We start from the raw sequence: 197,518 nt of genomic DNA, 5'->3' as shown, positions 1-197,518 counted from the left end.
GCGAGTTCGCAAATGCAACTTGACACCTCAGATAGTCGCTCATTGCCCTGCCGGGCATTTCTCCCCGTATAGTGACGGGGAGAAAGATGCTGTCATCGCCGCTTTCGCCAATTTTCAACGTTGCAGAAAACGTTGCAGAATAGGTGCCGGCGTCGCGGCCAGCCCCGTTCTCCCCGTTCACGGGAGAAGATAGCGCCAGATGAGGGGCGGCGCCGTGCTTGCGCGATCTGGGACTTCAAAGCGGTAGCGCAGCTTCATTCTTGTCGCCTCACCCCGCCCTCCTCCCCATCATTCCGTAGTGCACCGCCAGCAGATCCAGCCCGACCTTCAGCAGCTTCACCACCACATCGCGCCCGTCGCCGCTGCGCTCGGCGATCGCCTTCACGGACTGGCCTTCGAGGCAGATCTTGCGCACCACTTCCGCCACCTCCCAGTGCGCAAGCGCTGCGGCGGCGTGGGCATGCGCGCGGCCGGCTGACAGCACGCGATCGGGGACACCGCCGCCCACGCGGCCGCCGTCGACGCGCTCGCTCCAGGATTGCGGCTGCAGGCCCTGACGCTCCGCGCGCTCGAAATCGTCGCGAAAGCGCTGACCGGCCTCGCGCTGCTGGCGGCTGAGCGAGGTGATGCCAGTGAGCGGATCGACATTGCGCAGGCGCACGATGCCGCCGGTGGAGGTGTAGCCGCCGTTCGAGACCTCGTAGACGCGGCGCGCTTCCGCCGTGCCAGGGGTGAGGCGCTGGCGGCCGAAGCGGTCTTCCTTCAGCGCGAAATCATGGCCGATCTCGCGGCGGATGCGCACCTGCTCGGCCTCGCCTTTGGGGAGTTTCGGCGGTTGGGGTTTTTTGGCGGATTTGCGGGGCATGGGTGGGTCCTTGTGTGGGTGGCAATTGGAAAGGCTGGCGGGACAGCGCCCCCCTCTGCCCTGCCGGGCATCTCCCCCTCAAGGGGGGAGATTGGCAGCTTCTCGGCTGCGCTTCTCCTCCAGCGTTGGAGATTGGCGAAGCCGGTGAAGAGATTGATCTCCCCCTCGAGAGGGAGATTAGCGGCGCTCCCTTCACATCCCCCTCCCGCGATGGCCATGGAACCGCGCGTGGTGATGCGCGCAGTAGGAGCGCGTGCCTGTGGTGCGCAGGCCGCAGCAGAGCATGTCCGCGCCGGGCCTCGCGCCGAGCGGGTCATCATCCGCATTCTCGCGCAGCGTGAGGTCGATCGGGGCGCGGCAGCGGCCGAACAGACAGTCGAGGAAACGCATCGCCGCGACATGCGGTTGGCGGCCGGGGGCCACTGGCGGCGGCGGCGCGGGGAGCTTGTAGAGCTGGGCTTCGGATTTTTCGCGCCCGCCGGCGAGCCAGGCGGGGGGAAGCGTGCGCGCGGGTTTTCGCGGCCTGGGTTTTTTGGGCTTGGGCGCAGCGTGAGCGGTGATGCCGTTTGCCTGCGCAGGGATCCCATAGGGGGAGACGGCGGCGGGACAGCACCCTCCTCTGCCCTCCCGGGCATCTCCCCCGTAAGGGGGAAGATCAGCAGCTCCGGCGCTGGCGACCTCGACCAACTCGACGTGCCTGGGAAGCGCCGCCGGCTCGGAGAGCGTGATACCTCCAGCCGGCCTGCCCCGCCGACCGGCCCTGCCCTGCGCCTGTAGCCGCACATTCTTCCTTGGACGGCCGCCGGCGCGGCCGCCCTTGGGGTTGGCGAAGCCGATGGCTCGCAGGCCTGCGTTGCGGTGGACGATGCCGATGATGGCGTTGCGCGAGACCGGGCTGCCGCGCAGCGCGCTGAAGCGTCCGGCGATGCGCGAGGCCGAGAGCCCCTCCTTCAGCCAGGCGGCGATCTCGTCGATTTCCTTCTCGGTGTAGGCGGCAGCCATGTTTCATCCATTTGCTTGCGAAGGGCTTGGGCTTGCGAAGAGTTGGGCTCGGGCCAAGCGCCGGGGTTCGGCCGCGAGGCCGCATGCCAGGTTCAGGCGGAAGGGTTGGGGTCAGGCGGCGCCGGGCGCCGCGCCAAGCAGTCGAAGAAGCGCCGCCTCGGCGGCGTCCCGCGTCAGCCCCGACACCGCCCGGCCCGACGCGCGGTCGAACAGGATGACTGTGCCATCCTCGGTGCGGATGCAGGAGGCGCCCGAATTGGGGGCCGGAGCCGAGGGAGGAGCGGCTCCGGCCGTTCCGGTGAACCGGGGTGCGGGCGGTTCAGCCGGATCCGGGGCGAGCGCCCCGGAATGCGTCCGGACCGGGGAGGAGGACGGCCCGGACGATTGGAATTCGAAAGGCGATCTGAATTCGAAAGATGGGGGAAGCGCGTTCATGCCGCCTCCCCCAGCGAGGCGCTGTGGCCGGCCAGCCATTCGTAGCTGACGCCGGCAATGCCGCGCCTGCGGCTTGCAGCCACCACATGCGGCCAGTGATGCGGCGCGATGCGGCCGCGACGGCGCATCTGGCGGGCCGCTTCATAGCCGCAGCCGACATCGGCGGCGAAGGCGCCGATGCTCTGCCAGCGGTCGATAAGCTGCGAAATATTCGTGGGCGGCCCCGAGATGCTCGTGGGTTGCGCCGGAATCACGTACAATGCGGAAATGCTTGCGGGATGCTCAATCATGCGCTAAGCGTACGTTATGTACGAAAGGCGCGCAAGCGAAATCGTACACTTTGGACGATAATTTTCAGGCATTTTGTACGATGATGGATTCTCGGCACAGATTGCAGCAGGCGCGCGCCCAGGCGGGCTATGCCTCGCCCAGCGATGCGGCGCGGGCCCTGCGCGACATCAACAAGAACACGCTGATCAGCCATGAGAACGGCAACCGGCCGCTGTCGCGCAAGGCGGCGGAGAAATACGGCCGGCTGTTTGGCGTCGACCCGGGCTGGCTCTTGTTCAATGGTGGTTTGGGGGCCGATGGCGCCGAGGCCGCGCCGGTCCACCTTGCCCCCTCGCCCGTCACCGTCGACGTGCCGATCGTGTCGTGGATCAGCGCCGGCGAGCTCGGCAGCCAGGAGGGCGTGGTCAACCTTTCGGACTACCCGACCATCCCCACCGCCGACCTCGAGGAGGGCGAGTGGATTGCGCTGCGCGTCGACGGGCCGTCGATGAACAAGATCTCGCCGCCGGATTCGATCATCTTCGTCAATCTGCGCGACAAGCGGCTGGTGACCAATGGCTGCTATGTGATCGCCGACGAGACCGGACGGGCCACCTACAAGCGCTGGCGTCCCAACGACACCCCACCCTTCCAGCCGGCGTCCTATCTCGACATCCCGCCGCCGGAGCTCGAGGGGGCGATCACCATCATCGGGCGGGTGAAGCGCTCGATGATCGATATGTGAGGGGTGGCGAGAAGCCATTTGCAAAGGGCTGGCGTTCCGTCGCGCCCCTCTGTCATGCCGGACATCTCCCCCACTTGGGACCCACTTGGGGGAGATCAGATGTCGCGCCGCTTTCGCCAATCACCAGCGTTGCAGGAGGAACGAGGCGCCGAAGCTGCCAATCTCCTCCTTGTGGGGGGAGATGTCCGCAGGACAGAGGCTGTCCCGCTGACGTTACCCTTAGAAGCGCAAAAATGCAGTTCCCGCAATTTCTGCTTGCATTCCGGAACAAAAACAGAACTATATAGGCAACTGCAGCCGCCGTGGCGGCAACTCCGGGGGGAGGATCAAAAACCATGTTACGCCGCACCAGCGTGTTCGCGCGCGCATTTGCTGCATGGCTTTCGAGCGGGGCGCTTTTGGCGCTGGCGGGGATAGTGGTGATGCTCGGCGGACCGGGCAGTGCGGCGCTGGCGGAGAGCAAGGATTACACCACCTGCTTCAGCGACGGCAAGGTATCTGCTGACCAGCAGATTGCCGCCTGCACCCCCATCGCGGAAGACAGCGCGGAGATTCCCGATCTTCGCGTGAATGCCTATTTTCGCGCGTGGCCTAGCCTATGCGCAGAAGGACGATATTGACCATGTCGTCGCCGACATGACCGAGGTGCTCGCGCTCGATCCGACATACATGCCCGCCTTTACCAATCGCGCCATTGCCCGGGAGAGCAAGGGGGATTTCGAGCGAGCCGTCACAGACTACACTCGCGCGATCGCACTCACGCCAGGCGACGCCAGCCTCTATGCCAATCGCGCGCGAGCGCTCAACAAGAAAGGCGAGCACGACCGCGCCATCGTCGACTGCGACACGGCGATCGGCATCGATCCCGCCAACGAGATGGCCTATGGCTTGCGCGGCGTTGTGTGGGAAGACAAGGGCGACGCGGCGCGAGCCCAGGCCGACTACGACAAAGCGGAGAGCGTCCGTACCGACCCTGTTACCCCTTACCTAAACCGCGTCCGCTCATGGATTGCCAAGGGTGATCACAAGCGCGCGGAAGCCGATTGCAAGCACATCGCCGGCGTCGATGCGGACAAAGGGCGCGATTGCGCACGCCTAATCGTCGAGGCTTTTGGCGAGCCGCGCGACGGCGGCGGCGAGAAAACCGCCTCCGCCCAAAATGCGATCGGATTGGAATGGCACGAAAAGGGCGACCATACCCGCGCCATTGCCGCGTTCGACGAGGCGATCCGGCTCGACCCGGCAAACTCCACTTTCTACTTCAATCGCGCAAAGAGCTGGGGCTTAAAGAAGAACTATGCCCGCGCTCTTGCCGATCTGGATGAAGTCGTTCGCCGCAATCCAGCCGACACCCAAGCCTACCGCGTGCGCGGCATGACCATGGCCCGGGTCGGCAATTCAAAGGAGGCGCTGGCCGACCTCGACAAGGCGATCGCGCTCAGTCCCGACGATCCAAAATCGTACTTCATCCGGGCACTTGTCTGGGAGGCGAGCGATCCCGACAAAGCAATTGCCGACCTGGACAAGGCGATCGCGCTCGATCCGGCCAACGCCGACTACCGGAAGGAAAGGCTGGGCGTCCAGATTGGCAAGCGCGGGGTAAAACTGCAGCCGGCGCCCGGGGCTGCGCCCAGTCCGGCTGATGTCCCAGTCCCGGCTGAGCCGCAGGCGGCCAAGCCTGCCCCGCCCCCCAGGTATGAGCCACCACAACTATACGCCAAACAGGATAATTCCGCCGCCATCGCCTGGAACCTCAAATCCGGGTTGCAGGAGATGCAGGTTAACCCCAAGGGCGCGATAGACACATTCAGCTTTGTCATCGGCCTCGATCCCTACAATGCCGATGCCTATTACAACCGATCGATCGCGGAGGCACTGCTTGGCAATTTCGACCTCGCCGTCGGCGACTGCCGGCGAGCCGTCGAGTTGGATCCAAAGCGGGCCGGCACGTGCTGGGAACACCTGCCTGGCGAACAAGGCAAGCCGACCGCCGCGCAGCCAAGCAGGGATCCGGCGACCGCCAGGACCCTGCTCGAGCGCGCCCAGATGCGGCTGTCGAAATACGGCGTGGACGGCGCGCTTCTCGATTTCGACAAGGCCATCAGCCTCGATCCCGATAATGCCGACGCCTATTTCGGCCGCAGCCGCGCCTGGATGCTCAAGGGTGATCAGGCCGGCGCGGCAGCCGATTGCCGGCGCGCCATCGAACTCGATCCGAAGCGGGCGGGCAGTTGCGGCGAGCAGGTCGCCAGCGACGAAAGCAGCCCAGCCTCGCCGCCGGGCATGCAACAGTCGCATCCTTCCGTTGCGGGCGCCGTTGAAACCCTGGCCAAGCAAATCGGCCAAGGCAAAGCAGAGCCAATCGGCAAGCTGTCCGCCTCAAAGATGCTGGAGGCGGCCCAGGCGACCGACCCACGTGTCCTGACCGCGGTGCAGAGCGGCGACACCTTCTCGGACGCGGGCAAATATGACCAGGCTATCGGGGAATATGAGAAGGCGATCGCGCTCGACCCCGATAGCCCATTCGCCTATTTCGGCCGTGGCAATGCCTGGGCCGCCAAGCGTGCCTACGACCGGGCGATCACCGACTATGATCGGGTGATCCGGCTCGTTCCGGATCTGGTCTCGGCCCATATTCGTCGGGGGATGGCCAAGGCTATGTTGGCCGACGCTGAGGGCGCGCTTGCCGATTGCGGCCGAGCCGCCACGCTTGACCCAAAGGCGCGCGACGCATTCTTCTGCAAGGGCATGGCCTGGCACGCCAAGGGCGATGCCGGGCGCGCCATCGCGGCCTATTCGTTAGCGATCGCGATCGATCCGAAAGACGCCGCCACCTACTATGGGCGCGGAATGGCGCGAGCTGACGGGAAGGACTATGACGGCGCCATCGCCGACTTCGACCAAGCGATCAACCTCGACCCGCACAATCCGGATTATCTGGTCAGCCGCAAGGCGGCTGTCGCGGCAAGAGGAAAAGGCGATGTGGCGGCCGAAGCCGTCGGGTCTGATCCGAAGAAGCTCAAGGCTTTCATCAATCTCGGCGATGCCCTCTACAAGAAGCACAAATATGATCGCGCCATTGCCGAATACAGCAAGGCCATCACGCTCGATCCGAGAATGGCGTCCGCATATGTGGGGCGCGGCATGTCGCTGGTAGCGAAGGGCAACTATGACGCGGCCATCGATGATTACGGCAAGGTGATCGAGCTCTATCCCGCCTACTTCGACGCCTATCTCGGCCGCGCCGTCGTCTGGAGCAAGAAAAACGAACTGGATCGCGCCATCGCCGACTACAATCGTGCAGCCGAGATTGATCCCAGCTTTGCACATGTCTATTTCGGGCGCGGCAGCGCCTGGTTCGCAAAGGGCAACTATGATCAAGCGATTGCCGACTATGACCAGGCACTCAAGCTCGATCCAAAGCTGATCATCGCCGACAAAGGCCGTAAACTCGCTGTGTCGGCGAAACGCAAGTCAGCTGGTAGCGATCCTGTCGGCTCTGACAAGAGCAAGTTGAAGACCATCGTCGACCGCGGCTACGCCTGGTACAAAAAAGGCAAATATGCCCGTGCCGCTTCCGCGTTCGAACAAGCCATCGCGCTCGATCCGAACAATTCCGCCAGCTACGCAGGGCGGGCGATGGTGCGCACCGACACCCATGACTACGATGGCGCCATCGCCGACTTCAGCAAGGTCATCGAGCTCGCGCCGGAAAGCAGCGATGCCTATTTCGGGCGTGCTGCTGTGTGGGGAAAGAAAAACGAGCTTGACCGGGCGCTAGCCGACTATGACCGAGGCCTCGAGATCGATCAGAGTTGGAGCATGGCGTATTACGGACGAGCGACCAAAAGAATGGAAAAGGCCGACTACGAGGGCGCGATGGCCGACTTCGACAAGGCGATCCAACTCGATCCCAAGGTCGCACGCTTCTACATCGATCGAGGTTTTGCCTACGTGGCCAAAAAGGACATCGACAGCGCAACGCGAGACTTCAACAAGGCGATCGGCCTGGACCGAAAGAAGAGCGCCGGCGCCTATTTCGGTCTCGGCGCGATCAAGGAAAGCCAAGGCGACCACGACGGCGCCATCGCCGAGTACAGCCGCTCCATCGAGATCGAGCCGACATATGCCGACGCATATGATCTGAGGGCACATTCCTGGCGAGCAAAGGGCGATGTGAAGCGCGCCGAAGCCGACCGCAAGAAGGCACTGAGCCTCGGGGCGAACTGAACAAGGTATCGGGAGGGCGGTGGATGCCGCGTTGGAAAGCTTCGAATTTAGCGGTGATCGCCGCGTCTTCTTTCGGCACCCTTATAGGATTTCACGATTTTCTTATAACGCGGTTGAAATCAAACTCGATAGGTAATTCCTCTCGATGCGAAAATCGTCGTTCAAATTGTACGAACCTCGCTTGACCAAGTTTCGTACATAAAGTACGATAGTTCCCTTCCGTCGAGGGGACTTGCGTGCACCGCGAACCATGCCGCTTTCGCCGACCTGTCCCGCCCGCTGTTGTCGCCATTGCCGTTCGCCGAGCGCGAGCGCCTCGCCGGCGCCTGGCGCATGGCCAGCCAGGACATCGCCGACGACATCCGCTTCATCCGGCAATATCTCAAGGTGATCGCCGAGAAGGACGAGCGGCTTTCAACCGGCACGCTGGTGCACGGCCGCGCCTATGTCGAGGCCTGCGCCGCCTGGCTGCCGGAGACGGTGGCGCGCTATCTGAGAAACCTCAGGCTGATCAGCGAATGCGAGTGCGCGATGCTTGCGGCCGGCGTGCGGTTTGCAACGTCGAGCGATGCGTGGTGAGGCGCCTTCTGCCTTTGCGGAAGAAGGCCGAGCGCCCGCAGGACAGAGGGGGCGCGAAGGAACGCTGCGAAGACAGCCTCCGCGCCGGTCCGCCCCACGTAGAGCGAGAAAAAAGCAGCCGCTGCAACCTTCGGCTCTCCGCCTCAAAAAATGCATCGTTTCACACAATTGCCGATTGGTGGACGCCAGTGAGTAGCCGGTAGTTAATTCCTCTTAAGCGCAGGAGGGAAATAGTCGCATACCAGGGAGGAACTCGTTTTGATGGATTACCAAATCGACATCGGCATACAGCCTGACGATCAGCCCTACGAAGTCACCTCATTTGCCCGGAAGCATGGCCTGACGATCCCGGTCGCGGACGCAGTGCTTTTCGCCAAGGGCCCGTCGCCGTCGCGGGCTGCCTGCGATACAGCCGCGCTGGCCTTCCTCTGCGCGGTCGCCCAATACGCCAGGAAGCAAACGCGCTAAGGCAATTCCAGGAGCAACATGGATCCGGCGGCCCTCGCCTAACCTTCTTCCCTACGCGTAAGACAAAGCGTTGGCGGGACAGAGGGGGCGCGAAGGATCGCGGCGATGATGGTTGCACTCTGTGAGAGTGCTACCAGCTGAACCGCAGCTCGCCACAGCCGAAGGGTCAATCTATTCAGTCTAGCCGGCAAACTTCCGAGCGCGCCCGTGTATATTAATAGGCTCTAATTAAAGTTTTGGACGCGCTCGGCAGGCACGGCGCCGCAAACATATGGCGTGCGTTCGCGCGCGCTAAGGGCCTCTCGTCACGGATGAGAGCGGACCAGCGGCGCCCGGCCGCTTGAAATCAGGCCTTGGCTTTCGGTTTGGCTGCCTTGGCGGGCTTGTCTACCTTGGCGGGCTTTTCAGCCTTCGCCGCCTTTGGCTTGGCGGCCTTGGCGGCGGCGGCCTTCTTCGGCGCCGCCTTGTCCTTCGGCTTCTTCTCGGCGTCGATCTCGGCGGCCGCCCGGTCCCAGTGCTCCATATGCGCACCTTCCGGCCGGCCGGCCTGCTCCCAGATCTCATGCGCCCGCCGGCGAATGCGTTCCTGCCTGTCGTCCGTCACTGTCGCCTCCTTTAGCTGGGGCCGTTCCCCGACGGAAACATTAGCCGAATTTTCCGGTGGCGTCTTGCACTCGACGCATGGGTGGCTGAACTTCGGCAGCGATTTCCTTCAGTGCGCGTCGGAGATGACGGCGACGCCCAGATAGGCTGCCTTTTTTGTGATCAATCCGGCCAGATCGGCATCAGAACGCTCGGTCCCGGTACGCTCGCGCAGAATGGCGATCGCATCCTTCATCGACAGCAGGCCGGTGCAATGTTCAGCGAGAAGCTTGTCAACATTCCTGGCAATATCAGGGGATTCGACATGGGGATGATGCATGGCTGCGACTCCTTTCTAGGAGCCGGCATCCCCCCGCCGGAATGGCGGGAGGATCGGGGCTCGTAAGCACGTAAGGTTACTCGATGACCTGCACTACTCTACGCGTGCCCGGGTCGACCAGAACCGTATGGTCGTTGACGATCGTGTATCTGTACTGAACGTCCGGCACCGTCTGTAATTCGACCGTATCAGGCACCGTCGAGCCGACGCCGAGCTCCAGCCCCAGAACGTTGACTGAGGCGATCGGGTGCTTGTGGACATATTCCTTGACGACGGTCTGCTGCTCAGGGGTGACGATCACCTCGTCCGCAGCCGCAAAGCCGATGCCGGCCATCAGAGCCAGGCCGGCGACAGCAGGAATGAGGGTGGTTTTCATCGTAATTCTCCTGTTGCGTTGGCGAGCTCCGCGATGGCTCCGCCAGAGCGGAAACATCGGCAGATCGAACATAGGAGCTCGCGGAGCAAACGCCTGCCGAAGGCTCTTGTTCCGTCAGCGGCGGCTAATTGGTTTCTCCCGCGGCGGCCGATTGGAACCGTCGCGGCGGCTTTCGCATTGTTCGCGTTGAGCAATTTGACAAGCCGAAGGCCCCCGTCATGAAGGAAGCCCTCGTCATAAGTGACATGCCGCTTCGTCGCCCAGTGGCGATCGCTGTCGGCGCCGGTTTCAAGCGCGAGATCGCTTCGCTAGCGGCGATGCAGAATTTCCTCAAGGAATGGCCGGAGACGATGCGCGGCGACTGCTATTGCGCGGCGGTGCAGGCTTGCGAGGCAGCACGGACCGGAGAGATGAAACTCGAGCAGGCACGGCGGGCCTTCCTCTCATTTGCGGAGAAGGCCGGCATCAAGTGGACCGGCGTCGATCCGGTGACGGCGCTGCGCGAAGCCAAGATCAGGCGCGTCAGGGCAAGGCGCGAGAGCGAGGCGCGCCACTAGTTTCCCGCGGGCGCCCAACGACGTTGCGCTGCCGCCCATGGCGGACGGCAGCCGATCGACGTCGGATGACGGGGAAAACGCTGTCAGTTCGGCGAAGCTTCGCTGAACGACTCGGTGAGGAAAGATGCGGCGATCAGGTCGTCCGCATCGATGCGTAGGGAGCCCTCGCCGCCCCCCATGATGGCCGCGACCTTCTGGAAGGTTTTTATCTCATGTTCGGTGATCCGGGCGTCCTGCATCCGGGCTTTCAGATCGGCGACGCGCATCCCGAGCGAGCGGGATGTTCCGATTTCTCGTTTCGACATGTTGACTAGTCCTCCTCGCCCCCAGCCCGTGCCTGTTTTCGCCGCCGCCCGAATCTGCACCCTGCCAGTGGTTTATGTTGTCTATGAGACAGAGCGGACCCAGAGCGCGAAACTCCAACGTGGGCGGAAGGTTCCGTTAGCGTATGGTAACAAAATAATACTAGGTAAATGGCCCACCGCCCGCGGAGGGCGAAGGGCCATTCCGGCTCATTGGCCGGTTACCGGCTCACTTACTGCAGCACCTTCACGATCTTGCGGGTGCCGGGGTCGACGATCACAGTCTGGTTATCGATGACCACATAGCGGTATTTGACGTTCGGCACTTCGTGCAGCTCGACCGTGTCGGGAAGAGCGCTGCCGATACTGAGCTCGACGCCGGGGACCTTCACTGAGGCCAGCGGCTGCTTGTGCACATATTCCTTGATGACGGTTTCCTGCTCGGGCTCGATGACAACATCCTGAGCGGCTACGGCGCCGGCGCCGGCCAGAAGCAGAAGTGCCGCGGCGGCTGTCGTGAGATGCATTTTCATGGTCGTCTCCTTTGTGGATAAAATCGCCTCTTCCGCTGCGCCTGCGATTTTCCACAGCCGGTCGGCATTGGTCCAACGCCAGCGGCCGAGCCTTGTTCCTGCAGAGCTGCCTTGTTCCTGCAAAATTGCCGCTGGCGTTTCACAAAACGTCACCCGGGGTTTGCGAGGCAATTCGGAACAATGCCTTTCACCTCGGGTTTACCCAAATGAAGGGACCGACTTTCCGAGGAGAAATCCGATGAAATATCTGCTTATCACGAGCATGATCGCGCTCGGCGTCGGTTGCGGCGCCGCGATGGCGCAGACCGAATCCGTGCAGCCGAGCGGCAACTGTGCCGCCGGCCAGGCCGACTGTCAGAAGGGTGGCAAGGCGGGCGAGCAGGCCCAGGGCAAGATGAAGCCGCAGACCGAGCAGAAGGCCCAGGGCAAGGCCGGCGCCAACACCGAAGAGCAGGCTCAGGGCAAGGCCAAGATGAAGACCGATGAGCAGGCCCAGGGTCAGGCCGGCACCAGCACCGAGCAGCAGGCTCAAGGCAAGACCAAGATGAAGACCGATGAGCAAGCCCAGGGTCAGACCGGCACGAAGACCGAGGAACAGGCTCAGGGTACGACCAAGTGTAAGACCGGCATGGCCAATTGCCCGAAGACGGGCGAACAGGCTCAGGGCAAGACCAAGATGAAGGCCACTGAGCAGAACGCCCAGGGCACTACCAAGACGCAGACCGAACAGAACGCTCAGGGCAAGACCGGTACCACTACAGAGCAGAACGCCCAGGGCACCACCAAGATGAAGACCGAGCAGAACGCTCAGGGCAAGACTGGTACAACCACTGAACAGAACGCCCAGGGCACCAACGTCCAGACCGACCAGAACAAGACGGCCTCGATCACCAATGTGACCGTCGAGCAGAAGACGCAGATCACGCAGATCATCCACGAGACCAATGTCCAGCCGGTTCGCGACGTCAGCTTCGACATCTCGGTCGGCGTCGAGATCCCGCGGCACAAGATACGCCTGCACCGCGTGCCGGCCCGCATCGTCAAGATCGTCCCGGCTTACGAGGACTTCGAGTACTTCGTGCTGGCCGACGGGCGCATCATCATCGTCGATCCGAACACTTACACGATCGTCGCGATCCTCGAGGCTTGATCCGGACAGCATCGCGACAGGAGGAGGCCCGCCGCGCCGCAAGGCATGGCGGGTTCTTTTTTGTTCCTGCGCCGGCACGCTGTCGAAGCTGCGTTGTCTCCCGAACGAGGCGGCACGCCGTCGATCCCGCGAGAGATCGGACAAGGTTGTTTAGGGAAGCGGGAACCCGGACAGCCCGACCTGCTTATCGTGATGACACAGGATTTCGCAGGCCGGGCCGTGTCCAGCAGTTGAATGCCAGGCATGAAGAATGTGCATCTGTTAAGGCCGACACGCAACTCACGGTATGCGAGAGGCTGAAACCTGTGGCCTTACGATCGCCGCATCGGCCCGGCCTCCAAGAACGGATAAACCGGCCCCGCCGCCTTCGCAGGAAAGCGGCGGGGTCGGCCTCCCGCCGATGAAGGGACGTTCTCGGCGGTCGTACGGAGGTTGCGGAATGCGAGGCAGGTTCCAAAGCGCGTCTCGCGGAAGCGGATTCAGGCGACGCGCTTTAGGTCTTTGATTTCCGCATGTCGTTTTCTCAAAACCGCTGCACACTTTTGAGCGACCTGCGTTAGCTGAGCAGGATTCCGGCGGTCGCGAAGACGATGCACAAGCCGAACAGCGGTGCGAGAAGCCACCGCGCCTCATAGACGCTGCGGTCCATCAGTTCCTCCTCATTAATGCAATGAGAGGGAACGGATCGGCCTTGGCTTGGTTCCTGAAGCAGAGGTCCCCGGACCGCAGGTCCTGACGGCATCAGCCCTAAGACCTATGGCACGAAGGCTCCCTGAAGTCTTGCGATCCTGCCGGAAAAGGTGCAAGGGTCGGGACGGGTAGAAAATGGGCGAGATCGCCGGAACCGGAAGCGGTCACGGCGCTCGGTTGGGCAAATGTATTTTCCGCAGTTTCTTGTGGGAATGACGGCAACGCTCCTGGTGGTTCTGGGTTGGACCTACGTGTCCACGGGATCGGTCTGGGCATCGCTGGGGTGGACGTTCCTGGCGGGCGTTGTGCTGCAGGCAGGCTACTTCGTGGCCGTGCTGTGGCTCGTGCATGCCGAAAGCCGGGTGACGGATGAGACGAAGGCGACCGACACCGGCGCCGCCAAGCTGCCCGGCCCGTTCGAGCGCGACGGCATCATCCACGCGCTGATTTCGCTGCTGTTCCCAAGGCTGTTGCCATAACTTAGCGGTTCGGCGCCTGCGAAAAGGCGTGGAACTCCCCGACACTCGTCTTGGACCTCCGGGAGCGGCCCGGCACTCTTAGTCTCACGGAGCAAGAGCACCGGGCCTGACCGGCGGGACCGCTTACGGGACTTCTCTAGTTGGGCGCACCGGCTGGTAACGAAATATACGCCATCGCTAATATAATCGGAATGCATCCATAAGGAGAAAAGCGGGAGTAGCTCGCCGTGTGGGTGCGCAACAACTCGGCGAGAGCGCCGCGGCGCAGAATTCTGCGCCGTGGCAATGCTTTGATGGAAGGGTGCTGCGTCAGCGCGCGGTGGCGGCCGTGGCCGAGCGCACTGTTTCGGCAGCCGAGAAGACCACGAAGGCAAAGACCAGCACGGCGGCGGCGACGATCAGCGAGCCGATCGCCACGACCGGCTCGACCTCCGGATGGCCTCCAGCCAGCATCCAGTAGAGCGCCGGCAGCATGATGACGAGGCCGACCGTATAGAGGCCGTAGTGGATCATGGCGACGCGGCGCTCGGCCTTGGCGGGATTGAGCGCGTAATAGCCGCCGAAGATCGCGCTGGTGACCCAGCCGAGAAGGTTGATGTGGGCATGCGCCGGGAAGGCGCCGTGATCGCCCGAAATCGCCATCTGCAGCCCTGCGCCTATGCCCAAGATGAGAAAGACGGCGGCAGTTTTAAAGAAAAGCTCCGAAACCCGCGGCATTTTGTTGTCCTCCCAATGCCCTGTGGAAATCCCTCACCCGCCAAGTCTACACGCTGCAAGGCATATTAGCCACGACGCACTGAGCGCGGCGGCGCGTTTTGGTGTGGATTGCGGGCGGCTGCATGGGCTTCAAACGTTGGCGGACAGAGGGGGGCGCGAAGGAACGCGGCCGTTGCCTTCGGCACTGGCATCACCGGCGCTCAGCATTCGCGGCGGTGACGGCGATCGTCGACGATGCGCGCAAGCGCCTCGGTGAGGTCGCGCTCGACAGGCAGCGCTAGCGCGTTTTCGATGTCGAAGGCCGTGAGGCCGATGTCGCGGCGCTCGCATTCGCTCATGGCGGCAAGGGCTGCAAGCTCGCTGCGCGCCCTCCAGAAGCGCGGCAGCCACAGCAGCGCCGACGTCGCAGCGGCCAGCAGCCGGAAAAGCCGTGAGGGGGAAGCATGCGACGGGCGACCGGCTGCTATGCCGATGAAAGGAACCATCGTGGTCATGGTGTCTGTCTCCATCCTCGAAACTGTCCTTGAGCGACAGCAAGGATGAGGGTAGCCGGCCCCCGGCCGGAGATCGTGAGACCGCGGCGAAACTTCGGGGAAATTGCGGCGAAATCGAGAGGCAGAGCACCGGCGCCGGGCCGGCCGGTTCAAGGTCGCTTCGGCAGGGGCAGTCGGCACGGATCACTCCGGCAGACCGGCCTCGCGCAGGCCGGAGGCGATGCGCTCCCGCGTGCCCGCCTCGAAAGGCAGCGCGTCACAGATCCTGGCGATCGTCAGCCCCGGATAGCTTTCCAGCAGCCTGCCGCAAACGCGCCGCGCTTCCTCCTTGCGGCCGGCATGGACCAGCGTCGCCGCCAGCTGGCGCAGCCCCCAGGTGGCGGCGGGCTGCCGGCTGAGCCCGCGCTGCGTCATGACCAACGCTTCTTCGTAGCGCGAGGCGACGAAATGGGCGGCGCCGACGCCGACCTCGGCAATGTAGCCCATCGGGTCTACCGGGCTCAGCCGTTCGAAATGCTCGAACTTCTCGATCGCTGCCTCGGGCCGCTCGCGATAGACATCCAGCCAGGCGCTGCGCAGCCAGGCCCAGGCGGAATTCGGATCGAGCGCGCGCGCCCGCGCCAAATGCATGTCGGCGACATCGTAGTCGCGGGCAAACGAATGCGCGGCGCCCAGCACGGCAAGCACCATCGGATCGTCGCCGGAGAGCGCCGCCCCCTTCTGCGCCAGGCGCAAGCCCTCCGCCCGGGACGCGGCCGGCGTTTCGGTCCAGTGGTAGGCGACGCGCTGCAGATGGCACCAGGCGAGCAGCGAAAGCGCCAGCGGATAATCCGGCTCGATCGCGATCGCACGGTCAAGCAACGTCCCGGCTTCCTCGTTCTGCGCCCGCTCGAGCGACCAGGCGAGCGGAAAGGCGCGCAGCACGTAGTCGTAGGCGGCTAGGCTTTCCGGCCGCTTGCGCCGCGAACGCTCGATCTCGGCCGACAGGATGGAGGGCTGGATAGCGCCAACGACACTCTCCGCAAGCCGGTCCTGCAGATCGAACACGTCGGCCATGGTTCCGTCGTAACGGTTGGCCCAGATCGTCTTGCCGGAGGCCTGGTCGATGAGCTGGCCGGTGAGGCGGATATGATCGCCGGCCTTGCGAACGCTGCCGGTCAGCACGTAGCGGACGCCAAGCTCGGCTCCGGCCCGTTTCAAACCGTCGGCCTGCCCCTTGTAGGCGAAACTCGAATTGCGCGCGATGACGAACAGCCAGCGCATACGCGACAGCGCCGTGATGATCTCGTCCACCATGCCGTCGGCGAAATAGTCCTGCGCGGGGTCGCCGCTGAGATTCTCGAAGGGCAGCACGGCGATCGACGGTGCGTCGCCGGCGCCCTGCCCTGCCCCTGTGGCCGACACGTCGCGATCCCCGGTGCGATGGACACGATCCTCGTCGATCACATAGCCCCGCCGCAGCACGGTGCGGATCAGGCCGTCCGCGTCCGGGCCGAGCGCCTTGCGGATATCCTTCATGCATTGGGTCAGGGAATCGTCGGAGACGGCGATGTTGGGCCAGACGGCATTGACCAGCTCGTCCTTGCCGATAACGCGGCCGGCGTTCTCCAAGAGATAGGTAAGCAGCGACAGCGATTTGGCGCGCAAGTCGACGTCGTGCCCGCCCCTCTGCAATCTGCCCTTGCGCAGATCGAGCCTGTGGCCTGAGAATTCGAACGTCGTCATGTCGCCCCCTTGGAGACGTCAAGCCCTTTGGCCCGCCCGACGGCTAGCTCTCGATCAACACCGCTCGCTTCAAGACATCACGACTGTCCTTCGACATCAAGGCTTCAGCCCGCTGAAGATGGCGTGGCCGGCGAACAGCCAGGCGCAATCGACCCCGGTGAAACCGGCTTCGGACAACCACCCAAGCTGATCGGCCAGCGGGGACGGCTTGTCGATCGGCTCGCCGTCGGGATTGCGGAAATAGTTCCAGCCCAGCCGGTTGAACTCGGCGAAGGCCGCCAGGTCACCATCGATGGCCAGCGCCCGCGAACGCACCGCCTCGTCCCATTGCCGCGCGGCGATGGCCAGGCCGGCCGCTCTCGGCGGATGCACGATGTCGGCCACCACGAAGACGCCGCCGGGGCGGAGCGCTTCCTCGACGTCCGCAAACAGTGTCTGCTTCTGCCGGCCGTCGAGATGGTGGATGGCGAGCGAGGAGACGATCGCGTGCGGCGGCTCGGAAAAGCTTCGCCAGTCGCGATCCGCCAGTTCGAAGATGCCGGTGGTCAGCCGACCGGCGTGATCGCGGCACGTCCTTTGCGTCTGCATGAGCATCGGCTCCGAACCGTCGAGCGCTAGCACCCGGCAATCGCCAAACCGCTCCAGCAAGGCGCGGCTGAGCAAGCCCTCGCCGGGGCAGAGTTCGACCAGCAGGGCGCCCGGCGCGGCAGGGATCAGGTCGGCGATGATGTCGATCTGGCGTTCGCGCTCGGGAACGAAGTAGCGCCCGTAGTCGAGAAAGCTGCGGGAGTTGTTCTCATCCCAGTGCTTTGTGCCGTGCATGTCCGTCATGACGTGATCCTTCCGTTTCGCCTGACCATGCCCGCGGCTCCGCCGGCCGTCGTGATGGCCGGCTGAAATTCGGCTGAAATCGGCGGGAGGTGACGTCATTGGTCCGTGCATGCGGCCAAGCCCGGACGACGGCACGACAACAAATATTGCTCGACTCCCCTTTCCAAATGACGATTATATCGTAATACGACATTTATATAAAAATCTCAGGTGGCAACCAGGAACGGGGGCCGACATCCAACGCTGCGGCTCCCGCTTTGGCTCGCCTTGAAAGAGGCGAGCTTTTTTTCATCATGAGCAGTTCAGCCCGCCATCTCGTCGCTGCCCGGTCCCCGCCGTTCGAAGGGGTTGCTATCGGGCCAAACAAAATGCCGCCGGGCGAGGCCGGCGGCATTCTAGTTCACCCTCTGGCAGGCTCGCGCCTTACGGCGTCGTCGTCGATGCGGCTGCCTGGTCGATCTTGTCGGCCAGCACGCCCTTGGCCCAGTCGGTCACCTCCTGATCGACCGGCTTGTTGGCCATGTCCTGGAGCGCCGCGTCGAGCGAGGCGTCGTCGGGAGCGGGCGTATTGGTCGCCTCGGTCTGGGCATCCGCGACCGCTTGGGTGTCATCGGCGATTGCCGTGTTCTGCGCGTCGATCTGCGCCTGCACGTCGGCGATCTGAGCGTCGAGAGCCGTCTGCTGTTCGGGCGTGAAGCCGGTAGTGTCAGTCGCATTGAGGTCGGCGAGCTGCGTGGTGAGGTCGGCGAGCGTGGCCTGGTCGGCGGCCAGCTTGGCGTTTGCCGCGTCGAGCTTGGCCTGCGCGTTCTGAGCTGCGGCCGTCTGCGTCACATAGGCCTGGATGCCGGCGAACTTCTTGCTCTTGGAATTCATGTAGGCGTTGATGTTGCGCTGAAGCGAGTTCAGCCGGCCGAGCTTGGCATGGATGTTCTTTTCCTTCGGCGTCGCAGCCGTGGCCGTGTCATCCGTGGTGTCGTCGGTCGTGTCGTCCGCCTTGGCCAACTGACCCTTAGCCGACGCCGACTTGCCGTGCGAGGCGCTGCTGTTGCCCTTGCCGCCGCCATTGCCGTTACCGCCGCCGCCGCCGTTGCCGTTGCCGCCGCCATGGCTGCCGCCATTGCCGTGGCCGCCGCCGTTGCCGCCGGCCCCGGCAAGCGCCGGAGCAGCCGCGAGCGCCAGGAGGGCAAGTGATGCTAAAAGAGTTTTTCGGATCGTCATCGTGTTTCTCCGCAGGTGAATCGCCACCACTGCCCAACCGCTAGGCCGCGTCATATGAGAATTCCCTAACGGCTTGGAGTAACTTTTAGACAAATACCGTCGCGGCAAGAGAGCAAACCTGGGAAGCGCCCCTGGAACCGGCCACGCTCCAATATTAACTTATTGGAATCATTTCATAAATAAATGGCCCATGCTCGTATCCGCCCTCTGGAACAATGAAGGCCCATGCCGCATCGGACTATGGACCCAAGGTCATGCGGCCGGGGTCGGCGCAAGGGTTCCAAATCCTTGTTTATGTAGAGGTTTTCGCAAAAAACGCCGCGCCAGTCGTGGGCGCCGCGCATGGGAGCCGTCAGCCTTTGGCCGCTCAAGCGCGTCGGCGGTTTGTCTTACGCATCCCGGATGAATATCGACATATACTTTTATATAGTTTTCCTGGAAATGCGATCTTGCTTGGCGCATTCCGGACGGAAAACCGCTGCGCACTTTCCTGGAAGTGCCGATCAGCTCGACAGGCGGCGGATTCAGTTCCGGCTATGACGGGCAAGCACCTTTCACGCTGTCGAGCAGCGGCACGTTCACCGTGGTCGATTGGCTGATCGGGAAGTCGCTGAAAAACGGGAAATCGATGACGAAGGCATAGCTGGCGTTCACATGCGCTATGCAGAAGCCGCCGCTAGGCTTGTCGGTGGCAATCGTGACGCTCACATTCTGCAGGCCAAGCGCCTGCAGCTTCTGCGTGGCGATCGTCTGGATCTGCGATTGGGTCAGCGTGTTGTTGAGCTGCAGCGAGCGCGCGGAGGCCTCCAGCGCATAGCGCACGCTGGACATGTTGTTCATCGACCAGCCGAAGGCAAAGATGCCGAACAAAAGCATGATCAGGAAGGGCACGATCAGCGCGAATTCAATCGCGGCCCCGCCCGAGGCATTGCCGGCGAACGCCTTTGCTCTTTTGTTAACGAACACGGACGACCTGCTCATGGGCGAGCGCGCTGTTGTGTGGGAAGACGCCGAAGGTGAAAGGCGGCACCCAGGTGCCCGACGCCTGGATCTGGACATAAATCGAGGGAAGCTTGGATCCCGCGCAGACGGTCGATGACGTGACCACGGTCGTTCCGCATTTGTAGGCGCGGGTAATCACGACCGCCGCATCGTCCGGTTTCTTTTCCCAACTGGTAAGCGCGGCGGCCTGGATGGCGTTATCGTCGGAGGCGCCGGCCAACAGCAGGTTCGCCGCCGTCTTCACGCCGGACCGCATCGCCAGCGAACTGGTGACGTAGGACCAGCCGTCGGCGATGCCGAAGAGCGCGGTGCACAACACCGGCAGCACGAGAGCGAATTCCACCGCGGCAGCGCCGGAGCGGTTCTTGCGGAAGCGGATCGCTGCCGGCCCCATGCCGCTACTCGACGACCGCGACCGACGCCGCCGCCGGGATATCCCTCATCCCGAGGCTCGTGCAGTCCTGCTTGATGGTGGTGCTCCCCGACCATTGGATGGTGTCGGCAACCACCTGCGTGCAGCCGCCCGTCCCGGAGAAGTTGCCTAGATAGTTGACCTGCTGCCTGGGGAAATAGATGGCGCCAGTCAGCAACGAGTCCGCGGTGCCGTTGAAGGTGCTCTGCGCCGCGTTCCCGGTCCTGTCGCCATAGAACAGCACGCCGGAATAGGTGCCCGAGGTCGGCGCGCTGAGCGTGACCGTGGCGTTGCCGTTCATGCTGACGGTGTTGCTGCCGGACATGAAGATGGTTACGCCGGTGCAGGGTGCAGCGCAGGTCACCACCGCGCCGGCGTTGATCTTGAAACTGCCTTGCACGACATAAGTGCCCGAAGAAAGGGCGACATTGCCCTTGAGGTCCATCCCGCTGCAATAGGTCCCAGCCTGGAGTGTTTGCGACGTCTTGCTGCCGTTGACATTCTTGCACGGGTTGGTGGCCGCCGGCGTCGCCAGATCGGAGAACGGGTCAGAAGCGGGCAATGCCTGGGTGATAGGGGTCTTGCAGACCGTGGTCACGGGATTGTTCAGCACAATGCCGCCGACCGAGATCAGGCAGTCGACCGAGAGCCCGGCCGACCCTTGCGTCTTGATGGCATCGCTGGCAGTCGAATTCGCCATGATCGAGCAGCCGACCAGGTTGACGTTGGTGTTGCCGGAAAACAGCACCGACTGCGGGGCCGCCGGATCGAGCGCCCGCATGCAGGCCTTGGAGGCATCGGTGATCAGCGCCACCGCCCTCGCCTTTTCCGATACTTTGCTCTGGGTAAAGATGGCGGTGAACATCCGGTCGAGATTCTGGTTGAGGATAACCTCGACCGCCTTCTTGGCCGTGTTCGGCCCCGAGGTGGGCGGCGTGTGGACGACAATGGTGCCGTTGCCGAGCCCGTTGTCGGTCGCCGACTGTGTGGCGGCCGCCGTGATCGCCGCCGTATCGGATCCCGCGACCTTTTCCAGCGCGCCCGCGTAGGCGGCGGCGTCCGCCGTCGCCTGCAGCTTCAGGCTCGAATAGTACCAATAGGACGTCTCGACCCCGAGCCCCGCCCCGCCGACCACGACCGGCAAAGCAAGCGCGAAGATGGTTGCAACATTGCCGCCCTCGCCCCTTCGCAGGCGAGAGGAGACGAAATATTTGAAGATCAGACCGAGTGAGGTCATGGCCAAGCGCGCCCAAGCTATCCCAGCCATCACGTCAGCACTCGCCGATAAACGAATGCCTAATTTTTTTCCTCGACTTGCGGCTTTTGGACCCCTGAGGGCGTATTTTCCCCCTTACGTCGTAGGACATCGGACTTAGGTCCCAGCTGACATCAGACTAAGGTGTAACTATTAGAAAAAGCTGCTATTTTAGCATTTTCTGCATTTTATCTTTTTCGGAAATCCCTCGTAGAGACAGGATGGCGTATCGCTCTTCCATATCCGGCGAGGGCGGCTCCGATGATTGGACGGTTCTGGGCTTCGAAACGCGGCAATTTTGCGCTGGCGACTGCGATCGCCATGGTGCCGCTGATGCTCGTTGTGGCCGGCGCCGTCGACCTAGTGGGCACCAGCAACGACGCCGCGCAATTGCAGAACTCGCTGGACGCGGCCGGGCTTGCGGTGGGCACGAAGTACCAGCCGGAGATGTCGGCCGGCGACGTGCGGCAGATCGGCAAGACTTTCTTCGCGGCCAATATGAGCGCGGCCGACGCCGATGAATATTCGGGCAGCGTTGACGCCTTCCAGGCGACCGCCAGCGGCGATCCGAGCGCCTACTATATTTCTCTGTCGTCGAGCATCAGCCGACCGGCCTTCGTCAGCGGCGCGCCCGCTTGGGAAGCGATCCGCTCCGCCTCCATCGAGGTCAAGCCCGGGGCGCAGGCATGTGTGCTGGCGCTAGATCCGCATGTGAGTTCCGCTGTCAGTCTGCAAGGCTCGACCAATGTCGCGATGAACGGCTGCGTGATCGCCGCCAACTCGGACGCAGCCGACGCCGTCAGCCGGGGCGGCTCGGCGATCGTCAGCGCCGGATGCGTCTCGACGGTCGGTGCCACGTCGGGTATGACGCCGCCCAACGCCACCCTTTCCTGCGGCGCGCCGCTGGAAAACCAGTACGCGTCCTTCGATCCGCTGGCCAACGTCACGCCTCCTCCTTACGGGCTCTGCCAGCCGATGCCCAACGGCAAGACGATCACGCTCTCGCCGGGTACCTATTGCGACAAGACGTGGTCGGGAAAGATCACGCTCAATCCGGGCATCTATATCCTGCGCAACGTCACCATAAAGCCTGGCGGCAACGGCAGCCTGACCGGTCACGGTGTGACCATCTTCATGATGGAAGGCTCGCAGCTCATCATCAACGCCAACGAGACAGTGGACCTCTCGCCTATGACCAGCGGTCCTTATGCCGGCATCTCCATCTTTCAGGCCCACGGCAACACACAAGCGCTGACGCTGAACGGCGGATCCGGCTCGGTGGTGAGCGGCTTTATCTATGCCCCCGACGCGCCCATCACCTATGCCGGCAACTCGGACATGAATGCGCAGGGCAGTTGCCTGCGGCTGGTCGGCAAAACCGTCGCTATGACGGGAACCTCGTCCGTGAAGTCGGACTGCACGGCCGAGCTCGGCAACCGCGAGATGTATGCCGGCAGGATGATCACCCTGGTGAAGTAGCGCCAATCTCCCCCTCGATGGGGGAGATCACAACTCGCCCACGATATCAGCGCCCGCCTGCTCGTCGAACAACACCGCGCAGCCGCGCTCCAACGCCACTTGGCTCAAGGCATTCGCCGCCGCCTCGTCCGACGAGACGAAGTCGCCGGTCAGGACGCGCAGTTCCTCGACGGCTTTCGACATTGAGATGAAGCGCCCGGCCGCGCGATCACTCGCGCAGGCATCGACGACGCAAAGAAGATCGATGAGTTCGAAGCTATCCATGGCGGCCTCCGCCCACAGCATCCCTTCGCGGGAGTCAACGGCGCGGTGTGCGGACAGGTTCCGCTTACGAATTAGACGACGGCCTCGACAGCGGCCTCTGGGGTGCGAGCTTGAGATCGAAGCGCGGCGGCAGGCAAGGCTCGAAGCAGACCTTGCGCACGGATCCGGTCGCGGCCGGATCGACCGGAAGCAGAATGACCATCTGCGCCTGCCGTGCCGGCCAGAGCGGCCTGCCGAAGACGAGGAAGATGCCGGCGATCACGGCTGCCAGCAAAAGGGCGGCGAATAGGTTCGCGATAAACTCGCCGGGTTGCATGGGCGTCTCCATGGAGCAGTTCGCCGATTGCTCTCTTGCCGGTCGCAATTCCGAACGGAAAACCGCTGCGCACTTTTCCTGGAATTGCTCTCTTTGTTCATCGCAATTCCGGACGGAAAACCGCTGCGCACTTTTCCTGGAATTGCTGGAAGCTGCCCGCCACATCGCAGGAAATGGCGGGCACTCCAGTCTGAGCCGCCGATGAAGGGACTTTGTTCGACGACCTGTCAGGCAATGAATTGCCGGCGTACTTGTTTCCAAAAATCCGGCCACTCGGGCCTCTGCAGTGCAAGGTGAGACTTCAGTCGCACAGGCGCTACGGACCGTAGCCCGGCGCCCGGACATTCGCTTCCCGGCCCTGCCCGCTAGCGGCGGCCAACCGCTTCGGCCAGGCGCAACCAGTTGACGAGGAGCGCGTTGATCGAATGGCTACTCCAGCTCTGGCCCGCGCATTCCCCTCCGGTAGACGCGGGCCTTTTTTAGTCGTCCATTTCCATCGGCTCATGGCCGGGCCTTTGATGCCAGACGACCTGGCGGAAATCCGTCAGTTCGACAACCTGGTCGCAGACCGGACAGATGTAGCTGTCACAACACTGGCGGAGCGCCGGCGGGCCACGACGGGTGCCGAGGACCCGCGGATGGGTTTGCGTTTTCGGAGCCTGATGAAGCATCGGTTTCCTCCCTGTTTTCTTAGTTTGATTGCCTCCGTCCGATGGTCCTCCCCGCCCGGTCACGTCCCGGCCTGGCCAGCGTGCGGCGCACACTTGGCAAAGCTCGAGACCGATCTGGTTGGGAATTGCGACGGCGGCGACGGGATCGTCCAGACCGGTTGCCGAGGATTCATCGAATTCTCCCTTTTGGGGCGAGAACAGATGGCCCCCTCAACCATCGTCGTGCCGACGCTCCGAGCAGCAAATCACCGGCAGGACGTGCGTGCAATAGCCGCTGCGCGGCAAAATCGATTTCCCGCCGCGCCTTGCAATTACATTAGCAATCACTCATTGAAAGGCGTATGAATCCGGCAGCGGTCGCCGGCGATCGCGGCGTCAGGCTCCGCTTGGACTCATGGAATATGGGAGGATGCCATGGCCGAAGCTGCAATGAATGTCACCAAGCTCGAATCCAAGTCGCACAACAACCCCGATGAAGTCCGCTCGCCCGCCAAGACACGTGTCGAAATCGTGCGGCTGCCGGGCTACACGCTCGGGCGGCTCAACATGGAGCCGGGCTGGAAATGGTCCGAATGCGTGAAGCCGGTGGTCAAGACCGACAGCTGCCAGGTCTCGCATGTCGGCTATGTCGTGTCCGGGACGATCACTGTGCGCATGAACGACGGGACCGAGAAAACCTTCACCGAGGGCACGTCTTATACGATCCCGCCCGGCCATGACGCCTGGGTGGTAGGCAATCAGCCGTTCCAATGCATCGAGGTGCTCAGCGCAGAGCAATACGCCAAGCCGGCGTAGGGTTGCGGCTGGCGCCGAAGCGTTGCAACAGCCAAATCCCCAAAGGGGAGATCGGCAGCTTCCGTCGTCGCGCGCAACCTTTCCAATCGCCTCGGTTGCAACCGGCTGTAAACGTTCTCTTGTGCAGTGCGGCAGCTTGACAAGAAACTGCTTTTGTTCTCTTTATGTTCCGACGAACACCGCTTACAACAGCCGCTGCTAATGCTGCAATGCCAAAAAGCGGACGGGATGGAGACGGGAGCGCGCGATGCCCGCCACGAACGCCGCCACCATCCTTCATGCCGATCTCGACGCTTTCTATGCGTCCGTCGAGCAGTTGCTCGATCCTTCGCTGCGCGGCAAGCCGATCGCGGTCGGAGGCGGCGTCGTGCTTGCCGCCTCCTATGAGGCCAAGGTTTTCGGCGTGCGCGGCGGCATGCCCGGCCGCAAGGCGCGCGAACTCTGCCCGCAGCTGATCTTTGTCGGCGGACGTTTCAGCGAATACCAGCGCCTCGGCGACGCCGCGATCAAGGTGCTCGACGATTTCACGCCGCTGGTCGAGCGCATCTCGATCGACGAGGCCTTCGCCGACGTCGCCGGCTGCACGCATCTGTTCGGGCCGCCGGAGGAGATCGCCAAGACCATCCGCCGCCGCGTGAAGAGCGAGCTCGGGCTGCCGATCTCGATCGGCGTGGCGCGGACGAAGCATCTCGCCAAGATCGCCTCGCAGGTGGCCAAGCCCGACGGGCTGGTGGTGGTCGAACCCGGCACCGAGCTCGCCTTCCTGCACGATTTGCCGGTGTCGCTGATGTGGGGCGTCGGCCCGGCGACCAAGGCCAGGCTCGCCGAAATCGGCATCGAGACCATCGGGCAACTTGCGCGTACGCATAGCGGCGCGCTGGAACGGCTGATCGGCCACGCCGCCGGCCAGAAGCTCGCGGCGCTTGCCTGGAACCGCGACCCGCGAAAACTCCAGACGCATCGCCGCGCGATTTCCGCCGGCGCGCAATCGGCGCTCGGCCGCAAGCCCGCGCTGCCACGCGTCTTCGTGCCGACGCTCTTGCATCTGGCCGACCGTGTCGCCAGCCGCCTGCGCGCCAAGAACCGGCCCGGCCGCACGGTGACGGTGCGGGTGCGCTTTGCCGACATGCGCGCGGTCACCCGCTCGATGACGCTGGAGCAGCCGATTTCGGCCACCACGATGCTCGCCGAAATCGCCGAGGAGCTGGTGCGCGGCGTGCTCGCCGCCAACGCCCGAGAGAAGGAGATATCGCTGCTGGCGATCTCGGTCTCGCATCTGGAAGAGCATGCCGAACTGCAGCTCGAACTGCCGCTCGGCTTGGCGGATGAGAAGTTGAAGCCCGGCAGCCGCAAAGGTCTCGCCCGCTTCGGCGCCGACCGCGCCGTCGACAAGATCCGCCAACGCTTCGGCAAGGAGGCGGTGGGCTACGGCACGGTGGCGCTGGAAGCCGCGCGTTCGGTGCCCGATGAATTCAGGGAGCTCGCCGAGAAGGAGTTGTGAGGGGCAGCTTCACCGCTGGCGTCTGCTCTTGCGACGTTGGAGATTGGCGAAAGCCGACGCGACGTCCAATCTCCCCCCAAGTGGGGGAGATGTCCGGCAGGACAGAGGGGGGCGCTGTCCCGCCAGCGTCTCAGATCGGACCAGCCAATCCCGCCGTAATAACAATGTGCTGACAGACATTGTCGATGTCGCGGATGACCTCGTCGTTCCAGACGCGCAGGACGGTCCAGCCGTCCTGTTGCAGTCGATTGGTTCTGGTTTCGTCGGCATCTGCACGGCTCGCTTCGCCATGCTGTGACCCGTCTACCTCCACGATCAGCTTCTTCTCCGGGCAGGCGAAGTCGACAATGTAGCCTGCGATTGGATACTGTCTGCGAAACCCCAGGCCCATCAGCCGATGCGCACGGAGTTCGTTCCACAACTTCAACTCCGCATCAGTCATGACCTTGCGCATCGATTTCGCGTTGGCGCGGTGTCTCGGTGGTGGAGGCGTATGCGGCATGGTCGGAGTTAGGATGCTGAGGTTGGGTCGCCAACGCTTCTACTCTACGGCGCCCCCCTCTGTCCTGCCGGACATCTCCCCCACAAGGGGGGAGATTGGACGTCGCCTTCGGCTTTCGCCAATCGCCAGCGTTGCAGGATTCGCGTCTTCAATCTGTGTCCATCACCGCCCAATCCAGCCGCATCGTCGCGCTCATCGTTTCCCCATCTTCGAGCGGCGTCAGCCCTTCGCCGTGATGCGCATCGACCGGGTGCGATACCGGCTCGAAGCAGAAGAAGCCGGCATCGGGTGACGGCGAATAGAGGATGTAGACGCCAAGCTCCGGCGAGGCGCTCAGCGTGATCGCGATCCCGTCCTCGATCTGCGTGATTGAGGCGCGGCCGTTCCAGCCGTCGAAGGCGTTGTTCACCCACTCCAGCGGCAGCGGGATGGGGCGCTCGAAATCCCAACCCGGACGCTCGCTCACCGGTACGACGCCGACGGGCAAATGGCGCTCGTCTTCCAGCCAGACGCGCTTGGCCCCCGCCTTCAGCAGAGTGGTATCGCCGCGCGGGAACCACGGGTGGAAACCGAGGCCGTAAGGCAGCCGCATGCCGGCGCGGTTCTCGACCGTGAGGTGCGCCTCCAGCGCGCCGTCGCGCAGCGCATAGGTGACCGACGCAGCATAGCGGTAAGGGCCGATCGCGCCGTCTTCGAGCACCAGCTCCGCCTCGGTGTCGGTATGGCGGGCAAGCCGCCACGGCTTCTGGAAACCGTCGCCATGGATCGGAAAGGCCTCGCCCGGCACATTCGGCGCGACGGCATGGAACTGGCCATCAAAGGTGAAGCCGCCGCCGGAGATACGGTTCGACCACGGCACCAGGAGCTGGCAGCCGGACGCGCCGGTGCCGTCCCCCGGCTTCAGCAGCGCGACCGGAGCGCTGCCGATCACCAACGCGTCATAGCGGGCGATCGCCGCGCCTTGCTCCGGCGACAAAACCAGCTTCGATTGCCCATCGTTCAGCTCAACCACGCCAGCCATGCCCTCACCAGCCGCCGTCGATGGCGATGTTCTGGCCGCTGATCATGTCGGAGGCGGGCGAGACCAGGAACAGCACGAGATCGGCAACGTTTTCCGGCTCGATGCGCTTCTTCAGGCTTTGGTTCTCAATGATCCAGTCGTTGTACTCTCTCAACCGGTCGCCGAAGACGCGCTCCTCGGCCTCCGAGACCACCGCGCCGGGCGACACGGCGTTGACGCGGATGCCGTGCGGCCCGAGCTCGCGCGCCAGCGATTTGGTGAGGCCAAGCATGGCGCCCTTCGACGCGACATAGGGCACGTAGCCGTCCCAGCGGCCGTTGAGCGTGATCGAGCAGAAGTTGACGATCTTGCCGTAGCCCCTCGTCTTCATGCCTGGGGCGCAGGCCCGCGCCAACGCGAAGGCGGCCGAGGAGTTGACGCGGATCTGGTCCTCGTATTCAGCCAGCGAGAATTCCTCGAAAGGCCGGTTGATGATCAGCGCCGCGTTGTTGATCAATATGTCGATGCCGCCTTCCTTCGCCGCAAGCACCGCGACCGCCGCTTCCGCCTCGGCCAAAAGGTTGAGATCGCAGCCGACGAAGGCGATATCGCCCTTGGCCTGCCGGGCAAGTGCCGCCACCGCCTCCGCGGCGTCCCCGATGTCCGGGCGATCGAGCACCAGCACGCGCGCGCCAGCCCGCGCCAGCGTCACCGCCTGGGCCCGGCCGAGCGAGCCGAGGCCGCCCGTCAGCAGCACTTTACGACCAGCGAGCGCTTTCATTGCCGCCTACTCCTCACGGGCCCCCCCTCACAGGACGCCGTGGACTTCATCAATCGAGGTCTCCTCGATGCGCTTGTCCAGCACAATTTCGCCGCGCGCCATCGCAACGATACGGTCGCAGCAGTCGAAGACGTGGTGCATGTTGTGGCTGATGAAGACGGTGGTGATGCCCTGCTCCTTCAGGCCGCGCACGAAGCCGATCACCTTGTTGGTCTCCTTGACCGAGAGATGGTTGGTCGGCTCGTCGAGGATCATCACCTTCGACTTGAAATGCATGGCGCGCGCGATCGCGACACCCTGCCGCTGGCCGCCGGAGAGCTCGCCGACGAGCGCATCGGGGGAGCGCAGATGCAGGTCGACATTGGCGATCGCCCGGATGCTCTCCTCGGCCATCTTCTTCTGGTCGAGGATGCCGACGCCGAGGACCGAGAACCGGGTCGGCTCGCGGCCGATGAACAGGTTCCTGGCGATCGACATGGTGGGGACCATCGAGTTGTACTGGTAGATGGTCTCGATGCCGAGAGCCATCGCGTCGCGCGGCGTGGCGATGCTGACCGGCCTGCCCTCGACCTGGATTTCGCCCCGGTCGGCGCGGTGGACACCGGACAGGATGTTGATGAGGGTCGACTTGCCGGCGCCGTTGTCGCCCACCAGGCCGAGCGCCTCGCCACGCCGGAAGTCGAGCGTGATCCCTTTAAGCGCATGGACGCCCGAATACCATTTGTGGAGATTGCGCACCGAGATGATCGCGTCGCTCACCGCTTCAGCCCTCCATCTTGATCGCCTTGGCGCGCTTGCGCATCCAGGCATTGGCGACGACGGCGAAGATGGTCAGGAAGCCGATGGCGAACTTGAACCAGTTGGCGTCGACATGGCTGAGCACAAGGCCGTTGTCGATGACGCGGATGAGCGTGGTGCCGATGATACCGCCCATGACGGTGCCGATGCCGCCGGTGAGCGAGGCGCCGCCGATGACGGCGGAGGCAACCGCCTGCAGTTCCATCCCCTCGCCGATCGAGGGCAGCGGCGAGCCCAGCCGCAGCACCTGCAGCATGCCGGCGAAACCGGACAGCACCGAACAGAGCATGAAGCAGACGATCTTGACCCTGGCGGTCGGGATGCCCATCGAGGCGGCCGCCGGCAGGAAGCCGCCCGTGGCCTTGATCCAGTTGCCGAAATTGGTGCGCGACAGCATCAGCGAGGTCAGCACCGCGACCGCCGCGAACCACACGAATGACATGCGAAACATGTTGCCCGGCCCGACGAAGGAAGTGAACAGCCAAGTCGGCAGGTCGGCGGGCAGCAGCGGCGGGAAGCCGCCGGAGACGACCACGGTGAGCGAGCGCGCCATGAACAGCATGCCGAGCGTGGTGATGAAGCTAGGGATCGCGAAGCGAATGGTGACGTAGCCGTTGATGAAGCCGATGGCCGCCGAGACCAACAGCCCGGCGAGCAGCGCCAGCGGGAACGGCCAGCCATGCACCATCAGCACCGCCATGGTCATCGGCATCAGGGCGAACACCGAGCCGACCGAGAGGTCGAACTCGCCGCTGATCATCAGGATGGTGACGCCGATGGCGACGAGGCCGGCCTCCGGCAGGATGCCGAGGATGCCGCGCAGATTGTCCTGGTTCAGGAACACGCCGTGCGAGCGGACCTGGAACAGGACGACGAGCAGCACCAAAAGGATCAATCCGGCCAGTTCCGGCTTCTCGAGATAGGTCTTGAACAGGCGCTTCAACGAAAGGCTCCGGCGGTTCGAGATTCAGGCGCATCGGCGGCGCTGAACGCCGCCGATGCGAACTTCGAAGTTCTTGTTCTACGCAATTCCGGAGGGAAAACCGCTACGCACTTTTCCTGGAATTGCTCTGAACCTCACCGCATCCCTTGCGCGGACAGCGCCATGATCGCATCGGCGTCCTTCTGCCGCACGATGCCCTGCCCCGTGTCGATATCCGATGGAGCAAGACCGAGCTTCTTGTTGAGATAGACCTCCATCACCGGCATGAAGCCCTGCATGTAGGGCTGCTGGTCGACAAGCGCCTGGACATAGCCCTTCTGCATCTGCTGCAGCACCTCGGGCACGAGGTCGAAGCCGCCGAGTAGGACCTTGCCCGGCGCCACGCCACGATCGCCCAGCACGCGCGCCACGCCGGCGCACCAGAAGCCGGTGTCGAAATAGGCCGTGGTGTCGGGATGCGCGTTGAGATAGGCGCCGACGCGGTCGGAGGTGATGGCGAGGTCGGTGCCGCTGTCGATGCGCTCCCACGACACGTCGCGGTCCTTATGGGCGGCCTTGTATTCCTCGAGGAACTGCATCACGCCGGCGCCACGGGTTTCCGACCAGTTCTGGCCGGGAGCGGAGATGCCGACCAGCACCTTGATCGGACCGTCCTTCGGGAAGCTCTCGGAAATCGCCTTGGCGAGCGAATAGCCGGCGGGCTTGAAGCCCTGGCCGACGAAGGCCTGCCGCGCATTGCCCTTGGCGCCCTCGGTGTCGTCGACATTGACCGCGATCACCACCACGCCGGCGTCGCGCGCCTCCTTGATGACGTCGTCGAAGGCATGGTCGTCGACGATGGAGGTCAATAGCGCGTCGGGCTTGGCGGCAAGGGCCGCGCGCATTTTGGCGACCTGCTGCTCGATCGAGCCCTCGGTCTGGGTGAAGACCATATTGCAGGTTGCCTCGACCTTGGCGCAGCCGTCGTCAAAACCTTTCTTCACCGCCTGCCAGAAGGTATTGGAGGCCGAGGAATGGTGGGTGAAGACGATGTTGAGCCCGTCGGCGCGAGCGGCAGACTGCCCGCCGATGAGGGCGGCGCCGAGCAGCAGTATTGCAGTCAGTTTTCTCATGTCTGTTCCTCCCTTTGGACTTGTCAGATATCCGCCTTGTCGGAGACGCGGCGTTGGACGGTGTAGGCGCGGCCGAGCTCCGGACTGAGCGCCAGCCCCAGCCCCGGCCCTGGCGGCACGGTGATCATGCCGTCTTTCACCTCCGGCAGCGCCGTCACCAGGTCGCGGTACCAGGTGCGGTAGAAGGCACGCACGCTTTCCTGGACGAGCGCGTTGGGGGCGTTGAGCGACAGATGGGTCGAGGCGGCAAGCACTACGGGGCCGGTGCAGTCATGCGGGGCGACCGGCAGCCGCCAGGCCTCGGCCATGGAAGCGATCTTGCGCGCCTCCGACAGGCCGCCGCACCAAGAGATGTCGAGCATGACGATGCCGGCCGCTCCTGTTTCAAGCAGGTCGCGGAAAGCCCAGCGGCTGCCCAGCGTCTCCGAGGCCGAGATCGGCGCCGGGCTGGCGGCCGCGTAGCGCTTCAGGTCACCGAGGCTGTCCATGCGGATCGGGTCTTCATGCCAGTAGGTGGCGTAGGGTTTCAGCGCCTTAGCGATCTTGATCGCCGGCAAGAGCTGCCACATCGAGTGGAACTCGACCATGACGTCCATCTTGTCGCCGACGGCTTTGCGAATCTTCTCAAAGGGTTGCAGCGCCGCCTTCAGGTCGGCCGGCGAGATGTCGTTGCCTCGTGTCTTTTCGGCCGCGTGGTCGAACGGCCAGATCTTCATGGCGGTGATGCCGTCGTCCAACAATTCCTCGGCCAGTTCGCCGGCACGGGTGAGGAAGCCGTTCAGATCGTCATAGTCCCGCCCGGCGCCGATGCCGTAATTGGCTGTCGTCTGGCCCTTGGCGTCCTTGATGTATTCGGTGCCGGCGCAGGTATTGTAGGTGCGGATGGCGCGGCGGCTGAAGCCGCCGAGCAATTGCGCGACCGGCTGGCCGGTGGCCTTGCCGAAAATATCCCACAGCGCGATGTCGAAGGCCGAGTTGCCGCGCACCTCGGCGCCGCTGGAGCGAAAGCCGAGATAGCCGACGAGGTCGGCGGCCAAGAGGTCGATCTGCAGCGGATCGCGGCCGATCACCCGCGGCGCGACATATTCGTGCAGATATTCCTCGACGGTGCGCGACAGATAGAAGGTCTCGCCGAGTCCGGTGATGCCCTCGTCGGTATGGACCTCGACCCAGAGCAGGTTGGGCCGCTCCTCGATGCGGACGGTTTCGACGGCGCGGATCTTCATCTCAGGGGATTCCCATTCTCAGGCTATCCCGGCGTCGATGAGCGCCTTGACGCTCTTGTCGAAATGCTCGGCCATGTGCTCGGCCGCCAGCCGCGGATCGCCCTTGAGGATGGCGTCGGCGATGTCCTCATGGCCCTTGACCATCTTGAGCTGGTCCTCGTCCGACGAACGTGTGCGCCAGCCGATCACCCAGGTGCGTCGCGTCACACCGCTGAAGGCGGTGACGATCAGCGAAAAGACCGGGTTGTGCGAGGCCGCCGCGATCGCCTCGTGGAAGGCGATGTCGTGCTCCATGACGGTCTCGGGGTTCTTGAAATTCTCGCGCATCAGACGGGCGGACCGGGCAATCGCCGCGGCTTCCTGGTCGGTGCGGCGCAGAGCCGCGAGCGCAACGGTGCGCATCTCGATGGTGCGCCTGACGTCATAGACCTGATGAACGCTGATCTGCTGGGTGGTGATGCCGTGCTCGATCACCATCGACATCGCGCCGGTGTCGAGCTTGGCGACGGTGGCGCGGCGCCCGGCGCTCATGTCGATCAGGCGCATCGCCGAGAGCGAGCGGAAGGCCTCGCGCACGACGGTGCGGGAGACGTTGAGCTGGCGCGTCATGGCGGCCTCGCTGGGCAGCGGATCGCCCGGCGCCAGGCCTTCGGCGCGGATGTGCTGAGTGATCGCCTGGATCGCCGTGCTGACCAGGCCGGGACTCGGTTCACCCGCAGGGTCCGTCTGCTCTTGCATCCCGCTCCCTCAAAACCTGTATGACAGGTTGTTATTGAATTGCTCATAGTTCAAGCAAAAGATATATGTCAAGCGCATTTCCGGGGGAGGAACCTGATGAGCGAAACGGATGCCGCCCTGATCTTCGACGCGCGCGACGTGGTCGGCGAGAGCCTGGTGTGGGACGAGCGCCGCGGCAGGCTGGTCTGGGTCGACATCATCGGCCGCAGGATCCATCGGCTGGATCCGCTGACCGGAGCACATGAGAGCTGGCCGACGCCGGATCTCGTGACCTCGGTCGGCCTGCGCGCCGACCAAGGCGCCATCGTCGGCCTGCGCAAGGAGATCGCGCTCTGGGATTTCGGCGGGCCGTTCCGGACGCTCGCGACGATCGAGGCCGAGCGGCCGGACACGCGGCTAAACGAGGGCGTTGTCGCGCCGGACGGCTCGTTCTGGGTCGGCACGATGGCCAACAATATCGGGCCGGACGACGCGCCGGCGGCGATCACAAGCGATGAAGGCAAGCTCTACCGGGTCGGTCCGGACGGCGATGTGAGGAGCCTCAGCGAAGACCGGTTCGGCATCACCAACACGATGGTGTGGCTGCCGGACGGGCGCTTCATCACCGCCGACACGATGAAGAACGCGCTCCACAGCTATGGCTGGGACAAGAAGGCGGGACGGCTGGGCGACGCCATTCCCTTCTTCGCCGGTTTCGAGCGCGGCCTGCCGGACGGCTCCTGTATGGACGCCGAGGGCCATGTCTGGAACTGCCGGGTGGTTGGCGGAAGCTGCCTCGCCCGCATTTCGCCCGACGGCAGGCTGGATCGGATCGTCGAGCTGCCCTGCAGCTGGCCGACGAGCTGCGCCTTCGGCGGCGCCGACCTCGACACGCTGTTCGTCACCTCGGCGCGCTTCACGATGGGCGCCGGGCATCTCGATGCGAACCCGCACGAGGGCGGCCTGTTCGCGCTTCGGCCGGGCATGCGCGGCGTGCCAGCCAACCGGTTTGGATAGAGGGCCGACGGTGGAGCGCGTAATCTCCCCCGCGGGGAGATGGTCGGCAGACCAGAGGCGGGCGCTGTCCCGCCAGCCTATCAGTCGATCCCACTCACCCGCGCTGGGTTCCCTTAGCGCAATAAAGACCCAGTCGCTGGCGTTCCTTCGCGCCCCCCTCTGTCCTGCCGGACATCTCCCCCACAAGGGGGGAGATTGCGCGCCTCGGCGATGGCAGACACTCGCCAGCCGGCGTGGCTCGTAGCTTGAGAAAAATTTTGGATACCGCTGTCGGGCTGGCCAAACCCCGTTCGTCATAGGAGCATAGACCGGCAATCAAAGGAGAAAGATATGCCCAGCACTGTCCGCCTGCACCGCGTCCTGGCAACCAAGCCTGAAAAAGTCTACCGCGCCTTCATCGAGGCGGACGCGCTGGCGAAGTGGCTTCCGCCGAACGGTTTCACCTGTGCGGTCCATCACTTCGACGCAAAGGTCGGCGGCAACTTCAAAATGTCCTTCCGCAACTTCACCACGGGCGAGAGCCACGCCTTCGGCGGCGACTATGTCGAGCTCGTTCCGGGCGAGCTCGTGCGCTACACGGACAAGTTCGACGATCCCAACCTGCCCGGCGAGATGCAGGTGACCGTGAGCTTGAAGAAGGTCTCGGTCGGCACGGAGATGGAGATCACCCAGGCCGGCATTCCGGATGCCATTCCGGCCGAGGCCTGCTATCTCGGCTGGCAGGAGTCGCTGAAGAACCTGGCAAGGCTCGTCGAGCCCGAGATCAATCAGTAAGGCTTTCATCTCTCTGTCATAATGGTGGTGCAAATTGGTAGCCGCCGAACGAAAGATCCTCGCTCGGCGTCCCATCAGCTTCTCGCCCGGCTTGCGACCGGGCTTTCTTTTTCTGGAGCAATTCCAGGAAAGAGTGAAACGGTTTTCCGTCCGGAAGTGCCTCAACACAAAGAGATAGAGCGGTTTGCCGTTTCCGAGAAACGGTGAACCGTTCTAGGCCTCGGCGGCTTCCAGCTTGGACCGGATAGTGCCGATGGCGTTCACGATGGCCTCGGCGGCGGGTCGGTCCAGAGCAATATCCAATAGGCCTTCCGTTGTCCGGATCGAGAGGATGCCGATGGCGCCCTTTTCATCCGTGACCGTGGCGACGTGGATTTCGGTCGGCACAAAAGGCCGTGCCTTGTCCGTACGCTTCATCGTTCACCTATGTTGATGGGTGACAATCGCGCAATTCCGCAACGTGTTCAAGCGGGCTCAGGTTGTATCGGCCCGATCCCGTTCCACCGGATCCCACCAGACAGGCCGATCAAGGCATTACAGCGCTTGGATCTGGACAGGTGCCTGGTCGCTGACCTAGCTCTCCGTACGGCCACCAATCAGCAGCGGGAGCAAATACGTGAAGGGATATTGGCTAATCATCGGGACCGAGATTTCGGACCAGGAAGCGCAGGCCGAATATAGCCGGTTGTGGAAGCCGATCGGCGAAAAATATCAGGCGCGCATCAACCCATCGAAAGAACCGCCCTTGCTGATGGAAGCGCGCGATGCCCATCGGTTGATCATTGTCGAATTCCCTTCATTGGCGATCGCCAAAGCCTGCTACAGCGACCCGGCCTACGGCGAAGCGATGCGGTTTGCGCAGCAAGCGTCAAAACGCGTGCTCGTCATCTTCGAAGGGGACCTCGGGTAAGAGACGGAATAGTCGCCGGTGTGGAGCTCGGGGGCGCGCCGAGAGGGGCGCCATGGGCTTCCGCGTTTCCACCGCTTGCCAGAATAGCCGCGCTGGGCTGGATTGAGCGAAGCCGCGCTCGAATGCGCCGGGAGCTGAGGGGCCGTGATGGAGTTGCAGGCATCGTCGCTGGATGACGACAAGGTCGAGCGTTACGATCTCGGTCTTTGCCTATCGGGCGGCGGCTACCGCGCCATGCTGTTCCATGCCGGCGCGCTCTGCCGGCTGAACGAGGCCGGCCTGCTTTCGAAAATCGACATGGTAAGTTCGGTCTCGGGCGGCTCGATCGCCGCCGGGCTGCTTGCCGTGGTGTGGCCGCGCCTCAGCTTCGTCAACGGCGTCGCCGTCAGTTTCCGCGAGCTGTACCTGGAGCGGATCCTGGCTTTCTCGCAGGTCTTCCTCGACGTGCCCTCGATCCTCAAGGGCGTCTTCAACCCGTTTTCGAGCGCGGCGCGTGAAGTCGCGGCCTGCTACGAGCGGCATCTGTTCGACGGATCGAGGCCGATGCTGAGGGGCCTGACCAGGCGGCCCTGGTTCGTCTTCTGCTCCAGCAATCTCAGCACCGGCTCGCTGTTTCGCATGTCCAACCGCTACATTGCCGATTACCGGATCGGCGTCGCCTACCGTGCCGACCTGCCAGTTGCCGCGGCGATCGCTGCGTCCTCGGCCTTCCCGCCATTCCTCTCCCCGCTTAGGCTCGACCTTAGGTCCTTCGAATGGAAGAACGACAAGCTCGATGCGAGCGTCGGTCCACCGGTGCCGGCCGGCCGCGCCGTGCTCACCGATGGCGGCGTCTACGACAATCACGGCATCGAGCCGGCGCTGAAGCGCTGCCGCTGGCTCTTGGTCAGCGATGCCAGCGCGCCCTGGCGGGCGTCCAGCTCCGGCTACTGGAACTGGTTCTCGCAGTTGAGGCGGGTGCTCGACACCACCGACAACCAGGTGCGGTCGCTCAGGCGGCGCGATCTCGTCGCCCGCTTCCAGGCGGCCAAGGATGCCGAGCACCTGCCCAATGACGCGCCCCGCCCCGACTATGCCGCCACCCGTGGTGTCTACTGGTCGATCGCCACCAAGCCGGACGCCACCGAGCCGACCTTCGTGCAGAGCGCCGCCACCGCGCCCGCCGATATCGGCACCTCGCTGCATTTCCTGGGAGCCAAGGAAACGGTCGACCTCGTCAACTGGGGTTACTGCGCCAGCGACCAGGCTCTGCGCGCCTGGTACGAGCCGACAGTGCCGGCCGGCAGGGACGTGCCGCTGCAGGCGGGCGCGGTGAAGCCGGGGCGCTGCGCGGCGGTGTCGAAGACACTGATGGGTGCGTTCAAGGTTTGAGCCTTTCCTCGCCCCCACAAAGTGGGGGAGAGGTGGCTCGGCGAAGCCGAGACGGAGAGGGGGAGCGCCCTACGAAAGGCCCCCTCACCGTCCGCTTCCGGCCACCTCTCCCCGCCTTGCGGGGGCGAGGAACCTAAGTGCCGAGACGCCGGCGGGACAGCACCCCCCTCTAGTCTGCCGACCATCTCCCCCGCAAGGGGGGAGATCGGCAGTTCCGCCGCTTTCGCCAATCGCCATTGGCGTGGCACGATCCAAACGGGTTCGTGCTGGCATCCCCCTGTGTTAACAGAGACGCCTTCAACCCCAACAGCCAGGATGGACAGCGACATGACAGGCGAAAAAGTAGCTCTGGTGACGGCGGGCGGCAGCGGCATGGGCGCGGCGGCGGCGAAGCGGCTGGCGGCGGACGGTTTCAGGGTCGGCGTGCTCTCCTCCTCCGGCAAGGGCGAGGCGCTGGGCAACGAACTCGGCGGCTTCGGCGTCACCGGCTCCAACCAGTCGAACGATGACCTGAAGCGCTTGACCGACGGCGCGCTGGAACTCTGGGGTCGCATCGACGTGCTGGTCAACAGCGCCGGCCACGGCCCGCGGGCGCAGATCATCGAGATCAGCGACGAGGACTGGCACAAGGGCATCGACACCTATTTCCTGAACGTCGTGCGCCCAACCCGGCTGGTAACGCCGGTGATGCAAAAACAAAAGTCGGGCGCGATCATCAACATCTCGACCGCCTGGGCGTTCGAGCCGAGCGCGATGTTCCCGACTTCCGCCGTGGCGCGCGCCGGGCTTGCCGCCTACACCAAGATCTTTGCGGACACTTACGCGGCTGACAACATTCGCATGAACAATGTGTTGCCGGGCTGGATCGACAGCCTGCCCGCGATCGAAGAACGGCGTGGCAGCGTGCCCATGCAGCGCTATGGCACATCGGAAGAGATCGCCGCGACGATCGCCTTCCTCGCATCGGATGGCGGGGCCTATATCACCGGCCAGAACATCCGCGTCGACGGCGGCATCACGCGGGCTGTGTGAGTTAAAGCCGGCGTCGCCTCAAGTCATCCGGGTCTGCGGGAATTGAGCACCCATAGAAAGGCTATCGAAGCCACCAGGACAATCGAATTGCCGACCACGATGTTCCAAAATCGCGTCGGATCGTCTGCCAGGGCGACCCAATGCGAACTGCCCCGGACTTCGCCTGTCTTGATGCCGCAGGCAATGTTGTAGATCGCCATGGCGGCGAGGGCTGCCATCAGGACAAAGATGTCGTTGTTCTTGTTGCGATCCATGGGAGCGGCTTCTAACAGCGCTTGGTGAAATTTTGCTTACCTTGGGTAAGGCGTCGGTCGCGGCACGGGCCGCCGCGCGCTTTCGCTGTCAAATTGTTTGCCCGACGACTACCGTGCGTCCCTGCAACGGAGGCAAAAATGAACGCTTCATTCAGGCTCGGCATTGTCGGCGGCGCGGGCTGGCTGGGTGGCGCCATCGCGGGTGCCGCGCTCGCGGCCGGCGCGGTGCGGGCGCAAGACCTTGCGCTGTCCTACCGGAGCGCCAGGCCTGACCGTTTTCCGGCATCGTTCTGGACCGACGACAACCAGTTGCTCGCCGACCGCTCGGACATCATCATGCTTTCGGTGCGGCCGCAGGACTGGCCGTCGCTCGAGCTGGACGCCAAAGGCAAGCTGGTCATCTCGGTGATGGCCGGCATCCGTATCGCCGAGATCGGCGAGAAGCACTGCACGCGCCGCGTCGTGCGCACGCTGCCCAACGCGGCGGCCGAGGTCGGCAAATCCTACACGCCGTGGATCGCGAGCAGCGACGCCACCGAGTTGGACCGCATAGCGGTGCGCGCGATCTTCGACGCCTGTGGGGTGCAGGACGAAGTCGGCAGCGAGCGCGACATCGACTATCTCACCGGCCTGACGGGTTCGGGCCCCGCCTTCCCTGCCCTCTTGGCAGAGGCGATGATGCGCGACGCCGTTGCCTTCGGCCTCTCGCCGGAGGTCGCGCGGCGCGCCGTCAACACTGTGCTCACCGGTACCGGCCGGCTGCTGGAGCTCAACGACGCTTCACCTGCCGACACGGTGGCGGCCTTCCTCCGCTATCGCGGCACGACAGCGGCCGCGATCGAGACGATGCGCGAAGCAGGCTTCGACGAGGCGGTGGCGAAGGGACTGGCGGCGGCATTCCTGAAGTCGATCGCGATGGGCAAGGCGTGAGCGGACGACCGCCCATCACGCCATCCATCCATCCGCTGTTTCCGAACCGTCTCTCAGATCAGACGGCTGAGCCGCAATAAATGCATTCATCCGCGTCGATCTGCTCAATCTTTTGGCAGAAGTTCTTGCAATATTGAATAAAATTTACCGAGCCTCGCGTTTAAATTGTATTAGAAATCCCTTATTCTATCTGTCTTAAAGAATTGATCGCTGAAATATAATTTTTCTCTGTACTATAGGACAATTCCTTGGAACGATAACCTGAATTAGAAGTTGATCCGGCATCGACCGGTTGAACTCGCATCGATCGATTCTAGCACCGTGCATCGCAAGGAGGACTGTCCTATGGCCACCGTCATCAACGCCAAGGGTGTCCCTCTTCCCTATACCGGCACATCCACCCACTGGTTCTCCGCTAGCGGGGCCGGGCCGGAAATGCATGGCACCTCCGGCAACGATTCCTTCTGGGGCGACACCAGCGTCAACGTCACCATGTATGGCGGCGCGGGCGACGACTATTACCATCTCTATTCGGCGATCAACCGGGCGGTCGAGCTGCCCGGCGAGGGCATCGACACGATCGACACCTGGATGAGTTACAAGCTCCCCGCCAATTTCGAGAACCTCGTCGTCACCGGCGCCAATCACTACGCGTTCGGCAATTCGCTCGACAACATCATCAAGGGCGGCACCAGCAGCCAGACGTTTGACGGGGGCCTCGGCAACGACGTGCTGATCGGCGGCGGCGGCGCCGACACGTTCATCATCACCAAGGGCCATGGCAGCGACCTGATCACCGATTTCGGCGCGGACGACACGGTGCGCCTCAACGGCTACGACTTCATGTCCTTCGCGGACGTCAAGGCGCATATGGTGCAAGCCGGGTCGAACCTCTTGCTCAACCTCGGATCCGACGAGGTGCTGGTGTTCAACAACACCACCGCGGACAAGACGCAGGCCAGCCAGTTCGAGCTGCCGATCGACAAGTCGGGCATGACGCTGTCCTTCTCCGACGACTTCAACACGCTGAGCCTCCACAACGGGCAGAGCGGCACGTGGGACACCAATTTCTGGTGGGGCGCGCCGAACGGCAGCACGTTGACGCAGAACAACGAGCTGCAGTGGTATATCGACGCCAATTACGGCCCGACGAGCTCCGTCCACCCGTTCAGCGTCGACAGCAACGGCGTGCTGACCATCACCGCGGCACAGGCGCCGGCGGACATCAAGCCGCTGATCAACAACTATGAATACACGTCCGGCTTGCTCACAACGCATGACACCTTCTCGCAGACCTACGGCTATTTCGAAATGCGGGCCGACCTGCCTGAAAACGCCGGCGCCTGGCCGGCCTTCTGGCTGCTACCGGAAGACGGCTCATGGCCGCCGGAGTTGGACGTCGTGGAAATGTACGGACAGAACCCGAACCAGCTTCTGATGACCGCGCACACCAATGAGACGGGAACCCACACCAAGGTCGGGTCAACGGTGAATGTTTCGGACACAGACGGCTTCCATACCTATGGCCTGCTGTGGACGCCGGACAAGCTTATCTGGACCTATGACGGCGTGCAGGTCGCGGAAGCGGCGACGCCGTCGGACATGAACAAGCCCATGTACATGCTCGTCGATCTCGCGATCGGCGGTCAAGCCGGCGCGCCGCCGGACCATCTCGCGACGCCGGCTCAGATGAAGATCGACTACATCCACGCCTATACGCTGGACGATCTGCAGCAGAGCAATTTGAACATCACGGGCGAGCATACGACCTAGGCCGCCGGCGCGCCATGTTCCGGGAGAACGATCCGCCAGGGAAACGCACCGGGCAGTCGAGCCTGCGGCCAGTGTTCCTGCGCGCCATCGCCGATGTCGGCGTCTTCTCGCTGCTGATCAACATCCTGCTCCTGGTGATCCCGCTCTATCTGCTACAGGTCTATGACCGCGTCCTGCCCTCCTCCAGCGTCGAGACGCTGCTCTACCTCTCGGCCATCGCGGTGATGGCGCTCGCATTCCTCGGCTTCCTCGACGCGGTGCGGGCCGTCTACATGCAGCGCGTCGCGGCGACCGTCGACAGGAAGCTGGGAGGGACGACATTCGCTGCATCGCTTGGCGCCGCATCGCTTGGCGCCAAACGTGCCGGCGGCCTGTCGCCGTTGCGCGACCTCGCCTCGGTCTGTGCCTTCATCCGGTCGCGCGGCGTGGCGGTGCTGTTCGACCTGCCCTTCGCACCCGTCTTCCTCGCTCTGCTCTACCTCATCCATCCGGTGCTGTTCTGGGTGACGCTCGCCGGCACGGTACTCCTCGTTCTCCTGGTCGTGGCGAACCAGGTCGCCATCGGCAGGAACGATGCCTTGTCCGCGGAACGCTCGGCCCTTGCTGCCCAAGCCGAACAGGTCTTTGCCCGCAATGCCGAAACGCTGCGCGCCATGGGCATGGTCGAGAACGCCGCGCGGGTCTGGGGACGCCATGTCGCCGATGCGCTCGTCCAGCATGACCGCTCCGCAGGTGCCAACGCGATCTTCAGCGGCACCTCGCGGGCGCTGCGCATGGTGCTGCAGCTCGCGATCCTCGGCGCCGGTGCATGGCTGGTGCTGCAAGGCCAGATGACGGCAGGCATGATCTTCGCATCCTCGCTGGTGTCGTCGCGCGCGCTGCAGCCGCTCGATCAGCTGATCGGCTCCTGGCGGCAGATCGTCGACGCCCGGCGGGCCTGGAAGCGGCTGGAGACGGCGCTAGCGGCGCATCCGGCGCAAGCGCGGAAACTGACCTTGCCCGATCCGTCCGGCGCGATTTCCGTGCAGGACGTTTTCTTCATGGCGCCGAATGCCCAGCCCGGCACCGAACCCATCCTCAAGCGGCTGAATTTTCAGATCGGCGCCGGCGAGGCGGTGGCGATCGTCGGGCCGAGCGGCGCCGGCAAATCCACGCTGGCGCGGCTGCTTGTCGGTGCTGCCCGGCCGACCGGCGGCGCGGTCAGGATCGACGGCGCCGACCTCAGGACCTGGGACGAAAACCAGCTCGGAAGAAAGATCGGCTACCTGGCGCAGGAAGTGGAGCTCTTTCCCGGATCGATCGCGCAAAATGTTGCCCGCTTCGACGCGCACGCGGAGGATGCCGCGATCATCGAGGCCGCCGGGCGCGCCGAGGCGCATGAGCTGATCCTGGCGCTGAGCGACGGCTACCAGACCAGGGTCGGCCCTTCGGACAGGACGCTGTCGGGCGGCGAGCGCCAAAGGATCGGGCTGGCGCGCGCCTTCTACGGCAATCCGCGCATCCTGGTGCTCGACGAGCCCGGCACGCATCTCGACGGCAGCGGCGAAGCGGCGCTCGAGGTGGTGCTTGCCGCCGCGCGGGCGGCGGGCGTCACGACGATCGTCATCACGCATCGCCCTTCGATCGCCGCCGCCTGCGACCGCGTGATGCTCTTGCGCGGCGGCGTGATCGAGGCCTTCGGTCCGAGCGGCGAGGTGCTCAGGCAGCCAGTTGCCGGCAAGGGTGTCCCAGCACAGCAGGGCACGGTGGTGACCGGCTCGTTCGCGCCGACGATCCGCGCCCACGGCATCCGCTTCGGGTCGTAGACGATGACGGTGGAGAGCCTCGCCTGGGATGGACAGCCACGCACCAACTTCCGGCGCGTGGCATTGGCTGGATATGCGGCAATCGCAATCTTCGTGGGTTGCTTCGGCTATTGGGCGATGAGCGCGCCGCTATCCGGCGCAGTGATCACGCAAGGCACGATCTCCGCGACCGGCGGAAACATCCTCATCCAGCAGCCCGAGGGCGGCATCATCCAGCAACTGCTCGTCCACGAAGGCAACCGCGTGCGGCAGGGCCAGGATCTCATCCTCCTCGACCGGACGGCCGCGCAGGCCGACCTCAACCGGCTGACCCGGCAGTCGATCGCGCTCAAGGCAAGCGCCGCGCGGCTGGAGGCCGAACGCGACGGGCTGGGCAGGCTGGCGCCGATCACCGAGCCGGCACCCGCGCCGTTCCAGCAGGAATTCCAGAACCTACTTCGCGAACAGCAGAAGGAGTTCGACGCCAAGCTCGCCCGCTTCCGGTCGGAGCAATCGATCATGGCGCAGCGCGTCGCCATGCATCGCGAGTCGGTCGTGGGCTTGAACGCGCAGAAGCTCGCCATCGAACAGCAGTCCGAGGTGGTGAAGAAGGAGCTCGGCATCAAGACCGGCCTCTTGGACAAGGGCCTCACCAACCGCACCGAATATTCGCAGCTTCTGCGCTCAGAGGCCGATCTCGTCGGCCAGGCCGGCGCGCTGGAAGCAAACCTTGCCGCCGCCAACAGCCAGATCGTCGAAGCCCAGGTGCAGGTCGAGCGCCTGACCACGCAACGCGTCGAGGAAGCGCTGGCCAAACTCGACGAGGTCCGCACCAATCTCGCCGACATCGAGGAGCAGATCAGGGCGGCCGAGGCGGTGCTTCAGCGCACGACGATCAAGGCGCCGGCGGCAGGCATCGTGGTGTCCTCGACCTATAATTCGAAAGGCAGCGTGATCGCTCCCGGCGAAAAGATCATGGAGATCCTGCCCACCGCATCCGGTCTCAACGTCGATGCGAAACTGCGGCCGAAGGACGTCGACCAAGTGCGCGTCGGCCAGCCGGCGAAACTCAGGCTGTCCGCGCTCAACATGCGCCTGACGCCCGAGGTGTCGGCCACCGTGAGCGAGATTTCCGCCGATCGGCTGATCGACGCGACCTCCCACGAACCCTATTTCCGCGCCAAGCTGAAGATCGCCGACGCCCTGCCGCCCGGCGTGAAGGCCGAGCAGCTTTACCCCGGAACGCCGGTCGAGGCCTTCATCAGCACCGGCGACCGGACCTTCTTCGAATATCTCGCCCGACCGATGATGGATTCCTTCGCTCGGGCGTTCGCGGAAAGGTAGCTTGTGCGCCAATTCACATAAGTCCGTTTTATGGTCTACTTCCGATAAATCTACTTTATGCGCCAAATCCGATATCGCAGTTTTATCGGAGCTGCGGGCGGTCCGCAGCCTTCCTCTCCCCAGCAGCAACGTGACGCGCTCAGACGGCGATTTGAAGCGCTCCGTAACGTTTTACTTCGGCTTCGATTTCCCTGACCAAAGTCTCCAGCGCGGGATTTCGAGAGTTGCGCGTGCGCCTGACCACATAGGCCAGGTCCGGAGGCTTGGGGAAGTCCCTGTCGACGATCTCCATACCGGGCTGCAGGTGCCGCTGGCTCAAGAGCGCGACGCCGAGCCCAGAGGTCACGCCTGCGATGATTCCGGCAGCGCTCGAGCATTCGAACACGATCTCGAACACCGTCCCTTCGTCCTGCCCAAGATCGAGGCCCCAGCGCCGATAGAAACAGTCCTCATCAAAGGAAAGGAACGGGATTGGCTTTTCCTTCGACAGGACCAGGTCCGGAGACTTCACCCAGTGCAGCGTTTCGCGGTACAGCACGATGTCGGCGGGGCGGACCTCGTGCTGGAACACTTGCACGATTGCCGCATCGAGGGCTCCCTGGCTGAGCTGCTCCTGCAAGACGAGGCTCATGCGCACTTGCGTACGGACGCTCACCTCGGGATAGAGCCGACGAAACCGGCCAAGAATGCGTGAGAGGTCCGTGCAGGTCGTATCCTCGGTCATTCCCAGCGCGATCTTGCCTTGCAGCGTGCTTTTCGAGAGGCTCAGGATCGCTTCGTCATGGATTCCCAGGATGCGCCGCGCATAACCCAGGAGATCGTGCCCGGCCGTGGTGAACATCGGCGCATTTGCCTTCCGGCTGAGGATCTCGCAGTCGAGGCTCGCTTCCAGTCTCCTCATCTTGTGGCTGACAGCCGATTGCGACAGGCCGAGCACCTCGGCCGCGCGCGTGACACCGCCATGCTTCTCGATCGCGACCAGCGCCCGCAAGGCATCGACATCCAGGCGGCGGCTCATAACTCCAGCCATGACAATCCTCGTTCGAAACGAAAGCAACGCGCCAGCTTCTGACACAGAACCGACATTCAGGCAAAATGATATGCCATCTTTCGTGGCTATTTCATGGGTGCATCGAAATTTGTCATGTGCAACGGCGCCTGTGTGTCGACATAAGTCTGCGCCGAACATTGCCCGTGGTCCGCTTCCGGAACATGGACCCGCCTGAAAAAGACAGCCATGACGCTCCCGCAGAACCAGACCCATCCCCTCATATGGCCGATCGTTGCGGCAGCCCTGGTCGTAAGCTGGAGCTCCGGCTTCGTCGGCATCCGCTACGCCAGTGAGAACGCCGATGTCATGCTGGTCCTGTTCTGGCGAACCTTGTTGTCCGGATTGATCCTTCTGCCATTTGCTCTCCTGATCGGCCCGCGCATCGGCGCGCGCGCCTTGATTCAGCAGATGATGTTCGGCGTGGCGACGATGTTCCTCTATCTGGGCGGGTTCGCTTTAGCCATCGGCCAGCGCGTGCCGACCGGCCTCGTCGCACTCATTTCCGATCTCGTCCCTCTCGCCATCGCAGCCTTGTCGCAGCCGGTTCTGGGTCAGCGGTTGAGCGGGAGACAATGGATCGGAACGGCTCTCGGAGTGACCGGCGTGCTCATCGTCTCGCTGGACAGCCTGACGCTGGGGACGGCCCCGGTCTGGGCATATGTCCTGACGGTCGCTTCCATGATGGTTTTGGCGCTGGCAACAGTGGTGCAGAAGCGGCTGGGGACGATCAACATGCCGATCCATCAGAGTCTCTGCATTCAATGCCTGACCGCCTCTGTCCTTTTCGCCGCCTGTTCCGGATGGAATGGCGGGCTGATGCCGCCTCTCGACACCCGTTTCGAGTTCGGCATGGCGTGGCTGGTGCTGTTTTCGACCTTCTTCTGCTACGGCGTCTATTACATGAGCCTGCGCCGCTACAGCGCCGCGCAGGTCAGCAGCGCTGTCTATCTCAGTCCGCCAATGACGATGCTTTGGGCGTGGCTGATCTTCGGCGAGCCGCTGTCGACGGCGATGTTCCTCGGCCTGGCGATGACGCTGTTCGGTGTCTGGCTGACGTCATCGAGGGGCGCGCTGCATCGAAGGACGGCGCGTTTGGGCTCATGCGAGCAGCCTGTCGGATAATCGCTCACCATCAACAACAAGGAGGGTAATCCTATGAAGCTGACAGATTTCAAGGCCCTGACTTTCGACTGCTACGGCACGCTGATTGATTGGGAGTCCGGCATGATCGACGGCATGAAGCCACTGACCGAGCGGACCGGTCGTCATTTGAGCCGCAACGAGATACTGGAGGCGCACGCCCGGCACGAGTCCAGTCAGCAGAAATGGACACCGGAAAGGCGCTACCGCGACCTTCTGGCGATCGTCTACAAGCGGCTTGCCGAGGAATGGGGCGTCGTCGTCACTCGAGAGGAGTGCACCGCCTACGGCGAAAGCGTGAAGGACTGGCCGGCCTTTGCCGACTCCGCGAAGGCCTTGCAGTATCTCAAGCAGCACTACAAGCTGATCATCCTCTCCAACGTCGACAATAAGAGCGTTTCGTTCAGCAACAAGAAGCTCGGCGTCGATTTCGACGCGATATACACGGCGGAGGATATCGGCTCCTACAAGCCTTCCGAACGCAACTTCGACTATATGCTCGAAAAGCTCGGAACCATCGGCGTCGCGAAGGGACAGATCCTGCACACGGCCGAAAGCATGTTCCATGATCACGTTCCGGCCAGCCGCCTGGGTCTCAAATCGTGCTGGATCTATCGTCGGCACGCCGACCAGGGTTTTGGCGCCACGATGCACCCCGTTGACATGCCAAAGGTCGATTTCCGCTTCGACAGCATGGCCGACTTCGCGAAGGCGCATGCGCAAGAATTGCGTGGCTGACAGCCGAGCCGTTGAACCGGACTTTCTTCCAGTACGTCGCCCGGGCAATGTTGGATTCTTGGCGCGGGCGTTCACGGAGCGGTGGGCGCGGCGACAAGCTGCGGGCCACCGTTCTCAAAGCCAAGGACCACGTTCGCCATCGGCCTCGTTTCGTTGCGGTCTTCTCGCGGCCGGATTCAGTCCGCGAGCCTTGGAACTAAAGGCGTGCGAGACTGTTCAGCTATAGCTTTGATGCGACGCTGACCTGCCCGGCCGGTTGGGCAAGCGGCGATCTTTGAGGAGTTCTCCATCATGAAGATTTCGTCCAGGTTCCGTTCAGCCGCGGTTGCCGTCATCGCGGCCGCGGGCGTCAGCTTTGCCAGCGCAGCACACGCCGACAGCGGTTCGATCCGCTTTTCCGTCTACAAGGCGGCCTTCTTTATCGGTGGCTCCGGCGGCGAGGGCACGCTGACCTTCCATGGTCGCCGCTATCCGATCTCGATCGGCGGCATCTCGGGCGGCCTCGCCTTCGGGGCCTCCAAGACCTATTTCCAGGGTAAGGTGCGCAATATTCGCCGCGCCCGGGATGTGACGGGGGTGTACGGCGCGGCCGGCGGTGGTGGCGCGCTCGGCCGAGGGGCGCAGGTAATCGTCATGACCAACGACAAGGGCGCCCGGCTCGAACTCACCGGCAGGCAGGTCGGCCTGCAGGTCAACGCCGATCTCAGCGGCATGAGCATCGGCCTGAGGTAAGGGCCGCCGCTGCGTTCGTCATCGATGAACGCGATTTGCCAGGTGAGCCGCTGGCGGCATGGTCTGCCCGGCTCCCCTGCACTGCCTTTGGCGCAATCGCGAGCACCCGTCTGGCAGAATGGAATTTGGACCGCCGCCTGTGGACATCGCGGCGACAATGAAACAATCTTCACTGCGGGAACACCAAGCGCTTCGAAGAAAGCGCGGACCTTCGGGTGCGCATGAAAAATCGATGGACCTTGTATGATCCACGGCTGGCCTGGATGCTGATCGCGCCGGTGCTGTTGCTCTTGATCTTCTTCCTGGTGCTGCCGATCGCCGTGATGGCGGCCTATACCTTCTTCACCTTCGTCACCGCCGGCGTCGAGACGAGCGTGCTGACAAGCGCCAACTGGCACGAATTCCTCACCGACAGCTACTATCACGGCTTCCTGTTGAAGACGCTGAGGGTCGGCACCATCACCGCCCTGCTCTGCGGTGTGCTCGGCTATTTTCCGGCCTATTTCATCTGGGCCACCAGCTTCAAGCACAAATGGCTGCTGCTTCTCCTACTCATCGTGCCGTTCTGGATCAGCTTCACCATCCGCACCTTTTCCTGGATCAACATCCTGGGCGAACAGGGCGTCATCAACGTCGCGCTCATGAAAATGGGCATCATCAGCGAGCCGCTGCCGATGCTCTACACCGAGGGCGCGGTGATCATGGGGCTGCTGCACTTCCTTTTGCCCTACATGATCCTCAACGTCTATGTCAGCCTGGAGAGCATCGACCGCACGCTGATTGCGGCGGCCCGCTCGATGGGCTGCACGAGCGCGCAGGCGTTCCGCGAGGTGACGCTGCCGCTCTCGCTGCCGGGCCTCGCGGCTGGCCTGCTGCTCTGCTTCGTGCTGGCCGCCGGCAGCTATGTGACGCCGCAGCTGCTGGGCTCGGGCCGCGACGCGCTGTTCGGCAATCTGATCTACGACACCATCATGAGCGAGCTGAACTGGCCGATGGGCGCCACGCTCTCCATCGTGCTGTTCGTCGTGCTCGGTTTCTTCGCCGCCATCTACACCCGCTACATGGGCATGTCGCAGATCGTGAAAGGACTTGGTGGATAATGAAGGTGTTGGTTGGATGAAAGCGGGGCGGCCGAACAAGGAAGGCAGATGGGCCTGGCGGCTCACCGGCTTCGTCACGCTCTGCGTCTATATCTTCATGTTCGCGCCGATCGCGGCGACCGTCATTTTGTCGTTCAACGCCTCAATGTTCGGCGGCTTCCCGATGACCGGCTTTTCGCTCCAGTGGTACGGCAAGCTGATGGCCAACGAGGCGGTGCTGGCCGCCTTCCGCACGTCGCTGTGGATCGCCCTGGTCACCGCGGTCGCCACCACCGCCATCGGTGTCGTCACGTCGTTCGCTCTGGTCCGCTTCGAATTCCCTGGCAAGCAGACCCTGAGCACGCTGGTGATCCTGCCGGCGCTGGTGCCGGAAACCATTCTGGGCGTCGGCCTCCTGGTGCTGATCAAGGCGGTCGACCAGCCGAGGACCCTGCTTCTGCTGGTGCTCGGCCATATCCTGCTCGCGGTGCCCTATGTCGTGCTGATCACCCAGGCGCGCATGGTCGGCATCCGGCGCGTCTATGAAGAGGCCGCCCTTTCGCTCGGCGCCTCGCGGTTCTCGTCCTTCCGCGACATCACGCTGCCGCTGCTCATCCCGGCAGTCGTTGCGGGCGCGCTGCTTGCCTTCACCATCTCGTTCGACAACACCTCGGCCAGCCTGTTCTGGCGGCCGGCCGGAGTCGAGACCATGCCCACCCAGATCCTTTCCATGCTCAAGATTTCGATCAGCCCGGAGATCAACGCGCTCGGCACGGTCATGATCCTGGTGACCGTCGGCATCCCGCTGATCGGCGGCGTGCTCATGCAAAGCCTGACCAGATTGAAAAGACGAGGCGCACCAAAGGAGGAAGCACGATGAAACTGACCACCACCAAGCGGCTGGAACGGCTGCACGACCGCTACGTCAACGGCGATCTCAGCCGCCGCACTTTCCTTTCTCTCACTGCCGCTGCCGCGGCCTCTGCCGGCCTCTCCATGCCGTGGATGAGCCGTGCGCTCGCCGCGGTCGAACAGGTCCGCTTCGACGGCTGGGGCGGAACGGTGCAGGACGCGATCGACAAATACGCCTTCCAGCCCTACACGGCCAAGACCAAGATCAAGGTGGTTCAGGGCACGTTCGGCGACGAGAACGAGATCATCACCAAGATCAAGACGGCGAAGCCGGGCGACTTCCAGATCGTCCATTCGTCCGGCGTCAACTACTACATCAAATACATCAATGCCGGGATGAACTCGGAGATCAACGAAGCCAACATTCCCAACATGGCGAATGTGCTGCAGCCGATGATCGAGCCGTTCCGCAAGCTGACGCCAAAACTCTCGGCCGTGCCTTACGACTACGGCACCACCGGCATCGCCTACAACACCAAGGTGATCTCGCCGGAGGAGGCGAAGGAAAAAGGCGCTGCCCTGCTGCTCGACAAGAAATATGCCGGCAAGGTCGGCGGCTATGCCGACATGACCACGCGCGTCTGGTACGCGGCTCTGGCCACCGGGCAGGACCCCAACAACATCAAGGACATGGACACGATCTGGGCCAAGGTGCGCGAGACGCGCGACCTCGCCAAGAAGTTCTGGAGCTCCGGCGCGGAGCTGATGGACCTGCTCTCCAAGGGCGAGATCGTGGTGACCGATGCCTGGTCGGGCCGCGTCGCCGCCTTGCAGGACCAGGGCCATCCGATCGGCTATCTCGATCCGGCCGGCTCCTATGCCTGGATGGAAGACATGCTGATCCTGAAAGGCTCGCCGATGGCCGAGTGCGAGGAGTTGATCAACTTCATGCTCGATCCGGCGACCTCGATCGCGGTGGCCGAGGGCCAAAGCTATCCGCCGTCGCTCGACCCGACAAAGGTCAAGCTCACCGAAAAGATCGAGAAGCTGCCGGCCTTCGACAAGACCGGCTCGATGAAGGCGCTGACCTTCGCGGATCCGGTCTATTGGGCGACCAACGAGGACGCCTGGACCAAGCAGTGGGACAGGATTGCGAAAGGTGCCTGATAGCCGCGAAGCCACATCGAAGCCCCGGCCGGCCTCGGCCGGGGCACCCTCCGCTGCGACGAGCGGATCCGCGTCCGGCGTGGGCGCGGAGCAGCCGGCGGTGGAGTTCCGCGACATCGACATCGCCTATGGCAAGTTCGTCGCGGTGCGCGATTTCTCACTGTCGATCCGCAAGGGCAGCTTCGTCACGCTGCTCGGGCCATCGGGCTGCGGCAAGACGACGATCCTGCGCTCCATCGCCGGGCTGGTCGACATTTCGGGCGGCCAGATCATGATCGACGGACGGCGGGTCGATGACGTGCCGATCTACAAGCGCAACATCGGGCTGGTGTTCCAGAGCTACGCGCTGTTCCCGCACAAGAGCGTGTTCGACAATGTCGCCTTCGGCCTGAAATACCGCAACGTGCCGAAGCCGGAGATCGCGCGCAAGGTCGGCCAGGCGCTCGACATGGTGCGGCTGCCGGGCAGCGAGAAGAAGCTGCCCTCGCAATTGTCGGGCGGGCAGCAGCAACGCATCGCGCTGGCGCGAGCCATCGTCTTCGAGCCGCAGGTGCTTTTGCTTGACGAGCCGCTGTCGGCGCTCGATGCCAATATGCGCGAGGAAATGCGCGTCGAGATCAAGAAGATCCAGAAGGCGACCGGCATCACCGCCATCTTCGTCACGCACGATCAGGAAGAAGCGCTCTCCATGTCGGACCGCATCGTGGTGATGAATGCCGGCTCTGTGGAACAGATCGGCACGCCGGAGGAGGTCTACGAGCGGCCTGCCACCGCCTTCGTCGCCGATTTCCTCGGCAAGGCCAATATGCTTGCCGGGACCGTCAGCAAGTCCGATGGACCGACTGCGATCACGCTTGCCGCCGGCCAGACGGTCAATGTGCTGTCGCCTAAGCCGCTGCCCAAGGGCAACAAGGTCACCGTCGTGGTCCGGCCGCAAAAACTGTCGGTGGCGGCGGGCGCCAACCGGCTGTCCGGCCGCGTCGTCTCCACCTCCTATCTCGGTGGCAGCGCCATCTACGAGATCGACATCGGCGGCAAGACGAGCCTGCGGGCCAACGCCCCGATCAACGGCCGCGTCGTCCGAGAGGGCGAGACCATCGAAGTCGGGTTCGATCCAGGCGGATGTGTTTTGCTGGATGTGAGCGGGCGGCGGATTTCGTAGAACGCCTTGCGTCCGCGCGGCTCCTTCATCGCGGATCGGTTCGCCGCCGGACAAGCGCCCGGGGGCCCTCGGCAAGCTTGCCCAGTCTGAGGCAAGCGTCGCGGCCGCGACCGATCAATGCCTCGCTTTCAGAAATCGGGCTTCTCGCAGAAGCGAATGGCGGTCGTGCCCGACCTCCTTTATCAGCTTGCAGGCTTCAGCCTCCGAGATACCTACCTTTTCCTTCAACAGAGCGACCAACTGCTTGTCATCAGTTCGGACTTGGGAACCGTCTCCTACATGTTCTCTCATATGCCGAATCCTCCTGAACCAAAACCAAGAGGGCACGCTGAACGTTGCATCAAATGTCGGTGTCCGAATTGAAAATGCCCGCCGGTTGCTGCCACCAGGGCCAATGACAGGCGGAACGATTTCTACGTTTGAGCTTTCTGAGTGCATGGCTGCGATACCGCCGATCGAACCGCCCCTGCTTTCCGAAGGTAGCCCCGACCGCGCCCTCAACTGCGAGGTCGCCCTTGAACCCGCGTTTCAGACCTTGGTGAAGGCCTCCGTTGTTAAAGGCTGGTCGGCGCAGGAAGTCGCGGAAACGCTACTCAAAATTGCAACAGAACATGCAGAGACGACTATAGGGCGGCAAAGAGTGGCGGCGCGATTATACCGTTGGCGCGTCAGCAGCTTGGTAGATATGTACGTTAGCCAACTCCTTGGCAGATTTAGGTGAATGGCCCAGTGAGAACGCGGCCCCCATGCGCGTTGTAAAACGTGCTCCGCCGGCGCGCCTCAGACACAATTCAGAAACACACCAGAAAAACTCCAGAAATCCTTCAGGCGTAGAATTGGCTTGAGAGGGTCTTCATCGGCTGCAGTGCAGCAGCACTTGTTCGGATTGGCGACAAGCGATGCAAAGGTTCTCGATCAGCTTGATGGGTGCGTTGCTCGGAATTTCGCTGGTCACAGGCCCGGTTGAAGCTGGTGGGGCAAAGGTTGCGACCACCCGGACCGAGCGCTGCACCAATCTCAGCCGCCAAGTTGACGAAGCCCTCGAAACCCATGCCGCGTCAACGCAGGTCACCGCGGCGAAAGCACTGCAAAGAAAGGGAAACCGGTTCTGCGCCAACAAGAAGCAGGCACAGGGAATCCGCATGCTTGCGAACGCTCTGAAGCTGCTTGGCGTGACACCGATCGACCCGGATGCAGTGACACCCAAACCCGACCTGCATAGCAAGGAGAAAAAACCATGAAAAAGTCCCTCCTTTCCGCCCTCGGCCTCGCCGTTGCCCTCGCCTTCTCGATGCCGGTGCTCGGCAACGCGGCCGCTACCACGACTACTGCTCCGGCTGCCACCGCTCCGGCGAAGGCTGCTCCGAAGAAGGTCGCCGCCAAGAAGGTCTGCAAAGTGACCAAGACGCACAAGTGCCCGATGAAGCACAAGAAGCACGCTGCGAAGGCCGCGGCCAAGACAGCAGCTCCCGCAACGGCAGCGCCCAAAACAAGTTATTGAGACTCCGCTGTACCCTGAGAAGGCCGTCCCACCCGCCCGGGACGGCCTTTTTTTGTTGGGAGAAGCGATCAACTTCCTATTGGACACGGGACGGAAGCGGCGACTGCGCAGTACGGTTGACCACGACAATCGAAATATTCGTCCGTCCCGCACCAAAGCGCGTCGCGCAGACCCGGGTTCAGGCGACGCGCTTTAGTCTTTGTTTCGATGCATGTCGTTCTCCCAAACCGCTGCGCACTTTTGGGCGACATGCAATAGGACCATTGCTCAGAGACAACAGACCTCTGTTGCAATTGTCGAATCGCCGGCAAACGAACACTTTGCCCCGGCGCCGGCTACCCCCGCCCCCCAGCCCAACGCCGGCGCACAGCCCGGCTTGCTTCTATGTGCCGATTTTATCCGCCAAAGCAGGCCGGGCTATTTAGGGCGGTCGCGTCGAAACGGATTCAGGCGACGCGCTTCAAGTCTCTTGTTTTTGTGCGCGTCGTTCTCCAAAACCGTGCGCAGTTTTGGCGACATGCATCGGTCAAAACGGCGGAACATCGAGCGATGACGACCATCTATGAGTTCGCGGTCGTGGAGGGGCAGGAATGGGTGCTCCCGGTCGACGACAGCTCCTACGAGTTTTTCTTCAGCCTGGATGGAGCGCCTCTGGGCCGTCGGGAGCCGCCGGTCATGCAACGCGTGTCGGAGGGCGCCCCCGTCTATTCCGACTTCCCCTGGCTCGGCGAGCACGCGCCGCTCCTGCGCAAGCCGGCCGTCGATGCGCTGCAGGCGTCGCTGGGCCCCTATGGCGAGCTCGTCCCGCTGCGCGGCGAAAAAGTCTGGCTCTTCAACGTGACCAACATGATCGATGCGCTCGACCGGGAGCGGTCAGAGATCGTCTATTTCGACGACGGCGACATTCTCGCGATCGAGCGATACGCATTCCATGCGGACAAGATCGGAACCGCCGAGGTGTTCAAGCTGCCGATGCGGGCGTCGCCTGTGTTCGTCAATGACGTGTTCGTCGACCGGGTTCGAGACGCCGGGCTGCGGATGGTGTCGTTCAGACCGAGATGGACATCGGGCGGAAGCATGGGAGATTGACGCTATACCGCGCTCGCCCAGCAGAGGGTTTGGCGCCCATCCAGCTCGGGTTTCCGCGTAAAGCCAAGTAGTTTAGCAAACACTAATATGATATAAGCGAATGCGGGGGGTTCCCTATGAAGCGTTCGCAGGCGGGCATTGCTTCGTTGATATGGCTTATCCCGACCGTCGCGGCAGACGCCCACGATTGGTACACCGATAAGACTGACCCTGTTCTGCATTGGAAATGTTGCGGGGACCGAGATTGCCATCCACTCGACGCCGACGACGTGAGAAAGGCTGAGGGAGGTGGCTACTTCGTCAAGCAGCCTCAGCCTTACCATCGGAACGATCCCCCAACAGGGGAGTGGTTTATTCCGAGAGAGCGCGTCCAGGTTGCCCCGGATGAGCGATACCATATCTGCGAGACCTTGGTGCCAACCAATCGGGTTGGCAAACTCACGATGAGATGGGTGTGCTTCTTCGCGCCAATGAGCACGAGTTCAATCGGGCGAGGCCGTTAATGCATGTCGCGCAAAAGTGCGCAGCGGTTTTGCGAAAACGACATGCATAAAAACAAAGACTTAACCGCGTCGCCTGAATCCGTTTCAGCGCGACGCGCATTAGGTCCTCTTCACCGGCCCTGTCTGACGCGACCGGATGAATTGCGCATTGCTTTGGGCTTGGTTGCCGTGGCGAGCACGATGCCGGCGACGATGAAGGCAGCGCCGAGCAAGTCGTAGTCATGCAGGCTCTCGCCGAGCAGCAGGTAGGCGAGGATGGCGACGAACAGCGTCTGCAGATAGAGCAGCATGCTCGCCTTGCTTGCGCCAAGCGTCTCCACGCTTCGGTTGTAGAGATAGTACATCAAGGCGCCGCCCGGGCCCGCCAGATAGGCGAGCGCGAGCCAGCCGTGGACATTCAAGGCGGAGCGCTCGTCGTTGAACAATTCCCACAAATGGAAAGGCAGTGCGACGAGCGCGCCGGCGCCCAACAGCAGCACGACCAGCGGCAGGAGCTCGATGCCGAATTTGGAACGGCGCACGAGCACCGTGTAGAGCGCCCAGCAGAACGCGCTGCCGACGATCCACAATTCGCCGGGATTGAACTGGAGCTGAAGCAGCGCCGCAAGATCCCCATGCGCAACGATGACCAGCATTCCGGCGAGCGCCGCCAGCGCGCCGAGCGATTTCCAAAGCCCGAGCGGCTCGCCAAGCACGAAACGCGCGAGCACCATGGTCATGACCGGGGACAGCGCCATGATGATGCCGGCCGTGGTCGCGTCGGTGGCCGCGAGGCCATGGTAGATCAGGCCCTGGCAGAGCGTCAGGCCGATCGCTCCGACGGCGACGATCTCCAGGGGCCGGGATTTGAGAAGCGCGATCATCGCGCTGTGATGGCGGTGCACGATCGGCAGCAGGATCGCGCAGGCGAGCGTCAGCCGCCAGAAGCAGAGGCCCCAGGGCGGCATTTCCGGCGCCACCCATTTGGCCGCGATATAGACGCCGGCCGACAGAAGCCAGCACAGCACGGCGGCCGGATAGCCGCTCAGCGAAGGTATCGAGGCGAGAGCAGGTTGCTCTACGTGATGCGCTATCGGCACTGCCTGCATGTCATCCCCCGTTCGATGAACGTCAGACGCGAACGTGGGCCGCAATATATCTCAATCTGCGGGTGTCACATATATGGTTCTGGATGGAGGGGGCGCGACGCGCAATACTCCGACGTCGGGCAGTAACCCGCCGAGTTTCTTGGTCGGCGTTGCTGCTTACCCTACGATTTCTTGCCGCTGGCGCTTGGTGGCATTGTCCAGGCCTTGCGGTCTCCGGCGCGAAGCGGCCGCAGGCAAATTCTAGCTGCGATCATCTGAGAGCTGCTACTGCATCTTGCCGCCGCTGGAGCCATGCATGAACGACTGGATCTCGTCCATGTCGATGCTGCCATCGCCGTTCTCGTCGGCAGCGTTGACTATCCTTCCGACCGCATCCTGAACCTCGTTCTGCGACAGTGCGCCATCGCCGTCGGCATCCACTATCGCGAACAAGATTTGCATCCTGGCGCCATGCATCGTGCGAGGTCCCATCCAATTGGATCTTCCAGCCATCCTGTGGCTCATACGCGGGTCGCCTCCAGCATTTCGGCGCCAACGTTCGCCGTGCCGAGGTCCTCCTTCAGGCGCACGATCTTCCTGCAGCTTTTCCTGAAGTGCTTCGTCGATCATCTGGCGGATCATGTCGCGCGTAGGGCCTCCGGCTTGACCGCTGGCCTCCGGCAGCGGTGTGGGTCCAGGCTGCTGCGTCGTGGTGGGCTCTGGCGTCCCGGTCGTCTGGCCCAAGGCCGGGATGCTCGCGAATATCAAAGCAGCGGCAGCTGCTGTCGCTCCGTGTGGAAATTTCATCGGATTCTTCCTTGATCGGTGACTGTGCCTCAAGCTGAGGCTGCACAGCCAAACCCTGCTCTTGGTCCTATGGTTCCCATGGACTATTGCAATTTGCGGGCATGGCACGGCACGGGCAAAACCCTATTGTGTTTGTGTGAGCTGCAAGCACAGGCGGAGCCGAACACCATGACCCTGACCAATCGAGACCTCGTCGAACTGACGGCATGGCGGCGCAAGCTGCACCAGCAGCCGGAGATATCCAACGAGGAGGAGAAGACGGCACGAGAGGTCGTCGACTTCCTCGCCGATACAAGCCCGGACAAGGTGCTGACCGGATTGGGCGGCCACGGCGTGGCGGCGGTCTACGACAGCGGGCAGGCCGGGCCAACGGTGCTGTTCCGCTCGGAGCTCGACGCGTTGCCGATCCATGAGCTTTCGGGTGTCGAGCATGCCTCGCAGGTGCCCGGCAAGTCGCATATGTGCGGCCATGACGGGCACACCGCGATCCTGGCCGCGCTCGGCCGCCAGCTCGGGCGCCAGAGGCCCGCTCGCGGCCGTGTCGTTTTGATGTTCCAACCGGCGGAGGAGACCGGCAACGGCGCAGCCGGGGTCGTCGCCGATCCGCGCTTTTCCGAGATCGCGCCGGATTTCGCCTTCTCGCTGCACAATCTGCCCGGCGTGCCGTTCGGCCAGGTGCGGCTCAAGGCCGGCGTGGTCAACTGCGCGTCGCGCGGCATGCGGATCGTGCTCGAGGGCAAGACCGCGCATTCCTCCATGCCTGAAACCGGCGTGTCGCCAATGCTGGCGGTGAGCCAGCTGATGCCGCAGTTGCCAGCGCTCGGGCGCGGCACCTTCGCCGACGACGATTTCGGCATGGTGACCGTCACCTATTGCTCGATGGGTGAGGCGGTGTTCGGCATCGCGCCCGGTTATGCCGAGATCTGGGCGACGCTGCGCACCCGGCGCGACGAGCGCATGACCTATCTCTGCGCCGCCGCGGAGGCGCTTGCGGCAAAGATCGCCGCCGAGCATGGCCTTTCCGCCCGCCACGACTATCACGAGATTTTCGTGGCCAGCGTCAACGCGCCGGATGCGGTGGAGCATCTGAACCGCGCGCTGGACGAGGAAGACGTGCCGCGCGGCGAGGAAGCGCTGCCGATGCGCGCCTCGGAGGATTTCGGCATCTTCGGCCACAACGCCAAGTCGGCGATGTTCTTCCTGGGTGCGGGCGAGCGCTACCCGGCGCTCCACAATCCGGACTACGACTTCCCGGACGACCTGATCCCGATCGGCTCGAAGATATTCATGCGCACGGCGCGCAATCTTCTGGGATGAGGTTTGAAGGAAAGGCGCGGCCCTCACTCCTCTTTCGCTTCCTTGCCGCCGTTCGGAGCTCCCCTCCTGCGGGGCCTGCGGAGATTGTCGACGCCCATATAGTGGTCGGCATCCGACGTGTTCCATCTGCCGGCGAGAAAGATGATTGCGATGACCGCTACGAACAGCAGCAAGGCAAAGAGCATATCCATGCCTGCGCGAGGGTCGGGCGGACACCTCTTGCCGCCATCACCCGGCGCGCTCTACGCGTGCTCCATAGCGCGCCTGTGTATTGTTATGCCGGCTCACCGCTTGTATGAGCGGGGATGACCTCGATCTCCCGTCTTGCCGCGCTCGTCCTACTTGCGGCCATTGCATTCGCCACGCTCTCACCGATCCAAATGCGGCCGCATCTTGGTGACGCGAATCTGGAACGCGCCTTGGCCTATGCCCTGTTTGGCCTTGCCCTGGCCTTCGGATTCCGCGCCCGCCTGGTGCAGGCAATGCTGTTTGTCTGCACCGTGGCCGGCGGATTGGAACTGCTCCAGGCGATCGATCCCGGCCGACATGCCCGCCTCCAAGATGCCCTCGTCAAAGCTGCTGCCGGCTTGATGGGGATTGCCATAGGACGAATTGTCCTTGCCGTCGCGAGCAGGGCCGCGCGCCCGCAATCCAGGCAACCGCGATCGTCGTCCAAGCCCGAAGGTTTAGGGCTCGCCAGCGATTGACTTTCGGCGACGTAGGGCGGGCAGCGCCAGCGGTCTTGCCTGCCCTGGCAGCCACTCCTACTCTCACGCGGCAACGACAACATCACCTGCGACCGACCGAAACATCTCTTCGGAGGACGTTCAAATTTCAGCAATCGTGCGAGCAGCGAGCGAGGAGCATTCCAGGAAAAGCGTGTAGCGGTTTTCCGTCCGGAATTGCGGAGTAACAAGGAGCAGGCCATGGCACGCATCGTCGTCATTGGAGGCAGTGGTCACGTCGGGAGCTATTTGGTGCCTCGGCTCGTCGAAATCGGGCATGAGGTCGTGAATGTGAGCCGCGGCACGGCGGTGCCCTATCGCCCCCATTTTGCCTGGAGCGCAATCGAGAACATCGCCATCGATCGCGCCGCCGAAGAGAAGACGGGGCGGTTCGGCACCCAGATCGCGGAACTGCGTCCGGAGATCGTGATCGACATGATTTCGTTCGATCTACCCAGCGCCCGGCAATTGGTCGAGGCGCTGCGCGGCAAGGTCGAGCACTATCTGTTCTGCAGCTCGATCTGGGTGTACGGCCGTTTCTTCACGGTCCCGTCGACCGAGGCGGATCCTCCAAACCCCATCGACACCTACGGGACGAACAAGGCCGCGATCGAAGCCTGGCTGTTGCGGCAAGCACGCCTGACCGGCTTTCCGGCGACCTGCTTCCGGCCCGGCCACATCGTCGGAGAGGGATGGAACCCGATCAACCCGATCGGCAATGCGAATCCGGCTGTCTTTTCGTCGATCGCTCGCGGCAATGAGTTGGTCCTGCCCAATCTGGGGCTCGAGACGGTGCACCATGTTCACGCCGACGATGTCGCCCAGTGGATCATCCGCGCGATCGAGAACCGCGCGGCCTCGATCGGCGAGGCATTCAACACGGTTTCCGAGCAGGCGGTCACTCTGCGGGGTTATGCCGAAACCGTCTATCGCTGGTTCGGCAAGGAGCCGCGGATCGCGTTCAAGCCCTTCGACGAATGGATCCGCGATCTGGAGGGTGAGGATGCCGTCGGCTCCCGCGGGCACGTCATCCGCAGCTCATGCCACTCGATCGAGAAAAGCCGCCAGCGCCTTGGCTACAAGCCTCGCTATACGAGCTTCGAGGCAATCCAGGAGTCCGTCTGGGCGCTGATCGCCGCCGGGAAGGTTGCCGTCCCGGATGCCGGCTTTCCGGGGCAGGACAGCTGACTTTTCTGCCGCACGATTTCTTCGCCCGCGACGCCATCGCCGTGGCGCGCGAGCTGATCGGCGTTCGGCTTGGGCTCACCGGCGTCGGCGGCATCGTCGTCGAGACCGAGGCCTATCTGGCCAACGATCCGGCCTCGCACAGCTTTCGCGGCCGAACGCCGCGCAACGCAGCGATGTATAGCTTGCCCGGCACCGCCTATGTCTATCGGTCCTACGGCCTGCACTGGTGCCTGAATGCCGTGTGCCTGCCGGGCAGCGCGGTGCTGATCCGCGCGATCCAGCCGCAATCCGGCATCGCGGCGATGCGCGGCAGGCGGGGAACCGATGATGACCGGCTGCTCTGCTCCGGTCCCGGCAAGCTATGCCAGGCGCTCGGCATCGATGGCTCGCATAACGGGCTGTCGATGATCGCGCCGCCATTCGAGTTTGCCCGCTCCGAAACCAATCCAGCCGCGATCCTCAGCGGACGCAGGATCGGGATTTCCAGGGGCGTGGAAGCAGAGTGGAGGTTCGGCCTTGGCGGATCGCCCTATCTCAGCCGGAAGTTCTGAGCGGAGCGAGATGTCTGCCGGAGCCGGCAATGCCGGGATCGGCTGCTTGGCAGCGCTGATCATTGCAAGCTCGAATGTTGCCGTTCTTATTGACTGACCAGCGGCAAGAAATTCCGCAGGAGGCAAAAAATAAAACCGGCAGAAGCCTTGTTTAACTCGCGGTCCAGGTCTAGTTATAAGGTTCGTTGATTTGGCCGATTTGGCTTTAGCGGTGTCAGAGACCCGCCATTTTACTCCGAATTCTCGATTGGGATGCGTTGTGCCTGCCGGCGCAACCGCTCGCACGTCTCGACCTCGGAACAATCCCTGCTGACCACGGATGTACTGGCAGCAGGGTATGTCGTTCCGAGGTTCGGATCGGAAGGGGCGCCGCTACCTCGGCAAGAATGTCTCGTCGACCCTCAGGGTCGATCGATCCGGCTTCCTCGAAGCCGCAGTGGAAGAGGAGAGCAACAATCATGATCTCGACACGCTCCCAGAGGCTCAATAGCCGTCTTGCCCGCCGCGAGCCTGCAACCCACCGCTATGCCTTGGGGCAAAGCGTTCGGCTGAAGACCAGCTTCAACACGGTTCCGAAATCCAGCGAAATCTATCAGATCACCGGGAGGCTCCCGGCTCGGGGGGATTCGCTCCAGTATCGCATCCGGAGCGAGACCGAGCGCCACGAGCGTGTGGCGACAGAGGACAACCTCGAACCCGTGCGCGTATCGCGGAACGACGAAGACGCAACTCTTCTCGAAAGGACATTCGGCAATGGCCAAGGGGCAAAAGCGTAGCAGTCGCGAGATCCGAAAACCGAAACAGGCAAAGACATCCGCGAAGGCGAACAGCCCGTTTGGCAACGAGATCAAGCTTTCGGCAAACCCCAATGCACCGCGTGGCAAGAGCCAGAACTGACGAGCGTTAGCCGGTGAAGATCGTGATCGAGTTCTACCGCACCCGCACCCAGGAGCAGCGAGCGAACGCAGACTTCCGAGCTGTGGTCCGGCCGATCGCCGAAGCCGAGGGAGCGTGACCATGCCGCTCGAATTTCCCAACCCAAGTCGAAGTTTCGACGAGGTGCGCAAGGCGGTTCGTTTCGTCGGTCACGACGGCATGTTCGAGGTGCCGTTCTTCATCGAAGCGGATGCATTGGCCTCAATCGATCGCAGGCCGGAAACGGCGGAAGCGGCATGCCTGGCGGCATTCGACGCGGCGCGCCATTCGATCCACACCAGCGCGCGGAAACTCTACGCGGGTGGCAGGCGGACCATCTACACCATAACAGCCGCCGATATGCGGTGACAACGAACTCGCGGATATGTGCGGCACGGGCAGTGAACGGTTCGCCCGATCGCATTTGTTAAACAATGATGGGGCTCGGGTGGGCCAGTCCCGGACAACAGCCGTAGCCCTTGGGGCTAGCGGCAGCTCAGGAGATAAATTGCGAGTTGACGTGCGGAACAATGACGTCGATCAAGCGCTGCGGGCGCTGAAAAGGAAACTGCAGCGCGAGGGTCTTCTTCGCGAACTGAAGCGGCGACGGGCCTACGAGAAGCCCTCGGAACGACGCGTTCGCGAAAGGGGCGACGCTATCCGAAGGGCGCGCAAGCTCGCCCGCAAGCAGGCGCAGCGTGAAGGACTGCTTCCGGCTCCGAAGAAAAAGCCGTCGCCTGTCGCCCGTCGTGGAAGGAACGGTCCCGCCGGATCATCCGGCTGAATCGGCTATCCTGCCAAAGCATGTCTGCCGAAGTGGCGCGCATTAGTCTCCGGAATCGGAGGGCCGGCCTCTGCCGGTAGCGATCCTGCGGAAGTTTCTGCTTTCGAGATCGATGATGGCTCCGCAGCCCGGGCATTCCAGCTGCGTGTGGGCGCGCAGCCAGCCGACGGTCCTGCGCGTCTCATAGCCACAGTCCGGGCAAACGACCCCTATTTCGTCGTCTTGGAGCGATTTGTCGGTCTCCACGGATCTACCCGTTCAGATCAACTGGTGACGCGCAACCGTCTCGCGGTCGCGCCGGCGCATTCCGCTCGTGTCGTTGTCGATCCGGCGCCGCGCTTCGCTTCGCGGTGCTGTCCCGACGGCGCCGCCCTCACTTTTCCATTGAGCGAGGGCATCCTGGTGCGAGTCCAAGTTTTTTACATATGCGTCCACCACGGTGCTCAAATCCGTTTCCGATTCTCCATCCAGGCGGTCGACAAGGAATCGTGCGGCAGCCGTTCGACGGCGGCTGCCACGGACCAAAGGCGGGCGAATTTCGGCGAGAATTTTCTCGACCGCCTTCGTTTGCTCGGATGTCAGGTGGGTGGAAGACATGGCGTCCTCCTTCTTATTGGGGCTAGGGCACGCTGGCCGCCCTTGGTCGGCAGCGCCCGTTCCAGAAGCTGCCGATGAATGACCATACGCCGGTCACCAACGGATGGCGATGGCCAATCGGGAAATAGTGGCTGAACGGGACGGCTCGTAACCGCGTTCATGTGATCCGCCGGACGAGCTTTTCCGGGTAGCTATCACCTTGTAGGAGGAAGCGTTCCTGTGTACTTCCCGCCCTACTTTAGGAGAGGCTTAAAGAATGAGAGTTGCGGTAGTGGTCGCGTTGAGCGCGGCGGTGGCTGGATGCGTGAGTTCTCCGGTCGACTATGGAGCATCGCTTTCGCAGCGGGACCCGAAATGGGCGTCGACGGAATGCCAGCAGGCCCGCATGGCGGCTTCGAACTACGCCGCTCGCGAAAAGGAGCACCCCGGCTGGGGGTTTGGCGTCCTGCTCGGTCCCTACAGCATGGGGCTGGTAGCGTCGATCAAGGAGCACGAGCAGCAGCAACGCAGGCTGTTCGCCCGCGAGGTGCATTTGCGGTGCTCGAGCCTGCCGCTGCCGGAGGAGCTCGAGGGCGCTCCCGAAGCTGTCAAGCAGACGAAATATCCATAGACATAACCGCCCGTCGGGGGGCGGGCGGAAGCGATCCTTGCCGCTCAGTCTTCCCGCCAGGCCTCGAGCAGCGGGCCTTCGCTGCCATAGACCGGGTCCTTCTCCGGACGGCCGACCTTGGCAATCGTTCGCAGCGCCTCTTCGTGCTGCTCGGCGCGCGTGCACAGGTCATAGGTGCCGAAGGGCGGATAGGCGCCAACGACCAGCAGGTCGGATGACGAGGACAGGCGCTGGTGGCCGGTGCCGGCCGGCAGGATCGCCACGTCGCCGGCCTTGACGGTCAGCACCTTGCCCTTGTCGCCGCCGAAGCGCACCTCGGCCGTGCCGCGCGCGATGCCCAGCACCTCGTGAATGCGCGAATGGTAGTGGACGTAATCGTAGATGCCGTTGCGCCAGCCGTCGCCCCAGCCGTTCGTACTGAAGAGATCCTCGAAGACGCCCGCCGGATCGACATCGTCCGGCAGCGTCACGGCCCCGCGATAGACGATCATCGGCCAGCGCGGATGGTTGGGCACAAGACCGTCATCGTTGAAGCGGAAGGTGAGCGGTTCGCGCTTCTCGACAAGCTCAGCAAGTTTTGCCGCTCCTGGCATGCCGTGGCCTTTCCGCCTCTTTTCCCGCTCATGGCAACCGACGCCTGCGGATGGACCCGCCGCTCGATTGCCGACCGTTCTCAACCAGCGGCGGCGCGCTTTGTTCCCGGCGATCGCGCCTTGCGGCGGAACTGCGTAATCTCCCCCTTAAGCGGGAGATGGCCGCGAAGCGGCCAGAGGGGTCGTCTCGCATCAAGCGCCGACGTCTTGTGGATGCGAAGAAGAGGTTGGCGCTCGACGCGCGGCGACCCCCTCTGTCGCCTTCGGCGACATCTCCCCTGCAAGGGGGGAGATTGGTGCTCCAACGCCTACACCTCAAGCATGACCTTGATGGCACGGCGCTCGTCCATGGCGCGGTAGCCTTCCGCGACCTCGGCCAGCGGCAGCTTGAGGTCGAAGACCTTGCCGGGCTTGAGCCTGCCCTTGAGCACGCGGTCCATCAAGTCGGGCAGGAAGCGGCGCACCGGCGCGGGACCGCCCAGCATGCGCTTCTGGCCGAAGAACAGACGCTGGCCGTCGAAGCTCACGCCATGCGGCACGCCGACATAGCCGATCGTGCCGCCGGGACGGGAGCAAGCCAGCGCCTGGTCGAAGGATTCGGCCGCGCCGACGCATTCCAGCACCGAGTCGGCGCCGACGCCGCCAGTCAGCTCCTTGATGCGCGAGATACCTTCCTCGCCGCGTTCGGCGACGATGTCGGTCGCGCCGAATTCGCGGGCGAGTTTCTGGCGGCTCTCGTGGCGGCTCATTGCGATGATGCGCTCGGCTCCCATCTCCTTGGCCGCCAGCACGCCCATCAGGCCGACCGCGCCGTCCCCCACGACGACTACCGTCGATCCTGCACGCACCTCGGCCGCGTCGGCAGCGTACCAGCCGGTGCCGAGCACGTCTGAGACGGCCAACAGGTCCGGCACCAGTTCGGAGGGCGGAACCTCCGAGGTCGCCACCAGGGTGCCGTCGGCCAGCGGCACGCGGGCATAGGGTGCCTGCGCGCCCGACATGAACTCGCGCTGCTCGCAGGACGACTGGAAGCCGAAGCGGCAATGCGGACAGGTGTTGTCCGAGAGGCAGAACGAGCCGACGACGAACTGGCCGGGACGGACCGTGCGCACCTCTGCGCCGACCTCGACGACGATGCCGCAATATTCGTGGCCCATATGCATCGGCCCGTCGACCGGCTGCAGCCCGCGATAGGGCCACAGGTCCGAGCCGCAGATGCAACTGGCCGAGAGCTTGATGATGGCATCGGTCGGGCGCAGGATTTTCGGGTCCGGGACTTCCTCGCAGCGGATGTCGCCCGGCTTGTGAAGAACGGTTGCGAGCATTTTTTGCTTCCTTTCGCTCAAACGGGAAAATGGTCAGGCGGGAGAAAGGTCAGGCGCCGTAGTCGGCGTCGCTGACATGTTCCAGCCAGTCCACGGCCTTGCCGTCCTTGGGCTCCTGGATGGCGATGTGGACCATCGCGGTGCCCGGCGAAGCGCCGTGCCAATGCTTCTCGCCGGGCGCGAACCAGACGACGTCGCCCGGCCGGATCTCCTCGACCGGGCCGCCCTCGCGCTGGACGCGGCCAAGGCCGGAGACGACGATCAGCGTCTGCCCGAGCGGATGCGTGTGCCAAGCGGTGCGGGCGCCGGGCTCGAAGGTGACCTGCGCGCCCTGCGCGCGGCCGGCGTCGAAGGGGTTGAAGAGCGGATCGATCCGGACCGTGCCGGTGAACCAGTCCGCGGGTCCCCTGCCGGAAGGCCTCGTGCCTGCGCGAAGAATGTCCATGGTGATCTCCTTTGCGTCGTCAAATGCGTTCGATGTGAAGCGGGAAGTCGCTGCGCCGCCGTGGGCATATTTGACGCTGGTCGAAGCGGCCCAGCCTGATCGGGGCGCCGGAGAGTCTCCCGCACCAATTTGCCGGGAAGATACTGCAAGGAAACCCGTTCGATTAGGCGAGATAATCCGCATGAACTTATCGGTTTCTGATATGAATGCCGTTTTGGAGTTTCCCCGATGCAGCGCGAGGACATGAAGGATCTGCTGTGGTTCTTGGCGGTGGCTCGTGAGCGCAGCTTCACCAAGGCGGCGGCGGAGCTCGGCACCTCACAGTCGACGCTCAGCCACACCATCAAGCAGTTGGAAGCTCGCCTCGGCGTGCGGCTTCTGACCCGCACGACACGAAGCGTGGCGCCGACGGAAGCCGGCGAACGGCTCTACCAGTCGCTCGCGCCGCGCTTCGAGGAGATCGAGGCCGACCTCGCGGGCCTGGTCGCCTTCCGCGACAAGCCTTCCGGAACCGTTCGCATCACGCTGTCCGACCACGCGCTGCAGACGACGGTCTGGCCGAAGCTTGGGCCGGTGCTCTGCGACTATCCCGACCTCTGCGTCGAGCTCTACAGCGACAACGGCATGCGCAACATCGTGCAGGAGCGCTTCGACGCCGGCGTGCGGCTCGGCGAGAGCGTCGACCGGGACATGATCGCGGTGCGGATCGGCCCGGACTGGCGGCTCGTGGCCGTCGCCTCGCCGGAATACTTTTCTCGTCGCCCCGCCCCAAGGACGCCGCAGGATCTGGGTCAGGCACGATTGCATCAGCCTGCGGCAGGCCACGTTCGGCGGGCTCTATGCCTGGGAGTTCGAGAAAAAGGGTCGCGAGCTTCGGGTCCGGGTGGATGGCCAGCTGACCTTCAACTCGACCCTGCCGATGATCGACGCGGCGCTAAGCGGCTATGGTATCTGCTACGTCCCGGAAAACCTCGTCAGCCACCACATCGCAGAGGGGCGGCTGATGCTCGTGCTTGACGACTGGAGCCTGCCCTTCCCGGGTTATCACCTCTACTATCCAAGCCGGCGGCAGCTTTCGCCCGCGATGGCGGTGATCGTCGAGGCGCTTCGGCATCGGAGCTGAGGCTGGGAAACAGCGCAGCGCGGGCCCTTCGACGAGGCCCTTTAAATCGCGACGAAACGGATTCGGGCGACGCGCTTCAAGCCTCTGTTTTGATGCATGCCCTTCACCGAAAACCGCTGCGCATTTTGGGTGACATGCCTTAATCCGGCTTGCCGAGAGCTGTCAGGATAAAGCGAATCTGCTCGCGCAGGCTCGCCTCGGTGTCTTCGCCGTGTTGGACGCAGTGCTCGATCAGAAGCGGATGGAAGAACGGCATGAACGCGGTCTTGACGGCACGCGCCGCCTCGGCCGGGTCGCCGACCTTGAATTCGCCCGTCTCGACTCCCTCGCGAACGATCGCCTCGAAGATCGTCACCATCCACTCGATATGAGCTTTGACGATCGCCCAGTTCTCCTCCATGACGGCGACAATCATGTCGTGCATGTGCTTTTGCTCGATCAGTGTCGCCGTGCCATGGCGGTGAACTGCGATCAGAAGCCGACCGAGTTTCTCCGAGGCCGTGGCCTTCGTGCGTGCGATCACAGAGACGATGTCGGCAATCTCGTTCAGGATCCGCTTGCAGATGAACCCGTTGATCGCATCCCTGGAGGGAAAGAAACGGTAGACATTTGCCCGGCTCATGCCAAGGTCGAAGGCTATGTCGGCCATCGACGTCTTATGGTAGCCGATGCGGCGAAAATGCTCTTCCGCCACTTCCAGGATGCGCGCGCGCACCTCGTCGAGATCGGTTCGCATTCCGATCGGGTGATTCATCGATGTCTCCGGAACTGAACGATCGGGCATGCCGGGCTCGTGCGGACGATCCTCTGTAAACGGGTAAGATCGTCCCGCCCGCAAAGCAGATCCTTGCGGGCTGAGAACTTGACCCGTCTTCTACAACGACCGACCCCTATTCGGCGGCCATTGCCAGTCGCAGTTCCGGTTCCGGTTCATGCGTCAATTCCTCCGGGGTCTCGTCCGCCACCGGCTTGATCCGGAACCACGCGATATACAGCGCAGGTAGGAAGAGCAGGATCAGCACCGTGCCGACCGCCGTGCCGCCGATCAGCGTATAGGCCATCGATCCCCAGAAGACGGAGTGCGTGAGGGGTATGAAGGCCAGCACCGCGGCAAGCGCGGTCAGGATCACGGGCCGCGCGCGCTGCACCGTGGCCTCGATGACGGCGTGATAGTCATCCAGGCCGGCGGCTCGGTTCTCCTTGATCTGTTCGGTCAGGATCAGCGTGTTGCGCATCAGGATCCCGGCTAGTCCAATCAGGCCCAGAATGGCGTTGAAACCAAAGGGCTGGTTGAAGGCCAGCAGCATGGGCACGACGCCGACGAGGCCAAGCGGCGCCGTCAGCACGACCATGAACATCGTCGAGAAGGATCGCACCTGCAGCATGATGACGATCAGCATGGCGGCGATCATGGCCGGGAAGATTTTGCCCAACGCGGTGTTGGCCTTCTCAGCCTCCTCGATCGATCCGCCCATTTCGATGCGATAACCGGCCGGAAGCGATGCGATCAGCGGCTGAAGGGCTTTCATGATCTGCTTGGAGACCTCCGGAGGCTGGGTCGCTTCGTTGATGTCGGAGCGGATCGTAATGACCGGCGTGCGGTCGCGACGCTTCAGAATCGGCTCTTCCAGACGGATTTCGGAATGGCCGATCTGGTCGAGCGGAATCTGCCGGCCGTCCCGGCTCATCAACGAGAAATCCGCCAGACGCGATGGATCCAGCCGCTCGGCGCCGGCGCTGCGCGCCACGATGGGGACATTGCGGATATCCTCGCGGACCTGCGTGACCGGAATGCCGGTGAGCAGGAATTGCAGTTGCTGGGCCGCCTCGGCCGACGACAGGCCGATGAGGTTCAGCCGATCCTGGTCCGGGACGAAGCGAAGCACGGGCGTGCGATTGCCCCAGTCGCGGTTGGCCTGCCGCACGTCCGGGACGCCCCGCATGATGTCGAGGGCCTTCTCCGAGATGCTGTAGAGCTGCGCCGGTTCAGGCCCCATGATCCGGAACTCGACCGGGAACGGCGTGTAGGGGCCGAACACGAGCTGCGTGACGCGGACATTGGCTTGCGGTGCGAGCCCCTGTGCCACCGCCTCCCGGAGCCGGTGCTTCAGCGCCTCGCGCGCCTCGGCGTTCGGGGTCAGCACGACGATCTTGGCAAAGGCGGGATCGGGCAATTCAGGCGCCATCGCGAAGAAGAAGCGCGGAGCGCCCTGACCGACATAGCTCGTGACGATCTTGGCCTCGGGTTGGCCGTCCAGCCAGTGCTCGAGCTTCTCGACCGTGGCGGTCGTCGTCTCGATGCTGGTGCCTTCCGGCAGGCGAACCTCGACGAGCACTTCCGGGCGGTCGGATGTCGGGAAGAACTGCTGCTTGACGGCACCCATGCCGATAACAGAAGCCGCGAAGGCGATGGCGACGATACCGGAGGTTACGAACTTGTGGCGCACGGCAAAGGTGATGAGCCGCCGCAGGCGTCGATAGTTCGGTGTGTCGTAGATCGCATGGTGACCACCCTCGATCGGTTTGATCGCGGGCAGCATCTTGACGCCGAGATAGGGCGTGAAGACCACGGCGACGATCCAGGAGACGATAAGCGCGAACCCTACGACCCAGAAGATGTTGCCGGCGTATTCGCCGGCGGTCGAGCGCGCGAAGCCCACGGGCAAGAAGCCTGCGATCGTCACCAGCGTTCCCGACAGCATCGGCGCCGCGGTGTGGCTCCACGCATAGGCGGCCGCTCTGATGCGGTCCATGCCCTCTTCCATCTTCACCACCATCACCTCGATGGCGATGATGGCGTCGTCGACGAGAAGACCGAGCGCCAGGATGAGGGCGCCGAGCGTGATGCGGTCGAAGAACCGGCCGGTCTCCAGCATGATGAGGAACACGGCGGCGAGCGTCAGGGGGACGGCGGCCGCCACGACGATGCCGACGCGCCAGCCCATGCTGAGCAGGCTGATCAGCAGCACCACGCCGAGCGCCATCGCGAACTTCATCATGAACTCGTCAACCGCCGAGGTGATGTTGACGGCCTGGTCTGACACCTTGTCGAGCGTCATCCCGAGCGGCAATGTCCGTACGATGGCCGCCGTCCTGTCCTCCAGCGCCTTGCCGAGCGCGCGACCATCCCAGCCCTCCTGCATGACGGCCGCGAGCATGATGGTGGGCTCGCCCTGGCGGCGGATGAGATAGGTGGGAGGATCCTCGTAGCCGCGGCGGACCGCGGCTATGTCGGAGAGCTTCAGCGTCCGCCCCGCGGCGACGATCGGCGTGTCGGCGATCGCCTGGACACTGTCATAAGCGCCATTGACCCTGATGAAGACCTGCGGCCCCTCAGTGTCGATAGAGCCCGCCGGCGTGACGGTGTTCTGCCGCTGCAAGGCGCCAACGATATCCCGTGCCGACACGCCGAGCGTTGCCAGCTTGGCGTAGGAGAACTCGACGAAAATCTGTTCGGGACGTTCGCCGAGGATGTTGATCTTCTTGACGCCGGGCACATGCAGGAGGTCCTGTCGGATCGCCTCGGCCTGCCTGGCCAGCTCACGCATCGGCATGCCCTTGGCCTTGAGCGCGTATAGGGCGAAGCTCACGTCCGAATATTCGTCGTTGACGAAGGGGCCGTAGACGCCGGACGGCAGGTTGCGGGCTTCATCCCCGAGCTTCTTGCGGGCCTGGTAGAACTCTTCCTGCACGGCGGATGGCGGTGTGCTGTCCTTCAGCGTGACCGTCATATACGCATAGCCCGGCCGCGTGGTCGTCTCGACCCGGTCGTACCAGGTCAGCTCCTGAAGCCGCTTCTCCAAAGGTTCGGCGACCAGGTCCTGCATCTCACGCGCCGTCGCGCCCGGCCACGCCGTCGTGACCGTCAGGGTCTTGATGGTGAAGTTGGGATCCTCCGCCCGGCCGAGCATAAGGAAGGCGTAAGCGCCGGCGGCCACCAGCAGGAGGATGAAGAACAGGGTGACGGCGCGTTCATGAACGGCGATCGCTGAAAGATTGAGGTTCATTGTCAGTTGCTCCCGCTTTCGGACGCAGTCCTGACGCGAGCGCCCTCCTGCAGGAGATGAGCGCCGAGCGAGACAATCCGATCGCTGGAGCTCAATCCGGAGATCACGGCGGATTCGCCGGTCACACGAACAAGCTTGACGGGTTGAAAGTGCACTGTCGAGGTGGCGTTGTCCAAGACCCAAACGCCGGTCTTCTTGCCGTCGTCGAGCACTGCTCCCAGCGGCACCTGGACTTCCGGCTCGCTCGCCTGCGTTGCCAGCCGAATGGTTACCGTCGCGCCAAGCGGTGCTGCCGCGGCTTCACCGTCAAGCACATAGCGGGCCTCATAGGTGCGGGTCTGGGCATCGGCGGAGTTGGATAGTTGTCGCAGATGCGCCGTGTGGCGTTGCTCATCGCCCCCATACACGCTGGCGTCGGCCGCGGAGCCGATTGCCGGCCGGATCGTTTCGGGAAGCGCGACCACCGCTTCGCGGGGGCCGGCCTGAGCGACCCGAACCACCGTCTGGCCGGCGGAGACGACCTGACCCGGCTCGCCAAGCGTATCGACCACCGTTCCATCGGCGTCCGCCAGCAGGACCGCATAGGCCGCCTCATTGTCCGCGACCTTCGCATCCGCTTCGGCGACGGCGAGCTGGGCCGTGGCCGTATCCAGCGCGGCCTTTGCCTGCTCGTAGCGCTGCCGGGGAACCCATCCATCTTTCAGCAGATTGGCATATCGCCGTTCATCCGGTTCTGTCTGAGCGACGATCGCACGCGCGGCGACAACGGCATTGCGCTTTGCCGTGAGCGCAAGGCGAAGATCGGTGTCGTCGATCCGCATTAGCGGCTGACCGGCTTTTACCTGCTGACCGACATTGACAAGCCGTTCGACGATCTTGCCGGGGACGCGGAAGCCGAGATTGCTCTCCACCCTCGCCCCTACGATGCCCGTGAAGCTGCGTTTGGAACCGCTCACCCGCGCTGCCATCGCCAACCTGACGACGGGCGGCTCCTGCCGCGGGTCGCTTGCGGCGGAAGCCTCCTGCGCGGGATTGGCAAATGTGGCGAATGCCGTCGCCCCTGACACCGCGATCGCCCCTGACCCCGTGATCAGGATCGCGCCCAGCATAATAACCGATCTCTTTTTCATGCCCGTCGCCTCACGTCGAAATAGATTGCGTCCGTTCTCTATGCTGTGTCCCGCGTCGACCGGCAGCGGCAGGCTGCGATCCGCGCGGCGTATCAGTCCGGTAGCGCGTCGGCGCGCGGATGCTTGTCGGCCTCGGTCGAGACCGTCACCTTCTCGCCGGACCTCGAGAACGCGTAGAGCGAGCCCCGGTAGCCCGGCATGGAGAAGGCAACGGAGTCGCGGTCGGCGAGGCCCATGACGACGCGCTGCGGATCGCCGCCGCCCTTCGGCGCGAAGGTGGCGGTGACCTCCAGGAGACCGCCGTCGGCTGGGACGTAATAGACCACCATGTCGAGGCGTCCGTTGTGCAGGCTGCTGGCTTCGATGGGACGGCCGATGGTGGCTTCCTCAGCAAGGGCCGGCGTCGCCGTGAACAGCGCGGCCAGAAGCGATGCGCTCAGGGTTCTGCGGATCATCTCGGTATCTCCTCTTGTTAGATTGTGATCGAACTCTATCCTATATAGATTTCGAATGCAATCTAAAAAGAGCGGCATTCAGTCCGTGGCAAACCGCCACACCCACCACATGGCGCGCCGCCTATTTCGCACCTCCTCTTGATAGATTGCGTTCGGTCTCTAATTGAGATATAGATTTTGTACGCAATCTAAATTAGGAGATCGACGATGCGCGTGAGCCGCATTCAGGCTGAGCAGAACCGGCAAACCGTGATCGACGTGGCCAGCCGGCTTTTTCGGGAGCACGGTTTCGACGGCATCGGCCTCAAGGATCTGATGAAAGGCGCCGGGCTGACCCAAGGCGCCTTCTATAAGCAGTTCGCGTCGAAGGAGGACCTGGCTGCACAGGCGTCCAAGCGGGCGATGGAGAGCGCTGCCCACCGATGGGCGGCGGCGACCACAGCCAACCCTGGCGATCCCCTTGGGGCGGTGGCCGCATTCTACCTCAGTATGGACCATCGCGAGGAAAGGATGGATGGCTGCCCGGTCGCGGCGCTCGGCTCGGATGCCGCCAGGCAGGGGACAGACGTGAAAGCGTCGTTCGAGGCCGGCATCAGGGAGCATCTCGAAATCATCGGCCGCATGATTGCCGCGGCCGATGGCGAGCCCAACAAAAAGGCCATGGCCGTTCTCTCGACGATGGTCGGTGCGCTGATGATATCGCGCGTCGTCAACGACCCTCACCTCGCTCAGGCTTTTCTGGATTCGGCGACCGAACAGGTTCGCGACGCCGTCACCGCTTGAACGGCTCGGGGGCTGGCGACCGAGATTGATAGGAGAATAGATGCGACGGATAGTTGTTACAGGCATGGGCGCGGTCACGCCCCTTGCTGCGAATGTCGAAGCGTCGTGGTCGCGTCTTCTGGCCGGTCGCTCAGGCATCCGGCGGCTTCCGGACGACATGGTGGAAGGCCTGCCGGCGAAGATCGGTGGGACAGTTCCCTCCCTGGAAGAAGACCCCGAAGCCGGCTTCGATCCGAATGCTTTCCTGGCCCCCAAGGACCAGCGCAAAGTGGACCGCTTCATTCTGTTCGCGCTGGCCGCGGCGGAAGAGGCGATTGCTCAGGCGAAATGGAAGCCGGTCTCGGCAAACGATCGGATCCGCACCGCGACGATCATTGCTTCAGGCATCGGAGGGTTCCCCGCCATAACCGAGGCCGTGCGAACAGTTGACCAGCGCGGCGTGCGGCGCCTGTCACCGTTCACGGTGCCGTCCTTTCTGGTGAACCTCGCGGCGGGCCACATCTCGATTCGTTACGGATTCAAAGGTCCGCTCGGGGCACCGGTGACGGCATGCGCGGCTGGCATCCAGGCAATCGGCGATGCGGCTCGTCTTATCCGCGCCGATGAAGCCGACATCGCCATATGCGGCGGAGCGGAAGCATGCATGAATGTCGTCAGCCTGGGCGGTTTTTCAGCGGCACGCTCTCTTTCGACCTCCTTCAATCACCGTCCTGATCAGGCCTCTCGTCCGTTCGACATATCGCGGGACGGTTTCGTCATGGGCGAAGGAGCCGGCATCCTGGTCATCGAGGAATTGAGCCACGCGCTTGCGCGCGCTGCGAAACCGCTCGCCGAGATCGTCGGCTACGGCACGACAGCGGACGCTTATCACGTCACGTCCGGTCCCGAAGATGGTGATGGCGCGCGCCGAGCCATGGAGATCGCGATTGCCCAGGCCGGTATTTCACCGCGTGAGATTGGCCATCTCAATGCGCACGCAACCTCTACTCCGGTCGGCGACCTGGGAGAAATCGAGGCGATCAAAAGCGTCTTCGGCACAGATTTCACCATAGCCGTCAGCGGGACGAAGTCGGCGACCGGACATTTGCTCGGCGCCGCCGGCGGGCTTGGCGCCCTCTTCGCGATCCTGGCGCTCAGGGATCAGGTGGCACCCCCCACTCTCAATTTGAGCGCCCCGGATCCTGCCGGTGACGGAATCGACTTCGTCGCAAACCGGGCGCGGCCTATGGAGATGGATTACGCGATCTGCAACGGCTTCGGTTTTGGAGGTGTCAACGCCAGCGCCTTGTTCCGGCGCTGGGATGGACATGCCGATCGCGCCAATGCCGGCGTCACATGATTGACGCCTCCGCTCCAACATTTCGCGCTTCGTCCCACTCCAATCCAAAGAGAGAAGTGATTTCCATGAGCAAGACCAATCTTGGCGTCGCCCTCGTCACGGGGGCATCCTCCGGCATCGGGCGCGCGACGGCCAACACGCTGAGGAGCGCGGGCTTTCGTGTTTTCGGAACCAGCCGCCGCGCTACCCCCGGGAAATCCGACGGCATTACGATGCTGACCTGTGACGTGACCGACGACGCGTCCGTGTCAAAACTGGTCGACGGGGTGCTGACCGAGGCCGGGCGCATCGACCTGCTCGTCAACAATGCCGGCGTCGGCCTGCTCGGCGGCGCGGAGGAGTCCTCGACTGCGCAAGCTCAGGCGCTTTTCGACGTGAATGTCTTCGGTGTTATCCGAATGACCAACGCGGTGCTGCCGGCAATGCGGCGCCAACGAAACGGCAGAATCATTAATTTGAGTTCGGTGCAGGGGTTCATCCCAGCTCCTTATTTCGCGCTTTACTCGTCGACCAAACATGCCGTTGAAGGCTATTCGGAATCGCTTGACCACGAACTGCGCCCGTTCGGAATCCGCGTTGTGTTGGTCGAGCCCGCCTATACCCGTACGTCTTTCGAAGAGAGTCTCGCCTCCCCGGATCAGTTGCTTGATATCTATGACTCGGCGCGCGCAAGCATGAATGCAGCCGTGCGGAAAGCGATGGAAAAAGGCGATGCGCCCGAAGTGGTAGCCAAGACCGTTTTGGCGGCTGCGACCGACCCCACTCCGAAGAGGCGCTATGCAGCGGGGAAAATGGCGCGCCAGGTCAGTTTCCTGCGCCGCTTCGTCCCCGCATCCGCATTCGACAAAAGCCTGCGAAAGCAGCTCGGGTTGCCGGTCTGATCGCTCAGGCAGCGCTGCCGGTTCGGCGCGACGGGAGCTGCGCGGGATCGAAGGAGGTTTTGGCAGAATTGTCGAAATGCCTCGGTTCGAAGGCAAGCGCATCGCGCATGGGACGCGCTGCCGAGAAAAGAAAACCCTGCGCGATCGTGCAATCGAGCGAGCGGAGGATCAGGCGATCGGCGTCCGTTTCGACCCCTTCCGCCATCACCTCTATTCCCAGCGTTCGCCCGAGATCGATGACGGCTTTGACGAGAGCCTGATCTTCGACGGACTTGGCCAGATCGCGAACGAAGTCCTTGTCGATCTTGATCTTGCGGATACGGCTGTCTTTCAGTGAAACCAGGGTCGAAAAGCCGGTGCCGAAATCATCCAGCACGATCGATATGCCCGCGTCCGCCAGGCGCTCCAGCTTTTCGTCGACCCGGTCGCGATCCACGGGGGCCTCTTCCGTGATCTCGATCTCGAGCATGGCCGCGGGAACATTCTTTGTCTCCAGACCACCCAATATCATGTCGTCGACATTGCCTGCCTCGAGTTCGCGTGGCGACAGATTCATCGCAACGCGCACATCCTGGCGTCCCGTCCTCGCGAGCTCTTCGATCATCGAGCAGCAATTGAGAAACACCGTCTCCGTCAGCAAGGACAGCAGACCGGTTTCACGCGCCGCCGTGACGATCTCAGGCGGCGGAATGGCCCCGTGGACCGGGTGTTGCCACCGCAGCAGCGCTTCGAAGCCGACGACCGCATGCGTGTCCAGCCGCACGATGGGCTGGAACCATGAGCAAAGAGCGCCTGCTTCGACGGCTCCGCGCAGATCGCGCTCGATGCAGTGCTTGCGTTCGAGCCCATGGTCGAGTTCGGCATCGAAGAGGCAGTATTCGTTCCTGCCGCTGCGCTTGGCCGCATAAAGCGCGAAATCCGCGCGCAGCAGCATCTCCGTCAATTGCGGTTTCTCCGACACGTAGATACCGATCGAGGCGCCGACGCGCACCGAATTCAGCGCCGGGTCCGGATCCGCGATGGCCGCGATGATCAAAGATGCAAGTCCGTCGGTCGAATGCGGGGACCCGCTGGCGGGAAAGAGCAGCACGAACTCGTCTCCACCGATGCGCGCGATCGTTGCCCCCGGCGGAGCATGGTTCTCTATCCTGCGCGCGACCCTGACCAGCAGGTCGTCCCCAATATTGTGACCATAGGTGTCGTTGACGGATTTGAAGCCATCCAGGTCGATCAGCATGGCCACGAACGGGCCTCCTGAATGCCCGAGCTGGGAGATTGCCTGCTCGAGCCCGTACCTGTTGAGCAAGTTCGTCAGCGGATCGCGCCTGGAGTTCCGTTCCATCCGGGTAGCGAACTCCCTCGCCTCGTATTTGAGACGGCTCGTCTCCCGGAAGCGGGCCTGTCCGAGAAGCGAGCTTCTGATCATTCCTGCGAGAAACAGCAGGATGGTGAAGCCAAGGACGTAATTTTCGACATTGCCCTTCACCAACACGCATCCGGCGGCGAGCAGAAGCGGCAGCGTCATGAAGTTGAGCGAAGCCGGTGCGTATGACGCGCTGTAGGTGACCGAACCGGCCGACAGGCCCGCAAGAACGATCAAATAGAGCGGCGCCTGGGGCGTAGTGTATCCATCCGACAGCACGGCCAGGAAAGACCACGCGATGCCGGACGCCAGAGCCAACAGCCCGTAAAGAGAAAGTCGGGCGGCGACCGGCTTTAGCCGATTATCGGGAATGTCCGGCGGGGCGGGAATGTCAGATTGGGCGATGGCAAGTCCTATGCGCGCGCCATTTATGACGCTGACCGCCGCAAACCACAGCACCGCCGCAAGGCCGGCACCGGAGAGCAGCTGAACGGTCAGGATCAGGGCCGAGAGCACCGTGCCGATGGGCATCGAGATAAAAAGCCCCATCCTCAGATCAGCCAACCGATCCCACAGGATCCCGGCTTCCACGGATTGGCTTTGCCCGTTGGGCGTGGAACCCGGGCCAGGCTGCTTGGAATGTCTCATAATGCCAAATGGCTAATGAAGCGGAATGAAAATCACGTTAAGGATTTCAGCAGCTTATGGCGCATTCGCTCGATTGACGGCTGAGGCGCGTGGCGTTGAAACGGATTCAGGCGACGCGCTTTAGGCCTTTGTTTTGATGCATTGTCGTCGCCCCAGAACCGCTTGCACACTTCCGGGCGACATGCATTGGCTCGACGGAGCCGGTGCGAAGGGCAAAGTTGGGTCAAAGGCGGCTTCGAGCCAGGTCCCCCCTCGCTCGATCAGGTCAGTCCGAGATCATACCAATTCAGGCGCACGCCATCGCTCCGCAGACCCCAGCGGTCAGCCTTGGCGCCAGTTCCGGTTCTTTTGCAATTAGTTTAGCAATACCTAAATAACAACCGCCAGTTGACTGCAGCTGCCGTCGGCAATATTGATCGAGCGGGGATTAATTCGGGGGTGGTGTCAAAGCAAATGCTTGCGGGGGCGGATCGTGCCATTTTTTGGCGCGATGCAGTACAATTTCTCGACTTAGCGAAAGTTGCGGCGTCGTTCGTACGCTTACACTCGCATCAACTGCCGGATCGTCGCTCATTCATTTGGTGGCCCCTCAAGGGCTGCAATCTCGCGCGCCGGAAAGCCGATGCACGTGCGGTCTATGCGTCTTCGGCAAGGAAAAAACTACGGGCCCTGAAGGCATCGGCGGCCAAAGACCATGGATAGCTCTTCGTTTCGTGCAATCGACTTTCCGAACCTGGGCGTATTCGTTCTTACCGTAGAGCCTCCAGGCGGAACCCGCAGGACGCACGCCGCCAACGAATTGGGCCGCGTCGGCATTTCTTTTGATTTCGTGCAGGGCATCGATCAAAACAGCGCCGACATTGACCGGGCATACTCACGCCTTCTGAATTGGGCTCTTCACAAGCGCTCACTTACGAGGGGCGAGATTTCCGTCTATCTCGGACATCGGAAGATCTGGCAGGAAGCGATGTCCGGAGGGTTGGATTTCGCGCTGATTTTTGAGGACGATTTCAAGATCTGTAATGACGAGCAATTCATTCTGGCGATAAACGATGCCATTTCTCGCCGAGACATTTGGAGCATCGTAAAGTTCTTCGATTTTAATCATAAAAACGTGGTAGATTCAGTTAAAGTTGGAGCAACGCAGCTTGTCGGATACAAATACCTGGCCTCGGGTGCGGTAGCCTATCTGATCAACAGGCAGGCAGCTCAATCACTTCTGCATCGCCGTCATTTGTTCAGGCCTATCGATGAGGATTTTTCTCATCCGTGGGAGTTTTCCATGCGTGTGTGGTCGACTTCTCCCAATCTGGTCGACGAAGTAAGCTTCCAACTCGGTGGATCCATTCTGGAAAGCGAACGATGCGACCTGAGACGCAAGAAGGTTGTAATTCGGTCCATATGGGGGAATTTCCTGCAGGCGAGGAAACTCGTGCGGTCGCTTTGGTATCGCCGAGCGAGTGCGGCTAACGTGCGGGACACTGTAAACGCAGGTAGCCGTGAACGACACGGCCAAACCTATAAAGACGCCTGAGCGCTTTAGGTTTTTGATTTTACGCATGTCTTTGTCCCGAAACCGGTTCCCACTTTCGGCAGACATGCTCTAGTGTCGGATAAGCAGGGAGATCTTGACCCGCGGCGCGAAAAAACAACGCAAATAGGGCTGATTGGTTATGACGTATCTGTTCTCGCAGATATGGTATTGGTCGTCTGGAGATTCCTGCACCCGGTCTCGCGGGATATTGAAATCATCGGGCAAATAAGTATAGCCGCCGTCGACCCTGGACCGCACCGAGGACCGAGGTATGGCGCGACAATCAGAGCCGCCGCAACACTTGAATTTCGTTACCGGGTCAATCTTGTATTCGTACCAATCATGGGCGTTGGCGCCTGTTGCGGCGGCAATGCACATGGCTATGACGATGAACCTTCGCATGGCATCCCTCGACTACGCGGAGGCGCTGCTCGTTCGAACGTCAAGATATATTAGCGTTGCGCTGAAAATGCCATCGGGCTGAGAATGACAAACGTGAGAGAGGCACGTTGTTGACAGCTTATGCGGCCCGGGCAATCGTCTTCGCTATGCTCGGCGAGGAAGAAGGACGCAGCTCATGCGCATCAATGACGATTTCTCCCGCCCTACAATCGTTCACGCCGCACGGCAGGACTGGGCGCCCAGCCCGGCGGCTGGCGTCGACCGGCGCATGCTTTTCAGGATCGGCGACGAGGTGGCGCGCGCCACCTCCATCGTCCGTTATGCCCCGGGCAGTGCCTTTCCGCGGCACACCCATGGCGGCGGCGAGGAGATCGTCGTCCTCGACGGCGTCTTCCAGGACGAGCACGGCGACTATCCCGCCGGCAGCTATTTTCGCAATCCGCCCGGAACCTCGCATGTTCCCGCATCGCGCGATGGCTGCACCATCTTCGTGCGCCTCTGGCAGTTCCGCGCGGGCGATGTCGAGCAGGTCGTCCGTCAGCCCGGAGAGGGCCGCAGCGTTCCACCCAGCGCCGGTGCGGCTTCGGCCACGGTGCTGTTCGACGACGGCCGTGAAGAGGTCCGTCTGGAAGAATGGCAAGCGGGCGAGCGGGTGACGGTCGAGAACAGCCGCGGGCTCGAATTCCTCGTGCTTGCAGGAGAACTTAGTGTCGGCGGCGAGCGGCTGGAGCCGCAGAGCTGGGGACGCCTGCCCGCGGGAACAAAGCTCGACGCTACCATCGGCCCGCGGGGCGCAAGACTCTGGATCAGGAACGCGCCTCTGCTGCACCCTGACGTTCTGTCCCTCCCCGAGCCCGGAATATAGCTGCCGCCGGCGGACGGCGCGATGCCGGCCAGCCGAGAGGGATCCGATCACACCAGCCGCTGCCCGCCGTCGATGTGGATGGTCTCGCCGGTCAAATGCCCCAATAGCTGTCGCATACAACACTCAGCGCAAAAAATTGGCGCTCGTGAATTCCCGTACTTCGTCAGCTATCCATTTCTGAACGCAGACGCGCTCACCTGCTCGGCGCGCCCACTGCGGTCGAGACAGCAAACGCCGCCGATAGACCGTCTCCCATACCATCATGATGCCGAGCCGGGAGGGACATGGCCAGACGGCGTGATCGTTAACTCGATGTATCGGAAAGGATCCGGTTTCCCTTGCGCAGGGTGATCCGCCGCTCGGGATGCTCGTCCCTGGCGGCTTGAAAAATGGCGCGGGCAAGCTGGGCGGTGACCGCCCGGGCAAGAACCCGCTCGATGGTCTCGTGACTTTCGGCGTGCCAAAGTTCGACGCGATAAGGCAGAGCCTCAGCCGAGCGGGAAGAGTTGGCGCTCCGTGTCATAGACAGGCCTCTGCCTAGTTCGCCGGACCGTTCCACCTCGAAACAAAACTGTTCTTGTGCCGCAAGGTGACATAACGGTCGGGATGCTCGCGCGTCGCGGCATAATAGGCGGCGTAGCCGATGCTGGCGTTTGCCGTGACCGCAAGGACTTGCTCGACGCCGTTCTTGGCAGCGTTCCACAACTCGACCTTATAGGGGAGTTCGTCGTGCTCGGCCGGGTCGTGTTCGTGTGAGGCAGGACTCCCTTCATCGTCTCCAGGCTCGTTTTCCGGAGCGAAGCTGTACAAATAGCCCAGGCTTTCGTGGTTGGATGCGAGAGCAGATGAGTATGTCGCCATGGGTCCAAGCTTGTTGCTATGCCCGATAGCCGCGCCTATGCTGGCGGACGCGTCATCGGACGAACTGCTGAATGCTAGCGCACAACGCGGGTTGGACAATGCCACTGACCACAACCGACGCGCAACATCTTTCCGACAGCCGTCGCCTCGAGCTTTTCATCGACGCCGTTGCTGATTATGCGATCTACAGCCTCGACGCCGATGGCTTCATCACGAGTTGGAATGCGGGGGCCGAGAAGATCAAGGGCTATGCCGCGTCGGAAATCCTGGGCCAGCATTTCTCCCTGTTCTTTACGATCGAAGACCAGGCCAATGCCGTGCCGGAAAGGATGCTTGCCATGGCGCGGGCAGATGGAAGGTACGAGGCCGAAGGTTGGCGGGTGCGCAAAGATGGCACCCGGTTTTGGTCGAATGCCGTTGTTCAACGGGTCGTTGACCACAACGGCGAACTCTTGGGCTATGCGAAAATCACGCGCGATATCACCGAGCGTGTCGCCGCGCACGAGACGCTGCTGCAGAGCGAGCGGCGTTTCCGCATCCTGGTCGACGGCGTCGTCGACTACGCCATCTATATGCTCGACCCAAGCGGCATGATCACCAACTGGAATGCGGGCGCCGAGCGGCTCAAAGGCTATACTGCCGACGAAATCGTCGGCCAGCATTTCTCCAAATTCTACACGCGCGAGGAACGCGCAAAAGGCACGCCGCTCCGCGTCCTCGAAACGGCCGCCCAGGACGGGCGCTATGAAGGCGAAGGCTGGCGTGTACGCAAGGATGGCAGCCGTTTCTGGGCTTCCGCTGTCGTCCATCCGATCCGCGACGACGCAGGCCGACTCGAGGGTTTCGCCAAGGTTACGCGCGACATCACGGAGCGCCGGGCAGCGCACGAAGCTTTGCGGGAAAGCGAGCGCCAGTTCCGCCTTCTGGTGAGCGGCGTGACCGACTATGCGCTTTACATGCTTGATCTCAACGGGCTGGTGACCAGCTGGAACGCCGGCGCAGAGCGCATCAAGGGCTACGCCGCCGATGAGATCATCGGTCAACACTTCTCACGTTTCTACACCGAGCACGACCGTGCTGCGGGTTTACCTGCGCGCGCACTCCATATGGCGGCACGGGAAGGACACTTCGAAACCGAGGGCCATCGCGTTCGCAAGGACGGGACGCTGTTCTGGGCGAATGTCGTGATCGATACGATCCGCGACGAGCGAGGAGAGCCGATTGGTTTTGCCAAGATCACGCGCGACATTACAGATCGACGCGATGCGGAGATCGCGCTCCGGCAGGCGCAGGCGCAACGCGCGCATACGCAGAAAATGGACGCGCTCGGTCAATTGACGGGCGGCATCGTGCATGATTTCAACAACCTGCTGACGGTGGTCGACAGCTTCGTTCGCATAGTGAAGAAAGTCGGTACTGACCCCGGGGTGGAGCGGGCGACCGAATCCGTGGAGCTTGCACTCCAGCGCGGCACCGCATTGACACGCCAGTTGCTGGCCTTCTCGCGCAAGCAGTCTGCCCGTTCCGAGGTCGTATCGCTTGCGGAGCGGGTGGAAGCCGTTCGCGGGATGATAGCCGGTTCCGTCGGTAAGAAGGTTAAGCTGATCGCAGATGTCGGATCCGAAACCTGGCCGGTGATGGTCGATCCAGGCGAGTTGGAGCTTGGCCTCATCAACATCGCGTTCAACGCGCGGGACGCCATGCCTGACGGCGGCTTGATCACGATCACTGCGGAGAACATGGTGCTATCGAGCGACGATATGGCGGCCGGTCTGGAAGGTGAATTCGTCGCATTGCGAGTGACCGACACGGGCATCGGAATTGCGCCCGACGTGGTCCCGCAAGTTTTCGAACCGTTTTTCACCACCAAAGGGCCCGAGACGGGCACGGGCCTCGGCCTCGCGCAGGTCTACGGCTTTGCGCAGCAGTCCGGCGGTGCGGTCACGATTGACAGCGAAGTTGCCAAAGGCACGACCGTCACGATTTATCTGCCACGGACCGATATGGCGAACGCCCTGCAAAGTTCGGGGGCGGAACAGCCGACCGGTGCAAATGTGGTGCAGTTAAGGACAAAAGGCCGTTTTGCCGCTTCAAGCGGATCCGATGAAGGCTGATTTGCCGTCATGAACCGCCCGGGCAGATGCCAGACTTCGATCGAAGTCTCCTCGTTACCTCCTCACACCAATCTCTGTCCGCCATCGATGTGGATGGTCTCGCCGGTCATGAACGCGTTCTGCATCAGATAGAGATAGGCCGGCGCCACGTCGGCCGGTGTCGCGATCTTTCCCGCCGGAATGCGGGCGCCCATCTGATCGAAATAGCCGGCCTTGGCCTCGCCGACGATCTCGTCCCACATTTCGGTGTCGACCCAGCCGGGCGAGACGATGTTGACGCGCGTCGGCGCCAATTCCAGCGCCAGCGCGCGGGCGAAATAGCTGAAGGAGCCGGCGATCGCCGAGACGACCGAGCCGCCGGGGACCGGCGGACGGTCCTTGTTGATGCCGGAGGTGAAGGTCATGGAGCCGCCCTTCTTCAGCGTGCGCACCGCGTGCTTGGCGAGCATCACCGCGCCGACCAGCTTGCCGTCGACGAACTGGCGCACGAAATCCATGTCGGTCTCGCCGATCGGATAATTGGGCGGCGGCGTGCCGGCGGTCGCCACCAGATGATCGAAGGCGCCGACTTCGTCGAACAGGCGGGCGACGTCCGCCTCGTTGGCCATGTCGGCGGCAATGCCCGTCATCCGCCCTGCCCCGGCGAGCCTTTTCTCGGCGGCCTTCAGCTTCTCCGCCGAGCGCCCGACGATTACCACCTCGGCGCCGCTTTCGAGCGCTGCCACTGCGACGCCAAAACCGATGCCGGAGTTGCCTCCGACGACAATGATCTTGCTTCCCGCGAGCCTAGCCATGGGTGTCCTCCGTCTTCCAGCAATGGGTTGAAAATTACGCGCGGCCGGCGTGGGCCGATTCGAGATCGGCGAGGATGATCCTGCTCATCCTGTACATCGCCTGCCGCGCCCGGTCGGCCTTCTCGCGGTCCGGGTCGCTCATCAGGCGCAGCGCCGGCTCGGGAATGACCTGCCAGTAGACGCCGAACTTGTCCGTCAGCCAGCCGCAGGGCTTTTCCGAGCCGCCGCCTGCCGTCAGCGCATTCCAGTAATAGTCGGTCTCGGCCTGGTCCTTCGTCTCGATGTAGAGCGAGATCCTTTCGTTGAAGGGCGGCATCGAGCCGGCGTTGAGCGCGGTGAAGCGCTGGCCTTCGAGCTCGAAGTCAAAGATCGCGTGCGGCACGGCCCTGTTGGTGCCGCCGACGAAGTCGGTGAACTCGATCGACCCAAGCGCCCGGCCATTCCTGAAGACGGACAGATAGAAGTCGCGGGCCTCTTCGGCGTTGAGGTTGAACCAGAGGAAGGGGCGGATGGTAGCCATGGCGTCCTCGTTGAGTTTTAATCACAAATCCTGTGAGGACTTTTGGCTGGAAAATGCGCAATAGACAAACCAAAATTTGGCAAGTATTTGTTACCAAATCTCACAAATAGAATTTCACGCCATGGCCCGCAGACTGCCGCCGCTCAACACATTGCCGGCCTTCGAGGCCGCCGCCCGGCACCTGAATTTCTCCAGGGCGGCGGACGAGCTCAACGTCACGCATGGCGCCATTAGCCGCGCGGTAAAACATCTCGAGGACCAGCTCGGCGTGCAGCTCTTCGAACGCGCGACGCGCTCGGTGCGCCTGACCGCGGTCGGCGAGCCCTATGCGCGGGCGGTGCGCGAGGCGCTCGACCAGCTCACGCTGGCGACCCAGGAGGCTACGTCCCGCCTTTCAGGCTCGACTTTGAATGTCAGCACGTCCGACGGTTTTGCCGGGAAATGGCTGGTGCCCAGGCTCTACCGCTTCCACCGCGCGCATGGCGACATCGACGTGCGCGTCTCGACCACCGGCAAGCTTACCAACTTTCGCGGCGACGGCATCGACGTCGCCATCCGCTACGGCGCCGGGAACTATCATGGACTGACCTCCGAGTTCCTCACCGGCGAGGAGGTGTTTCCCGTCTGCAGCCCGAAGCTGCTGGAGGGCCCGCATCCGCTCAAGACGCCCGAGGACCTCAAGCATCACACGCTGATCCGCGACGGCTACCGCATCGACTGGGCGGCGTGGCTTGCCAGCGCCGGCGTCGAAGGCATCGACCCGAACAGCGGGCTCACCTTCGATTCCGCCACTTTCGCGGTGGAGTCGGCCGTGCAGGGCGAAGGCGTGGTGCTTAGCCGCAGCATGCTCGTTTCGGCCGACCTCGCCACCGGCAGGCTGGTCCGGCCTTTCGACCATGCGCTGAAGGCCGTCTCCAGCTTCTATCTCGTCTATCCGCCGGAGGCGATCCGCCAGCGCAAGGTCAAGGCGTTTCGGGATTGGCTGTTTTCGGAGATTGAGCCGGGCTGAGTTCAGCGATCGTCTACACGCCGCCTTGCGCGCGTGTGCTGCCTTCCAGCGCGCCTTCACGCCGATATATTAGCAACCGCTTCTTTGCAGGGCGGGCTCGTGCTATTGTGGTTCCGGGAACGGCGGACGCGCCGTGAGCGCCCCGCGTTTCCCTTATGGGAGGAAACCAATGGCTCATTACGTATTGCTGTCGAATTTCACCGACCAAGGTATCAGGACCGTAAAGGATACTCAGAAGCGTGCCGAGGCCTTCAAGGCGATGGCCAGCAAAAGCGGGGTCAAGATTCACACTCTTTTGTGGACGCAGGGTAAGTATGACGTCGTGGTGGTTGCCGAAGCAGAGGACGACATTGCTGCGACCGCATTAGGCTTATCAGCCGCATCAATGGGCAACATCAGAACTGAGACGCTGAGGGCGTTCGACTCGGCAGATATGACCAAGATATTGGCAAAGATGGCCTGACCGCTACTTTACCGACGTGCGCGAGCGACTAAGGCTGGCGCCGAGTTGGGTGCTCGGCGCCTACCGTTTCTGGTTATGTCTCGTCACGCCACATCATCCGCGTCTCCGATCGGATTTCGACTAGGCGCCGGTAAGCTAATAGCGAATGGACCGCCACGCAATTCGGCGGCGGAGGTGTCGACCCATATGGAGGCTGCGCGATTGCGCCTTCCGCTGAAGGATACTGGCACTCGGTCCGTCGACAATGCCAGCACGCCGTCCCGGGCTTTTGTAGTCCTGGAATGGGCAACCGACGGCATGGGCGGGGGGCGTTGGGGAGCCGCCGGTTACCAGGATAGGGGGCCATGGAATCAGAAAATGCATAGGCCCTTATATAAGCATGCCAGCAATTCGTGTTCTTGGGAACTGCTTCCAGCTTAAAATTCAATCGCATATGGCCAAAAGTGCGCGTTCGCGATGATCGTCATGCAGGCCGACAGGAACCAGATCGGCCGTGCCGCGTCATTAGAGAGAGGCTCTTGTCGCGATCCCGGAGTGACTCGATGGTCAGGCTCCTTCTTGTCGTTGCGATGGCGCTCGCGCTCGCTTGCGGCGGGTCGCAGGCCGCCAAGCTCGACATGGACGCGGTCAATCGGGCCCAGTTCAGCGAGGGCGAGCCGAAGGGCGTCGATCCGATGCTGCTCAAGGCGCAGATCCTGCTGGATCGCGCCCGCTTCTCGCCCGGCCTGATCGACGGCCGCCTTTCCGACAATTTCGCCAAGGCCGTCTCGGCCTTCCAGGCGGCGAACGGGCTGCCGTCCGACGGCAAGCTTACGCGCGAGACCTGGGACAAGCTCGCGGCGACCTTCGCCGGGCCGGTGCTGATAAACTACGAGGTCACGGCCAAGGATGTGCGCGGGCCTTTCACCAGGCGCATCCCGGCCCGCATGGAGCGGATGGCGCGTCTGAAGCGGCTCGGCTACCGCAATGCGCGGGAAAAACTGGCGGAGCGTTTCCACGTCAGCGAACAAGTGCTGCGAATGCTCAATCCCAAGACCGGTTTCAGGAAGGCCGACACGAGCCTGGTGGTGCCCGATATCGGCCGCGGCGATCCTCCCGCGGCCGTCGGGAGCGTCGAGATCGACAAGGCGTCCCGCCAGGTGCGCGCGATCGATCCGTCAGGCAAAGCGCTCGCGGTCTATCCCGCCTCGATCGGCAGCGAGGAGAAGCCGGCGCCGAGCGGTGCGGCGCAAGTGAAGCGCGTCGTCCACAACCCGACCTATCACTACAATCCGAAATTTGCCTTCAAGGGGGTCAGGAGCAAGCGGCCCTTCACCATCGCCAAGGGGCCGAACAATCCGGTGGGATCGGTCTGGATCGACCTCTCGATCGAAAGCTACGGCATCCACGGCGCCCCCGAGCCCGGCAAGATCGGCACGACCTTCTCGCATGGCTGCATCCGGCTGACGAACTGGGACGCCGAAGACCTCGCCGCCATGGTCAAGCCGGGCACAAAAGTGGACTTCAAGGACGAGACGGCGCAGGAAGGGCAAAGTCAGTGAACCTTCGCGCCGGAGCAATTGCCAGGCTATCGCCAGATTCCAGCACTGGTGGGCTGATGCATTTGCGTCCGGATCCCCGGCTAGCGCGACCGCTATTTCACCTTGACGACGACCTTGCCTTTCGCATGTCCCTTCTGGACGAAAGCCAGTGCATCGTTTGTTTCTTCGAATGAGAATATCCGATCGATCACGGGGCGGATTATCCCGGATTCGACGAGGCGCGTGATCCTGCTCAGCAGATCGCCCTGCGCCCACATGAACAGAAACGAATATTCGACACGGGCGCGTTCAGCCTTCTTCCGGATGCTGCGGCTCAAGGCGTACATCACCAGTTTGAGCACGATGTTCAGGCCCAGCTTCCCGGCAAATTCGGGGTCCGGCGGACCGGAGATGGATATGAGCTTGCCGCCGGGTTTCAGCACACGCAACGACTTTTCAAGCGTTTTTGCGTCCTGACTGTTGAGGACGACATCATAGTCCTTCAGCAGGTTCTCGAAGTCGTCTTTCCGGTAGTCGACCACGATGTCGGCGCCGAGGCTCTTGACCAGTTCCGTGCTCGCGGCGCTTGCGGTTGTCGCAACCGTCGCGCCGAGATGCTTCGCCAATTGGATAGCGAATGTTCCCACACCGCCCGACCCGGCCTGGATGAAAACTTTCTGGCCTTTCTTCAGATTGGCCTTCTCGATCAGCACCTGCCACGCGGTCAGGCCCACGAGCGGAATTGAGGCCGCTTCCTCCATGCTGAGGTTCTTTGGCTTCAAGGCAATGTCAGCCTCATTGATCGCGATGAATTCGGCGAACGTGCCAATCCGGCCGTCGCGCGGCCGTGCATAGACCTCGTCGCCGAGTTTGAACCTGCGAACTTTCGAACCGACCCGGACGACGACGCCGGCAACGTCGTGCCCTAGAATGAAGGGCGGGCGATAGCACAGGAAGGGTTTGAACTCCCCGTCCCGGATCTTGGCATCGAGAAGGTTCACGCCGGCCGCGTGGATTTCGACTAGGACATCATCGTCCCGCAGGTCGGGCGTCGGCACATCGGCCAGCCGCAGAGCGGCCTTCTTCCCGTATTTATCGACAACAAAGGCTTTCATCATGCGCGCTTTCTGAAAATGGTTCTTGATGTCCGGCAGACTGAGGTTCCGGGTAGGCATCATCCGGCATGCCGCCGGCTTGCTCAGACCGGCAAGCGGAACTGCTTGCGCAAGGCCTTGTCGAAAACCTCGGCGGGCGCGAAGCGACGCAGCAGACTCACCTGCCTCGCGGCCTTGCCCGCGGTGTAACGTCGGCGTGGTCGTTCGCTTGTCGCCGCTCTGAGGACAACCTCGGCCACGACCTCTGGAAGGTCCGCTTTAGGCATTACGTCCCGCAGGAGCGTGTCGACACCTGCCCTGGCCTGATCATATTCTTTCATCATGCAATCCGGCTTGATCCCGTTCTGGTCGAAGACGGTGCGGACGAATGCCGGCTCTATGACGGAGACGCGGATGTTGAAGGCACGGGTCTCGTGGTCGAGCGATTCCGAATACCCTTCGATGGCGTGCTTGACGGCCGAGTAGTGCGCGGAATATGGCGCCGGGATCACCCCCAGGATCGAGCCGATGTTGACGATGCGCCCTCCGCCCTTCAGCCGCACCGCCGGCAGTACGGCGTTCGTCATCCGCACGACCCCAAACAGGTTTACGTCGAACAGCGCTTGAACTTGCTCGATAGACGACTCTTCCGCGCCCGCCTGTAGCCCGATACCGGCATTGTTGACCAAAAGGTCGATCCGGCCGGTTTGAGCGAGAACGGCTGAAACGAGGGTGTCCACGGACTCACCGTCGGTCACGTCGCAGCTCAGCATGGTAACCCGGCCTGGACCGGCGCCGATCACTCGGCGGCTTGTTCCGAAGACAGTAAACCCTGCGCGCGCCAGGGACTCGGCGCTGGCGCGGCCAATACCCGAGGAGGCGCCGGTCACGATGGCGGTCTTTCCGAAATTTGCGTTCACTTTGATGCTCCAAACTCGCCTAGCTTTTTTTCCATGATTGAATTACACTTATAATATCAAATTATGATCATAATGCAATACCCAGCCTGAAAGGAGAAGTCATGCGCTACGAAAAGGGCCGCAAGGACGCATCGCGCAGCCGCATCATGGAGGTTGCGGCCGATCATTTTCGGGGTGACGGCATCGCCGCGACCGGACTCGCAAGCATCATGAGCGATGCCGGGCTGACGAACGGTGCCTTCTATCCGCACTTTCAATCCAAGGCGGCGCTCGTCCGGGAATGTGTGGCGGCGGCTCTGGAGGGGCAATCAGGCCAGATCGCGGAGGCATTGGCCTCCGGTGGCCTGACGATGGCCATAGACGCGTATCTGTCAGGGGCTCATCGGGACAATCCGGAGAAAGGCTGCGCTTCCGCCGCGCTTTTGCCGGAAATTGCCCGGGAGCCATCTGAAACACGTCAAGTCTATACCGAGCGCTTCATGACTTTGGTAAACCAGGTGTCGGCGGCGCTTCCGCCGCAGACCAAGAATCCGGAGGGTACTGCGTTAGGCGTCTTTGCAACCCTCATCGGCGCCCTTCAACTGGCCCGCGCCGTAGACGGGACGGAATTGTCGGATCGCATCCTCGCGGCAGGAGCAGACGCGGCGCGGGCGCTGATCCAGCCGTGATGGAACGGCAATGGCGGAGGGCCGAGAGTTCGACCCGAAACGCCGAGGACCTCGCCGCCGTCGTCAAGCCGGGCACGACTTCAAGGACAAGACGCGTTCAGTGAACGCCGTCGGCCGCGCGCTCTCCAAGCGGGATCGCTGCATAAGTCCAATTTATCGTCATCCCTAGTTTTTCAGAACGTTACATGCCCTTCCGTCGCCTGTAGCTTCGGCGGCGCTCTATTGAAAACGGTCTGGAATTGGTGGTTCGATGCAAGCACATGCGAGAGTGGTGATTGTCGGCGGAGGCTGCGTCGGCGCCGGCATCCTGTACGGCCTGGCCAAGCGCGGCTGGACCGATGTGGCGCTGCTCGAACGCACGCAACTGACAGCCGGCTCGACCTGGCATGCCGCAGGGCTGATCCCCTCCTATGCCCGCAACATCAATGTCGGGCGAATGATCAAGAAGACCATCGAGATATATGAAGGGCTCGAGGCCGAGACCGGGCAGCCGGTCGGTTGGCACAAATGCGGCCAGTTGCGCATCGCCAATTCCAGGGACCGGCTTGACGAATTCAAGAGCTATATGAGCGTCGCCGACGTGCAGGGCATGCGGGCGCATTTGCTGACGCCGGCGGAGGCCAGGGAGCTCTGCCCGCTGCTCGACAACGACCACATGCTTGGCGCCCTCTATCATCCGGATGACGGCCACATCGCGCCTGCCGACGTGACGCATGCCATGGCCAAAGGCGCGCGGGATCTGGGCTCCAAGGTCTATCTGAACACCGAGGTCACCGGGTTCAAGCGGACGCCGGGGGGCGAGTGGCTGGTTGAGACCAACAGGGGCGACATCACCTGCGAGCACGTGATCTCAGCCACCGGCAATTACGCGCGCCAGACCGGCGCGTTGCTCGGCCTCGAAATCCCGGCGATCCCGATCCTGCATCAGTACTGGATCACCGAAGCCGTGCCGGAGATCATGGAGCGCAAAAAGCAGGGACGGCCCGAAATGCCGATCCTGCGCGACGAGGGTTTTGAGGGCTATCTGCGCGAGGAAGGCGACGGCCTGATGTTCGGGCCTTACGAGCGCACCGCGAACCTGAAACTGTTCGCCGAGGACGGCGTGCCCGCCTGGTTCGGCGCCGACCTCGTCGAGGAGGATTTCGAGGCGGTGTCGTGGAACTGGGAGCAGGCTCTGCAACTGGTCCCGGCACTGGGACGCGTGGGCATCAAGGCCAATGTCCGCGGACCGTTCCAGATGACCGCCGACGAGCTTCCCCTGATGGGACCGGCCTGGGGCCTGCCCAATGTGTGGCTGGCCGAGGGCGTGCCGGGTGGCATCCTGTGGGGCGGCACGATCGGCTATTACCTGTCGGAGCGGATCGTCGAGGGCGGCAACAGCCTCGACACGTCGGATCTGGATCCGCGCCGCTTCGGCGACTATGCCAACAAGGCCTGGACACGCGAAAAGGTCCGCGAGGCCTGGGGCACGCATGCGGAGCAAAAATATCCGGGACAGGACATGCCCGCCGCCCGCCCGCAGAGGACCGCGCCGTCCTATGCGAGGCTGACCGAGCTCGGCGCCGTCTGGGGCGTGCTCAACGGCTGGGAGATGCCCAACTGGTTCGCGCCGAAGGGCGTCGAGGCCAAGGACCAGTATAGCTGGCGCTGGACCCCCAAGGGGAACTTCGTCGCCGAGGAAGTCCAGGCGGTGCGCAACGCCGTCGGGCTGGTCGAGATGACGCCGATGACCAAGTTCGAGGTGTCGGGGCCGAACGCGGCAGTCTGGCTCGACAGGATTCTGGCCAACCGCTTGCCCGGGGTTGGCAAAGTGACGCTGGCGCATCATCTGACGGCGGGAGGCGGCGTGCAGGCGGAGTACATGGTGGCTCGCCTCGGAGAAGAGAGCTTCTACCTCATTTCGACGCCGCGCGCGGAGCGCTGGAATTTCGACGATCTCACAAAACTGCTTCCTGCCGACGGCAGCGTGAGCCTGAAGAATGTCACCAATGAGCGCGGCTGCTTCACCGTGGTCGGGCCGAACGCGCGCGAGGTGCTGCAGCCGCTGACGGAAATCGAGCTTTCGAACGCAAGCTTCCCGTGGTTCAGCGCGAAGACCGGCAGCGTCGCTTTGGCAAGCGACGTTCGGCTGCTGCGCGTGAATTACGAGGGCGAGTTGGGATGGGAGCTCTACCACCCCCTCGCCTACCAGCGGCAATTGCTGGACGCGATCCTCAAGGAGGGGGAAAAGCACGGCATGCGGCTTGTCGGGCTGCACGCGCTGGAATCGCTCAGGCTGGAGAAATCCTATCGCGCGATGTATCGCGACATGAATCCCGAGCTCAATGCGCTGGAGAGCGGGCTCGAACGTTTCATCCGCCTCGACAAGGGCGATTTCGTCGGGCGCGACGCGGTGCTGAAATACAAGGCGCGGGGCGACCAGCGCCGCTCGGTGACGCTCAAGATCGAAACCGACGGCGCCAGCACGCTTGCGTCCGAGGGGCTCTACATCGATGGCGAGTTGGTCGGGCGCATCACGTCGGGCGGATACGGCTATGCGCTCGGACATGATGTGGCGCTGGCGCTGTTGCCGGAGCGTCTTAGCAAGCCCGGCACGAAGCTCGACGTAGCCATTCTGGGCGAATGGAAGGTCGCCGAAGTGATCGCGGATTCGCCCTACGATCCCACCTCGGCCAGGGCGCGGATGTAGGCGGCCCATCGAGCGCAGTCGGCCCGGTCATCTTCGCGCTGGCTTGGATCATTCTGCCCTGCCCTGCGTTGAAGGCACGGAGGAAAATTGCGATGGACGACGATCGGACCGAGAAGATCAGGCAGCGCGCCTATGAGATCTTTCAACGCGAGGGCGGTATCCTCGGCAATCACGAGCGGCATTGGCATCAGGCCGAGATGGAAATCGACCGCGAGGCGGCCCTGCCGCTGACTGCGGACGATGCGCTGCCTGAGACGCGCGAGATCGACAGCGCGGATGTGCTGACGGTCGAGGCGCTCGCGATGCGCACCGGCATATCGGGCGAAGAAGCGCAGGAGTTGCTCGACAGGCTGGGCAACGACCGCGCCGCGATCGAGCAGGCAGCGCGGAGCCTTAAGGCGCGGAAGGGGCTGTAGGTTCGGAACCGCAACGCGACCGGTCGGGGGGCCGGCCCTGACGCTTATCCACCGGGCAAGCGCGGGCGGCGCGCGGCCGCCCTGTCGGCATGCGGGTCGCATTGGCCGTGATCAGGACCGTTGCGCCAATTGTCGGCGAGGATCGCGCCCGCCAAAGGCGGCTGCTGCGGGACAGTCGGCCGGCCGTCGCCGCCTATCGCCAGGCCGCCTCGTTTTTCTTTTCGTAGTCGCTGAATGCCTTTTTCAGCCCACCCAGCACTTCGGCGGCGGTTTCGAACATTGCCTTGAGCTGAGGTTCGTCCACTTTGAGGATATCGGCGCGCAGATGATCCATCGTCTCCTGCAGGCGGGCCTGCATATTGCGTGTGTGGTGGCGCGGGTTCCTGTCGTCTTCGCTGGCCATGTGAGTGCTCCTTCGCTGATCCAACGCATCCGCCGTTTCGCGGTTGCATCATGCGGCCGAAGGCGAACTCTACGGGCAATGGATGATCGAGGAGCTGGCGCGCCACGGCTATCGCGTCAGCCCCGGCACGCTCTATCCGATGCTGCACGCCATGGAGCGCAAGGGCTATCTCGAATCCCGCATCGAGCGGACCGGCCGGTCGCAACGCCGCCTCTACAACGCCACGCCCTATGGCCACGAAGGCCTGGCGGCCGCGCAGGACAAAATCAGGGAGCTGTTTCGTGAAGTCGTGTCAGGACGCAGCAATGGCTGAATCCGCGCCCCGGGTCGGCGCGGCCTGGGAGCTGCTCGCAGCGTTGGCCGTCGTCGGAATTCTCGGCGCAGCGCTCTACAGCCCCGTCTGGACAAGCGGCATCCTCGCGCCACGCGACTTCGCGCTGGCGCTTGCGGGCTTTCTCCTGCTCACCGTCTGGACGGCACCCCCGTGGATCGTTGTCGTTTCGCTGGCGGCGGCGAGCGCGATCCTTTTTTGAAAGGAGCAATGCCATGACAACAGTGAATGTTCGCTACATCGTCGATGATGTGGACGCGGCAATCGCGTTCTACACCGAGGCTCTCGGTTTCTCCGTCGCCATGCATCCGGCGCCGAGCTTCGCGATGCTGGACAAGGGCGACCTTCGGCTGCTCATCAACGCGACGACCGGACCGGGCGGCGCATCGCAGCCGATGCCGGATGGCCGCAAACCGGAACCCAGCGGCTGGAACCGGATCCAGATCGAAGTTGCGAAGATCGAGGACGAAGTCACCCGCCTGAAGACCTTCGGCGCCAGGTTCCGCAACGATATCGTGGCCGGGATAGGCGGCAAGCAGATCCTGCTCGACGACCCCGCCGGCAATCCGATCGAGCTGTTTGAGCCGCCGGCCAAATAGGGTCCCGGCCGGCCAAGATTTGCGGAGTGTCGGCCACCCCAAGTTGACAGGGCGGGCACATCACTCTAAGTTCGCGTTAGTGACGACTAACGCGAACTACTGGACAGCGCTCGGAGATCCGACGAGGCGCACGATCTTCGAACTGCTGGTCGAACAGCCTTGTTCGGTCAGCGGACTCGCTCGTGCGCTGCCTGTAACCCGGCCGGCGGTCTCTCAGCACTTGAAGGTCCTGAAGGACGCCGGGCTCGTGGCCGACACGCGCTCCGGCAAGGAACGCATCTACCGGATCGATCCGGACGGGCTGGCGAGCCTGCGCGCGGAAATCGACCGGTTCTGGAGCAAGACCTTGGCCGGCTACAAACTGGCCGTCGAGCAACCAACGGAGGACCAGGCATGAGCAAGCAACCTGCACCCGCGCCCGTAAGGCACTCCGTCGTTGTCGAGGCACCGATTGCGCGCGCCTTCAAGGTCTTCACTGAGGACTTCGGCAGCTTCAAACCCCGCGAGCACAATCTTCTCGCCGTGCCGATCGCGGAGACGATCTTCGAGCCCCGGGTCGGAGGTCACGTGTACGACCGCGGCGTGGACGGCAGCGAATGCCGGTGGGCCCGGGTGTTGGCTTACGATCCGCCCGACCGGTTGGTTCTGAGCTGGGACATCAGCCCGCGATGGCAGATCGAGACCGACCCGAACAAGACCAGCGAATGGGAAGTCCGGTTCACGGCCGAGACGGAGAACCGAACCCGGGTCGAGATCGAGCACCGGAATCTCGAACGGCATGGCGAAGGCTGGGAAGGCGTGCGCAGTGGCGTCGACAGCGATCAGGGCTGGCCGCTGTACCTGCAGCGCTTCCACGACCTTTTTCCCGGTAAGGCAGCCTGACCGTCGCGCCGCGGTTTAGGGCATCGCATCACGGAGCGAGGACAAGATGGAAGCCTATTGGCTCAGCATCCTCGGCGTGCTCGCGCTCTGCCTCCTGTCCGTGATGCTGGCGGTCTATTCGGGCTCATCCAAGGGGTTCGCCGGAATGCTTTCAGGGCCGGTGATCCCTGCGGACGACGACAACCGGCTCTACAGGATCGACCGCGTGCACATGAATTCGGTCGAAGCGCTGGCGCCTTTTGTCGTGCCGGCGGTGCTCGCGATGATGGTTGGCGTCGGGCCGGCCACCTTGGCGACGCTCGTCTGGCTTCACCTGGCGATACGCCTCGTTCATTTGGCGATCTACCTGCGTGGCGGCAATGCGGCCAAGGGAGGCAGCATAAGGACGATCCTCTACGTCTCCGGAGCGCTGGTCACGCTTGCCCTCATCGTTGTGACCGGGTGGGCCGCTGCCGTCTGATGCCGCAGCTCTTCGACTGGGCACTTGTTTGTGACACCCGCCTGCATTGTACTTTCCAGGGTCGAACCTTGAGGAGGCGAGGCGTTGAACTGGAAAGCGGCGGCGGTTTCCTGCCTGGCGACGATGTTGATCGGCGGGGCGATGTGCGGCCGGGCGCTGGCCTGGGGCCAGGAAGGCCATGCGGTGATCGCCGAGATCGCGCAGCACAGGCTGAGCCAAAACGCCTATGACATGATCGAGCAGCTCCTGCGCTCGCATCTCAAGCTGTCAGCGGGCTGCCGACATCGGCTGGCACGGATACAACCTGGGCCCGCTTGAACGCGTGATTAGTTTGCGCGATTGTCGTCCGTCCCCCGTCAACATAGGTGGACGATGAATCGCAGGGACAAGGCGCCCCCTTTCGTGCCAACCGAAATCCAAGTCGACACAGTCAAGGACGAGAGGGGGCACATAGGCATCCTCTCGATCCTGACAACGGAAGGTCTATTGGACATTGCGTTGGACCGACAAGCCGCCGAGGCCATCGTAAACGCCATCGGCTCCATACGATCCAGGCTGGAGACCGCTAAGAGCTAGAAAAAAGCCCGGTCGAAACCGGGCAGGAGGTCTTGCTGGAGCCGATCGGATCAACGTATTCGGCATCGCTAATATGCGGCACGATTATGACGACCGGATGAAGCTTTGCGAATCTCCGACGAAGCGACGAAGCTCCAAATTTCAAACTGACCCCCATTACCGCCTCCCAATTGCCGCGTGGGCCGTGCGGATGCATAGTGGCTCGCGGCAATAGCGCCTAGTTGGGCTGGCGGAAATGGCCATTAACGACGAGAAGGACAATCCCGGCGTCGCGGTGTTCCCGCCGCTGCTGTTCCTCGTGGCGCTGATCCTGATGCTGGCGCTGCGCTATGTCTGGCCGCTCACGATCGGCGGCAGGCCGCTGACCATGGTGCTGGGCATCGTGCTTGCGGCGCTCGCGATTGCCGTCATCGCCTGGGGACGCATGACGATGCAGCGCGGCGGCACCAATATTGATCCGACGAAGCCGACGCTGGCCATCGTCACCGGCGGCCCGTTCCGCTTCACCCGCAACCCGCTCTACATCGGCCTGATGGGCCTGCTCCTGGGGATCGGGCTCATCTTCGACACCTGGTGGAGCGTGCTTGCCCTCGTCTCGGTCTCCCTCATCCTGCATTCCGGCGTGGTGCTGCGCGAGGAAGCCTATCTGGAGCGCAAGTTCGGCGAGCCCTACCGCAGCTACAAGGCAAGCGTGCGCCGCTATCTTTGAATGCAGTGCGGCTCGCCTGATCCCTGTGATCGGGAGTCGACAGCGAGTTGGACGTCAGCCCTTCATCGAGTTGCTATAGACCTGCACGCCGACGCGCTCGTTGCGCCGCCACCGCACCACGGCGCGATAGACGGCATCGTCGTCGGGAACAATGAGCGTGAAGCGGTCCGGCAGCTCCACATGCGCACCGACGCGCAGCTCGGCGCCATGTTCATGCTGGTTGCGGACGGAGCACCTGATGCTGGCGTCGCCGGTGACGATCGTGGCCTCCTTCAGCACGAATTCTCGCGAATGAAGACGGCGCTCGACATGGGGAAAAGTGGCCATGGTATACTTGTCCCGAACTTCCTCGGCGGGGCTCAGCCTCCCCTGCCCCGATACCGCACCATAGCAGCGAGGCGTTTCCGTTCCGTTAGCGTTTTCTAATCGTGGCCGACGGGCCGGTCCCGTTTCCGCACACCGCCGGCAGGCCTAAGGCGCATTGCAGTCGGGAGGCTGCTGGCAACCTCGATGGGACTTCGTGATGTGGCGCCGACGACCATGAGGCGGCGTAACCGGCGGAGTGCCTATCACAATTGCGCGAGCGCGATGGCATTTCGGAACGGCAGACGTTTTCCATTTGGGCACCTGGGGCTGAGCACAGGAGCAAATCATGCATGGAAAAATCGTAGCTGGGCTCGCATTTGCAGCCTGCCTTGGAATTGCCCAGCCTTCCTTGGCTGCACCTGACTGGAAAGCGGTAGCGCAGGCGCTCGGGAAATCCGGCACAGAGGCATCGGGCGGCGTCTACCGGGTCGGGCTGCCTCGTTCGGACCTGAAAGTCACGCTCGACGGCGTGGAGCTCAAACCGGCTTTGGCGCTCGGCTCGTGGCTCGCATTCAAGCCCATGGGCGATCACGACGTCGTGGTGATGGGCGATCTCGTGCTGACCGAATCCGAGATCAGCCCGGTGATGATGAAACTGATCGAAAGCGGCATCGAGGTCACGGCGCTCCACAATCACCTGCAGAGGGCCCAGCCGGAGACGATGTACATGCACGTCCTCGGGCATGGCGATCCGGAAAAGTTGGCCGCTGCGCTGCACTCGGCCTTGCAGCAGAGTGCGACGCCGCTTTCGGACACACCGGCGAGCGCCACTGCTGCTTCGAAGGCGATTGATCTCGACACGTCGACCATCGACCAGGCGCTTGGCCGCAAGGGCAAGGTCAATGGCGGTGTCTATCAGGTCAGCATCCCGCGCGCGGAGACTATCAAGGATGACGGCATGGAAGTGCCGGACGCAATGGGCTCTGCGATTGCCATCAACTTTCAGCCGACCGGGGGTGGCAAGGCCGCGATCACCGGCGACTTCGTTCTGATCGCTTCCGAAGTGAATCCGGTGCTAAGAGCCTTGCGGGAAAGCGGGATAGAGATGACGGCCGTGCACAACCATATGCTCGACGACGAACCCCGGCTGTTCTTCATGCATTTCTGGGCGAATGACGACGTCGGGAAGTTGGCCAAAGGGCTGAAGCTGGCGCTCGATCAAGTACACCTCAAGACGGGTAGCTGATCTTTGACACCGTCCCTTCGAAATTCCGAAGGCAACTCCGTTGGCCCGGGCGACGTCAAGGACCAGAGGAAAGGTGGCCGTGCTGCGGATATATACGCGGCGCGGGCCTTTCGGGACTTTGGCGATGGCTTTGCCGCGGTGCTCTTGCCGGTATACCTGGCTTCAATCGGGCTTGGACCTCTCGAGATTGGCGTTGTCGCCACCGTCGCACTCCTTGGTTCGGCACTGCTGACGCTCGGGATCGGGTTCCTGGCGGTGCGGGCAGACCGGCGCACCCTGCTTTTGGCTGCATCCGGCCTGATGATCGCAACCGGGCTGGCTTACGCACGATCGAGCACCTATGCGGTCGTTCTGCTCGTGGCCTTCCTCGGCACGATCAATCCCTCTTCCGGCAGCGTCAGCATCTTTGTTCCGCTGGAGCATGCCGTCCTGTCGCGTCTCGTCGCGGACGCGGACCGCACGAAGGCGTTCGCACGCTACAGCCTGTTAGGCGCACTGGCGGCAGCGCTTGGCGCGCTCGCCGCAACCAGCCCCGACTTCCTGGTGACGATCGGCATGTCGCGGCGCACGGCGCTGAAGGCAATGTTTGTCCTCTATGCAGTTCTTGGCGTGGCGGGGGGCCTTGTCTACGCGCGCATTCCAACTGGTCCGAATACGTCCCCACAGGACCGGCCCGCCGCAGCGCTTGGGCCGTCGCGTGCCATTGTTTACAAGCTCGCGGCCCTGTTCAGCATCGATGCGTTTGCCGGCGGCTTTGCCGTGCAGTCGCTCATGGCTTTGTGGCTGTTCAGCAAGTTTGGACTTTCACTATCGACTGCCGGGGTGTTCTTTTTCTGGTCGGGTGTTTTGTCGGCGGTTTCATTTCCGGTCGCCGCATGGCTGTCGAGCCGCATCGGCCTAGTGAACACGATGGTGTTCACTCACATCCCCTCGAGCATTTGCTTGATCGTGGCCGCCCTGGTGCCGAATCTCTACGCCTCCCTGGCATTTCTTCTGGTACGCGCAGCACTCTCCCAGATGGACGTGCCGACCCGCTCCTCATATGTGATGGCGGTTGTCACGCCCCCGGAACGGCCTGCGGCGGCGAGCGTTACCTCTGTACCACGCAGCCTCACGGCTGCCGCGAGCCCCGCCATTGCCGGCGCGCTATTTGCCGCGGGGCTCGAAGCCTGGCCGCTCGTGATCTGCGGCGCCCTCAAGATCCTCTACGACCTGGCATTGCTTTGGGCCTTCCGCCACATCAAGCCGCCCGAAGAGCGATGAGGTTGCACCTGTCTGCAGGAAGGCAGCAATCACTCCGACTTCGGCCGGTGCGGAGCAGACCTCTAAACTGCAAAAAGACAGCCGCCTCAAGCAACCAAGAACTGGCGCACCGCGGCACCGATCAGGATCATTCCTGTTCCGATCTCCAACAGCGTTGAGATGCGCGCAGTATTAGAACCGAAGCGCTCAAGAATGATGGCGGAGCCGCTGCGAAAGAGAACCGCCAAGCCAACGACGATCCCAAGGGTAATCGCCACACCGGCCATCATGGCCATCGCGAAGACGATACCCGCCCACGGCACTCCGCGCGCTATCGCGAAAGTCATCACGAAAAGCGTCAACGGACACGGGATGAGCCCAGCCATGACGCCAACCGCTTCGCCTTCATGAGCATGATGTTGGCGACGGCCACGCAGCGCACGCCAGATCATCCAAGCGCCCACGAGCCCGAGCAGCCCACGGCTGAGAGCTTCCAGCGCCGGAGCACGGCCGGCGCTGCCCAGCGCGATCGAGACCACCGGCAGCGCCAGCACCGCAATCAGGACGGCAAGCGCGATATGCGTGAGGGAAAGCGCCAGCGATACCAGCAATCCGCGCGACAGCTTCACTTGCGAGCCGGTGATATAGGCTGCAAGCAGTGTCTTGCTGTGGCCCGGCGTCAGCGCATGAGCGGCGCCAAACACTACCCCCATAGGCAGCACCATAAAAAGGGCGAGCCAGCTGCCATCGGCGGCAAACGATTTGAGATGCTGTGCAACCGACAGGTAGATTTCGCGCTGGTAGTCAAAGAGCGCTTGTATCATCCATGCACGTGCTCGTGGTGATGGCCTTCCGGCTCGCTCATGGCGAAGGGCAGATCCTCGCTGTCGGCGCCGGCCGCGAGCTGCAGCCTGGCGCTGAACTCGTGCGGCTCGGCCGGGGCGACCAGGCTCTGCAGATAGTGATGGTCGCCGCCGACCGGCGACAGCGGCAGGCGCTCGAACGCCCCGCCCGGCCGCTCGATGGCAACGTTCGCCTGCAGGCCCTCGGCGTGGCGCGACAGGCGCAAACGCATGCGCTCGCCCTGCGGCGTGTCGATTATCTCCAGCAGCCCGCTCGCCAGCTTGCCCGATACCAGGAACGGGTCAGGTGCATGATGGTTGGCACCTTCGGCCTGAGGCTCGGCGAAGCGGACCGTGGCGACGTCGAGCGCGGGGATGTGGGCAAAGAGCTCGGCTTTCAGCGATGCGGCGATGTTGTTCGCGGCGGCGAGCAGCAGCCCGTCATTGACGGCGATCGCCACGTCGACATGCAGCTTGTGGCCGAGCCAGCGGGCCTTCGCCTCGGCCACCTTCTCGATGCCCACGACATGTTCGGCAGCGTGATGGATCTCGTCGACCAATCCGGGCTCCACCCCATCCAGCATGCGGGTCGTCACCGAGCGCGCCGACTGCCAGACGATGCCGAAGATGGCGACGGTGATGAGCAGACCGATGATCGGGTCCGCCAGCGGAAAGCCGAGCCAGACGCCGGCCGCGCCCACGACGACGGCGAGGCTGGTCAATCCGTCGGTGCGGGCGTGATACCCGTCGGCGATCAGCGCGGCGCTGTTGATCTCACGGCCGACGCGGATGCGGAACACGGCCACCGCCTCGTTGCCGAGGAAGCCGACGACGCCGGCAGCCGCGAGCCAGCCGAGGAACTGCACCGGCCGGGGATTGAGCAGGCGGTCTATCGCCTCATATCCGGCGACCAGCGCGCTCGCCAGGATGATGAGCACGATGACGATGCCGGCCAAATCCTCCACCCGGCCGAGGCCGTAGGTAAAGGTCCGGGTCGGCTTGCGGCGCGCCAGCACGAAGGCGATCCAAAGCGGTACGGCGGTGGTCGCGTCGGCGACATTGTGGATGGTGTCGGCAAGCAGCGCCACGCTGCCCGAGAACACGACGACGGCAACCTGCAATGCGGCCGTGACCGCCAGGATGACGAACGACCACTTGATCGCCCAGATGCCGCGATCGGTGGTGGCGATCGTGGCGTCGATCACGCCATGCGTATGACCATGCGGACCGTGATGGTCGTGCCCATGCCCACCGTGGTCGTGGCCATGCCGCCCGAACCCGAACCAGTCCAGAATCTTTTCCCGCATGGCGGCCTCACAGATATTTGGTGAGCTGCTTCAGCTCCTTGAGCGTGTCCCTGGTCGGCTCGCCGCCTTCGACCAGGCAATGCTCCATGTGGTCGTGGATCAGCTCGCGCTTGGCATTGCCGACGGCGCTCTCGACGGCATGAAGCTGTTGCGCGAGGTCGAGACAGGAGCGCCCCTGCTCGAACATGGCGAGCACGGCGGCCAGATGGCCATGCGCGCGCCTCAGCCTGGCGATGATGTCGGGGTGAGAGCTGTGTATCGTCATGCCGCTATCCTATCCCCCAGGGTAGGATATGGCAATCGACAAGCCCTCCTTTGCGAATGGAATTTAGGTACTCGTTCGGGCGATCCGCCCAGACCGGCTAGTGCCGCTTGAAGTACTGAACCTCGCGCTCGTGCTTCTCGGCCGCCTCGCGCGACTTGAAGGTGCCGAGGTTCCGGCGTTTGCCGGTCCTGGGGTCGACTTTGCGCGAATACAGGCGATATTCGCCGGATTTCAGCTTGCGGATCATGGCGGCCTCCTGTGCGATTTCATAGCTCTAACCCGCTGGAGCCGTCCGGGTTCCGGCAGGCCGAACGTGATCCATTTCACGGACGGGAAGGGCCGAATGTCGGAATCGACGCGGCAGCGACACAATTCGGTCGGATTATTTGTACTCAAATGACTTCCGCAGCGTTATGGTGTTTCGCGAGCATGCCGGACTGGAGGGTGAGATGGTGACGGCGAAGCTTCACGGTGTCGAACTCGTAAAGGGCCAGAAGTGGACGGTGCGCGTCACCGCCTACGGCACCACGCTGACCTTCCCCTTCGAAGCCGAGCAATATGCGCGCTCCTACGCCGATGGCCAGGCCTTCCGCCTCGGCGTCGAGGTGGTCGAACTGAAGGACTGCGCGTAGAGGTCGAATGTCAAATTCCGACAGGCCGAAACGAACCACCATACAAGTAGTTCAGCCGTTGCCGTCCTTCTCGGTCAGGACGCGAACTTCCGTCGGCGTCATACCGTAGCGCAGCCGGAACTGCCGGTAGAAGGTGGATGGCTCGGTAAAGCCGACCTCAAAAGCGATGTCGGCGATGCGCCGCAGCAACTGCCGGCGATCGGTCAGGCAGCTATGGACGTAGGCGAGCCGCTCCCCGTTGACATAGTCGGAAAAGCTTGTGCCTTCCTCGGCAAATAGCTGGCGGACATAGCGCTCGCTGATGCGGAATTTGCGCGATACCTGCCGGGCGTTGAGCCCGGGATCGGTGAGATTTCGGGCGATGTGCTGCTTGATGCCCGCAAGCCTTGCTGCGCGAACACCGGGGGGTCGCGTATAGGCCTCCATGCCGCCGAAGGAGACGGCGAGCAGATCGGTGATATGGCGGGAAGCAAGTGGCGCGAGCGTCTCGGGCCCTTCCATGTGCAGGAGCGACCAGAGGTAATCGAAAAGCAACCGGTGTGGCGGGAGCGTGCGGCCGAGACTGTCGGGACGCACATCGTCGAGGTTCTTTACCAGCGGCGCCAGCAGCGAGCGCTTGAACTGAAGCGCCACGGTCCATTGCGAATCCTCGCTGGCGACTGAGTAGCGGCGGTCCATCGGAAAGATGGCGGCGGTGCCGGGATCGGTGCTGAAATCGCCGCGCCCAGGCATGGTGAAGCGATAGCCGCCCTTATTCCAGGACAGGATGATATCGTCGTTGCCGTCGGCCATCAGCCCGCTATTGCGCTCCCAGACCATGGGAGAGACGGAACCTTTGCTGAGGCTCATCTCGGGCAGAATCAGGGTACGGGCCGAGAATCTGAGAGGCGCGTCGAGATGCGGCGTGATGTCCAACCGCATCTGGATGCGACCGTAGAAATCGCGGATGAACTCGTCGCGATGATGCTCGGGAATGTCGTCGGTCGAGAATGTGGCTACCCGATCAGGGCTCGACATCATATCCCCCGTCAGAGACCGCTTGGAACCGGACGGTGTCGGGCTGCGAACGGCCTTTCGCTACGTTTCGGTGATCGAGAAACATCGTTTTCCGCTTCGGTCCGATCCGATTCCAAGTGGCCTCGCATCTTTCTGAACGTGAGTTAAGTGTGACAAAGTTGCAAGACTGAAATTCCGGAACAAGAACTGTTCCGTTATTGCAATTGTGACTTCCGTATCCACCATACGCACCCGGATTTTCTCTGCTAGCGGTGCATCGAAGGGGCGGTGATCGGTTTTCATGTCCGACGCAGACGGACATGTCTTCGCAAGCTAACCGACGGTCCCTGAGGCCCGCTCATGCTTGAGCGGGAAGAAATGCGGACGCGATTAACTGGCAATGCAGCGAGGAAAGTTCCGATGAAGATTGTACCTATGTCCATGGCCGCCATGGCGATCGTTCTTGCCGCCGGCAGGGCTTTCGCGGCCGATCCGATCGCCCTGGAAGCGGCCCCGGCGCCACCGCCGGCGGAGGAGAGCTTCAGCTGGACGGGGCCCTATTTCGGTGGGTTCGGTTCGTTTGCCGTGGGTGACATGAAACTCGATTCGCGGCAGATCTTTGCCGACGGGAATCCGCCGCCGATCAACGGCGCGTTCGAGATTTCCGCGAGCGGCTTCCTCGGCGGCGTCCAGGCCGGTTACGATTGGCAATTTGCCGACCGCTGGGTGATCGGTGCGGTGGCAGACATTGCCGCATCCAGTTACGGCGCTTCGGTTACGGCCTCGGTGGACGGCACTGAGATCTTCAATGGCGAGGTGGACGTCAAATATCTTGGCACCGTGCGCGCGCGACTGGGGCAGGCCTGGGACCGCACGCTCCTCTACGGCCATGGCGGCTTTGCCTTCGGCAAGACGGAGCAGACGCTGACGGTTGGCGGCACGACTGTTTTCAACGAGGAGCAGACGCGAGCCGGCTGGACCGCAGGCGCAGGCATCGAGCATGCCATTACCGATCGCCTCTCCTTCGGCACCGAATATGCCTATGTGGACCTGGGCTCGAAGCAGATACTCGACAATGGCGAAGGTCTGACAATCAAAGACGATGTGGCTTTCCACACACTGAAGGCCTTCGTGAATTTCCGTTTCTAAAGCGCGTCGCGTTGAGACGGATTCAGGCGAGGCGCCAGACCTTTGTTTTGATGTATGTCGTTGCCCCAGAACCGCTGCGCACTTCTGGGCGACATGCATTAGCGTAACGCCAGGGAAAAGTGCGCGGCGGTTTTCCGTCCGGAACTGCGTAAAGACAATGCTCAGGACCGGTCGGCGATTCCATCGAACGCCGAACCGCTCTGACGCTCACCGGCGCACGAGCGCAACAAGACAAACACAGAGCCCCAGATTTAGGGTCGCGGCCAGCGCGAGCGTCGTCAGCACGAGGTTGCCGCCGCCAGCGCCCAGAAGCAACGCGCCGATCGACGGAGCCGCCGCCTGGACGATGAGGCTCGGCGTCGCGAGCTTGCCCATCAGCGCGGCGTATCGTTGCGGATCGAACAGCACGAGCGGCAGGGCGCCGCGCGCGATGGTGTGGATGCCGTTGCCGGCGCCGTAGAGGATCAATGCCAGGGCGATGGGGGCCAGGCTTGCCAGGAGCAGCCAGACGCCCGTCGCGAGCAGCGACACGGATGCCAGCATCGTCCAGATCGGATGATGCCGGTTGCGGCCGATCAGCATTTCGGCCACGCGCGCGCCGACCTGCGATGGCCCGACCAGGGCGCCAAGCCCGACCGCGGCCGCAAGGCTCACCCCGCGCAGTTGCAGGAGAGTGAGCAAATGGACGGAAAGCATGGACGCGATCAGCGCGGCCACTGTCTGGATGGAGGCGAGCAGGATGAAGCGCGTCCTCTCCCGCCCTGTGGCCGACGCCTGCCTCAACTCGCTTCTTGCCGGCGCAGGCGCCGCGGCTGGAGGCGGTGGTATCACCCAAAGGTGAAGCGGCAGGCAGATCAAAAGGTGGATCGCAGCGTAGCAAACGCACGCGAAGCGCCATCCTTCATGCTGGACGAGGAAGGCGCTGAGCGGCCAGCAAACCGTGCTGGCGAAGCCGCCGAAAAGCGTCAGGTTGGTGATCGCGCCGCGCGCCCCCAGTCCATAGAGGCGGCCGAGCGTAGCGAAGCCGGCATCGTAGAGGCCGCTCGACATCCCCAACCCCATCAGCAGCCAGGCAAGCAGGTAAAGCGGATAGATGTTGGCCGCCGCTAACAGCAGGTGGGCGGCGGCCAGCAGCAGCGAACTTGCGGCAAGCACCGGCCGGCCGCCGTGACGCTGGATCAGTCGCCCGGTGATCGGCGACACCAGCCCGGCAAGCAGGAGCCCGCAGGAGAGCCCGGCAACGACCGAGGCCAGCGACCAGCCCGTGTCGGCGGCGATCGGCGCGGCAAGCACGGCAGGCAGATAGTAGGACGATCCCCAGGCGAGGATTTGCGTGACGCCAAGCGCCGAGACGAGGACGTGGCGATTGCGGGCGACGGGTGCCGCGGCTTCCAATCAGGCCCGCCCCGGCACGTAGACGACCTTCTCGCCGTCTTCCTTGACGAACTCCGCCACCGGATGGTCGAGCAGCGGCAGCACCGCCTCCGACGGCCGGCAGAGCCTGCTGCCTTTCGGCGTCTCGACGATCGGCCGGTTGATGAGGATCGGGTGGGCGAGCATGAAGTCGACAAGCTCGCCGTCGCTCCATTTCAGATCGGCGAGACCAAGCTCGGCATAAGGCGTTCCTTTCTCCCTCAGCAGCTCGCGCGGAGTGATGCCCATTGCCGCGATCAACTCGAGCAGCCGCTCGCGGCTTGGCGGCGCCTTCAGATATTCGATCACCACCGGCTCCTCGCCGCTGGCGCGGATCATGGCGAGCGTGTTGCGCGAGGTGCCGCAAGCGGGGTTGTGATAGATCGTGACCGTCATGGCTTGCCTTTGAATGACTGGGCTTTCAATGCTTGGGGTTGCTCGATGGTTTCGGGCCGCAACAGCCAGCCCATCAGCGCCAGCGCGATCAAGGCGCCGAGCAGTTCGGCGACGATGAAGCCCGGCAGATCGGCCGGCCTGATGCCGGAAAACGTGTCGGTGAGCGAACGCGCCACCGCGACTGCCGGATTGGCGAAGGACGTGGAGGCGGTGAACCAGTAGGCGGCGGTGATGTAGAGGCCGACCAACCACGGCACGGCGCGTCGCTCGAAGCGAAGGCCGGCGAGGATGACGGCGACCAGCCCGAATGTCGCCACAACCTCGGAGAACCATTGCGCGGGTCCGGCACGCAGCTTCGTCGCGAGCTCCAGCACCGGGAGCGCGAACATGAGATGCGCGGCAATCGTGCCGGCGATGCCGCCGGCGACCTGCGCGGCGAGATAGGCCGGCAGATCGCGGGCGGGCAGCGTGCGGTTGAGACAGAAGACCAGCGAGACGGCCGGATTGAAATGCGCGCCGGAGATCGGCCCCAGCATGGTGATCAGCACCACCAGCATGGCGCCGGTCGCGAGCGTGTTGCCGAGTAGCGCCAGCGCCACATCATGCGTCAGCGTCTCGGCCATGATGCCGGAGCCGACCACTGTTGCGACGAGGAGGCCGGTGCCCAGGGTTTCGGCAACAACCCGGCGCGACAGATCGTAAGAGGTCATTGCCGGGTCCCCTCGCCCGGCCGGCAGCACGGCGCGGCAAGCGCCGGCGCGCAGATTTCCGGACGGCCCGAGCAGCAATCCTCCATCAGGAACCGGATCAGGCCGGAAAGCGCATCATACTCCGCACTGTAGACGATCGAGCGCGCGTCCCGCCGCGTGGTGACCAGGCCGGCGCGCTCCAGTTCCTTGAGATGAAAGCTGACATTGGACGGCGAGACCTCGACCTGTTCGGCGAGCGAACCGGCGGCGATGCCGTCCGGCCCGGCAACCACCAGCAATCGCAGGAGCCGCAGCCGCGTATCCTGCGACAGCGCGCCGAAAGCGATCAGGGCTTGACGTTCATCCACGTTTCAATAATCCTTGAAATGTTGAAATGAGGAATAGCCGACATGCTCTCTCCTGACAACCGGAAAATCACCCCTGCCCTCGCCATCGACCCGTCCGATCTCACAATCGGCGATCTGCTTGGCGCGCTGGCCGCCTACCAAGACAAACCGCTGGTGTTCCGCTATGACGGCCGGCCGGTAAAGCCGGGCTATCATGTGACCGAGGTCAAGGCCGGGCAATTCTCGGCGCTGGATTGCGGCGCCAACCCGGAATCCTGGTCGGAAATCTTCGTGCAGTTGTGGGACGTCGACGAAGGCGGTCCGATCCACATGCCGGCCGGCAGGTTCACAGCGATCATCCGCAAGGTCGCAGATCACGTGGCTCTCGATCAGTCGGCCAGGCTGACCTTCGAAGTCAGCGACGGCATCCGGCCGATGGAGTTGCACCGGGCAAGCCAACCGGCATTGGTTGGCGGCACCGTCGAGGTTGAGCTGTCGCCACGACCGGCAAGCTGCAAACCGCGCGACCGCTGGCTGGAAGAGCAGAAGGCGGCGAGCGCATCATGTTGTTCGCCCGCGAGCGGCAAGGCTTGTTGCAGCTGACCGGTTGATCGGCGCGGGCCGAATCGTCCCCGACCTATCTGCCCGTGCTCCGATAGCGGTGCACCCCGTACCCCGCTCGCGTTTGTCCCATGCCAAGGTTCGCAGGCAATGCCGTCATGGTCGGCATCATGCGTGGGCCAATAGCCGGGCTGCCCGGCGCGCGCCGGCGCGAGACCGACCAATCGGGCGGTGGCGCAGTTGGGAAAGGCAGCAACGTGCCGCAGCGCCGACCAAGGCGAAGCGAAATGGATGCCGATTGAGCCATAGACGATGTAGCCGGACAGAAGGATGAACGGTGCAAGCAAGGCCACCCATCTCCATCCGCCCAACGGGCGGCGCTGATAGGCCGAAGACCAATAGAAAAACGGCAGGAACATCTGCCACCCCGGCTGATAGCGCCCCCAATTAAATTAGCGATCCCTTGTATTTCTTGCAAATGAGGATCATGCTCGGGTGAGTGTGTGGCAACCTGATGCGCAATGGGTGGGTATAAAAGGGTAAGGCGTCATGGGATATGCAGTCTGCTATGATCACAGCGGGATTGATCTGGCTTGGTCGATCTTCCTCGACATCACGGCGTTTTTCATGCTCATGGCGCCACTGGCCGTTGCGCGGCTGTTAGCGATATCGCGCGCGAATGGCACAACTCAACTTCAAGCCGCGTAGAGGCTTGGAGATCCGTTTCTAGCCCGGGCGGGGAACCTTCCGGCGAGCTTCCCCGAACAGCGCCGAGCAGTCGATCTCGTCGCGGAAAAGCGCGTCGGGATCAAGCACCAGCCACGACGTATGCGTGCGAAGGCTTCTTAACCTGGCGTTCTTTTCCGCGCGCGCCTGACGCTCCGCCTCGGCGAGCGAGGCCAGGGTCGGCTTTTCGGCCCTGTGAGAGTAAGAGCCCTTCGACATAGCGACACAGAACGCAGCGGCCCTCTCTTGCGTTCCGTCGCAAGTGGAGCGGTCGATGCATCACGGCCGGCTCATTCTTTTTTCAATCGCGCCGACGATGCGTGCCGGGCGGCCGAACGCCGACAAGGAACTTTCCATCGGCCGGAACAGTTCCTGATCGGGTGCGAACATGAAAAGGGCATCGCTTCATCTCCTAAAAGGAACCGGTTACCTGGTCTCGACGGTCAGCGTCGTTCTTCTGGCGATCGTCAGCTGGTCGAACGCATCGAAAGACCTATTGTTGACGGCGTGCCTTCTTGCGGGCGCCGCGGCATCGGTTGCCGGCATGTTTTGCCGCTGGCTCTCCTACGAGATCGAAAAGCGAAAAGAGGAGCGTTTCGAGAAACCGAGCGATCAAGCGATGAAAATCCCCATGGCAGACCATGGCGCGGACGCCTAAAGCGCGTCGCGATCTTTCAGATTCGCTCCATGCGCTTCAGTTTTTTGATTTACGCATGTCTTTGTCTCCCGAAACCGGTTCCCACTTTCGGGAGACATGCTTTAAAGCGCGTCGCGATGAACGGATTCAGGTGACGGGCTTTGCACATCTGAGCTAAGCCCGGGCAGGCGTTTTTCTGACGAGCGTACTTGCTATCCGAGCCCTCAGATCGGCGAAGGCGGACCTGTGAAATCGCGCGGTGAGCGAAGCTCGGCCAGCGAGCGGACCTGCCGCCCTTCCCTGAAATTACCGGGATCGAGCCAGGCTTCGAAAGCCGCACGGTTAGCCGGCCATTCGCTGGAAAGCATCGAATACATCGGGATGTCGCAGGGCTTGCCCTTCAGGAACAGGCCCTGGCGGTGCGTACCCTCATAGGCGAAGCCTAACCGGAGGGCGGCGCTGCGCGATCGCTGGTTGGTCGAGGTGCAGGTCCATTCGAGGCGGCGGTAGCCGAGATCGTCGAAGACGTGGCGCATAATAAGATAGAGCGCTTCGCTGGCAAGGCGCGTGCGCTGCAGCGGCGGCGTGTAGAGCACGTAACCGAGTTCGACGACGTGATGCGGCGGCCTTGCCTCCATCAGGCAGAGCCAGCCGAGCGGATTGTCGTCGGGGCCAGCGACAGTGAAGAAGGCGCGTTTAGTATCGGCCACCAGGGCGGTAACATGTTCTGCGAAAGCCTGTTCGCTCGCGAACGGCCCGACCTTCATGTCGACCCAGGTGGCCTCGGTGTGCTCGTCATGCGAGAGCAGATAGAGCCTCCCCGCATCGCGTTCGGCGTCGAGCGGGCGCAAGCGCCCCCAATGGCCATCAAGCACGACGGCGACAGGAACCGGCGCATCGCCCGACGCGACCTGAGTCGCCTTCGGCGTTGACCCGACGACCGGTTGATCTGTCTCGGTATCGAAAGCCATCGTGCGCGCTCCCTAAGGATTGAGCCACTTTATGCCGTATTTGCGCGCCGCCGCCGCATAGGCCTCGGGCATCGAGGATCCGCTCGCCTCGGCTTGGGAAAGATCGCGGAAGAAGCCTTCGAATCCGGCGGGTGACGTCATCGTCAGGAAACGGCCGGTGCGCGACACGATGCGTCGATGCGCATGCGGCACGCCACGCGGAGCGAACACCGTTCCGCCTGGCCCGACGTGGAATTCTTGGTCGCCACAGCGGAACACGTGCTCGCCCTCGATCACGTAGAAGAGCTCGTCCTCATTGGTATGGCTGTGTAGCGGCGTATCCAGAGGATCGATCTCCTCGACGATCGAGAAGGCGCCGCCTGTGGTATCAGCGGACGCCTTGACGAGGAAGTCGGCGCCGCTGAAATGCAGCCGCTCGCCCTCACCAGCTTCGAGCTTGTACCGCGCAACTGTCCTCATGGCATTCCTCCCTTCTTCCAGCGATGGATAGATATCGCACAGTTCTCCGGAAAATGGCTGCTCGGCCAGCCATCGGCGGCCAAGATGATCGACCGCGCCGGCCAGACAGGCCAGAAGCCGGCCTTTCAGGATCTTCAGCACCGGAGCGCCTCCCCCGCATGACGTGTTTCATTCCGGCCGCCGGTCCGATTCACTTGGACGCATAGCAGCCCGCCCCAATGCGCCGATTAGTTCCAGTAACGGAACACCCTGCCCATTCGATTGGGCATCAAGTAAATGTCCTCCGCATGCGAAAAGCCGGCATCGCGCCCCAAGCGCAGCCATGTCTGCGAGGTTTCGGGGAAATCGGCCAGAAGCATATGCCGTTCCATCGATGCGAATTCCTCGTCGGAAACGGCCGACCATTTGTCGCGCAGCAAGGAGAAGCGCGCGAGCCAGGCGGCGCGATCCTCGCCTTCGAACAGCGCCGGTTCCCAGATGACGAACAGGCCCATCCCTCCCAAGGCCCGGTGGGCGTTCCGCATCAGCCTTGCCTTGGCTGCCGTCGGCAGATGGTGCAGCGACATGCCGATCCAGATGACGTCAATCGGTTCCGACCATTTCGCCATCGCTGGCGCGAAATCGCAGCAGCGCAGTTCGACGGGACAAGGAAGGGCCTGCAGCTCCCGAGCCGCCAACCGCAGCGATGCCTCGGACAAGTCGATACCGACATAGTTGCCTATCGCCGTCGTCCTCAGCATCGCGGCGGAGGCACTGGCGTCTCCGCACGCCACGTCGAGGAACCGGAACGACGCGGGCGCTTGCTCGACAAGCAAGTCGCGCAGAAGCTGATAGACATCCTGATGGAACATCAGGTTCGCGCCGACGATCCTGCGGTAGGTTTCAAGCTCCCTGTTGAACATGTCCTGAGCGCCGGCTGCTCCATTGTCCGCCGTCGCCAGCATGCTTTCAGTCGACGCACTTGCCATGATGTCCTCCCATGGAACTTCGACGGAACAACGCTAAGCGGCGGCCCCCGCTGCATGGAGATGCAAGGCGCGGAACACCGCCGTGTGACCAGGGGTCGCAATGGAGAACTTCATGCCCAGTTCATGCATGCGCCCCGAGAGCCAGGCGACCTCGATGGGCTTGCCTCTTTCGAGGTCGTTGGCCATCGACGATTTCACATGCGGAGGGAATGCCGTCCACCTCTTGATGACGCGGTCCTCGAACCCTTCCGCCATCGGATGGCCGGCCGCCGCGGCAACCGCCATCCCTTCGTCCCGCAATTGCTCGACGAAGATGCGGGCCTCGGGATCGCCAAGGATCGGACCAATGCCCGAGCGCATGAGCGACGTTGCGCCGGAGAAGGCTGCAAGCGTCACGAACTTCTCCCAGAGCACGCAGTCGATCTCGGCGACCGACTTCAGTTGGAGACCGATCGCCCGATCGCAAAGCGCGTGAAGCTCGTGGATCACAGGATCGCGATGCCCGCCGACGAGAATGTCCGTTAGCCCGCCCGCATGGACGACCTCCCCTGGCTTGTTGATGAAACCGGAAAGGTAGGTGGCGCCGCCGATCACCTTGTCCCCGCGAACATGGCGACGCAGAATCTCGATGCCGTCGATGCCGTTTTGCAGCGTCACGACGCGGGTGTTCCCGGCAATCAGCGGTCCGAGCGCGGCGGCGGCCTTCTCACAATCGTAGAGCTTGACCGCGAAGATCACGAGATCGACGGGACCGATGTCGGCCGGCGCATCGCTTGCGGAGACGTCACGCAGAAGCACGTCGCCGGCCGGACTTTTGATGCGCAATCCGTTCTGGCGCATTGCCTGCAGATGTGCCCCACGGGCAACGAAGCTGACGTCGCCTCCCGCCTCGACGAGCCTGGCCCCGATATATCCGCCGATGGCGCCCGCACCCATCATTGCGATCCGCATGCCGATCCCTCGACGCCAGCCGGTGCTATCGCCACGTAACGCCGGAGCGGACCCGCAGCCGACGTAATATTAGCATATCCTCAATAAGCCGACCAGCCGCGCCATTAACCTCCCCCGAGGACACCGGACCAAGGTCGGTGTCGCAATTGCCGCGACTGGCCTATAATCTTGCGGACGGGCGGGGTGAATCACGCGTATGCTCAGGGAGATCTTGAAGCGACTTGTGCAAGTCTGGAGCGGGCTGTCGCTGGCCTGGCAGTTCGTGATCGCCGGCGGCATCGGGCTTTTGGCGGTGATGCTCGTGGTTGGCCTTTGGGTAACGTCGCAGATTCGCGAAGGTGTGATGCACAACTCCGCCACCACGACAGCGCTCTATGTCGACAGCGTGATTGCACCGCTGCTGCCGGACCTACGCAAAAGCCGGGAGCTCGACGATACGGTCAAGCGGGCGTTGGACGAGACGCTCGGACAGGGCGCGCTCGGCAAGAGGCTGGTGTCGTTCAAACTGTGGCGGCGGGACGGCCTGGTGCTCTACTCCGACGACTCGGCTCTGATCGGCAAAACCTTTGCGCCGAACCCCAATCTCGTTTCCGCCTTCGCCGGCAATGTCGTGGCCGAATACAACGACCTCGACGACGACCCCGAAGCCCGCGAGGAGAAAGCCGTGAACGCGCCGCTGTTCGAGATCTACAACCCCGTGCGCGAGCCGTGGTCGGGCCAAGTGGTGGCGGTGTCGGAATTCTACGAAATCGCCGACGATTTCCAGGAGACGCTGAACTCGGCGCTGAGGTGGACCTGGCTGGTGGTGGCCGGCGCCACGGCGGCCTCGCTGGCGCTTCTGTCGGGAATCGTGTTTCGCGGCAGCCGTACCATCCAGACACAGCGCGCAGCGCTCGAGGCCAAGGTCATCGAACTGCAGGCGGCGCTGGCGCAGAACTCGTCGCTGCGCCAGCGCGTGCAGCGCGCCTCGCGCCGCGCCACCGCCATCAACGAACGCTATCTGAGACGCATCGGCGCCGACCTGCATGACGGGCCTGCGCAGCTGGTGGCGCTTGCCGCGCTCAGAATGGACAGCCCGGTGCTCGTCGATCCCGCCACCCCGAAACCGCGGCGCGAGGCCGAGATCGCCGGCATCCACAAGACGCTCGGCGAGGCGATGCGCGAGATACGCGGCATCTGCAACGGCCTGGTGCTCCCGCAGATCGAGACTCAGGCTGTGGCCGACAATTTACGGCTGGCGGTGGCCGAGCATGAGCGCCGCACCGACACCAAGGTGTTGCTGACGCTGCCGGAGCGCTTGCCGGAACTCGGCACCTCGGAGAAGATCAGCATCTATCGTTTCGTGCAGGAAGGGCTGAACAACGCCTACCGGCACGGCAAGGGCAAGGGCCAGCAGGTGAGAGCCACGATGAAGGGCGGCAAGCTGTTGGTCGAGGTGCAGGACACCGGTCCGGGCTTCGACCCGGCAAGGAGCGAAGGCCTCGGGCTTGCCGGGCTCAGGGAACGCATCGAAAGCATCGGCGGGCAGTTCGAGACGCTCTCGGGTCCAGGAGGAACGAGACTGGTAATCACATTGTCTGTCGAGGAGCAGCCGTGACCGCACCGATCCGCATCGCCATTGTCGACGACCATCCACTGTTTCGCGAGGGCGTGGCGCGCAGCCTCGGCGAGATCGGTGGCTTCGAGCTTGTGGGCGAAGGCGCCAGCGCCGAGGACGCCGAAAGGCTGGCGCGCGCCAGCGCTCCGGATATCCTGATGCTCGACATCAGCATGCCGGGCGGCGGCCTCAATGCGCTGACCAGCATCCTTTCGGCAGTCCCCGAGCAGAAGATCGTCATGCTGACGGTTTCGGAAGCCAATGCCGACGTGGCCCAGGCGTTGAAGGCCGGCGCGCGAGGCTATGTGCTGAAGGGGGTCGGCTCCAAGTCGCTGGCCGAGATCCTGCGCGACGTCGCCAACGGCCAGAGCTATGTTTCGCCGACGCTCTCGGCCAGGCTGCTGTCAGATCTGTTGCAGCCGACCAGCCGCAAGCCAGACCCGCTCAGCCAGCTTACCAGCCGCGAGGCCGAGATCCTGAGACTGGTGGCCGAGGGCCTGAGCAACAAGGAAGTCGCCGCCCGGCTGTCGCTGCAGGAAAAGACCGTCAAGCACCACATGACCAGGGTGCTGGCCAAGCTCAACGTGCGCAACCGGACGGAAGCGGCGCTGCTGATGCATGAGGCGAAAGAGAGGTAGGGGAAATTAAAGAACTGAGGAGCTGAGGAACTGGGGAACTGGGGAATTGAAGAACTGGAGAATTGAAGAACTGAGGAATCGGGAAGCTTAGCCCCGCCGATTCTTCAATTCTCCAGTTCTCCAGTTCCTCAGTTCTTCAATTCCCTCAAAAACGCAAATCACCCCCGCCTCCGGAAGGCGGGGGTGACATGCGAGGGTGCGGGAAAAGGGGGTAGCTTCTCTCAACCCTCACAAGCTTAGCAGGCGGGCCAGATCCGCCTGGGTCGCCTTGCGCTCGACGATGGTGCGGCCTTGCGCATCCGTCATCTCGAAGCGGCCGTTCTCGATTTCCTCCTTCATGCCGTTGCGGTGGACGACGGTGATCTTGGTGCCGTCGACCTCGACCGTATCGCCGGTCGTGGCGTTGACATGACTGGCCTTGCTGCCCGGACTGGTGTTGCCTTTGCCGCTGTTGTTGCCAGGGCCGGCATTGGCGTTGCCGCCACCGGCATTGCTGTTGCCCGAATTGCCGCCGCTGTTGCCGCCGTTGCCGCCGCCATTGCCGCCACCACCATTACCGCCGCCGCCATTGCCATTGCCGTTGCCGGCATAAGCGGTGGCCACGAGGAGCTTGGCGGCGCCATCGGGCGTGAAATGATAGGTCGCGACGACAAGTGACAGCGCGGCCGCAGCGCGCAGCGCGAGCCGGAACATCCTGAGGGGCGCCGCCGCACTCATGCCTTAGCCGGGCGTGACCACCGGCGGAGCGTCGCTATCGTCGCTGTCTTCGCCCTGGTCGTCATTGTCATCGCCCTGGTCGCCGCCATGATCGTCGTCGGCGTCGTGGCCGGCGCCATCGTCGTCACCGCCATCATCGTCATCGCCCTGGTGATCACTGCCATCATGATCGCCACTGTCGTGCTCACCGCCATCGCCATCATGGTCGCCACCATCACCACCGTCATGACCACCTTCGCCGCCACCACCCTCGCCGCCATCGTGGCCGCCTTCGCTCTCGGCATGGGCGGCAGCAGGCACGAGCTTGGCGCCGTCGAGCGTCAGGTGATAGGGCGCCACGGTGAGCGCCAGTGCGGTCGAGGCGCGCAGCGCGAGCCAAGCGAGCCGGTTGAAGGGAAGTCTGCGCATCTCAAATCTCCTCGTAAACCGGCTCCGCCTCGGCCCTGCCGAAGTTCCGCTCTCAGCCGACCGAGGCGGAACCGGTGTCTTTACGCAGGCAAACATTCCCATTCCGGGGAGCCGGCGGAAGCGGCCCACGACCCATGCCATGCCCGGTCGGACCTTTTTGCCGCCATCGGGGGGACCATCGTCGCAACCGGTGAAAGTGGGCCGGCTTCGACTCCGCTCGGCATTCGTTCGACGCAATTCCGAGGGAACATCGAAACGCACTTCCCTCAGAGTCGCCCGGAGTTCGCCTCGCCGACTACCGTTGCGTTAACCAAATCGCTTGGAAATTGTCGGGCAATTCATTATGACTGTCGCCTGCGAGAACCACGCGGACGCCCAACGAGCCGCGGCATGCACGGCGCAGAATGTCCCCTTTGGACGCGAAACGCACGTAACACTTTGATTTGCGGATGGATTGTTTCCCCGATCTGCGGGGCCATCCGCCAGGAGCCCGCCTTACCTGGCAGCCGTCCTTAGGGCCTAAAAAAGTACCCCCGCCAAAAGGCGGGGGCAAGGTGAGCAGCGGGAGTTCTGTCATAAGACGATCAGGACCGAAGAGACGAAGCAAAAGGTGGCAACCTGATTTTGCAGCGCTGGCCTTTGGTCCCTTAAAGATCTAATCCAGATAGAACCTCGCTCTCACAAACTCTTCAGGCGATTGAGATCGGCCATTGTGGCCCTGCGCTCGACGATGGTGCGACCAAACTTGTCCTCCATCCTGAACCTGCCGTTCTCGATCGTCTCCTTCATTCCATTCCGGTGCGTGACCTGGATGCTGTTGTTGCTTACCTCGACCTTGTCGCCGGTCAGCGCGTTCACGTGATCATCGACGTCGGCGGTGCTGCTGCTTGCTGCACTGTTGGAGGCGCTGTTCGCTGCGCCCTTGCTGTTACCGCTGTTTCCGCCGCTATTGCTGTTGCCGCTGTTTCCGCCGCTGTTTCCGCCGCTATTGCTGTTACCGCTATTTCCGCCGCTATTGCTGTTACCGCTGTTTCCACCGCTATTGCTGTTACCGCTGTTTCCGCCGCTGTTGCTGTTGCCGCTGCTATTGCCCCCAGAATTGCCATTCCCACTATTGCCGCTGCCGTTATTGCCGCCGCTGTTACCGTTCCCGTTCCCGCCGCCTCTGTTCCCGCCGCCATTGCCATTGCCGCCGCCTTTGTCGGCATAAGCCTTGGCCACAACAAACCCTTCGACGGAGAGATGAAAAGGCGCGACAACAAGCGCCAGCGCAGTGAGCGCTCGCAAGACAAGCCTGCAGCCCATGCGCGCTACGCGCATCCCATTCTCCCCATACCGGCCATCCGGCCCTTCGGCCGAACTACCCCACCGGCAATGTCGCAGCATCAGCATCCCCAATCAGCGCGCCGTGTGGAAGTGGCCCACGACCCTTGTCTTGTTTGCTCAGACCTTTTTGGTGACAATATCGGACTAAAGTCCTATCTCAACCACCAGATGTAGTCCGGCATGGCTGCGCGCACAGCTTTTTTCTGGCGCGGCCAGCGGTTTAAAGCAGGTCGCGCCGAAACGGATTCAGGCGGCACGCTCTTAGTTTCACCTTTACGCATGTCGTTTCCCCAAAACCGCTGCGACAAGCGTCAACCTGGCGACGGAACCGGCGCTCTCGCCGTCACGGCCGCGCCGAGGGCGGCGGCGATCACGGCGGCGATGCCGGCGCACTGCGAGGCGCTCAGGCTCTCATGCAGGAACAGGAAGCCTGTCAAGGCGCCGCCCGCCGGTTCCAGACAGACGATCATGCCATAGACCTTGGCCGGCATTCTGGCCAGCACCATCATCTCCAGCCAGAAGGGCAGCGCGCTGGAGAACAGCCCGACGACGACCGCGCCCGCCATGACATTTGGATCGGTGAGATAAGGCACCGCCGCGGTAAAGCCGAAAGGCAGCGCAACCAGCGCCGCGATCGCCATGCCGTAGGCCGAGGTGCGGGCGCCGAGCTCGGCGCCGGCCTTCTGCGCGAAGATGATGTAGAGCCCCCAGCAGCCGCCTGCGGCAAGCGCAAGCAGCACGCCCACCGGGTCGAGTCCCCGGCTGACATCGGCAAACGGCGAGAGCAGCACGATGCCGGCGACCGCCAGCCCCACCCAGACGAGGTCGAGCAGGCGCCTGGAGCCCAGCGTCGCGACGAAGAGCGGGCCGGTGAACTCGAGCGCCACGCAGATGCCCAGCGGAATGCGCTCGAGCGCGGCATAAAAGAGCAGGTTCATGACCGAAACGGTGACGCCATAGGCCGCGAGCCAGGGCAGCCCCCTTCGCGTCGGCATTATTTTCCAGGGCCTGAGCACCGCCGCCAGCATCAGCGCGCCGATGGCGAGCCTGAGCATCGTCGTGCCCTCCGCGCCCAGAACCGGAAACAGGCCCTTGGCGAAAGCGGCGCCCACCTGCACCGATAGAATGGCGCCGAGCAGGCCGAGAACGGGTAAGGCGCCCAGCTGCGCCTGCGGTTTTGCAATCGACGTCGACGTCACTTCCTCTCCCCCCCTGCTCCTAGTCGGGAGCGGAGATAAGGCTTTGCGGCTGCGCTGTCGTGAGGCAGCAGGCAGCGAATGGTTGGACAAGGCATACGTCACTTCGGCAGCAAGCCTGCTGCGCCGCACAAGAGCTTGAAAATCAAGGCAATTTCTACGACTCCGCCGAAGAATGAGGCTTTGCGGTCAAGCCATTTCTTCAATATTCCCAACATACTCGCGGTGGTTGCCAGGATAGCGCTCCGGCACCCTGGGGGTTGTTACTTGTCGAAAATCAGACCAACTACCCATAATTACATAGGACCATTGGACATCGCTGGGAATATTTTTAGGACACAACTATTTCCCTCACACCACCGCATCACATCTTATTTCAGGATCGTAAGCATTTTGTGTTGCACCGCAACATCGGCCGCGACAATCGTGGACCGGGGGCATGCCTGGTTGGAGGCTGCCATTATTTTGACTCGGAAGGGCATTCCGCTGGCCGGCAAGGATTGCGCCCTTGGCCTGGACGGCGATTCCTCGACGGGCAGCGGCGCGGTTTGCGCGTCCTATGCCGCGTGCCTCGACAGAGCTTGCGGAAGCCGCTGATGGCGAAGGCGCGCGACATCCAGCTGGACACGCTGCGGGCCGTTGCCGTGATGCTGGTGCTTTACGCGCATTTCCTCGCGCCAAACGGCACCTCCTTCCTCGGCCATCTCGGGGTCAGGCTGTTCTTCGTGCTCTCCGGCTTCCTGATCACCCGGCTCCTGCTTGAGGCGCGCGATGCTGCTGCATTCGAGGCCGGACCGGCGCTGCGATCCTTCTATGCCAGGCGCGTGATCCGCATATTCCCACCCTATTTCGCGGTGCTGGGGCTCGTCTGGCTCACCGATCTGGAAGAGGCCAGATCGTCGCTCGCCTGGCACGCGCTCTACCTCTCGAACTTCTGGTATGCGCTGCGCAACGATTGGAACCCCTGGCTGCTCTGCCATTTCTGGAGCCTCAGCATCGAGGAGCAGTTCTATCTCGCCTGGCCGCTGATCGTGCTTCTGGCGCCGCGCAAACGCATTGAGGCGATCAGCATCGGCGTCATCTGCTTCTCGCTCGCCTACCGCTTGTACTGGCCCATTGCCACCGATCCGGCGCTCGCCCGGGACCTGCTGCCGCCGGCCTCGATGGATGCGCTTGCCTGCGGCGCCCTGCTCGCCGTCCGCCGCGCCAGGGGCGCCGATGTGCCGCGATGGATCCGGCTTTGCTGGCCGGCCCTGGCAGCGTTTTTCCTGCTCGTCGTCTGGTCCGATCCGGGGCCGGCCGACTCGACCTGGGAGTGGCCGCGCTGGCTGCTGGTGCAGGTGCTGCCGCTGGCGCCGTTGACGGCGATCGTCGCCGCCTGCTCGAACGGGCTTGGCGGCAGGCTCGGCAGGTTGGCCGAGCTGCGGCCGCTGCTTTCGCTCGGCCGCATCAGCTACGGCGTCTATCTCTACCACCCGATCCTTCTGGCCTATGCCGTCAAGGCGCAGCCATGGATCCCGCTCAACGTCTCGGAACAGGGGCCGGGCCGGTTCCTGGTCGCGGGCACCGCCACGCTGATTGTCGCCTCGCTCTCCTGGATGTTTTTCGAGAAGCCGCTCAATGGGCTGAAGCGCTATTTCCCCTATGTGGCGCGGCCAGTTGCGCGCACGCCGGGCGAAGCCCGCCGGTTCGGCGGCGGCGCCCCGGTGCTCGATCTGACACCGACGGACCGGAGTTGACCATGACAGGGCCGCTCATCTCCGTGCTTTTGCCGGTCTACAATGCCGAGCCTTACATCGCGGCCGCTCTCGGCTCGATCCTGCGGCAGGACTACGGCCGGCTCGAAGTCATCGCCGTCGACGACGGATCGACCGACCGGTCGCTGGAGATTCTCGAGCGCTGCCGCCGGGACGACAGCCGCGTGTCCATCATTTCGCGCGAGAACCGCGGGCTCGTCGCCTCGCTCAATGAGGGGCTGCAGATAGCGCGGGGCGAACTCGTCGCGCGCATGGATGCCGACGACTTCGCCTATCCCTGGCGGCTGTCGCGCCAGGCGGCGCTGTTTGCGGCACGCCCCGATCTCGGCTTCTGCGGCTCTGCTGTCGACATGCTGCTGCGCGGCCGCATCGCCCGGGGTAGGCTCGACCCGGTGTTCCGCCTCGCCCTCCCGGTGCTGTCAAAATTCTTCACGATCTTCATGCATCCGACGGTGGTCTACAACCGCCGGGTCATCGACGCGACTGACCTCCACTATGACGGCGCTTACCGGCATGCCGAGGATTTCGACCTCTTCAGGCGGCTCGCCGACCGCTATCCAGCGGCGATGATGGAAGAGAGCCTACTGGTCTACCGCGTCCACCCTGGCAGCGTGACCAGCCGGCACACCGGCGACATGCGGCGCACGCATCTCAGGATCGTGGCAGAGAATCTCGAGCGCGAGGGCTTGGCGGAGAAGAGCGAGGATTTGCGCGCCATTGGCGATCAAGTCTCGTTCGACACTGTGGCCCGGGCGTCAGCCTTCATGCGCGCGCTGGAAGAGCGGATCGCCGCCCTGCCCGATACGACACGGCCGAGCTTCGAGGCCGGCGCGCTGAACCTCTTCTATTTCCTCTACCAGCTCGTCAACGACGAGGAGCAGCCGGCCCTGGCGCACGAGCTTCTAACGCTGACGGCGAAATGGAACGCCATCCGCCGCCGCGAGAAATACGCGCTCAGCCCCGGAGCCTGGGCGCCCTGGCTCAGCCATGCCTCGATGTGGGCGGGCAAGCAGGCGGACTGGATGGCCTACCGCCTCAAATCCGCGCCGGCGGCGTCGGTGCTTGCGCCTTATCGGATGGGGGCGGCATGAGGGGGGTTGGCGAAATTGCGTTGCAGCGTGGTAACGACGAGCGTCGGCGGGACAGCACCCCCCTCTGTCCTGCCGGACATCTCCCCCGCAAGGGGGGAGATCGGCAACTTCGCCGACGGCGCCCGCTCCTTCAACACTGGAGATTGGCGAAAGCCGAGATGACGTCCAATCTCCCCCTTTGCGGGGGAGATGTCCGGCAGGACAGAGGGGGGTGGGAAGGATCGCGGCGCATCGAATTTATCCGCCGGGCTGACGTAGCTGCGGAGGCCGCGGCATGAACGCCGAGCGCCATCCGCCGCTGCACTTCCGCCCGGCCCTGCCCGCCCCGCCTTGGCCCAGGCAGCGGCCGCAGGTCTCCTTCATCGTCTGCACGCGCGACCGCGTCGCGGTGCTGGAAGCTTGCATAGGCTCGATCCGCGCCGCCTGCCGGGCCCACCCCGGCTTCGCCGCCGAGCTGGTGGTGGTCGACAACGGCTCGCGCGACGGCACGGCCAAATACCTTTCACGGATCGCTGCGACGTCCGACATCGCGCTGACCGCGATCTCGGAGCCGCGGCCCGGGCTGGCGGCGGCGCGCAATGCCGGGCTGGCGCGGGCGCGCGGACGCGTGCTGGTCTTCGTCGACGACGACTGCCGGCTCGACCGCAGCTATCTCGCCGACCTTCAGCGCCATTATGCGAGCGGCGAGAAATGGCTGATCCGCGGCGGCCGCGTCGAGATCGGCGATGCGCTCGACCTGCCCTTCACCATCAAGCGCTGCGACAAGCGCGAGCGGCTGACGCCCGCCGTGCATCCGGGCGGCTTCGTGCTCGGCTGCAACATGACCATGCATCGCGACGTTGCCGCCCGCATCGGCCCGTTCGACGAGCGCTTCGGCGCCGGCGGAGCGCTGCGCTCGGCCGAGGACACGGACTATCTGGTGCGCGCCATGCTTGCCGGCATGGCGGTGGAATATGTGCCTGACATGACGATCTTCCACCATCACGGGCGGCGCGGCCGCAAGGCGATCGACCGGCTGCACCGCGACTATCATTTCGGCAATGGCGCGCTGTGTCTGAAACATTTCCGCCGGGCGCCCTGGCTGCTTCGCCATTTCTACTGGGCGGCGCGGGCCGCCATGCGCGAACTTACAGGCGGGCCGCGGTTCGACAGCGATCTCAGGCTGTCGCACTGGCCGATCGTGTTCATGAACCTCGCGGGCGCGGCGAAATTCACGCTGCTTGTGCTTGCCGGACGGCCAGATCGGCAGGCGCAGCCGGCCCAGGAAGCCACCGAGGCCGGCGCGGAGGCCGGCGCGCGATGACCGGGTCTCCGACGCTGTCGATGCTGCACCAGGCGCTCGGCCGCCGGCAGATCGCCCTGTTGCCCGCCGTCGTCGCGCTCGGGCTTGCCAGTGCCGCGCTCGAAGGGTTCGGCATTGGGCTCATCATCCCGCTGCTCGGTATCATCATGGGACATGGCGAGGCGACCGGCATGGCCGGCCTCTCCGCCCTCCTCCAGAAGGTCGGCGCCGGACTTGGCGAGCGCGAGCGGCTAATCGCGATTTCGACCGCGATCCTCGGCTCGATCCTGCTCAAGAACCTGCTCGCCTACGCCAATTCGGTGCTGACCGCGCATATCTACGGCAAGGCCAGCCAGGCGATCCGCGGCGCGCTGGCCGGGCGACTCCTCGAGGTCGGCTATCCGTTCTTCCTGAAGGAGAGCCCGGGCCGGCTGCTCAACATCATCTCCAACGAATCCTGGCGGGCGTCGGACGCCATCCAGGGGGTGCTGGGCGCCATCGTCAGCGCCTCGGCAGCGATCATCCTGCTCGCCTTCCTGCTGCTGCTCTCCTGGCAGATGACGCTTTTGGTGATGCTTGGCCTTGCGCTGGTGCAGGCGGCTCATATGGCGCTGTCGGCGCATCTCCGGGCGCCCAGCCGCGGCGTTGCCGCGCGCAACAGCGCCTTGGCCACGCAGATGCTGCATCTGGTGCACGCCGGCCGGCTGATCCGCATCTTCGGCCAGGAGCAGCGCGAGAAGGCGGCGTTCGAGAAGGCATCGGATGGAGTGCGGCGGGCGGCCTTCCTGCTCTCCAATCGTCAGGGCGCGCTGGCGCCGCTGACGGAAGTGCTGCACGCCATGCTGTTCCTGGCGGTGGTGATCGGCGCCTGGCTTGCCGGCTTGAGTTTCCCGCTGGTCGCGGCCTTCCTCATCCTGCTCTACCGCCTGCAGCCGCATGTGCGGGCGCTGCAGATGACCTGGAGCCAGTTGCAGGGCCTTTCCGGCTCGCTGGAAGAGGTGACCTGGCTGCTCGACCCGACGGGCAAGCCGGCGCCGCCGCAAGGCAGCCGGCCGTTTGCAGGCTTGAACGAGAAGATTGCCTTCGAGGGCGTGAGCTTCAGCTATGCCAATGAGGAGCAGCGCGCGGCGGTGCTGCACGCGGCGAGCTTCGATATCATGAGCGGGCGCTCGACGGCGCTGATCGGCCGCTCCGGCGCCGGCAAGACGACGATCGTCAATTTGCTTTGCCGCTTCGTCGAGCCGGACGGCGGCAGGATCCTCGTCGACGGCGCGCCGCTCGGCGAGATCGACCCGGTCGAATGGCGGGCCCACAGTGCTCTGGCCAGCCAGGAGTTGGAGCTGGTCGACGGCACCATCCTCGACAACATCACCTACGGCAAGGACACGGCGAGCGCCGAAGAGGCGCGCCGCGCGGCCACGCATGCCGAGGCGCATGAATTCATCGAACGCCTGCCGCAGGCTTATGAAACGGTGGTCGGCTATCGCGGTGTCAACCTGTCGGCCGGACAAAGGCAGCGCATCGCGCTCGCCCGCGCGCTGCTGCGCGACCCCGACATACTGATCCTCGACGAAGCAACCAACGCGGTGGACGGGCTGTCAGAAGCGGCGATCGTCGAAACGCTGAGATCGCGCGCCGGCCGCCGCACGACCATCGTCATCAGCCACCACCACTCAACGATCTCGTTCTGCGACGACCTGGTGATCCTGGAGCACGGCAGGGTGCGGAAGCAGGCCCCGTTTGCCGAACTGGCGGCGCGCAGCATGGATGAGCTGTATCAGCCGGAGTGAGGGATTTGCTGGGCGCTGCAGAAATGGCGCGGCGCCAAAGCTGCCAATCTCCCCCTCTGTCGGAGGAGATGTCCGGCAGGACAGAGGGGGGGCGCGAAGGAACGCCAACCTCTGTTTCTGCCGACCTCTGGAAGACCACTACTCCCGGGACGTGTTGCGCCGAAGATTGGCAAGGCTGGCGGGACAGCGCCCCCCTCTGCCCTGCCGGGCATCTCCCCCACAAGGGGGGAGATCAGCTACTCACCCCGCCATTGCCAGCGGCACGGCGCTCTTGTTGGGAATCTGGATGTCGATTTCCAGCGTCGACATCGTCGCGCCGCGGTCCATCGAGACCTGGAGGTAGTCCTGGTCGATCTGCACGTGCTTGGCGATGACCGCCATGATCTCCTCGCGCAGGATGGAGACGAGATCTGGCTGGCCGCGGCTCTGGCGCTCATAGGCGAGCAGCAGCTGCAGCCGCTCGCGCGCCACCGGGGCGCTGGTGCGCCGCTTGAAGAGGTCGAGGATGCTCATGCCGCCCTCCTTCCGAGCAGCCGGTCGAGGAAGCCCTTGCGTTCGAAGGGGACGACCACCGGCAGGTCCTCGCCTTCCAGGCGTCTTGCCGCTTCGAGATAGGCCTTGGCGGCTGAATTGGTCGGTTCCGACAGCGTCACCGGCGCGCCGAGGTTCGAGGCCCTCAGCACATCCTGGCTTTCCGGGATGATGCCGAGCAGCGGCGTCGACAGTATCTCCAGCACGTCGTCGATCGACAGCATCTCGCCGCGCGAGGCGCGCGCCGCGTCATAGCGCGTGACCAGCACGTGCTTCTGGATCAGCTCGCCCTGCTCGGCCTTCATGGTGCGGGCGTCGAGCAGGCCGATGATGCGGTCGGAGTCGCGCACCGAGCTCACTTCCGGGTTGGTGACGATGACCGCCTCGTCGGCGAAGCGCATGGCAAGCTGGGCGCCGCGCTCGATGCCGGCCGGACTGTCGCAGAAGACATAGTCGAAGACCGAACGCAGCCGCGCAATGACTTCGGCCACGCCCTCTTCGGTCAGCGCGTCCTTGTCGCGCGTCTGCGATGCCGGCAGCAGGTAGAGCGTTTCCAGCCGCTTGTCGCGGATCAGCGCCTGCGACAGCTTAGCGCTGCCCTGGATGACGTTGACGAGGTCGAACACCACGCGGCGCTCGGCGCCCATGATGAGGTCGAGGTTGCGCAAGCCGACGTCGAAATCGACCAGCGCCACCTTCTTGCCGGTCTTGGCCACGGCAGCGCCGAGCGCGGCCGTCGAGGTCGTCTTGCCGACGCCCCCCTTGCCCGAAGTGACCACGACTACCTTGCCCATATTATCCAGCCTCCATTGGCGTTTGTTGTCTTGCGCCGTGGCCAGCACGGCGGATTCTCAAAGGACCATCACACACGAAACAGGCCCGAACCTTGCGTCGGACCCGAACTCAGATTCAGCCGAGCGGCACCACGCACAGCGCATCGTTGTCGAGGAAGGCCTGCACGGCCTTGCCACGCGACACGCCTTCCATTTCCTCGGCCGTGGTGTACCAGCCGTCGACGGCGAGCAGCTCGGCCTCGTTCTTGCGGCAAAAGATGCGCGCCGAAACATTGCCTTCCGAGCCGGCAATCGCCCGGCCGCGCAGCGTGCCATAGACATGGATCGAGCCGCCGGCGACAATCTCCGAGCCGGACGCGACCGAGCCCAGCACGATGACATCGCCATGTGGGTGGAAGACCGATTGTCCCGAGCGGATCGGCGTCTTGATCATCAGCGTGCCGGCGGACGGCTCGTGCCGAGGCGACTCGACCGCCCTGCCCGGCTCTGGCTGCGCCGCTTGCGGCTTTGCCTCGTCGAGCTTCAACAGTTCATCCTGCTGCGCCCGCACCTGTCCCTGCTGCACATCCTCAACGGTGGCCGTCTCAACCGTGATTTCTTCCGCCTTCGCCTTGCGCGCAGCCCTGCCCAGCAGACCCTCGGCGGTGGCTTCCTTGGCGCCGGCGAGCAGCGGCGGCAAGTCGGGCCCGAGCTCGGCGCCGTCGAGCTCGATGGCGTAGACGCGGATGCCGCGCGAGCCGAGCACGCCAACCAGCGCCGCTATCTCCTCCGGGCCCGGCTTCAGCGTGTTCAGATCCAGCACTACGGGGCGGCCAGCGAAATAGCCCGGCGAGTTGCCGATCCAGTGATCGAGCCCCTCCAGCCAGTCGTCGATCGGCGCCTCCGGCGTCAGCGTGAAAGCGACGAAGGAGCGGGCGCGGAAGCGGATGGATTTGTTGTGCAAAGGGGCGGCGAAGGTCACGACCAGGCGAATCCTTACTCAATGGTTAAAGGGTGCCGGGCTAATGGTTAACAAAAGGTTAATTTTGGGCTGCGTGGCCGTTAGGGAACTGGCGCGGCTAAGTTTTGTGGCGGGGCGGTCACACGGCCCGCCGAGGCCCCGGACGAATCGAGCGTGTGAAGCTCCTAATATACGAAGGGGTGCGACAGCGAGCACCATCTGGCCCGGCTTCCAGAGCAGGAGACGGGCATGGGCTTCGATCAGGAAAATAGCAAGCGAGCAGGCAGCAAGCGGGCTGGCAGGGCAAGCGCGGCAATCGGCGCGCTGTTGCTGCTTGCAGGATGCATGACGAGCGGCAGGGACACATACCAAACGAGCGGCATTAACGAGTGGCTGACGACGGAAAATGCCGACACGGTCGTCAATGCGATGGCGGCGAAGGGCATGATACCGGCGACCATCGACTGCCGGTTCGCCGACACCACGCCGAGCCAACTGGCCTACCTCTCGAAATTCACCTGGAAGCGCGCTCCGGCGAACACGCGCTACCATTGGGAAGTCGGCGACCCGACTTATCTGGCGAGCAAGGAAGTCAAATCCAACAGGGTTGGGCTGCGGCGCGTGTTTGCGAAGGTGGTGCGGGACCCGGCTAGCGGGCAGAAGGTTGGATGCTCGATCTGGGCGAGTTAGAGCTGCGGGCGGGATAGTCGTGGCTGCGACGGCTAGAAGCGTCGCAGCCCGCGAGAGGGGTGGCGAATTGCCGGTTCAGTGATCGAGCCCCTCCAGCTAGTTGGCAATCGGCGCCTCGAACGTGCGTGAAAGCGACGAAGGAGCGGGCGCGGAAGCGGATGGACTTGTTGTGCAAAGGGGCGGCGAACGTCACCGACCAAGGGTGATGTTAGTCGTGACATTAGGAATGTTAGGCCGAAAACCGGGCTTTGGCGCCGTCCTGTTCGCGTCCCTTTCTCCAAACGAATTTAATTTCAGCAATCGCTAAGATATGATATAAAAGCTACTAGGCTCGCAGAGCGACCTAAACGTCCCCCAAACCCTAGTCCCCGGGTCGGCTGCGGGAGATTGGGACCAGTCGCTCGTGCTGGTGGCTGGTCCTCTTCTTGTGTTGCCCGTCGGTCCCGCTATCCTCAAAGTCGCAAAGCCTAGCGGCAAGGGAGATTTGTGATGGGACTGGCGGTCAGCAAACCGGAAGACGTCGCGACTGCCTTTGCCGATGCTTGGAATCGGCACGATATGGACGACTTCGCAGCGTTGTTCTCCGAGGATGCAAATTTTGTGAATGTCGTGGGCGTATGGTGGAAGAACCGCACCGAGATCGAAGGGGCACACCGCGCAACCCATCAAACCATGTTTCGTGACAGCCGATTGGAGGGTGTTGTCTCGTCAGCGGTGGAATTAGCTCCCGGCCTTGCATCGTTGCACTATAAATGGACCCTGACCGGCGCATCCGCTCCGGACGGCTCACCCGCCGGGACACGGGAGGGCATTCTGCTTCTGGTTGTGAAGAAGGATCAGTCGAACTGGCGGATCAAGGTGGCCCAAAACACCGACATTGTTGCTCCCCCTTCGAACGCAAGGCGATAGGCTCGGCCTTCATCTTTTGGCCTGTTGCCAAGCATTCACTAATTGATCAACCTTGGAGCCATCCGCCAAACGGGCGTTCGGAGCTATGAACAAGCCCAGGACATCGCCCCGCCGCCGCCGACAAAGCGAGCATTACCATCATCCGAAGCCGCCCAAGACTAAGGCCATTGATAATATTATTTTTCCGCTCCTTGCCGCTGCCCCGATCAAGCGCTATGTTTTTCTAAATCGATCTTGCTGAACGAATGTTGTTTCCGCGCCTTGGCGCCCTGACGATCTTCCCTCTCAATTTCGAAGACTGCGACGTTTGGCATAAAGCCAAGCGGCGATGATTTGCGTCGATTTGAAAGGAAAATCGTATGACTACCGGAACCGTGAAGTTTTTCAACGCCACCAAAGGCTTCGGCTTCATCGAACAGGGCAACGGGCAGCCGGACGTGTTCGTCCATATCTCCGCCGTGGAGCGCGCCGGAATGCGTTCCCTTGCGGAGGGCCAGAAGGTGAGCTTCGACGTCGTGAAGGACGCTCGGAACGGCAAGAGTTCCGCCGAGAATATCCAGGCGGCCTGACGCCGTGCATCCATGGCCGTTGACCACGGATGTACTGGCATCTGGCCTTGGAGCATTTGGAGAGGGTCGGGCTTGCCCGGCCTTCTTCGTTTCAGATAGCGAGGTAGACCATGGCTGAAACGGGTTTGTTCAAGCCGAAGGGCGACGCCAAGAGCGAAGCCACCACGAAGACGGCGCGCACCATAATCGAGGGGGAAGCGGCAGCCCGGCAGGCAAAGACGGAACGGCTTCGCGCGGCCAGGCTCGCCCGCGAGCCGGTTGAAGCGCCGCCAAAGAAAAAGCCGGCAAGAAAGCCGGCAAGGCAGAAATAAAACGCTTGGGCGGGGCGAGGAGGCACTGACAAGCTGGTGAGACAGTCCCCCTCTGTCCGGAAGGACAGGGGGGTCTGACGGAACTCGGCGCTGCTGGATCCCTCTCCTTCACGACGTCACTCGGCAAGCCAGGACGGAGAGGAGGAACTCCCTACAAAAGCCCCTCTCCGCCTCGCTGCGCTTGGCCCCCGCTTCCAGCGGCTCGAGAATCATGTCCGGGCGTTTCGCGGGGATGCCGGTTGTGGAGGCGATGTGTTTCAGGCTGGTTTCAGGTTGTGTTCGATTTCCCGTCATGTGGCAGTACCCGGAATTGCCAATCGGAAAGGCATGGCGTGAGGCACCCCCTCGTTCTGCCGGACATCTCCCTCGCAAGGGGGAAATTGGACGTCGCATCCGCTTTCGCCAATCACCAGCGTTGCAGGAGAGGCGCGACGACCAAATTGCTAATCTCCCCCCTTGCGGGGGAGATGTCCGGTCTACTCTCCGCAGCAGCTGCGGAGGACGGGCAGGACAGAGGGGGTGTGAAGGATCGCGGCGCTGTTCCAGCTTGGGCTCCCCGCCACGAAATTGAGGGAGCCGCCACCCTTACTCGCACTGCCGGCGCGGGCCGCCGTCGTAAGGCTGGTAGGTGTTGTCCTGCGGATTGTAGGAGCGGTAGCGGCTGAAGCAGTAGTCGATATGGTCGCCCGATAGCTGCCGACCCTGACCCGAAGCCTGTTCCTCCGGCGTTATCTCTTCCGGCGGACCGCCATAGCTGGTGGCGTAGCCGTCCCTGGTGGTGGCGTAGCCTTCCATCTCGGCCTGGTCGTCGTAGGTCTCGCTTTGATCGGCCACCCCTGCCTGGTCATTCTGGGGCGCGTCGGTCGAGGCCGTGCTTCCCGGATCGAAATAGGGCGAGATGCAGGGGCGCAGCTCGCCGCTGTAGGAGCGGTAGCTGTTTTCTTGCGGGCGGTAGCTGCGATAGCGGTTGGCGCACCATTCGAGATGGGCGGCGGGCAATTGCGCCTGCTGATCCGGTGCCCGCTCGGAAGGCTGGGCGGCCGCATTGGCGTCGGTCTGGCCCATCGGGGAAGCGTCGAGCTTGGAGACGTCGGGCAAGGGCTGCAACTGGCGCGGCGGCGCGGCTGGCAGCGTTGCGAGGGCCGTGATCTGCGTGCCCGTATCCGCCTTGGCCGTCTCGTCGGCCTTGGCGGGCGCGCCGGCCGCCTGCTGGGCGGGAATGCGCTCGAGATCCTGCTTCGCCAGATCGACCGGCTGGGCGTCCTTGGTCCACAGTTCGGAAACGCCGATCGCGGGTGTCGCCTGGCGCACCGGCTTTGCGGCCAGCAGCCAGGTGGCGAAGGCAAGCCCGCTGGCGAACACGGCCAAGGTCAGCACGAAGCCGCCGACAATTCCCAACACAGCCTTCACGCTGCCCTCCTTAAGCCCCGCTCATAGAATGCGGGGCGCGGGATGGAAGTTCCTTGGCCACCATGCAAATGGGGAAGCAACTAGTCCCTGAGACGTCGGCGGGGCGCGAAGGATCGCGGCGCTGTTCAGTCGAAAGCCTCCTACCCGACCACTTCCCTGTACGCCCTCACCTTTCCGTCCTGTCCGCGAATCCGCCAGGTCCCGTCCTCACAGCCCTCTATGTGGCTCGCCGCCAGCGGCACCTTGCCGCCGCCATCGGGCAAATCGATGACATAGGTCGGGCTGCAGATGCCGGAGAGGCGCTGGCGCAGTTCCGCGACCAGCGCCTGGCCCTCGGCAATCGTGGTGCGGCGGTGCGCCATGCCGCGCGCCAGGTCGCCATGGTGCAGGTAATAGGGTTTCACGCCGAGGCGATACATCAGCTCGCGGCAGAGCTCTTCCAGCACCTCGACATGATCGTTGACGCCGTTCAAGAGAACGCTCTGGTTGAGCAGGGCAAAACCCGCCTGCCGCATCGTCCGGCAGGCTTCCTCGGCCTCATCGGTGATCTCGCGCGCGTGGTTGAAGTGGGTCACAACCGTCACCATCAGCCGGCCCTGCAGGGCCGCAACAAGACCCGCTGTTATGCGCGACGGCAGCGCCACCGGCACGCGGGTGTGGATGCGGAGCAACCGCACATGCGGGATCGCCTCGATTCGGGAGCGGATTTCGGCGAGCGCCTTGTCTGGCAACGAGAGCGGATCGCCGCCGGTCAGGATCACCTCGCGGATCCCCTCGTGCCCGGCGATATAGGCCAGCGCCGGCTCCAAGGCTTCGCGCGTATAGCCGCGGCCGATCGACGTCAGCGACTCCTTGCGAAAACAGAAGCGGCAATAGACCGCGCATTGATAGGTCGGGAACAAAAGCACGCGGTCGGCGTGACGATGCGTCAGCCGCGGCACCGGGCTGAATGCATGGTCGCCGATCGGGTCGTCGAGCTCGCCCTCGATGGCGATAAGCTCTTCCGGCGACGGGATCACCTGGGCGCGGATCGGGTCGTTGGGGTCGGTCCAGTCGATCAGGTCGAGATAGGGCTTTGGCACGCGCACCTTGTGAGCGGCGGCGGCTTCCTGTGCGGCCGCCCGCTCGGCGGGCGAGAGCGGGAGTGCTGCGAGGTCGCGCACTTGGCGCACGCCGGCGCGGACATCGTCCTGCCAGGCGGTATCGGGACGGCTCGACGTTGCAGCCGGTTGTTTGAGGTTGGCGTCTGATGTCATGGCAGATCTCGGTAGTTTCGGCGGAGCTATCGGCCGGATGGGCGGCCGGGTCAATCACCACGGTTGCCGCAGCAGTAGCAGCTTTGCGACGTCGAGTTCCCGCCCTCTGTCCTGCCGGACATCTCCCCCGCAAGGGGCGAGATGTCGCGACGGCTTTCGCCAATCGCCGACGCTGCAGAACGAGCGGGGCGCGGAAGCAGCTGCCCCATTGCGGGGGAGATGGCCGGCAGGCCAGAGGGGGGTGTGACGGAGCACTCACGGTGGGCTCCAAGCCCCCTCCACACTACCATAGGTATTTGAGCGAAATACCAGTAGTCTCAATCGTCCAGGGCTTCGGGGCGACACGAATGGATCTCAGCGCAGGTCATGGCTACCTCCTCATTGGCGGGCTCATCCTCGTCGGCGCCGGGCTGCTCATCATTTCGCTGATCGTCAATCTTCATGTGGCGCACAGCGTGCGCGACGAGGTGCGCCACCGCGAAAAGCTGCTGGAATATTACCGCAACATCTTCTCGCAGCTCGGCGTAATTCTGATCGGCATCGGCGTTTCGCTGTTCATCTTCTTCTTCCAGCAGAATTACCAGGACCAGCGCAGGCGCGACACGGAGCTGCAGCAAGTGCTCGCCAAGCTCGCGGGACGCATCGCGCGCGGCGCCCCGGTCATCGCATCGCTCGACGAATTCGACGACGTGCTGGATGAAGGCGGTGCATATGTCAGTCCGGACCTTGGCGGAAAGAACGCAGCAGTCAGCGCGCAGGGAAGCGAGCTCGGCAAGCAGGTCGCCAAAATCCTTCTGGTCGAACGCGATATCGATCTGCGCGACTTCGACATCCTGAACCTGTCGCGCGATTTCGAAACGACGTTCGTCGTCAATGAGCTCGATCCCAAGCTGTGGTTCAACATCGTGCGCGACGAGAGCGAGATCAAATACGCCACAACCCAGATCGCCCTCGATTACAAGGACCTACAGGACGCCATCGGCGGCGAGGCGGTCGAGGCTGCGGTCGCCAATCCGGAGAAGGAGCGCAAAATCAAGCAGGAGGTGCTCGACATCTTCTACGATGCCGATCTCCTGCGACTGCGCGGCAGGCAATTCCTCGGCCGCGCGTGCTGGCTGTTCGGCCAGGGGCGCGGCTTCGTCAGCGCTGCACCGGTCGACGCGATCGAAGCCGATGCCACGTCGCAGCAAGAATGGATCGAGCGGTCGAAGCCGGTGCTGACGCAGGCGAAATCGGGCAGCGGCGACTGCTTTACGCTGCTCCACTTTGGTCAGGGGGCGTGAGCGGAAGAGCAGCAAAGTGAGCAAGATCCGATCGCGTGTCCGGAAGGGGCTGCTTCTGGCGCTTAAACTAACGCCCATAGCGATGGTTCTTGTCCTTGTGCAACGTGCGACGCAGTGAACGATCGCATCGATCTTTGCGACGACACGACATCCGGCAAGTACATCTGGAACGATGAACTGAGGCACAAAGACGTGCGACCCACCGCCGCTTGTTGCTCCTGTCCAGCAATTAGTCGCCCATACGCCGCAGCGTGCCCATATGGTTGTCGTCGAGAAAGCCGATCGTCACGGCCGACGCCTTGCCGTCCGGGCCAACGACGAAGCTCACGCCCGCTGGCCGGTCTGGCGTCTCGGCGTCGGGGTAGGTCAGGAACAGATCGCCGTCGAAATGGGTCAGCGAATAGGACCGGGCGCCATCCGGGCCTAGCTTGAGAATGAGGCTGTCTCCCGCACCCGAAACGACCGCATCGCCGATGAAGTCGTTGGCATAGCGGCCGGTATAGGCGCCGGCCGGCGCGGCCGGCCTTGCCGGAGACGGCCGCGCGGCATAGGCGGCCTTGGCCGCGGCGACCGCCGGACCGAACAGGCCGGCATAGATGCCATCCCACGCCTCGATCCAGTCCTTCTCGACCTTGCCGTCGAAGACGAGGTCCGTAAAACTGTCGGACAGGCCCTCCGGCGCTCCGGACGGGAAGGCGTTGGCGAGGATGACGATGCCGAACTTCTCCTCGGGGAAGACCGTCACCAGCGTGCGCGCGCCGACGCTGAAGGCGCCGGCATGCCCCCAGCTCAGGCCGTGCCGGCCGAATTCGACATTCCAGCCGAGGCCGTAGAAGGATTCGCCGCCTGAAACGGGATTCTTGCCGCGTGTCATCAGCGGCACATGCGTTTGGGCAAGCGCATCGGCGGCGATCAGCGGCTTGCCGGCATAGACGCCGTCGCCAAGCACCAGGCGCACCCATTGCGACAGATCGCGGGCAGTGGAGCTGACGCCGCCGGCGGGCGCCTGCGCATCCGGATCGCGCTCTATCTTCGCGGCCCAGGCGCCATCGACCTTGATATGGAGCGCGGCGCGGTTGGCGTGCTTGACGAAATCCGCATGGCGCGAGCTGGTCGAAGCCATCCCGAGCGGGCGGTAAAGCTTCTCCTCGGCGACCTCCTCCCAGGATTTGCCTGTCGGTCTGGCGGCCGCGACGGCGCCCTCGGTCAGCCCGAAATTCGAGTAGGAATAGCCGGCGCGAAAGCTTGACGAAGGCGGCACGAAGCGCAGGCGGCGGAGGATCTCGGCGCGGTCATAGCCGATGCCCTCGAGGTCGTCCCCGGCTGTGCCCGGAAGGCCGCTGCGATGCGCAAACAGGTCGCGGATGGTGAGCTCGCTGGTGGGATAGGGGTCGGCGAGGCGGAAGGCCGGATCGAGGTCGGCGATCTTCGAGTCCCAGGACACGGTACCGCCGCTGACCAGCGCCGCCACGACCGTTGCGGAGACGGGCTTTGACAGGGAAGCGATCTGGAACACCGTGTCGGCGTTCGACGGCCTCCGGCTTTCCGGCTTCGCGGTGGCCGAAACCCTTCAGGAAGACAATTTTGTCGTCGTGAACGACTGCGATGGCGAGACCGGGCACGGCGCCGTCCGCGATGACGCCTGGCGCCAACGCTTCGAGCTTCGACAGGGCAGCGGTCATCCGCTCGGGCGAGATTGGGTCTGCGGATGTCGCAGGGGGCCAAAGCGCCATCACGGCGATGAAGGCCCAAATCCCCCAATGGCAGACATTCCGATCGAGCTGCATGCGCGCCTCCCCCGCCTGCATTCATCCGGCCATCGTACAGTCCGGCGTCGATGAGGCCAACCCGCCCCTCGACTTTCGCCGCAATCGACCCGCGCCGCGTTTTCGGGCAATCTCGTCCGGGAGCGATCATAGGGGAGATGATCCCGCCGCCCAGGGAGGTTTGCCATGACCGAAATGCTTGCTGCGCTGCCGCGCTATGAGGATGCCGTCCGGCGCTTCCGCATCGAGGACGAGATCGCCAGGCTGCACGGCGACCCGGCGAGCGGCATCAATGCCTATGTCGAATGCTGCGGCCGCTATACGGGCGAGAACCGGCTGGCGCTGCGCGCGATCTCGGCGGGCGGGGAACTGCGCGAATTCATCTTCGACGATCTCGCCGACATGTCGGGCCGCGTCGGCAATCTGCTGAAGGGGCTTGGCGTCCGACCCGGCGATGTCGTGGCGGGCATGTTGCCGCGCATCCCGGAACTGGTGGCGCTGATCCTCGGCGCCTGGCGCGTCGGCGCGGTCTACCAGCCGCTGTTCACCGCCTTCGGCCCGAAGGCGATCGAGCATCGGCTCAGCTACAGCAAGGCGAAGCTGGTGGTGACCAACCCCGCAAACCGCGGCAAGCTCGACGAGCTGGAAAACCATCCGCGCATTGCCACCGTCCTTGGCGCCGGCGACACCTTGCCCGAAGGCGACATCGATTTCCGCGCAACAATCGCCGCCGCCGCCCCCGATTGCGAGCCGGTGACGCGCAAGGGCTCCGACCTGTTCATGATGATGTCGACCTCCGGCACGACGGGCCACCCCAAGGGCGTGCCGGTGCCGCTTTGCGCGTTGCTCGCCTTCGGCGCTTATATGCGCGACGCGATCGGGCTTCGGCCCGACGACATCTTCTGGAACATCGCCGACCCCGGCTGGGCCTATGGACTCTACTACGCCATCACCGGGCCGTTGCAGCTCGGCATCGCCACCACCTTCTACGAAGGCGCCTTCAACGCCAAAAGCACCTACGACATCATCGAGCGTCTCGGCGTCACCAGCCTCGCCGGTTCGCCCACCGCCTATCGCCTGCTGATGGCGGAAGGGCCCGAGGCGGCCCTGCGCGTCAAGGGCAAGCTGCAGGTGGTGAGCAGCGCCGGCGAGCCGCTCAACCCGGAGGTGATCCGCTGGTTCGACGCCCATCTCGCCGCGCCCATCCACGACCATTACGGCCAGACCGAGAACGGCATGATGGTCAACAACCATCACGGGCTTGCGCATATCGTCCGCGCGGGCTCTGCCGGCTTCGCTATGCCGGGCTACCGCATGGTGGTGCTGGACGAGGCCGGCAACGAGCTCGGACCCAACCAGCCCGGCGTGCTTGCGGTCGACATCGCCAGATCGCCGCTGCGCTGGTTCGACGGCTACCACCAAGCGGAGACGCCGGCGATATCGGGCGGCTATTACCGCACCGGCGACACGGTGGAATACGAGCCGGACGGCTCGGTCTCCTTCATCGGCCGCGCCGACGACGTCATCACCTCGGCCGGCTATCGCATCGGCCCGTTCGACGTCGAAAGCGCGCTGATCGAGCATCCGGCGGTCAACGAGGCGGCGGTGGTCGGCGTGCCCGACCCGCAGCGCACCGAGATCGTCAAGGCCTTCGTCGTGCTGGCCCCCGCTTACAATGGCAGCGAGGCGCTGGCGGAGGAACTCGCCCAGCATGTGAAGAAGCGGCTCTCGGCGCATTCCTATCCGCGCGAGGTCGAGTTCGTCGCCGAACTGCCGAAGACGCCGAGCGGCAAGATCCAGCGGTTCTTGCTGAGGAAGGCCGAGGTGGAGAAACGGAAGGGGTGACGCGCCGATCTCCCTCCTTGAGGGGGAGATGTCGCCGAAGGCGACAGAGGGTCGTCTCACATAAATCGCCAGCGTCGTCTCGCGCCGCGAAAGGCGTCGGCACCCCACGCGCGGCGACCCCTCTGGCCGCTTTGCCGCCATCCCCCTCAAAGGGGGAGATTCGCGGCGTCTGCGCTCCCTGTCTTCTTTTGGCCCGATCTTGTCTTCAAATGCGCATTGTCGTTTGACTGCGACCGAAGGTGGGAGGTTACGTGATGCGATTGATCTGGACGCTTCTGTTCGCGCTGGCGAGCGGGGTGGCTTTCGCAGCCTTGCCGGAGGACGACTATATCGCGGCGCGCGACAAGGCGATTTCCGACATTGCGGGGCTGGAAAGCTCGAACGCTCAAGTGGAAACGCTCGACGTGGCGAACACCAAAGCACTGGCCGATCTCGAAAAGCGTCTTTCCGCCATTCTCGGTCCTCTGGCGGTCAAGGATTTTCCGGCGACCGGCACGATCAATCTCGAAAGCCTCAGCGCCTCCGATATCGGCTTCGGCATGCTCGACGGGCTCAGATACGCCAAGAGCGACGAGGGCCCGAGCATCGTGGCGACGACGCGGGGGCTCGCCGAGCGCTGGCTACAGTCCAAGGCCGACGAGGACGATGAAAGCCTCAGGCTGCCCACCGGGCTCGGTGACGCGCTGAAACTCGATGCATTCTACACACAGGCGATCGGCGCCGACGCCGCTTTCGTCAAGACGCTCGACTTTTCGCTGAAGAAGCCCGAAGGCGCCAACATGGCGATTGCGCAGCTCGGCGGCTGGACGCAGGACGTCGGGCCGATCTACGACCAGCAGGTCGTCGTTGCGGTCGTAAAAGGCGATCGCGTCCTGATCGCCGAAGCGCCCGCGTCACCGCCCGTGCCGAAGATCGCGGCCTGCGAAGCGCTGTGGACCGCGGCTGACGCGGCCGCCCAGAAATTCCAGGAGGCCTATCAAGGCTCGGACCTCAAGGACCAGCAGGCCTATGATTCCGCTAATGCTGTCTGGGAAAAAGGCGACGCCGACTATCGCGCCTGCATGGGCGAGCGGCTGCCGGGCGACCCGGCCTTCCCGGCGCTGCTTGCTCAGGCGCAGCAGCTTGCCGACCACATGGCCGGCAAGTAGCGCCAGGACTACAGGTCAGCAGAATTGCTCACACGATTTGTCTTTGCGCAATTCCGGACGGAAACCCGCTATACTTTTCCTGGGATTATTCTCAGCCTGCGTTGGCGCGCATGCGTCGGCTGTTGCGCCGCGCGGTCGGGCGCGCGGCCTCCGCGATGATCCCGTTGGTTACGGGCACGACGTCCTTGCGCGATCTCGCATCCGTCACCCTGTGCAGCCGCTCGTAAGGCAGCAGCTCCTGGATGCGGGCATTGAGCGCCACGATCTCGGCGCGCAGGTCCTCGCATTCCTGTTTCTGGATATCGAGCTGGATCTGCTCGGACGCCTGCTGCAGCGAAAGCTGCGAGAGGTTGGTGCTGACCACCGACAGGTTCTTCTTGTCGACTTCGTTCTCGTTCCTGAGAACGGCAAGCCTTTCCTCCGCGATCTGCCTTTCGGTCACGGCATCGTTCAACTGCGCCCTGAGCCTTGTCGTCTCGGCCGAGGCTTCGGTCTTGTCGTTCGAGGCCTGTTCCAGCCGCGATTGCAGCTCCTGGATCTCGGAGCGCAAACCGCGCATCTCCGCCTGGCTCCGCGCCAGCTCCGACGCGCCATCGCTCTCGGCGATGCGGGCTGCCTCGGTTACTTCGGCAAGCCTGGTCTGCGTGGTCTCCAGCGACTTCTGCAGCCGTGCCTCCTCCTTCTCGTGGTTGCCGAGCTGGGCCAGCAGTTCGGCAATGCGCGCGGTTTCGTTGGCGTGGGTCGCCGCGAATTCGTCGAACTTGTGCCGGGCTTCCGCCTCGCGCTTTTGCGCCTGCTCCAGGTCGACCGAAAGGCCGACCTGCTTTTCGCGCAGCAGCTTGTTCTCGGCGGCGCGCCTGTCGGCTTCGACGGTCTTGGCCGTCAGCGTCTTGACGATCTCGCCGAACTCCGCCTCGCGCCTGGCGCTCTCATTGCCCATCTCGACCATCTCAAGCCGCACCGCCGCAAGCGCCTCGCGCAGCGACTCCCGGTCTTGGACAAGGCTTGCCTCGCGCTGTTGCCAGGCCTCCGCCGCGCCGTCGCGCTCGCGCTGCTTTCTGGCGGCGTCGAGCAGTTGTTCCGACAGGCTCTTGTGTTCGGTGCTAAGGGCGGCGTTCGCAAGTTCCAGCTCATTGGCGCGAAGGGTGTCGCGATGCAGGACATTCAACACTTCGCGCGTCATCTGATGTGCGGTGGCGATCTCGCCCAGCCTCGTTTCGATCTCCTCCAAATGGCCCTGTCCGTCACGGAAGAGTCCCGTGATGGCTTCCAGGGCGGCCAGCCGCGTCTGGGTATGCGGCGTCAGCCGCGAGGCGGGAGTGCCGGACTGGGTCTCGTCGGGCGGATCCTCGTCGCTTGCCGCCACCTCGGCGGGCGCATCCTGCTCCGGGGACGTCTGTTCGTCAGCCGCAAGACATTCCTCGAAAGCCTCCGCCAGATCCGACTGGAGCTCCTGAAATTCCTTGTCTACGTCCTCGGCCCGCTTGATCAGGGATTTGAAATTCATAACGGCACACCTCTTACGCTCACACCCGCCGTATTCCTTAACGAATTGCTAATTTATCCCTTTGCGTTCCGTACGGGAAGCCTCTCCAAAAGAAGGAAGAAATTAAGGTTATCGCGGGTTTCCAGAGGCTTGCGCGACGTTCCGCCAGCGTCACCTCTGCCAAGCGCGGCAAGTGCCTTTTTGACCTCGCGAGCGCCCTCAGCCGATAGCGGTTGGATAAGCAAGAAAGCGGCGGCCCTTCACCCGCCGCAACCAACCCCTTGTTGCCTTCGCGTCTCGTCACGATATTGTCGTGCCGAGGGCGGCCCCAGCCGGGCGCCGCCGGCACAATTGAAAATTATCGAAGGATGGAAGCCTGAACGCGCTTGGCGCGACGGGCGGAGCAGAGACGTGGGAAAGTTCAGATGACGGATACGAAGACGACGGAAACCAGGACATTCGAGGCGGACGTCTCGCGGCTGCTGCACATGATGGTGCATTCGGTCTATTCGGACCGGGACATCTTCCTGCGCGAGTTGATCTCCAACGCCGCGGATGCCTGCGAGAAGCTGCGCTTCGAGGCGATCACCCGTCCCGAATTGCTGGGCGAGGACGCTAGGCCGCGCATCGGCATTCTCGCCGATCCCGATAACAAGCAACTCAGCGTCGAGGACAACGGCATCGGCATGGGACGCGACGAGATGGCGGAAGCGCTGGGCACGATCGCCCGCTCCGGCACGCGCGCCTTCATCGAACGCGTCGAGGCCGGCAAGGCGACGGAGGATTCGCAGCTCATCGGCCAGTTCGGTGTCGGCTTCTACTCCGCCTTCATGGTGGCCGATCATGTCGACGTCATCAGCCGCCAGGCCGGCAGCGAGGAGGCCTGGCGCTGGTCATCCAACGGCAAGGGCACCTACGAGATCGCGCCGGTGCCGCTTGCCGCCTCACCGAAGCGGGGCACGCGCGTCGTGCTGCATCTGATGGAGGACGCGACCTCCTACACCACGCCTTACCGGCTCGAGGGACTGGCAAAGTCGCAGTCTGGCCATGTGCCGGTGCCGATCGCGCTCGTCGAGAAGCCGGGCGCAGAGCCGCGCGACATCGCCGACGGCACGGCACTTTGGGTGAGACAAAAGAGCGAGATCAAGCCCGAGGAATATACCGACTTCTACCGCAGCGTCGCCGGCCAGTATGACGAGCCGGCCGCCACGATCCATTTCCGCGCCGAAGGCCGGCAGGAATACAGCGTGCTTGCCTTCGTGCCCGGATCGCGCCCCTTCGATCTCTTCGACCAGGACCGCAAGGGGCGCATGAAGCTCTATGTGCGGCGCGTCTTCATCACCGACGACGCCAATGTCCTGCCGCGCTACCTGCGCTTTGTGCGCGGCCTGGTCGATTCCGCCGACCTGCCGCTCAACGTCTCGCGCGAGATGATCCAGGAAAGTCCGCTGCTCGCCGCGATCCGCAAGGGCGTGACCAACCGCGTGCTCGGCGATCTCGCCAAGTTAGCCGACAACGATACGCAAGCCTACGCCAGGATCTGGGAGAATTTCGGCGTCGTGCTCAAGGAAGGCCTCTACGAGGATTACGAACGGCGCGAGCAACTGCTGAAGCTCGCCCGCTTCCGCTCGACCGCTTCCGACGAAACCCTGCGCAGCCTTGCCGACTATGTTGCGGCGATGAAGGAAGGGCAGAAGGCGATCTTCTTTATGGCCGGCGACGACCGCGCCCGGCTCGAAGCCTCGCCGCACCTCGAAGGGTTTCGGGCGCGCGGCATCGAAGTGCTGCTCTTGACCGACCCGGTCGACAGTTTCTGGACGACAATCGCGCCGGAATTCGACGGCAAGCCGTTCAAATCGGTGACGCAGGGCGCGGCCGATCTTTCGGACATTCCGCTGCTCGACACTGCGGCGAAGTCGATGGCCGAGACGAACCCGGAGATCGACGGCTTCCTCGCCTTCGTGAAGTCAACGCTCGGAGACGAAGTCTCGGACGTGAAAGCCTCCGACCGCCTGACCGAGAGCGCCGTCTGCCTTGTCGCGCCCGAGCATGGCCCCGACCGCCAGTTCGAGCGTCTGCTCAACGCCGCCGGCCGCCTCGACAAGGCGGCGAAGCCGGTCCTCGAGATCAACCCGCGCCATGAGCGCGTCGCGGCGCTGGCGCAGCTCGGCGACGACGAGCGCGCCTTCAAGGAGGACGCAGCGCATCTCCTCTACGACGAGGCGCGCGTGCTGGACGGCGACAAGCCGGCCGACGCCAAGGCGTTTTCGGCGCGGCTTGCGAGGATGATCGAGCGCGGGTTGGCGGCGCAAGAGCAAGATCGGTCGTGAGCCTTCGCGCCCCCCCCTCTGTCCTGCGGGACATCTCCCCCACAAGGGGGGAGATTGGCAGCTTCGGCGCCGCGCTTAATCCTGCGACGTTGGCGATTGGCGAAACACGCCGCGACACCCGATCTCCCCCCAAGTGGGGGAGATGTCCGGCAGGACAGAGGGGGCGCTGTCCCGCCAGCGTTTCAAGGCTTCTGCCGCAACGCTGATAGGCATAGGATCCTTGAGTCTCGCTCCGCTTCGTATCGCTACGCCCCTACCCCCTCAGTCCCGGCGCTTCCTGCCCGGTCCTCGCGACATATTCCGTATAGCCGCCGCCATACGTGTGGATGCCATCGGGGGTGAGCTCCAGCACGCGGTTGGAGAGCGCCGCCAGGAAATGGCGGTCGTGCGAGACGAAGAGCATGGTGCCCTCATATTGCGCCAGCGCCTCGATCAGCATCTGCTTGGTCGCCATGTCGAGGTGGTTGGTCGGCTCGTCGAGCACCAGGAGGTTGGGCGGATCGAACAGCATCAGCGCCATCACCAGCCTGGCCTTCTCGCCGCCCGACAGCACGCGGCACTTCTTCTCGATCTCGTCGCCGGAGAAGCCGAAGCAGCCGGCTAAAGCCCTGAGCGGCGCCTGGCCGGCCTGCGGAAACGAGTCCTCCAGCGTCTGGAAGACGGTGCGCTCGCCATCGAGCAGCTCCATGGCGTGCTGCGCGAAATAACCCATCTTGACGCTCGGGCCGCGCGCCACGGTGCCCTCGTCCGGCTCTGAGGCGCCGGCGACCAGCTTCAAAAGCGTCGACTTGCCGGCGCCGTTGACGCCCATCACGCACCAGCGCTCGCGGCGGCGGATCTGGAAATCGAGGCCCGAATAGATCGGGCGGCTGCCATAGCTCTTGTGGATATTCTTCAGCGTCGCCACGTCCTCGCCGCAGCGCGGCGCCGGCTGGAACTCGAAGGCCACCGTCTGACGGCGCTTCGGCGGCTCGACGCGGTCGATCTTGTCGAGCTTCTTCACCCGGCTCTGCACTTGAGCTGCGTGAGAAGCGCGCGCCTTAAAACGCTCGATGAAGGCGATCTCCCTGGCCAGCATCGCCTGCTGGCGCTCGAACTGCGCCTGCAGCTGCTTGTCGGCCAGCGCCCGCTGCTCCTGGTAGAATTCGTAATTGCCGGAATAGGAGGTGAGCGCGCCGGCGTCGATCTCGATGACCTTGGAGACGATGCGGTTCATTAACTCGCGGTCGTGTGAGGTCATCAGCAGCGCGCCGTCGTAATCTTTCAGGAATTTCTCCAGCCAGATCAGGCTTTCGAGGTCGAGATGGTTGCTCGGCTCGTCGAGCAGCATGACATCCGGCCGCATCAGGAGGATGCGGGCCAGCGCGACGCGCATCTTCCAGCCGCCGGAGAGTTTTGCGACGTCGCCGTCCATCATGTCTTGGCTGAAACCCAAGCCATCCAGCACTTCCCGCGCGCGGCCGTCCAGCGCATAGCCGTCGAGCTCCTCGAAGCGGTGCTGCAAATCGCCGTAGCGCTCGATAATTTGATCCATCTCGTCGGCGCGATCGGGATCGCCCATTGCGTGCTCGAGCTCACGCATCTCGGCGGCCACCGCGCTCACCGGCCCAGCGCCTTCCATCACTTCCGCCACCGCACTCATCCCGCCCATGTCGCCGACATCCTGGCTGAAATAGCCGATGGTGACGCCGCGATCGACCGAGACCTGGCCTTCGTCGGGCTGTTCCTGCCCGATGATCATGCGGAACAGCGTCGTCTTGCCGGCGCCGTTCGGGCCGACGAGCCCGATCTTCTCGCCCTTCTGCAAGGCGGCCGAGGCTTCGATGAAGACGATCTGTCGGCCGTTCTGCTTGCCGATGCTTTCGAGACGGATCATGGGGCGGTCCGGAGTAAATGCGCTGGGATGGCGGGATTGCCGGGGGCATACGCGAATGAGAGCGGCAGGGGAAGAGCGCAAACGCCGCAGACAGCCGATCTCCCCCCTCGAGGGCGGAGATGGCCGGTAGGCCAGGGGGATCGTCTCACATAGAGTGCCGACGTCTGGTCGAACCGAAGGAGAAGTCTGCGCTTCACGCGCGGCGACCCCCTCTGTCGCCTCCGGCGACATCTCCCCCTCAAGGGGGGAGATCAGCAGTTTCGACGCCGCGCCTTACTTGGCGTCGTGGAAGATAATCCCCACCGTATGCCGCCGCCCTGAGCGCAGGCGGCTGACGCCGTGGCGCAGGTTGACGCGATAATAACCGCGCGAACCCTCGACCGGCCGGTTGTGGACAGCAAAAATCACCGCGTCGCCGCGCTTCAGCGGCACCACTTCGGCGCGGCTCTGCATGCGCGGGCGCTGCTCGGTCAGCACGAACTCGCCGCCGGTAAAATCCTCGCCGGGTTCGGATAGCAGGATCGCCACCTGCAGCGGAAAGGCGAGCGCGCCGTAGAGGTCCTGATGCAGGCAGTTGAAGTCGCCGGGGCCGTATTGCAACAAGAGCGGCGTCGGCTTGGTCTGGCCCTCGTCGTGGCAGCGCTTGAGGAAAGCGGCGTGGTCGGCAGGGTAGCGCAGTGCCGTACCCATCTTCTCGTTCCAGTCGTTGGCGACGCCGGCTAGCCGCGGATAGAGCGCGGTGCGCAGGCCCTCGACCAGGTCCGGCAGCGGATAGCGGAAATAGCGGTATTCGCCCTTGCCGAAGCCGTGGCGCGCCATCACCACATGGCTGCGAAAATGCTCCTGATGCGGATAGAGCGCCGCCATTTCCGCGCATTCCTCGGCAGACAGCAGGCCGGGCATGACGGCGCAGCCTTGGGCGTTGAGCTCGGAGACAAGGGCTCGCCAGTCTTGCGCGGCGACGCGGGATTCTGCGGAGCGGCTGGCCCGCTTGGTGTTCAGGGAGTGGATGGTCATCGTTGCCTCCTTTGATGCGATCTAAGTGGGGCGAAGGCGATGCAATGGCCACCCGATTCCTGCGGAGATGGCACGGGCCTCCCCTTCTCCCCTTTGTCGGAGAAGGTGTCGCCGAGGGCGACGGATGAGGGGTGTTGGAAGGAATGAGGCGGCGGCGATTTCAAGCCTTTTGCCAAGCTGGAACACCCCTCATCCGTCTCGGCGCTATCGCGCCGATCCACCTTCTCCCACAAGGGGAGAAGGAGAGGGTTTGCGATACCCCTCCAGCTCCGGATCGATATCCACCTTCACCGCATTGGTGAACACACACGTCGCCACCATGATGCCGGCGAAGGCGGTGAGGTTGACGAGCAGCGTCTGGTCATAGCGCGCCTTGAGCGCCGTCCAAATCTCGTCCGGAACGGCATTGGCATCGGCGGCAACCGCCTTGCCGAAGCCGATCAACAGCGCTTCGTCGGCGGTCGGCCCTATTGCTTCGGGATCGAGGCCGGAATCGATCAGCGCCCGGCGGAAGAAGGTGACCGGTATTTCGGCGCGCATTGTCTCGGAGATCGCCTTCGAGAACAGCCAGATTGCGCGGTCGTCGAGCGCGGGTTTGAGAAGATCGCGCAGCGTGAACCATTCGGCGTAGATGCGGTGCGCCGCCGGCGAATTAAGCAGGATGCGCTTCATGTTGGTCATACGGCCGCGCAAGGCGAGTTCCCGGTCATGCTCGGCGCGGATTTCAGCCGAAGCCGTCGCGTAGTCGATCGGGGAGAGATGCGCCATGGGATGCCCCTCACCCCAGCGTCGCGTGAAGTGCTGGCGCGCAGCGCAGCGTGTTGGAGACGGTGCAGATATTTTCGGCATCCCCGACGATGCGCTGCCTGGTGGCCGCGTCGAGATCGCCGGCGATCTCCAGCCTGATGTTGAATTTTTCGACCCGCGACGGCTCGTCCTTCGCCTTTTCGCCGCTGACCTCCGCCCTCACCTCGCCAAGCCGGTCGGCGACGCCGAGGCGGGTTGCCGCGATGCGGGCACTGAGCACCATGCAGGCGGCCAAAGAGGCATAGAGCAGGTCGAGCGGGTTGAAGCCCGGCGCGCTCACCGAAGTCACGACGTCGACCGTGCCGCCGGTCGGCGTCGTCACCGCCGGCAGGCCACCTGGCGGCAGGACGGCCAAAGCGCCGGTCGCACGGGTTCTGATCCTTAGCTCACTCATGGCATGTCCTCGGCCCGATTGCTGGCTGTTGGCTTGTCATAGCGGACTGAGATTCATGTCGGCAATCGCTAAGGTTCGGCGCTGCCCCTCATTGTCCTGCCGGACATTTCTCCCCGTATAGTGACGGGGAGAAAGGGGCTGTCGCGAAGGCTTTCGCCAATTGCCGGCCCAGCAGTTCCCTTCTCCCCGTTCACGGGGAGAAGGTGCCCGAAGGCGGATGAGGGGCGGCGCGGCGTTTGCCAGTTGGCGTCAGCGTCCTACGAAGGCCCCCACTCCGGCCGCTGCGCGGCCACCTCTCCCCCCGCATTCGCGGAGGGAGAGGAAAAGCGTCTCACTTCGTCAAATCGAGCGCGGCCGTGAGATCCCCCATCGGCGGCTGGTCGTTGTTGCGCAGCGCCTTGTCGCGGGCGACGATGCCCGGCAGCACCGGCAGGTCGTAGCGCGCGGTGATGAAGCGCAGGATCGACGTCGTGTCGTACTGCGTGTGGTCGACCGTGCCCATCCTGGCATAGGGCGAGATGATGAGGGCCGGGACGCGGTTGCCCGGGCCCCAGCGGTCGGCCTTGGGCGGCGCGACATGATCCCAGAAGCCGCCATTCTCGTCATAGGTCACGACGACCAGCATATGCTGCCATTGCGGGCTCTTCTCCAGATGCGCGACGATGTCGGCCAGGTGCTTGTCGCCGGAGGTCACGTCGGCATAGCCGCCATGCTCGTTCAAATTGCCCTGCGGCTTGTAGAAGGTGACGGCAGGCAGCTTCCCGTCGTCGATCGCCTTGATGAACTCGGCGCCATCGAGGCCGCCGTCCTTGAGGTGTTCAGCCCGCGCGGCGGTGCCCGGCGCGTAAGCCGCGAAATAGTTGAAGGGCTGGTGATGGAACTGGAAGTTCGGCACGGGCGTCGCGTTCTTGCCGTCGAGCGAGGCCTGCCAGGCGCCGGAATACCAGGCCCAGTTCACGCCCTTCAGCGACAAGAGATCGCCGATGGTGATGTCGTGCTGCGGCGGCAGCGTGGTCGGCTGCGCCGGATCGGCCAGCGCCTTGTCGCCGCCCTCGGCCGGCTTGTTGGCGCTCGGCTGGTAAGGCGGCTGCATGGTATTGACGACGTAGAAGTCAGGCGAGATCGTCCCGTCATTGACGAATTTCGGAGCGCCACCCAGCGCGGAGGCCGGCGAATTGTCGGCTACCTTCAGCGTCACGCCATCGGGCTCGACGACGGCGATCTGGCCTTTCACCGGGCTGGTGTCGGCATGCGGGTAGAACGGCACGCAGGCGCAGGCGAGCATGAAGTGGTTGAGGAAGGAGCCGCCGAAGGCCCCCTTGAAGAAATTGTCGGCGAGCACGTATTTCTTGCCCACCGCCCACATCGGCAGCACCGAGCCGTCATAATGACCCATGACCAGCGAGCCGGAATCGGCCCAGGCGACGAACTTGTCGTTCTTGCCGGCGTCGATCTGCATCTGCTCCTGGTAGAAGCGGTGCCAGAGATCATGGGTGATGACGTCGGTGCCCTCGTTGAAACCCTTGGGATCGTCGATGGCGAAGACGGCATTGGCGAGATGCGCCGTCTGGGCTTCCGTCACCGCCGGCGTCACACCCTTGCCGGTCAGCCCGCCCCAGGCCGGCGGCAGCTCCGCAAGCGGCTTGCCGTCGCGGTCGAGCTGGCGCGCCTGGTAGGCCGAGACGTTGGCCAAACCGTTGGCGCCGGGGAAGCCGCCATAGAGGTTATCGAAACTGCGGTTCTCGGCATAGATGACGACGACGGTGTCGATTTTGTCATAGCCTGGAGGAACCGCCTGGGCAGCAGCGGTGAGCGATGCCAGCGCCGTCGAGGCGAGGCAAAGGGAGAGAAAGGACCGGATCATGGGGAAATGCCTCGTGGCTGGGGAATGGCTGGAGGAGCTTCTCGACGCTAGGGCGGGTGGTTGTCAGCTTTGTGACAGGGGTGGTGCGCGATGGGTATTAAGCGAACCTGTCACGCTGGCGCGAAGGAACTCGGCGCATAAAATTGAATGCATCCAAAACGTCATCAATCCGTAGCAATCCATCCCTACGCAAAAGCCATGCCACGATGGAAATCCGCCACGCTCGCAACCCTTGCCGGCATCGCCATCCTCTGGCCGGCCGACAGCCTGCCGGCGGGCAGTACCCGCCCCGGTCCGATGTCACGCGCGGAAGCCTTCGCGCGCGCCGAAGCGCTGACGGCGCTCGGGCGAAAAATGTTTTTCGATCCGTCGCTGTCGGCGTCGGGCAGGCAGGCCTGCTCGTCCTGCCACGAGCCCAACCATGCCTTCGGCCCGGCATCGGCCGCGCCGGTCGAGATGGGCGGGTCGAATCTCGACCAGCCCGGCCTGCGCGCCGTGCCGTCGCTGCGCTACCTGCAGGCGGCGCCCGCCTTCACCGAGCATTTCTATGATTCCGAGGACGAGGGCGACGAGAGCGTCGACAACGGCCCGACCGGCGGACTGACCTGGGACGGACGCGCCGACCACGGCAAGGACCAGGCGAGGATCCCGCTGCTCTCGCCATTCGAGATGGGCAACAAGGATGAAGGAGCCGTAGTCGACGCTTTGCGCAAGGCGCCCTATGCCGACGCCTTCAAGGCGGCCTTCGGCGCGGACGTGTTCGAGCATCCGCCCGAGGCCTTCGACGGGGCGGTGGAAGCGCTCGGCACCTTCGAGCAGAGCAGCGCAGATTTCTATCCCTATTCCAGCCGCTACGACGCCTTCCTCGCCGGCAAGCCGACCTTGACCGCGCAGGAGTTGCACGGCCGCGCGCTGTTCGAAGACGAGAACAAGGGCAATTGCGCAAGCTGCCATTTGAGCGAACCGGCGAACGACGGCGAGCCGCCGCAGTTCACCGATTTCGGATTGATCGCGATTGCCGTGCCGCGCAACCCGGCGATCCCGGCAAATGCCGATCCCAACTATTTCGATCTCGGCCTGTGCGGCCCGCTGCGCGCCGATTTCAAGGGCCGGGCTGAATATTGCGGCCTGTTCAAGACGCCGACGCTGCGCAACGTGGCGCTGCGCAAGAGCTTCTTCCACAACGGCTATTTCCACACGCTGCGCGAGGCGGTCGCCTTCTACGCCAGCCGCGACAGCGACCCAGGCCGCTGGTATCCGAAAAATGCCGACGGCACCGTCAACAAATTCGACGACCTGCCAAAAGCTTACCGGGGAAACCTCAACACCGACCCGCCCTTCAACGGCAAGAGACCCGGCGACAGGCCGGCGCTGACGGACGCCGAGATCGACGACATCGTCGCCTTCCTCGGCACGCTGACCGACGCCGACCAGGCGGGGCAGTGACGGCGCTGCGTTGCCCGAGCGCATTGTGCGGATTTGCCGTTCGGCATCGAATCGAAGTAATCGGACGAAAGCCTATGTGGGCTATATCACAGGACCGCCATGAAACGTCTGCCATATTAGAGGCTCTTCATGGAAGGGGTCTCGGATGAGATTCGTCGCGCTACAGGACCCGACCGACAGTTGGACGGTGTTTGATACGGCCAATGAGGAGCCCGCCGAATTTGGCGGCCGCGTACTCATTGGCCTGACGTCGCATGACGCCCTGCGGCTCGCGGCCTCGGCCAATGATGAAGCGGGATGCCGGAAAATCAATGTGCTGGCGTCTCGTCAAGGCCAGTAAGGCGGATCCCGGACAGTTCCCCTTTCCTCCCGGAAAAGCGCAAGCGAACAAGCGGTTGAGACGGCGCGCTGCCAGATTGATTCAGGTCATTCATCCAGCCGGCGCATAGCGGTTCACCACCATGCCGCAGGCATAGGCTTTCGAGCCGATGAGCTTCAGCCCGGCGAAGCCGCCCTGGTCGAAGATGCGGCGGCCGCTGCCCAGCACCGCCGGGTTGATGAAGAGCTGGAACTCGTCGACCAGACCGGCCGAGACCAGCGCCGCGGCAAAGCCGGCGCCGCCGAACACGGCGATGTTGCCGCCCTCGCCCGCCTTCAACGCGTTTACCTCGCGCGGCAAGTCACCGCTGGCGACCCGTGTGCGCTCCCATCGCGAGGCCTTCAGCCTGTCGCTCAGCACCACCTTCTCAGCTTCGACGATGCGTTGGGCAAAGGCATAGAAGCGGTCCTTTGGGTATTTCCTTGCCGCATTGCCCCAGTGGTTGAGATAGCCCTCCTCAGCCATCTTGCGGCTGAGCAGAATGGTGTCGACGGTCTCCAACACGGCGTTGAAGTCCTGCTTCAACTCGTCGTCCCAGCCGCTCTCGTCGCCCCATTCCCAAAGTTGCCAGCGATGGTCCTCATCGGCGCCGACGAAGCCGTCGACCGACATCTGCATCTGCAGGATGAGCTTTTTCATCTCCTGTTTTTCTCCTCGTGTTTCCGATGATCGATTTACTTCTGGAACCATTTGACGCACAGAGAGAAATGGTGTCAATAGTAAATTGGTTTAAAAATGGAACCATTATGATGTCGACCAGGGAACGATCCGGCTGCCCGATCAGCCTCTCGTTGGAACTCGTCGGCGACCGCTGGACGCTGCTCATCATCCGCGACCTGGTGTTCGCCGGGAAAAGGCATTTTCGCGAGTTCCTGCAGTCGGACGAAGGCATCTCTTCCCGCACGCTCGCCGAGCGGCTGCAGACCTTGCAGGACGAAGGCATTCTCATCCGCAGCGACGATCCCAGCCACGGGCTGAAGGCGATCTACCGGCTGACCGAGGCCGGCATCGACCTGCTGCCGGTGCTGGCGACGCTCGGCGCCTGGGGGAGCAAATACCGCAAGGCCGACGACAAGCTTGCGCGGATTGCCGAAAATCTCGCGGCCGGCGGCGAGCCGGCGCTGGAGCGGTTGAAACAGAAGCTCAGGGCGGAGCATTTGGGGTAGCGAAATCGCCGCAATTGCCGATCTCCCCCTCGAGGCAGGGCAATCGCATATGGCGCTCCCGCTCTCCGTCTCGGCTTCGCCGAGCCACCTCTCCCCCACGTTGTGGGGGCGAGGAACTCAAGCTTTTCAAGGCCGCGACATCAGCGATTGGCGTTTCCTCGCCCCCATGAAATGGGGGAGAGGTGGCCGCGTAGCGGACGGAGAGGGGGCAGCGCTGCCATATGCGATTGCCTTGCCCCTTGGGGAGATCGCCACGCCTCCCATTTGCCCGACAAATTAAAAGTTGACTATTTTACTCATCTTGAATAGCGCTGCCCGCAGCTTTTCGAGACGGGGATCAGGCTGATGACGGACCGGCGCGTTCTGGCGGGGATTTTACTGGCGACGACTTTCCTCAAGGCGCCACATGTGCTGGCGCAGGAACAATCGCAGGTGCTGGTGCCGATCCAGGTCGAGGGCGAGGCCGGTAGCGCCGACTTCGACGGCTACAAGGCAAAGAAGGACGCCAGCGCCAGCAAGTCCGACCAGCCGCTGGAAAAGACGCCGCAAGCGGTGAGCGTCGTCGGCAGCCGGCAGATCGAGGACCAAGCCGCGCGCAGCGTGGTCGAAGCCACGCGCTATTCGCCGGGTATCCGCTCCGAAACCTTCGGCAACGACACCCGAAACGACTGGTTCCTGATCCGCGGCTTCTCCTCGCAGGTCAATAGCTACTTCCTCGACGGACTGCAGTTGCAGTCGAGCGACAGTTTCGCCACCTGGAAGGTGAACTCTTATCTGCTCGATCGCATCGATGTCCTGCGCGGGCCGTCGTCGGCGCTCTACGGCGCCTCTAACCCGGGCGGCCTCATCAACCTCGTCTCCAAGCGGCCGACCTTCCAGAACCGCGGCGAGACGGCGATCGGCGTCAACGAATTCGGCAATGTCTGGACCGGGCTCGACGTCGAAGGCGTCAACAAGGACGGCACGCTCGCCTATCGCTTCATCGCCACCGGCAATTATGGCGGCACGCAGGTCGACTATACCGATAACGACCAGTTCGCGATCATGCCGGAAGTGACCTGGAAGCCGGACGAGGACACCAGCCTGACCGTCTATGCCAATGTCTCGAAGCTGAAGACGCGCGGCCAGAACTTCCTGCCCTATGTCGGCACAGTCACCGACGCACCTTGGGGAAAAATCCCGCGCGACCTGTTCACCAGCGAGCCCAGCGTAGACAAGTTCGAGCGCTCGCAGCAGATGATCGGCTACGAGTTCGAGCACCGTTTCGACAATGACGTGACGATCCGGCAGAACCTGCGCTATGGCCATCTCGATGTCGACTTCCGCAATGTCTATGGCGAAGGCTGGGTGGGCGACGATCCGGCGAGCCACCTGCTCGAGCGCGCCAACTTCCTGTCCAAGCCGGACCTCGGCCTGTTCACCGTCGACAACCAGGTCGAGTGGAAGACCTCGACAGGGCCGATCGACCACACGCTGCTTCTCGGGCTCGACTACAAGCGCTTCGACCTGCATGACGAGTCCGGCTTCGAGGACGCGCCGCCGCTCGATGTGCTCAACCCTATCTATAACGGCGCGCCGCCTGTCACATCGCGCTACGACCAGTCGAACACGCTGCAGAACCAGACCGGCCTCTATGCACAGGACACGATGCAAATCGACCGCTGGAATTTTGTGTTCAGCGGCCGCTATGATGACGTGCAGACCAGGGTCACCGACCGGCCGACGGGCGTGCGCACCAGCTATTCGGCCGACGCCTTCAGCGGCCGCGCCGGCGTCATCTACAATTTCGACAATGGCATCTCGCCCTATGTCTCAATCTCGCGCTCGTTCCTGCCGCTGACCGGCACCGACACGGCCACCGGCAATGCCTTCAAGCCCGAAACGGCGGTGCAATACGAGGCCGGAGTCAAATACCAGCCGACTTGGCTGAACGACGTGATGCTGACCGCATCGCTGTTCGACCTGACGCGCGAAAACGTCGTGACCAGCGACGGCGTGCTGTTCAACCGGCAAATCGGCAAGGTTAATTCGCGCGGCATCGAGATCGAGGCCATCGGCCAACTCACACCCGACTTGAAGCTCACCGGCGCCTACACCTGGTACGACCTCAAGATCAAGGAGGGCAATCCGGCCGAGATCGGCAAGGTGACGACCGGCACGCCGGAACAGTTCGGCTCGCTCTGGCTCGACTACGCCGTCCCGTCCGACCGCTTGCAGGGCGTCACCGTCGGCGGCGGCGTGCGCTATGTCGGTTCCTCCTTCGCCGACAGCGCCAATACGCTCAAGGTGCCGGATGTCGTGCTGTTCGATGCCGCGATCCGCTATGAAAAGGACAACTTCAAGGCGGCGCTCAACGTCTCCAACCTGTTCGACAAGACCTATGTCGCCTCCTGCAACATCACCTGCTTCTACGGCGAGAGCCGCGAGATCAGCCTTACGATGAGCTACAAGTGGTGACGGCAGCAGCCGGCCGGCGCTCGTGATCGCAAAGCTTCTGGCATTCCTGCTTGCGCTGCTGCCGGTGCTGCCGGCGGCGGCTGAAGAAGCCGTGCCCGCGCATACCGAGCGCGTCGCAACCATCGACTGGGGCACGGCCGAGACGCTGCTGGCGCTGGGGGTTACGCCACTTGGGCTTGCCGAAACCGCCGGTTATCGCGACTGGGTCGGTGCCCTGCCCCCCGACATCGCCGAACTTGGCCTGCGCGCCACGCCCAGCCTCGAATATCTGGCGGCGCTCAAGCCCGACGTCATCCTGTCGACGCCTCAGTTCACCGCCATCGAGCCCATGCTCGGCAAGATCGCGCCGGTTATCAACCTCGCCACGTTCATCGACGACCTGGAGCCCTACCGCCACGCGCAGGAGAACACGAGGCGGCTCGGCGCACTCACCGGCCGCGAGCAGGCGGCCGCGGATCTCATCGCCCTCACCGACGCTCGGATTGCGAAGCTGAAGGATGCGATCGGCACGGCCAGGACCAGGCCGGTGCTGGTGCTCTACTTCCAGGACGACCGCCATGCCTGGGTGTTCTGCCGCGGCAGCCTGTTCGACGACGTGCTGAAGCGGGCCGGGCTGACCAATGCCTGGACCGGAGGCCGGAATTTCTGGGGTTTCGCCAATGCCGGCGTCGACCAGCTCTTCGCGATCCGCGATGCTGCCCTTTTGGTGATCGAACCGGTGCCGCCGGCCGTGCGCGCCAAGCTGGCGGCGCGCGACGGGCTGCTCGGCCAGATGCCGGCCTTCGCGCCCGGTAATTATGAAATCCTGCCCAGCGTCTGGGGTTTTGGCGGCCTGCCGTCGGCCGGCCGCTTCGCCGATCTGCTTCTCCGGCACACGGAGCTTTTCGAGCGCGGCCATGCTTCATGACCGCCGCCGGCTGGCGGTCTTTTTCGCGGGCGGCGTCTATCTGTTGCTCGTCGCCTTGCTGATGGCCTGCAACATCGCCGATATCGGCGGCGGCGAGGCGGTGCGCGCGCTGCTCCTCGATTACGCCTATTGGCCGCGTCTTGCGGTTTCGCTGCTGGCGGGGGCGGCACTTGGCCTGGCCGGCGTCTTGATGCAGCAGGTGCTGCAGAACCCGCTCGCCGCGCCCGAAACGCTCGGCGTCAATGCCGGCGCGCATCTGGCTTTGACCATCGGCCTGCTCGCCGCGCCCGCCTTGCATGCCGCGCATCCGGAGCTGCTGGCGATCGCCGGCGCCTTCGCCGCCTGGGGACTGATCGCGGCGATCGGCTGGCGCCGCCGCACCGACCCGACGACGCTGATCCTCTCAGGCTTCGTCGCCAGCTTCGCGCTGGGCTCGATCTCCAGCCTCCTGATGCTGCTCAACCAGCAATATCTCGCCTCGATGTTCATCTGGGGCGCCGGCTCGCTGGTCGAGGACGGCTGGAGCGGCGTCGAGCAATTGGCGCTGCGCTTCGCCGCCGGCGCGATCGTCACCGCGGCGCTCGCCCGGCCGCTGCTGATTATCGGCTTCGGCGACCAGCAGGCGAAAAGCCTCGGCCTGACGAAGCTTATGAAGCCGCTGCTTTTGGCCATCGCCGTGCTGCTTTCGGCAAGCGTGGCGGCGGCCGTCGGCATCATCGGCTTCGTCGGGCTGGCGGCGCCGCATCTGGCGCGCGTGCTCGGCGCGGAAAAACTTGGCGAGCGCCTTGTCGCCGCGCCGCTGGCGGGCGCCGCCCTGGTGCTCGTCGTCGACCAACTCATCCAGCGCCTGCCGCCCGACCAGGCTGCAAATCTGCCGGCTGGCGCCGTCACCGCCTTGATCGGCGCGCCGATGCTGATCTTTCTGCTGAGACGCGTGCCGCGTCTGGTGCTGGAGACGGGCGGTGGGATCGCCACTCGCCTCGGCGGCGGCAGCGCAAGGCGGCCAATGGTCGTACTTGCCGGCCTGGCGATCGCGCTTGCCCTAGTGCTCGCCCTCGCCTTCCTCCTCGGTCGCGCGCCCGACGGTTTCGGTCTTTATCCGGAGGCGTTTGCCTGGCGCCTGCCGCGCGTCATCGCGGCCTGCGGCGCGGGCCTGGGGCTTGGCGTCGCCGGCTGCCTCGTCCAGCGCCTGTTCGCCAACCCGATGGCGAGCCCGGAAATCCTCGGCATCGGCGGCGGCGTCGCCATGGGATTAATCGCGGTGCTGCTCATTTTCGCCCGATGCCAGCGCGGGGCTGCAGCTTTTAGGTGCGACAGCCGGCGCGTTGGCGGTGACGGGCGCGATCCTGCTGCTCGGCCTCGACCGCGGCTTCACGCCGGAGCGGCTGCTGCTTACCGGCATTGCCATCACGGCGCTGCTCGACGCTTCGAGCCTGCTGTTTCTCGCGCTCGGCGATCCGCGCTCCGGCCAGGTGCTCGCCTGGCTGAGCGGCTCGACACATTGGGTGGAACTCGACGTCGCGATCATCGTGCTCCTGGCCGGCCTCGCCGGACTGCTGCTCGCGGCGCTTGCCTGCCGCTGGCTGGAGATCCTGCCGCTAGGAGCGAGCGTGGCAACCAGTCTCGGCATTCCGCTGCATGCGGCGCGGCTCGCCGTGCTGGTGCTGGCGGCGATCACGACGGCGGCCGCGGCGCTGGTTGTCGGCCCGATGAGCTTCGTCGGGCTGCTCGCACCGCATCTGGCCGGGCACCTCGGGTTGAGGCGCGCCGGGCCGCAACTGTTCGGCGCGGCGATAGCGGGGGCGACGCTGGTGGTGTTCGCCGACTGGACCGGACGCATCGTGTTCGCCCCGACGGAGCTGCCGGCAGGAGTGTTGTCGGTGCTGATCGGGAGTGTGGCGGTGATGGGGGTGGTGATGGGAAGGCGGGCGCGGCGTCGCTAAGATTGCAGCACGATATCCCATTCGGCAGTGTTCACTATCTCCGTTCCACCGAAACCCACTCTGCGCTAGATTCGGCCCCGCAACAGGACAGCCTCGCCATGATCGTCCAGGCCTGCATCAACGGCGCGCGTCCCGCCGATTTCCATCCGGCCCTGCCGCTCGACCCGGACGCCATGGCGCGCGACGGCGCGGCCTCGATCGCCGCGGGAGCGGCCGAGCTGCATGTCCATGCGCGCGGCGCCGACCGTCAGGAAAGCCTCGCCCCGGAAGCGATGGACCGAACTGTAGCGGCGCTGCGCCGCGCCTGCCCCGGCACGCTGATCGGCGTCTCCACCGGCGCCTGGATCGAGAAGGACGACAGGCGCACGCTGGCGGCCATCGCCAACTGGCGCGAGCTGCCCGACTACGCCTCGGTCAACCTCAGCGAGGCGGCGGCACCCGAAGTGATGGAGACCTTGCGCGGCCGCGGCGTCGGCATCGAGGCCGGGCTCGCATCGATCGGCGATGCGCTCAGGCTGGCCAGCCTCGACCATGGCGGGCGGGTGCTGCGCGTGCTGATCGAGATTTCCGAGCAGACGCTGGACGAGGCCTTCGCGGTTGCCAACGGCATTGAAAAGGTGATGCAGCGCGAAGGCATCCGGCGCTCAATCCTGCTGCATGGCGAGAACGCCACCGTATGGCCCTTCGTCGAGCGGGCAACGAGGAGAAAATTCTCGACTCGCGTCGGGCTGGAGGATGGCAAGGAATTGCCGGACGGCAGTGTGGCTGCGGGCAACGCCGCGCTGGTAGCGGCGGCGGTGGGGATTTATCGCAGGGCGTGACTTGCTTCCTCGCCCCCACGAAGTGGGGGAGAGGTGGCTCGGCGAAGCCGAGACGGAGAGGGGGAGCGCCCTACGAAGGCCCCCTCTCCGTCCGCTTCGCGGACACCTCTCCCCCGCCGCTGGCGGAGGCGAGGAAAGATGCTACTGCGTGTCGGCGTTGGCCCTCAGCTCCGCGCGCTTCTCGTCCGAGACCACGGCAAGGTCGAGCACCTTCTGCAGGCCTGCCGCGTGGCGGAAGTTCGGCTCGGTCTGGACGCCGCTCTTCACCGCCTCGACGAAGCGCTGGTAGTTGGTCGGCACGGTGCCGGCGTCGAGCTCTTCCCACTTGGCGTTCTCGACATTCTCGCTGACGCAAGCCTTCAGCATCGAACCATCAAGGTTGTGCACCACCTCGATGCCGCCCTTGTCGCCATAGATGCGCAGCCGGAGCTCGTTGAGGTGGCCGGTCGCCCAGCGGCTGGCATGCACCACGCCGAAGGCGCCGTTGGCAAAGTCGAGCGTCATGGCGAAACTGTCATTGGCGTCGAGCTGATAGTCGCCGATGCGATTTTCCGGCGCCTTGTCGAAGGCGCGCAGCCGGCAGAAGACATGGTCGATGTCGAGCGCGGCGCCATAGCTGGCGAAATCGAGGATGTGAATGCCGACATCGCCCAGCACGCCGTTCGAGCCGTGGCCGCGCGACAGCCGCCAGAGCCATTTCGGATCGGTGCGCCAGTCGCCCCAGAATTTCGACACCAGCCAGCTTTGCAGATAGGAGGCCTCGACATGGCGCACCGTGCCGATCTTGCCGGCCTGCACCATCTGGCGCGCCTTCTGCAGCGCAGCCACATTGCGGTAGGTGAGGTTCACCATGTTGACGACGCCGGAGGCCTCCGCCGCATCGGCCATCTCGCTCGCGTTGCCGAAATTCTCGGCCAGCGGCTTTTCGCAAAGCACCGGCTTGCCCGCGGCGATCAGCGCCATGGTGGTCGGATGGTGGATGCGGTCGGGCGTGACGTTGGCGACCGCGTCGAAATCGCCCCAGTCGAGCGCCGCCTCCAGCGAAGAGAAACGCTTCGGGATCTTGTAGGCGTCGGCATATTCGCTGACGCGCGCCGGATCGACATCGACGGCGCCGACGATGTCGACGCCTTCTATGGCGCTGAAGCGGCGGGCATGCTCCTGCGCCATCCAGCCGGTACCGAGTATCAAAAGCCGCATTTTTGCTCCTCCGAGCGAATTGGTTCGATTCAATGATATAAGGCGAAAGTATCCAGACGGGAACTTCTTATGGAATTGCTCCTGGTTGGTCGCAATTCCGGACGGAAAACCGCTACGCACTTTTCCTGGAATTGCTCTTGGTTGGTCGAAATTCCGGACGGAAAACCGCTACGCACTTTTCCTGGAATTGCTCAGCGGAAACCAGCCTCACCAGTTGCGTGCAGCTTGCCGCCTCGTTCGACGATCGGCTCCAGCGCCTTCTCGACCGGCACGTTCGGTGCGCTGAGGATGGAGGGCTTAGCAGCCTGCAGGTTGTGCGCCCACCTCACCGCGTTGCGCAGCACCTTCTGCACCGTCGCGTCGTGATAGGTCGGATAGGTCTCGTGTCCGGGGCGGAAGTAGAAGACGTTGCCGGCGCCGCGCCGGTAGGTGAGGCCCGAGCGGAACACCTCGCCGCCCTGGAACCAGGAGATGAATACCGTCTCCAGCGGCTCCGGCACGGCGAACTGCTCGCCATACATCTCTTCGTTCTCGAGCTCGAAATACTCGCCGATACCTTCGGCGATCGGATGGCTGGGGCTCGTCACCCAGAGCCGTTCGCGCTCGCCGGCCTCGCGCCATTTCAGCGTGCAGGGCGTGCCCATCAGCCGCTTGAAGATTTTCGAGAAATGGCCGGAGTGAAGCACGATCAGCCCCATGCCCTCCCACACCCGGCGGGCGACACGCTCGACCACTTCGTCGGCGACAGCGCCATGATCCTTGTGACCCCACCAGACCAGCACGTCGGTCTCGGCGAGACGGGATTCCGGCAGGCCGTGCTCCGGCTGCTCCAGCGTCGCGGTCGAGGCGGAGATCGCCTTGTCGGCGTTGAGCGCGTTGGCGATGGTGGTGTGCATGCCTTCCGGATAGATGCCAGCGACCACCTCATTGGTCCGCTCATGGATGTTCTCGCCCCAGACGACAGCGCGTATTTTCATTGAAAGCCTCGTAATGATTGTGAGGGTGGAGCCGCCCCGGCGGTCATTCATAAAGGCTTCGGCAGGTATTGGAAGCGGTTTTCGCAATGCAGTGAATGCCTGTGGGCGTCGTCATTCTCGGGCGGAGCGACGCGAAGCGGAGCGCAGACCCTGGAATGACGAATTCGCACATCCAATTGGCAAGCGACCTTTGCCGTGCGCAATATCGGCCATGGGTGAGGTACTTATAGGGTTAGGGATATTTGCCTGTCTGACTGGCGCCGCGATCGTCAGCCTAATGGTCTATGAGCATTTTCCGACCCACCACCGCCAGGACGACACCAGCGCCGTGGTGCGGCTTGCCGCCAACCTGTTCGTGGTGTTGTCCTCGCTGGTGCTCGGCCTGATGATCAACTCGGCCAAGAACACATTCGAGGCTATCAACAGCAACGTCCACACCTTCGCGACCGATATCATCCTGCTTGACCGAACGCTCCGGCAATACGGACCGGAGGCGGACGGGGCTCGGCAATCGCTCACGGCCTATGTCCAGCGCGTCGTCGACACCTCCACCGCCGACAGCGACACAACGGTCGTCCCGAATAGGCTGTCGGAGCTGCTGCTCAATCAGGTCGGCGATATCCTGGCGGGATTGACGCCCGCCGATGCTAGGCAGACCGCCGCGCAGCAGGCTGCGACACAGCAACTCCGGAAGCTGATCGAGCAACGCTGGATACTGGCCGAACAGTCCGAGGGCGCCATCCCCGCACCGCTGATCGCCCTGCTCGTCGCATGGCTGACGCTGATCTTCGCCAGTTTCGGCTTCCGGGCGCCGCGCAATGCAACCATCGTCGGCACGTTTGTCATCTCCGGTGCGCTGGCGGCGGCCGCCGTCTATCTGATCATCGACATGGATGCGCCCTTCTCCGGCCCGATTCAGGTCTCGCCGGCGCCCCTGCAAAGAGCGCTGGCGGAACTGACGCAGTGAGATTCACCGTCGGCTCAACACATCGACCAGCCATTTAGCCGCCACTTCAGCGCCGTCGGCGCGGATCAAGCGAGCGAGCGCTCTCGCGCGAACGCCGGTTTCGGGCGCCAGCGCCGTTTCGAGCGCCACCGACAATGACGCGAAAGTCGGCGTCGGGCCGTCATGTGCGGCACCTATGCCGAGCTCGGCCACCCTGCGCGCCCAATAGGGCTGGTCACCGATCTGCGACACCACCACCTGCGGCGCCCCTGCCCGCGCGGCGGCGGCGGTCGTGCCGGCGCCGCCATGGTGCATGGCGGCGGCCACGCGGCCGAACAACGCCTGCTGGTTGACATCGCCGACGGCGAAGCAATCGTCGCGATCGTCGATCGGGCCGAGCTCGGCCCAGCCATGCGCGATAACCGTGCGCCGCCCCCTGGCGCGGATCGCCTCGATGGCCGCACGGCCGGCCTCGCTCGCGACCGCAATGGAGCCGAAGCCGACATAGACCGGCGGCGGACCGGCATCGAGGAACTCTTGCAGCCCGTCGGGGAGCGGCCGTTCGTCGGCCAAGATCCAGGCACCGGTCTGAACGGCGTCGATCAGTCCGAGGGCAGCCACGGCCCCAGTGTCGGATCGCAGGCGAGCAACACTTCATCACCGAAGACATAGTCGCGGACATTGTCCAACGGATGCAAGCCGAGGGATGCGCGGAAGCCGTTGATCGCGCCGCCAAACAGCGCGTTCTTGGTCGCGACATCATGGTCCCAGAGCACTCTATTGTCGGTCACGCCGGCTGGAAGCGGATGCCCCGGATATTCATGCGGCCTGTTGTGCGCCGACGGCAGCCAGATAGGACAGAAGGTGCCAAGGATGTAGCGGATGCGCCGCTGCTCAGCGATCAGCCGCACGGCGGCACAGGACGGGAGGAGGCCGCACGCCACCACGGCATCGCAGCCTTCGGAGGCGGCCAGGAGTGCATCATATTGCCTGGCGACGATCTCGGCCGCCTGGCAGGAGATGAGCTTCGCCCGGTTCTCGGGCGAAGCGGCCGACGAACGCCTTGTCATCTCCTTTACCCATTCGCGCACCGGCGCAAAGGCCGGCACCAGCGCCACGCCGGCGCGGGAGCATAGCGCGGCAAACTCCTCATCACCGGGGACGCTCACCCGCACCTCGGCCCCGAGCGTCTGCAGCCGCTCGCCGAGCGCCACCACCGGCTCCACGTCGCCGCGCGAACCGTAGGTCGACAACAAAATCTGCATTCGGGAACTCCCTTGTCCAAAAATCGAGATCAAGGGCAGCGTACATACGGCATGGCGGGTGTCTTGCCGCAAGCCCGGGGTGCGCCATATATGCTTTCTGGGAGGAGGAGTTTTCCCTCCCTCGTCCGCAAACTCAAATGAAATTGATCGCTGCCGCGCCTGCAAGCAATGTGGCGAAGACAGCGAGCGCGTGCGGCGACCGCCCTCCGCGCTGATGGCGGCAAATACCGTCAGAGATCGAAAGCAGGCATACCGGCAGCAAGGCTGCTGCCGGCATAATGGCGGGGGATTAGCCTTGCCGCCCTTCCTGGGCAACCTGGGTGGGCGACCTGGTCAGGCGCGGCACCACGACGAGGCGCTTGATCTTGCCCTTCTTGTAGGCGGCAAGAAAGCGGTGATAGTCCTTGAAAACGAGGCAGCCATTGGATTCGGCACGGCCGCCGCGCAGCATGTAGGTGTGCGCGAGCAGGCCGTCGCGACCATATTTGTTCTTGCCGCTGCTCGGCGTCAGCCGGATCGCCTCGACGCCGTGGAAGCGCGATTCACGCATCGACAAATTGTAGGTGTCGGGCGGCGTCGGGCCGACATTCTTGCGGTTGACGAAGCGCGGCTGGTCGACCATCGAGCCGTACCCCGAATGCGCCTCGAGCTTCGAGCCGTCAGGCATGTAGACCGTAGCCGTCGAGATGTCGTAGACGGCGACGCCGTTGCCCGTCGAAGGCGAATTGAACAGGCCCCTGAAGGCATTGCCAAGACCGCCGCGCTCGGGCGTGTCAGGCTTGGCATAGGCGAGCATCTCGGAAGGCTGCGCCTTGCCCCGCCTGGTCGGCGCGGCATTGATCGGTTTCGAGTCCTGCACGCCCGGAAGCGCCTGGTCGGACCTCCTCAGCGAACGCGGTGACTGCGGGCCTTCCGCGGTATCGACGGCAGTGGGTAGCGGCTTGCCTGGCTCCGGCTTGGCAGCTTGGGACTTTGCCGCCTGAGCCGCCTGCGGCTTGGCCGGCTCCTGCTTCCTCGCGGCATTCTGTTCGGGCGCCTCGGCGGCGCGATCGAGCGTGGTGCGCGGCCTCAGGCCGGGCACCACGATACTGTCGGGCAGATCATCCTGCGGCGGCAGCGATGCGACTTGCACTTCGGACTGCCCGTCGTCGGAGCCGCCACCCACCAGATCGGGCGCGTCGCCGTTGGCGATCGCGACGGCGGTCGCCACGTCGGCCGTCTCTTCGGGCATGACATTGGCCAGCGCCAGCGCGAGGTCGGACGCGCGCTGCACGTCGACCTGATTTGAGCCAAAGCGTGCCTCGGCCGGAACGCTCAAGGTCGGGTCAGTCTGGGTCGGGTCAGTCTGGGTCGGGTCGGTCTTGGCCGGGTCGGCCGCGCCGCCGAAGCGACTCGCCGCCGGCAGGCTCGCAAGCAGGAAAGGCGCGCTCTCGGCGCGCTGGAAGGCATCGGCAAGTTTCTGCGGCGAAAGCCCGGCGCGCTTGATGACGCTGTCGAAACGGTCGGCGACGTCCGCGGCGGAGGCTACCTCCACCGCCTTCTCACGCGCAACGCTGAGCTTTTCAAACGCGACGCTGTCAGGCACCGCCGGCTTCAGGCGCGCCGCCTTGCCGTCATGCACCAGGGCGGTAGGGGTCGGGGTGGAGTGTGCAAAGTTGCTGGCGAGGCTGAGACAGCCGACATCGCAGCCGCCGGTGAGCGAGCCCTTCTTGGTGACGCCGGCCGCGGCAAGGCGGGGCGCCCAGACGTTGGCAAGCTGGCGGCGCTGGTCGGCGAGCGCGATGCTGCGTGGCGCAAGCAGGCTCTGCGGCAATCCATTGGAAGCGGCGGTAAGCGAGGTGCTCACCGAATAGAGGCCGGCCAGCGTGGCCACCGACCACAGGGCGAGCGCGGCGCCGACAGCAGGCACCACAACCCAACGATGACCACCAGATTTCTTCGAAGTTACCCCCTCTTCAGGAGTGTCACCCCGGTTCTTCAAACGCAAAAACGCCATACGACCACTCTCAATCGGCATGCCGGTTTGCGGACCTGGCACCCGTCACGATCACAGTTCGCCTGGTGCCCCCTGCACCTTCACGCGTCTGTTGCCGATTGATTCAAAAGATGGACAAAGATGGTTAACCAATCCCTCCACCAGCCGCCAATCTGGCGACGGTCCATACGAAAAAAGAGCCCTCCATGGTCTCCGCCACGGTAAAAATGCTCTCCCTCGCCCGCTTTTGCTGCCCGTTTTTGCGGGCCGAGTCAAGCAAACGCGAAGGTTTTGCCCTTTCGGACGATCGCCAGCTAAAGACGGATTGAGGTAAAAAAGCGGCAAGAAAAGCGTGCCGCGTCGAGGTGCGACATCGCTGTCGGCGGGAAGCGCGGACGAAGCGCGGCGGCCGGAAGAAGGCCTCGGCGCCGGGGCGAAAATCGGAAGCGGAGCGTCGCTGGCCAACGTCTTCGAGCCTGCGCGGCGCCTTGAAGCCGTTCAGCCTTTGAACCGCCAAACCGCTCTAACTGTTTGTTTTTGCGCAATTCCGGACACCTGTCCGGCGTTCAGCGCGTTTCGTCCGATCCGTCGGCGACGCCGACATGATACCGATAGACCATTCCCCAACCCTTCCAGCCAGTGAACAGAAGGATGAGGACAACGATCAGCGACAGGACCAGGCCGACTGGCACAACCGCCGCCTCCGCCTGGGTATATCGCAAGTACCAATTGTAAAGCTCGATCAGGACGACAATGACGTTGCCGCCGGCGTGAAGCCATACGTCCCGCAGACTGCGGATCTGAGCATCACCCAGTATATCGGTCAGACCGGCAAGAGCGGCCAGCGCGGCCATGATCAAACCTGCCCCGAGGAGCCAGAGCGTAGGGGCGACCCAGGCCGGATTGCCGGTTCGCCAGAACACAAGATCGCAAACGAAGGTCGCGACGAAGAAGGCAATCGGGAACGGTATCAGCATGGCATGGACAGGATGGCCGGCAATGCTTGCCGTGCTGTGCGGATTGTGGGTGATCATATGGTGGGCCATCGTAATGCCTCCCGGAGGCGTGGCGAGCGCCGCCTCAGGCCACATCACAACGCATCACGGGCTTGGCGGCAAAAAGCCGGATACATATCGAACTCCGATAGGTCCGGAATGTTCCATAACCCTTCCGTATCTGGGACGCGCCTATCGGCCTCGGGCCACACGCCCATCGGCCAAGCCGGGGATGGGCTTCGTCTTGCCGCTGAGCCGCGCCCCCAAGGTCAGCGCCTGCGGAAAATTGCAGACAACCGCCTCCATCAAAGCGGCGCCACCGGGACCGAGCGCGATGCGGGCGATGGCCTCAGCGGCAAGGACCCGCGTCGAGAACAATCCCCTCCAGGCCGCCTCGTAGCGTCTGCCGGCCGCCTCGCGTTCCCCCCGCCCGCTTGCCGCTGCGCCGAGTTCCTGCACCAGGAGCCAGCCGGACTGAAGCGCCATCGATATGCCCTCGGCGATGATCGGATGCGACTCACCGGCGACATTGCCGACGCGGAAGATGTCCGCTTCGTAGCCGGCGCGAAGGCCTGGCCGGATCGGCCCGGCGGCAAGCCACGGGCCGTCGAGATGGGCTTGCTCCAAGGCTTCACGCACGCCCCGGCATGTCGCCATGATATGATGCTCGACGGCTTCGGCGGCGGAGACATGACCGCCGCGCTCGCGGGCAAGGCTGCCGCGCAGCCGGGTGAGCATATCGCGCCTTATGCAGCAGGAGATCGACATGCGGCCGTGGTCGGCGAGCACCATGCCGCCATAGCCGCCGGGAAACGTCAGCAGCGGCATCAGGTCGGGCGGCAGCGACGAGCCGGTGAAATGCGCCTTGAAGCCGAGCAGGTCCGAGGGGCGGCTGGACTTCGCGAGCTGGCTCGGAAGCGGCCCCGGCTCCCACGAGCCATGCGCAGCGACGATCACCGGCGCCCGCAGGATTGTCGCCTCGTCGCTGGACTTTTCGCCTGTTGCCTGGATCAGCACGGTTTGGCAGTCGCTATCGCGCTCGACAGCAACGGCGCGGCAGGGCTGGAAGACTTCAGCGCCGGCCGACCGGGCCGCATCGAGCAGCAAGGTATCCAGTATGTCGCGGCCGAGCGCGCGGCCGAAGCCGTCTCTTGCGGCAGACCCCGATCTCGCGCCCGGCATCGGCGCCTCGATACTGGTGTCGCCGGAAAAGAGGCCGACGCGACGGATTTCTAGACCGGCCGCTGCGCGCCAAGCGTCGCCGATCTCCAGCCGATCGAGAAGCGCCAGATTGCTTGCCGAGATGTATTCGCCGCACACCTTGCGGCGCGGAAACGCGCTCTTCTCCACGATCGCGACGGCCCATCCGCGCCGGGCAAGCGCCAGCGCCGCCGACGTGCCCGCCGGACCGGCGCCGATGACGATCGCATCGTGAGTGGATGGCCGCCTCAAGGTGTTGCCCCGGCCCGCACCTCCGCCGCGCCGACGAAGACATGGGAAAACGGTCCGGCGCGGCGCTCCTCGATCGGGCTGCCGCCGGCGGCGCTCCAGAGGTCGGAAAGCTCGCTTCCGTGGAAGCCGGCGCGCACGCTCTGCGTGGCGTCATGCCTGGTGACGTCGTTGGCGCCGATCATCCAGAGGAGCCGCGCCGCGGCCAGCGCCAAGCCTGCCCGCAGCGGTTCCGTCGCCAGGATGAGCGGAGCCCTGCGCCGCAAAAGCGAAAACAGGCGCAGCAGTTCGTCGTCGCCGAAATGATGCAGGAACAGGTTGACCGTGATTGCATCGAAACGCCTGCCGTCCGCCTCCTCCGCCCAGTCGAAGACGTCGGCCGTGATTGTTTCAAGCGGCCATCCCAGCCCGGCGAAATCGGCCGCGAGCTTCGGCGTGACGAGACCGACGCGATCGAGCATGGTCAATTCCACCTCGCGCCAGTCCCTTGCCATGCGCCGGGCCACTTTCAGCATGAAGGTGCCGTCGCCGGCGCCGATCTCCAGAATGCGGCCGGGCGGTCTCGGCAGAAATTTCCTCATGAGCGAGGCCATGATCGGCGCCTGGAACATCAGCGCGTTGATGCGGGCAAGGTCGCGACGCGAGCGCAGTGCCTGTTGATCGTCGGCCGCAAGCCCATCCAGGATTTCCGGCACGAGGCTGCGCTGGGCGAGCGCGGTCATGCGACGGTCCTGAACAGCATGGTCTCGGCCGTCAGCCCTGGCCCGAACGACATGCCGCAGCCGAGCAAACCGCCCGGCTTCTTCAGCATCTCTTCCATCACGAACATGACGGTCGGCGACGACATGTTGCCGTATCGGCGCAGCACCTCGCGCGACGGCTTGAGCGCGGCGGGATCGAGGTTCAACGCCCTCTCGACGGCGTCGAGAACGGTGCGGCCGCCCGGATGCACGGCCCAGAGGTCGATCGCCTCCGCCGGCCGGCCGCCGAGGATGGCGTCCTGGTTGCAGCGCAGCGCTTGCTGGACCGCGGCCGGCACCTGGCCGGAAAGGACCATGTCGAAGCCGTGGTCGCGGATATCCCAGGTCATCAATTCCCGCTGCTCGTCCGCGACGGCGCAGCGGAAGGAGTCGAGCTCGATGCCGGGCGGCTCGGCGGTGACGAGGCTCGCCGCGCAGCCATCGCCCCAAAGGCAGAAGGATAAAAGCTTTTCCAGCTCGCTGGTCTCCCTGATGTGCAAGGTACATATTTCGATATTGACGAGCAGTACCCTCGCGCCCGGGTCGGAACGGACGATGTGGCGGGCAAGCTTGAGGCCGTTGACGGCAGCGTAGCAGCCCATGAAGCCGATCATCGTGCGTTCGATATTATCTGGCAGTTTGCAGCGCCGAACCAGGTCGAGGTCGATGCCGGGCGCCGAGAAACCGGTGCAAGAGGTGACGATGAGGTGGGTGACGCGCGATGCCTCGTCGCCGAGGTGCAGCCCGTCGACGGCCTTTTGCGCCAGGACGGGCGCGGCCTCGCCGAACATCGCCATCCTCACAGCCGTTCCGGGAAACGCGCCGCGCCTGAAGGTTCCGGCAAGATCAGCCGACGGCCCTTCGGGGTCGAGCGCGGGCGCAAAGCAGGAAAAGCGATGCTCGATGCCGGCGAGGCCGGCCATGCGTTCGAAAATCCTCCTGCGGTCTGCGGCGAGCATCGAGGCCGCGTAGCGCAGGTAGAACTGATGGACTTCATGTTCCGGAACCGCTGTCGCGATCCGGTTGATATAGGCGTTGGCGGACATGCACTGTCTCCCTGGGCCTCGGGCGCGGTGCGCGCTGTTGCCGGAGGGGTTCCTTGCTCATGGGCGCCGATGTCAGACGCCAGGCGTTGAACCTTGCCTGTTCGATAAACGTTTCGGAAAACCTGTTTCTTCCAGGGCGAATGATCCCGGGCCAAAAAGTTCGGAAGGGATCATGCGCAAAATCAAAGCGTTACATCCTCTTCCGTGCCCGAAAGGCGCGCCGTGCCGCAAGACCATGGGGCCGGCGCGAACCTTCAGCCTGTCAGGCAAAAGCCTCGCGCCGATCACTTGCTGCCCTGCACCGCTCCGGGCACGATCAAGGCTCCCTGGTCGCGCTCCGAATATCTGAAGCCGATAAAGAACAAAGCGATGATGACGAGACAGAGCGCCAGCACGATGGCGAGGGTCCTTCCCGGGTTTTCGGCAGGCGGTTTGTCTTCCATGGCGGTTCGCCTCGCATATAAACCCTGCGAGAGCGGCAAGGGTTCCAAGCCCCAGGCGCGTTCGCCGAATCAGGGAATGGCGAGCCCGCCGCCGCGATCACGTGACATCGATGACGACCATTAGCCCGCCGCCGCCCTTCACCTCGGCATTGTTGTTCGTCGTGTGGTGCGGGATGTGGCAGTGGATCAGCCATTTGCCCGGACGTCGCGCCGTCCAGACGACATCGTAGCGCTGGCCTGGCCCGACATTGACCGTGTCGGCGAGGAAGCGGGCCGAAGGGGAAATCGTCTCGCCGTCGCGGGCGACCACCTCGAACGGCCCGCCATGGATGTGCATGGGATGGATGAAGCCGTTGTTGGTGCCGATGAAGCGCACCTTCAAGGTCTCTCCGACCTTCATGCGGATCGTCTCGGTCGAGGGATAGGCCTTGCCGTTGATGGTGAAGAAGTTCGGCATGCCGCCGTCCATCGGCATCGACGGATAGGTCAGCCCCTCCCGCACCAGCCATTCCTGCAATTCGATGACATAGTCATGGTCGGCCGCGACCTCGTCGGCGGGATTGGCGGGATCGATGATCAGCGCGCCATAGAGGCCGAGCGCTTGGGTGCGGTCGGGCTTGGCGTGCGGATGGTAAAAGTAGGTGCCATGCTGGGTGGCCGTGAATTCGTAGGAATAGGTCTGTCCGGGCTCGATCGGCGCCTGGGTGATCTCCGCCGGCCCGTCCATCTGGTTGGCCAGGATCAGGCCATGCCAGTGCACCGTGGTTTCCTCCGGCAGGCCGTTGGTGACATTGATGCGCACGCGGTCGCCCTGGCGGATGTGAATGCGCGGACCGGGGATCTGGCCGTTATAGGCATAGGCCTCGACCGTGATGTCCGGCAGGATGTGCCAGCGGATCACCGACGGCCTCAGCTCGAACACCTTGACGCCGCTCTCCACGCGGAACGGCAATTCCCGGTCCCCCTTGGCCGCAAGATCGTAGGAGGCGGTGACCAGGCGCGGGTCGGCCGCCGCCATGTCACGCATCGTGTCGGCTGGCGTGTCGCGGTCCATGATCATGCCCTGCGGCATGATCACTCCGCCGACGTCACGCGCCGACAAGGTCAGGTTCAGCCAGTTCGCAGGCGCGATCATTCCGATGGCGAGCGCGACCAGCGAGGCCATGCCGATGGCAGCGACCTGCGGCACGGTCGCATCCGAGTGCATGTGATGGCCGGCGCTGCCCTTGCCCTTCCGAGAGGTCGTGCCGTGTTCGTGACCGCCATGGCCGCTGGCGTCGGCTTGCTGCATCTGCATGTGCGCATGCTGCTCGCCGGCAGGACCACGGACCGCCCCGACCTGGCGCGCGCGTTCGGTCATCAGGCCATGCTTCAGCCCGCGCGCGACCAGCCAGACATTGGCCGGATAGGCCAGCGTGAAGCCGGCGATCACGCCGAGCGACATCACGCCCCAGAACAACAGCTCGGTCGGCTCCATGGCGCGCATGTCGCGGCCCATCATCAGGAAGCTCATGACCGGCGCCATGCCGGCCATCATGAAGTTCATGGAGATGAATTCGGGCAGGAAGCTCTTGCGGACGTTTTCCCAATAGGTGCCGCCCATCATCGATTTCATGAACAGCGACTGGAAGATGAACAGGCCGAAGGCAAAGCCGGCAAGATATTCGACAATGAGGTCGAGCCACATCGGCAGGCCGAGCGTCGCCGTGATGACGGCGGCGAGGATGATGCCTGTCGCGTCGCCCGCGACGCAATGGATGGTCGAGCCGACGCCCTGCTTCCAGAGCGGGCCGGTGAAGGCCTCGTGCTCGCCGGGGCGCGGCTCCTTGTCGGCAAGCACGTAAAGCAGCAGGCCGAGCGGGCCCATATAGAGCGTCACCAGGATGAAGCCCCATTTCATCACCACCGGCTCGGGATTGTTGCGGTACTGGTCGAAGCCGACATAAAGCGTCGAGGCAACGGCGAGCGCGAACCAGGCGACGAGGAAATAATCGATCGGTTGGATAAGCATGCTCCCTCGCGCCGTTCGCTCGGAGGTTGTGCCTGCCCCGCCTGCGGATGAACGCGGCCGAGGCCGTTATGATCCACAAAGCGGATTGCCTGGCCGGACGGGCGAACGCCAAGCACGGCGCGCCGAGGATGAGACTCGATGCCGCGCCCGCGGAGATCACGGGCTTGCGACTTGCAAAAGCCGCGCTTTCCGATCAGCCTAAGGGATAATGGCTCGACTGTCGCCAAAACATCTCATGGTCATGCTGCTCGCGGTCTTCTTGACCGCCGGGTTGAGCCTGTCCGCAGCGCAGGCCAGCGTCATGTCGGCCAGGATGGCAGGCGATAACGCCATGGCCATGCCTGCCGCCAGCGGCATGGACAAGATGGCCGGCGGCGCTATGGATGAGGACTGCAAGGCGTGCCTCAAGGATTTGGGCAGCAAGGGCGGTCCGACGCATTGCCCACCTGACTGCATCGCACCCGTTCTCGCCGTGCTGCCGCAGGACTTGGCCATGGCGATCGTGCCGCGTGTGCAGCAGCCATCGCCGTTGCCCACCCCGTTGCTGCGCGGGCGAAGTTCCCTGCCCGACCCATCCCCTCCCCGACCCACCGCTCTCGTCTGACGCCCTATCGGCCGCATGGCGGCTGATCCCTGGCGTCTGATCCCCGCTTCGCGCGCCGCCGCGTCGCGGGCTCGCACGGCAATCCGGCTCGCGCCGGAATGCCCGTCGTCGATCGAGATCGCAGAAGCACATAAATGAATTCCGGTTCCAATCTTTTCCTGTCCCGTCGCGGCTTTCTCGCCGTGACGGCTGGAACTGCCTTGTCGCTGCCGATGCGTCCCACCCGCGCATCCGCCATTGACGAACGCACCCTCAGGGCCGCGCCAGGCCAGGCGCAATTGACCCGCCCCGACCGCCCGCCTACCCCGACCTGGGCCTACAACGACACCGTCCCCGGCCCGGTGCTGCGCCTGCGGCAGGGCCAGCCGGTTCGGATCACGGTCGAGAACGGGTTGACCGAGGACACCACGGTCCACTGGCATGGCATCCGCCTGGCGAACGCCATGGACGGTGTGCCGGGACTGACCCAGCCGCCGATCGCGCCGGCTGCAAGTTTCGTCTATGAGTTCACGCCGCCGGACGCCGGCACCTTCTGGTACCATCCGCATGCCGATAGCCTCGTTCAGCTCGGCCGCGGCCTTGCCGGCGCGCTGATCGTCGAGGAGGCAGAGCCTGTCGCCTTCGACCGCGACCTGATCTGGATGCTGCAGGACTGGCGGCTTGCCGCCGATGGCCGGATCGCAGGCGGTTTCGGCAGCGCGATGGATGCTGCGATGTCCGGCCGGGTCGGCAATCTCGTGACCGTCAACGGCACGGCGCCGGCCGATCAGAGTGTGAGGGCCGGTGAGCGCATCCGGTTACGGCTGGCCAATGCCGCGCTCGCGCGCATGATGGCGCTGCGCTTCGAGGGGCACCGGCCGGTCATCCTGGCGATCGACGGCCAGCCTTGCGACCCGCACGAGCCGGAGCACGGCCGTCTGGTGCTGGCCCCGGCGATGCGCGTCGACATCGCGCTCGACATGCAGGGCAAACCGGGTGGCCGCTACCAGGTGGTCGACGATTTTTATGACGGCCTTGCCTACACGCTGGCCGCGCTTGCCTATGACAAAGCACCGCCGCTCAGGGTGCATCCCCTGGACCTGCCGACCGCCCTGCCGCGCAATCCCCTGCCCGAGCCCGATCTCGATAGTGCCCTGCGGCAGGAGATCGTCCTGCAGGGCGGCATGATGGGCGGCGGCAAGCTCGCCGGCGTCGGCGGGATGATGGGCATGTCCGGCATGATGGGCATGAACATGAAGGGCGTGACGATGCCCGGCATGAACGGCACGCCCGCCTGGGCGATCAACGGCGTGTCGATGACCGGCGACGGTCATGCCGGCATGGCGCCGCAGTTTACGCTGCGACGGGGCGTCACCTGCCATCTGACAATTCGCAATGAAACCGCCTGGTGGCACCCGATGCATGTGCACGGGTTCAGCCTTTTGCTGCTCTCCCGCAACGGCGCTCCCGTGCCGCATCGGCAATGGCAGGATACGGTGCTGCTTGCGCCGAAGGACACCGTCGAATGCGCCTTCGTCGCCGACAATCCCGGCGACTGGATGCTGCATTGCCACGTCGCCGATCACCAGATGGCCGGCCTCATGACCGTCTTTCGGGTGACCTGATTTTCAACCAAGGAGAACTGCAATGAAATTGACCTACCGCCTTGCCGCTCTTGCCGCCCTGATCGCGACACCGCTGCCCGCGTTCGCGGCAACCATAAATGCGGTGATGTACAAGAACCCGCAATGCAGCTGCTGCGAATCCTATGCGAACTACCTTGAGCACAACGGCTTCAAGGTTGAGATCAAGCCCGTCAACATTCTTTCCCAGATCAGCAACGATGCAGGCGTGCCCGCCGACCTCGAAGGCTGCCACACGTTGATGGTTGATGGCTACGTCGTCGACGGCCTGGTGCCGGTCGAAATCGTCAAGAAGCTTCTCACCGAACGTCCGGCCGTCGACGGCATCACGCTCGCCGGCATGCCGGCCGGCGCGCCCGGCATGGGTGGCGAGAAGGACGGAACCTGGACGATCTATGCCTTCACCAAGGACGGCAAGGCGCCAACCATCTATGCGACGGAGTGAGCGCCTATGACCGCAAGCAAACTGGCCGTGGCCCTTTCGGCAATGCTGCTTGCGGCCTCGCTGCCCACAGCGGCGGCGGAGGCGCCGCAGAACTTCGCCGTTCTCGATACGCCCGCCGCCGTGCCTCAAATCAGCTTCGCGGATGATGCCGGCCAGCCGAAGACGCTGGCCGAATATTCCGGCAAGGTCGTGCTGCTCAACATCTGGGCGACATGGTGTGCGCCCTGCCGCAAGGAAATGCCGACGCTCGACCGCCTGCAGGCCGAGCTCGGCGGACCGGACTTCGAGGTCGTCGCGCTGTCCATGGACCGCAAGGGCCTGGACGTCGTGAAGAAATTTTATGCCGAGATCGGTATCACACACCTTGCGCTCAACATCGACACTTCCGCCAAGGCGATGTTCACGCTTGGCGCGGTGGGCCTGCCGATGACCTTACTGATCGATCGTGACGGCAAGGAAATCGGCCGGCTGATCGGCCCGGCCGAATGGGACGCTCCAGACATGGTCGACTTCATCCGCGGCCGCATCGCCGCAAAATGAGAAGGAAATGAGATGACAACAACAGAGTTGACCCAGGCCGGGCAGGTTTCACCGGGCCGCAGATCCATCGTCCGCTCCACTTTAGGCGGGCGCCGTGGCCAGATCGCTGCCGGCGTGGCCATCGCCGTCGCCGGCCTTGCCTTCAACTGGTCGTGGCTGGTCGCCGCCGGCATTGCGCCGGCGCTGCTCAGTCTGCTGCCCTGCGTCGCCATGTGCGCACTTGGTCTGTGCATGAACCGGATGACGGCCCGTTCGTGCCAGGGCGGGAACGATTCCGCGAGGGAAGGCGCCGACAGTACGAAAGCGCTTTCCGCCGACATGAAAGGCAGTGGTTGATGTTCTCCCCGGTGCAAAGCCAGCCGGCGGCGCGGTGTGTTTCGTTGGTTCGAGACCAGTGGATGCGTTTGCTGTGCGGCCTGTTCGCGCTGACGGCGCTGGCCGTCGGCTTCGCGCATGGCGCGCGGGCGCATTCGCTGGACGACATCGACGCGATGCTGCAGAGCGACGAGAAGTATTTCCAGCAGATCGACAAGCCGATGCCCGACTTCACGCTGCGCGCCGCCGACGGGCGCGTCGTGCGGCCGGCCGATCTCGCCGGCAAGGTCGTTGTGCTCCACTTCATCTACACCTCGTGCCCGGACGTTTGCCCGCTGCACGCCGAGAAGGTCGCCGAGGTCCAGAAGATGGTGAACTCGACACCGATGAAGGATCGGGTCGTCTTCATCAGCATAACCACCGACCCGCGGAAAGACACGCCCGATGTGCTCAAGGCCTATGGGCCGACACATGGGCTCGACCCGGTCAACTGGCTGTTCCTGACCACGGCTCCAGACCAGCCGGAGGATGCGACCCGCAAGCTGGCGGAAGCCTTCGGCCACAAATTCACGCTCACCGGTGACGGCTACCAGATGCACGGCATCGTCACCCATGTGATCGATAGGGAGGGCCGCTGGCGGGCGAACTTCCACGGGCTGAACTTCCAGCCCATCAACCTCGTCACCTTCGTCAACGCGCTCACCAACAATATCGAGCGCCCGCACCATGAGCAGGACGAAGGCTGGCTGGCGAAACTGAAGAACCTGCTGTGAGGCAGGATCACGTTCCGAAGAGAAGGGAAGCACACATGTTCACCAGGGCGTACACGAGCCGATTCTTAGGCAGCGTCCTTCGCACCATCCTGCTCGCAGCACTGGCGGGATGCTTCTTGCTCAATCCAGCTTTTCAAGGCGCGCGGGGACCGGCAATCGCGGCCGACGAAATGTCCCAGGACCAGCTCGACCAAAGGATACACGACTACATTCTGGCGCATCCGGAGGTTCTCGTGCAGGCGCTGCAGAGCCTGGACGAGCGCCAGCGTCAAGCGGAGGCGGCCGAGGCCAGGAAGGTCCTCAAGGCGCGAGCGGCCGACGTCTTCAACGACAAGCAGAGCCCCGTCGGCGGCAATGCGCAAGGCAATGTCACCCTGGTCGAGTTCTTCGACTACAATTGCCCCTATTGCCGAATGATGGCACCAATCATGGAACAGGCCGTGGCCGACGATCCGCAGCTCAGAATCGTCTACAAGGAATTCCCCATCCTCGGCCCCGATTCCGTGTTCGCGGCCAAGGCCGCGCTCGCCGCCGACAAGCAAGGCAAATACGCGGCGTTTCATAAGGCGCTCTATGCGGCAAAGACAAGAGTGACCGAGGCGGTCGTGCTCAAGACCGCCGCCGAGGCCGGGCTGGACGTCGAACGCATGAAGGCCGATATGCGGCAGCCGGACATCCAGGCATCGATAGACCGCAACACGGAACTGGCCCAGGCGCTGCGAATCACGGGGACGCCGGGCTTCGTCGCCGGCGATCAGATTTATCCCGGAGCGACCGATCTTGCGACACTGAAAACATTCGTCAACCAAGCGAGGGCCGGCAAATGACCAGCACCCCAAACCGGCGCACGGTTGTTCTCGGCGCGTTCGGCGTCGCCACAGCAGTAGGCCTTTTCGAGCGGGCGGAGCCAGCAATCGCCGCCGAGGACCCGGAATTGGCAAGGCGTTTCAAGAACCTTAGCGAGAACGGCAACAGCACCTGCTCGGCCAAGTTCACGGACTCGATCGCGACCATGCCGGCGATGGCTCGCATCAAGGGATCGTGTTGCAGCCCGATGGAACTGAAGCGCTATGGCGAGCAGGTAAGAGGGCTCGCCAAGTACCGCGCCATCCCGATGATCCCCGGCGATCCGTACGACATTGCGGCGGCGACAGCGCAGCAGATGATGCCGTACTACGATCTGAAGCTCACCGGAGACGAGCAGAAGGCCTATGATTACGCGATGGCCAATTCCGAGGAGAAAGGCCCCTGCTGCTGCCCATGCTGGCGTTGGAAGGTGTATGGCGGGCTGGCGAAATACCTGATCCACGAGCACCGCTTCACCGGCGAGCAGATCGTTGATGTGTGGGACCTTTCGGACGGCTGCGGCGGGGGTATGTAGTAGACAGAGGCGTCGGCCTGCACCCGCATCCTTGTCGTCTTGACGCTACGAGCTAGCTTACCTCGCAATCGCCGACATGCGCCGGCGAAGTGAGGTTTTCGCCATAGAGGATGACTGCCATGATGGGTGGTTCAGGCGGCATATGGATGATGGGCGGCATGGCCGTCATCTGGATCTTGGTATTTGTTACGCTCGTGCTCGCGATCGCGGCGCTCGTCAAATATCTAAGGACCTGACCGGGTTGGCAAAAGCGCAGTTGACGATGCAGCTTACTTCCACCCTCACCTGTCCTCTTTGTGGACATCAGGCTCACGAGGCGATGCCGGCCGATGCTTGCCAGTTCTTCTACGAGTGCCGGGGGTGCGGGACGTTGCTTCGGCCGAAGACGGGGGATTGCTGCGTGTTCTGCTCCTATGGAGACGTTCCGTGTCCGCCGATTCAGGAGGCTCGCACGGGACGACAGTCCGCGTGCTGCGGCAACAGAGATCGTCACGTCTAGCGAAATCGCGCCGGTCCGTGCTGCTTGAAGCTCGCCCCGAATCCACCAACCTGGTCCAACCGGGCTTGACCTTCCAGTTACTGGAACCCTTAGGTTCGGCGGCGAAGTCTTCCGGTGGCGCGCGTTCCCAATCACGATCAGGAGAAAAAGATGCATCGACGCGGTTTTCTGGCGGCAGGCCTGGCAACGGTTCTGTCGGGTTCTCGCGCGCTGGCGCAGATGAAGATGGACGGCATGTCGGACATGGATTCCATGTCGGGCATGGGCGGCCATGCCGGCCATGACATGGGCGCCATGGCGCAAGCGCCGGCCGCGCTGCCCGAGGGCGAGGCGCTGCGCGAATTGCCGGTGCTTGCCAACGAGGCCGGGCGGTCCGGGCTGTTCAAGGCGAGGCTGACGGCGGCGCCCGCCACGGCGCGCTTTGCCGCTGACCGTGACACGCCGATCCTTGCCTATAACGGCACGAGCCCGGGGCCGCTGATCGAGGCCTATGAAGGCGACCGCGTCGAGATCACCTTCGCCAACCGGATCGAGGACGAGCAAAGCACCATCCATTGGCACGGCATGCCGGTGCCGGCCGACCAGGACGGCAATCCGATGGACCCGGTGGCGGCGGGCGCGGACCGCGTTTACGGCTTCGAGCTGCCGGAAGGCAGCGCCGGCTCCTACTGGTATCACCCGCATCCGCATGGCAAGACGGCCGAGCAGGTCTATCGCGGCCTTGCCGGCGCCTTTGTCGTCAAGGCGAAGGCCGATCCCATGCCGGCGGCCTATGGCGACACGGTGCTTATGTTCACCGACCTTCGCCTTGCCGCCGACGGCTCGATGCCCGACAACACTATGAACGACCTGATGAACGGCCGCGTCGGCGACCATGTGCTGGTCAACGGCCAGAAGAACCCGCGGCTCACCGTGGCGATGGGCGCGAAGCGGCGCCTGCGGCTCTACAACGCCACCAATGCGCGCTTCCTGAGGCTTGCCTTCGATGGCGCGGCGATGACGATCATCGGGACGGACGGCGGCCTGCTGGGGAAGCCGGTTGCGGCCAACGAGATCATGCTCAGCCCGGCCGAGCGCGTCGAGCTGGTCGTCGCCTTCGACCGAGCGGGCACTGCCACCCTCACCACGCTCGACTATGATCGCGGCTGGATGGGTCCCGGCCGGCCGGCCGACGCCGGGCTGACGCTGCTCACCGTCGATGTGTCGGAAACGCCGGGAGAAGCGATGCCGCCGCTGCCCGAGCGGCTGCGGCCGATCGCGCCGCTTGGGGCTCCCGCGGTCAGCCGCCGTCTCATCTTCACCGAGACCATGGCGATGAACGCCACCGGCATGGAGATGGGCTTCCTAATCAACGGCAAGGCCTTCGACATGGAGCGCGTCGACATCGTCGCCCGGGCCGGCGAGACCGAGCTCTGGGAAATCGTCAACCAGGCCGACATGGACCACCCGTTCCATCTCCACGGCACGCAGTTCCAGGTGATCGAGCACGAGCGCGGCGGCAAGGTCGCCAAACTGCCCTATCTCGCCTGGAAGGACACGGTCAACGTGGCGCGCGGCGAGACGGTTCGGCTGCTCTTGCGCCAGGAGCGGCCCGGCCAGCGCATGTATCACTGTCACATCCTCGAGCATGAGCAGCTCGGCATGATGGGCATCCTCGACGTCGAGGCATAGGAGTTCAACTCAATGAACATCGGCATCGCATCGGAACGGGCGGGCCTGCCGCCGAAGACGATCCGCTATTACGAGGATATCGGCCTGCTGCGTCCGGCCCGCACCGACAACGGCTATCGCGACTATTCGGCGGCCGACATCCACCGGCTGCGCTTCCTGCAGCGCGCGCGCAGCCTCGGCTTCTCGGTAGACGAGTGCCGGCAGCTTTTGTCGCTCTATCACGACCGCAATCGCGAAAGCGCGGACGTCAAGGCGATCGCCGAGGCGAAGCTGGCGGAGATCGACCGCAAGATCGCCGAGCTCGCCAGCCTGCGCCATGTGATGCGCCACCTGATCGAGCACTGCAGCGGCGACGAGAGGCCTGACTGTCCGATCATCGACGAGCTCGCCGGAGAGGGCATCGTGCAGTGAGGCGGACCGTTTCCGCCGCCATCCTTTTGCTGGCCTCCTCGCTTGCCGCCGCTGCCGGCGCCGACACTCTCGTCAAGGCCCGCCAGGCCTCGATGAAGGAGATGGCGGCGGCTGCCAAGACGATCGCCGAGATGTTCGATGGCAAGCGCGCCTACGACGTGGCCGGCTTCAAGGCGGCGGCCGAAACGCTCAAGGTTCGCACCGGCCCTGCCTTGATCGCCGAATTTCCAGACGGCACGCTCGGCGCGCCGTCCGGCGCCAAGCCGGAAATCGACCAGGCCCGGCCGGAATTCGAGGCGCTCGCCCGCCATATCGGCCGGCTCGCCGACGCGCTCGCCACCAGGGCCGAGAACGCGCCGGCCGGGATCACCGCCGATATGCGCATGACCGGTCCGCCGATGGATGGCGGCAGCCTGCTCGGCAAGCGGCCGGGCGCGGCGCAGGCCGATCCGGCCGGCATGCCGGCCGAACATCTTCTGCATCTCATCCTGCAGGACTGTTCGAGCTGTCATTCGAAGTTCCGGCAAAGGCAGCAGTGAGGCGCGACCAGCTCGGCTATTTGCTTTGCGCAATTCCGGATGGAAACTCGCCACGCACTTCTCCTGGCATTGCTCTTGGCCAGCGCCGATCTGCACATTCAAATCAGAATATGCTAATATTGCGCAGCCATGCTTATCGGTGCATGGCAGGTTTAGGGAGGATGCGATGAACAAGATGAATCGCAGGTCTGCAATTGCCCTCGGCGTGACGGCCGCGACGATTGCCCCCCTGTTCGCGACGGCAACATTCGCCAAGACCAAGAAGTACGGTCCGAAGGAAGGCAAGGAGATCGCGCCCGGCGTCAGAGTGGTGGAGGTCGGCACCGGCAATTCCGACATCCCGGCCTATAAAAGCATCTCCATTGTCGACGCGGTGTTTCAGCCCGGAGCCTCGGCTCCCGCGACGGTGATGGACAACGACATGGTGTGCACGATCACCGCTGGTGCATTCACCATCAAGAAGGCGGACAAGGAGTTCAAGCTCAAGGTCGGCGACGTATACACTTGCGCAAAGGGCAAGACCGACGAGGCTACGAATACGAGCAAGGAGGTCGGCATCCATCGGATCGCCATCCTCGTTCCCGCGTGAGCGAAGATCCCGGCCGGGCGGCGACCCATCGCCGGCCCGCGCCCCTTGCAGCCGCCACGATCGCCCTGGCCCCGGCGTGGCGGCTGGCCAGCCTTGGTCAGGAAGGCCGCAAGACGGCTTGTTCGGCGCGTATCACAAAAGTGACGTTCTGGCCGCGCTATATGCTGGGTTCATGCAGCAAGGACAGGGTTCAGGTTATGAACGCCAGCGAACTGCAGGCCATAGGCGATACGCTGATGCGCCTTGTCACCCCCGAAATGACACCGAAGGAGCTGGTCAAAGCGGTGCGCAAGGTGCATCCCAATGCCAAGAAGAAGGACATCGCCCGCGCCGCCTTCCACGCCATCATCGCCAATGCCGACCAGGACCTCGGCAAATCGAGAAACCTGCAGGCCTTCGCGCTCGCCGAACGCACGCAGCAGGCGGAATAGCGACTACCGGCGATAGCTGCAAATTGCACCGATCGGATTGTGAGAAAATTAATCAGCGATTTCTAATATTATAGATCACTCGGCAACGAATTCCGGCGACGGACCCCATGACCAAGAACCTCGGCAACGCCAAGCCCAATGCTCCAGCGAGAGAGATGAAACCCTCGCCGCTCGGCAGGATCGCGCCGGCGTTGTTCCCGCTGGTGGTGGTGGCGCTCTGCTATCTCCTCGGCAAGCAGTTCTTCGGCTTCTGATCCGAGACTCGCCTCCTTTCTACTTTCTACGCTTCCCATGGCACACTGATTGCAAAATGCAATCGGATGTGCATCCTTGGCCTCGATCGGGTCGCAAAGGAGGCGCCGATGGCCAGGATCGTCTATTCCATGCTGATGTCGCTGGATGGCTATATTGCCGGGCCGGACGGGAACATCGACCTGCCGGTGCCCGAGGAACAACTGCACCGGCATTTCAACGAGGACATGCGGCGGACCGCGATAATGCTCTGCGGGCGGCGCCTGTATGAGACGATGCGCTTCTGGGACAGTCCGGACCGGGAGACCGGTGCCGCCGAGGTCGAGTGGGATTTTGCCAAGGCCTGGCGCGAGACGCCGAAGATCGTGTTTTCGACGACGCTCCGCGAGGTCGGCGCCAATGCCCGGCTTGCTGATGGCGACGCCGTGGCGGTGGCGAGGTCGCTTAAGGCGGAGACGGATGGCCAGATCAGCGTCGGCGGCGCTGAATTGGCCGGGCATCTGGCCCGCGCCGGTCTGATCGACGAGTACCGGCTCTACATGCATCCGGTCGTGCTCGGCGGCGGCAAGCCGTATTTCCAGCATGGTCTGTCGCTCTCGCTGGCGCCGCTTGGCACGGAGCGCCTCTCCCAGGGCGTGACGCTGCTGCGCTATGCGCCCGCCTGAGCGGGCAAGTTCAATGCGGGCCGCCGAAGCAGGATCAGCAAGGCCGCCGCTTCGGCCGTTTGCGCCGCCCCTGCTGCTTTGGTCCTAGGGCCTAGGTCGTTCTTGCCCTTGCATGAGCGCAAGCGCATGTTTCAGATAGCCGGCAGGCTCGCAAACTCCGGTCAGGCCCGGCCGCCGAACCCAATACACCCCCCCAGGCTGCCGGGCCGCCGGCGCGGTGCACGCCGCTCAAGACTCCGTCGGCCGCCCGATCCGAAACCAATTCCACCGGTATGCCGGACATGTCCGGCCCCATTCGCCTGGATGCGTTCGAAACGCGCTGCCGCATTGTTTCCAAACGGAGCGCCATATCGAAGTCGAATTCTGCCAAGGGCTTACCCAATCAAGATTTCGAAGCCGGGTTTCTGTCCAACCCGGACGACGTTTGCTCGACATTTGTCTTCAAAATCGGAAATTGGCGAGCATCCGCCGACGAATCTTGTACTAAAGTCGAAGAACAAGAACCTTGCGGCAACTTGATGCCCGCTAGATCGTATTGCCGTTCGGGGATCAATTCTTGGGCTGAAGCGCTGGGGCCATTCCATGGTGACAGGCGAGCCAGACAGTGTCCGCGTGAAATTCATCAACGGCCAGTGGCTGGTGCGCGTCGTTGAAGGCGGCGAGCTGACCCATCAACTTTTCGACATTCACGCGGAAGCCGAAGCCTTCGCCGAGGAGGAACGCCACCGGCTGGGGCTGCCAGGCGAGCCGCCGGCCTCGGAGCCGGTCGAGATAAGGCGGCGCGGCGGACGCGGGCACTGAGCGTCCGACATCCTCAATTCGTGTGGCTTACGTCGCCTGTCCGGCAACCAGTTTGCGCTCCGCGGAAAATGTGGGAACAATCGGCGGACGGGGAATGCTGCCGATGTGCAATCTTTACAACATCACCACAAGCCACGAGGCGATCCGCCAGTGGACGCGGGCGCTTCGCGACATTTCCGGCAATCTCGAGCCTTCGGTCGACATCTATCCCAACCAGCCGGCGCCGGTGGTGCGCAACGCGGCCGACGGCAGCCGCGAGCTCGCCAACCTGCGCTGGGGCATGCCGACGCCGCCGGAGCGGATGCGTGGCAACGCCGATCCCGGCACCACCAACATCCGCAGTCCGCAATATGCCCACTGGCTGCCCTACCTCGGTATCGGGAATCGCTGCCTGGTGCCGGTGACGAGCTTCGCCGAGCCCTCGCCGAAGCCGGGCGACAAGGACCCGGAAACCGGCGTGCAGAAGAACTTCTGGTTCGCGCTCGGCGAGGACCGCCCGCTGTTCTTCTTCGCCGGCCTGTGGACGCCCTGGCACGGCGTGCGCAAGGTGAAGGAAGGCCCTGGCGACCACGAGCTCTACGGCTTCCTGACCACTAGGCCGAATACGCTGATCGCGCCGATCCACGAGAAGGCGATGCCGGTGATCCTGACCACGCTGGAGGAGACCGAACTGTGGCTCACCGCGCCATGGTCGGGGGCGAAGACGCTGCAGCGCCCTCTCTCGGACGACGCGCTTGTGATCGTCGACAAGCCGGCGACGCAGATCAAGTTCCCGGCCAAACCCCCGGCGCAGGGGTCGTTGTTCTAGCTCCTCGCCTTCTGCAGCACCCAGATATAGCCCTTGGGCGGATGGTCCTGGTCGATGAACTGGGTCTTCACCTCCGTGTCGTTGCGGCCGCAGCGTTTGCAGCGGAAGCGGATGGCTTCGAGCGGCCTGTTCCAGCCCACCACCTTGGCCACGTCGTTCGCCTTGAAGCGGCCGACATGGTAGCAGTGGCGGCATTCGACGACGAGCAGCATGTTGGCCTTGGCCGCCCGGCCGACGCTGTCCATGGGTCCGGCCATTTCTCATGCCCGGTCTGAATAATCCTCGGGCAACGGCAAGAGGCCGAGCCAGGCGGCGCGGAAATCGGGCTCCCTGCCGGCCACCGCGCCCATCACCTCATGCAGCCTCTCCACCAAACCGTTGAGCCGCCAGTACATTTCGCCATTGGCCTTGAGGTTGGGCTGCGCCGCCAGCACTGTCCGGCGCAGCTCCAGCGCGTCACGAATGATCGCCTCCGCATCCGACCGGAACAATCTGTCATAGCGGCTCTTCCGTCTGCCCAATGCGGCTCTCCTGATGCAAGCAACCGCCCCATCTCCTGACAAAATAGGAACTCATTCCTCGGCGAGTCAACTCGCCCTTGACAATTTTGTTCCCTTTTTGTTCATATTCTAATGGAAGCCAGAGGAGCAACCGCCCGTGGATCACATCGTCAGGCTCGACAGCCGCCAGGAAGCGCCGCTTCAGGCAATCGCGGAGCGCTTCATCGCCCAGCATAAGGGCGATCCGGTGAAGGCATTGAAGGAGATGATCGTGCTCAACGGTTATCTGCAGGAACGCCTCGATGCGATTGGTGCGCAGCGCAGGGTGGTGGCAAGGGTAGCTAACGCAGGCTAGGTCGGCGCTCTACGGCGCCCCCTCTGTCCTGCCGGACATCTCCCCCACGTGGGGGAGATTGGCAGCCTCGGCGCCCCCGCCAGTCCTGCGACGTTGGCGATTGGCGAAAGCCGCGGTGACGTCCGATCTCCCCCCTTGTGCGGGAGATGTCCGGCAAGGACAGAGGGGGGCGCGAAGGATCGCGACTTTGACAGCTGGCAATCCTGAAGCCCTATGCCTTCACGCGCTTCAGCGCCTGCGCCATGCAGTGGATGCCGCCGCCGGTCTTGGAGATCTCGCTCATATCGACGGCCGCGACCTCGAAGCCCTGCGCCTTCAGCTTTTCGATCAGCGTCTTGCTCGAGGTCGGCGCGATCACCCTGTCCTTGCCGAGCGACATGAAGTTGCAGCCGAGCGCCATCGTGTCCTGGAAAGGCACGTCGATGATCTCGTGGCCCTTGCCCTTCAGCCAGTCGACGATGCCGGGCTCGGTGCAGGCGAGGCACACGGCGGTTAGCTTCTCGGCGATCGGCACCACCATCAGGTCGATATGGACGTAGTATTCGTCGATGAAGGCGATGCGGGTTTCCCAGCCTTCCTTGTCGAACCAGGCCTGCACCTGGCGCGCGCCCTCTTCCTGCGTGCGGGCGCCGCCGCAGCCGATCAGCACCACGCCTTCCTCGATGACGTTGAAGTCGCCGCCCTCGAAGGTCCCGGCGGTCACCATGTCGTAGATCGGGATGCCGAGCTTTTCGTAGGTGCGGATGGCGGCGTAGTTCTCGCCGCGCCGCCACCAGTTGGCCATGGCGGTGATGAAGGCGCCGTAGGGTGTCATGACGCTGGAGTCGCGCGAATAGACCTGCATGGGCAGTTCCGGCGTCGGCTCGTGCCAGTGGATGTTGACGCCGAAATGCTCGTAGGCCGCGACGAGGTCCTTGTGCTGCGCCTGCGCGATCTGGACGTTGCAAGGCGCCTCGCGCAAATGCTTCCTCGACAGCGAGCTGGTCGACAGATGGCGAAGGAAATTGGGCGAGCCGAGCAGCACGTCGGTCAGGACATCGGTTTCGTTGGCGAAGCCCCAGGCGGTCAGCGGCTTGGTGCCGCCGGCGGGGTTGCGGCGCTGCAGCGAGAACGGCTCGGCGACGATGCGGTCATGGACGGTCATGGGTTCTCCTTGAGCTGGTATTTTCATGTGTCATGCGGTGGAAGCGACGGAATCCACCAGTCGCGCCCACGCGGCGTGGTGACATATTCCGGCCAGCGGAAGTTTATCGGCGGCTCGTAGTCGCAAAGCGGCGCGAGCCAGTTCGAGCCGCCGACGCCGCCGCCGGTTCGCTTGACGAATTCGTCCATCGCGGCGTCGCGCGCGGCCTTGTCCTCGAGCAAGCGCAGAGCGGTGAGCGCAACCGTCTTCGCGGCGCAGGTGACCATCGGGTCGATGGTGGCCGGAATGCCGCCCAGCGCGTTCATCACCCAAGCCGGATAGGCGTGGCCGTTGGCCGAGCGCAGCGCCGGACGGGCGACATAGAAGCGCGATGTCGGCGCGTGCCAGCTCATGTCGGTGTAGTCGTCGGAGGTCGAATTGGTTTGGGACGGCGGCAGGTCGCGGCGCAGGATCGCCTCCGCCTCTTGCGGCGTGATGAGACGCTCCAGTTCGTCGATGAACGGGTTCTCGGTGGCCTCGCCGCCGGCATTGACCTGGACCTCGCGGGCGATCGCTTTCGCTTCTTTGCTCCACTGTGGCGCCCCCACAGTGGAGAGAGCCGCGCAGGTGATCTCGGCCATGGCGTGATTGGCGAGGCCCGGCCGCGACTTCGACACCCAGTGCCGCTCGTACCGGCAGCCGCTCATCCTGGCGGCCGCTTCCGCGTTACGGTCGAGCACGGCGGTCACCTGCTCGGCCATGGCAATGGTCGGCACGCGGATCATGTACTGGATCTCGGCGAGCCCTGCCGGGAGGTTGTCGGCGGTCGCCTGCCCCGCGGTCAGGATCGCCTCGCTGATCGACCAGCCGCCCTGATGCGTCAGCATGGAATCGCGCAGCGCCTTGGAGGCCATGTACATCATCATCAGCGCGTCATTGGCGCCCGGCGCCCGGACCGCCGAATGCGCCTGCGGGATCGGCGCTGAATCGCCCGCCGCGCGCGCCCAATTCTCCGGCTCGTCGCAGATGAAGCGATAGATCATCGCGTAAGCCGCGCCGCAATGTGTGTCCCAGCGCGCCGTGTTGCAGAGCGGCAGCATGTAGAAGGGGTGGAAGGAGATCATGCCGGCGAGGCCGTCATAATAGCCCTTGGCCGCGTGGATGGGCTTCGAGCCCCTCACCTTTTCAGCCGGCTCGCCGGTGAAGCGCAACGTGCCCTTGATGCGGTGCTCCAGCATCGCCGCCTTGGCGGCGAGCAGGCCGCCGAGACTGCCGATGCCAAGCCCCGAATGCGGATCGGTGTGGCCGCCGGCCTCGACGCCCAGGCCCGGCCGCGGCTGCTTCACCGTCACGGCGTCCTGGCAGTTGCCGGGCACGGCATCGTATTCGGCATACATGCCGACGGTCGGACCGTCGCCGTTCGTCCAATGGGCGCAGAAGGCGGTCGGCATGCCGCCCGAGCCTTCCTCGACCGAAAAGCCCTCGCGCTTCAGCCGCTCGACATACCAGGCAGCCGATTGGTACTCGCGCCAGGCGGTCTCGCCGAAATCGAAGATCGTGCGCGTCCAGGCCGACAAAAGCGGCTGGATGCTGTCGATGCAGGCAAGCGCGGTTTCCTGCGCAGATGTCGTCATCGGTTTCTCCATGCTGCAAAGAAAGCAGTGAAGCGGCTCATCAAAAAGTGATATGTTTTCCCGGCTCGTGCAAATTCGGTTCACCTGAGGCCTCTTGCGAATACCTTCCACGCAGGCGCTGCGCGCCCTCGACAGCTTCGCCCGTCACGGCAGCGTCTGGCGCGCCGCCGACGAGCTTCACCTCACCCGCAGCGCGGTCTCGCATCAGCTGCGGCTGCTCGAACGCGACCTCGGCTTCAATCTCCTGCAGCGCATCGGCAAGGGGGTGGCGCTGACGCCGCGCGGCCAGCGCTACGCGGCCGATGTCAGGAAGGCGCTGACCGTGCTCGGCGACGCGGTGACACAGGGCAGCGGCACCGGCGTCGGCGGCTCCTTCGCCATCTCCTGTCCGCCGGGCTTCGCCTCGATGTTCCTGTGCACCCATATCGGCGAGTTCCAGCAGATGTATCCGGACGTCGCGCTCTCCGTGCTGACGCCACGGCGGCTCGACGACGTCAGCAATCCGGAGGCCGACGCCTTCATCACCTTCGGCGTCGGCAACTGGCCGAACCGGGCGGTGGAACTGCTTTGCGAAGTCTCCTTCACGCCGCTCTGCAGCCCGACGCTGCTCAACAAGATCGGCGGATTTTCCAAACCCGCCGACGTGCTGCGCGCCAATCTGCTCCATCTCAGCGACACCGAGGACTGGGCGCGCTGGCTGGCGCTGTCCAAGGTGGAAAATCCCGATACAGAAGGCGGCATCTTCTTTTCCGACATGAACCTCGTCTTTTCGGCGGCGATCGCCGGCCAGGGAATTGCCCTGGGCGACGAGCTGACCGGCCGCCGGGCGCTGAGCGAGGGCCGGCTGGTCAAGCCGTTCGAGGCGTCGGTCCCCTCGCCGCGGTCTTATTATCTGGTGTTCGAACATGCCAAGGCGGGACACCCGGTGCTCAACGCCTTCAGCGACTGGCTGCGGGCGAAGCTGTCGGAGAGCAGCCTGGCGAAGTATTGAGATTAGCCAATCTCCCCCCTCGCGGGGAGATGGCCGGCAGGCCAGAGGGGGGTGTGAAGGAACGCCAGCCTTCGAGGCTCGTCGATTGGGACGTTGGCGAAGGTCGCGACGAGAATTTATTGACAAGGCTGGCGGGACAGCACCCCCCTCTGCCCTGCCGGGCATCTCCCCGCAAGGGGGGAGATTGGCGGCTTCCACGTCGGCACTCACCCGCCACCCGTGAATCAAATTTGCCGATCAAGCGAAAACTATTCGGTTGCGGTGAGCCCCGGCGCTGCCTACGATTTGGGTCGACGGTGAGGATAGAGGCAGGATGCAGCAACCCGGCCGGGCCGCAGAGATCAAGGCGAACGGGATCGGCAAGAGCTTCGGCTCGTTCCGGGCGCTGGACGATCTGACGCTCGATATCGGCCGCGGCGAGTTCCTGACGCTGCTCGGGCCGTCCGGCTCTGGAAAGACCACCTTTCTTATGATCCTGGCCGGCTTCGTGCAGCCGAGCGAGGGCCGGCTTTTCAGCGACGGCGCCGACATCACCGACCGCCCGGCCGAGCAGCGCGCCGCCGGCATGGTGTTCCAGGGTTACGCTCTGTTCCCGCATATGAGCGTCGAACAGAACATCGCCTTCCCGCTCAAGGTGCGCAAGAAAACGGCCGCCGAGATCAAGCAGCGCGTCGGCGAGATGATCGAGCGCGTCGGGCTGAAGGGCCACGAGAAGAAGCTGCCGGCCCAGCTTTCCGGCGGCCAGCAGCAGCGCGTGGCGCTGGCGCGGGCGCTGGTGTTCGAGCCGGGCGTGCTCTTGCTCGACGAGCCGTTCTCGGCGCTGGACAAGAGCCTGCGCGGCCAGATGCAGGCCGAGATGAAGCGGCTGCACCAGGAGACCGGCACCACCTTCGTCTTCGTCACCCACGACCAGAGCGAGGCGCTGGCGCTGTCCTCGCGCGTCGCCATCTTCAACCATGGCAAGCTCTTGCAGGTGGGCAGGCCAGACGAGGTCTATGACCGGCCGGCCAACCGCTTCGTCGCCGAGTTCCTGGGCGAGATCAACATGCTGCCGCTGAAGGGCGTGCGCCCCGCCGACAACGGCGCCACAGGGCTCTGCGAAGACCGCGCGGTGAGCATGCGCTGCAAGGCTGAGAAAGTCCGTGGCGACGCCATCCTGGCCATCCGTCCCGAGCACATGTCGATCGCGCCTGAGGCCACTGCCGGCGAGAACGGCATAGCCGCAACGGCTGTCGCCTCGACCTATCTGGGTGCGGCGACCAAGCTCGACCTCACCACGCGCCAAGGCGCGAAGGTCACCGTCTCGGTGCCGAACGAGGTCGCGGCGGCGGCGCTCAGCAAAGGCAATTCCGTCTGGCTGACCTGGCCGGCCGAAAAAGGTTTCCTCCTCCCGGAAGGAGGACAATGAGCACCGAAGCGGCCTGAAATCGCCGCACCGGCTTCCGGAACAAATCAATGAAAACAAGGGGAACTGACATGAACGACACCAAGAAACAGACTATTGAATCCCTCGCCGAGAGGGCAAAGCGCGGCGAGATTTCGCGCCGCCAGTTTGCGCAGCTCGCGGGCCTGGTGCTTGCCGGCACGCCGATGCTGCTGCGCTCGACCAGCGCTTTCGCCGAGACGAAGGGGCTGGTGCTGGTGAACTGGGGCGGCGACGCCATCACGGCTTACGATGCGGCTTACGGCCAGGCCTTCACCAAGGACACCGGCATCCCGGTCAAGATGGATGGGTCCGGCCCGACCGAAGGCGCGATCGCCGCGCAGTTCAAGAGCGGCGCGCCGACCTGGGACCTGGTCGACGTCGATCCGTTCTCGGCCATCACGCTCGGCGGTCAGGGCATGCTCGAGCCGATCGACTACAAGATCGTCGACAAGAGCAAGATGCGGCCGGGCTTCGGCTGGGAATATGCGGCGTCCACCTATTTCTTCTCCTATGTGATCGCCTACGACTCGCAGAAATTCGGCTCCAACGCGCCGACAGGCATGGCCGACTTCTTCGACGTGAAAAAGTTTCCCGGCAAGCGCTCGCTCTACAAATGGGGCGTGTCGAGCTGGGAAGCCGCGCTGCTGGCCGACGGCGTCGCGCCGGCTTCGCTCTACCCGCTCGATCTCAAGCGCGCGCATGATAAGATCGCCGCGTTCAAGGAAAACGTCGTCTCCTATTGGGGCGGCGGCGCCGAAAGCCAGAGCGTGCTGCTTAACGGCGAGGCCTCGATGGCGATCGTCTGGTCGACACGCGCCTCGCTGATCGAGCAGGACTCGGGCGGCCAGATCAAGTTCATCTGGGACCAGGGCCTGATCTCGCCCGGCGCGCTCGCGGTGCTCAAGAACAATCCCGGCGGCAAGGAAGCCGCGATGAAGTTCATCGCCAGCACCCAGGACCCGCAGAAGGAACTGGTGATGTTCGACAAGCTCGGCCAGGGTCCGGCAAACCCGGCGGCGGATGCGCTGATCCCGGCCGACAAGAAGCGCATCAACCCGGTCGACCCGGAAAACATGAAGAAGCAGATCCCGCTCGACATGGAGTGGTACGCCAAGAATTACGGCGCCGCGCTCGACGAATACACCAAGATCATCTCGGCCTGATCGGCCGAGATGCTGAGCTGACATGAGAGGCACCCTCTCCGACAGGATGGGCGCGGCGCCGTTGATGGCGCCGCTGCTCCTGTTCCTCGTCCTTGCCTATGCCTGGCCCTTCCTCGGCGTGGTGAAGTGGAGCTTCACCCTGCCGACGCCCGGCCTCGGCCAGTATCACGCCCTGCTCACCGACGACCTCGTTCAATCGGTGTTCGTCCGCACGCTGCGGATCGCGGCGATCGTGACGGTTGTCTCGGTCACCGCAGCCTATGCCATCACCGTGGTGTGGGTGCGCGGCAGCCCGGTGCAGCGCGTGCTAGCCGAATTCTGCATCCTGGTGCCATTTTGGATCTCGGTGCTGACGCGCGCCTTCGGCTGGGTGGCGCTGCTCTCCAACCGCGGCCTGATCAACACCTGGCTGCAATCGATCGGCTTCATCTCCGAGCCGCTGACCCTGGTGCGCAACGAATTCGGCGTTATCGTCGGCATGTCGCATTTCCTCATTCCGTTCGCGGTGTTCCCGCTGGCGTCGGCGATGCGCAGCCTCGACGAGCGCGTGCTCTTGGCGGCGCGCGGGCTGGGCTCCAGCCGCATGCGCACCTTCTGGACGGTGTTCGTGCCGATGACGCGCTCCGGCATCATCGGCTCGGCGCTGATCACCTTCGTCTTTTCGCTCGGCTTCTTCGTCACGCCGGCGATCCTCGGCGGCGGCCGCAGCGTGATGATCGCGGAGCTCATCTACCTGCGCATCTTCCAGAGCCCGGACTGGGGGCTGGGCGCGGCGATCAGCGTCGTGCTGGTGGTGTTCGTCGGCGCGCTGATGGCGCTGCTTTTCCGCTACGTCAAACCGAGGCAATTGGTGTAGCCATGCCCACTTATCGCCCCGGCCCCGTCTCGCTCATCTTCGCAGTGCTTGTGGCGTTGTTCCTGCTCCTGCCGCTGCTTGCGGTCGTCCCGGTATCGCTGACGCCGAGCCGCATGCTGACGATGCCTACCGGTGAATTGTCGCTGCGCCACTACCGCTCGCTGATCGAGGATCCGCGCTGGCTGGATTCGATCCTGCTGTCGATCCGCATCGGCGTGGTGAGCAGCGCGCTTTCGACGGTTCTCGCACTCACCTTCAGCTTGGGCGTGTGGATGTTCCAGCCGCGCTTCACGGCAGCGCTGGTCGGATTCGTGCTGCTGCCGATGGTGGTGCCGCCGGTGGTCTCGGCGGTGACGCTCTATTTCCTGCTCACCTCGGTCTCCGGCATCTCGTCCTTTTTCGGCTACGACACCTGGCTGGGTGTGGCCATGGCGCATTCGGTGATGACGGTGCCTTTCGCAACCGTGCTGATCCTCGTCTCTCTCAGCCAGCTCGACCGGCGCATCGACCTTGCCGCGCGCGGCCTCGGCGCAAGCGTCTGGGAGCGCGCGACACGCGTCATCATGCCCAACATCAAGTTCGGCATCGTCACCGCGGCCCTCCTCTCCTTCGTGCTCTCCTGGGAAGAGATCGGCGTGACGCTGTTCATCACCTCGGTCAACGCCATCACGCTGCCACGCCTGATGTGGATGGGCCTGCGCGACAATATCGACCCGGCGATCGCCGCGCTCTCGGTGATCCTGATCATCATCACCGTGCTGGTGCTTGCCGTGCGCAGCGTCATTACAAGGCGCCGCGCCGCGTAAGCCGGTTCAATCCAGACGAAAGAGGCCCGCCGGGAGCGGCGAGCCTCTCGACGCGCCAAAGTGGAAGCTTGGCCCGTTATGATCCGGGGGTGTGGATCGCCAAGAAGTTTAGCCAATGGAGGTCCGGCGGGCGATTTACAAATCCGTAAACTTCGCGCCGGTGGGAGCGAGCGTCTTCTTCCGAAAAGGACGTTCTATCAAGGCGTTGTCGGCACCGCCTAGTGCGCCGGCCGCCGGTCGCTCAACCAAATGTGATGGGACACGAACGCGCTGACGGAGCGGACCTTCCCAATGTCGTCATGCTCGGGCGTAGCGACGCGAAACGGAGCGAAAACCCATGCCGTGACCCCGACCGAAGAATGCAGCGGAGCAGAATTCTGCACCGTTGCAACGCGTTCTGTGCTCCCCGACAACTACCGATTTCCCGGCAGCATCCTGGTCAGGATCGTGTCCCGACGGATGAAGTGATGATAGAGCGCGGCCAGCGCGTGTATGCCGGCCACGATCAGTATGCCGTTCGCGCAGAGCGAATGCAGTTCGCGAATGGTTCGTGCGGTCGCCCTGTCCGGAGCGAACGGGGCCGGCATCGTGAACAGGCCGAAGAAGCTCAACGCGTCACCCCTGAACCAGGTCAGCAGGATGCCGAGGACGGGGAGCGCGACAAGCAGCGCGTAGAGGATGAAATGACCAACCTTCGCGGTGGTGCGCTCCAGGCCGGACATCTCCGCCGGGAGGCGTGGTGCCCCTTTCATGCCGCGCAGTACCACCCGCCAGAAGACAAGCGCGGCGAGCAGAAGCCCGAACGAAATATGCAGCCGCCAGATGGCATCGACGGTCGGATCCCCGCGCGGCAGCAGGTCTTCGCCATAGGTCAGGGCGTAGAGCAATAGGACCAGGGCAAAGAGCGCCCAATGCAGGAATTTCTGAGCGGATGTATAGGCGTCACTGGCCATTCAGCGCGGCTCCTGGAAAGGTCGCCGCTATCTCAAGCTCGTTCCTGGCGAACTTGTGACCGCTAAATTACGAATTTGTAATGGGAATCACGAATCCGGAGTATTCCGGCCGAACGGGCAAAAAGCCGGCATCCGGCGCCACGCGGCCCAGTAACATCCTGTCTACATGCCGCGCCTTCACGCGCGCCGCGCAAGGCGAAGGCCCCCCGGCCTCGCCTGCGTCGCAGCCGATCAGGCGGCTTGCGGCCGCCGCATCCTCTCGACGAGAGCCTGCCGGGCCGGACCGGCGAGCGGCTTGTCCATAGTCAGCAGGCCGTCGAGCAGAGCGAGGAGCTCACGCGCTGCGGACGACTTGCAGGAGTAGTAGACCATCTGGCGGTCGCGGCGGGTGTCGACCAAGCCAAACCTGCGCAGCTTGGCCAGATGCTGGGAGAGCGCGGACTGGCTGAGTTCGACCTTGTCGGCGAGCGTGCCGACCGACAGTTCGCCCTCGGCCAGATAGTTCATGATGAGCAAACGCTTCTCGTTGCCCATCACCGCAAGAAAGGCTGCCGCGCTTTCTGCGTTGGCGGTAAGTTTCTTCGTCACCATCGATTTCCCCATGTTCATGCTCTTCCGAGGCCATGGGGGCAATGGCGTCAGAATTCCAGAGCATTCTGTGGACCTGCTCCGACATGGAATCGGAACCTGCCCTGCTTCTTTGTTCGACCAAAATCCCTTCGTAACCCGGTTGCCACCACGTCGGGATATTGGCCTCGGACAGCGAGCGCCATGCTGTTGCCTGACGCAAGTTGGCGCAGACTCGGAATAATTCCGCGCCACTAATGAATACCAGCGCTTCGTTGTTTCAGCAACAATATAGCGAAGATAGGCACAACACCGCCAAATCCAGGGGTCGCGCCGGGGAAGAACGCGGGCCGCTCGGAACGCGTCGTCACCATTTTCCAAGACTCACCCCGCGTCCGGAATCCGTGATAATATTAGCCGAAGCACAAAAGGGGGACAGGCTCGAGGAGAAAGCCATGTCCGCTATTTCACGAAACACGTTCACACCCGCCGAGACGGCCCTGTTTGGGCGCGTCTTCGAGAGCGGTCGCGTCGTCGGGGAAACCGAAGAGCAGAAGGAGGCGCGCGCCTCGCGCATCATCGCGAACTACATGGCCGGCATCACCGACGAGGCGGAACTCGTCGAACTGTCCCGCAAGCCGCTCGGGAGATAGCGTGGGACCATGTTCACGCTGCTCACATCCTGTTGAAATATCGGGATGAAACCTGCCGGGCAGTTGCGCGTTTCTCATCCGCTCACAACAGGGCGCTCACAACGCATCAGGGGTTTCGCGATGATCCAGGGATGGTTTTCCAGGCCGGTCGAAGTGGCCGTCGGCGTGGCAGGCTCGATCCGGCACATTTCCAACGCGCAGCAGGCCGTGGAATTGCTGACGGGCCAGTGGCGCGACGCCGGCAGCGCGCAGCATGGCGCGGCGCTGCGCGCCTGCCGCCGGGCGATGAGCGGCGACGTTCCGGCCGACAATGCCAGGGAAGCTTTTATCAGCGCCGCGCGCGAAGCGCATGTGCTGGTCGAATAGGCACCCTAAAGCGCGTCGCACTGAAACGGATTCAGGCGACGCGCTTCAAGTCATTGTTTTGATGCATGTCGTTGCCGCAGAACCGCTACACACTTCTGGGCGACATGCATTAGCTAGCGATAGAAGAGCCATAAAAGCGCCGACACCGCGAACACTGCCGGAGAGAGCAGGATTGCGGCCCGCAAGACGCACATGACCAGGTAGAGCGGAGTGGGCATGCCTGGCGGTGCCGGCACCTATCGGTTGCGTGAATTGACGGGAGGCCGACGCGCCGGCCGAAACCGCTTCTTGCGATCCGCTTCTGCCTGCAAACGGCTTTGCCGGGCCTCCTCATAGAGCCCGAAAGCGGTCGCCATCAACGTGGCGGCGGTCATGGCGGATGCAAGCACGGCGATCAGCATGAGAGGTCTTCCCGCGTTTCAACGGCATGTCGGATCTGATTATCGCCGCGGGCGACGGTGCAGCCAGTGACTTTGGTCACATGTTTTTTGAGCGCGCCGGGCCGTGTCGTGGCGCAATGAATCCGGCCCTTGAGCCGACGCGCGCGGCGCATCGCCGATCTCAAAAATTCTTCGGAACATTATCGGCGGTGGATGGTTAAGGCGCGGGTCCGCCAAACGTCCCGGACCTGCATCCATCGGGGCGCCCGCCGGCGCCGTTGCCTGATCAAAAGACCACTATACGAACGGAGGATGTGATGAACGACGTCTGGTTTTCCGAGCCGGTCGTGATCGATTTCGAGCCAAGCGGACAACACAAGGTCTCAAGCTGCTTCGAGGCAATCGAATGTCTCGACCAACGCTGGCCAAGACGGGCGCGCGACCGCGCCTGGCGGTCGGCAAGCCGCGTCTGCCGCGACGCGCTCGACGGCTTGAGAAGTCCCGTCGAAGCCCGCAAAACCCTGCGCAAGGCGGCGAAGGCCGCCGGCCTGCTGGGCTAGAGTCTACCAATCTCAGACAGAAAAAATCGGCACCCGATCGTTCCGATTTGCCGCGGGCGTTGCCCGTAGCCGCCTGCAACTTGGGAGAAACTTCGGAACATTGCCGTCGCCGGCCTGTTTTTCCCCTGTAGTCTCCTGACTACAGGGTTCCGGACCCAAGCCGAGCCCGTTCCGGCCTCCATCGCCGGGGCGGGCTTGATTCTGGGCAGCGTGCGCCGGACCAGTCCAGGGCGGAAAAGCGCGGCGACCGACGCATACTCGCAGCGTTCAGAGCGCATCCCACGGGGTACATGAAAACGTCGGTCGCCGGGCTTCGGGGCCTGTTTTCAGGCCCTTTCATTTCGGCGAGTCGGATGTTCGCGTTCAACGCCAAGGCCGGGTCGTGATGAATGAGAGGTTACTATCCACAGGGTGCGACCAACCGACCCGGACAGTTTCGGCATTTCGATCATCCGAACCCGCCGAGCGCTTCCGGAAACTGAACCGTCATCGCCCCCTTGTCCGCCTGCCGGGCAGGCGCGCAGAGCGAACTGGCCGCCGATCGTCGCGTTCGAGAGACGACCGACATCATTCCGATACGGGAAGAGCGTTCGGGCCGATAGTCACATCGGGGACTGCACGAAATCCGGCAGGATTCGAACCTGCGACCATCGGCTTAGAAGGCCGGTGCTCTATGCAGCTACGGGACCGCTAGCCGGCACTCTCAAGCCGCGCGCAAGGTCGGAATGGCGCTCACGTCCACTTCCCGTTCGGCGTGCCAGGCATCATGGGCGGCCTGCATGCGAAGCCAGATGGCTGCGCCATCGCCAAACATCTTTCCAAGCCGCGCCGCGACGGCCGGCGATACCGGCTTCCTCTCGCGGGTGATGTCGTAGAGCTGCTGCCGCGAAATGCCGAGCAGCCTGGCAATTTCCACCTTGGTCTTTCCGGTAGCCGGGATGATGTCTTCAAGCAGCGCTCCCGGGTGGGACGGGCAGCGCTCAATCGGACGCTTCGGCTTGTGCTCGCTCATAAACCGAACTTCTCCAATCTGTCCGCCTCAGTGATATTGCTCGAAGTCGACGCGGGCGGAGTCCTTGCCATCGAATTCGAATGTGATGCACCACGGACCATTCACGTGGACCGTGTAGCGGGTCGGATCGAAGCCCTTCAAAGCGTGAAAATCAAAACCCGGCAGGTTCATGTCTTCAGGCCGCTCCGACACTTCGAGACGGTCAAGCCTGACAAGGATACGCTTATGCATCTTGGCGTCGATCTTCCCGGTTTTCCCGGTTGAGAACAGATCGGCTAGCGCTTTGTTCTTGAACGACTTGATCATGACGACATGTAAACAGATAGCATACACATGTCAAGATTTTGTAAGCAGGAAGCGTACACAGCTACCCGACACTTCCGAGTTGGATTGTGCCGGTCGAGGTCGGACAATGCTGAGCGACCTGAGAGATAGGTGACGATTTGTACCGGACACATGGGTAACACTTTTCGGTTTTTGCCG

The 197,518-nt window shown here is 63.7% G+C and carries 215 protein-coding genes and 5 pseudogenes; 116 read left to right on the top strand and 104 right to left on the bottom strand.

Annotation, left to right across the window (positions count from 1 at the left end):
- The 5 genes from RFM40_RS07380 to RFM40_RS07360 form a co-directional block, all read right to left on the bottom strand.
- Positions 1-181: hypothetical protein (locus tag RFM40_RS07380; RefSeq protein WP_320277336.1), on the bottom strand; the 181-nt coding region annotated here is incomplete at its 3' end.
- Between the two features lie 87 nt (positions 182-268).
- Positions 269-865: a DUF6456 domain-containing protein gene (locus tag RFM40_RS07375; RefSeq protein WP_320225884.1), complete on the bottom strand. Its 597-nt coding sequence runs from the start codon at positions 863-865 to the stop codon at positions 269-271.
- Between the two features lie 192 nt (positions 866-1,057).
- A complete protein-coding gene (locus tag RFM40_RS07370; protein WP_320225883.1) occupies positions 1,058-1,867 on the bottom strand; it encodes a GcrA cell cycle regulator in 810 nt (269 codons plus the stop codon).
- Between the two features lie 111 nt (positions 1,868-1,978).
- Positions 1,979-2,302, bottom strand: a complete 324-nt coding sequence (locus RFM40_RS07365) for a hypothetical protein (protein WP_320225882.1) — start codon at positions 2,300-2,302, stop codon at positions 1,979-1,981.
- Positions 2,299-2,556, bottom strand: a complete 258-nt coding sequence (locus RFM40_RS07360) for a hypothetical protein (RefSeq protein WP_320225892.1) — start codon at positions 2,554-2,556, stop codon at positions 2,299-2,301. The genes RFM40_RS07365 and RFM40_RS07360 overlap by 4 nt, the downstream gene beginning before the upstream one ends.
- 116 nt (positions 2,557-2,672) lie before the next feature.
- Here RFM40_RS07360 and RFM40_RS07355 point away from each other — a divergent pair, with 116 nt between their 5' ends.
- The 5 genes from RFM40_RS07355 (at position 2,673) to RFM40_RS07335 (ending at position 8,594) form a co-directional block, all read left to right on the top strand.
- The gene (locus RFM40_RS07355; RefSeq protein ID WP_320225881.1) at positions 2,673-3,317 is read left to right on the top strand and encodes a LexA family protein; all 645 of its coding nucleotides are present in this window, start codon (positions 2,673-2,675) and stop codon (positions 3,315-3,317) included.
- A 335-nt stretch (positions 3,318-3,652) separates the two neighbouring features.
- Entirely contained in the window at positions 3,653-3,937 is a 285-nt protein-coding gene (locus tag RFM40_RS07350; protein ID WP_320225880.1) for a hypothetical protein, read from the top strand.
- Complete coding sequence (locus RFM40_RS07345) at positions 3,888-7,547, top strand: tetratricopeptide repeat protein (RefSeq protein WP_320225879.1); 3,660 nt, start codon at positions 3,888-3,890, stop codon at positions 7,545-7,547. Before RFM40_RS07350 ends, RFM40_RS07345 begins: the two co-directional genes overlap by 50 nt.
- Before the next feature lie 282 nt (positions 7,548-7,829).
- On the top strand, positions 7,830-8,126 hold the full coding sequence (locus tag RFM40_RS07340) for a hypothetical protein (protein WP_320225878.1): 297 nt from the start codon (positions 7,830-7,832) through the stop codon (positions 8,124-8,126).
- 261 nt (positions 8,127-8,387) lie between these two features.
- The gene (locus RFM40_RS07335; RefSeq protein WP_320220258.1) at positions 8,388-8,594 is read left to right on the top strand and encodes a hypothetical protein; all 207 of its coding nucleotides are present in this window, start codon (positions 8,388-8,390) and stop codon (positions 8,592-8,594) included.
- Positions 8,595-8,940: 346 nt separating this feature from the next.
- Here RFM40_RS07335 and RFM40_RS07330 read toward each other — a convergent pair whose 3' ends face one another.
- From RFM40_RS07330 to RFM40_RS07320, 3 genes are all read right to left on the bottom strand, one after another.
- Positions 8,941-9,198: a DUF2934 domain-containing protein gene (locus tag RFM40_RS07330; RefSeq protein ID WP_320225877.1), complete on the bottom strand. Its 258-nt coding sequence runs from the start codon at positions 9,196-9,198 to the stop codon at positions 8,941-8,943.
- A gap of 108 nt (positions 9,199-9,306) precedes the next feature.
- The gene (locus RFM40_RS07325) at positions 9,307-9,516 is read right to left on the bottom strand and encodes a hypothetical protein (protein WP_059185484.1); all 210 of its coding nucleotides are present in this window, start codon (positions 9,514-9,516) and stop codon (positions 9,307-9,309) included.
- 76 nt (positions 9,517-9,592) lie between these two features.
- The gene (locus tag RFM40_RS07320; RefSeq protein WP_126100861.1) at positions 9,593-9,892 is read right to left on the bottom strand and encodes a DUF1236 domain-containing protein; all 300 of its coding nucleotides are present in this window, start codon (positions 9,890-9,892) and stop codon (positions 9,593-9,595) included.
- A 218-nt stretch (positions 9,893-10,110) separates the two neighbouring features.
- On the opposite strand from RFM40_RS07320, the gene RFM40_RS07315 reads away from it, so the two are divergent.
- Positions 10,111-10,449 carry a DUF982 domain-containing protein gene (locus RFM40_RS07315; RefSeq protein WP_320225876.1) on the top strand — a complete coding sequence of 113 codons (339 nt, stop codon included), beginning with the start codon at positions 10,111-10,113 and terminating at the stop codon, positions 10,447-10,449.
- Between the two features lie 83 nt (positions 10,450-10,532).
- Here RFM40_RS07315 and RFM40_RS07310 read toward each other — a convergent pair whose 3' ends face one another.
- Together RFM40_RS07310 and RFM40_RS07305 are read right to left on the bottom strand one after the other, a co-directional pair.
- Complete coding sequence (locus RFM40_RS07310; protein WP_292339462.1) at positions 10,533-10,754, bottom strand: hypothetical protein; 222 nt, start codon at positions 10,752-10,754, stop codon at positions 10,533-10,535.
- Between the two features lie 230 nt (positions 10,755-10,984).
- Positions 10,985-11,284 (bottom strand): DUF1236 domain-containing protein, encoded by a 300-nt coding sequence (locus tag RFM40_RS07305; protein WP_320225875.1) that lies wholly within the window; start codon positions 11,282-11,284, stop codon positions 10,985-10,987.
- Between the two features lie 238 nt (positions 11,285-11,522).
- Here RFM40_RS07305 and RFM40_RS07300 point away from each other — a divergent pair, with 238 nt between their 5' ends.
- Positions 11,523-12,434, top strand: coding sequence for a DUF1236 domain-containing protein (locus tag RFM40_RS07300; RefSeq protein ID WP_320225873.1), 912 nt, complete (start codon positions 11,523-11,525; stop codon positions 12,432-12,434).
- A gap of 902 nt (positions 12,435-13,336) precedes the next feature.
- Positions 13,337-13,603 carry an exopolysaccharide production repressor protein gene (locus tag RFM40_RS07295; protein WP_320225872.1) on the top strand — a complete coding sequence of 89 codons (267 nt, stop codon included), beginning with the start codon at positions 13,337-13,339 and terminating at the stop codon, positions 13,601-13,603.
- Between the two features lie 309 nt (positions 13,604-13,912).
- On the opposite strand, the gene RFM40_RS07290 is transcribed toward RFM40_RS07295, so the two are convergent.
- The 8 genes from RFM40_RS07290 to RFM40_RS07255 all read right to left on the bottom strand — a co-directional run bounded on the left by RFM40_RS07290 (position 13,913) and on the right by RFM40_RS07255 (position 21,239).
- Entirely contained in the window at positions 13,913-14,320 is a 408-nt protein-coding gene (locus RFM40_RS07290) for a hypothetical protein (protein ID WP_320225870.1), read from the bottom strand.
- A 200-nt stretch (positions 14,321-14,520) separates the two neighbouring features.
- Positions 14,521-14,814: a hypothetical protein gene (locus tag RFM40_RS07285; RefSeq protein ID WP_320225868.1), complete on the bottom strand. Its 294-nt coding sequence runs from the start codon at positions 14,812-14,814 to the stop codon at positions 14,521-14,523.
- Between the two features lie 183 nt (positions 14,815-14,997).
- A complete protein-coding gene (locus tag RFM40_RS07280) occupies positions 14,998-16,539 on the bottom strand; it encodes a winged helix-turn-helix domain-containing protein (protein ID WP_320225867.1) in 1,542 nt (513 codons plus the stop codon).
- 96 nt (positions 16,540-16,635) lie between these two features.
- Complete coding sequence (locus RFM40_RS07275) at positions 16,636-17,370, bottom strand: class I SAM-dependent methyltransferase (RefSeq protein ID WP_320225866.1); 735 nt, start codon at positions 17,368-17,370, stop codon at positions 16,636-16,638.
- 423 nt (positions 17,371-17,793) lie between these two features.
- Positions 17,794-18,588 (bottom strand): hypothetical protein, encoded by a 795-nt coding sequence (locus RFM40_RS07270; RefSeq protein ID WP_320225865.1) that lies wholly within the window; start codon positions 18,586-18,588, stop codon positions 17,794-17,796.
- 534 nt (positions 18,589-19,122) lie between these two features.
- Complete coding sequence (locus RFM40_RS07265) at positions 19,123-19,554, bottom strand: TadE/TadG family type IV pilus assembly protein (RefSeq protein ID WP_320225863.1); 432 nt, start codon at positions 19,552-19,554, stop codon at positions 19,123-19,125.
- Positions 19,544-19,984, bottom strand: coding sequence for a TadE/TadG family type IV pilus assembly protein (locus tag RFM40_RS07260; RefSeq protein ID WP_320225862.1), 441 nt, complete (start codon positions 19,982-19,984; stop codon positions 19,544-19,546). The genes RFM40_RS07265 and RFM40_RS07260 overlap by 11 nt, the downstream gene beginning before the upstream one ends.
- 4 nt (positions 19,985-19,988) lie before the next feature.
- On the bottom strand, positions 19,989-21,239 hold the full coding sequence (locus RFM40_RS07255) for a pilus assembly protein TadG-related protein (protein WP_320225861.1): 1,251 nt from the start codon (positions 21,237-21,239) through the stop codon (positions 19,989-19,991).
- 279 nt (positions 21,240-21,518) lie between these two features.
- Here RFM40_RS07255 and RFM40_RS07250 point away from each other — a divergent pair, with 279 nt between their 5' ends.
- Complete coding sequence (locus RFM40_RS07250) at positions 21,519-22,736, top strand: TadE/TadG family type IV pilus assembly protein (RefSeq protein ID WP_320225859.1); 1,218 nt, start codon at positions 21,519-21,521, stop codon at positions 22,734-22,736.
- 27 nt (positions 22,737-22,763) lie between these two features.
- On the opposite strand, the gene RFM40_RS07245 is transcribed toward RFM40_RS07250, so the two are convergent.
- From RFM40_RS07245 to RFM40_RS07235, 3 genes are all read right to left on the bottom strand, one after another.
- A complete protein-coding gene (locus tag RFM40_RS07245; RefSeq protein ID WP_320225858.1) occupies positions 22,764-23,000 on the bottom strand; it encodes a hypothetical protein in 237 nt (78 codons plus the stop codon).
- A 64-nt stretch (positions 23,001-23,064) separates the two neighbouring features.
- A complete protein-coding gene (locus RFM40_RS07240) occupies positions 23,065-23,316 on the bottom strand; it encodes a polymerase (RefSeq protein ID WP_320225857.1) in 252 nt (83 codons plus the stop codon).
- Between the two features lie 479 nt (positions 23,317-23,795).
- Positions 23,796-23,987: a hypothetical protein gene (locus tag RFM40_RS07235; protein ID WP_320225856.1), complete on the bottom strand. Its 192-nt coding sequence runs from the start codon at positions 23,985-23,987 to the stop codon at positions 23,796-23,798.
- Positions 23,988-24,401: 414 nt separating this feature from the next.
- On the opposite strand from RFM40_RS07235, the gene RFM40_RS07230 reads away from it, so the two are divergent.
- Both RFM40_RS07230 and dinB read left to right on the top strand, forming a co-directional pair.
- Entirely contained in the window at positions 24,402-24,782 is a 381-nt protein-coding gene (locus RFM40_RS07230; protein ID WP_292303299.1) for a cupin domain-containing protein, read from the top strand.
- Between the two features lie 247 nt (positions 24,783-25,029).
- A complete protein-coding gene (gene dinB / locus RFM40_RS07225; protein ID WP_320225855.1) occupies positions 25,030-26,283 on the top strand; it encodes a DNA polymerase IV in 1,254 nt (417 codons plus the stop codon).
- A 130-nt stretch (positions 26,284-26,413) separates the two neighbouring features.
- On the opposite strand, the gene RFM40_RS07220 is transcribed toward dinB, so the two are convergent.
- The 8 genes from RFM40_RS07220 to RFM40_RS07185 form a co-directional block, all read right to left on the bottom strand.
- Complete coding sequence (locus tag RFM40_RS07220) at positions 26,414-26,737, bottom strand: endonuclease domain-containing protein (protein ID WP_430691648.1); 324 nt, start codon at positions 26,735-26,737, stop codon at positions 26,414-26,416.
- Between the two features lie 196 nt (positions 26,738-26,933).
- Positions 26,934-27,806, bottom strand: coding sequence for an aldose 1-epimerase (locus tag RFM40_RS07215; RefSeq protein ID WP_320225852.1), 873 nt, complete (start codon positions 27,804-27,806; stop codon positions 26,934-26,936).
- A 4-nt stretch (positions 27,807-27,810) separates the two neighbouring features.
- Complete coding sequence (locus tag RFM40_RS07210; RefSeq protein ID WP_320225851.1) at positions 27,811-28,566, bottom strand: SDR family oxidoreductase; 756 nt, start codon at positions 28,564-28,566, stop codon at positions 27,811-27,813.
- A 27-nt stretch (positions 28,567-28,593) separates the two neighbouring features.
- The gene (locus tag RFM40_RS07205; protein ID WP_320225850.1) at positions 28,594-29,325 is read right to left on the bottom strand and encodes an ATP-binding cassette domain-containing protein; all 732 of its coding nucleotides are present in this window, start codon (positions 29,323-29,325) and stop codon (positions 28,594-28,596) included.
- 4 nt (positions 29,326-29,329) lie between these two features.
- Entirely contained in the window at positions 29,330-30,307 is a 978-nt protein-coding gene (locus tag RFM40_RS07200; RefSeq protein WP_320225849.1) for an ABC transporter permease, read from the bottom strand.
- A 134-nt stretch (positions 30,308-30,441) separates the two neighbouring features.
- On the bottom strand, positions 30,442-31,419 hold the full coding sequence (locus RFM40_RS07195) for a sugar ABC transporter substrate-binding protein (RefSeq protein ID WP_320277335.1): 978 nt from the start codon (positions 31,417-31,419) through the stop codon (positions 30,442-30,444).
- Positions 31,420-31,442: 23 nt separating this feature from the next.
- A complete protein-coding gene (locus RFM40_RS07190; RefSeq protein WP_320225846.1) occupies positions 31,443-32,645 on the bottom strand; it encodes a mandelate racemase/muconate lactonizing enzyme family protein in 1,203 nt (400 codons plus the stop codon).
- An 18-nt stretch (positions 32,646-32,663) separates the two neighbouring features.
- A complete protein-coding gene (locus tag RFM40_RS07185; RefSeq protein ID WP_320225845.1) occupies positions 32,664-33,383 on the bottom strand; it encodes a FadR/GntR family transcriptional regulator in 720 nt (239 codons plus the stop codon).
- A 96-nt stretch (positions 33,384-33,479) separates the two neighbouring features.
- Between RFM40_RS07185 and RFM40_RS07180 the strand changes: the two genes are divergently transcribed.
- On the top strand, positions 33,480-34,379 hold the full coding sequence (locus RFM40_RS07180) for an SMP-30/gluconolactonase/LRE family protein (RefSeq protein ID WP_320225844.1): 900 nt from the start codon (positions 33,480-33,482) through the stop codon (positions 34,377-34,379).
- Positions 34,380-34,709: 330 nt separating this feature from the next.
- Entirely contained in the window at positions 34,710-35,153 is a 444-nt protein-coding gene (locus tag RFM40_RS07175) for an SRPBCC family protein (RefSeq protein WP_320225843.1), read from the top strand.
- Positions 35,154-35,366: 213 nt separating this feature from the next.
- Here RFM40_RS07175 and RFM40_RS07170 read toward each other — a convergent pair whose 3' ends face one another.
- Positions 35,367-35,570, bottom strand: coding sequence for a hypothetical protein (locus tag RFM40_RS07170; RefSeq protein ID WP_320225841.1), 204 nt, complete (start codon positions 35,568-35,570; stop codon positions 35,367-35,369).
- A 199-nt stretch (positions 35,571-35,769) separates the two neighbouring features.
- On the opposite strand from RFM40_RS07170, the gene RFM40_RS07165 reads away from it, so the two are divergent.
- The 3 genes from RFM40_RS07165 (at position 35,770) to RFM40_RS07155 (ending at position 38,466) form a co-directional block, all read left to right on the top strand.
- Complete coding sequence (locus RFM40_RS07165; RefSeq protein ID WP_320225840.1) at positions 35,770-36,063, top strand: DUF1330 domain-containing protein; 294 nt, start codon at positions 35,770-35,772, stop codon at positions 36,061-36,063.
- A gap of 147 nt (positions 36,064-36,210) precedes the next feature.
- On the top strand, positions 36,211-37,434 hold the full coding sequence (locus RFM40_RS07160) for a patatin-like phospholipase family protein (RefSeq protein ID WP_320225839.1): 1,224 nt from the start codon (positions 36,211-36,213) through the stop codon (positions 37,432-37,434).
- 327 nt (positions 37,435-37,761) lie between these two features.
- Complete coding sequence (locus RFM40_RS07155) at positions 37,762-38,466, top strand: SDR family oxidoreductase (protein WP_320225838.1); 705 nt, start codon at positions 37,762-37,764, stop codon at positions 38,464-38,466.
- Between the two features lie 23 nt (positions 38,467-38,489).
- On the opposite strand, the gene RFM40_RS07150 is transcribed toward RFM40_RS07155, so the two are convergent.
- Positions 38,490-38,720: a hypothetical protein gene (locus tag RFM40_RS07150; RefSeq protein WP_126100886.1), complete on the bottom strand. Its 231-nt coding sequence runs from the start codon at positions 38,718-38,720 to the stop codon at positions 38,490-38,492.
- Positions 38,721-38,858: 138 nt separating this feature from the next.
- Between RFM40_RS07150 and RFM40_RS07145 the strand changes: the two genes are divergently transcribed.
- The 4 genes from RFM40_RS07145 to RFM40_RS07130 all read left to right on the top strand — a co-directional run bounded on the left by RFM40_RS07145 (position 38,859) and on the right by RFM40_RS07130 (position 44,551).
- Complete coding sequence (locus tag RFM40_RS07145) at positions 38,859-39,650, top strand: pyrroline-5-carboxylate reductase family protein (RefSeq protein ID WP_320225837.1); 792 nt, start codon at positions 38,859-38,861, stop codon at positions 39,648-39,650.
- A 345-nt stretch (positions 39,651-39,995) separates the two neighbouring features.
- Positions 39,996-41,423 (top strand): endo-1,3-1,4-beta-glycanase EglC, encoded by a 1,428-nt coding sequence (gene eglC / locus RFM40_RS07140; protein WP_320225836.1) that lies wholly within the window; start codon positions 39,996-39,998, stop codon positions 41,421-41,423.
- Positions 41,424-41,437: 14 nt separating this feature from the next.
- Positions 41,438-43,228, top strand: coding sequence for a type I secretion system permease/ATPase (locus RFM40_RS07135; RefSeq protein ID WP_320225835.1), 1,791 nt, complete (start codon positions 41,438-41,440; stop codon positions 43,226-43,228).
- 3 nt (positions 43,229-43,231) lie between these two features.
- Entirely contained in the window at positions 43,232-44,551 is a 1,320-nt protein-coding gene (locus tag RFM40_RS07130; protein WP_320225833.1) for an HlyD family type I secretion periplasmic adaptor subunit, read from the top strand.
- A 139-nt stretch (positions 44,552-44,690) separates the two neighbouring features.
- On the opposite strand, the gene RFM40_RS07125 is transcribed toward RFM40_RS07130, so the two are convergent.
- Positions 44,691-45,581, bottom strand: coding sequence for a LysR family transcriptional regulator (locus RFM40_RS07125; RefSeq protein ID WP_320225891.1), 891 nt, complete (start codon positions 45,579-45,581; stop codon positions 44,691-44,693).
- A 207-nt stretch (positions 45,582-45,788) separates the two neighbouring features.
- Between RFM40_RS07125 and RFM40_RS07120 the strand changes: the two genes are divergently transcribed.
- The 10 genes from RFM40_RS07120 to RFM40_RS07075 all read left to right on the top strand — a co-directional run bounded on the left by RFM40_RS07120 (position 45,789) and on the right by RFM40_RS07075 (position 55,062).
- Positions 45,789-46,724: a DMT family transporter gene (locus RFM40_RS07120; protein WP_320225832.1), complete on the top strand. Its 936-nt coding sequence runs from the start codon at positions 45,789-45,791 to the stop codon at positions 46,722-46,724.
- A gap of 33 nt (positions 46,725-46,757) precedes the next feature.
- Positions 46,758-47,480, top strand: coding sequence for a haloacid dehalogenase type II (locus tag RFM40_RS07115; protein ID WP_320225831.1), 723 nt, complete (start codon positions 46,758-46,760; stop codon positions 47,478-47,480).
- Positions 47,481-47,771: 291 nt separating this feature from the next.
- Positions 47,772-48,212: a lipid-binding SYLF domain-containing protein gene (locus RFM40_RS07110; protein WP_320225830.1), complete on the top strand. Its 441-nt coding sequence runs from the start codon at positions 47,772-47,774 to the stop codon at positions 48,210-48,212.
- A 221-nt stretch (positions 48,213-48,433) separates the two neighbouring features.
- Positions 48,434-49,312, top strand: a complete 879-nt coding sequence (locus RFM40_RS07105; protein WP_320225829.1) for an ABC transporter permease — start codon at positions 48,434-48,436, stop codon at positions 49,310-49,312.
- 16 nt (positions 49,313-49,328) lie between these two features.
- Positions 49,329-50,171, top strand: a complete 843-nt coding sequence (locus RFM40_RS07100; RefSeq protein WP_320225827.1) for an ABC transporter permease — start codon at positions 49,329-49,331, stop codon at positions 50,169-50,171.
- Positions 50,168-51,310 (top strand): extracellular solute-binding protein, encoded by a 1,143-nt coding sequence (locus RFM40_RS07095; RefSeq protein WP_126100895.1) that lies wholly within the window; start codon positions 50,168-50,170, stop codon positions 51,308-51,310. The genes RFM40_RS07100 and RFM40_RS07095 overlap by 4 nt, the downstream gene beginning before the upstream one ends.
- A gap of 79 nt (positions 51,311-51,389) precedes the next feature.
- Positions 51,390-52,472: an ABC transporter ATP-binding protein gene (locus tag RFM40_RS07090; protein WP_320225826.1), complete on the top strand. Its 1,083-nt coding sequence runs from the start codon at positions 51,390-51,392 to the stop codon at positions 52,470-52,472.
- A gap of 899 nt (positions 52,473-53,371) precedes the next feature.
- A complete protein-coding gene (locus RFM40_RS07085) occupies positions 53,372-53,713 on the top strand; it encodes a hypothetical protein (protein WP_320225825.1) in 342 nt (113 codons plus the stop codon).
- On the top strand, positions 53,710-53,973 hold the full coding sequence (locus RFM40_RS07080; protein ID WP_320225824.1) for a hypothetical protein: 264 nt from the start codon (positions 53,710-53,712) through the stop codon (positions 53,971-53,973). Before RFM40_RS07085 ends, RFM40_RS07080 begins: the two co-directional genes overlap by 4 nt.
- A 549-nt stretch (positions 53,974-54,522) precedes the next feature.
- Positions 54,523-55,062: an imm11 family protein gene (locus tag RFM40_RS07075; protein WP_320225822.1), complete on the top strand. Its 540-nt coding sequence runs from the start codon at positions 54,523-54,525 to the stop codon at positions 55,060-55,062.
- Positions 55,063-55,675: 613 nt separating this feature from the next.
- Here the strand turns inward: RFM40_RS07075 and RFM40_RS07070 are convergent.
- Positions 55,676-56,653, bottom strand: coding sequence for a DMT family transporter (locus tag RFM40_RS07070; protein WP_320225820.1), 978 nt, complete (start codon positions 56,651-56,653; stop codon positions 55,676-55,678).
- Positions 56,654-56,917: 264 nt separating this feature from the next.
- The gene (locus RFM40_RS07065; protein WP_320225819.1) at positions 56,918-57,274 is read right to left on the bottom strand and encodes an EF-hand domain-containing protein; all 357 of its coding nucleotides are present in this window, start codon (positions 57,272-57,274) and stop codon (positions 56,918-56,920) included.
- A gap of 333 nt (positions 57,275-57,607) precedes the next feature.
- On the opposite strand from RFM40_RS07065, the gene RFM40_RS07060 reads away from it, so the two are divergent.
- A complete protein-coding gene (locus RFM40_RS07060) occupies positions 57,608-58,756 on the top strand; it encodes an amidohydrolase (RefSeq protein WP_320225818.1) in 1,149 nt (382 codons plus the stop codon).
- Positions 58,757-58,779: 23 nt separating this feature from the next.
- Here RFM40_RS07060 and RFM40_RS07055 read toward each other — a convergent pair whose 3' ends face one another.
- On the bottom strand, positions 58,780-58,947 hold the full coding sequence (locus RFM40_RS07055) for a hypothetical protein (protein WP_320225816.1): 168 nt from the start codon (positions 58,945-58,947) through the stop codon (positions 58,780-58,782).
- Positions 58,948-59,061: 114 nt separating this feature from the next.
- Here RFM40_RS07055 and RFM40_RS07050 point away from each other — a divergent pair, with 114 nt between their 5' ends.
- The 6 genes from RFM40_RS07050 to rpsU all read left to right on the top strand — a co-directional run bounded on the left by RFM40_RS07050 (position 59,062) and on the right by rpsU (position 62,919).
- Positions 59,062-59,463, top strand: coding sequence for a VanZ family protein (locus RFM40_RS07050; protein ID WP_320225814.1), 402 nt, complete (start codon positions 59,062-59,064; stop codon positions 59,461-59,463).
- Between the two features lie 219 nt (positions 59,464-59,682).
- Positions 59,683-60,669, top strand: coding sequence for an NAD-dependent epimerase/dehydratase family protein (locus RFM40_RS07045; RefSeq protein WP_320277334.1), 987 nt, complete (start codon positions 59,683-59,685; stop codon positions 60,667-60,669).
- A 5-nt stretch (positions 60,670-60,674) separates the two neighbouring features.
- Positions 60,675-61,220 (top strand): DNA-3-methyladenine glycosylase, encoded by a 546-nt coding sequence (locus RFM40_RS07040; RefSeq protein ID WP_320277337.1) that lies wholly within the window; start codon positions 60,675-60,677, stop codon positions 61,218-61,220.
- A gap of 458 nt (positions 61,221-61,678) precedes the next feature.
- Positions 61,679-61,996, top strand: a complete 318-nt coding sequence (locus RFM40_RS07035) for a hypothetical protein (protein WP_320225812.1) — start codon at positions 61,679-61,681, stop codon at positions 61,994-61,996.
- 241 nt (positions 61,997-62,237) lie between these two features.
- Positions 62,238-62,504 (top strand): DUF1488 family protein, encoded by a 267-nt coding sequence (locus RFM40_RS07030; protein WP_320220313.1) that lies wholly within the window; start codon positions 62,238-62,240, stop codon positions 62,502-62,504.
- Positions 62,505-62,520: 16 nt separating this feature from the next.
- A complete protein-coding gene (gene rpsU / locus RFM40_RS07025) occupies positions 62,521-62,919 on the top strand; it encodes a 30S ribosomal protein S21 (RefSeq protein WP_430691647.1) in 399 nt (132 codons plus the stop codon).
- 258 nt (positions 62,920-63,177) lie between these two features.
- Here rpsU and RFM40_RS07020 read toward each other — a convergent pair whose 3' ends face one another.
- Positions 63,178-63,516 (bottom strand): hypothetical protein, encoded by a 339-nt coding sequence (locus RFM40_RS07020; protein WP_320225810.1) that lies wholly within the window; start codon positions 63,514-63,516, stop codon positions 63,178-63,180.
- A gap of 256 nt (positions 63,517-63,772) precedes the next feature.
- Between RFM40_RS07020 and RFM40_RS07015 the strand changes: the two genes are divergently transcribed.
- A complete protein-coding gene (locus RFM40_RS07015) occupies positions 63,773-64,126 on the top strand; it encodes a hypothetical protein (protein WP_320277333.1) in 354 nt (117 codons plus the stop codon).
- Between the two features lie 44 nt (positions 64,127-64,170).
- Here RFM40_RS07015 and RFM40_RS07010 read toward each other — a convergent pair whose 3' ends face one another.
- The 3 genes from RFM40_RS07010 to RFM40_RS07000 all read right to left on the bottom strand — a co-directional run bounded on the left by RFM40_RS07010 (position 64,171) and on the right by RFM40_RS07000 (position 66,489).
- Positions 64,171-64,719 carry a cupin gene (locus RFM40_RS07010; protein ID WP_320225808.1) on the bottom strand — a complete coding sequence of 183 codons (549 nt, stop codon included), beginning with the start codon at positions 64,717-64,719 and terminating at the stop codon, positions 64,171-64,173.
- Positions 64,720-65,027: 308 nt separating this feature from the next.
- Positions 65,028-66,044 (bottom strand): zinc-dependent alcohol dehydrogenase family protein, encoded by a 1,017-nt coding sequence (locus RFM40_RS07005; protein ID WP_320277332.1) that lies wholly within the window; start codon positions 66,042-66,044, stop codon positions 65,028-65,030.
- 49 nt (positions 66,045-66,093) lie between these two features.
- On the bottom strand, positions 66,094-66,489 hold the full coding sequence (locus RFM40_RS07000) for a (R)-mandelonitrile lyase (protein WP_320277331.1): 396 nt from the start codon (positions 66,487-66,489) through the stop codon (positions 66,094-66,096).
- A 228-nt stretch (positions 66,490-66,717) separates the two neighbouring features.
- Here RFM40_RS07000 and RFM40_RS06995 point away from each other — a divergent pair.
- Positions 66,718-67,612 (top strand): annotated as a pseudogene (locus RFM40_RS06995) (LysR family transcriptional regulator).
- A gap of 139 nt (positions 67,613-67,751) precedes the next feature.
- On the opposite strand, the gene RFM40_RS06990 reads toward RFM40_RS06995, so the two are convergent.
- The 4 genes from RFM40_RS06990 to RFM40_RS06975 form a co-directional block, all read right to left on the bottom strand.
- Positions 67,752-68,366 (bottom strand): TetR/AcrR family transcriptional regulator, encoded by a 615-nt coding sequence (locus RFM40_RS06990; RefSeq protein WP_320277330.1) that lies wholly within the window; start codon positions 68,364-68,366, stop codon positions 67,752-67,754.
- Positions 68,367-68,502: 136 nt separating this feature from the next.
- Positions 68,503-71,619: an efflux RND transporter permease subunit gene (locus RFM40_RS06985; RefSeq protein ID WP_320277329.1), complete on the bottom strand. Its 3,117-nt coding sequence runs from the start codon at positions 71,617-71,619 to the stop codon at positions 68,503-68,505.
- A 2-nt stretch (positions 71,620-71,621) separates the two neighbouring features.
- Complete coding sequence (locus RFM40_RS06980) at positions 71,622-72,749, bottom strand: efflux RND transporter periplasmic adaptor subunit (RefSeq protein WP_320225801.1); 1,128 nt, start codon at positions 72,747-72,749, stop codon at positions 71,622-71,624.
- A gap of 92 nt (positions 72,750-72,841) precedes the next feature.
- Positions 72,842-73,204 carry a hypothetical protein gene (locus RFM40_RS06975; protein WP_320225800.1) on the bottom strand — a complete coding sequence of 121 codons (363 nt, stop codon included), beginning with the start codon at positions 73,202-73,204 and terminating at the stop codon, positions 72,842-72,844.
- Positions 73,205-73,411: 207 nt separating this feature from the next.
- Here RFM40_RS06975 and RFM40_RS06970 point away from each other — a divergent pair, with 207 nt between their 5' ends.
- The 3 genes from RFM40_RS06970 (at position 73,412) to RFM40_RS06960 (ending at position 76,207) form a co-directional block, all read left to right on the top strand.
- Complete coding sequence (locus RFM40_RS06970; RefSeq protein ID WP_320277328.1) at positions 73,412-73,987, top strand: TetR/AcrR family transcriptional regulator; 576 nt, start codon at positions 73,412-73,414, stop codon at positions 73,985-73,987.
- Positions 73,988-74,027: 40 nt separating this feature from the next.
- Positions 74,028-75,326, top strand: a complete 1,299-nt coding sequence (gene fabF, locus RFM40_RS06965) for a beta-ketoacyl-ACP synthase II (RefSeq protein WP_320277327.1) — start codon at positions 74,028-74,030, stop codon at positions 75,324-75,326.
- A 65-nt stretch (positions 75,327-75,391) separates the two neighbouring features.
- The gene (locus tag RFM40_RS06960) at positions 75,392-76,207 is read left to right on the top strand and encodes an oxidoreductase (RefSeq protein ID WP_320225797.1); all 816 of its coding nucleotides are present in this window, start codon (positions 75,392-75,394) and stop codon (positions 76,205-76,207) included.
- 4 nt (positions 76,208-76,211) lie between these two features.
- Here RFM40_RS06960 and RFM40_RS06955 read toward each other — a convergent pair whose 3' ends face one another.
- The gene (locus tag RFM40_RS06955) at positions 76,212-78,161 is read right to left on the bottom strand and encodes a putative bifunctional diguanylate cyclase/phosphodiesterase (protein WP_320225796.1); all 1,950 of its coding nucleotides are present in this window, start codon (positions 78,159-78,161) and stop codon (positions 76,212-76,214) included.
- A 751-nt stretch (positions 78,162-78,912) separates the two neighbouring features.
- Here RFM40_RS06955 and RFM40_RS06950 point away from each other — a divergent pair.
- Positions 78,913-79,752, top strand: coding sequence for a glycosyltransferase family 25 protein (locus tag RFM40_RS06950; RefSeq protein WP_320225795.1), 840 nt, complete (start codon positions 78,913-78,915; stop codon positions 79,750-79,752).
- A 577-nt stretch (positions 79,753-80,329) separates the two neighbouring features.
- Positions 80,330-81,019: a cupin domain-containing protein gene (locus RFM40_RS06945; protein WP_320225794.1), complete on the top strand. Its 690-nt coding sequence runs from the start codon at positions 80,330-80,332 to the stop codon at positions 81,017-81,019.
- A 304-nt stretch (positions 81,020-81,323) separates the two neighbouring features.
- Here RFM40_RS06945 and RFM40_RS06940 read toward each other — a convergent pair whose 3' ends face one another.
- Together RFM40_RS06940 and RFM40_RS06935 are read right to left on the bottom strand one after the other, a co-directional pair.
- On the bottom strand, positions 81,324-81,542 hold the full coding sequence (locus tag RFM40_RS06940; protein ID WP_320225793.1) for a hypothetical protein: 219 nt from the start codon (positions 81,540-81,542) through the stop codon (positions 81,324-81,326).
- Between the two features lie 14 nt (positions 81,543-81,556).
- Complete coding sequence (locus tag RFM40_RS06935) at positions 81,557-81,880, bottom strand: hypothetical protein (RefSeq protein WP_320220336.1); 324 nt, start codon at positions 81,878-81,880, stop codon at positions 81,557-81,559.
- Between the two features lie 98 nt (positions 81,881-81,978).
- On the opposite strand from RFM40_RS06935, the gene RFM40_RS06930 reads away from it, so the two are divergent.
- Complete coding sequence (locus RFM40_RS06930) at positions 81,979-83,994, top strand: PAS domain S-box protein (RefSeq protein WP_320225792.1); 2,016 nt, start codon at positions 81,979-81,981, stop codon at positions 83,992-83,994.
- Between the two features lie 62 nt (positions 83,995-84,056).
- Here RFM40_RS06930 and RFM40_RS06925 read toward each other — a convergent pair whose 3' ends face one another.
- A complete protein-coding gene (locus RFM40_RS06925; protein WP_320225791.1) occupies positions 84,057-84,788 on the bottom strand; it encodes an SDR family oxidoreductase in 732 nt (243 codons plus the stop codon).
- Between the two features lie 34 nt (positions 84,789-84,822).
- A complete protein-coding gene (locus RFM40_RS06920; protein ID WP_320225790.1) occupies positions 84,823-85,308 on the bottom strand; it encodes a VOC family protein in 486 nt (161 codons plus the stop codon).
- Between the two features lie 121 nt (positions 85,309-85,429).
- Between RFM40_RS06920 and RFM40_RS06915 the strand changes: the two genes are divergently transcribed.
- The 3 genes from RFM40_RS06915 (at position 85,430) to RFM40_RS06905 (ending at position 88,321) form a co-directional block, all read left to right on the top strand.
- Positions 85,430-86,317, top strand: coding sequence for a transcriptional regulator GcvA (locus RFM40_RS06915; protein WP_320225789.1), 888 nt, complete (start codon positions 85,430-85,432; stop codon positions 86,315-86,317).
- A gap of 169 nt (positions 86,318-86,486) precedes the next feature.
- Positions 86,487-86,780 (top strand): GYD domain-containing protein, encoded by a 294-nt coding sequence (locus RFM40_RS06910; RefSeq protein ID WP_320225788.1) that lies wholly within the window; start codon positions 86,487-86,489, stop codon positions 86,778-86,780.
- 542 nt (positions 86,781-87,322) lie between these two features.
- Positions 87,323-88,321 (top strand): L,D-transpeptidase family protein, encoded by a 999-nt coding sequence (locus RFM40_RS06905; RefSeq protein ID WP_320225787.1) that lies wholly within the window; start codon positions 87,323-87,325, stop codon positions 88,319-88,321.
- A 92-nt stretch (positions 88,322-88,413) separates the two neighbouring features.
- On the opposite strand, the gene RFM40_RS06900 is transcribed toward RFM40_RS06905, so the two are convergent.
- On the bottom strand, positions 88,414-89,415 hold the full coding sequence (locus tag RFM40_RS06900) for an NADP-dependent oxidoreductase (RefSeq protein ID WP_320225889.1): 1,002 nt from the start codon (positions 89,413-89,415) through the stop codon (positions 88,414-88,416).
- 83 nt (positions 89,416-89,498) lie between these two features.
- Positions 89,499-90,314 (bottom strand): oxidoreductase, encoded by an 816-nt coding sequence (locus tag RFM40_RS06895; protein WP_320225786.1) that lies wholly within the window; start codon positions 90,312-90,314, stop codon positions 89,499-89,501.
- A 101-nt stretch (positions 90,315-90,415) separates the two neighbouring features.
- Here RFM40_RS06895 and RFM40_RS06890 point away from each other — a divergent pair, with 101 nt between their 5' ends.
- The 3 genes from RFM40_RS06890 to RFM40_RS06880 all read left to right on the top strand — a co-directional run bounded on the left by RFM40_RS06890 (position 90,416) and on the right by RFM40_RS06880 (position 94,087).
- The gene (locus tag RFM40_RS06890) at positions 90,416-90,982 is read left to right on the top strand and encodes a TetR/AcrR family transcriptional regulator (RefSeq protein WP_320225785.1); all 567 of its coding nucleotides are present in this window, start codon (positions 90,416-90,418) and stop codon (positions 90,980-90,982) included.
- A 250-nt stretch (positions 90,983-91,232) separates the two neighbouring features.
- Positions 91,233-93,671 (top strand): GcvT family protein, encoded by a 2,439-nt coding sequence (locus RFM40_RS06885; protein WP_320225784.1) that lies wholly within the window; start codon positions 91,233-91,235, stop codon positions 93,669-93,671.
- A 92-nt stretch (positions 93,672-93,763) separates the two neighbouring features.
- A complete protein-coding gene (locus RFM40_RS06880; protein ID WP_320220344.1) occupies positions 93,764-94,087 on the top strand; it encodes a DUF2934 domain-containing protein in 324 nt (107 codons plus the stop codon).
- 193 nt (positions 94,088-94,280) lie between these two features.
- Here the strand turns inward: RFM40_RS06880 and RFM40_RS06875 are convergent, their stop codons facing one another.
- The gene (locus RFM40_RS06875) at positions 94,281-94,490 is read right to left on the bottom strand and encodes a hypothetical protein (RefSeq protein ID WP_126100935.1); all 210 of its coding nucleotides are present in this window, start codon (positions 94,488-94,490) and stop codon (positions 94,281-94,283) included.
- 43 nt (positions 94,491-94,533) lie between these two features.
- Between RFM40_RS06875 and RFM40_RS06870 the strand changes: the two genes are divergently transcribed.
- The 8 genes and pseudogenes from RFM40_RS06870 to RFM40_RS06835 all read left to right on the top strand — a co-directional run bounded on the left by RFM40_RS06870 (position 94,534) and on the right by RFM40_RS06835 (position 98,047).
- The gene (locus RFM40_RS06870; protein ID WP_320225783.1) at positions 94,534-94,803 is read left to right on the top strand and encodes a PadR family transcriptional regulator; all 270 of its coding nucleotides are present in this window, start codon (positions 94,534-94,536) and stop codon (positions 94,801-94,803) included.
- Between the two features lie 37 nt (positions 94,804-94,840).
- Positions 94,841-95,023, top strand: a pseudogene (locus RFM40_RS06865) (chromate transporter); the annotation flags it as partial.
- Positions 95,024-95,036: 13 nt separating this feature from the next.
- Positions 95,037-95,420 carry a VOC family protein gene (locus RFM40_RS06860; RefSeq protein ID WP_320225782.1) on the top strand — a complete coding sequence of 128 codons (384 nt, stop codon included), beginning with the start codon at positions 95,037-95,039 and terminating at the stop codon, positions 95,418-95,420.
- A gap of 79 nt (positions 95,421-95,499) precedes the next feature.
- Complete coding sequence (locus RFM40_RS06855; RefSeq protein WP_189521267.1) at positions 95,500-95,817, top strand: ArsR/SmtB family transcription factor; 318 nt, start codon at positions 95,500-95,502, stop codon at positions 95,815-95,817.
- A complete protein-coding gene (locus RFM40_RS06850; RefSeq protein WP_320225781.1) occupies positions 95,814-96,302 on the top strand; it encodes an SRPBCC family protein in 489 nt (162 codons plus the stop codon). Before RFM40_RS06855 ends, RFM40_RS06850 begins: the two co-directional genes overlap by 4 nt.
- A gap of 46 nt (positions 96,303-96,348) precedes the next feature.
- Positions 96,349-96,762, top strand: coding sequence for an MAPEG family protein (locus RFM40_RS06845; RefSeq protein ID WP_320225780.1), 414 nt, complete (start codon positions 96,349-96,351; stop codon positions 96,760-96,762).
- 84 nt (positions 96,763-96,846) lie between these two features.
- Positions 96,847-97,080, top strand: coding sequence for a hypothetical protein (locus RFM40_RS06840; protein ID WP_320225779.1), 234 nt, complete (start codon positions 96,847-96,849; stop codon positions 97,078-97,080).
- Positions 97,081-97,573: 493 nt separating this feature from the next.
- Positions 97,574-98,047 carry a methyltransferase family protein gene (locus RFM40_RS06835; protein ID WP_320225778.1) on the top strand — a complete coding sequence of 158 codons (474 nt, stop codon included), beginning with the start codon at positions 97,574-97,576 and terminating at the stop codon, positions 98,045-98,047.
- A gap of 54 nt (positions 98,048-98,101) precedes the next feature.
- On the opposite strand, the gene RFM40_RS06830 is transcribed toward RFM40_RS06835, so the two are convergent.
- A complete protein-coding gene (locus tag RFM40_RS06830; protein WP_320225777.1) occupies positions 98,102-98,374 on the bottom strand; it encodes a PilZ domain-containing protein in 273 nt (90 codons plus the stop codon).
- Between the two features lie 325 nt (positions 98,375-98,699).
- On the opposite strand from RFM40_RS06830, the gene RFM40_RS06825 reads away from it, so the two are divergent.
- Together RFM40_RS06825 and RFM40_RS06820 are read left to right on the top strand one after the other, a co-directional pair.
- Complete coding sequence (locus RFM40_RS06825; protein ID WP_320225776.1) at positions 98,700-99,599, top strand: DUF1259 domain-containing protein; 900 nt, start codon at positions 98,700-98,702, stop codon at positions 99,597-99,599.
- A gap of 90 nt (positions 99,600-99,689) precedes the next feature.
- A complete protein-coding gene (locus tag RFM40_RS06820) occupies positions 99,690-100,862 on the top strand; it encodes an MFS transporter (RefSeq protein WP_320225888.1) in 1,173 nt (390 codons plus the stop codon).
- 86 nt (positions 100,863-100,948) lie between these two features.
- On the opposite strand, the gene RFM40_RS06815 is transcribed toward RFM40_RS06820, so the two are convergent.
- From RFM40_RS06815 to RFM40_RS06800, 4 genes are all read right to left on the bottom strand, one after another.
- The gene (locus RFM40_RS06815) at positions 100,949-101,665 is read right to left on the bottom strand and encodes a nickel/cobalt transporter (RefSeq protein ID WP_320225775.1); all 717 of its coding nucleotides are present in this window, start codon (positions 101,663-101,665) and stop codon (positions 100,949-100,951) included.
- The gene (locus RFM40_RS06810) at positions 101,662-102,990 is read right to left on the bottom strand and encodes a cation diffusion facilitator family transporter (RefSeq protein WP_320225774.1); all 1,329 of its coding nucleotides are present in this window, start codon (positions 102,988-102,990) and stop codon (positions 101,662-101,664) included. The genes RFM40_RS06815 and RFM40_RS06810 overlap by 4 nt, the downstream gene beginning before the upstream one ends.
- Before the next feature lie 7 nt (positions 102,991-102,997).
- Positions 102,998-103,255 (bottom strand): metal-sensing transcriptional repressor, encoded by a 258-nt coding sequence (locus RFM40_RS06805; protein ID WP_320225773.1) that lies wholly within the window; start codon positions 103,253-103,255, stop codon positions 102,998-103,000.
- Between the two features lie 97 nt (positions 103,256-103,352).
- Positions 103,353-103,502 carry a hypothetical protein gene (locus RFM40_RS06800; RefSeq protein WP_095770090.1) on the bottom strand — a complete coding sequence of 50 codons (150 nt, stop codon included), beginning with the start codon at positions 103,500-103,502 and terminating at the stop codon, positions 103,353-103,355.
- A gap of 202 nt (positions 103,503-103,704) precedes the next feature.
- Here RFM40_RS06800 and RFM40_RS06795 point away from each other — a divergent pair, with 202 nt between their 5' ends.
- Positions 103,705-103,887, top strand: coding sequence for a hypothetical protein (locus RFM40_RS06795; protein WP_210324999.1), 183 nt, complete (start codon positions 103,705-103,707; stop codon positions 103,885-103,887).
- Between the two features lie 51 nt (positions 103,888-103,938).
- On the opposite strand, the gene RFM40_RS06790 is transcribed toward RFM40_RS06795, so the two are convergent.
- Positions 103,939-104,904, bottom strand: a complete 966-nt coding sequence (locus RFM40_RS06790) for a helix-turn-helix transcriptional regulator (protein WP_320225772.1) — start codon at positions 104,902-104,904, stop codon at positions 103,939-103,941.
- 399 nt (positions 104,905-105,303) lie between these two features.
- Between RFM40_RS06790 and RFM40_RS06785 the strand changes: the two genes are divergently transcribed.
- Positions 105,304-106,032, top strand: a complete 729-nt coding sequence (locus tag RFM40_RS06785) for an outer membrane protein (RefSeq protein WP_320225771.1) — start codon at positions 105,304-105,306, stop codon at positions 106,030-106,032.
- Between the two features lie 207 nt (positions 106,033-106,239).
- On the opposite strand, the gene RFM40_RS06780 is transcribed toward RFM40_RS06785, so the two are convergent.
- From RFM40_RS06780 to RFM40_RS06765, 4 genes are read right to left on the bottom strand one after another with little or no spacing between them, the layout of a single operon-like run.
- On the bottom strand, positions 106,240-107,427 hold the full coding sequence (locus RFM40_RS06780) for an MFS transporter (RefSeq protein WP_320225770.1): 1,188 nt from the start codon (positions 107,425-107,427) through the stop codon (positions 106,240-106,242).
- Complete coding sequence (gene arsC / locus RFM40_RS06775) at positions 107,428-107,841, bottom strand: arsenate reductase (glutaredoxin) (RefSeq protein ID WP_320225769.1); 414 nt, start codon at positions 107,839-107,841, stop codon at positions 107,428-107,430.
- A complete protein-coding gene (locus RFM40_RS06770; protein WP_320225768.1) occupies positions 107,838-108,551 on the bottom strand; it encodes an MIP/aquaporin family protein in 714 nt (237 codons plus the stop codon). Before RFM40_RS06770 ends, arsC begins: the two co-directional genes overlap by 4 nt.
- Complete coding sequence (locus tag RFM40_RS06765) at positions 108,548-108,898, bottom strand: ArsR/SmtB family transcription factor (protein WP_320225767.1); 351 nt, start codon at positions 108,896-108,898, stop codon at positions 108,548-108,550. The genes RFM40_RS06770 and RFM40_RS06765 overlap by 4 nt, the downstream gene beginning before the upstream one ends.
- Positions 108,899-108,940: 42 nt before the next feature.
- Here RFM40_RS06765 and RFM40_RS06760 point away from each other — a divergent pair, with 42 nt between their 5' ends.
- Entirely contained in the window at positions 108,941-109,480 is a 540-nt protein-coding gene (locus tag RFM40_RS06760; protein WP_320225766.1) for a DUF6428 family protein, read from the top strand.
- 149 nt (positions 109,481-109,629) lie between these two features.
- Here RFM40_RS06760 and RFM40_RS06755 read toward each other — a convergent pair.
- Positions 109,630-109,857, bottom strand: a pseudogene (locus RFM40_RS06755) (excalibur calcium-binding domain-containing protein); the annotation flags it as partial.
- Positions 109,858-109,987: 130 nt separating this feature from the next.
- Here RFM40_RS06755 and RFM40_RS06750 point away from each other — a divergent pair.
- Both RFM40_RS06750 and RFM40_RS06745 read left to right on the top strand, forming a co-directional pair.
- The gene (locus RFM40_RS06750) at positions 109,988-110,146 is read left to right on the top strand and encodes a hypothetical protein (RefSeq protein WP_320225765.1); all 159 of its coding nucleotides are present in this window, start codon (positions 109,988-109,990) and stop codon (positions 110,144-110,146) included.
- Between the two features lie 406 nt (positions 110,147-110,552).
- On the top strand, positions 110,553-110,822 hold the full coding sequence (locus tag RFM40_RS06745; RefSeq protein ID WP_320277326.1) for a hypothetical protein: 270 nt from the start codon (positions 110,553-110,555) through the stop codon (positions 110,820-110,822).
- A gap of 203 nt (positions 110,823-111,025) precedes the next feature.
- Here the strand turns inward: RFM40_RS06745 and RFM40_RS06740 are convergent, their stop codons facing one another.
- The 4 genes from RFM40_RS06740 to RFM40_RS06725 all read right to left on the bottom strand — a co-directional run bounded on the left by RFM40_RS06740 (position 111,026) and on the right by RFM40_RS06725 (position 114,150).
- The gene (locus RFM40_RS06740) at positions 111,026-111,772 is read right to left on the bottom strand and encodes a GNAT family N-acetyltransferase (protein WP_320225764.1); all 747 of its coding nucleotides are present in this window, start codon (positions 111,770-111,772) and stop codon (positions 111,026-111,028) included.
- Between the two features lie 12 nt (positions 111,773-111,784).
- Positions 111,785-112,372, bottom strand: coding sequence for a cupin domain-containing protein (locus RFM40_RS06735; protein ID WP_320225763.1), 588 nt, complete (start codon positions 112,370-112,372; stop codon positions 111,785-111,787).
- Between the two features lie 86 nt (positions 112,373-112,458).
- Positions 112,459-113,199 (bottom strand): class I SAM-dependent methyltransferase, encoded by a 741-nt coding sequence (locus tag RFM40_RS06730; RefSeq protein ID WP_320225762.1) that lies wholly within the window; start codon positions 113,197-113,199, stop codon positions 112,459-112,461.
- 33 nt (positions 113,200-113,232) lie between these two features.
- Positions 113,233-114,150 (bottom strand): ketopantoate reductase family protein, encoded by a 918-nt coding sequence (locus RFM40_RS06725; RefSeq protein WP_320225761.1) that lies wholly within the window; start codon positions 114,148-114,150, stop codon positions 113,233-113,235.
- A gap of 196 nt (positions 114,151-114,346) precedes the next feature.
- Between RFM40_RS06725 and RFM40_RS06720 the strand changes: the two genes are divergently transcribed.
- Positions 114,347-115,747: a sensor histidine kinase gene (locus RFM40_RS06720; RefSeq protein ID WP_320225760.1), complete on the top strand. Its 1,401-nt coding sequence runs from the start codon at positions 114,347-114,349 to the stop codon at positions 115,745-115,747.
- Entirely contained in the window at positions 115,744-116,385 is a 642-nt protein-coding gene (locus RFM40_RS06715) for a LuxR C-terminal-related transcriptional regulator (RefSeq protein WP_292344356.1), read from the top strand. The genes RFM40_RS06720 and RFM40_RS06715 overlap by 4 nt, the downstream gene beginning before the upstream one ends.
- A 228-nt stretch (positions 116,386-116,613) precedes the next feature.
- On the opposite strand, the gene RFM40_RS06710 is transcribed toward RFM40_RS06715, so the two are convergent.
- The 4 genes from RFM40_RS06710 to RFM40_RS06695 form a co-directional block, all read right to left on the bottom strand.
- On the bottom strand, positions 116,614-117,102 hold the full coding sequence (locus RFM40_RS06710) for a hypothetical protein (protein WP_320225759.1): 489 nt from the start codon (positions 117,100-117,102) through the stop codon (positions 116,614-116,616).
- 3 nt (positions 117,103-117,105) lie between these two features.
- The gene (locus RFM40_RS06705) at positions 117,106-117,510 is read right to left on the bottom strand and encodes a hypothetical protein (protein WP_320225758.1); all 405 of its coding nucleotides are present in this window, start codon (positions 117,508-117,510) and stop codon (positions 117,106-117,108) included.
- Positions 117,511-118,188: 678 nt separating this feature from the next.
- Positions 118,189-118,830 (bottom strand): hypothetical protein, encoded by a 642-nt coding sequence (locus RFM40_RS06700; protein WP_320225757.1) that lies wholly within the window; start codon positions 118,828-118,830, stop codon positions 118,189-118,191.
- A gap of 317 nt (positions 118,831-119,147) precedes the next feature.
- On the bottom strand, positions 119,148-120,035 hold the full coding sequence (locus RFM40_RS06695; RefSeq protein ID WP_320225756.1) for an EamA family transporter: 888 nt from the start codon (positions 120,033-120,035) through the stop codon (positions 119,148-119,150).
- A 593-nt stretch (positions 120,036-120,628) separates the two neighbouring features.
- Between RFM40_RS06695 and RFM40_RS06690 the strand changes: the two genes are divergently transcribed.
- From RFM40_RS06690 to RFM40_RS06675, 4 genes are all read left to right on the top strand, one after another.
- Positions 120,629-121,771, top strand: coding sequence for an acyltransferase family protein (locus RFM40_RS06690; RefSeq protein ID WP_320225755.1), 1,143 nt, complete (start codon positions 120,629-120,631; stop codon positions 121,769-121,771).
- Positions 121,772-121,773: 2 nt separating this feature from the next.
- Positions 121,774-122,880, top strand: a complete 1,107-nt coding sequence (locus tag RFM40_RS06685) for a glycosyltransferase family 2 protein (protein WP_320225754.1) — start codon at positions 121,774-121,776, stop codon at positions 122,878-122,880.
- A 274-nt stretch (positions 122,881-123,154) separates the two neighbouring features.
- Positions 123,155-124,183: a glycosyltransferase family 2 protein gene (locus RFM40_RS06680; protein WP_320225753.1), complete on the top strand. Its 1,029-nt coding sequence runs from the start codon at positions 123,155-123,157 to the stop codon at positions 124,181-124,183.
- On the top strand, positions 124,180-125,952 hold the full coding sequence (locus RFM40_RS06675) for an ABC transporter ATP-binding protein (RefSeq protein WP_320225752.1): 1,773 nt from the start codon (positions 124,180-124,182) through the stop codon (positions 125,950-125,952). Before RFM40_RS06680 ends, RFM40_RS06675 begins: the two co-directional genes overlap by 4 nt.
- Before the next feature lie 240 nt (positions 125,953-126,192).
- Here RFM40_RS06675 and minE read toward each other — a convergent pair whose 3' ends face one another.
- From minE to minC, 3 genes are all read right to left on the bottom strand, one after another.
- On the bottom strand, positions 126,193-126,465 hold the full coding sequence (gene minE / locus RFM40_RS06670) for a cell division topological specificity factor MinE (protein ID WP_040973218.1): 273 nt from the start codon (positions 126,463-126,465) through the stop codon (positions 126,193-126,195).
- On the bottom strand, positions 126,462-127,277 hold the full coding sequence (gene minD / locus RFM40_RS06665) for a septum site-determining protein MinD (RefSeq protein WP_126100968.1): 816 nt from the start codon (positions 127,275-127,277) through the stop codon (positions 126,462-126,464). Before minD ends, minE begins: the two co-directional genes overlap by 4 nt.
- A 115-nt stretch (positions 127,278-127,392) precedes the next feature.
- Positions 127,393-128,238: a septum site-determining protein MinC gene (minC, locus tag RFM40_RS06660; protein WP_320225751.1), complete on the bottom strand. Its 846-nt coding sequence runs from the start codon at positions 128,236-128,238 to the stop codon at positions 127,393-127,395.
- Between the two features lie 228 nt (positions 128,239-128,466).
- Here minC and RFM40_RS06655 point away from each other — a divergent pair, with 228 nt between their 5' ends.
- Positions 128,467-128,907, top strand: a complete 441-nt coding sequence (locus tag RFM40_RS06655) for a hypothetical protein (protein WP_320225750.1) — start codon at positions 128,467-128,469, stop codon at positions 128,905-128,907.
- 489 nt (positions 128,908-129,396) lie between these two features.
- On the top strand, positions 129,397-129,816 hold the full coding sequence (locus RFM40_RS06650; RefSeq protein WP_320225749.1) for an SgcJ/EcaC family oxidoreductase: 420 nt from the start codon (positions 129,397-129,399) through the stop codon (positions 129,814-129,816).
- A gap of 206 nt (positions 129,817-130,022) precedes the next feature.
- Here RFM40_RS06650 and RFM40_RS06645 read toward each other — a convergent pair whose 3' ends face one another.
- Complete coding sequence (locus RFM40_RS06645; RefSeq protein WP_320225893.1) at positions 130,023-130,265, bottom strand: hypothetical protein; 243 nt, start codon at positions 130,263-130,265, stop codon at positions 130,023-130,025.
- Here RFM40_RS06645 and RFM40_RS06640 point away from each other — a divergent pair.
- Together RFM40_RS06640 and RFM40_RS06635 are read left to right on the top strand one after the other, a co-directional pair.
- A complete protein-coding gene (locus RFM40_RS06640) occupies positions 130,176-130,385 on the top strand; it encodes a cold-shock protein (RefSeq protein WP_320220379.1) in 210 nt (69 codons plus the stop codon). The two genes, RFM40_RS06645 and RFM40_RS06640, sit on opposite strands and share 90 nt — an antisense overlap.
- Before the next feature lie 110 nt (positions 130,386-130,495).
- A complete protein-coding gene (locus RFM40_RS06635; protein WP_320225748.1) occupies positions 130,496-130,696 on the top strand; it encodes a hypothetical protein in 201 nt (66 codons plus the stop codon).
- 585 nt (positions 130,697-131,281) lie between these two features.
- On the opposite strand, the gene RFM40_RS06630 is transcribed toward RFM40_RS06635, so the two are convergent.
- Both RFM40_RS06630 and RFM40_RS06625 read right to left on the bottom strand, forming a co-directional pair.
- On the bottom strand, positions 131,282-132,106 hold the full coding sequence (locus RFM40_RS06630) for a BA14K family protein (protein WP_320277325.1): 825 nt from the start codon (positions 132,104-132,106) through the stop codon (positions 131,282-131,284).
- A gap of 140 nt (positions 132,107-132,246) precedes the next feature.
- Positions 132,247-133,362, bottom strand: coding sequence for a KamA family radical SAM protein (locus RFM40_RS06625; RefSeq protein WP_320225746.1), 1,116 nt, complete (start codon positions 133,360-133,362; stop codon positions 132,247-132,249).
- A 347-nt stretch (positions 133,363-133,709) separates the two neighbouring features.
- Here RFM40_RS06625 and RFM40_RS06620 point away from each other — a divergent pair, with 347 nt between their 5' ends.
- Complete coding sequence (locus RFM40_RS06620; RefSeq protein WP_320225745.1) at positions 133,710-134,645, top strand: hypothetical protein; 936 nt, start codon at positions 133,710-133,712, stop codon at positions 134,643-134,645.
- Between the two features lie 229 nt (positions 134,646-134,874).
- Here the strand turns inward: RFM40_RS06620 and RFM40_RS06615 are convergent.
- Positions 134,875-136,432, bottom strand: a pseudogene (locus RFM40_RS06615) (serine hydrolase).
- Between the two features lie 165 nt (positions 136,433-136,597).
- On the opposite strand from RFM40_RS06615, the gene RFM40_RS06610 reads away from it, so the two are divergent.
- On the top strand, positions 136,598-138,256 hold the full coding sequence (locus RFM40_RS06610; RefSeq protein WP_320225743.1) for an acyl-CoA synthetase: 1,659 nt from the start codon (positions 136,598-136,600) through the stop codon (positions 138,254-138,256).
- A 254-nt stretch (positions 138,257-138,510) separates the two neighbouring features.
- Entirely contained in the window at positions 138,511-139,404 is an 894-nt protein-coding gene (locus tag RFM40_RS06605; RefSeq protein ID WP_320225742.1) for a hypothetical protein, read from the top strand.
- Positions 139,405-139,495: 91 nt separating this feature from the next.
- Here RFM40_RS06605 and RFM40_RS06600 read toward each other — a convergent pair whose 3' ends face one another.
- Positions 139,496-140,911, bottom strand: a complete 1,416-nt coding sequence (locus RFM40_RS06600; protein ID WP_320225741.1) for a coiled-coil domain-containing protein — start codon at positions 140,909-140,911, stop codon at positions 139,496-139,498.
- 404 nt (positions 140,912-141,315) lie between these two features.
- Here RFM40_RS06600 and htpG point away from each other — a divergent pair, with 404 nt between their 5' ends.
- A complete protein-coding gene (htpG, locus tag RFM40_RS06595; RefSeq protein WP_320225740.1) occupies positions 141,316-143,220 on the top strand; it encodes a molecular chaperone HtpG in 1,905 nt (634 codons plus the stop codon).
- A 253-nt stretch (positions 143,221-143,473) separates the two neighbouring features.
- On the opposite strand, the gene RFM40_RS06590 is transcribed toward htpG, so the two are convergent.
- The 5 genes from RFM40_RS06590 to RFM40_RS06570 form a co-directional block, all read right to left on the bottom strand.
- Complete coding sequence (locus RFM40_RS06590) at positions 143,474-145,096, bottom strand: ABC-F family ATP-binding cassette domain-containing protein (protein WP_320225739.1); 1,623 nt, start codon at positions 145,094-145,096, stop codon at positions 143,474-143,476.
- 273 nt (positions 145,097-145,369) lie between these two features.
- Positions 145,370-146,113, bottom strand: a complete 744-nt coding sequence (locus RFM40_RS06585) for a 2OG-Fe(II) oxygenase (RefSeq protein WP_320225738.1) — start codon at positions 146,111-146,113, stop codon at positions 145,370-145,372.
- Positions 146,114-146,317: 204 nt separating this feature from the next.
- Positions 146,318-146,881, bottom strand: coding sequence for a hypothetical protein (locus RFM40_RS06580; RefSeq protein ID WP_320225737.1), 564 nt, complete (start codon positions 146,879-146,881; stop codon positions 146,318-146,320).
- Positions 146,882-146,891: 10 nt separating this feature from the next.
- Positions 146,892-147,314 (bottom strand): OsmC family protein, encoded by a 423-nt coding sequence (locus tag RFM40_RS06575; protein WP_320225736.1) that lies wholly within the window; start codon positions 147,312-147,314, stop codon positions 146,892-146,894.
- A gap of 331 nt (positions 147,315-147,645) precedes the next feature.
- Complete coding sequence (locus RFM40_RS06570) at positions 147,646-149,178, bottom strand: acid phosphatase (protein WP_320277324.1); 1,533 nt, start codon at positions 149,176-149,178, stop codon at positions 147,646-147,648.
- A 198-nt stretch (positions 149,179-149,376) separates the two neighbouring features.
- Between RFM40_RS06570 and RFM40_RS06565 the strand changes: the two genes are divergently transcribed.
- Both RFM40_RS06565 and RFM40_RS06560 read left to right on the top strand, forming a co-directional pair.
- The gene (locus RFM40_RS06565; RefSeq protein WP_320225734.1) at positions 149,377-150,624 is read left to right on the top strand and encodes a cytochrome-c peroxidase; all 1,248 of its coding nucleotides are present in this window, start codon (positions 149,377-149,379) and stop codon (positions 150,622-150,624) included.
- A gap of 145 nt (positions 150,625-150,769) precedes the next feature.
- Entirely contained in the window at positions 150,770-150,964 is a 195-nt protein-coding gene (locus tag RFM40_RS06560; protein ID WP_320225733.1) for a hypothetical protein, read from the top strand.
- A 90-nt stretch (positions 150,965-151,054) separates the two neighbouring features.
- On the opposite strand, the gene RFM40_RS06555 is transcribed toward RFM40_RS06560, so the two are convergent.
- Positions 151,055-151,642 (bottom strand): dihydrofolate reductase family protein, encoded by a 588-nt coding sequence (locus RFM40_RS06555; protein ID WP_320225732.1) that lies wholly within the window; start codon positions 151,640-151,642, stop codon positions 151,055-151,057.
- A gap of 110 nt (positions 151,643-151,752) precedes the next feature.
- Here RFM40_RS06555 and RFM40_RS06550 point away from each other — a divergent pair, with 110 nt between their 5' ends.
- The 6 genes and pseudogenes from RFM40_RS06550 to RFM40_RS06530 all read left to right on the top strand — a co-directional run bounded on the left by RFM40_RS06550 (position 151,753) and on the right by RFM40_RS06530 (position 158,297).
- Positions 151,753-152,169: a winged helix-turn-helix transcriptional regulator gene (locus RFM40_RS06550; protein ID WP_320225887.1), complete on the top strand. Its 417-nt coding sequence runs from the start codon at positions 151,753-151,755 to the stop codon at positions 152,167-152,169.
- 345 nt (positions 152,170-152,514) lie between these two features.
- On the top strand, positions 152,515-154,626 hold the full coding sequence (locus RFM40_RS06545; protein WP_320225731.1) for a TonB-dependent siderophore receptor: 2,112 nt from the start codon (positions 152,515-152,517) through the stop codon (positions 154,624-154,626).
- A 22-nt stretch (positions 154,627-154,648) separates the two neighbouring features.
- On the top strand, positions 154,649-155,533 hold the full coding sequence (locus RFM40_RS06540) for an iron-siderophore ABC transporter substrate-binding protein (protein WP_320225730.1): 885 nt from the start codon (positions 154,649-154,651) through the stop codon (positions 155,531-155,533).
- A pseudogene (locus RFM40_RS06535) lies at positions 155,424-156,797 on the top strand (iron chelate uptake ABC transporter family permease subunit); the annotation flags it as partial. The gene RFM40_RS06540 and the pseudogene RFM40_RS06535, both read left to right, overlap by 110 nt.
- A gap of 67 nt (positions 156,798-156,864) precedes the next feature.
- Positions 156,865-157,476, top strand: a complete 612-nt coding sequence (locus RFM40_RS33695) for an iron chelate uptake ABC transporter family permease subunit (protein WP_430691649.1) — start codon at positions 156,865-156,867, stop codon at positions 157,474-157,476.
- A 98-nt stretch (positions 157,477-157,574) separates the two neighbouring features.
- Positions 157,575-158,297, top strand: coding sequence for a 3-keto-5-aminohexanoate cleavage protein (locus RFM40_RS06530; RefSeq protein WP_320225728.1), 723 nt, complete (start codon positions 157,575-157,577; stop codon positions 158,295-158,297).
- A gap of 141 nt (positions 158,298-158,438) precedes the next feature.
- Here RFM40_RS06530 and RFM40_RS06525 read toward each other — a convergent pair whose 3' ends face one another.
- A complete protein-coding gene (locus tag RFM40_RS06525; RefSeq protein WP_320225727.1) occupies positions 158,439-159,497 on the bottom strand; it encodes a Gfo/Idh/MocA family protein in 1,059 nt (352 codons plus the stop codon).
- 191 nt (positions 159,498-159,688) lie between these two features.
- Complete coding sequence (locus RFM40_RS06520) at positions 159,689-160,474, bottom strand: ThuA domain-containing protein (protein ID WP_320225726.1); 786 nt, start codon at positions 160,472-160,474, stop codon at positions 159,689-159,691.
- A 211-nt stretch (positions 160,475-160,685) separates the two neighbouring features.
- Here RFM40_RS06520 and RFM40_RS06515 point away from each other — a divergent pair, with 211 nt between their 5' ends.
- Positions 160,686-161,441, top strand: a complete 756-nt coding sequence (locus RFM40_RS06515) for a bestrophin-like domain (protein WP_320225725.1) — start codon at positions 160,686-160,688, stop codon at positions 161,439-161,441.
- Positions 161,442-161,444: 3 nt separating this feature from the next.
- On the opposite strand, the gene RFM40_RS06510 is transcribed toward RFM40_RS06515, so the two are convergent.
- From RFM40_RS06510 to RFM40_RS06470, 9 genes are all read right to left on the bottom strand, one after another.
- Complete coding sequence (locus tag RFM40_RS06510; protein WP_320225724.1) at positions 161,445-162,041, bottom strand: glycosyltransferase; 597 nt, start codon at positions 162,039-162,041, stop codon at positions 161,445-161,447.
- On the bottom strand, positions 162,023-162,685 hold the full coding sequence (locus tag RFM40_RS06505; protein ID WP_320225723.1) for a glycosyltransferase: 663 nt from the start codon (positions 162,683-162,685) through the stop codon (positions 162,023-162,025). The genes RFM40_RS06510 and RFM40_RS06505 overlap by 19 nt, the downstream gene beginning before the upstream one ends.
- 289 nt (positions 162,686-162,974) lie before the next feature.
- The gene (locus tag RFM40_RS06500) at positions 162,975-164,594 is read right to left on the bottom strand and encodes a tlde1 domain-containing protein (protein WP_320225722.1); all 1,620 of its coding nucleotides are present in this window, start codon (positions 164,592-164,594) and stop codon (positions 162,975-162,977) included.
- Positions 164,595-165,226: 632 nt separating this feature from the next.
- On the bottom strand, positions 165,227-165,706 hold the full coding sequence (locus RFM40_RS06495; protein WP_245460023.1) for a DUF2231 domain-containing protein: 480 nt from the start codon (positions 165,704-165,706) through the stop codon (positions 165,227-165,229).
- Between the two features lie 141 nt (positions 165,707-165,847).
- Positions 165,848-167,107 (bottom strand): NAD(P)/FAD-dependent oxidoreductase, encoded by a 1,260-nt coding sequence (locus tag RFM40_RS06490; RefSeq protein ID WP_320225721.1) that lies wholly within the window; start codon positions 167,105-167,107, stop codon positions 165,848-165,850.
- Positions 167,104-167,826: a methyltransferase domain-containing protein gene (locus RFM40_RS06485; protein ID WP_320225720.1), complete on the bottom strand. Its 723-nt coding sequence runs from the start codon at positions 167,824-167,826 to the stop codon at positions 167,104-167,106. The genes RFM40_RS06490 and RFM40_RS06485 overlap by 4 nt, the downstream gene beginning before the upstream one ends.
- Positions 167,823-168,890, bottom strand: coding sequence for a type III polyketide synthase (locus RFM40_RS06480; RefSeq protein ID WP_320225719.1), 1,068 nt, complete (start codon positions 168,888-168,890; stop codon positions 167,823-167,825). The genes RFM40_RS06485 and RFM40_RS06480 overlap by 4 nt, the downstream gene beginning before the upstream one ends.
- 284 nt (positions 168,891-169,174) lie before the next feature.
- Complete coding sequence (locus RFM40_RS06475) at positions 169,175-169,333, bottom strand: hypothetical protein (RefSeq protein WP_320220412.1); 159 nt, start codon at positions 169,331-169,333, stop codon at positions 169,175-169,177.
- A 97-nt stretch (positions 169,334-169,430) separates the two neighbouring features.
- The gene (locus RFM40_RS06470) at positions 169,431-171,344 is read right to left on the bottom strand and encodes a multicopper oxidase domain-containing protein (protein WP_320225718.1); all 1,914 of its coding nucleotides are present in this window, start codon (positions 171,342-171,344) and stop codon (positions 169,431-169,433) included.
- 235 nt (positions 171,345-171,579) lie between these two features.
- Between RFM40_RS06470 and RFM40_RS06465 the strand changes: the two genes are divergently transcribed.
- The 18 genes from RFM40_RS06465 to RFM40_RS06380 all read left to right on the top strand — a co-directional run bounded on the left by RFM40_RS06465 (position 171,580) and on the right by RFM40_RS06380 (position 183,690).
- Positions 171,580-171,948, top strand: coding sequence for a hypothetical protein (locus tag RFM40_RS06465; protein ID WP_320225717.1), 369 nt, complete (start codon positions 171,580-171,582; stop codon positions 171,946-171,948).
- Between the two features lie 134 nt (positions 171,949-172,082).
- Positions 172,083-173,552 carry a multicopper oxidase family protein gene (locus RFM40_RS06460; RefSeq protein WP_320225716.1) on the top strand — a complete coding sequence of 490 codons (1,470 nt, stop codon included), beginning with the start codon at positions 172,083-172,085 and terminating at the stop codon, positions 173,550-173,552.
- Positions 173,553-173,574: 22 nt separating this feature from the next.
- The gene (locus tag RFM40_RS06455; RefSeq protein WP_320225715.1) at positions 173,575-174,015 is read left to right on the top strand and encodes a DUF411 domain-containing protein; all 441 of its coding nucleotides are present in this window, start codon (positions 173,575-173,577) and stop codon (positions 174,013-174,015) included.
- A 6-nt stretch (positions 174,016-174,021) separates the two neighbouring features.
- Positions 174,022-174,555, top strand: coding sequence for a TlpA disulfide reductase family protein (locus RFM40_RS06450; RefSeq protein ID WP_320225714.1), 534 nt, complete (start codon positions 174,022-174,024; stop codon positions 174,553-174,555).
- Positions 174,556-174,567: 12 nt separating this feature from the next.
- On the top strand, positions 174,568-174,891 hold the full coding sequence (locus RFM40_RS06445; protein ID WP_320225713.1) for a hypothetical protein: 324 nt from the start codon (positions 174,568-174,570) through the stop codon (positions 174,889-174,891).
- A gap of 62 nt (positions 174,892-174,953) precedes the next feature.
- On the top strand, positions 174,954-175,643 hold the full coding sequence (locus tag RFM40_RS06440; protein ID WP_320225712.1) for an SCO family protein: 690 nt from the start codon (positions 174,954-174,956) through the stop codon (positions 175,641-175,643).
- Between the two features lie 170 nt (positions 175,644-175,813).
- On the top strand, positions 175,814-176,470 hold the full coding sequence (locus RFM40_RS06435) for a DsbA family protein (protein WP_320225711.1): 657 nt from the start codon (positions 175,814-175,816) through the stop codon (positions 176,468-176,470).
- Positions 176,467-177,024 (top strand): hypothetical protein, encoded by a 558-nt coding sequence (locus tag RFM40_RS06430; protein WP_320225710.1) that lies wholly within the window; start codon positions 176,467-176,469, stop codon positions 177,022-177,024. Before RFM40_RS06435 ends, RFM40_RS06430 begins: the two co-directional genes overlap by 4 nt.
- Positions 177,025-177,286: 262 nt before the next feature.
- Positions 177,287-177,523 (top strand): GDCCVxC domain-containing (seleno)protein, encoded by a 237-nt coding sequence (locus RFM40_RS06425; RefSeq protein ID WP_320225886.1) that lies wholly within the window; start codon positions 177,287-177,289, stop codon positions 177,521-177,523.
- A 150-nt stretch (positions 177,524-177,673) separates the two neighbouring features.
- A complete protein-coding gene (locus RFM40_RS06420; protein WP_320225709.1) occupies positions 177,674-179,194 on the top strand; it encodes a multicopper oxidase family protein in 1,521 nt (506 codons plus the stop codon).
- A gap of 12 nt (positions 179,195-179,206) precedes the next feature.
- Complete coding sequence (gene cueR / locus RFM40_RS06415) at positions 179,207-179,605, top strand: Cu(I)-responsive transcriptional regulator (protein ID WP_320225708.1); 399 nt, start codon at positions 179,207-179,209, stop codon at positions 179,603-179,605.
- Positions 179,602-180,144 (top strand): cytochrome c, encoded by a 543-nt coding sequence (locus RFM40_RS06410; protein WP_320225707.1) that lies wholly within the window; start codon positions 179,602-179,604, stop codon positions 180,142-180,144. The genes cueR and RFM40_RS06410 overlap by 4 nt, the downstream gene beginning before the upstream one ends.
- A gap of 166 nt (positions 180,145-180,310) precedes the next feature.
- Positions 180,311-180,733, top strand: a complete 423-nt coding sequence (locus RFM40_RS06405) for a hypothetical protein (protein ID WP_320225706.1) — start codon at positions 180,311-180,313, stop codon at positions 180,731-180,733.
- 197 nt (positions 180,734-180,930) lie between these two features.
- Positions 180,931-181,164 carry a hypothetical protein gene (locus tag RFM40_RS06400; RefSeq protein WP_320225705.1) on the top strand — a complete coding sequence of 78 codons (234 nt, stop codon included), beginning with the start codon at positions 180,931-180,933 and terminating at the stop codon, positions 181,162-181,164.
- A gap of 107 nt (positions 181,165-181,271) precedes the next feature.
- Complete coding sequence (locus RFM40_RS06395) at positions 181,272-181,418, top strand: hypothetical protein (RefSeq protein WP_320225704.1); 147 nt, start codon at positions 181,272-181,274, stop codon at positions 181,416-181,418.
- 108 nt (positions 181,419-181,526) lie between these two features.
- The gene (locus RFM40_RS06390; RefSeq protein ID WP_320225703.1) at positions 181,527-182,081 is read left to right on the top strand and encodes a dihydrofolate reductase family protein; all 555 of its coding nucleotides are present in this window, start codon (positions 181,527-181,529) and stop codon (positions 182,079-182,081) included.
- A gap of 582 nt (positions 182,082-182,663) precedes the next feature.
- Entirely contained in the window at positions 182,664-182,882 is a 219-nt protein-coding gene (locus tag RFM40_RS06385) for a hypothetical protein (protein ID WP_320225702.1), read from the top strand.
- Between the two features lie 103 nt (positions 182,883-182,985).
- On the top strand, positions 182,986-183,690 hold the full coding sequence (locus RFM40_RS06380; protein ID WP_320277323.1) for an SOS response-associated peptidase: 705 nt from the start codon (positions 182,986-182,988) through the stop codon (positions 183,688-183,690).
- Here RFM40_RS06380 and RFM40_RS06375 read toward each other — a convergent pair.
- Entirely contained in the window at positions 183,687-183,947 is a 261-nt protein-coding gene (locus RFM40_RS06375) for a hypothetical protein (RefSeq protein ID WP_320225700.1), read from the bottom strand. The two genes, RFM40_RS06380 and RFM40_RS06375, sit on opposite strands and share 4 nt — an antisense overlap.
- 3 nt (positions 183,948-183,950) lie before the next feature.
- Positions 183,951-184,211, bottom strand: a complete 261-nt coding sequence (locus RFM40_RS06370; RefSeq protein WP_320225699.1) for a hypothetical protein — start codon at positions 184,209-184,211, stop codon at positions 183,951-183,953.
- Positions 184,212-184,347: 136 nt separating this feature from the next.
- On the opposite strand from RFM40_RS06370, the gene RFM40_RS06365 reads away from it, so the two are divergent.
- Positions 184,348-184,545 (top strand): hypothetical protein, encoded by a 198-nt coding sequence (locus RFM40_RS06365; protein ID WP_320225698.1) that lies wholly within the window; start codon positions 184,348-184,350, stop codon positions 184,543-184,545.
- A gap of 211 nt (positions 184,546-184,756) precedes the next feature.
- Here RFM40_RS06365 and RFM40_RS06360 read toward each other — a convergent pair whose 3' ends face one another.
- Both RFM40_RS06360 and RFM40_RS06355 read right to left on the bottom strand, forming a co-directional pair.
- A complete protein-coding gene (locus RFM40_RS06360) occupies positions 184,757-185,689 on the bottom strand; it encodes a dimethylarginine dimethylaminohydrolase family protein (protein ID WP_126101026.1) in 933 nt (310 codons plus the stop codon).
- Positions 185,690-185,712: 23 nt separating this feature from the next.
- A complete protein-coding gene (locus tag RFM40_RS06355; RefSeq protein WP_320225697.1) occupies positions 185,713-187,302 on the bottom strand; it encodes a zinc-binding metallopeptidase family protein in 1,590 nt (529 codons plus the stop codon).
- A gap of 94 nt (positions 187,303-187,396) precedes the next feature.
- On the opposite strand from RFM40_RS06355, the gene RFM40_RS06350 reads away from it, so the two are divergent.
- The 5 genes from RFM40_RS06350 to RFM40_RS06330 all read left to right on the top strand — a co-directional run bounded on the left by RFM40_RS06350 (position 187,397) and on the right by RFM40_RS06330 (position 192,544).
- A complete protein-coding gene (locus RFM40_RS06350) occupies positions 187,397-188,293 on the top strand; it encodes a LysR substrate-binding domain-containing protein (RefSeq protein WP_320225696.1) in 897 nt (298 codons plus the stop codon).
- A 313-nt stretch (positions 188,294-188,606) separates the two neighbouring features.
- Positions 188,607-189,701, top strand: coding sequence for an ABC transporter ATP-binding protein (locus RFM40_RS06345; RefSeq protein ID WP_320225695.1), 1,095 nt, complete (start codon positions 188,607-188,609; stop codon positions 189,699-189,701).
- A gap of 68 nt (positions 189,702-189,769) precedes the next feature.
- Entirely contained in the window at positions 189,770-190,882 is a 1,113-nt protein-coding gene (locus RFM40_RS06340) for an ABC transporter substrate-binding protein (protein WP_320225694.1), read from the top strand.
- Positions 190,883-190,904: 22 nt separating this feature from the next.
- The gene (locus tag RFM40_RS06335; protein WP_320225693.1) at positions 190,905-191,738 is read left to right on the top strand and encodes an ABC transporter permease; all 834 of its coding nucleotides are present in this window, start codon (positions 190,905-190,907) and stop codon (positions 191,736-191,738) included.
- A gap of 2 nt (positions 191,739-191,740) precedes the next feature.
- Entirely contained in the window at positions 191,741-192,544 is an 804-nt protein-coding gene (locus RFM40_RS06330; RefSeq protein ID WP_320225692.1) for an ABC transporter permease, read from the top strand.
- A 413-nt stretch (positions 192,545-192,957) separates the two neighbouring features.
- On the opposite strand, the gene RFM40_RS06325 is transcribed toward RFM40_RS06330, so the two are convergent.
- Both RFM40_RS06325 and RFM40_RS06320 read right to left on the bottom strand, forming a co-directional pair.
- Positions 192,958-193,497, bottom strand: coding sequence for a cytochrome b (locus tag RFM40_RS06325; protein WP_320225691.1), 540 nt, complete (start codon positions 193,495-193,497; stop codon positions 192,958-192,960).
- 231 nt (positions 193,498-193,728) lie between these two features.
- Positions 193,729-194,088, bottom strand: coding sequence for an ArsR/SmtB family transcription factor (locus tag RFM40_RS06320; protein ID WP_126101032.1), 360 nt, complete (start codon positions 194,086-194,088; stop codon positions 193,729-193,731).
- Between the two features lie 431 nt (positions 194,089-194,519).
- On the opposite strand from RFM40_RS06320, the gene RFM40_RS06315 reads away from it, so the two are divergent.
- Together RFM40_RS06315 and RFM40_RS06310 are read left to right on the top strand one after the other, a co-directional pair.
- Positions 194,520-194,717: a hypothetical protein gene (locus RFM40_RS06315; RefSeq protein WP_059186166.1), complete on the top strand. Its 198-nt coding sequence runs from the start codon at positions 194,520-194,522 to the stop codon at positions 194,715-194,717.
- 120 nt (positions 194,718-194,837) lie between these two features.
- Entirely contained in the window at positions 194,838-195,083 is a 246-nt protein-coding gene (locus tag RFM40_RS06310) for a DUF982 domain-containing protein (RefSeq protein ID WP_059186167.1), read from the top strand.
- A 236-nt stretch (positions 195,084-195,319) separates the two neighbouring features.
- On the opposite strand, the gene RFM40_RS06305 is transcribed toward RFM40_RS06310, so the two are convergent.
- On the bottom strand, positions 195,320-195,484 hold the full coding sequence (locus RFM40_RS06305) for a hypothetical protein (RefSeq protein ID WP_320225690.1): 165 nt from the start codon (positions 195,482-195,484) through the stop codon (positions 195,320-195,322).
- 296 nt (positions 195,485-195,780) lie between these two features.
- Between RFM40_RS06305 and RFM40_RS06300 the strand changes: the two genes are divergently transcribed.
- Complete coding sequence (locus RFM40_RS06300) at positions 195,781-196,023, top strand: DUF982 domain-containing protein (RefSeq protein WP_320225689.1); 243 nt, start codon at positions 195,781-195,783, stop codon at positions 196,021-196,023.
- Positions 196,024-196,726: 703 nt separating this feature from the next.
- Here the strand turns inward: RFM40_RS06300 and RFM40_RS06295 are convergent.
- Positions 196,727-197,035, bottom strand: coding sequence for a HigA family addiction module antitoxin (locus RFM40_RS06295; protein WP_320220450.1), 309 nt, complete (start codon positions 197,033-197,035; stop codon positions 196,727-196,729).
- Positions 197,036-197,062: 27 nt separating this feature from the next.
- Positions 197,063-197,341 carry a type II toxin-antitoxin system RelE/ParE family toxin gene (locus RFM40_RS06290; RefSeq protein ID WP_320225688.1) on the bottom strand — a complete coding sequence of 93 codons (279 nt, stop codon included), beginning with the start codon at positions 197,339-197,341 and terminating at the stop codon, positions 197,063-197,065.
- Positions 197,342-197,518: the final 177 nt, after the last annotated feature.

This window comes from Mesorhizobium captivum, assembly GCF_033977165.1.
GTDB lineage: Bacteria > Pseudomonadota > Alphaproteobacteria > Rhizobiales > Rhizobiaceae > Mesorhizobium > Mesorhizobium captivum.
This window is presented reverse-complemented; position numbering and strand designations above follow the sequence as displayed.

Bases quoted from the DNA above. Each gene is read 5' to 3' on its own strand.
- RFM40_RS06810 (WP_320225774.1), bottom strand. From the start codon at position 102,990: ATGCGGGAAAAGATTCTGGACTGGTTCGGGTTCGGGCGGCATGGCCAC.
- RFM40_RS07240 (WP_320225857.1), bottom strand. From the start codon at position 23,316: ATGCAACCCGGCGAGTTTATCGCGAACCTATTCGCCGCCCTTTTGCTG.
- RFM40_RS07290 (WP_320225870.1), bottom strand. From the start codon at position 14,320: ATGCCGCGGGTTTCGGAGCTTTTCTTTAAAACTGCCGCCGTCTTTCTC.
- RFM40_RS06690 (WP_320225755.1), top strand. From the start codon at position 120,629: ATGGCGAAGGCGCGCGACATCCAGCTGGACACGCTGCGGGCCGTTGCC.
- RFM40_RS07245 (WP_320225858.1), bottom strand. From the start codon at position 23,000: ATGGATAGCTTCGAACTCATCGATCTTCTTTGCGTCGTCGATGCCTGC.
- RFM40_RS07210 (WP_320225851.1), bottom strand. From the start codon at position 28,566: ATGAAAGCGCTCGCTGGTCGTAAAGTGCTGCTGACGGGCGGCCTCGGC.
- RFM40_RS06390 (WP_320225703.1), top strand. From the start codon at position 181,527: ATGGCCAGGATCGTCTATTCCATGCTGATGTCGCTGGATGGCTATATT.
- RFM40_RS06520 (WP_320225726.1), bottom strand. From the start codon at position 160,474: ATGAAAATACGCGCTGTCGTCTGGGGCGAGAACATCCATGAGCGGACC.
- RFM40_RS06565 (WP_320225734.1), top strand. From the start codon at position 149,377: ATGCCACGATGGAAATCCGCCACGCTCGCAACCCTTGCCGGCATCGCC.
- RFM40_RS06930 (WP_320225792.1), top strand. From the start codon at position 81,979: ATGCCACTGACCACAACCGACGCGCAACATCTTTCCGACAGCCGTCGC.
- RFM40_RS07135 (WP_320225835.1), top strand. From the start codon at position 41,438: ATGTTCCGGGAGAACGATCCGCCAGGGAAACGCACCGGGCAGTCGAGC.
- arsC (WP_320225769.1), bottom strand. From the start codon at position 107,841: ATGACGGTCACGATCTATCACAACCCCGCTTGCGGCACCTCGCGCAAC.
- RFM40_RS06605 (WP_320225742.1), top strand. From the start codon at position 138,511: ATGCGATTGATCTGGACGCTTCTGTTCGCGCTGGCGAGCGGGGTGGCT.
- RFM40_RS06900 (WP_320225889.1), bottom strand. From the start codon at position 89,415: ATGAAAGCCTTTGTTGTCGATAAATACGGGAAGAAGGCCGCTCTGCGG.
- RFM40_RS06830 (WP_320225777.1), bottom strand. From the start codon at position 98,374: ATGGCCACTTTTCCCCATGTCGAGCGCCGTCTTCATTCGCGAGAATTC.
- dinB (WP_320225855.1), top strand. From the start codon at position 25,030: ATGCCCGCCACGAACGCCGCCACCATCCTTCATGCCGATCTCGACGCT.
- RFM40_RS06610 (WP_320225743.1), top strand. From the start codon at position 136,598: ATGACCGAAATGCTTGCTGCGCTGCCGCGCTATGAGGATGCCGTCCGG.
- RFM40_RS06405 (WP_320225706.1), top strand. From the start codon at position 180,311: ATGAACAAGATGAATCGCAGGTCTGCAATTGCCCTCGGCGTGACGGCC.
- RFM40_RS07325 (WP_059185484.1), bottom strand. From the start codon at position 9,516: ATGCATCATCCCCATGTCGAATCCCCTGATATTGCCAGGAATGTTGAC.
- RFM40_RS06515 (WP_320225725.1), top strand. From the start codon at position 160,686: ATGGGTGAGGTACTTATAGGGTTAGGGATATTTGCCTGTCTGACTGGC.
- RFM40_RS07020 (WP_320225810.1), bottom strand. From the start codon at position 63,516: ATGTCTTCCACCCACCTGACATCCGAGCAAACGAAGGCGGTCGAGAAA.
- RFM40_RS07350 (WP_320225880.1), top strand. From the start codon at position 3,653: ATGTTACGCCGCACCAGCGTGTTCGCGCGCGCATTTGCTGCATGGCTT.
- RFM40_RS07100 (WP_320225827.1), top strand. From the start codon at position 49,329: ATGAAAGCGGGGCGGCCGAACAAGGAAGGCAGATGGGCCTGGCGGCTC.
- RFM40_RS07080 (WP_320225824.1), top strand. From the start codon at position 53,710: ATGAAAAAGTCCCTCCTTTCCGCCCTCGGCCTCGCCGTTGCCCTCGCC.
- RFM40_RS06570 (WP_320277324.1), bottom strand. From the start codon at position 149,178: ATGATCCGGTCCTTTCTCTCCCTTTGCCTCGCCTCGACGGCGCTGGCA.
- RFM40_RS06645 (WP_320225893.1), bottom strand. From the start codon at position 130,265: ATGGACGAACACGTCCGGCTGCCCGTTGCCCTGTTCGATGAAGCCGAA.
- RFM40_RS06785 (WP_320225771.1), top strand. From the start codon at position 105,304: ATGAAGATTGTACCTATGTCCATGGCCGCCATGGCGATCGTTCTTGCC.
- RFM40_RS06420 (WP_320225709.1), top strand. From the start codon at position 177,674: ATGCATCGACGCGGTTTTCTGGCGGCAGGCCTGGCAACGGTTCTGTCG.
- RFM40_RS06910 (WP_320225788.1), top strand. From the start codon at position 86,487: ATGGCTCATTACGTATTGCTGTCGAATTTCACCGACCAAGGTATCAGG.
- RFM40_RS06705 (WP_320225758.1), bottom strand. From the start codon at position 117,510: ATGCGCAGACTTCCCTTCAACCGGCTCGCTTGGCTCGCGCTGCGCGCC.
- RFM40_RS06335 (WP_320225693.1), top strand. From the start codon at position 190,905: ATGAGAGGCACCCTCTCCGACAGGATGGGCGCGGCGCCGTTGATGGCG.
- RFM40_RS06890 (WP_320225785.1), top strand. From the start codon at position 90,416: ATGCGCTACGAAAAGGGCCGCAAGGACGCATCGCGCAGCCGCATCATG.
- rpsU (WP_430691647.1), top strand. From the start codon at position 62,521: ATGTGCGGCACGGGCAGTGAACGGTTCGCCCGATCGCATTTGTTAAAC.
- RFM40_RS06750 (WP_320225765.1), top strand. From the start codon at position 109,988: ATGGGATATGCAGTCTGCTATGATCACAGCGGGATTGATCTGGCTTGG.
- RFM40_RS07375 (WP_320225884.1), bottom strand. From the start codon at position 865: ATGCCCCGCAAATCCGCCAAAAAACCCCAACCGCCGAAACTCCCCAAA.
- RFM40_RS06905 (WP_320225787.1), top strand. From the start codon at position 87,323: ATGGTCAGGCTCCTTCTTGTCGTTGCGATGGCGCTCGCGCTCGCTTGC.
- RFM40_RS07160 (WP_320225839.1), top strand. From the start codon at position 36,211: ATGGAGTTGCAGGCATCGTCGCTGGATGACGACAAGGTCGAGCGTTAC.
- RFM40_RS06430 (WP_320225710.1), top strand. From the start codon at position 176,467: ATGACCAGCACCCCAAACCGGCGCACGGTTGTTCTCGGCGCGTTCGGC.
- RFM40_RS07000 (WP_320277331.1), bottom strand. From the start codon at position 66,489: ATGGACATTCTTCGCGCAGGCACGAGGCCTTCCGGCAGGGGACCCGCG.
- RFM40_RS06315 (WP_059186166.1), top strand. From the start codon at position 194,520: ATGTCCGCTATTTCACGAAACACGTTCACACCCGCCGAGACGGCCCTG.
- RFM40_RS06845 (WP_320225780.1), top strand. From the start codon at position 96,349: ATGGAAGCCTATTGGCTCAGCATCCTCGGCGTGCTCGCGCTCTGCCTC.
- RFM40_RS07075 (WP_320225822.1), top strand. From the start codon at position 54,523: ATGACGACCATCTATGAGTTCGCGGTCGTGGAGGGGCAGGAATGGGTG.
- RFM40_RS07315 (WP_320225876.1), top strand. From the start codon at position 10,111: ATGAAGGAAGCCCTCGTCATAAGTGACATGCCGCTTCGTCGCCCAGTG.
- RFM40_RS06450 (WP_320225714.1), top strand. From the start codon at position 174,022: ATGACCGCAAGCAAACTGGCCGTGGCCCTTTCGGCAATGCTGCTTGCG.
- RFM40_RS06585 (WP_320225738.1), bottom strand. From the start codon at position 146,113: ATGACCATCCACTCCCTGAACACCAAGCGGGCCAGCCGCTCCGCAGAA.
- RFM40_RS06575 (WP_320225736.1), bottom strand. From the start codon at position 147,314: ATGAGTGAGCTAAGGATCAGAACCCGTGCGACCGGCGCTTTGGCCGTC.
- RFM40_RS06730 (WP_320225762.1), bottom strand. From the start codon at position 113,199: ATGGCAAGTGCGTCGACTGAAAGCATGCTGGCGACGGCGGACAATGGA.
- RFM40_RS06590 (WP_320225739.1), bottom strand. From the start codon at position 145,096: ATGATCCGTCTCGAAAGCATCGGCAAGCAGAACGGCCGACAGATCGTC.
- RFM40_RS06860 (WP_320225782.1), top strand. From the start codon at position 95,037: ATGACAACAGTGAATGTTCGCTACATCGTCGATGATGTGGACGCGGCA.
- minE (WP_040973218.1), bottom strand. From the start codon at position 126,465: ATGAGCATCCTCGACCTCTTCAAGCGGCGCACCAGCGCCCCGGTGGCG.
- RFM40_RS06800 (WP_095770090.1), bottom strand. From the start codon at position 103,502: ATGATCCGCAAGCTGAAATCCGGCGAATATCGCCTGTATTCGCGCAAA.
- RFM40_RS06760 (WP_320225766.1), top strand. From the start codon at position 108,941: ATGCTCTCTCCTGACAACCGGAAAATCACCCCTGCCCTCGCCATCGAC.
- RFM40_RS06400 (WP_320225705.1), top strand. From the start codon at position 180,931: ATGAACGCCAGCGAACTGCAGGCCATAGGCGATACGCTGATGCGCCTT.
- RFM40_RS06675 (WP_320225752.1), top strand. From the start codon at position 124,180: ATGACCGGGTCTCCGACGCTGTCGATGCTGCACCAGGCGCTCGGCCGC.
- RFM40_RS06330 (WP_320225692.1), top strand. From the start codon at position 191,741: ATGCCCACTTATCGCCCCGGCCCCGTCTCGCTCATCTTCGCAGTGCTT.
- RFM40_RS06600 (WP_320225741.1), bottom strand. From the start codon at position 140,911: ATGAATTTCAAATCCCTGATCAAGCGGGCCGAGGACGTAGACAAGGAA.
- RFM40_RS06355 (WP_320225697.1), bottom strand. From the start codon at position 187,302: ATGACGACATCTGCGCAGGAAACCGCGCTTGCCTGCATCGACAGCATC.
- RFM40_RS07195 (WP_320277335.1), bottom strand. From the start codon at position 31,419: ATGAGAAAACTGACTGCAATACTGCTGCTCGGCGCCGCCCTCATCGGC.
- RFM40_RS07295 (WP_320225872.1), top strand. From the start codon at position 13,337: ATGACGGCAACGCTCCTGGTGGTTCTGGGTTGGACCTACGTGTCCACG.
- RFM40_RS06525 (WP_320225727.1), bottom strand. From the start codon at position 159,497: ATGCGGCTTTTGATACTCGGTACCGGCTGGATGGCGCAGGAGCATGCC.
- RFM40_RS06640 (WP_320220379.1), top strand. From the start codon at position 130,176: ATGACTACCGGAACCGTGAAGTTTTTCAACGCCACCAAAGGCTTCGGC.
- RFM40_RS07010 (WP_320225808.1), bottom strand. From the start codon at position 64,719: ATGCCAGGAGCGGCAAAACTTGCTGAGCTTGTCGAGAAGCGCGAACCG.
- RFM40_RS07125 (WP_320225891.1), bottom strand. From the start codon at position 45,581: ATGGCTGGAGTTATGAGCCGCCGCCTGGATGTCGATGCCTTGCGGGCG.
- RFM40_RS06320 (WP_126101032.1), bottom strand. From the start codon at position 194,088: ATGGTGACGAAGAAACTTACCGCCAACGCAGAAAGCGCGGCAGCCTTT.
- RFM40_RS07055 (WP_320225816.1), bottom strand. From the start codon at position 58,947: ATGGATATGCTCTTTGCCTTGCTGCTGTTCGTAGCGGTCATCGCAATC.
- RFM40_RS07345 (WP_320225879.1), top strand. From the start codon at position 3,888: ATGCCTATTTTCGCGCGTGGCCTAGCCTATGCGCAGAAGGACGATATT.
- RFM40_RS06470 (WP_320225718.1), bottom strand. From the start codon at position 171,344: ATGCTTATCCAACCGATCGATTATTTCCTCGTCGCCTGGTTCGCGCTC.
- eglC (WP_320225836.1), top strand. From the start codon at position 39,996: ATGGCCACCGTCATCAACGCCAAGGGTGTCCCTCTTCCCTATACCGGC.
- RFM40_RS06710 (WP_320225759.1), bottom strand. From the start codon at position 117,102: ATGAGTGCGGCGGCGCCCCTCAGGATGTTCCGGCTCGCGCTGCGCGCT.
- RFM40_RS06925 (WP_320225791.1), bottom strand. From the start codon at position 84,788: ATGGCTAGGCTCGCGGGAAGCAAGATCATTGTCGTCGGAGGCAACTCC.
- RFM40_RS06825 (WP_320225776.1), top strand. From the start codon at position 98,700: ATGCATGGAAAAATCGTAGCTGGGCTCGCATTTGCAGCCTGCCTTGGA.
- RFM40_RS06445 (WP_320225713.1), top strand. From the start codon at position 174,568: ATGACAACAACAGAGTTGACCCAGGCCGGGCAGGTTTCACCGGGCCGC.
- RFM40_RS07015 (WP_320277333.1), top strand. From the start codon at position 63,773: ATGAGAGTTGCGGTAGTGGTCGCGTTGAGCGCGGCGGTGGCTGGATGC.
- RFM40_RS07370 (WP_320225883.1), bottom strand. From the start codon at position 1,867: ATGGCTGCCGCCTACACCGAGAAGGAAATCGACGAGATCGCCGCCTGG.
- RFM40_RS07190 (WP_320225846.1), bottom strand. From the start codon at position 32,645: ATGAAGATCCGCGCCGTCGAAACCGTCCGCATCGAGGAGCGGCCCAAC.
- RFM40_RS07110 (WP_320225830.1), top strand. From the start codon at position 47,772: ATGAAGATTTCGTCCAGGTTCCGTTCAGCCGCGGTTGCCGTCATCGCG.
- RFM40_RS06440 (WP_320225712.1), top strand. From the start codon at position 174,954: ATGCGTTTGCTGTGCGGCCTGTTCGCGCTGACGGCGCTGGCCGTCGGC.
- RFM40_RS06790 (WP_320225772.1), bottom strand. From the start codon at position 104,904: ATGTCGAGCCCTGATCGGGTAGCCACATTCTCGACCGACGACATTCCC.
- RFM40_RS06650 (WP_320225749.1), top strand. From the start codon at position 129,397: ATGGGACTGGCGGTCAGCAAACCGGAAGACGTCGCGACTGCCTTTGCC.
- RFM40_RS06875 (WP_126100935.1), bottom strand. From the start codon at position 94,490: ATGGCCAGCGAAGACGACAGGAACCCGCGCCACCACACACGCAATATG.
- RFM40_RS07050 (WP_320225814.1), top strand. From the start codon at position 59,062: ATGACCTCGATCTCCCGTCTTGCCGCGCTCGTCCTACTTGCGGCCATT.
- RFM40_RS07060 (WP_320225818.1), top strand. From the start codon at position 57,608: ATGACCCTGACCAATCGAGACCTCGTCGAACTGACGGCATGGCGGCGC.
- RFM40_RS06295 (WP_320220450.1), bottom strand. From the start codon at position 197,035: ATGAGCGAGCACAAGCCGAAGCGTCCGATTGAGCGCTGCCCGTCCCAC.
- RFM40_RS07145 (WP_320225837.1), top strand. From the start codon at position 38,859: ATGAACGCTTCATTCAGGCTCGGCATTGTCGGCGGCGCGGGCTGGCTG.
- cueR (WP_320225708.1), top strand. From the start codon at position 179,207: ATGAACATCGGCATCGCATCGGAACGGGCGGGCCTGCCGCCGAAGACG.
- RFM40_RS06625 (WP_320225746.1), bottom strand. From the start codon at position 133,362: ATGACATCAGACGCCAACCTCAAACAACCGGCTGCAACGTCGAGCCGT.
- fabF (WP_320277327.1), top strand. From the start codon at position 74,028: ATGCGACGGATAGTTGTTACAGGCATGGGCGCGGTCACGCCCCTTGCT.
- RFM40_RS06480 (WP_320225719.1), bottom strand. From the start codon at position 168,890: ATGTCCGCCAACGCCTATATCAACCGGATCGCGACAGCGGTTCCGGAA.
- RFM40_RS07250 (WP_320225859.1), top strand. From the start codon at position 21,519: ATGATTGGACGGTTCTGGGCTTCGAAACGCGGCAATTTTGCGCTGGCG.
- RFM40_RS06935 (WP_320220336.1), bottom strand. From the start codon at position 81,880: ATGGCGACATACTCATCTGCTCTCGCATCCAACCACGAAAGCCTGGGC.
- RFM40_RS07185 (WP_320225845.1), bottom strand. From the start codon at position 33,383: ATGCAAGAGCAGACGGACCCTGCGGGTGAACCGAGTCCCGGCCTGGTC.
- RFM40_RS06310 (WP_059186167.1), top strand. From the start codon at position 194,838: ATGATCCAGGGATGGTTTTCCAGGCCGGTCGAAGTGGCCGTCGGCGTG.
- RFM40_RS06945 (WP_320225794.1), top strand. From the start codon at position 80,330: ATGCGCATCAATGACGATTTCTCCCGCCCTACAATCGTTCACGCCGCA.
- RFM40_RS06795 (WP_210324999.1), top strand. From the start codon at position 103,705: ATGGTGACGGCGAAGCTTCACGGTGTCGAACTCGTAAAGGGCCAGAAG.
- RFM40_RS07220 (WP_430691648.1), bottom strand. From the start codon at position 26,737: ATGCGCAAGGTCATGACTGATGCGGAGTTGAAGTTGTGGAACGAACTC.
- RFM40_RS06920 (WP_320225790.1), bottom strand. From the start codon at position 85,308: ATGGCTACCATCCGCCCCTTCCTCTGGTTCAACCTCAACGCCGAAGAG.
- RFM40_RS06720 (WP_320225760.1), top strand. From the start codon at position 114,347: ATGCTCAGGGAGATCTTGAAGCGACTTGTGCAAGTCTGGAGCGGGCTG.
- RFM40_RS06385 (WP_320225702.1), top strand. From the start codon at position 182,664: ATGGTGACAGGCGAGCCAGACAGTGTCCGCGTGAAATTCATCAACGGC.
- RFM40_RS06770 (WP_320225768.1), bottom strand. From the start codon at position 108,551: ATGACCTCTTACGATCTGTCGCGCCGGGTTGTTGCCGAAACCCTGGGC.
- RFM40_RS06460 (WP_320225716.1), top strand. From the start codon at position 172,083: ATGAATTCCGGTTCCAATCTTTTCCTGTCCCGTCGCGGCTTTCTCGCC.
- RFM40_RS06635 (WP_320225748.1), top strand. From the start codon at position 130,496: ATGGCTGAAACGGGTTTGTTCAAGCCGAAGGGCGACGCCAAGAGCGAA.
- minD (WP_126100968.1), bottom strand. From the start codon at position 127,277: ATGGGCAAGGTAGTCGTGGTCACTTCGGGCAAGGGGGGCGTCGGCAAG.
- RFM40_RS06880 (WP_320220344.1), top strand. From the start codon at position 93,764: ATGGACGACGATCGGACCGAGAAGATCAGGCAGCGCGCCTATGAGATC.
- RFM40_RS06885 (WP_320225784.1), top strand. From the start codon at position 91,233: ATGCAAGCACATGCGAGAGTGGTGATTGTCGGCGGAGGCTGCGTCGGC.
- RFM40_RS07150 (WP_126100886.1), bottom strand. From the start codon at position 38,720: ATGGATCGCAACAAGAACAACGACATCTTTGTCCTGATGGCAGCCCTC.
- RFM40_RS06725 (WP_320225761.1), bottom strand. From the start codon at position 114,150: ATGCGGATCGCAATGATGGGTGCGGGCGCCATCGGCGGATATATCGGG.
- RFM40_RS06740 (WP_320225764.1), bottom strand. From the start codon at position 111,772: ATGGCTTTCGATACCGAGACAGATCAACCGGTCGTCGGGTCAACGCCG.
- RFM40_RS06980 (WP_320225801.1), bottom strand. From the start codon at position 72,749: ATGAAAAAGAGATCGGTTATTATGCTGGGCGCGATCCTGATCACGGGG.
- RFM40_RS07180 (WP_320225844.1), top strand. From the start codon at position 33,480: ATGAGCGAAACGGATGCCGCCCTGATCTTCGACGCGCGCGACGTGGTC.
- RFM40_RS06990 (WP_320277330.1), bottom strand. From the start codon at position 68,366: ATGAATCACCCGATCGGAATGCGAACCGATCTCGACGAGGTGCGCGCG.
- RFM40_RS07005 (WP_320277332.1), bottom strand. From the start codon at position 66,044: ATGCTCGCAACCGTTCTTCACAAGCCGGGCGACATCCGCTGCGAGGAA.
- RFM40_RS07065 (WP_320225819.1), bottom strand. From the start codon at position 57,274: ATGATCCGCCAGATGATCGACGAAGCACTTCAGGAAAAGCTGCAGGAA.
- RFM40_RS07175 (WP_320225843.1), top strand. From the start codon at position 34,710: ATGCCCAGCACTGTCCGCCTGCACCGCGTCCTGGCAACCAAGCCTGAA.
- RFM40_RS06685 (WP_320225754.1), top strand. From the start codon at position 121,774: ATGACAGGGCCGCTCATCTCCGTGCTTTTGCCGGTCTACAATGCCGAG.
- RFM40_RS06395 (WP_320225704.1), top strand. From the start codon at position 181,272: ATGACCAAGAACCTCGGCAACGCCAAGCCCAATGCTCCAGCGAGAGAG.
- RFM40_RS07255 (WP_320225861.1), bottom strand. From the start codon at position 21,239: ATGACCTCACTCGGTCTGATCTTCAAATATTTCGTCTCCTCTCGCCTG.
- RFM40_RS06545 (WP_320225731.1), top strand. From the start codon at position 152,515: ATGACGGACCGGCGCGTTCTGGCGGGGATTTTACTGGCGACGACTTTC.
- RFM40_RS06850 (WP_320225781.1), top strand. From the start codon at position 95,814: ATGAGCAAGCAACCTGCACCCGCGCCCGTAAGGCACTCCGTCGTTGTC.
- RFM40_RS06360 (WP_126101026.1), bottom strand. From the start codon at position 185,689: ATGACCGTCCATGACCGCATCGTCGCCGAGCCGTTCTCGCTGCAGCGC.
- RFM40_RS07280 (WP_320225867.1), bottom strand. From the start codon at position 16,539: ATGACGACGTTCGAATTCTCAGGCCACAGGCTCGATCTGCGCAAGGGC.
- RFM40_RS06815 (WP_320225775.1), bottom strand. From the start codon at position 101,665: ATGATACAAGCGCTCTTTGACTACCAGCGCGAAATCTACCTGTCGGTT.
- RFM40_RS06805 (WP_320225773.1), bottom strand. From the start codon at position 103,255: ATGACGATACACAGCTCTCACCCCGACATCATCGCCAGGCTGAGGCGC.
- RFM40_RS06745 (WP_320277326.1), top strand. From the start codon at position 110,553: ATGAAAAGGGCATCGCTTCATCTCCTAAAAGGAACCGGTTACCTGGTC.
- RFM40_RS07260 (WP_320225862.1), bottom strand. From the start codon at position 19,984: ATGGGGCCGGCAGCGATCCGCTTCCGCAAGAACCGCTCCGGCGCTGCC.
- RFM40_RS07215 (WP_320225852.1), bottom strand. From the start codon at position 27,806: ATGGCTGGCGTGGTTGAGCTGAACGATGGGCAATCGAAGCTGGTTTTG.
- RFM40_RS06975 (WP_320225800.1), bottom strand. From the start codon at position 73,204: ATGATCCGCAGAACCCTGAGCGCATCGCTTCTGGCCGCGCTGTTCACG.
- RFM40_RS06915 (WP_320225789.1), top strand. From the start codon at position 85,430: ATGGCCCGCAGACTGCCGCCGCTCAACACATTGCCGGCCTTCGAGGCC.
- RFM40_RS06325 (WP_320225691.1), bottom strand. From the start codon at position 193,497: ATGGCCAGTGACGCCTATACATCCGCTCAGAAATTCCTGCATTGGGCG.
- RFM40_RS06970 (WP_320277328.1), top strand. From the start codon at position 73,412: ATGCGCGTGAGCCGCATTCAGGCTGAGCAGAACCGGCAAACCGTGATC.
- RFM40_RS06305 (WP_320225690.1), bottom strand. From the start codon at position 195,484: ATGCTGATCGCCGTGCTTGCATCCGCCATGACCGCCGCCACGTTGATG.
- RFM40_RS06425 (WP_320225886.1), top strand. From the start codon at position 177,287: ATGCAGCTTACTTCCACCCTCACCTGTCCTCTTTGTGGACATCAGGCT.
- RFM40_RS07320 (WP_126100861.1), bottom strand. From the start codon at position 9,892: ATGAAAACCACCCTCATTCCTGCTGTCGCCGGCCTGGCTCTGATGGCC.
- RFM40_RS07170 (WP_320225841.1), bottom strand. From the start codon at position 35,570: ATGAAGCGTACGGACAAGGCACGGCCTTTTGTGCCGACCGAAATCCAC.
- RFM40_RS07300 (WP_320225873.1), top strand. From the start codon at position 11,523: ATGAAATATCTGCTTATCACGAGCATGATCGCGCTCGGCGTCGGTTGC.
- RFM40_RS07230 (WP_292303299.1), top strand. From the start codon at position 24,402: ATGGCCGAAGCTGCAATGAATGTCACCAAGCTCGAATCCAAGTCGCAC.
- RFM40_RS06950 (WP_320225795.1), top strand. From the start codon at position 78,913: ATGGATAGCTCTTCGTTTCGTGCAATCGACTTTCCGAACCTGGGCGTA.
- RFM40_RS06555 (WP_320225732.1), bottom strand. From the start codon at position 151,642: ATGAAAAAGCTCATCCTGCAGATGCAGATGTCGGTCGACGGCTTCGTC.
- RFM40_RS07275 (WP_320225866.1), bottom strand. From the start codon at position 17,370: ATGACGGACATGCACGGCACAAAGCACTGGGATGAGAACAACTCCCGC.
- RFM40_RS07115 (WP_320225831.1), top strand. From the start codon at position 46,758: ATGAAGCTGACAGATTTCAAGGCCCTGACTTTCGACTGCTACGGCACG.
- RFM40_RS06550 (WP_320225887.1), top strand. From the start codon at position 151,753: ATGTCGACCAGGGAACGATCCGGCTGCCCGATCAGCCTCTCGTTGGAA.
- RFM40_RS06300 (WP_320225689.1), top strand. From the start codon at position 195,781: ATGAACGACGTCTGGTTTTCCGAGCCGGTCGTGATCGATTTCGAGCCA.
- RFM40_RS06680 (WP_320225753.1), top strand. From the start codon at position 123,155: ATGAACGCCGAGCGCCATCCGCCGCTGCACTTCCGCCCGGCCCTGCCC.
- RFM40_RS07120 (WP_320225832.1), top strand. From the start codon at position 45,789: ATGACGCTCCCGCAGAACCAGACCCATCCCCTCATATGGCCGATCGTT.
- RFM40_RS07285 (WP_320225868.1), bottom strand. From the start codon at position 14,814: ATGACCACGATGGTTCCTTTCATCGGCATAGCAGCCGGTCGCCCGTCG.
- RFM40_RS06580 (WP_320225737.1), bottom strand. From the start codon at position 146,881: ATGGCGCATCTCTCCCCGATCGACTACGCGACGGCTTCGGCTGAAATC.
- RFM40_RS07365 (WP_320225882.1), bottom strand. From the start codon at position 2,302: ATGAACGCGCTTCCCCCATCTTTCGAATTCAGATCGCCTTTCGAATTC.
- RFM40_RS06465 (WP_320225717.1), top strand. From the start codon at position 171,580: ATGGTCATGCTGCTCGCGGTCTTCTTGACCGCCGGGTTGAGCCTGTCC.
- RFM40_RS06380 (WP_320277323.1), top strand. From the start codon at position 182,986: ATGTGCAATCTTTACAACATCACCACAAGCCACGAGGCGATCCGCCAG.
- RFM40_RS06700 (WP_320225757.1), bottom strand. From the start codon at position 118,830: ATGCGCGTAGCGCGCATGGGCTGCAGGCTTGTCTTGCGAGCGCTCACT.
- RFM40_RS07270 (WP_320225865.1), bottom strand. From the start codon at position 18,588: ATGACGATCCGAAAAACTCTTTTAGCATCACTTGCCCTCCTGGCGCTC.
- RFM40_RS06620 (WP_320225745.1), top strand. From the start codon at position 133,710: ATGGATCTCAGCGCAGGTCATGGCTACCTCCTCATTGGCGGGCTCATC.
- RFM40_RS06475 (WP_320220412.1), bottom strand. From the start codon at position 169,333: ATGGAAGACAAACCGCCTGCCGAAAACCCGGGAAGGACCCTCGCCATC.
- RFM40_RS07355 (WP_320225881.1), top strand. From the start codon at position 2,673: ATGATGGATTCTCGGCACAGATTGCAGCAGGCGCGCGCCCAGGCGGGC.
- RFM40_RS06435 (WP_320225711.1), top strand. From the start codon at position 175,814: ATGTCCCAGGACCAGCTCGACCAAAGGATACACGACTACATTCTGGCG.
- RFM40_RS07155 (WP_320225838.1), top strand. From the start codon at position 37,762: ATGACAGGCGAAAAAGTAGCTCTGGTGACGGCGGGCGGCAGCGGCATG.
- RFM40_RS07035 (WP_320225812.1), top strand. From the start codon at position 61,679: ATGATCTCGACACGCTCCCAGAGGCTCAATAGCCGTCTTGCCCGCCGC.
- RFM40_RS06835 (WP_320225778.1), top strand. From the start codon at position 97,574: ATGGCCATTAACGACGAGAAGGACAATCCCGGCGTCGCGGTGTTCCCG.
- RFM40_RS06940 (WP_320225793.1), bottom strand. From the start codon at position 81,542: ATGACACGGAGCGCCAACTCTTCCCGCTCGGCTGAGGCTCTGCCTTAT.
- RFM40_RS06505 (WP_320225723.1), bottom strand. From the start codon at position 162,685: ATGCAGATTTTGTTGTCGACCTACGGTTCGCGCGGCGACGTGGAGCCG.
- RFM40_RS07095 (WP_126100895.1), top strand. From the start codon at position 50,168: ATGAAACTGACCACCACCAAGCGGCTGGAACGGCTGCACGACCGCTAC.
- RFM40_RS07235 (WP_320225856.1), bottom strand. From the start codon at position 23,987: ATGCTTCATCAGGCTCCGAAAACGCAAACCCATCCGCGGGTCCTCGGC.
- RFM40_RS06345 (WP_320225695.1), top strand. From the start codon at position 188,607: ATGCAGCAACCCGGCCGGGCCGCAGAGATCAAGGCGAACGGGATCGGC.
- RFM40_RS06985 (WP_320277329.1), bottom strand. From the start codon at position 71,619: ATGAACCTCAATCTTTCAGCGATCGCCGTTCATGAACGCGCCGTCACC.
- RFM40_RS07085 (WP_320225825.1), top strand. From the start codon at position 53,372: ATGCAAAGGTTCTCGATCAGCTTGATGGGTGCGTTGCTCGGAATTTCG.
- RFM40_RS06960 (WP_320225797.1), top strand. From the start codon at position 75,392: ATGAGCAAGACCAATCTTGGCGTCGCCCTCGTCACGGGGGCATCCTCC.
- RFM40_RS06495 (WP_245460023.1), bottom strand. From the start codon at position 165,706: ATGGCCCACCATATGATCACCCACAATCCGCACAGCACGGCAAGCATT.
- RFM40_RS06655 (WP_320225750.1), top strand. From the start codon at position 128,467: ATGGGCTTCGATCAGGAAAATAGCAAGCGAGCAGGCAGCAAGCGGGCT.
- RFM40_RS06485 (WP_320225720.1), bottom strand. From the start codon at position 167,826: ATGACCGCGCTCGCCCAGCGCAGCCTCGTGCCGGAAATCCTGGATGGG.
- htpG (WP_320225740.1), top strand. From the start codon at position 141,316: ATGACGGATACGAAGACGACGGAAACCAGGACATTCGAGGCGGACGTC.
- RFM40_RS06455 (WP_320225715.1), top strand. From the start codon at position 173,575: ATGAAATTGACCTACCGCCTTGCCGCTCTTGCCGCCCTGATCGCGACA.
- RFM40_RS07310 (WP_292339462.1), bottom strand. From the start codon at position 10,754: ATGTCGAAACGAGAAATCGGAACATCCCGCTCGCTCGGGATGCGCGTC.
- RFM40_RS06560 (WP_320225733.1), top strand. From the start codon at position 150,770: ATGAGATTCGTCGCGCTACAGGACCCGACCGACAGTTGGACGGTGTTT.
- RFM40_RS07335 (WP_320220258.1), top strand. From the start codon at position 8,388: ATGGATTACCAAATCGACATCGGCATACAGCCTGACGATCAGCCCTAC.
- RFM40_RS07305 (WP_320225875.1), bottom strand. From the start codon at position 11,284: ATGAAAATGCATCTCACGACAGCCGCCGCGGCACTTCTGCTTCTGGCC.
- RFM40_RS07045 (WP_320277334.1), top strand. From the start codon at position 59,683: ATGGCACGCATCGTCGTCATTGGAGGCAGTGGTCACGTCGGGAGCTAT.
- RFM40_RS07105 (WP_320225829.1), top strand. From the start codon at position 48,434: ATGAAAAATCGATGGACCTTGTATGATCCACGGCTGGCCTGGATGCTG.
- RFM40_RS06530 (WP_320225728.1), top strand. From the start codon at position 157,575: ATGATCGTCCAGGCCTGCATCAACGGCGCGCGTCCCGCCGATTTCCAT.
- RFM40_RS07130 (WP_320225833.1), top strand. From the start codon at position 43,232: ATGACGGTGGAGAGCCTCGCCTGGGATGGACAGCCACGCACCAACTTC.
- RFM40_RS06375 (WP_320225700.1), bottom strand. From the start codon at position 183,947: ATGGCCGGACCCATGGACAGCGTCGGCCGGGCGGCCAAGGCCAACATG.
- RFM40_RS07070 (WP_320225820.1), bottom strand. From the start codon at position 56,653: ATGCAGGCAGTGCCGATAGCGCATCACGTAGAGCAACCTGCTCTCGCC.
- RFM40_RS06290 (WP_320225688.1), bottom strand. From the start codon at position 197,341: ATGATCAAGTCGTTCAAGAACAAAGCGCTAGCCGATCTGTTCTCAACC.
- RFM40_RS07030 (WP_320220313.1), top strand. From the start codon at position 62,238: ATGCCGCTCGAATTTCCCAACCCAAGTCGAAGTTTCGACGAGGTGCGC.
- RFM40_RS06340 (WP_320225694.1), top strand. From the start codon at position 189,770: ATGAACGACACCAAGAAACAGACTATTGAATCCCTCGCCGAGAGGGCA.